This window comes from Micromonospora sp. WMMD998 (assembly GCF_029581235.1).
In the GTDB taxonomy this organism is placed as follows: Bacteria; Actinomycetota; Actinomycetes; order Mycobacteriales; family Micromonosporaceae; genus Micromonospora.
The window spans coordinates 5,324,716-5,555,401 of sequence record NZ_CP120740.1; the positions used below are offsets into that span (position 1 = coordinate 5,324,716).

The window sequence follows — 230,686 nt, forward strand, 5'->3', positions numbered from 1 at the left end:
CGTACGCCCGCTGCCGCTCGCCCATCTCGCCGAGCGTCTTGGACCAGCCGCGCCCGGTGGCGGCGTCGCGGGCGATGACGATCAGATCCTCCCGCTGGTGCCGTGGCACCTCGTAGACGTCGAGCAGGTCGAGCACGTCGGCCAGGTCGGGCCGGCTCTGGCCCAGCTCGATGCGGGACAGCTTCGACGTCGAGGCCCAACCGAGCCGGGTGCAGACCTGTTCGAGCGTGAGTGACTCTCGACGGCGCAGTCGACGCAGCTCGACACCGAGCCGCACTCGCCGGACGACCGGACTTGCTGACAACGCCATGCGCGCCTCCCAGGGTGGGAGCGTACGCATGACCATCACACAGGGCAATACCTCGCTCGCGCAGAGCAACATGCAGGCATCGATGTGCGAGCGTGGATCAGGGCCGGTACGTGCCGAACGACCAGACCATGCCGGCCAGATCGCGGGCGGCGTAGTCACGGGAGCCGTAGTCGGTGTCGAACGGCGGCCGGACGATCTCCGCACCGGCCGCCCGGGCCCGCTCGTGGTGCGCGTCGACGTCGTCGACGGCCAGGTAGAGGCGGTAGTCGTCGTCGGCCGGCCGGGTCGCCGGCGCGGGGCCCGGACCCACCATGACCAGGTCGTCGCCGTGGCCGAGCTGAGCGTGGCGCGCCTCGCCGTCCGGCCCCGGGTGCACCTCGTGGACGGTGAGGCCGAACGCCGACCGGAGGAAGTCGACGGCGGCGTGGACGTCGGGATATCTGAGGACCGGATAGATGCTTCGCATGCCCCCAGTCTGCCGCCGGCCGGGTCAGCCGGGATTGGACGAATGCGATCCGGCCCGGGCCAGCGCCGCCGGCGGGGCGCCGGCGAACTCCCGGAACTCCCGGATCAGGTGCGACTGGTCGTGGTAGCCCCACCGGGCCGCCCGTTCCGCCCAGCCCGACCCGTCCGGGCCGGCCGCCGGCGCGGTGAGCACCGTGCGGCCCAGGGTGGCGTAGGCCCGCTGGAAACGCAGCAGCCGGGCGACGGTCTTCGGCGGCAACCCGAACTCGCGGCGGAACCGCACCGCCAGGTGACGGCGGGACCAGCCGATCTCGTCGGCCAACGCGGCCACCCCGACCGCGCCCCCGCTCCCGTCGAGCCGCCGCCAGGCGGCCAGCAGGCGGCCGTCGACCGGGTCGCTGGCCGCCAGCCGGGCGGTCAGGGCGGCGTCGAGGCGGGCGAAGCGCCCCGGCCAGCCGGGCTCGCCGGCCAGCTCGTCGCGGAGCCGGACCAGCCACCCGGCGACCCGGTCGACCGGGGCCGCCCGGTTGGCCAACTCGCCGAGCGGCAACCCGAGCAGCCGCCGCGCCGCCGGGGCGGTCAGCAGCACCTGCACCCCGGCGCCCGTGCCGGCGCTGCGGGTGGCGCACCAGCCGTCGAACGGGCCGGCCAGGAACGCGTTGGCGCCGTCCACGCCCCGCCCCGCGCCGCGCGGATCGGTGATGTCGAGCGGGTCGCCCCAGCCGAGGACCAGCACGACGAAGGCGCCGGCGGCCTCACGGCGCACCACCGGCCCGGTCAGCTCCTCCCGGTAGCCGAGGTAACGGTCCACCCAGGGACGCAGCGCGGCGGCGGGAAGCCCGACCACGGCCTCGGTCAGCATCGCGCGCCCGCCCCGCCGCTCACCGCACCCCGGCCGCGTCCATCCCGCGCAGCTCCTTCTTGAGGTCGGAGACCTCGTCGCGGATCCGCGCGGCCAGCTCGAACTGAAGCTCCCGCGCGGCGGCCAGCATCTGGTCGTTCAGCTCCTGGATGAGGTTCGCGAGGTCGGCCCGGGCCATGCCCTCCCGGGACGGCGTGGCCGCGCCACCCCGACCGTTGCGGCTGCGGGTCTCCTTGACCGGCGCCTTGCCCCGGGAGAGCTGCCGGGCGGCGCCGCCGACCGTGGTGGCCTCGGTGTCCTCCGCCTCGCGGTAGATGTCGTCGAGGATGTCGTGGATCTTCTTGCGCAGCGGCTCGGGGTTGATGCCGTGGGCCTCGTTGTGCGCGATCTGCTTGGCCCGGCGCCGGTTGGTCTCGTCGATCGCGGACGCCATCGACGGGGTGATCTTGTCGGCGTACATGTGGACCTGGCCGGAGACGTTACGGGCCGCGCGACCGATGGTCTGGATCAGCGACCGGCCGCTGCGCAGGAAGCCCTCCTTGTCGGCGTCGAGGATCGCCACCAGGGAGACCTCGGGCAGATCGAGCCCCTCGCGGAGCAGGTTGATGCCGACCAGCACGTCGTAGTCACCCTTGCGCAGCTCGCGCAGCAGCTCGACCCGGCGCAGCGTGTCCACCTCGGAGTGCAGGTAACGCACCCGGATGCCGTTCTCCAGCAGGTAGTCGGAGAGATCCTCGGCCATCTTCTTGGTGAGCGTGGTGACGAGCACCCGCTCGTCCCGCTCGGTGCGCAGCTTGATCTCGTGCATGAGGTCGTCGATCTGCCCCTTGGTCGGCTTCACCACCACCTCGGGGTCGATCAGGCCGGTCGGGCGGATCACCTGCTCCACGAACTCGCCCTGGGCCTGCTCCAGCTCCCACGGGCCGGGGGTGGCGGAGAGGAAGACCATCTGGCCCACTCGCTCCAGGTATTCGTCGAAGCGCAGGGGCCGGTTGTCGGCGGCGCTCGGCAGCCGGAAGCCGTGGTCGATGAGCATCCGCTTGCGGGAGGCGTCGCCCTCGTACATGCCGCCGATCTGCGGGATGGTCACGTGCGACTCGTCGACCACGGTGAGGAAGTCGTCCGGGAAGTAGTCGAGCAGGCAGTGCGGCGGGCTGCCCGGCAGCCGGCCGTCGATGTGCATCGAGTAGTTCTCGATGCCGGAGCAGAAGCCCACCTGGCGCATCATCTCGAGGTCGTAGGTGGTGCGCATGCGCAGTCGCTGCGCCTCCAGCAGCTTGCCCTGCCGCTCCAGCTCGGCCAGCCGCTCGCCCAACTCGGCCTCGATGTCGCGGGTCGCCCGCTCCATCCGCTCCGGGCCGGCGGCGTAGTGCGTGGCCGGGAAGATCATCAGGCTGTCGACCTCACGGACCACGTCCCCGGTCAACGGGTTGAGGTAGTAGAGCTTCTCGATCTCGTCACCGAACAGCTCGATCCGGACGGCCAGCTCCTCGTAGGCGGGGATGATCTCCAACGTGTCGCCGCGCACCCGGAACGTGCCGCGCTGGAAGGCCATGTCGTTGCGCGTGTACTGAATGTCGACGAGCCGGCGCAGCAGTTGGTCGCGGTCGAGCTCCTGCCCCACCTTGACCCGCACGGCGCGGTCGAGGTATTCCTCCGGCGTGCCCAGGCCGTAGATCGCCGACACGGTGGCCACCACGATGACGTCCCGCCGGGTCAGCAGCGACATGGTCGCCGAGTGCCGCAGCCGCTCGACCTCCTCGTTGATCGAGGAGTCCTTCTCGATGTAGGTGTCGGTCTGCGGGATGTACGCCTCGGGCTGGTAGTAGTCGTAGTAGGAGACGAAGTATTCCACCGCGTTGTGCGGCAGCAGCTCGCCGAACTCCTTGGCGAGCTGGGCGGCGAGGGTCTTGTTGGGCGCGAGCACCAGGGTGGGCCGCTGCAACCGCTCGACCAGCCACGCCGTGGTGGCGCTCTTGCCGGTGCCGGTCGCGCCGAGCAGCACCGTGTTGCGGTCGCCGCGCCGCACGCGACGCTCAAGGTCGTCGATGGCCGCCGGCTGGTCGCCGGCCGGCTGGAACTCACTGACGACCTGGAAGCGACCGTCGAGCCGGGGAATGTCGAGCGCCATGACACCAACGGTACGCCCGCGGTCCGACACTTCCGGACCGACCACGGACCGTCCCTGACCCGCTTCGATATTCCCATTGTGTGGCTCATCTCACCGGACTACCCTCGTACCGTAGGCCGCTCGCGGCGGCCGACCGGGCCGGTGGCCGCCCCTTCGGGGCCCGGCCGCCCCCGGCGCCAGGGCCGCAGCACCCGGGACGACCGGCGTGCGCGCCCACGGTGGTCGCGCTGAGGCGCTCACCGGCCGCCGCGAGCGCCCCTGCTCGCCCGCCGCGCGCCGCCCCGCTTGCCCGCTGATTCACGGAAAGAGTGGCCATCCGACGCGGAATAGGCACTCTTTCCGTGAATCAGCGGACGCGACGCGCGGAGGACGCGACGGGTCAGGGGTGCCAGTTGGTGTGCCTGGCCCACTCCTCGGCCCGCAGGTGCTCCTCGTCGAACCACGGATCGTGGAGCGTCGCCGGCTCCGCGCTCTCCGGCGCGGTGGCCGCCAGGTCCCGCTTGACCTGGAGGTAGGCGGATCGCCGGGCCGGGTCGGCGCGGAGGTGGTCCCGCAGCAGCAGCGCGTACCGCCAGCCGGCCGAGCCGGCCGCCCGCAGGTGCAGGAGCACCGGGCGGCCCGGATCCGCGCCGCCGTGCAGCCGCTTCGCCCAGTGCGCCCGGTCGGGGCGGCGCGGCGCGTCCCACCACTCGCCCGGCAGCCGGGGGAAGCCCGCCTCGGCCAGCCGGTCGGCGAGCGGACCGTCCGCCTCCGCCAGCGCCGGCACGGTCAACTGGATGTCGATGACGTCCGGCGCGGTCAGCCCGGGCACGGCGGTGGAGCCGACATGGTCGATCCGGACGTCGCCGCCGACCGCGTGGCGGATCCGCGCCGCGAGCCGGGCGTACTGCTCGGGCCAGGTCGGGTCGGGCTCGGTCAGTGCCGGCGGGTCGACGAGCACCGCGCGCCGCTCGCGGACGTTGCGCTCGTAGGGCAGCAGCCGGTCACGCCAGAGCGCGTCCACCGCGCCGTGCAGGTCGGCCAGCGGGCCGTCGTTGGTGAGCAGCACGTCCGCCACCGCCCGCCGGGCCGCGTCGTCGGCCTGCGCGGCGATCCGCCGCCGCGCCTCGGCCGGGTCCATGCCACGGTCGCGGGACAACCGCGCCAGCCGGGTCGGCGCCGCCGTCTGCACCACGAGCACCAGATGGTACGTCGGCGCGAGCCCCACCTCGACCAGCAGCGGCACGTCGTTGACCACCACCGCGTCGGCGGGCGCGGCGGCGACCAGTTCGGCGGCGCGTGCCCGTACCCGCGGATGGGTGATCGTCTCCAGCCGGCGGCGGGCGGTCCCGTCGCCGAAGACCACCGCGCCCAGGGCCGCCCGGTCGAGCGCGCCGTCGGGGCCGAGGACCCGGTCGGAGAACGCGGCGACCACCTCGGCGAGCCCCTCGGTGCCCGGGGCCACGACCTCGCGGGCGATCCGGTCCGAGTCGACCACGACCGCGCCGAGCGCCGCCAGGCGGCTCGCCACCGCGCTCTTGCCCGATCCGATGCCGCCCGTCAGCCCCACCTTCAGCATCGGGACAGTCAACCCGATGGGCGTGCGCATGCCAAACAGGCCGACGACGACCGCGGGCCCCGCCCCCGGCGCTCCGCTGGTGCGGAACGCGGGGACGGGGCCCGTCGGGCTGTCGTCAGCGACCTGTCACTTGCCGCCGGCGAGCTTCTCCCGCAGCGCGGCGAGCGCCTCGTCGGTGGCAAGCGTGCCGGCCGGCTCCTCGGCCTGACGGCTCGGGGCCGAGGTCGAGGTCGAGGTCGAGGTGCTGCTGCTGGTGGCGGGCGGAGCCGGGTTGGCCGCGGCCTCGGCGTCGGCGGCGCGGGAGGTCTGCACCTGCTTGGTGTGGGCCTCCCAGCGCTGACGCGCCTCGGCGTACTGGTTCTCCCAGGTCTCGCGCTGCTTGTCGTAGCCCTCGAGCCACTCGCCCGTCTCCGGGTCGAAGCCCTCCGGGTAGATGTAGTTGCCCTCGTTGTCGTACGTGGCGGCCATGCCGTAGAGGGTCGGGTCGAAGTGCTCCTCGCCCTCGACGAAGCCCTCGTTGGCCTGCTTGAGCGACAGCGAGATCCGGCGACGCTCCAGGTCGATGTCGATGACCTTGACCATGACCTCGGAGCCGACCTGCACGACCTGCTCCGGGATCTCCACGTGGCGCTCGGCCAGCTCGGAGATGTGGACCAGGCCCTCGATGCCGTCGTCCACCCGGACGAACGCGCCGAACGGCACCAGCTTGGTGACCTTACCCGGCACGATCTGCTGGATCGCGTGGGTGCGGGCGAACTGACGCCACGGGTCCTCCTGGGTCGCCTTCAGCGACAGCGAGACCCGCTCGCGGTCCAGGTCGACGTCCAGGACCTCGACCTCGACCTCCTGGCCCACCTCGACGACCTCGGACGGGTGGTCGATGTGCTTCCAGGACAGCTCGGAGACGTGCACCAGGCCGTCCACGCCACCCAGGTCGACGAACGCGCCGAAGTTGACGATCGAGGAGACGACGCCCTTGCGGACCTGCCCCTTCTGGAGCTTGTTGAGGAACTCGGTGCGCACCTCGGACTGCGTCTGCTCCAGCCAGGCCCGGCGGGACAGGACCACGTTGTTGCGGTTCTTGTCCAGCTCGATGATCTTGGCTTCGAGCTCGCGGCCGACGTACGGCTGGAGGTCGCGCACGCGCCGCATCTCGACGAGCGACGCGGGCAGGAAGCCCCGCAGGCCGATGTCGAGGATGAGACCACCCTTGACGACCTCGATGACCGAGCCGCGGACGACGCCGTCCTCGTCCTTGATCTTCTCGATCGTGCCCCAGGCCCGCTCGTACTGCGCCCGCTTCTTGGAGAGGATCAGCCGACCCTCCTTGTCCTCCTTCTGGAGGACGAGGGCCTCGATGTGGTCGCCGACCGAAACCACCTCGGCCGGGTCCACGTCGTGCTTGATCGACAGCTCCCGAGAGGGGATCACGCCCTCGGTCTTGTAGCCGATGTCGAGCAGGACCTCGTCCCGATCGACCTTGACGACGGTGCCTTCGACAATGTCGCCGTCGTTGAAGTACTTGATGGTCTCGTCGATGGCGGCGAGGAAAGCTTCCTCAGAGCCGAGATCGTCGTGCGTGACCTTGTTGGCGCTCGAGGTGGCCTCGATGCTGCTCGTCATGTGGGCGGTTGCTCCGGTCGGATGGGTTGTCACAGCGGGCATGGGTGTCGCGGTGACTCTTCCGCGCCAGCGGATCCGTCGCCGGGCACACCGAACGATCGACGCGAGAAGATCATTAGTGGCTCCGGTGACCGCACACCTGCTCCCTGCCGAGGCACACGATCCGCGAGCGCATCGTCTAGCCTACCCGCTGCATTACCACAGCGTGCAAGCCCTCCCGGGTCTCCGCGCCCGCATCGGCTGCGAAAGCGGAGATTTCGCGCGGTAAGGTGCCATGCCTGTCTCGTCCGTCACACCGGTCACACCCGTCACCCGCCGCCCCGCCCGCGCCCCGCCGCCCGACCGGCCCTAGCGTGGACCGGGTGGACGACGACAGGGTGACCCGCCGGCGGGTCGGGGCCGCCGAGATCCGCCGCGCCAACCGCGGCTGGTGGGACAGCGACGCCGACGCCTACCAGGCCGAGCACGGCGCGTTCCTGGGCGAGGTCGACTTCGTCTGGTGCCCGGAGGGTCTGCGCGAGGCCGACGCCCGTCTCCTCGGCGACGTCGCCGGCCGGCGGGTCCTCGAACTCGGCGCCGGCGCCGCCTCCGCCGCCCGCTGGCTCGCCGCCCAGGGCGCCCGGCCGGTCGCCCTCGACCTGTCCGCCGGCATGTTGCGGCACGCCGCGCACGCCGCCGACCGGACCGGGGTACGCGTGCCGCTGGTCCAGGCCGACGCGCTGGCCCTGCCCTTCGCCGACGCCGCCTTCGACACGGTCTGCACCGCGTTCGGGGCGATCCCGTTCGTGGACGACTCCGCGGCGGCGATGCGCGAGGTGGCCCGCGTGCTGCGCCCCGGCGGCCGGTGGGTCTTCGCGGTCACCCACCCGATGCGCTGGATCTTCCTCGACGACCCGGGCGAGGGCGGGCTGACCGCCGTGCACTCCTACTTCGACCGCTCCCCCTACGTCGAGCAGGACGAGCACGGCGCCGCCACGTACGTCGAGCAGCACCGCACCCTCGGCGACCGGATCCGGGAGCTGGTCGGCGCCGGCTTCCGCCTGCGCGACCTGGTGGAGCCGGAGTGGCCGGCCGGGCACGAGGGGATCTGGGGCCAGTGGAGCCCGCTGCGCGGCCGGCTCTTCCCCGGCACCGCCATCTTCGTCGCCGAGAAACCGTCCCGCTGAGCGCGTCGCACATCCGGTCCGATCCCGGCGACGTCACCCGACGGTACGGTCGCCGTGTGCCGGCCGAGCCCGCTTCGATTCCATCTTCCCGCTGGTGTCCGGACCCGATGCGGCAGCAGTGTGCGGACCACACGCTGGAGGACCTGCGCACCCTGCCGGAGGACGCCCCCCGCGTCGAGCTCGTCGACGGCATCATCCGGGTGATGCCCGCCCCCGAACCGGGCCACCGCGTCGCCTCGGTCCTGCTGGCCACGTGGCTGCGCGCCCGCGCCCCGGCCCACCTACGGGTCGCCCAGGCAACCGATGTGGGGCTCAGCCCGAACACCAGCCGGCAACCGGACGTGCTGCTGCACCATGCCGGGCTGCCGACCGACCGGTCCCGGCTGCGACCGGCGGACGTGGTCCTCGCCGTGGAGATCGTCTCGCCCGGCACCCGGCGGGGTCGACAGGTTCGCCAAGCCCGGCGAGTACGCCGCCGCCGGCATCCCGTTCCACTGGCGGATCGAGCAGGACCCGGTGCACCTCTACGCGTACCGCCTCGGGGACCGGATCGGGCCGGGCGGTGAGCGCCAGTACGAGCTGGTCACCGACGGCAGCGAGGTGGTCGAGCTGACCGAGCCGTTCGACCTCAAGCTGCCGATCGCCGAGATCCGGCCCTGACCGCGTCGTTACTCGCCCGGGCGGGCGGGTAACCGGCGGGCATGGCCGAGAGGGAGTTCCGCGCCGGCGACCACGTCTCCTGGGCCAGCCACAGCGGCCGGGCGCACGGCGTGGTCAAGGAGAAGCTGACCGAGCGCACCCACGTCCGCGGGCACCCGGTGAACGCCTCACCGGAGCAGCCGCAGTATCGGATCGTCAACGACGACTCGGGTCGCGACGTGGCCCACCGACCGGAGGTGCTGCGCCGTGAGCCGCAGTGACGATCCGGAGCAGACGTACCGGGATTTCACCGACGCGGTGAACATGAAGCCGGCCGAGCTGACCCGCTGGCTGGAGACCGACGAGTCCAAGCACGTCGGCTGGCACAAGCCGGGCACGAAGGGCGGCGAGTCCGTCGGGCACGACTCCGGCCGCCGGATCGTCGACCTGCTGCGCCGCAAGCGCGACCAGCTCACCGCCGCCGACTACAAGCACATGCGCAAGGTGGTCGGGTACGTGCACCGGCACCTGGCCCAGCGCCCGTCCGGCGACGTCCGCGACACGAGGTGGCGCTGGTCGCTGATGAACTGGGGCCACGACCCGCTCAAGGGCTGAGCGCGGGTCAGTGGTCGGCGCTGTTCCAGTCGCGGCCCTCGCCCACCGACACCTCCATCGGCACCGACAGCGGGTGGGCCGCCCCCATCTCCCGGCGCACCAACGACTCCAGGGCCTCCCGCTCTCCCGGGGCGACCTCGAAGACCAGCTCGTCGTGCACCTGGAGCAGCATCCGGGACCGCAGCCCCGCCTCCCGCAGCGCGCCGTCGACGCGCAGCATGGCGACCTTGATGATGTCGGCCGCCGAGCCCTGGATCGGGGCGTTGAGCGCCATCCGCTCGGCCATCTCCCGGCGCTGCCGGTTGTCGCTGACCAGGTCGGGCAGGTAGCGGCGGCGGCCCAGGATGGTGGAGGTGTAGCCGTCCTGGCGGGCCCGGGCCACCACCTCGTGCAGGTAGTCGCGGACCCCGCCGAACCCGGCGAAGTAGTTTTCCATCAGCCCGCGCGCCTCCTCGGCGGTGATGCCGAGCTGCTGGGACAGGCCGAACGCGCTCAGCCCGTACGCCAGGCCGTAGTTCATCGCCTTGATCTTGCGGCGCTGGTCGGCGGTGACCTGGCCGACGTCGACGGCGAAGACCGAGGAGGCGGTCGCGGCGTGGAAGTCGTGCCCGGAGTGGAACGCCTCGACAAGCGCGTCGTCGGCGGACAGGTGCGCCATGATCCGCATCTCGATCTGGCTGTAGTCGGCGGTGAGCAGGCACTCGTAGCCCTCGCCGACGACGAACGCGCGGCGGATCCGGCGGCCCTCCTCGGTGCGGATGGGGATGTTCTGCAGGTTGGGCTCGGTGGACGACAGCCGCCCGGTCGCGGCCACGGTCTGGTTGAACGTGGTGTGGATCCGGCCGTCGTCGGAGACCGACTTGAGCAGCCCGTCGACCGTCGACTTGAGCTTGGCCACGTCGCGGTGGCGCAGCAGGTGGTGCAGCAGCGGGTGCTCGGTCTGGGCGTAGAGCCACTGGAGGGCGTCGGCGTCGGTGGTGTAGCCGGTCTTGATCCGCTTGGTCTTGGGCAGGCCCAGCTCGGTGAAGAGGATCTCCTGCAACTGCTTGGGCGAGCCGAGGTTGAACTCCCGGCCGACCACCTCGTAGGCGCTCTGCGCGGCGGCCTTCACCTCGGCGGCGAAGTGGGCCTCCAGCTCGGACAGGTAGTCGGTGTCGGCGGCGATGCCGGTGCGCTCCATGGCGGCGAGCACCCGCATCAGCGGCAGCTCCACCTCGGCCATCAGCCGCGCGGACTGCTCGCCGTCACGGGACAGCTCGGCGTCGATCGCGTCGGCCAGGTCGAGCGTAGCCCGGGCCTGGAGCATCAGGTTCTGCTCGGCCGCGCCCTCGTCGCCGAACCCGTCCAGGGTGAGCTGGCCGGTCTCCGGCGCGTCGACGCGCAGCTCCCGGTGCAGGTAGCGCAGGGCCAGGTCGGTGAGGTCGTAGGAACGCTGGTCGGGGCGGGCCAGGTAGGCGGCGATCTGGGTGTCGCGGGCGATGCCCCGAAGCTCCCAGCCGTGCGCGGAAAACGCCAGCACCGCCGGCTTGCTGTCGTGCAGCACCTTCGGGCGCTCGGCGTCGGCCAGCCAGCCGGCCAGGGCGGCGTCGTCGCCGGCGTCCAGCCGGCTCGGGTCGAACCAGGCCGCCGCGCCGTCGGCGGTGGCGAGCGCCATCGCGGTCACGGTGGCCGTGTGCCGGCGGTTGGGGCCGGTGTCGAGCGTGGCGGCCAGGCCGACCGGCGCGCCGGCGCCGGCGTGCGTGTCCAGCCAGCCGGCGAGCGCGCCGGGCTCGGTCAACACCTCGCCGGCCAGCTCGAAGCCGGCCTCGGCCTCCGGCTCGACGGCCTCCAGGTATTGGTAGAGGCGGTCCCGCAGAATGCGGAACTGGAGCGTGTCGAAGACCTGGTGCACGGCCTCCCGGTCCCAGCCCTGCCAGCGGGCGTCCTCGGGTCGCACCGGCAGCTCCAGGTCGGCGACCAGGCAGTTGATCTCGTAGTTGCGGATCACGTCGGCCAGGCGCTCGCGCAGGCTCTCGCCGGCCTTGCCCTTGATCTCGTCGGCCCGGGCCACCACGCCCTCGACCCCGCCGTACAGGTTGATCCACTTGGCTGCGGTCTTCGGGCCGACGCCGGGGACGCCGGGCAGGTTGTCACTGGTCTCGCCGACGAGCGCGGCCAGGTCGCGGTAGCGGTCCGGCGTGACGCCGTATTTCGCCTCGACCGCCGCCGGGTCCATCCGGGCCAGGTCGGAGACGCCCTTGCGCGGGTAGAGCACGGTGACCTGGTCGCCGACGAGCTGGAACGCGTCCCGGTCGCCGGTGGTGATCAGCACGTCCATGCCCTGGTCGCGGGCCTGGCAGGCGAGCGTGGCGATGACGTCGTCGGCCTCGTAGCCCGGCGCCTCCACCACCGGCACCCGCAGCGCCGCGAGGACCTCCTTGACCAGGCTCACCTGGCCCTTGAAGTCGGTCGGGGTCTCGCTGCGGCCGGCCTTGTATTCCGCGTACCTGTCGGTGCGGAAGGAGCGGCGGGAGACGTCGAAGGCGACCACGATGTGGGTCGGCTGCTCGTCGCGGAGCACGTTGATCAGCATCGAGGTGAAGCCGTAGACGGCGTTTGTCGGCTGCCCCGTGGTGGTGGAGAAGTTTTCCACAGGCAGGGCGAAGAAAGCCCGGTATGCCAGGGAATGTCCGTCGACGAGGAGCAGGCGCGGCGTCGTAGCTGTCACGGCAGCGACTCTAGTCCGTACGCCCGACAAGCCGGCTCCGGCCGCACCGACGGCGGCGGCCGGCCCTCCCCGCGGGGAGGGCCGGCCGCCGGCCGGTACGCCCTCAGGCCACGCCGAGGTACGCGTCCTTGACCGCCTGGTCGTGCAGCAGTTCCTGGCCGGTGCCGTCCTTGACGATCCGGCCGGTCTCCAGCACGTAGGCCCGGTGGGCCCGGGAGAGCGCCTGCTGGGCGTTCTGCTCCACCAGCAGGATGGTGGTGCCCTGCTCGTTGATCCGGGTGATGATCTCGAAGATCTGCTGGATCAGCATCGGCGCGAGCCCCATCGAGGGCTCGTCGAGCAGCAACAGCTTCGGGCGGGCCATCAGCGCCCGGCCCACCGCCAGCATCTGCTGCTCGCCACCGGAGAGCGTGCCGCCGGCCTGCTTGCGCCGCTCGTGCAGCCGCGGGAAGAGGTCCATGACCATCTTCATGTCCTCGGCGATGCCGGCCCGGTCCCGCCGGGTGTACGCGCCCATCTCCAGGTTCTCGACGACCGTCATGCCGGGGAAGACGCCACGACCCTCGGGCGCCTGCCCGATGCCCCGGATCACCCGCAGGTCGGCCCGCATCCTGGTGACGTCGGTGCCGTTGAAGACGATCGAGCCCTCGGCCACCGGACGCAGCCCGGAGATGGCCCGCATCGTGGTGGTCTTGCCGGCGCCGTTCGCGCCGATCAGGGCCACCACCTCACCCTCGTTGACATGCAGGCTGATCCCGTGCAGCGCCTGGATCCGCCCGTACAGCAGCGTCAGGTCCTTGATCTCAAGCAGCATCGGTCGGCACCCCCAGGTACGCGGCGATCACCTTCGGGTCCTCGCGGACCGCGGCCGGCAGGCCCTCGGCGATCTTCTTGCCGAACTCCAGCACCACGATCCGGTCGGTCACGCCCATGACGAGTCGCATGTCGTGCTCGATCAGCAACACCGTGGTGCCATTGTCGCGGATCTTCCGGATCAGTCCGAGCAGTTCCTCCTTCTCCGCCGGGGTGAAGCCGGCGGCCGGCTCGTCCAGGCAGAGCAGGCTCGGATCGGTCGCCAGGGCCCGCGCGATCTCCAGCCGGCGCTGCTCGCCGTACGAGAGATTGCGCGCCAGGTCCCCCGCGCGGCGCTCGATACCGACGAAGCGCAGCAGCTCGTGGGCCTTCTCCCGGCCCTCCCGCTCCTCCCGCCAGTGCCGTGGCAGCCGCAGCATCGCGGAGATCACGCTGGTCTTGTGGTGGGCGTCCGCGCCCACCATCACGTTCTCCAGCGCCGTCATCTCCGGGAACAGCCGGATGTTCTGGAACGTCCGGGCGATGCCCGCCTTGGTGATCCAGCTCCGGCGCTTGCCGTTGATCCGCTGCCCGGCGAACCGGATCTCACCCTCGGTGGGCCGGTAGACGCCTGTCATCGCGTTGAAGCAGGTCGTCTTGCCGGCGCCGTTCGGGCCGATCAGGCCGAGGATCTCCCCCTTGTAGAGGGTGAACGCGACGTCGTTCAGCGCCACCACACCGCCGAAGCGGAGAGTGACGTGGTCGACCTCCAGCAGCGGCTCGCGACCGGCCGGCGCGGTGTCGCCCGGCGTCGGCTCCACCGGGGTGTCCGATCCGGACTCCGGTGGCGTGCCGACCGTGCTGCGCCCGTCGTCGGCGATGTCCCGCTCGCTCGTCGCGTCGCGCTCGCTGTGCATCTGCGGCTCACTCATTGGTCACCGTCTCCTGGGGAACCGCTTCCTTGCGCCGGTCGGCGAGCTCGGCCGCCCGCCGCCGGTTGGGCACCAGACCCTGCGGCCGGAAGATCATCATGATGATGACCACGAGACCGAACACCAGGATCCGGTACTCGGCGGCGTCGAACTCCAGCCCGAGGAGGTCACCCACGCCGCGCAGCCACTCCGGCAGGTACCAGGTGACCGCGCCGCCGACGATGGCGCCCTTGATGTTGCCCGCCCCGCCGAGGATCACCGCGGCGAGCACCAGGATGGAGCTCTCCAGCACGAACTGGTCCGAGTTGATGAACGTCTGCTTGCCGGCGAAGACCGCGCCGGTCAGGCCGGCCACCGCCGCCCCGATCGCGAACGCCCACAGCTTGTACTTGAACGTGGGCACGCCCATCACCTCGGCGGCGTCCTCGTCCTCGCGGATCGCCACCCAGGCCCGGCCGACCCGGCTGTTGGCCAGGTTCCGGATCAGCACCAGCACCACCAGGATCAGCGTCAGCATGAGCCAGTAGTACGGCCGGGAGTCGACCACCCCGAACAGCGCCTTGCCGTCGCTGCCGTTGCCCGGCGGGTGCGGGATCGCCGGGATGCCCCGCTGGCCCTGCAGAAGGCCGTCCTGGCGGGCCGCGTACAACCGGATCATCTCGGCGAAGCCGAGCGTCACGATGGCCAGGTAGTCACCGCGCAGGCGCAGCGTCGGGCCACCGAGGATCACACCGGAGACCATCGCCACCATCACCGCCAGCGGCACCGCCGCCAGCCACGGCCAGTCCGTGCCGAACCGGCTCTCCGGCGAGGTGAGCAACGCGACCGTGTACGCGCCGAGCGCGTAGAAGCCGAAGTAGCCCAGGTCGAGCAGGCCGGCGAAACCGACCACCACGTTGAGGCCCACGGCCAGCAGCACGAACACGGCGGTGTCGAAGAGCACGCCGGCGAAGTCCGAGCGGGTGGTGTAGAGGGCGAAGTACTCGCTGCCGATCGGGAAGCCCAGGTATTCGTAGAACCACTTGTTCGGCAGGATGTAGAGCAGCACGATCAGCGCCGCGATCGCCGCCCAGCGCACCTGCCTGGGCATGGCGGCCCAGCGGCTCATGAAGCCCCCGGTCCGCTTCTTGTCCACGGTGGCGGTCATGCGCGCGCCCTCCCGAGAGATTCGCCGAGCAGACCGGTCGGCCGGAACATCAGCAGCACGATCAGCAGCACGAAGCCGGTGAAGTCCTTCCAGTCGCCGCCGAACAGGCCGGCGGCGTAGTTCTCCGCCACCCCCAGCAGCAGGCCGCCGAGCAGCGCGCCGCGCAGGTTGCCGATGCCGCCGAGCACCGCGGCCGAGAACGCCTTGAGCCCGATCAGGAAGCCGACGTTGAACTTGGTGTAGCTGAACCGCAGGTCCCACAGCAGCGCGCCGACGCCGGCCATCAGGCCGCCGAGCACGAAGACCAGCAGGATGACCCGGTTCTTGTTGACGCCCATCAGGGCGGCGGTGTCCGCGTCCTGGGCCACCGCGCGGATGCCGCGGCCCAGCCGGCTGCGGTTCACGAACTGGTCCAACGCCACCATCATGACAAGCGTGACACCGAGGATCACCAACTGGAGGTTGGTCACGTCGGCGCCGAAGACGGTGAACACCGGCTCCTGCGGGATCATCGTCGCCATGCCGAACGGCGCGCGGCTGGTGCCGATGCCGAAGGACTCGGCGAGCACGAACGAGGCGCCGATCGCGGTGATGAGGAAGGCCAGCGGCGGCGCGTTGCGCTTCCGCAGCGGCCGGTATGCCACCAGCTCGACGGTGACCGCCGTGGCGGCCGAGGCGACCATCGCCACCGCGAGACCGGCGACCACCGCCAGGATCAGCGGGCCGAGGGCCGGGGCGGGCGAGTTCTGGTCGTAGCCGAGGGCCTGCCAGGTCCACAGGGCGGAGAAGGTACCGACCATGAAGACCTCGGAGTGCGCAAAGTTGATCAAGCGTAGGACGCCGTACACCAGGGTGTAGCCGAGGGCGATGAGCGCGTAGATCGCGCCCTGCTCCAGCCCGGTGATGGTCAGCGCCGGGAAGTTCCCGAAGAGCTCATCGAAGTTCAAATGGGGGCTCCAACTGTGCGGCCAAGCCGTGCGGCCGGGAGAAACTCACTCCCGGCCGCACGCCTGGTGTCCCGTGACAGGACCGGATGAACCGGTCAGCTCTTGGGGATCTCGATGTCGGGGACGACCTTGCCCGCGTTCACCTTGAACGCCCACACGATGACCTGCGCCGGGTCCAGCTCGCCGGTGGACTCGAACTTGTAGGTCACGCCGGTCGCGTCACCGGTCTTGTCGTAGGACTTGATGAAGCTCAGCAGGTCGGCGCGGGTGCCCTTGCCGTCCTTGATGCCCGCCAGCATGATCTTCGTGATGTCGTACGACACGTCGGCGTAGGTGCCCGGCTCGGCGTTGTCGAACGCGGCCTTGTAGTCGGTCACGAACGAGCCCTTGGCCGCCGTGGCCGGGGCGCACGGGCAGGTCAGGATCGTGCCCTCGGCGACCTGCTCGCCGGCGACCTTGATGAAGTTGGCGTCGTTGACACCGTCACCGGCGACCATCGTGCCCTTCCAGCCCGCGCCCTTGAGCTGCTTGAGCAGCAGGCCGGCCTCGGTGTAGTAGCCACCGAAGAAGAGAACGTTCGCGCCACTGCTCTGGATCTTGGTGACCACGGCGGAGAAGTTGGTCTGCTTGACCTGGATCTTGTCCTCGCCCGCGACCGCGCCGAGGACCTTCTTCACCTCGTCCACCAGACCCGCGCCGTACGCCGACTGGTCGTCCACCACGTAGACCTTGTCGGCCTTCAGCACGTCCTTGATGTAACGGCCGGCGGCCGGACCCTGCGAGGTGTCGTTGCCGACGCCCCGGTGGAAGATCTTCCAGCCCTTGGTGCTCAGGCTCGGCCGGGTGGCCGACGGCGTGATGATCGGCAGGCCGGCCTCGTCGAAGATCGGGTCGGCCACCTCCGACTCACCCGAGAAGGCCGGGCCGACGACGCCGACGACCTTGGTGTCACCGGCCGCCTTCTGGGCCAGCGCCGGCGCCTTGGCCGGGTCACCCTGCGAGTCGTACTCCTCCAGGTTGACCTTGCAGTCCGCGTTGTCCTTGTTGTACTGGTCGATGGCCAGCTTGGTGCCGTTGCGCATGTGGATACCGAGACCCGCAGCGTCGCCGGTCAGCGGGCCGAAGAAGCCGATCTTCAGGTCGCAGGCGGCCTTGCTGTCGCCACCCGCGTCGTCACCACTGTCAGCCTTGCAGGCCGCGCCACTGAAAACGAGCGCGCCGATGGCCACACCACCGAGCACCCGTGCGAGCTTCTGCCTCACGGCTCGTACCCTCCTCCGTCCGAAGGCCCGGAAACCACCCAGCGCGAATTGGACCTTGCGAGGGTTGGCCGGACCGACCGCGATCCCGGTCTGGGCCGGGACGTTATCCCACCGGTGGGTGCCGAAGGTAGACCTGAGAAGCGGGGTTGACCTAACCGTTACGTTGAGTGGCCGGATTCACAGCGGTGGTGTAACACACCGGGATCACCGGGGAGACCATCGGACATCCGACACCTGCCGGAAACACGCTGGTGAAAAGCTCAGGCAGGGCGCCACGACCCCCGCGCCGACCACACCCGCGCCCGCACCCCGTCGTCCACCGACAGCAGGGCGACATCACCCGCCGACGCCACCGCGACCGACCTGTCGTTACCCCACGGAACCGCCACCGGCAGCGCCACCGGCGACCACCGGTCACCGTCCGGCGAAAACCAGCCCGCCTCCGACGCCGCACCGGCGACCACGGCGAACGCGCCGTCACCGCGCGCCGACAGACCCCAGACCCGGCCCGGCCGCTCCGCACCACCCGGAACGTCGCCACCCGGCCGCCAGGCGTCGCCGTCGGCCACCCACGCGCCCAGGCCGTCGCCCCGCCGGCCCACCGCCACCGCCCGGTCGCCCACCCGGACCACCCGTTGCAGGTCCTGGTCGACGCCGCCGCCGGGCAGCACCGCGCGCCGCCAGGCCGACCCGTCCGGCGACGTCCACACCGCCGCGTCCGTTCCGGTACGCCCCGGGGGCAGCACCGAGCCCACCATGAGCCACCCCGACCCGGCCGCCGCGCCGTCGGCCACCCACGGCCGGCCCGCCCCGTCCGTGGCCAACCCCGGCACGCCACTCACCAGACGGAAGTCCGACCCGTCCGCCGACACCCAGGCCGCCGCGCCGGTGGCCCGGTTCCCGGAGATCAACCAGCCGCCCGGCCCGCCCACCACCCGGCCCACGTTCACCGCGTCCGGCCCACCGAACACCTCGAACTCCGCCGGCACCTCCACCAGCGAACCGTCGCCGTCCAGCCGCCAGGTGCTGATCCGGGGGTTGCCGTGCACCCCGCCGCTGCGGCCACCGACCGCCACCGGCCGCCCGTCCCGGCAGCCGACCGCGGTGAGCAGGTTCTCCGGGCCGTACGGGCTGCGCGGCACCGGACGCAGCGCCACCCAGACACGCGCGTCCACACTCGACCACGCCGCCGGATGCGGGACCCCGTCGGCGTCCAGCACCGCGCCCACCACGAACCAGCGGCCCCCGCAGGCCGCGGCGTCCCGCAACGCCACCCGGCCGGAAAGGCCGGACGGGAGCGGCAGATCGACCGGCTGCCAGGCCGGACGCAGCGGCTCGGGCGCGGGGGCGGGCGCCTCCGGCGCCTGGCAGGCAGCCAGCAGCACCACGAACAGGCCGAGCACCGTCAGCGGACGTCGCATGGCGACAACCGTATCGATCGGAGGCGACGCCGGGAACCGGCCGCCGGGTCAGGAGGCGGGCTGCGCCACCTCGCCGCCGGCGGTCTCGGCGAGGATCCGCTCGGCGACCTCCTTCATGGTCATCCGGTGGTCCATCGCGGTGCGCTGGATCCACTTGAACGCCTCGGGCTCGGTCATCCCGTACGTCGTCATCAGCGCGCCCTTGGCCCGCTCGACGGTCTTGCGGATCTCCAGCCGGTCGGTCAGACCGGCCACCTCCGCCTCCAGCGCGGCCACCTCGGAGTAGCGGGACAGCGCGATCTCCACCGCCGGCACCAGGTCGCTCTTCTGGAACGGCTTGACCAGGTAGGCCATCGCGCCGGCCGCCCGCGCGCGCTCGACCAGGTCGCGCTGGCTGAACGCGGTCAGGATGATCACCGGGGCGATGCGCGCGCCGGCGATCCGCTCGGCGGCGGCCAGCCCGTCCATGATCGGCATCTTGATGTCGAGGATGACCAGATCCGGCTTGAGCTCCTCGGCGAGATTGACGGCGGTCTCACCGTCGCCGGCCTCGCCGACCACCTCGTAACCCTCCTCGACCAGCATCTCGGCCAGGTCCAGCCGGATCAGCGCCTCGTCCTCGGCGATCAGAACGCGCTTGCGCTCGGCATCCGTCTGCATCTCGCCCACGAGCCACTCCCACCGATTCGAACCCGACACCCGCCGTGCCGGGTGTCGCCGCCCTCAGCCTAGCGGGTAGGCTGTCGAGGCCGAATCACGGAACGCCCTCGTAGCCCAACTGGCAGCAGGCAATGGATTCAAACTCCATACAGTGTGGGTTCGAATCCCACCGAGGGCACCAAAGTGTCATACAGGCGTTCGATCATAGTCCTGTGCATCCTCCCGAAATACGCGCTCGAGCGCGACGTCTCTACCTCGGCGGCGCGACCGTCGCCGAGGTAGCGCGGACCGTGGGGCTCTCCTATCCGACGGTCCGCCACTGGTGCAAGGACCGACCGGAGCCGAAGCAGTTGGGCACCGCGTCGCGATGTTTTCGCTGCCGTGAAGATGTCCACGTTCCGACAGACCCGGCGGCCTACGCCTATCTTCTGGGCCTCTACCTCGGCGACGGGCATCTCGTGACAAGTGCGCGGGTGCCGGTGCTCCGGATCTCCTGCAGCGACTGCTGGCCGGGTCTGATCGAGGCCTGCGACGACGCCATGCGAGCGGTGCTGGCCGAGAAGGTGCAGCGCGTCCAGCAACAGGGCTGCGTCAATGTGCAGAGCTACGGCAAGCACTGGCCATGCCTGCTGCCGCAGCACGGGCCGGGCAAGAAGCACGAGCGCCCGATCGTCCTTGCCGACTGGCAACGGACCATCGTCGAGGCACACCCGGGTCACTTCCTGCGCGGGCTCTTCCACTCCGACGGCTGCCGAGTCAGCAACCGGGTCACGATGCGCGGCAAGCGATACGTCTACCCGCGCTACATGTTCGTCAACGAGTCCACCGACATCATGGGTCTCTGCCAGTGGGCACTCGACCTGCTCGGCATCGCCTGGCGGATGAACCGCCGCAACTCCCTGTCGGTCGCCCGCCGGGAGGCCGTCGCCGCGCTGGACCAGCACGTCGGCCCGAAATCCTGACGGAGCGTCAGATCGACGCGAGCGCCCGCGCCAGGTCCGCGCGCAGGTCCTCCGGGTCCTCCAGCCCGACCGAGACCCGCAGCAGCGCGCCGCACGGCTTGGCGTCGCCCTCGACCGGCCGGTGCGTCAGCGAGGCCGGGTGCTGGATCAGCGTGTCGACGCCGCCGAGCGAGACGGCGTGGGTGATCAGCTCGCAGGCGCCGGCGACCGTGGCCGCGGCGGGCGCGCCGCCGCGTACCTCGAAGGCGAGCAGGCTGCCCCCGCCGGACATCTGGCGGCCGACCAGGCCGGCCGGGTCGTGCCGGGACGGGTGGTGGACCCGTTCGACGGCGGGGTGTCCGGCGAGCCAGGCCGCGAGCTTCTCGGCGCCGGCCTGCTGGGCGCGGACCCGCAGCGGCAGGGTCTGGAGGCCGCGGTGCAGCAGGTAGGCGCCGAGCGGGTGCAGGACGGCGCCGGTGACGGCGCGGACCTGGCGCAGCCGGGCGGCCCAGTCGGGCGCGCAGGCGACGACGCCGGCGAGGACGTCGCCGTGGCCGCCGATGCTCTTGGTGGCGCTGTGCAGGACGAGGGTGGCGCCGTGCCGGGCGGGTTGTTGGAGCACCGGGGTGGCGACGGTGTTGTCGACGAGCAGTGGGACGTCGCCGGCGGCGGTGGCGAGCGCGGCGATGTCGACCAGGTCGAGTGTCGGGTTGGCCGGGGTCTCGACGACGATCAGGGCGGTGTCGGGGCGGATCGCGGCGGCGACGTCGGCGGCGCGGGCCCAGGTGACCTCGGTGCCGAGCAGTCCGGTGGCGAGGACGTGGTCGGTGCCGCCGTAGAGGGGGCGGACGGCGACGACGTGGCGTTTCCCGTCGCGGGTGGCGGCGAGCAGGGTGGCGGTGAGCGCGGCCATGCCGCTGGCGAAGGCGACCGCCTCGGCGGTGTCTTCGAGTTGGGCGAGGGCGGTTTCGAAGCGGGCGACGGTGGGGTTCCAGAGCCGCTGGTAGACGGCGCTGCCGCCGGCCGGGAGGGTGCCGCCGGTGGCGAGGGTCTCGTAGGCGTCGCCGCCGGCGGCCACGGAGGGCAGCGGGTTGGTGGTGGAGAGGTCGATGGGCGGGACGTGGACGCCGAGGCCGGCGAGGTCGTCACGCCCGGCGTGCACGGCTGCGGTGTCCACGGCGGTCATGCCGGAAGCGTCGAACATGACGACGTATCACGGCAAGAGAAACGAACAAGATTCTGGTGATCATGCTTTCGCCGGGTGCTTCTTCGGTGGAGGATGGTGGCATGCCTCTCGCACCGAATGATGTACGGCCGTTCTCCGAGCTGGACGACGTCGACCGCGCGATCCTGACCGAGCTGACCGCGGACGGCCGGCTGCCGAACAACGCGCTCGCCGAGCGGGTGGGGGTGGCGCCGTCCACGTGCCTGACGCGGACCCGGGCGCTGCGCGAGTGCGGGGCGATCCGCGGGTTCCACGCGGACGTGGATCCGGCCGCGGTGGGGCTGCCGTTGCAGGCGCTGGTGTCGGTGCGGCTGACGGCGCACGAACGGGCCGCGGTGAACGCCTTCCGGGCCCGGTCGGTGCGGCTGCCGGGGGTGGTGTCGGTGTTCCACGTGGCGGGCGCGGAGGACTACGTGCTGCACGTGCGGGCGGCGTCCGGGGACGCGCTGCGGGACTTCGTGCTGGACCATCTGGCCGTGGATCCGGCGGTGCGGCACACCCAGACCAGCCTCATCTTCGAGCAGGCCCGGGGTATGGGCTGACCCACCCGACGGAACAATTCCGGCAGGTCGCGGGTTGCACCAGGGCGTGATCGACGTACCGATGTCTGTTCTTGACCTTGCCCCGGTGGCCGCGACCGGCAGTGCCGGTGAGGCGCTGCGGCACACCACCGAGCTGGCCCGCCGCACCGAGGAGCTGGGCTACCGCCGGTTCTGGGTGGCCGAGCACCACAACATGCCGGCGATCGCGAGTTCGGCGCCGGCGGTGCTGCTGGCGCACCTGGCCGCGAACACCACCACGATCCGGTTGGGTTCCGGCGGGGTGATGCTGCCCAACCACGCGCCGCTGGTGGTGGCGGAGCAGTTCGGCACCCTGGAGGCGCTGCACCCGGGCCGGATCGACCTGGGCATCGGGCGGGCGCCGGGCACCGACCAGGTGACCGCGTTGGCGTTGCGCCGCACCATGGAGGGCCTGTCCGCGGAGCACTTCCCGCGCGAGCTGGCCGACCTGATGAACTACTTCAGCGGCGAGGAGCCCGGGCCGATCACGGCGACGCCGGGGCGCGGGCAGTCGCCGCAGGTGTGGCTGCTGGGGTCGAGCGGGTTCAGCGCCCAGCTCGCCGGCCTGCTCGGGTTGCCGTTCTCCTTCGCGCACCACTTCAGCTCGCAGCACACCATCCCGGCGTTGCGGCTCTACCGGCAGCACTTCCGGCCGTCGCGGTGGTGGGACCGGCCGTACGCGATGGTGGCGGTGAACGCGGTGTGCGCGGAGACCGACGAGCGGGCGGAGTGGCTGGCCGGGCCGGCCGGGTTGTCGTTCCTGAAGCTGCGGTCGGGGCGGCCGGAGCCGCTGGTCACGCCGGCGGAGGCGGCGGCGTATCCGTATTCGGAGCTGGAGCGGGAGTTCGTGGCGCAGCGCCGCGACGGCCAGGCGACCGGTTCGCCGGAGACGGTGGCCCGGCAGCTCGGGGAGTTGCTGGAGCGCACCGGCGCGGACGAGTTGATGCTGACCGCGATGGTCTACGACGTGGCCGACCGGGTGCGCTCGTACGAGTTGATCGCCGAGAAGGTCGCGGGTGGCCTGCGCCGGGACGGCTGAAACACGCTCTTCATAGCCACGTCACCGCAGCGTCGCGTGGGGCGCATAACTTTATCCCCGGTGGTGGTACGGCATTCCCGGTCGGGACGGGTCGGGAATGCTGCGGTGTGGTGCACCGGGTCGCCGGCGGAGCGGATTCCGCGGCCGGCGACCCGGTGCCTTTTTTTCGCCTCAGCGCAGGTAGATGTTCGGCGCGGCGGGCGTGCTCATGCCGTCACCGAGGAAGAAGCTCGGGTGCGGCGGCTGGTTGTAGGCGGTGTTCTGCCAGGCGACGGCCACCCGATACTGCGGGTCGTGCATCAGGGTCGGCAGGCGCAGCCCCGTGGTGACGGGCGTGCTGTAGATGCGCAGCGCGGAGCTGTCGGCGGTGCGCCACACCACCTCCTCGCGCCAGTCGCCGAGGATGTCGCCGGAGAGCGCCGGGGTGGACTTGGTGCCGTTGTTGGACGCGACGTTGCTGCCGGTGAGCAGCCGGGTCTCGCCGCCGGTGCCGTACTTGTCGATCTTGGTGGCGTCGAGCAGCTCGCGGACCGGGTCGCCGTCCCACCAGATCAGGAAGTTCGCCGAGGACGGCTTGCGGCCGACGTTCTGGCCACGGGTGTTGAGCAGGCCGTTCACCGCCGAGGACCAGGACTCCGCGCCCGGGCTGCCGGCCCAGATGTCACCGGAGACGCCGCGGCCGTTGTCGCCGTTCGGCGACGTCTGCCAGAGGATCTGGCCGGTACGCGCGTCGGACATCCACGAGCTGGGCTTGCTGCCGTCCTCGTCCACCTTGAAGACCTCCAGGCCGGCGCGGGACGGGTCGAGGTCGCCGACGTGCATCGCGTCGCCGTGCCCGTTGCCGGTGGAGTAGAGCAGCCGGCCGTTGTCGTCGATGGTGGCCGCCCCGTACACGATCTCCTGGCGGCCGTCGTTGTCGACGTCGGCGATCGAGAGCTGGTGGTTGCCCTGGCCGGCGGCGGCGCCGTTGCCGGAGGAGTTCGAGTCGAACGTCCAGCGCTTGCGCAGCGTGCCGTCGCGGAAGTCCCACGCGGCGATGACCGCCCGGGTGTAGTAGCCACGCGCCATGATCAGTGACGGGCGCTGGCCGTCGAGGTAGGCGGTGCCGGCGAGGAACCGGTCGACCCGGTTGCCGTACGAGTCGCCCCAGGACGAGACGGTGCCGCGCGGCGGGTCGTAGTTGACAGTGGACAGCGCCGCCCCGGTGCGACCGTCGAACATGGTCAGGTATTCGGGGCCGGCGAGCACGTAGCCACTGGAGTTGCGGTAGTCGGCCGACGAGGAGCCGATCACCTGGCCGGTGCCGGAGCGGGAGCCGTCGGCGGTCTTCATCGCCACCTCGGCGTCACCGTCGCCGTCGTAGTCGTACACCTGGAACTGGGTGTAGTGGGCCCCGGCGCGGATGTTGCGGCCCAGGTCGATGCGCCACAGGCGCGTGCCGGTGAGGGTGTAGGCGTCGACGTAGACGTTGCCCGTGTAGCCGGACTGCGAGTTGTCCTTGGCGTTGGACGGGTCCCACTTGAGCACGAACTCGTAGCGGCCGTCGCCGTCGAGGTCGCCGACGCTGGCGTCGTTGGCGGAGTAACTGTAGAACTCGCCGCTCGGCGTGGTGCCGCCCGGCGGGGCCTGGATCGGGACGTCCAGGTAGCCGTTGGCGAACTGCAACGCCGGGGCGGACGCCGCCTGCTCGGCGCCGTCCACCACGGCCCGCACGGTGTACGCGGACCCGGCGGGTGCGCCGCCGTCCAGGTAGTTGGTGGCGCCGGTGATCGGACTGCCGTTGACCTTGGTGCCGCCCCGGTAGAGGTTGAACGACACACCCGAGGTCTCGGTGCCGAGCAGTCGCCAGGAGACCAGGTTCCCGTTGCCGGAGCGGACGCTGACCAACCCGCGGTCGAGTTTCTCCATCTGCTTGGCGCCGGCCGGCGGGGTGGTGGGAGGCGGCGTGGTGGTGGGCGGCGGTTCCGTCGGCGGCGGTGTGGTGGGTGGCGGAGTCGTCGGGCCGGACGTCGTCGGCGTCGCGGTCGGGGGCGCGCCGGTGCAGGTGGTGCCGTTGAGCGTGAACGTGGTCGGGGCCGGGTTGGAGGCGTTGTTCCACGAGCCGTTGAAGCCGAAGTTGGCGGTGCCACCGGTGCCGATCGTGGCGTTGTAGCCGGCGTCGCGGGCGGTGACCTGGGCGCCGGACTGGCTGACCGTGGCGTTCCATGCCTGGACGACCTGCTGACCGTTGGCGAAGCTCCAACCCAGCGTCCAGCCGTTGATCGGGTCGCCGAGGTTGGTCACGGTGACGTCGGCGCCGAAGCCGCCGCCCCACTGGTTGGTGACCCGGTAGTCGACCCGGCAGGCCGCGGCGGCGGCCGAGGCCGTCATCGTGGTGAGCGCGCCCGCCGTCAGGGTGGCCGCCGAGACCGCGGCGAGCAGTGCGATCCGGCGTGAGGTGGTGTGGTGCACGGGGTTGCCTTTCGCGAAGGTCAGGCACGCGGCGACGCCGGCCTGCCCGGGCCGGCGGGAAGTGTGCACGCGCGTTGACGCGACGGAACGTCAGACATCGACGCATATAATTAGCTCCCGTGCCCCGCCAGCGTAGGACACCACCCCACGCCCCACAAGCCGGAGGTTAAGGCGGGGGCCCCGGTTAACGCTTCCGGTAGAGGAAGGGCCCCCTTTTAACACCCCGGCATCGGCTCACGCCCCCGGCGTCGACGAGCCCGGGATGGCGTGGACACACGTACCGGGTGGGTGATGCCTGGCGGGAGCCGGGCCGGAGCGGCCCGCGGCTCGTCCGTACCCGGTGGAGACTCAGCCCTCGACGGCGGCGGCAAGCCGCCGGGAGGGCTCGGCCTCGACGGCCGGAGCGGCGGCGGCAACGCCCGGAGCGACCTCGACCGCCGGATCCGCCGCCTCGACGATCGGAGCCGTGCCTTCGGCGGACCCCGGGACGACGGCGTCGGACACCGCGGCGTCGGACACCGCGGCGTCGGACACCGCGGCGTCGGCCGGAGTGGCGGCGAGCGCCACCTCGACCGTGGCCCGGGCCCGGCGGACGCGGCGCAGGGCCCGCACCGCCAGCACCATGGCGGCCAGCCAGCCGGCGCCGAGCACGGCGTAGACCAGGCCCGGCACCGGGCCGCCCAGGTCGCCGGCCCGCAGCAGGGTACGGGCGTTGGTCAGCACGATCACGCCGCCGATGACGGCGCCGAGCACCTGGGCCGGCACGATGCGGACCAGCCAGGCCGCGATCGGCGCCGCAATCAGTCCGCCGACCAGGAGCGCGGCCACGGTGGGCAGCAGGAAGCCATCGGAGCCGAGGCCGATCAGGAAGCCGAGGCTCGCCGCGCCGGCGACCACGAACTCGGAGGTGTCCACCGAGCCGATGACCTTGCGGGGTTCCATCCGCCCGGAGACCAGCAGGGCCGGGGTGGCGACCGGACCCCATCCGCCGCCGCCGGTGGCGTCGACGAAGCCGGCGACCAGGCCGAGCGGGGCGAGGAAGCGGCTGCGCAGCCGGCCGGCGGCGCGGGCGGCGCGCAGCGGCCGGGAGAAGCGGACCAGCAGGTACGCGCCGAGGGTGAACAGGATCGCGGCCATCCACGGGGCGGCCGACTCGGTGGAGATGGAGCTGAGGAACGTGGCACCGGCGAACGCGCCGAGCGCGCCAGGCAGCGCGATCCGGGCGACCACCTTCCAGTCGACGTTGCCGAAGCGCCAGTGGGCCACGCCGGCGGCGAGCGTGGTGCCGATCTCGGCGAGGTGCACCGAGGCGGACGCGGCGGCCGGCGCGACGCCGGCGAAGAGGAGCAGGGTCGAGGAGGTCAGCCCGTAGGCCATGCCGAGCGCGCCGTCGACCAGTTGCGCGGCGAGCCCGACGAGGGCGAGGACCAGCAGCTTGCGCACGAGCGCCCCCAGACTTTTCGGCATCTCCTATCGACTTGGTCGACAATGCGGCACGAAGGTGCCTCCGGTCAAGTCCCCCATCCGGTTGGTGAGACGCGCCGGACGGTCCGTCGGAGGACCGTCAGCTCCAGGCGCGCGGGTCGGCGGCCAGCTCGTTCACCCGGCCCGGCAACTGCCCGGCGGCCACGTCGGCGATGGTGACCAGTTCCAGGATCTCCCGCTCGCTGGCCCGCAACGCGATCCACACGTCCTGCAGCGCGCGGGCCGCACCCTGGTAGCCGAGCTGCTCCGGGCGTTGCCCACGGACGTGCGCCAGCGGCCCGTCGATCACCCGGATCACCTCGGCCAGGGAGATCTCCGCGGCCGGGCGGGCCAGCCAGTAGCCGCCCTCGGGGCCACGCTGGGCGTGCACGACGCCACCCCGGCGCAGTTGGAGCAGGATGCTCTCGAGAAACTTCGGCGGGATGTTCTGCGACCGGGCGATCTGCTCGGCGGTCACCGGCCGGCTCCGCCCGGAGGTCGTGCCCTCGGCGACCGAGGCCAGCTCGGCAGCCGCACGGAGGGCATAGTCGACCCGGGCGGAGAGACGCATGCCGGCAAGGTTAGTCGCCTGCTCAGCCGACCGGTCCCCCGACCTCGACAGACGCCGAGCGAACCCGGCCCCCGCTGGATGTGTTAAGAGGGGGCCCCTGCTCTACCGGAGGCGTTAACCGGGGGCCCCGCCTTGCACCTCAGGCGCCGACGCGGCGCAGCAGGCCCTCCTGGACGGCGCTGGCGATGTGCCGGCCCTCGGTGGTGAACATCCGGCCGGTGGCCAGGCCCCGGGCGCCCGAGGCGGACGGGCTCCAGCAGTCGTAGAGGAACCACTCGTCGGCCCGGAACGCCCGGTGGAACCACAGCGCGTGGTCCAGGCTCGCGCCGACCACGCCACCGGGCCCCCACACCTCGCCGTGCACCGACAGCACCGAATCCAGCAGCGTCAGATCGGAGGCGTACGTCAGCGCGCACGCGTGCAGCAGCGGATCGTCGGGGAGCTTGCCGTCGATGCGCATCCAGACCCGCTGGTGCGGCTCGGCCGGACGGTCGCCGGGGCGGACCCAGCCGGGCTCGCCGACGTAGCGGACGTCGATCGGACGCGGGATCTGGCCCCAGATGCCGAGCCGTTCCGGATAGCGGGAGAGCCGGTCGGCCATGGTGGGCACGTCGTCCGGGCCGGGCACGTCGGGTGGGACCGGGGCGTGGTGGTCCAGCCCCTCCTCCTGCCGCTGGAACGAGGCCGACATGAAGAAGATCGGCTTGTCGTGCTGCAACGCCACCGAGCGGCGCACCGAGAAGGACCGGCCGTCCCGGACGTTCTCCACCTGGTAGTCGATCGGCTCGGCCGGGTCGCCGGGCCGCACGAAGTAGCCGTGCAGCGAGTGCACGGCCCGCTCCGGGTCGACCGTGCGGCCGGCCGCCACCAGCGCCTGCCCGGCGACCTGCCCGCCGTAGACCCGCTGCGGGCCCACCGGCGGGCTCATCCCGCGGAAGGTCATGTCGCCGGTCGGCGCCAGGTCCAGCACCTCGAGGAGTTGGTCGACGGCGGCCTGCCCGGTCGCCCCCCGCACGTCACTCACGGTACGACCTTCGTTCGCGACCGCGGGGCTCGCAACACCGGCTCACTGGAGCGCGCGCGCCGACGCGGCGTCGACGAGCGAACCGAGCTGGTGCACGCGCAGCGTGTTGGTGGAGCCGGGGGTGCCGGGCGGGCTGCCGGCCACGATCACCACGTAGTCGCCCGGGTTGGCCCGGTCGAGACCGAGCAGCGCCTGGTCGACCTGGCGGAACATGTCGTCGGTGTGCTGCACGAACGGCATCAGGAACGTCTCCACGCCCCAGCAGAGCGCGAGCTGGTGGCGCACCTCCGGGACCGGGGTGAAGGCCAGCAGCGGCAGGTCGCAGTGCAGCCGGCTGAGCCGCTTCACGGTGTCGCCGGTCTGCGAGAACGCCACCATGGCCTTGGCGCCGATGGCACGGGCGATCGACGACGCGGCGACGGTGAGCGCGCCACCGTGCGTACGCGGGTCGTGCTGGAGCCGGGGGACGGCGATGGAGCCGGCCTCGGTGGTGGTGATGATCTTCGCCATGGTGCTGACGGTGAGTACCGGGTACTTGCCGACGCTCGTCTCGCCGGAGAGCATCACCGCGTCCGCGCCGTCGAGTACCGCGTTCGCCACGTCGGAGGCCTCGGCGCGAGTCGGTCGCGAATTTTCGATCATGGAGTCGAGCATCTGGGTGGCCACGATGACCGGCTTGGCGTTCTCCCGGCAGAGCTGCACGGCCCGCTTCTGCACCAGCGGGACCTGGTCCAGCGGCAGCTCCACGCCGAGGTCGCCGCGGGCGACCATGACGCCGTCGAAGGCGAGCACGATCGCCTCCAGGTGGTCGACCGCCTCCGGCTTCTCGACCTTGGCCAGCACCGGGCGGCGGACGCCCTCCTCGTCCATGATCGCGTGGACGAGCTTGATGTCCTCCGGCGAGCGGACGAAGGAGAGCGCGACCAGGTCCACGCCGAGGCCGAGGGCGAAGCGCAGGTCCTCGGCGTCCTTGTCGGACATGGCAGGGACGCTGACCGCCACGTTCGGCAGCGAGACGCCCTTGTTGTTGGAGACCGGGCCGCCCTCGGTGACCAGGCAACGGATGTCGTTGCCGGTGACGTCGCTGACCTCGACCGCGACCCGGCCGTCGTCGATCAGCAGCCGGTCGCCCGGCTTCACCTCCTGCGGCAGCTTGCGGTAGGTGCAGGAGACCCGCTCCTTGGTGCCGACGATCTCGTCGCCGGTGATCGTCACGGAGTCGCCGGTGCGCCACTCGTGCGGCCCGTCGGCGAAACGGCCGAGGCGGATCTTGGGGCCCTGGAGGTCGGCGAGCACGGCGACCGGCGCACCGGCCGCCTCGGCGGCCTCGCGGACCATCCGGTAGACCGACTCGTGGTCGGCGTGACTGCCGTGGCTGAAGTTGAGCCTCGCCACGTTCATGCCGGCCTCGACGAGCCCCCGGATGCGCTCCGGGGACGAGGTGGCGGGGCCGAGAGTGCAGACGATCTTCGCGCGGCGTGTCACGCCCATCAGGCTAGTCTCTCCTTCGGATCGGTCTGCCGACCGACCCCTTGCGGACTGCGGAACAGTTGTCCAACGACGCGCGAAACCCGCGCGAGCGGGCGGTGGGCGTACCGCACCGGAACGTCGTGTGTGGCGGGCATCGGCGACCGCGCGGCGGAAATCGTACCGCCCGCCGTCACCGGCCGGCGGGGTGCTCCCGGCGGCCCCCCGGACGACCGGATGGCCCGGGGTGCCGGCGGGCCGGACGCCGACCCCGGGGAAACCGGACCGGACGCCGCCGGCGCCGGCGCGTGGGCGCCCTCAGCTCTCGGTCTTGACCAGCGGAAAGTCCAGCGACCCGGCCGCGCAGAGGAAGGTGAGCACCTCCACCCGGTAGAGCCCGGCCTGCACCGCCGGGTCGGCCTCCATGACGCTGCGTACGTCGTCCACCGAACCGGTCCGGGACAGGCCGAAACCGATCGGCGGGTCAGGTTCGCGCGCCGGGCCGTCCACCGAGCCGTCGACGAGCACGATGCCCCGCCGCTGCAACGCCTGCATGTGTCGCAGGTGCTCGGCCTGGAGCCGCCGCACGGTCTCCTCCGGCAACGCCCGGCCGGACGGCCCCGGATAGAGCACGATGCACTCGTAGGTGTCCAACGCGAAGTCGAGCCCGGGCGTCGCGCCCATGCGCACCTCCTGACCACCGTCCCGCCCAGCCTCGCACGGCGTCCCGGGCCCGCGGGCGGGCTCGCGGCAACTGCCGCGGCCCCGCCCGGTTGTCGACCTGCCGGGGCGTTCGTCCCCGCCCACGGCGCCGGGTTCCGAACCGGATCGACGATCGTCCGGTACGGCGGGCCGCTGGTACGTTTCCCGGTACTGCCGACGCCCACCGGCCGAGCGGAGGTCCCGGGTGAACGTCACCCCGCCGGACGACTGTCGGTGGCCGGACACCGTCGCCGCCACCGGCGGGCGGGCGGGCGCGGTGATCGCGGCGTACGACTGGTCCGGCACGCCGCTCGGCCCGATCGAGGGTTGGCCGCAGAGCCTGCGCACCGCGCTGGCGCTCTGCCTGCGCTCCCCCGCCCCGGCGGTGCTGTGGTGGGGCGACGGGCCGGTGCCGCTGCCCAACGACGCCTACCGGCGGTTGCTCGGTCCGGGCCGGGAGGTCACGCCGGAGCGGCCGGCGGCGCGGGCGTGGCCGGGTGACTGGGACGCGCTCGTCCCGCTGCTCGCCGACCGGGCCGCCGGGACCAGTCCCGACGTACGGGTGCGGCACCCGCACGACGGCGACCGCTGGTTCACCTTCACGCACAGCCCGGTGACCGACGAGTCGGGCCGGCCGGCGGGTGTGCTCAGCGTCGGCGCGGAGACCACCGCACGGGTGGTGGGCGAGCGCCGGCTGCGGCTGCTCGTGGCGGTGGGCGCCGCGCTTGCCGACGCGACCGACCCGGAGGAGGTGGCCCGGCGGGCGGTCGACACGCTGGGTGACGCCGCCTCGATGCCGTTCGTCCAACTCCACCTGGCCACGCCGGGCGGCCCGCGGCTGGCCGCCGCGGCCGGGGTTGACGTCCCGCCGGTGGGTGACCTGCCGCTGGCCGAGGTGCTGGCCGACGGCGCGCCCCGACTGGTGCCCCCGGACCCGAGCGGCGGCCGGGCGGACGCTCCGGTGGTGGCCGTGCTGCCGGTGCCCGATCCGGGCGCCGCCGTTCCGGCCGGGGTGCTTGTGGTCGGTCTGGACCCGCACCGCGCGGTCGACGCCGACCACCGGGCGTTCGTCGGGCTGCTCGCCGGGCAGGTGGGCGTCGCGCTGGCCGCGGCGCGGGCGCACCGCCACCGGTCCACCGACCGCGCCGAACTGGACGCCGCCCGCGCCGCCCAGGCCGAGCTGCGGCTGTTCCAGGCGCTCGTGGAACGCTCCGGCGACTTCATCGCGGTGGCCACCCCGGACGGCCGGGCCGTCTACGTCAACCCGGCCGGGCGGGCGCTGGTCGGGCTGGACGACGGGGAGCGGGTCGACGGGCTGGGCCTGGTCGACTTCGCCGCGCCGGACGCACGCGCGCTGTGGCGCACCGAGCTCATCCCGACCGCGCTGCGCGACGGGCACCACCGCGGCGAGAGCCGGCTGGTCCACCGGGACACCGGCGTGCCGATCGACGTCGACCACCAGACCTTCACCGTGGACACCGGCGACCGGCGGACCGCGTTCGTGGCCACCGTGGGGCGGGACGTCAGCGACCGGCAGCGGGCGCTGCGGCGGGCGGAGGCGCTCGCCCGGCTGGCCGGGGCGCTCAGCTCGGCGCGGGGCCGGGAGGCCATCGTGGAGGTGTTCACCACCGTCGCACCGGCCGTGGTGGACGCCGCCGCGCTGCGGGTGGCCGTCGCCATGCCCGGCCGTACCGTGCTCGACGTGACAGGTGGCGACGCGCCGCCCGGGCCGTTGCCGCTCGACGCCGACGCCCCGCTGGCCCGGGCGGTACGCGACAACGTGGTGCTGCCGGTGACCGACGCCGACGGCCGGACCACGGGTCTCTGCCTGCCGCTGCGCTACGGCGACGGCGTCGCGCTCGGCGCCCTGGAGGTGCGTTGGGCCGACCCGGTCACCGACGAAGACGGGCTGCACAACCTGCTCGACGCGGTGGCCGGGCTGTGCAGCCAGGCGTTGCAGCGGGCCGAGCTGACCGGGTCGGCGCAGGCCATGGCCGTGTTCGCGGCCCGGTTGAGCGTGACCCGCTCCACCGCCGAGGCGATCGAGGTGATCCTCGACGCCGCCACCACGGCGTTGGGCGCGGCGCTGCCCGGCCTGGCCATGCGGGACGAGGGCCGCCGGGTCCGGCTCTGGTACCACGACGACGTGCCGGGCACGCTCGCGGCGGCGTTCCACGACCTGAGCATCGACGACCCGCGCCCGCTCGTACGCGCGCTGCGCGACGGGACGCGCATCATGCTGCGCGACCGCGCCGAGTTCGCCGCCCGGTTCCCCGGCCTGCCCGACCCGGTCGGCGCGCACGGCCTGGTGACCACCGTGGCCCTGCCGCTGTTCGGCGCCGAGCGTCGCCCGATCGCCGCGCTGGGTCTCGGCTGGCGGCGGGAGCGCCCGCTGCGCGACACCGACCTGGCGTTGCTGAACACCGTGGCCGACCTGTGCGAGCAGACGCTGGAACGGGTCCGGCTGGCCGCCGCCGAGCACAACCTGGTGACCCGCCTGGCCGGCCGCCTGCGCAGCTCGTCGCTGACCCCGCCGAAGGGCCTGGAGGTCGCCACCCGCTACCGGCCGGCGATGAGCGGCCTGCATCTGGGCGGCGACTGGTACGACCTGGTCCGGCAGGACGGCGACCGGCTGGCCGTGGTGGTCGGCGACGTGGTCGGCCACCAGGTCGAGGCCGCCGCCGACATGGCCCAACTCCGCACCATGCTGAACACGCTGATCCGGTTGGGCGTGCCGTTGGAGGAGGTGTTCCTCCGCCTCACCGAGCTGCTCGGCGTCGGGTTCCTGGGCACCTGCCTGGTCGTGGTGGTCGATCCGGTGGCCGGTACGGCGCGGGTGGCCCGGGCCGGGCACCCGCATCCGGTGCTGCTGCCGGCCGGGCAGCCGCCGCGCGCCGTGCCGACGGCCCACGCCCTGCCGCTGGGCATGGTGGACCGGCCGATGACCGTGGCCACGATCCCGTTCGCCCCCGGTGACGTGCTCGTCGCGTACACCGACGGGCTGGTGGAGCGGCGCGGCCGGCCGTACGACGAGGGTGTCGGGGCGTTGCACCGGACGCTTGCCGCGGTGCGGGACGAGCCGGCGGAGACGATCGCGGACGCGCTGCTGCACGACCTGGCCGGCTCGGAGGACGACCAGGCGCTGGTGGTGCTGCGGCGTCGGGGTTGACCAGGCTTCGGCGGCGCGTTTCGGGGAATGTCCTCCGGTCGGGACCCGAACCGGACACGACCAGGAGGACCGTGATGACCACAGGCAGCCAGCCGGCCAAGGCGTCGGGCAGCTACCGGATCGGCGGTGACCTGCGGGTCGACCGCCTCGGCTACGGGGCGATGCAGCTCACCGGACCCGGTGTCTGGGGCGACCCGAAGGACCCGGCCGAGGCGGTGCGGGTGTTGCGTCGCGCGTACGAGCTGGGGGTCACGTTCGTCGACACCGCCGACTCGTACGGGCCGTTCGTCAGTGAGTTGCTGATCAGAGAGGCGCTGCACCCGTACCCCGACGACCTGGTGATCGCGACGAAGGCCGGGCTGACCCGCTCCGGGCCGGGCGACTGGCGGCCGGTGGGGCGCCCGGAATATCTGCGCCAGCAGTGCGAGCTGAGCCTGCGCCATCTGGGCCTGGACGCGATTCCGCTCTACCAGTTGCACCGGATCGACGCCAAGGTGCCGCTCGCGGATCAGCTCGGCGAGCTGGCGCTGCTGAAGCAGGAGGGCAAGATCCGGCACATCGGCCTCTCCGAGGTGACCGTCGAGCAGATCGAGGCGGCCCGGAAGATCACCCCGATCGTGTCCGTGCAGAACCTCTACAACCTGGCCGACCGCGGCGCGGAGGACGTGCTGACCCACTGCGAGCGCGACGACCTGGCGTTCATCCCGTGGTTCCCGATCGCCACCGGCAACCTGGCGCGGCCCGGCGGGCCGCTGGACGCGATCTCCACCGCGCACGGCGCCAGCCCCGCGCAGCTCGCCCTGGCGTGGCTGTTGCGCCGGTCGCCGGTGATGCTTCCCATTCCGGGTACGTCGTCGGTGGCGCACCTGGAGGAGAACGTCGCGGCGGCCGAGGTCGAGCTGACCGACGACGAGTACGAGGCGTTGGCGAAGGCGGCCTGAGCCGACCTCTTTGCGAGGCGTGATCGAGCAACTACTGTCGGAAGGATTTCTCGCGACTGGGGGTCCACCGCAGTGGAATTCGACTACGTCGTCGTCGGGGCCGGCGCGGCGGGATGCGTGCTGGCCGACCGGCTGACCGAGGATCCGGGCACCCGGGTCCTGCTGCTGGAGGCGGGCGGCTGGGACCGGAGCCCGTTCGTCCGGGTGCCGAAGGCGTTCTCCCGGCTGATGGACGATCCGCGTACCGCCTGGCACTACCCGGCGACGACCGGGCCGGGCCGGCGGGAGACCTGGCAGCGCGGCCGGATGGTCGGCGGCTCCACCTCGGTCAACGGCATGATCTGGAGCCGCGGCGCGGCCCGGGACTGGGACGCGCTGGCGCCGCTGGGGTGGGGCTGGTCGGTCATGCGGCGGGTGTTCCAGCGGGTGGAGGACCACCCGCTGGGACCCGCGCCGCACCGGGGCGTCGGCGGACCGGTGCGGCTCTCCGTGGCCACCGGCACCGACCCGCTCGCCGAGGAGATGGTGGCCACCGGCGCCGAGCTGGGCTGGCGCACTGCGGACGATCTGGACGCCGGCGACGACGAACGGATCGGCTATCCGACCGCCACCATCCACAGGGGACGGCGGGTCAGCGCCGCCGACGCGTTCCTGCATCCGGCGCGTCGCCGCCCGAACCTGACCGTCGTGGTCGGCGCGGTCGCGCTGCGCGTGCTCGTCGAGGGCGGCCGGGCGGTCGGCGTACGGGTGGCGTGGCGCGGCCGGGAGGTCGAGCACCGGGCGGCCGGCGAGGTGATCCTCGCCGCCGGCGCGCTGGCCACCCCGCAACTGTTGCAGGTCTCCGGCATCGGCCCGGCGGGGACGCTGCGCGCCGCCGGGGTGCCGGTGCTGCTCGACCGGCCGCGGGTGGGCGCCGGGCTACGGGAGCACCTGTCGATCGCGTTGCAGTACCGGCTCGCCGGCACCGGCGGCCACAACGCCCGGCTGGCGGGCCCGCTCGGGCAGGCCCGCGCCACGCTGCGCTGGCTGCTCACCCGCGGCGGCCCGCTGGCGTTGCCGGTGTTCGACGTGGCGGCGCACGTGAAGTCCCGGCCGGACCTGGACCGGCCGGACGGCCACCTGCTGATGGCGCCGTTCTCGGCCGCCCCGCGCCGCCCGGGCCGGGCGCTGGAGCTGGAACGGGAGCCCGGCCTGATGTGCCTGGGCACGGTGACCCGGCCGGACAGCGAGGGCAGCCTCACCGTCACCGACGCCGACCCGCGCACCCCGCCGTCGATCGTGGCGAACTACCTCGCCACCGGGCACGACCGGCGGGTGGCGGTGGACCTGTTCCGGCGGATGCGGGAGTTCTTCGCCACCGGGCCGATCGCCAAGCGGATCAACGCGGAGACGGTGCCCGGCCTGGCGACCCGGACGGACGAGGAGATCGTCGAGGCGGCGGTGGCGCACGGCTACTGCGGCTACCACGCGATCGGCACCTGCGCGATGGGCGCGGACGACGACCACGTGGTCGACGCCGAGTTGCGGGTCCGCGGCGTCGACGGGCTGCGGGTGGTGGACGCCTCGGTGCTGCCGGTGATGGTGGCGGGCTGGACGAGCGCGCCGGTGACGGCGCTGGCCTGGCGGGCGGCCGACGTGATCCGGGGCCGCGCCGAGGGGTGAGCGCGCGGCGTCTGCGGGCCCGCCGTCGACGGGGCCGGCCGCCCACCCGACGTGGACGGCCGGTCCCCGTGGACGGCCGGTCCCCGTAGCGGGCCCGCGCCGTGGCGGGCCCGCGCCGTGGCGGGCCCGCGCCGTGGCGGGCCCGCGCCGTGGCGGGCCCGCGCCGTGGCGGGCCCGCGCCGTGGCGGGCCCGCGCCGTGGCGGGCCCGCGCCCGCTCAGATCGCGAAGCAGTTCGGCCGGATCGCGGCGCCCGCGAGGGTCTGCCGCACCGCCGTGTAGGTGGTGCCGTCGAGGACCAGGCCGAGGTGGCCGACGACCCGCAGCGGGCACCACGCCTGCACCAGGATGTTCGTCGCGCCGTCGGCGAGCACCGCGTTGTCGACCGGCCGGACCAACTCGTCCTGCCAGGTGCGCAGCGTGGTCCAGCGGACCGGGCCGGGGGTGTCGTCGCCGGCGTTCAGGTCGGCCAGGAAGCTCGACCCGATGGTCATCTGCTGGCAGGCGACGATGCCGGCGCAACTGCCCAGCCCGACGACGTTGACGATGTTGGCGACGTACGTGCCGTACTGCGGGCTGCCCAGGCTGATGTACTGGTCGACCCGGTCGGCGCCGCCGAGGTTCCTGACGTACCAGCGGCTGACCAGCCCACCCTCGGAGTGGGTGACCAGGTCGACCCGGCTGGCCCCGGTGGCGGCGCGGACCTGGTCCACGTAGGACGACAGCGCCCGGGCCGACTCGCGGATGTCGCCGAGGCCGAGGTTCGGCAGTTGATAGATCGACACCCGGTAGCCGTCGGCGCGCAGCCGGGCGGCGATCGGCTCGTACGCGATGGAGACCCCGATCAGCCCGCCGACCACGATGACCGGGTCGGCCGCCGCGGCGGCGGCCCGTTCGGCGGCGGTGGTGGTGGCCCGGTCGGTGGTGGTGGTGGCCCGGTCGGCGGCGGTGGCGGGGGTCGTCGGTGACGGCGCGGCGGCGTGGGCGGCGGTGGCCGGGACGAGCAGGGCGACGGTGGCGGTGGCGGTGGCGGCGGCGGCGGCGGCGGCGAGGATCGTTCGGAGCAGCATGGGCTGCACCTCCGAGGGGAGGCACCCGGTCGGGGACCGGGAGGGACGGGTGGGATCCGATCGATCGTGGGAACGATGATGCGTGTCGGATTTCACACACGTCAATGAAAAGTTACGCGCCGGTAACCCGTTGGTGCGCCCCGCGCGCAAACCGGCACGTCGGACACCTCCGCCTCACCTGATCCACTCCACCTCGCCGAAGTGGCTGCTTCCCGGACTTGCCGACCCCACCACTCCACCGAGATGGCGTGGTGGGGGCGGCCAGCCGACATGGACGGTCTGCACCGTGGAGGCGATGACCGGTCCCCCGGCGACCGGCATGGATGGCATGCTGGGCGCCGTGTCCGCCCCGCCCTCGCCGGAGAAGCCGCTCCGGGTGATGCCCTGGTGGCTGGCGCTGCTCGGGCTGCTGCTGGCCGTCGGGCTCGGCTGGCTGGTGCTCGGCTGGCTGCTCGCCGAGGCCGACCGGGCCGCCCAGCCCGACACCCGGGCCACGCTGCGCGTCGACGCCATCCGCACCGGCCTCACCGTGGTGGCCGGCACCGGCGGCGGGCTCGCGCTGCTGTTCGCCGCCCGTCGACAGTGGATCAGCGAACGCGGCCAGCGGCACCAGGAGTCCGTCGCCGCCCGCGACCAGGCGCACCGGGACCGGGTGCAGGCGCACGCGGAGGCGGTCGCCGAGGCCGCCGCACGGCACCAGGAACGCCAGGCCACCGCCGCCGAGCACGACGCCGGCGAGCGGCGGCTCACCGAACTCTACGTCCGGGCCATCGAGCTGGTCGGCAGCGACAACCCGGCGGTACGCCTCGGCGGCCTGCACGCCCTGGAACGCCTCGGTCAGGACAACCCGGGGCAGCGGCCGACCACAGTGGCGGTGCTCTGCGCGTACCTGCGGATGCCGGCGCCCGACGACCCGCGCGAGGCCGAGGTGCGCCGCACCGCGCAGCGGATGCTCACCCGGCACCTACGGGCGGACCGGGACACCTGGTGGCCGGGCACCGCGCTGGACCTGACCGGCGCCAAGCTGGACGACTTCGACGCCGCCGGTTGCACCCTCGTCGACCTGGACCTCACCGGCGCGGTCTGCGCCGGCGTCACGAGCTTCGCCGGGGCGGTCGCGCACGGCCGGCTGCGGCTGGCCGCCGAGTTCACCGACCTCGTGTGCGACGACCTCACCGGCGACGCCGACATCGTGCTCGACGACGCCCGGGTCACCGGCCGGGCCAGCTTCGACCGGGCCGACCTCGGTGGCGCGCTGTCCTGCCGCGGGACGCGCTTCGGGCAGGTGTCCTTCCACACCGCCACGCTGCGACAGCCGAGCAGCTTCGACCGGGCCACGTTCGACGGCAGCGCCACGTTCCGGGAGGCGGTGTTCCTGGCCGGGCTGTCCATGGAGCACACCGCTTTCGCCGGGTACGCGGGCTTCCGCCGGGCGCGCTTCGCCGACCTGGCGCTGTTCCGCTGGACCGAGTTCGGCGCGGAGGCGTGGTTCGAGGGCGCCCGCTTCGAGGGCGGCACCAACTTCGGCCGGGCCGTGTTCCACGGCGGGGCCCACTTCGAGGGGGCGAAACTGGCCCGCCGGCCCCTGGTCGACCAGGCCCGCGCGTCGACATCCGTCACCCACACCTGGCCCCCGGAGGTCACGGTGACGCGACGCGACGACGACTGGCTCGTCCTCAGCGACCCGTGACGGCCGGTCAGTTGCCGAGCGCCTGGACCTTGGCGATGGTCTCCTGCACGTGCTGGCGGGCCGGCTCGCCGCCCTGCGCGGCCTGGGCGAGCGCCTGCCGGTAGGCGTCGATGACCCCGATCAGCGGCCCCGCCGTCGCGCCTTCGAGCGCGCCGGCGACAAGCGCCCGCGCCTCGGCCGCGTCCTGCGCTGCGGCTGCCGTGCGGGCCTTCGCCTCGTCCAGCTTCTGTGCCGCCGCCGCCAGCCTGGCGATGACCTCCGCAGCGCTCACAAGCCCTCCCCATTCGCTCGCGCCAGCCTACCCCCACCCCCACCCCCACCTCGCCACTCCTCGATCATGGACTTGTGGCACCTCCCAAAAGCCACAGAAGCCGCATTCTCTGGCACCACAAGTCCAAGATCGACGGCGCCCCGCCCTCGATGCCGCGGCGAGACGACTTGCCCGGGAGGCGGGCAGTCAGCGCAGGAGGCGGAACAGGACCAGGTAGACGCAGAACAGCGACGGGGAAACCAGCGCGCAGATCACGAAGCCGAGCGGCACGTACCGCCCGGCCGGTGCCGCACCGTCGGTGAGCACCGGGCGGCCCCACTTCGCCAGCACGAGCTGACCGGCCACGAAGGACATCAACGGCACGCCCGCGCACGACACCGCCGCCACCAGGTCCATCCCGGAGATCGGCAACGGCGTGCCGACAAGCGCGACGAGCATCAGCAGCGACCCGACGAGCGCGCACCCGGCGTAGACGGCGACCGCCCGGGCCGGCGCGGACCAGGTCGGCAGCAGCACCGGCCGACGCGCGAGCGCCTCCGCCTCCTGCCCGTGCCGGTCGGCCTCGTCGGCCAGCCGCCCGGCCGCCGCCAACTCCGCCGCCGGGTCACCCGCCGGCACGGTCCCGCTCCCCTCGGGGTACGCCCCGACGCCCGCCCGCCCCGGCGCGGCGGCTGCGCCGCCGGTCGCCCCGTCCCCCGGTCCGGGTCCGGTAGACGGCCCGGCCCCAGGTCCGGGCCCGGTAGACGGCTCGGCCCCCGGTCCGGTCCCGACGGGCGGGTTGGCTGCCTCCGGAACCGACCGCATCGGCATGCCGACCGCCTCCCCCAGCCGGTCCAGGCGCTCCCCCTGGGCGGCCAACCGCCGCCCGACCGTGTCCAGGCCGGACTGGAGGTCACGCCGACGTTCCGCCTCGGCGGCGATCGCCCGCTCCCCGCCCCGCTGCCGGGTGGACAGCTCCCGGAGCAGCGCCGCGTAGTCGTCGAAGCCGCTCACGCGGTACTTCCGTCCGTTCGCGACTGCGGGGCTCGCAAAACCGGCTCACTCCTCACGCTCACGGGCTGTCGTCCTCGGCGGCGAACGGCACGATCAGGGCGGTGCGGTGGTCGTGCCGGTCGACGAGCAGGGCACGGCCGTCACGCGGGGTGTAGGCGAGGTCGTGCACCCCGAGGTGCAGGCCGAGGTCGGCGGCCGGCACGTTCAACGCGACCAGGCCGGTCACGTCGTCGCGGTGCCCGCTGCCGCCGAGGTCGTCGGCGAGCCGGCGCAGCCCACGCCACCAGCCGAGCACGTGCACGCCGCGCCCCGGGCCGTGCCGCAGCACCGCGCGCAGGTCGTCGTGGCCGGAGCGGAACGTGCCCGGGTCGGTGGCGGCGAGCGTGCCGGCGGCGGCGTCCATCCCGAACCCCACCAGGTAGGTGCGGCCCGGGTCGAGCGCGTCGCCGGCCGCCTCGGCGAGGAACGCGCGCAGGGCGTCGGCGTCGAGCCGGCGGACCGGGTGGCCGGCCGCGGCGAACGTCATGGCGAGGTCGTCGGCGAGGTCGGTGGTGCCGGGGGCCAGCGGCGCGAACAGGAACCGGGCGGTGCCCGGCACGTGCTGCCGGGCCAGTGCCAGGGCCGCGCACCGGAGCATCTCCGCGCCGGTGGCGGCGGTGCCGACCACGGCCAGGTGCCGGCCGGGGCTGGCGTCGAGGGGGAACCCGGCCGGACTGCCGGCGACGTCCACCACGCGGCCGACCAGGGCGTACGGCGGGTCGGCGCCGGGGGTCAGCGCCGCCCAGGCGGGGTCGTCGGCGAGCCGCGGCGTGTCGTGGCCGCGGAAGACGGCCGGCGGTTGCGCCCCCTCCGGCCGGGCCGCGTGCAGCTCGTGGCGCAGCGTCGCCAGGTCGACCGCGGCGGCGTGCGCGTCGGGGAAGCGCACCTCGACGTCCGCGCCGGGCGCGCCGGCGGCGGCGTTCACCACGGCCGTGCCGACGGTCAGCCCGCGGGCGGCGTCGTTACGCGGGTCCAGCACGCCGTCCCCGCCGGGCAGCGCGATACGCAGCGGGAACTGGCCGAAGATGGCCTCGGCGCGGCCGTAGAGGGCCTCGACGCCGGTGGTGCTCTGGCTGGCCAGCACCAGGTGCAGGCCGTACGATCGGCCCTTGCGGGCCAGCTCCTCGATCAGGTCGACGGCCTGCCGGGCCAGCGCGTCGTTGCCGGCGAACAGCACCTGGAACTCGTCGACGACGGTGACGATCCGGGGCGGCCGGGCGTTCGGCGGCACGTCGGCGAGGCGGCTGACGCCGTGGCGCTTGAGCAGCTCGGCGCGGCGGGTCAGCTCGGCGCGCAGCTCCCGGAGCACGGCCACGCCGTACTCGCGGTCGGACTCGATGCCGACGGCCCCGGCGTGCGGCAGCCAGGACGGGTCGCGCGGGGTCGGCACGAACTCGGTGAAGCTGACACCCTCCTTGAAGTCGAGCAGCATCAGGCGCAGCTCGGCCGGGGAGTAGCGGGCGGCCAGCCCGTAGAGCACGTCGAGCAGCAGGACCGTCTTGCCGGCGCCGGTGCGCCCGCCGACCAGCCAGTGCGGCGTGGCGTCGTCGAACGCGACGGTCACCGGTTTCCGCCCCGCCCGGCCGAGCACCGTGCGCAGGCCGCCGGCGGCCGACTCGGTCCAGCGGGCCGGCGGCAGCAGGTCGGCGAAGGTGATGCCGGAGGAGTCGTCGGCGGCCTCGGCGAGCCGGCGTGCCAGCGCGGTCACCGCCGCGTGCGACGGGCCGCCGTCGAGCACCACGGGCGCGGCCAGCCCGCTGCCGTCGGCGCTGAACGGACGCCCCGGCGGGTCGCCGACCAGGGCGTAACGCTCGGTCACCCGGAGCTGGGTGGTGGCACCCAGCGGCGGCGCGCCGCCTGGCGCCCCGGCCGCCGCTCCCGCTCCGGCCGGCCACTGCCCACCCGCACGCCCGGACGCATCACCCGGACCGGCCGGCGAGCGCCCGGCCATCCCGCCCGGACCGGCCGGTGAGTGCCCGGACGGGCCGGGCGGACCGGCCGGTGAGTGCCCGGACGGGCCGGGCGGGCCGGCCGGTGAGTAGCCGGCCAGCAGCACGCACACCGCCGCGGCCGGGCCGGCGTGGGTGAGCGCGGCCAACCGGGCCAGCTCCCGCGCCGGCGGCGCCGACGCGACGACCACCACCAGCAACTCCCGGTCCTCCGGGTCGGCCCGCTGGGCGGTACGCGCGTGCCGCTCGGCGGCGTCCAGCAGCGCGGTCGTCTCCGCGTCGGTGGTCGCCGTCGCACCGAGCACCCCGGCGTCGTGCAGCGGGCGCAGCGGTAGGAACGCCGCACCGAACGCGGCCTGGTCGACGCCGACCACCCGGACCGCGCCGGCTGGGGCGGCGGTGAGCAGCCGCACCACCACCACGCGCAGCAGCTCACCGACGCGCGGGTCGCGGGCGTCGGCGTCGATCGCCAGGTGGGCGCCGGCCCCCACCGGCACGAGCACCGGGAACGCGCCGTCGACAGTGGTGGCGACGCCGAGACGTACCGGCGCGGGGTGGGTCGCGACGCGGGCCGTGCCGGGCACCGCGGCGGCCAGCTCCCCGCCCAGGCGGGCCAGCCGGGCGACCAGCTCGGGGCTGCCGACGGGGGCCGGGCCGGCGGCGGTCAGCGCCCGGCGGGCCGCCTCCCAGTGCCGCAGCGCCGCCCGATGCCGCTCGACCGCCTGCCGGTACGCCGCCGCGAGCCTGTTCACCCGTCCGCCCTCCGACGCCACCGTCTGCGATCGAGGGAACCCTAACGGACGCGCATCGCGGAGGCACGGCGTGCTCGGCACCCGGGATTCGTCCACTGTTCACCCGGCCGGGGCCGGCCCCGCCGCCCGCCGTTCCCCCGGCCCGGCTTGCCTGCCAAGGCAACCTCATGTGCACAGGAAGGCGACGACGTGACCTCCTCTCCCCTTTCCCGGCGGTCCCTGCTGGGCGGCGCGGCCGGTGGCCTCGGCATCGTGGTGGCCGGCAACCTGGACGCCATCGCCGGCCCGGCGGCGGCCCGGGCCGCGTGCCGCCCCGCCGCCGGCTACGGCGATCTGGTGCCCGACCCGGCCGGGCTGCTGGCACTGCCGCCCGGCTTCCGGTACACCGTCGTCGCCCAGGCGGGCGCGACACTCCTGGAGTCGGGGCAGGCGACCCCGAGCGACGCCGACGGCACCGGCTGCTTCCGCGGCCCGCGCGGGTCGGTGCTGGTGAACAACCACGAGATCGGCGGCGACGAGCCGTACCCGGTGCCGGCGCTGCCCGGCCTCACCTACGACCCCGGCGCGCGCGGCGGCACCACCACCATCGAGGTGGACCGGCACGGCCGGCGGCTGCGCGAATATGTCAGCGTGGCCGGCACGCACAACAACTGCGCCGGCGGCATCACCCCGTGGGGCACGTGGCTGACCTGCGAGGAGACCGAGCAGCGGGCCGGCGGTCAGTTCCAGAAGGACCACGGGTACGTCTTCGAGGTCGACCCGCACGACCGGTCGGCCAACCAGGATCCGGTGGCGCTGACGTTCCTCGGCCGCTACTCCCACGAGGCGGTGGCGGTCGACCCGTACACCCACTCGATCTATCTGACCGAGGACGCGAGCGGCCCGAACGGGCTCTACTTCCGGTGGACGCCGCCGCCCGGCTTCCGGGCCGGCAAGGGCGCGCTGCGGGCGCTCGCCCAGCGGCCGGACGGCGGCACCGCCGGCACCCTCGAAGCGATGCGTTGCCTGCGGGGCGACGGGCACGTGGCCGACCTGTCCGAAGCCACCAGGCCGGGCACCCGGTACAGGGTGGAGTGGGTGCAGGTGCCGGACCGGGACGCCCGGACCGTGTCGGTGCGCAAGCAGTTCACCGACGACGAGGTGACCCGCAGCCGCAAGCTGGAGGGTGCCTGGTGGGGCGACGGCGGCGCGTACTTCGTGGCCAGCTTCGCCCGGCACAGCGACGGCAGCGTCAACGAGCACGACGGCCAGGTCTGGTTCTACGACCCACGACGGCAGACGGTCACGCTGAAGACCATCTTCGGGGTGAACACCGACCCGGAGGCCGACCACGGCAACTACGACGGACCGGACAACATCACCGTCTCCCCGTACGGCGGGGTGATCCTGGCCGAGGACGGCGAGGGCGTGTCGCACCTGGTGGGGATCACCGAGCAGGGCAAGGCGTACCCGCTGGCCCGCAACGAGCTGAACGACAGCGAGTTCACCGGGCCGACGTTCAGCGCGGACGGGAAGATCCTGTTCGCGAACATCCAGACGCCGGGGTACGTGTTCGCGATCACCGGCCCGTGGGGGCGCCCGAGCAACGCGCACCGCTGAATTCGCTCCCGCCCAGTTGCGGATCTTGGAAGGACTCGACCCCTCCGGGGGCCGTTTTCTTCCAAGATCTATGAGCGTTGTCCACAGGGGCCGCGCGGCGGTCCCTGTGGACGGCAACCTTGGCGGGTGGGGAACTCGTGGGCAGGGATGCGGCGGGCGCTGCCGTCGGACGACGCGGACGAGTTGACCTGGTTGTTGTTCCGTCAGGACGACGTGCTCAGCCTCGGCCAGGCACAGGCGCACCTCACGCGCAAGGCGATCCGGCATCGGGTGGCCAGCGGTCGATGGCGTCAGGCTCACCGAGCGGTTCTCGTCGCGCACAACGGCCCCGTCGGCCCCACTCAGCTCCGGTGGATCGCGGTGCTGGCCGCCGGCCCGACCGCGCTGCTCGGCGGCATCACCGCCGCCCAGGCCGGCGGGCTACGTGGGTTTCCGGACCGCGTCGTCCATCTGCTCCTGCCCGGCACCTGCCGTCGTGCTCCGCTGCCGACCGGAGTACGAGCACACCGGACCACTCACCTGCCCGACGGTGACGTGGTGCGGGTCGCCCAGCCGCCCCGGACGACGGCTGCGCGATCGGTGATCGACGCGGCCCAGTGGGCACCTACCGATGCGCAGGCCCGGGCGATCGTGGCAGCGGCGTTCCAGCAGCGGCTCGTGGGCGCCGACGAGCTGCACGAGGTGCTGAGTCGGATGCCACGGGTCCGCCGCCGGCGACTCCTCCTGTCCACCGCCACGGACGCGGCCGGCGGAGCGCATTCGCTGGGCGAGTTGAACCTGCTCGACCTCGTGCGTCGCGCCGGCCTACCCGAGCCAACCCGCCAGGTGGTCCGGCGCGACGCCATGGGCCGGCGACGCTACCTCGACGCCTACTTCGACGAGTGGCGGGTGCACGTCGAGGTGGACGGCGGACAGCATCTCGACCCGGCGCACGCCTGGGCGGACATGCGCCGGCAGAATGCGCTCTGGATCGAGGGCGACCGCGTCCTCCGATTCCCCTCCTGGGCTCTGCGCAACGATGCGGAAGCGGTGATCGGCCAGTTAAGAGCCGCCCTCCAACCCGCCGGCTGGCCCGGATAGACGGCTTGCGCCGTTGGCGATCTCGGCGATCTTGGAAGAAAATGGCCCCCAGAGGGGCCTTCCGCTTCCAAGATCGCGCACCTCACCGCGACTCGGCTCGTTCGGCAACGAACACTCCCAAGCCGTGTACGCCCTCCACCCATCCCTGTGTCTGAAGCACGAGGATGGCTTGGCGAACCACCGTTGTCGAGACGCCGTGCTCCGCCTTGAGCTGCGCCGTGGATGGCAACTTGTCTCCGGGCGCGAGTTCTCCTGACTGAATCTGAGTGCGGAGTTGATCCGCGAGCTGTTCCCATTTCGGTTTGACGGGCATATGGACTCCCAGGTCTGCCCCGCCATTCGATCACGCACAACTACCCATGACAAGCAACGTGTTGTCGTGCTTGCATTGTGTGACTAGTCGTGCAAAGCTCGACCTGACCGGCTCCCAGGTCTGCAAGCCCGGAGTTGGTCCGTTCCCACCGCGCAGAGCGCTCGGCCGCCCAATCCCCGGGACGGCCGGGCGTGCGTACCTGTCAACCACACGTCGCACCCCGACGGGAGGCCCGATGGGCGAGCGCACCAATGACGAGTCCCCAGGTGATTCCTTCGTCTCGGCGCAGGACATCGAGGACGCCGACGACATCCTCTTCGCGCGCCTGGTCAAGGCCACCGTCACCGGGCCCGACGAGCGGTGAGCACTCGTCCGATCAAGGCGGGAGATCTTCTGCGGCTCGACCGCGCGGCGAGCGTGCAGTTCTGCCGCCCGATCACCGTGCGCGTCATTCGCGAGATCACCGACCGTCAGACGTTCGACGGCTGGGCGTGGATCGAGGTGTACGAGTTGGACGGCAGGGGTGATGCGGTCGCTAAGCGAGAGCTGTTCGTGCAGCCGGCCGGGCTGCGCTGGCTCAACGCCCGGGCCGGCGAACGCCCTACCGTCAGCCGAAGCGCCCCCATCGCCACCCGGCCGCGAGTGCCGGCATGAGTATCGGCACCCGCCCGCATCTACCCATGCGCCCGCTCTGGACCTGCCGGCGCTGCGCCCGCCCGCGGCCGTGCGCGGAGGCTCGACTCGCCCTGCTGACCGAGTACGCGGGTGACCGCCTCACCATGTCTGTCTACCTGTGCGAGCAGCTTTACGAGGCGGCTCAAGAGCTGCACCGCCTCAACCCCGACGAGGCGCCGAGCCCGCGAGCGCTGTTCGCCCGCTTCGCCGGTTGGGCACCGCTGCTCCCCTGAGGACAGGCTTCGCTACGCCTCCGCCGCGAGATCTTTTTGACCTAATCCCAGCACCTCAGCAGTTCGCCGGATCGCTCTCGACGATCGGCTCCACCGCGGCGAGCAGCCCGCCAATGATCACCTCAATGTCGGCCTCGAACCACCCCGTCAGCGATCGACCGGAGCGCACCGGCGTCTACCGCTTCCGGATCGACCAACACGTTCACTGCCACTCCCGGCTCGGCGAGCCAGAATCCCTCGGCGTCACCGATCAGGCCGGGACCGTCCGGATGGGCGAAGTCGGCAAGCTCCCACGCGCCGCCGTCGCGCTCGTGATAGTCGGTGAGGAACGCACGGACCGCGTTCAGGTCGGTCAGGCGCTCGCCCCGGAGCACGTGCACCCGCAGGTCGACCCGGTAGCCGTCGTCGACCTGGCGCTCCCAGACGCGGGTGGCGAAACTGACGTCCTCCCACTCGGTGGCGAAGTCCGACACCAACTCCCCGACGCCGGGCGGCAGAAATCCGATGTGGAACCCGTCCAACTCGCCACCACTCACCACGTCACCCGTCCCTTCGACACGATCTTGGTACGGGACCGCCCCTTGAAGGTCGCCCGCGTACCAAGATTCATCTTTGAAGCCGCTCGGTTATCGCGGCGTCCACGTCGCGGCGGGCGTAGCCCCGTAACGCCCGTCTCAGGGTGGCCGTCCGGAGGGTGTCGCGGGCGGACGCCCGCGTCGCTTGGCTGTCGGCGGCCAGCGCTTCGTCGGCCTGGGCGAGGAGGCTCTCGACCTGGCGCATGTCGTAGCCGCCGACGGTGACGGTGAACGGAAGCGGCGCGACGGTGGCCGAGCGCTCCGGCACCGATTCGTTCGGGGCGCCGCACGCGAGCGCGCGCAGTCGCTGCGCCAATGCGTCATCCACCTCGCGGACGGCATAACCCCGCAGCCGAAGGCGCAGATCGGCCGTCCGGAGGGTGTCGCGGGCGGACGCCCGCGACACGGGGCTGTCGGCGGCCAGCGCCTCGTCGGCGCGCGCGAAGAGGTCTTCGACCTGGCGCATGTCGTAGCCGCGCAACGTGACCACGAACGGCAGCGCCATGGTGCCACCGTATCGACCGCCGGCCGCGCCGCAACCGGTCCGCGCGTCAGGCGGGAGCGCCGCCGGACGGCGGGCGCAGGCCGTCGAGCGCGATCGCCAGGACGCGGTCGCGCTGCGCCGGATCGGGAAACTGGTACGCGGCGATGCCGCTGATCAGGCGTACCACGTCGTCGAAGTCGGCGTCGGTCCGGGCCGCGCCGGCGGCCTGGGCGCGGCGCAGCAGCGGCTCACCGGCGGCGTAGATCTCGGTGCGGCAGCTACCGAACACCTCGGAGTCGTGCACCAGCTCGTCGGCCAGCGCCCGCTTGGCGCCGACGTGGTCGACGAACCGGCGCAGCCAGCCGACCAGGGCGTCCCACGGGTCGAGGTCGGCCAGGTCGGCGGCGGAGGCGCTCAGTGTGCGCACCTCCTCGACGTAGACGGCCTCGAACAGGTCCCGCCGCTGCGGGAAGTTGCGGTAGAGCGTGCCGATGCCGACGCCGGCCCGGCGGGCGATCTGCTCCAGCGACGCACCCGCGCCGTACTCGCCGAACACCTCGCGGGCGGCGGCGATCAGCGCGTCGTAGTTGCGCCGCGCGTCGGCGCGCTTCGGGCGGCGCGCGAAGACCTCGGTCGCCTGGTCGGCGCTGGGCATGACGCGGCTCACTCCTTCCCTCTTGCAACCGGAGGCATCCCTCCACTACGTTGGTGGAGGCACCCCTCCGGATAGCGTACTCCGGAGGACCCGGCCCTCTGCGCCGCCACCGCCGCCCCACCGCGCGAGCGGCCACCCTCGTACCGAACGGAAGTTGTTTTACATGATCGACACCTTCCGGCGCGGCTCGCGCCGGATGACGTTCCTCGTCCTCGCGGCCGGCGCCGGCTTCTTCGCGATGCTCCAGTCGCTGATCACGCCGGTGCTGCCCACCATCCAGCACGACCTGCACACCTCGCCGAACACGGTGACCTGGGTGCTGACCGCCTACCTGCTCTCCGCGTCGATCTTCACGCCGATCCTCGGCCGGGTCGGCGACATGGTGGGCAAGGAGCGGATGCTCGTCGTCTCGCTCGCCGCGCTCGCGCTGGGCTGCCTGCTGGCCGCCGTCGCGCCGAACATCGGCGTACTCGTCGCCGCCCGGGTGGTCCAGGGCGTCGGCGGCGCCGTCTTCCCGCTGTCGTTCGGCATCATCCGCGACGAGTTCCCCGCCGCGCGGGTGAGTTCGGCGGTCGCGTCGATCTCGGCGGTCGTCGCCGTGGGCGGCGGGCTGGGCGTGGTCCTCGCCGGGCCGATCGTGGCCACCCTGGGCTACCGCTGGCTGTTCTGGATCCCGCTGGTCGTGGTCGGCCTGACCGCGGTCGCCGCGCACCGGTTCGTACCCCGGTCGCCGGTGCGCAACCCGGGCCGGATCAACTGGGCCAGCGCCGTCCTGCTCTCCGGCTGGCTGGTGGCGCTGCTGCTGCCGGTCAGCAAGGGCGCCGTCTGGGGCTGGACCTCCGGCCGGGTGACCGGGCTGTTGGCGCTGGCCGCGGTGCTCGTGGCCGGCTGGCTGGCGGTCGAGGCCCGCACCGCGAACCCGCTGATCGACCTGCGGATGATGCGCCTGCCGGCGGTCTGGACCACGAACCTGGTCGCCCTGCTCTACGGCGCCTCGATGTTCGCCGTCTTCGCCTTCCTGCCGCAGTTCGCCCAGATCCCGACAAGCGCCGGCTACGGCTTCGGCGCCAGCATCACCCAGGCCGGGCTGCTCATGCTGCCGATGCTCGTCGGCATGTTCACCGCCGGCGTGGTGGCCGGACGGCTGGAGTCCCGGTTCAGCCCCAAGGCGCAACTGAGCACCGGCGCGGTGTTCAACGTGACCGCCGCCGCCATGCTCACCGTCGCGCACGACACCCGCTGGCAGGTCGCCGTGGCCGGCGGCCTGGTCGGGCTCGGCGTCGGGCTGGCGTTCGCCTCCATGGCCAACCTGATCGTGGGCAACGTGCCGACCTCCCAGACCGGCGCGGCCACCGGCATGAACGCCAACATCCGCACCATCGGCGGCGCGATCGGCGCGGCCCTGGCCAGCACCGTGATCACCGCCAACCCGCAGCCGAGCGGGCTGCCCCGGGAGGCCGGGTACACCGCCGGTTTCCTGCTGCTCACCGGCATCTCGCTGGCCGCCGCGCTGGCCACGCTCGCCGTACCCTCCGGGCGTCGCGCGCGGCCCCCGCGGCGTGTCGTGCCGGTGCCGCAGGTCGCACCGGGCGTGCCCGGCGCTCCGGCCGTGCCGGCTGGTTCGGTCGGGGAGTTCGGGCCCCGCCCGTCTGCGACTCTGGGTGCCACCGCGATTCAGCGGAAGTCGGTGTCGGTGAGTCCCGGACGACGCGCGTGACGACTCCGGTCAGGGACTGATCAGTCTCCGGTCGCCTTCGGAGATGACGTCAACACCGCCATCGACCACCTTGATGGCGGTGTTGTCGTCGATGGCGTAGGTCGCAGGTCGACGAGCGCGTCGGAGATGCTCGGGTTGCAGATGCCCGACGACGTGAGAAGGAACTTCATGAAACCCCGCCCTCCTGAAGCCACCGCAGAACCGTACGGCACCCGATCCGATGCCACGGCCTCGGTGGACTGGTGAGGTGTTAATAGGGGGCCCCTCCTATGCAGAAAGCGTTAAGCGGGGCCCCCTCCTTACACCTCAGCCGATGGCGGCCGTGAGGGCGGCCAGGTAGCCGTAGCGATAGCCGTTCGCGTTCGGGTGGTAAGCCTCGATCACCCCGGTGACGTCGCGGATCCACGGGTCGGCGGCACACACGCCGTGCCCGGTGAAGGACGACCGCGCGTCGACGAAGGTCGCCCCGGCGGCGCCGGCCCGGCCGGCGGTGACCCCGTTCAACACGTCGGCGGCCTGGTTGAGGATGGTCCGCTTGTAGCTGCTCATGGCGAGCAGACCGCACGAACCGGTCTCGAACAGGCGCGGGTAGCCGAGCACCACGAGGCGGGCGTTCGGGGCCCGCTCGCGGATCGCGGCGTAGGTGGCGTCGAGCCGGCCGGGCAGCGTCGCGGTGGCGAACGCCTTGGCCCCGTTCACCGCGCTCTCGCAGCTCGACGTGCTGCCGAAGCGGCAGCTGGTCATCACGTCGGCGAAGCCGGCGTCGTTGCCGCCGATCGTGATGGTGACCAGCGTGGTGGCGGAGCTGAGCTGCCCCACCTGGCTGTTGCGCACGTCGGCGGTGACCGCGCCGCCGCAGGCCGGGAAGCGGAAGCTGGTGACCGCGTGCGCCGCGGCCCAGAGCGGGGCGTACGACTTCTGGCTACGCAGGCAGGTGGAGAGGTCGTACGGCCCGGCGCCGACGCCGGAGGAGTAGGAGTCGCCGAGGGCGACGTAGTTGACGGTGCCCGCCCGGGCGGCGCCGGGCAGAAGCACGGCGCCGAGGACGGCCGCCAGCACCGCGGCGAGGGCGGTGCGGACGCGACGGGACATGACAGGACCTCCACGGGACAGGGGTGGTGGAGCCCGTTGACCGCGCGCGTGGCCGAGGGATCGTGCTTGTTACTAGTCGGTAATGCTATCGAAATACTTGCAAGAACTGAATAGTTCTGAGCGCTGGTTCGGGGCTGATCCGTTTACATGTGTCGATTAGGTTGGCGGTGCGAACACCCGACGGAGGGAGTCCCACCCGTGCCACGCGCACTCTCGGCGGCGATCGCCGCCCTGACCCTCACCACCGCCGTCACCACCGTGACCGGCGCACCCAGTCAGGCCGCCCCGACCGGATGGGGCCGACCGCACGTCTCGGCGGCCACCCCCGCGCCGGGCAGCCCCGGGCTCGGCGACAGCTACTTCCCCGACTACGGCAACGGCGGCTACGACGTCGACCACTACGACATCCGGCTGCGCTACGAGCCGGCCACCGACCGGCTCAGCGGCACCACCACGATCCTGGCCACCGCCACCCAGGACCTGTCCCGGTTCAACCTCGACTTCGCGCTCGACGTCGAATCGGTGCGGGTCGACGGCTGGGTCGCCGGTTTCGCCCGGGCCGGCGACCACGAGCTGGTGATCACCCCGCCCCGGACGCTGACCAGGGGCCAGCAGCTCACCGTCGTGGTGAAATACGCCGGCATCCCGTCGACGACCAAGGTGTACGGCTACACCGGCTGGACCCGCACCGCCGACGGCGCGCTCGCCGTGAACGAGCCCGAGTCGGCCTGGTGGTGGTTCCCGAGCAACGACCACCCGAAGGACAAGGCCACCTGGGACATCTCGGTCTCGGTGCCCACCGGCGTCGAGGTGGTCAGCAACGGCGTACAGCCGCGCGACCCGCTGCCGGAGGCCGGCAACCGCACCCGGTGGAGCTGGCGCAGCGTCAAGCCCGGCGCCACCTACCAGGCGTTCCTGGCCATCGGGCAGTACGACATCGTCACCGACACCGCGCCGAACGGGCAGCCGGTGGTGAACGCGTACAGCACCACGCTGGGCGAGCGCGGGCCCGCGGCCCGGGCCAGCATCGAACGCACCGCCGAGATCATCGACTGGGAGAGCGGGGTGTTCGGCCCGTACCCGTTCGAGGCGCAGGGTGGCGTGGCCGGCCCGATCGACGGCATCGGCTTCGCCCTGGAGACGCAGACCCGGCCGGTCTACGGCCCCGGCTTCTGGCGGCGCGGCTCGAACCCGTACGTGGTCGTGCACGAGAACGCCCACCAGTGGTTCGGCGACTCCGTCGCGGTGGCGGCCTGGCGCAACATCTGGCTCAACGAGGGCTTCGCCTCGTACGCCGAGTGGCTCTGGTCGGAGGAGCAGGACGAGGGCACCGCGCAGGAGCTGTTCGACTTCACCTACGACAGCTATCCGGCGGACTCGGACTTCTGGCAGGTGCTCCCGGGTGACCCGGGCGCCGACCGGGTCTTCGACGGCGCGGTCTACGACCGGGGCGCGATGGCGCTGCACCAGATCCGGCTGGCCGTCGGCGACCCGGCGTTCTTCCGGATCCTGCGCACCTGGACGGCGCGGCACCAGTACGGCAACGGCACCATCGAGCAGTTCCAGGCGCTCGCCGAGCGGATCTCCAGCCGGGACCTGGACGCGGTGTTCACCACCTGGCTGTTCACCGCCGGCCGCCCCGAGGTGGCCGCCGCCGCCCGTACCTCGGCGGCACCGGCGCGCCCGGCCTCCTGGACGAAGATCCGGGCGGCGCACGACCTGCTCGGCCGCTGACCGGCGGGTGTTAAAAGGGGCCCCCGCCTATGCAGAATGCGTTAAGCGGGGGCCCCTCCTTACACCGCGAGGGGTTGGCGGGCCGGGTCGACGGGGGCGGGCAGCTCGCCCACCCCGCCCAGGTACGTGTGGATCGCCGCGGCGGCGGCCCGCCCCTCGGCGATCGCCCACACGATCAGCGAGGCACCCCGGTGCATGTCCCCGGCGACGAACACGCCGTCGGTCGCCTGCCAGCCGGCGTCGGCGTCGATCGCGCCGCGCCCGTTGCGGGCCACCCCGAGCTGGGTCAGCAGCGGCTGCTCCTCGGTGCCCTCGAAGCCGATCGCCAGCAGCACCAGGTCGGCCGGGATCTCCCGCTCCGAGCCGGGCAGCGGGGTGACGATCCGCCGGCCGTCGACCTTCGCCACGGTCACCTCGGCGATCCGGACGGCCCGGACCTGCCCGGTGCCGTCGTCGACGAACTCCTGCACCGCCACCGCGAAGACCCGCTCGCCGCCCTCCTCGTGCGCCGGGTAGGAGCGCAGCACCCACGGCCACGTCGGCCACGGGTCCCGGGCGCCGTCCCGGTCCGTCGGCGGCTGCGGGTAGAGGTCGAGCTGGTGTACGCCGGCGGCGCCCTGCCGGTGGGCCACGCCGAGACAGTCCGCGGCGGTGTCCCCACCACCGATGATCACCACGTGCTTGCCGGCCGCGTCGATCGGTGTGCCGTCCGGCAGCGTGGCCGGGGCCGGCCGCCCGTCGCCGGCAGCCGACACCACCCGGTTCGCGGCCACCAGGTGCGCCATCGCCTGGTGCACGCCGCGCAACGCCCGGCCCGGCGTCTCCGGGGTGTCCCGGCCCTGCAACGCGCCGCAGGCGAGCAGCACCGCGTCGTGTTCGGCGCGCACCTGCTCGGCGGTGACGTCCACGCCGACGTTCACCCCGGTGCGGAAGCGCACCCCCTCGGCGGTGAGCTGGGCCACCCGGCGGTCGACGTGCTGCTTCTCCAGCTTGAAGTCGGGGATGCCGTAGCGGAGGAGGCCGCCGGGGACGTCGTCACGCTCGTACACGGTGACCGCGTGGCCGGCGCGGGCGAGCTGCTGCGCGGCGGCCAACCCGGCCGGACCGGAGCCGACCACGGCCACCGAACGGCCGGTCGAGGTGGACGCGGGCCGGGGCCGCAGCCCGTCACCGGCCACCGCCGCGTCGGCGATCTCCACCTCGACCTGCTTGATGGTGACCGGCTGCTGGCCGCCGAGGCCGAGCACGCAGGCCGCCTCGCACGGCGCCGGGCAGAGCCGGCCGGTGAACTCGGGGAAGTTGTTCGTCGCGTGCAGCGACTCCACCGCGGCGTCCCAGTTGCCGGTGCGGACCAGGTCGTTCCAGTCCGGGATGCGGTTGCCCAGCGGGCAGCCGTCGTGGCAGAACGGGATGCCGCAGTCCATGCACCGGGTGGCCTGCTCGCGGATCAACTCCTCGCCGGCCGGCGGGTAGACCTCCCGCCAGTCCATGATCCGCACCGGGACCGGGCGGCGGGCGGGTAGCCGCCTGTCGTAGCGCAGGAAACCGTTCGGGTCAGGCACGAGCCACCTCCTGGGCGACCACCCGCGGCGCGGCCGGCGCCGGGGCTGGTGAGAGCGCACTCATCACCGCGTCGTCGACGTCGCGGCCGGCGGCTTCGGCGGCCCGCATGATCTCCATGACCCGGCGGTAGTCCCGGGGCACCACGGCGGTGAACTCCTCCACCGCCTCCGGCCAGCGCTTGAGCAGCGCCTCCGCGACCGTCGAGTCGGTCTCGGCCAGATGCCGCTGGACCAACTCGTGCAGCCGGTTGCGTTCGGAGTCGCTCAGCGGGGCCAGGTCGACCAGTTCGGCGTTCACCAGCCGCCGGTCGAGCCGGTGCACGAACGCGGTGCCGCCGGACATGCCGGCGGCGAAGTTGCGCCCGGTCGGCCCGAGCACCACCACCGTGCCGCCGGTCATGTACTCGCAGCCGTGGTCGCCGAGGCCCTCGACCACGGCCACCGCGCCGGAGTTGCGCACCGCGAACCGCTCCCCGACCCGGCCGCGCAGGAACACCTCGCCGCCGGTCGCGCCGTAGAGGATGGTGTTGCCGGCGATGATCTGGTCCTCGGCGCGGCGGCCCGGCTCGGCGTGGTGGCCGGCGAACGGCGCGGCGGTGTCCGGACGGACCACGATCCGCCCGCCGGACAGGCCCTTGCCGACGTAGTCGTTGGCGTCGCCGTGCAGGCGCAGGGTGACCCCGCGCGGCAGGAACGCGCCGAACGACTGCCCGGCGGTGCCGTGCAGCAGGAACTCGACGGTGTCGTCGGGCAGCCCGGCGCCGCCGAACCGGCGGGTCACCTCGCCGCCGAGCATCGCGCCGACGCTGCGGTGCTCGTTGCGCACGTCGACCTCGACCCGGACCGGGGTGCGGTCGCGCAGCGCCGGGCCGGCGAGGTCGATGAGCTGGTTGTCGAGCGCCACGTCGAGGCCGTGGTCCTGGGCGCGTACGCCGCGCCGGGCCGCGCCCTCGGGCAGCTCGGGCAGGTGCAGGACGCGGCTCAGGTCGAGCCCGTGGCCCTTCCAGTGGTCGATCGCGCCGACCACGTCGAGCAGCTCGGTGTGCCCGATCGCCTCGTCGATGCTCCGGAAGCCCAGCTCGGCCAGGTAGCCCCGGACCTCCTCGGCGAGGAACAGGAAGAAGTTCTCCACGAACTCCGGCCTGCCGGTGAACCGTTCCCGCAGCACCGGGTTCTGGGTGGCGATGCCGACCGGGCAGGTGTCCAGGTGGCAGACGCGCATCATCACGCAGCCCTCGACGATCAGCGGGGCGGTGGCGAAGCCGAACTCCTCCGCGCCGAGCAGCGCCGCGACGAGCACGTCCCGGCCGGTCTTGAGCTGGCCGTCGACCTGCACGGTGACCCGGTCGCGCAGCTTGTTGAGCAGCAGCGTCTGCTGCGCCTCGGCCAGGCCCAGCTCCCACGGGGTGCCGGCGTGCTTGAGCGAGTTGAGCGGGGACGCGCCGGTGCCGCCGTCGTGCCCGGAGATGAGGATGACGTCGGCCTTGAGCTTGGCCACGCCGGCCGCCACGGTGCCCACACCCACCTCGCTGACCAGCTTGACGTGCACCCGGGCGGCCGGGTTGACGCACTTCAGGTCGTGCACGAGCTGGGCCAGGTCCTCGATGGAGTAGATGTCGTGGTGCGGCGGCGGGGAGATCAGGCCGACGCCCGGGGTGGCGTGCCGGGTCCGGGCGATCCACGGCCAGACCTTGTTGCCGGGCAACTGCCCGCCCTCGCCGGGTTTCGCGCCCTGCGCCATCTTGATCTGGAGGTCGTCGGCGTTGACCAGGTATTCGCTCGTCACGCCGAACCGGCCGCTGGCGATCTGCTTGACCGCGGAGCGCCGCGCCGGGTCGTGCAGCCGCTCGACGTCCTCGCCGCCCTCGCCGGTGTTGGACTTGCCGCCGAGGCGGTTCATCGCGATGGCGAGGGTCTCGTGCGCCTCGGCCGAGATCGACCCGTACGACATGGCGCCGGTGGCGAAGCGCTTGACGATCTCGGTGGCCGGCTCGACCTCGTCCAGCGGCACCGCCGGGCGGACGCCGGTGCGCAGTGTGAACAGCCCGCGCAGCGAGCCCGCCTTCGCGGCCAGCTCGTCGACCTTCGCGGTGTACTGCCGGAAGACGTCGTACTGGCGACTGCGGGTGGCGTGCTGGAGCAGGAAGACCGTCTCCGGGTTGAACAGGTGCAGCTCGCCCTCGCGACGCCACTGGTATTCGCCGCCGACCTCCAGCCGGTCGTTGGCCTGCGCGCCCGGCGCCGGCCAGGCCAGCGCGTGCCGGGCGGCCACCTCGGCGTGGACCTCGGCCAGCCCGATGCCGCCGATCGTGCTCGGCGTGCCGCGGAAGTAGCGGTCGACCAGGCGGGGGTCCAGGCCCACCGCCTCGAACACCTGGGCGCCGCAGTACGACGACACGGTCGAGATGCCCATCTTGGACATGATCTTCAAGACGCCCTTGCCGAGCGCCTTGACGTAGTTGCGGACCGCCTTGACCCGGTCCACCCCGGCCAACACCCCGGTGGAGATCATGTCCTCCACCGACTCGAACGCGAGGTAGGGGTTCACCGCCGCCGCGCCGTACCCGATGAGCACGGCCGCGTGGTGCACCTCCCGGCAGTCGCCGGACTCCACGATCAGCGCCGCCTGCGTACGGGTCTGCTCGCGTACCAGGTGCTGGTGCACCGCGGCGGTCAGCAGCAGCGACGGGATCGGGGCCAGGTCCGCGTTGGAGTCCCGGTCGGAGAGCACCAGGATGCGTACGCCGTCCTCGATCGCCTCGGAGACGTGCCGGCAGATCTCGGTCAGCCGGGCCTTGATCCCGGCCCCGCCGTCGCGGATCGGGTAGAGGCCGGAGACCCGGACCGCCTTGAAGCCGGGCAGGTCGCCGTCCTCGTCCACGGAGAGGATCTTCGCCAGCTCGTCGTTGTCGATCACCGGGTGGGGCAGCACGATCTGACGGCAGCTCGCCGGCCCCGGGTCGAGCAGGTTGCCCTCCGGCCCGATGGTGGACGCCAGGCTGGTCACCAGCTCCTCCCGGATGGCGTCCAGCGGCGGGTTGGTGACCTGGGCGAAGAGCTGGTGGAAGTAGTCGTAGAGCAGCCGCGGCCGGGTGGACAGCGCGGCGATCGGGGTGTCGGTGCCCATCGAGCCGATCGGCTCCGCGCCGCTGCGGGCCATCGGCCCGAGCAGGATCTTCAGCTCCTCCTCGGTGTAGCCGAAGGTCTGCTGCCGGCGGCGCACCGAGTCGTGGGTGTAGACGATGTGCTCGCGCGGCGGCAGGTCGTCCATCTCGATCAGACCGGCGTGCAGCCACTCCTGGTAGGGCTCGGCGGCGGCCAGCTCGGTCTTGATCTCGTCGTCGGAGACGATCCGGCCGTTGACGGTGTCGACCAGGAACATCCGGCCCGGCTGGAGCCGCCCCTTGGCCACCACGGTGGCCGGGTCGAGGTCGAGCACGCCCGCCTCGCTGCCGAGCACCACCAGCCCGTCGCTCGTGTGCCACCAGCGGCCCGGGCGCAGGCCGTTGCGGTCCAGCACCGCGCCGACGATCTCACCGTCGGTGAACGCCACCGAGGCGGGGCCGTCCCACGGCTCCATCAGGCTGGCGTGGAAGCGGTAGAACGCGCGCTTGTCGGCGCGCATGTCCGGGTCGTTCTCCCACGCCTCGGGGATCATCATGAGCACCGCGTGCGGCAGGCTCCGGCCGGCCAGGTGCAGCAGTTCCAGGACCTCGTCGAAGTTGGCCGAGTCGGACGCGGCCGGGGTGCAGACCGGGAAGATCCGGCGGATGTTGCCGGGCAGGTTCGGGCTCCGGAGCAGTGCCTCCCGGGCCTGCATCCAGTTGCGGTTGCCCCGGATCGTGTTGATCTCGCCGTTGTGGGCGATGAACCGGTACGGGTGCGCCAGCGGCCAGGACGGGAACGTGTTGGTGGAGAAGCGCGAGTGCACGAGCGCGATCGCGCTGTCCACCCGCTCGTCGGTCAGCTCCGGGTAGAACGCCGGCAACTGGTCGGGGGTGAGCATGCCCTTGAAGACCATGGTCCGGCCGGACAGCGACGGGAAGTAGGCCGGCTGGCCGCGCTCGGCGGTCTCCCGCTCGACCTGCTTGCGCAGGCAGAACGCCACCCGGTCCAGGTCGAGCCCGGTCAGCGGGGAACCGGCCGGGCCGCCGGGCGCGTCGGTCAGCCGGCGCGCGGCCACGAAGAGTTGCCGGACCCGGGGCATCGCCGCGAGCGCGGTCTCCCCCAGCCCCGACGGGTCGATCGGCACCTCCCGCCAGCCGAGCACCTCGGCGCCCTCGACAAGCGCGTACTTGTCGACCACCTGCCGGGCGCGGGCCTCGGCCGCGTCGTCGTCGGGCAGGAAGACCAGGCCGGTGGCGTACTGGCCGGCCGGGGGCAGCGGGAAGTCGACGGTCGCGCGCAGGAACGTGTCCGGCACCTGGATCATGATCCCGGCGCCGTCACCGGTGTTGTGCTCCGCACCCCGGGCGCCCCGGTGGTCCAGCCGGCACAACGCCCCGAGGCCGTTCGCGACGACCTGGTGCGAACGGCGTCCGTGCAGGTCGGCCACGAAGGCCACCCCGCAGGCGTCGTGCTCGTACGCGGGGTCGTAGAGCCCGGCCGGCTGCGGGGCCGGCTGCGGGCTGTGAGGGTACGGAAAGGCCACCGGGCCTCCTGTCGTCACTCAGTTTGGATCATGGTGGGGACGACGTCGGCCCGCTGGGGTTTATTGAGTCTACGTTAGGGCTTCCCGCACAAGGCCAGTTCAGATTGATCACACTTCCAGATGCTGGGACGTGTAGTCTCGCGCGGTGGATGTCCTACGACCTGACGTGCTCGACCGGGTGGAGCGGTTCTACGACGCGGTGCCCCGCGACGGCGCCCGGGCGGAGGAGTTCGACGCCCTGGTGCTGTTCGTCCGGGAGGGCGCCGGTTGGCCGTTCTACGCCCGCCCCCGCCTCGACGCCACCGCGCCACCCACGCTGGCCGAGGTCACCGCGGTCCGCTCCCGGCAGCGGGAGCTGGGCCTGCCGGAGACGTTCGAGTGGGTGCACGAGCACCAGCCGGACCTGCTGGCGGTGGCCCGCTCGGCGGGCCTGACCGTGTTGGAGGCCCCGCTCATGCTGCTCGAACCGGAGCGGCTGCCCGACCCGGCCACGCTCAGCGACGTACCGGTGCGGGTGCTGGACCCCGGTGACCCCGGCTTCGCGGCGGACATCGCGCTGCGCCGGGCCGTCGCCGCGGTCGGGTTCGCCCACGGCGGCACCGCCCGCGGCGAGGCCGGGCCGGCCGAACGGGACGCCGCGCTCGCCCGGCTGGACGTCGACGCGCTGGACGAGGAGGCGACCCGGGTGGTCGACGGCCGGCGTGTCTCGGTCCTCGCCGGCACCGCACCGGACGGGGCGCTCGCGAGCGGCATGGCGATGCGCGTCGGCGACGTGGCGGAGATCGCCGGGGTGGCCACCCTGCCATCCGCCCGGCGGCGCGGCCTGGGCGCCGCGGTGACCGCCACGCTGGCGCGGGAACTCCGCGCCGCCGGCACCGACCTGATCTTCCTGAGCGCGGGCAGCGAGGACATCGCCCGGATCTACCTGCGGGTCGGCTTCCGCCGGGTCGGCACGGCCTGCATCGCCGAGCCGGCCGCCGTCATCTGAGCGCCGGCCGGCGCCCGGTCAGGACGGCGGCTGCCAGGCGTCGGCCGCCGCGGCGGCGATGTTGCGCATCCGGGGGCTGATCGTGCCCAGGGCAGCGTCCCGGGCGCGCAGCGCCAGCCGCCCCCGGGTCTGGAGCACCGCCGACATCCGGCGGGTCTGCCGGACCATGGTGGCCGCCCGGGGCCGGCGCAGCCGGTCGTACCCGGTCACCGCGTCCGGCAGCCGCGACTCGCGGAGCAGCCCGGCGAGCGTGGCCGCGTCCTCGAACGCGAGGCAGGCGCCCTGCCCGAGGTGCGGCGGCATGGCGTGCGCGGCGTCACCGAGCAGCACCACGCCGCCCGGACCGGACGGAAAGCCGTACGCCCGGGGCAGCGGACGCAGCTCCCGCACCTCCTGCTGCACCACGTCGACCGGGTCGGTCGCCTCCAGCAACGTGGCGATCGGCGCGGGCCAGCCCGCGAACCAACGCTTGAGCAGGGCGAGTTGGATCTCCGGCGGCTCGGGGCGGGGCGCGCCCGCGGCGGTGGCCACCCAGTAGATGCCGCCCCGGCGGGAGGCGCCGGCGGCGCCGCGCTCGCCGAGCGAGGCGGCGACGAACCGGTAGCCGGCGCCGAGCGTCTCGCCGTGCACCGGCTGGTCGTCGGGGAGCTGCGGGGCCCGGTACCAGGGGATGACCGCCCGCCAGGCCGCGCAACCGGAGCTCACCACGGCGGTCTCCGGGGCGAGCTGCCGCCGGATCTCGCTGTCCGTGCCGTCGGCGGCCACCACCAGGTCGGCTTCGAACGTGTGCCGGCCGTCACCCACCGCGGGCCGCTCGCCGGCCACCGCGCGTACGCTCCGCACGCTCACCCCGGTGCGCAGCTCCACCCGCTCGCCCAGCCCGGCGATGAGCGCGTCGTGCAGGTCCTCCCGGTGCACCACCACCGGCATCCGGTCGGCCGGGGTCGGGCGGGGTTGCACCAGCCACTGCCCGTCCGGGCGGCGGATCCCCCCGTCGGGCAGCGGCGTGGCGATCGCGTCCAGCCCGTCACCGAGGCCGAGGGCGCGCAGCGCGCGTACCCCGTTCGGCCAGAGCACCACGGCGGTCGCCTCCGGCCGGACCCGGTCGGCGCGTTCCAGCAGCGTGACCCGCCACCCGGAGCGGGCCAGCACGCCGGCCGTCGCCATCCCACCGAGGCCGGCGCCGACCACCACCGCGCTGCGCATGACGCCCCCGCTCAGTTGTCCCGGTCCGCCGGGCGCCCGCCGGCGTCCCCCCGGCCCACATCGGCCGGCTCGGCGTCCGCCGGGCCGTCGCCGTCGCCCACATCGCCACGGCCGCCCACGTCGCCGCTGGTCACGTCGCCGCCGGTCCGGCTGTCACGGCCGATCGCGTCGTCGCTGGTCGCGCCGCCCCCGGCCGCGGGGTCGTCGGTCGCCGTCGGGGGCAGTGCGCCGGTTTCCCGGTACGCGCGGAACTGGTCCTCGGTCACCACCCGGTAGCCGTCCGGGGCCACCGTGGCGGCGCCGCCCTCACCGGCGGAGAGGTCGACCTGGGACACGTCGCCGCCCGGCGGCACCGGCGCGGCCGGCTCGCCCACCGGGACGAGGTATTCGCGCGGGCCGCGGGCCCGGACGAAGTAGGCGAGCGCGCCGAGGAAGACGAGCACGGAGGTCCAGACGTTGAGGCGGACACCGAGGATGTGGTTGGCCTCGTCGGTGCGCATCAGCTCGATCCAGAACCGGCCCACCGTGTAGCCCATCACATAAAGCGCGAAGGCGCGGCCCCGGCCCAGCCGCAACTTGCGGTCGAGGAGCAGCACCAGCACGGCGACGCCCACGTTCCAGAGCAGCTCGTAGAGGAACGTCGGGTGGTAGAGCCCCGGTTGCAGAACCGGGCTACCGGTGTCGTCGCGCAGCGCGTGCCCCGGATTGTCCGGGTCCATCACGTGCACCTCAAGACCCCAGGGCAGGCTGGTCCGACCGCCGTACAACTCGTTGTTGAACCAGTTGCCGAGCCGGCCCACGGCCTGTGCCAGCGGCATCCCCGGGGCCAGCGCGTCGGCCACCACGGTCAGCGGGATGCCAAGCTGCCGGACGGCGATCCACGCGCCGACCGCGCCGCCGGCCACCGCGCCCCAGATGCCGAGACCGCCCTCCCAGATGGCGAACGCCTTGAGCGGCTGGCCGTCGGCGCCGAAGTATTTCTCCGGCGAGGTGATCACGTGGTAGATCCGGGCGCCGATGATGCCGGCCGGCACCGCCCAGACGGCGATGTCGAGCACGGCGCCCGGCGCGACGCCACGACGGCGCAGCCGGTACTCGGTGACCACGCAGGCCACCACGATGCCGAGGATGATGCAGAGCGCGTACGCCCGGATCGGAACCGGACCGAGCTGCCAGACGGCGGTGCTGGGGCTGGGCATGGCCGCCAGGGAAGTCATCGGGGCGAGGGTCACGGGTGCACACGGTACCGGTGCGGACCGTGTGCGGGCACCCCGGTCCGCTCCCCTGGTGGGCTCCGCCGGTCCGCACGGCCGGTGGGCTCCGTTGGTCCGGACGGCCGGTGGGCTCCGTCGGTCCGCACGGCCGGTCCGCACGGCCGGTGGGCTCGGCCGGTGGGCTGGGCCGGTGGGCTCGGCCTCGGCGGGCTCGGCCTCGGTGGGCTTCGCCGGGTGCGTCCCCCCGATCCAGTCGCCGGCGCCCCGGGCCTCCCACCAGTGCCCTCCATTGCCTACAAACTTGATGACGCAGATGACTCAGCCAAGCCGGGGTGGTTCGCCACCACCTGAGTCATTTACGCCATCAAGTTTGTAGGCGGGAAACCAGCATCCGGCCGGGTCGGCATGGAGGCACCGCAGAGACGCGGGGCGGAACAACGCGGGGCGGACCGACGCGGGGCGGACCGACACACAGGCACGCACAAGCGGAGGACCGGCGCGGACGGGCACGCCCAGGTACGAAAGGTGCGACAGGCGCGGAGGCACGCAGGTGCGGAAGGCACGCACAGGCGCGGAGGCACGCACGGGCGCGGAAGGCGCGCGCCGGCGCCGACGACGAGGTCAGCGCGCGGGGTTGCGGACGCCCTCGGCGAGTTCGGCGCTGAGCTTGCGCAGGGCGGTCAGTCCGGCGGCCTGGTCCGGCGCGTCGAGCAGGCACCGGACCAGCGCGCTGCCCACGATCACCGCGTCGGCGTAGCCGGCCACGGTGGCGGCCTGCGCGCCGGTGCCCACGCCCAGCCCGACCCCGACCGGCAGGTCGGTGACCCCGCGCAGCCGGGAGACCAGGACCGGCGCCGCCTCGGAGGTCTGCGCGCGGGCGCCGGTGACGCCCATGAGCGCGGTGGCGTAGACGAAGCCGCGGCAGTGCTCGACGGTCATCCGCAGCCGCGCGTCGGTGGAGGACGGCGACACCAGGAACGTCCGGTCGAGGCCGTGCGCGTCGGAGGCGGCGAGCCACTCGGCGGCCTCGTCGGGGATCAGGTCCGGCGTGATGAGCCCGGTGCCACCGGCCGCGGCCATGTGCCGGGCGAACGTGTCGACGCCGTACTGCTCGATCGGGTTCCAGTAGGTCATGGTGACCACCTGGGCGCCGGTGGCGGCGACCGCCTCGACCACGCGCAGCGCGTCGGCGGTGCGCACGCCGCCGGCCAACGCGATGTCGCTCGCCTTCTGGATGACCGGGCCGTCCATCACCGGATCGGAGTAGGGGATCTCCACCTCGACGACGTCGACGCCCGCCTCGACCATGGCGGTCATGGCGGCGATGCTGCCCTCGACGGTCGGGAAGCCGGCCGGCATGCAGCCGACAAGCACGGCCCGCCCGTCGGCGCGGGCCTTGTCGAAGGCGACCCCGATGCGGCTCACGCTGTCACTCCTTGTCGAGGATGCCGAAATAGGCCCCGGCGGTGTGCACGTCCTTGTCCCCCCGGCCGGAGAGGTTGACCACGATCACCGGCTCGCGGCCCAGCTCGGCGGCGAGTTCCGGGGCGATCCGGCGGGCGCCGGCGAGCGCGTGCGCGCTCTCGATCGCCGGGATCACGCCCTCGGTGCGGCAGAGCAGCTCGAACGCGGCCATCGCCTCGGCGTCGTCGACCGGCAGATAGGTGGCCCGGCCGGCGTCGTGCAGCCAGGCGTGCTCCGGCCCGACGCCCGGGTAGTCCAGGCCGGCCGAGATCGAGTGCGACTCGATGGTCTGGCCGTCGGCGTTCTGCAGGACGTACGTGCGGGTCCCGTGCAGCACGCCGGACGAGCCGCCGGTGATGCTGGCGGCGTGCCGGCCGGTCGTCACGCCCTCGCCGCCGGCCTCGAAGCCGTAGAGCCGCACCCCGGCGTCGGGGATGAAGGCGTGGAAGATGCCGAGCGCGTTGGAGCCGCCGCCGACGCAGGCCGCGACCGCGTCCGGCAGCGCGCCGGTCAGGTCCAGGCACTGCTGGCGGGCCTCCACCCCGATGCCGCGGACGAAGTCCCGGACCATCTCGGGGAACGGGTGCGGTCCGGCGGCGGTGCCGATCAGGTAGTGGGTGTCGTCGACGTTGGCGACCCAGTCGCGCATCGCCTCGTTCATCGCGTCCTTGAGCGTGCGCGACCCGGCGGTGACCGGGACGACGGTGGCGCCGAGCATCCGCATCCGGGCCACGTTGAGCGCCTGCCGCTCGGTGTCCACCTCACCCATGTAGACCACGCACTCGAGGTCGAACAGGGCGGCGGCGGTCGCGGTGGCCACGCCGTGCTGGCCGGCGCCGGTCTCCGCGATCACCCGCCGCTTGCCCATCCGCCGGGTGAGCAGCGCCTGACCGAGCACGTTGCGGACCTTGTGGGCGCCGGTGTGGTTGAGGTCCTCCCGCTTGAGCAGGATCCGCGCCCCGAGCTGGGCGGAGAGCCGCCGGGCCTCGTACAGCTCGGAGGGGGTGCCGGCGTAGTCGCGCAGCAGGGCGTCGAACTCGGCCAGGAACTCCTCGTCGCCCATCGCCTTCCGGTAGGCCGCGTCCAGCTCGTCGAGCGCGGCGACGAGCGCCTCGGGGACGAACCGGCCGCCGAACCGGCCGAAGTGGCCGGCGGCGTCGGGAAGCTGGCCGGTTGCGTCTGCGGCGCTCATCGCGGGCATCCTCTCGGTCGGGGTGACCCGGCGCGGGTCAGCGCACCGGACGGGGCGTGGCCGGGTGGTTGCCGGCGTTGACCAGCTCGGCGACGGCCTCGCGGGGGCTCTTCTGGGTGACCAGGCCCTCGCCCACCAGGACGGCGTCGGCGCCGGCCGAGGCGTACCGGATCAGGTCGTGCGGCCCGCGCACGCCCGACTCGGCGATCTTGACGACGTTGCTCGGCAGGCCGGGCGCGATCCGCTCGAACACCGAGCGGTCGACCTCGAGGGTACGCAGATCACGGGCGTTGACGCCGATCACCTGCGCGCCGGCCTCCATGGCCCGGTCCGCCTCTTCCTCGGTGTGCACCTCGACGAGCGCGCACATGCCCAGCGACTCGATCCGCTCCAGCAGCCCGACGAGCGCGTTCTGTTCCAGCGCGGCGACGATCAGCAGCACCAGGTCGGCGCCGTGCGCGCGGGCCTCGTGCACCTGGTAGCTGGAGACCACGAAGTCCTTGCGCAGCACCGGCACGTTCACCGCGGCCCGCACGGCGGCCAGGTCGTCGAGCGACCCGCCGAACCAGCGGCCCTCGGTCAGCACGCTGATCGCCCGCGCGCCGCCGGCCGCGTAGTCGCCGGCCAGGTCCGCCGGGTCGGCGATCTCGGCCAGCCGGCCCTTGGACGGCGACGAGCGCTTCACCTCGGCGATCACGGCCACGCCGGGTCGGCGCAGCGCCGCGTACGCGTCGAGTGGTGGCGGCGCGGCGGCGGCCAGCTCGCGGATCCGCTCCAGCGGGATCTGTTCCTGTCGCCGGGCCACGTCCTCGCGCACGCCGGCCAGGATCTCGTCGAGCACGCCTGCGGACGGCGCCGCTCCGGCGTCGTCCCCCTCCGCGTGCGCATGCTCAGCAGTCACCAACGGACTCCCCTCTCCGGGCGTCATGGGCCGATGCTAGGGGGCGCCACCTGGCGACACATGCCGGGGGGTATGGCGCACCTCACCACGTGGGCTGTGGCATGATGGCCGACTTGTGGTGAACACGGTGTCACGCAGCGCCACCACACACATCGACCGCCGCACATGCCCTATCTCACCACGGCCGGCTCCGGGCCGCATGGCGGCGTCCGCCCGCTGTGACCAAGGTCAAGGACTTCCGCCTCTGCCCAGGTCGCTCCCCCTGCCGGACCGTTGACCTGTGCTTCACGGCGACGAAACGTGAGCCCGGCAGCATCGTCGCAGGGCAGACTCGACACGGCGGCTACCGACCGTCACCAACGATCTCGCGCGGGGTGAACCATGAACGCCAACGGGCCGCACCAGAGCATCGGACTGACCACCCTCTCCCGCACCGTCGCCTCCCTCGCCGTCGGCGTGGTGCACACGCTCGAACGCGCGGTGGCCGGCGACGGCCGCATCCGTACCGCCCAGGGCAACGCCTGGGAGGCGGTCTGCGCCGACCGGGCCCGGGCCGAGCACCGCCGGGAGCTGGAACGGCTGGTCGCCGAGCTGGCCGCCGCCCGGGCCGCGGCCCGGGCGCGCCGCGACGCGCGCGAGGCCCAGCCGGTCAGGTGACCGTCGGGTCCTCGCCCCGGTCGAGCGCGTCCCACGCGTCGCGGGTGCCCCGCTCGACCGCCGGCCGATCGGCGTCGGCGGGCCCGGTCGACCCCGGCCGCCGCTCGTAGCGGGCGCCCATCGCCGGCCAGCCGCCGCCGCGCCACCCGGTCAGCGCCCCACCGACCGCCAGGGCCAGCCCGCCCGCCAGCACCAGCGCCGGCCAGTGCCGGCTCACTCCGGGCTCGCCGACGCCGACGCCGCCGCCGACCGTCACGGCCAGCCCGACGGCGGCCAGCAGCGCGCCCAGCAGCCGGCGCAGCCGCCCCCGGGTCGCCAGCACCGCGCCGCCGCCGGCCAGCCCGACGTAGGCCAGCGCCGGCACCCAGGGCAGCAGCTCCGCGCCGGTGCGGGTCCGCTCCCCCGGTGGCAGGGCGCCGCGGGTGGTCGGCTCCACCGACCAGGTGCGGGTCGCCGCCCAGGCGGCCAGGCCCGCGCCGGCCAGGCAGAGCAGCAGCGCGTACGCCAGTTCCCGCCGGCCGCGGACGGCGGGCGGATCGGTCACGGCGGTGTCGGGCACGCTCACCGGACGGCCGCGGTGTGTCGGCGGAGATCGCGACCGGTCACGGGGTCGCCTCCGGCGAGCTGACCGGCAGGTCGGTGTGGAAGCAGGTGCGGTGCCCGGTGTGGCAGGCCGCCCCGACCTGCTCCACGCTCAGCAGCAGCGCGTCGCCGTCGCAGTCGAGCGCGACGGCGCGGACGTACTGGTGGTGGCCGGAGGTGGCGCCCTTGACCCAGTATTCCCCCCGGCTGCGCGACCAGTAGGTGGCGCGGCCGGTGGTGAGCGTGCGGTGCAGCGCCTCGTCGTCCATCCAGGCGACCATCAGCACCTCGCCGGAGTCGTGGGCGCGGACCACGGCGGCGACCAGGCCGTCCGGGCCGCGCCGGAGCTTGGCCGCGATGGCCGGGTCGAGCCGGGAGGGGCGGGCCGGGCCGGGGGCCGGGGCACCGCCGGGACGGGCGGGGGCGCCGGTCACCGGCGCGTCAGAGGCGGGCACGGTTGACCATTCTCCCGCACGCGGCGCCGGCGCCGCCGACGTGCCCCGGGGTGACGGGCGGCACCGTGTGCGGCGCGCCGGCGTCAGCCCCGTTCCTCCTCGGCCCGCCGGTAAGCGTCGATCTTGTGATCGAGGACGGTCAGGTCCTCCGTCAGTTCGGCCATCCGGGCCAGCACCCGGGCCCGGTGCGCCTCGAACAGCGCCCGCCGCGCGCCGAGCGTGCGGTCCCCCTGCCGGGCCAGTTCGGCGTAGCGCCGCATGTCGCGCACCGGCATCCCGGTGCGGCGGAGTCGGGTGAGCAGGAACAGCCAGTTGACGTCCGCCTCGGTGTAGCGCCGCCGTCCGGCGGAGTCCCGCCCGACCGGGGCGACCAGCCCCTCCTGCTCGTACCAGCGCAGCGTGTAGGTGGTCAGGCCGACCCGCTCGGCGGCCTCGCCGACGCTGACGCTCTTCTCCCGGGTACCGATGTCCACGGTCCCAGGTTCCCAGTTCGAGTCCACTCGAAGTCAACCGGCATTGCGCGGCCGGAGAAATTCATCTAGCGTTGATTTCATCGGTTGATGAATTGTCGGAGGCGGACATGGACGACGCGGTGTCGGTCCGTGGCCTGGTGGTCGACCGGGGCGGACGGCGGGTGCTGCACGGCATCAGCTGCGACGTGCCCCGGGGCACGGTCACCGGGTTGCTCGGGCCCAGCGGCAGCGGCAAGACCACGCTGATGCGTGCGGTGGTCGGCGTGCAGACCATCGACGGCGGCACGGTCGACGTGCTCGGCCGGCCCGCCGGCTCGGCCGAGCTGCGCCACCGGGTGGGCTACCTGACGCAGGCGCCAAGCGTCTACGCCGACCTCACGGTGCGGGAGAACGCCCGCTACTTCGCCGTGCTCCAGGGCCGGGGCCGCGCCGAGGCCGACCGCGCGGTCACCGACGTCGGCCTGGCCGCCGCCGCGGACCAATTGGTCGGCACGCTCTCCGGCGGCCAGCGCAGCCGCGCCTCGCTCGCCTGCGCCCTGGTCGGCGAACCGGAGCTGGTCGTCCTCGACGAACCCACGGTCGGTCAGGACCCGGTGTTGCGGGCCGACCTGTGGGCCAGGTTCCACGCCATGGCCGCCGCCGGCACCACGCTGCTGGTCTCCAGCCACGTGATGGACGAGGCGGCCCGCTGCGACCGGTTGCTGCTCATCCGCGAGGGCCGGCTGATCGCCGACGACACCCCGGCCGCGGTCCGCGCCACCACCGGCGTGGACGACCTGGAGGAGGCGTTCCTGCGCCTCATCCGCGACACCGAGCAGGAGGACGCCGCATGAACGTCCGGATCCTGGCCGCCACGACCGGGCGGATCCTGCGCCAGCTCCGGCACGACCGGCGCACCGTGGCGCTGCTCGTCGTGGTGCCGGCCGTGCTGCTCGCGCTCGTCTACTTCATGTACGTCGACCAGCCCACCCCGCCCGGCGCGCCGAGCACGTTCGACCGGGTCGCGCTGATCATGCTGGGCTTCTTTCCCTTCATCATCATGTTCCTGGTGACAAGCATCGCCATGCTCCGCGAGCGCACCACCGGCACGCTGGAGCGGTTGCTCACCACGCCGCTGGGCAAGCTCGACCTGCTCTTCGGCTACGGCATCGCGTTCGGCCTGGCCGGGGTGTTCCAGTCCACGGTCGCCTCGCTCGTGGCCTACCTGGTGTTCGGGCTGGACACCGCCGGCAGCCCGTGGCTCGTCGTGCTGATCGCCGGGGTGAACGCGGTGCTGGCCGTGGCGCTCGGCCTGTTCTGCTCGGCGTTTGCCCGCACCGAGTTCCAGGCGGTGCAGTTCATGCCGGTGGTGGTCGCCCCGCAACTGCTGCTCTGCGGGCTGTTCGTGCCGCGCGACCAGATGGCCGGGTGGCTCCAGGCGGTCAGCGACGTGCTGCCGCTGTCGTACGCGGTCGAGGCCCTTCAGCAGGTCGGCGGGCACGCCGATCCGACCGGCACCATGTGGCGCGACGTGGCGATCGTGGCCGGGGCGGCGGTGGTCGCGCTGGTGCTGGCCGCCGCGACGCTGCGCCGGCGCAGCGGATGAGCCCGCGTCCCGACCAGCCGAGCAGGCAGCGCACCGGGCGGCGGCCGGGTAACCCGGAGACCCGGGAGGCGATCCTCGCGGCGGCCCGGGCGGCGTTCGCCGAACGCGGCTACGACGCCACCCCGATCCGGGCGGTCGCCGCCGCCGCCGGCGTGGACCCGGCGCTCGTGCACCACTACTTCGGCGCCAAGGAGGAGCTGTTCCGGGCCGCCATGGCGATCCCGATCGACCCCGCCGAGCTGGTGCCGCGGGTGCTGGCGGGCGGCGCGGGCGAGGTCGGCGAGCGGCTGGTCCGCACGTTCCTGGCCGTGTGGGACTCCCCCGTCGGCGCCGCCGCGGTGGCCCTGCTGCGTTCCGCGGTGAGCAACCAGTGGACCGCCCGCCTGCTGCGCGAGTTCCTGACCACCCAGATCCTGCGCCGGGTCCTCGACCAGCTCGACCTGGACCCGGCCGAGGCGCCGCTGCGGGGCGCGCTTGTCGCCACCCAGATCGCCGGCCTGGCAATGATGCGCTACGTGATCCGCCTGGAACCGGTCGCGTCCGCGTCTCCCGACACGCTGGCCGCCACGATCGGCCCGACCGTGCAGCGCTATCTCACCGGCCCGCTGGAGGCGAGCTGAACGACGGATCCCGGCCGGCACGAGCGCTCCGGTCAGCGGGTCTGCTCCAGCCAGGAGGCGTAGAGCAGGGCGTAGACCGAGTCGGTGTCGCGGACCAGCTCCTCGTGTGCTCCACGCTGGACGATCCGGCCCCGGTCCACCACGATCACCTCGTCGGCCGCCTGGGCGGTGGAGAGCCGGTGCGCGATGGCGAGCGTGGTGCGCCCCCGGGTGACCGCGTCGAGCGTCCGCTGGAGACGGACCTCGGTGGCCGGGTCGACCGCGCTCGTCGCCTCGTCCAGCACCAACAGGTCCGGGTCCGCCACGTACGCGCGGGCGAGCGCCACGAGCTGCCGCTCGCCGACGCTGAGCGCCTCGCCCCGCTCCCCGACCGGGGTGTCCAGCCCGGCCGGCAACCCGTCCAGCCAGTCGGCCAGGCCCAGCTCGGTGAAGGCGGCGGTGAGCCGCGCGTCGGTCAGCTCCGGCCGGGCGAAGCGGACGTTCTCCCCGACCGTGGTGTCGAACAGGAAACCGTCCTGCGGCACCATCACCACCCGGGCGCGCAGCGAGTCGAAGCGCACCTGGCGCAGGTCGACGCCGGAGAGCAGCACCTCGCCCTCGGTCGGGTCCATCAGCCGGGTGAGCAGCTTGGCGAACGTGGTCTTGCCGCTGCCGGTCTCGCCCACCACGGCCACCCGGCTCTTCGCCGGGATGTCGAGCGTCACGTCGTGCAGCACCGGCGGCCCGCCCGGGTAGGCGAACGTCACGCCGGCGAAGCGGACGTCGAGCGGACCGCCGGGCAGCTCCCGGCCCTGCTCGCCCGGGTCGGCGACGTCCGGTTCGACGTCCAGCACGTCGAGCACCCGGCGCCAGCCGGCGATCGCGTTCTGCGCCTCGTTGAGCACCTCGGTGGCGATCTGCACCGGCTGGATGAAGAGCGTGACCAGGAACAGGAACGCGGTGAGCTGGCCGACCGACAACGTGCGGTCGACGCCGAGGCTCACCCCGACCACCACCACGCCGGCCAGCGCCAGGCCGGCGGCCAGCTCGCCGACCGAGCTGCCCAGGATGCTGATCCGGATCGCCCGCTGCTGGGCCACCCGTTGCCCGTCGATCGCCGCGTCCAGCCGCCGGGCGGTGCGCCCGGCGATCCCGTACGCCCGGATCACCGGCGCGCCCACGACGCTCTCGCCGATCGCGCCGAGCAGCGTGCCGGTCCGCTGCCGGACCAGCCCGTACGCGCCGGCGAGCCGCCGCTGGAGCTGCCGGATGATGAGCACCGCGGGCGCGAACGCCACGAGCACCACGAGCGTCAACTGCCAGGAGTACGCGAGCATCACCGCGGTGGTGACCACCAGTTGGCCCAGGTTGACGACGAGGATCACGCCGCCCCACTGGAGGAACTGGGTGATCTGGTCGACGTCGCTGGTGACCCGGGAGACGAGCGACCCGCGCCGCTCGGACTGCTGGTGCAGCATGGACAGGTCGTGCACGTGCCGGAACGCGCGGGTGCGCACGCCGGCCAGGGCGGTCTCGCTGACCGTGAACAGCCGGCGCATCATCAGGTAGCCGCAGGTGGTGGTGACCACCAGCACCGCGACGGTGACCGCCACGGTCAGGGAGATGACGTCCAGGTCGAGCCCGCCGACGATGCCGTGGTCGATGCCGCGCTGCACCGCCACCGGCACGGCCACCCGGCCGACCATGTAGACCAGCGCCAGCGCCAGCGTGGCGGCGAGCCCGGTCTTCAGCTCCGGGGAGAGCGCCAGCCCTCGCCGCAGCGTCCCCCAGGTCGTCTCGGTCCGCGCCTCGGCAGCGACAGTCACCGGTCCACCTCCATCTCCAGGCCGGAGGGCACCGGCGTGACCTCGTCGTACGTCCGGTTCTGCTCGCGCTCCTGCTCGGCCTGCTCGTACGCGGTGACCAGGTCGGCGTAACCGGGCACGGTGGCCAGCAGCTCGGGGTGGGTGCCGCGGGCGACCACCCGGCCCTGCTCGACGTAGATCACCTCGTCGGCGAGCGCGATGGTGGCCCGCCGGTAGGCCACCACCAGGATCGACGCCTGCGCGCCCCCACCCGTGGGGGCGCGCAGGCCGGCCAGGATGGCGGCCTCGACGCGCGGGTCGACGGCGCTCGTGGCGTCGTCGAGCACCAGCAGGCGGGGCCGCCCGGCGAGCGCCCGGGCCAGCGTGAGCCGCTGTCGCTGACCGCCGGAGAGCGACGTGCCCCGCTCGCCGACCATGGTGTCCAGCCCGTCCGGCAGGGCGGCGACGAATCCGTCCGCCTCGGCCAGCCGCAGCGCCGCCCACACCTCGTCGTCGCCGATGCCGGCCCGGTCGAGCGTGATGTTGGCCCGGACGGTGTCGTCGAAGACGAACGGCACCTGGGCGACGAGCGCCACCGTGGCGGCGAGCGAGGCGGCGGTCAGCTCGCGCACGTCCACGCCGTCCAGGGCGACCCGGCCGGAGCGCGGGTCGACCAGGCGTACGGCAAGCGACGCGATGGTGGACTTGCCGGCGCCGGTCGGCCCGACCAGCGCGACCGTCTTGCCGGCCGGCACGGTGAACGTCACCGCGCCGAGCACCTCGGTGCCGGGCAGGTGCGCCTCGGCCGGCTCGTAGCCGAAGTGGACGTCGGTGAAGCCCAGCGTGGCAGGCGTCCGGGTGGCCGGGTCGAGCGTCACGTCGCCGTACGGCATCTCGCCCGTGGAGTCGAGCACCCGGCGGACCCGGTCCCAGCCGGCGACGCTGCGCGGCAGCTCGGCCAGCACCCAGCCGATGGCCCGCACCGGGAAGGCGAGCACGGTGAAGAGGAAGGCGACGCTGACCAGCTCGGTGACGTCGATCGCGCCCTGCCTCAGCCGGACCGCGCCGACCACCAGCACGGCCAGCGTGCCGAGGCTGGGCAGGGTCTCCAGCATCGGGTCGAAGACGCCGCGCAGTTTCCCGACCGCGATGAGCGCGTCGCGCAGCTCACCGGCGCGGGCGGCGAAGCGGGCGGTCTCCTGCGACTCGCGGCCCATGGTCTTGACCACGAGCGCGCCGTCGAAGCTCTCGTGGGCGATGCCGCTGACCTCGGCCCGCAGCCGCTGGGCGCGGGCCTGGCGGGGGGCCATCCGGCGGGAGTAGACCACGTTGAGCGCGAACAGCGCCGGGAAGACCGCCAGGCCGACCAGGGCCAGCGCCCAGTCGGTGAGGAACAGCGAGGCCACCGCGCCGACGAGCATCACGAGCGTGCCGACCGCGAACGGCAGCGGCGCGATCGGATACCAGGCGGCCTCGACGTCGGAGTTGGCGTTGGACAGCAGTGTGCCGGTGGAGTTGCGGTGGTGCCAGGCCAGCGGCAGGTCCAGGTAGCGGCGGGTGACCCGGCGGCGGTAGGCGGCCTGGAGCCGGTACTGCATGTAGCCGGCGCCGAGCCGCCGGCCGAAGATGCCGACCACCCGCAGCACGCTGATCCCGAACAGCGCCGCCGCGGCCAGCGCGAGCGCGCTGGTGGCCACCTCACCGCGCTCGACCGCGGGCACCACCACCTCGCCGACCACCGCGCCGATCACGTACGCGCTGGCGATCACGAGGACGCCGAAGAGCACGCTGCCGGTGACCGCCACCGCGAAGATCCGGGGTTGCTCCCGGATCGCCTGGCCGAGCACCCGCATCCCTCTGCCGAGGATGTCCCGACTTGTCCCGCTCGCCACGCTCGCCCCCGCCGTAAGCCGCAATTTTCTCCCCCATCCTTACCGCTCGCCGCCACCGCCGCCGACCCGCGCGGATATGTCCGCCGTCACGTTCCCACGGACCACCGACCACGGCGGGCGGTGTCCGGCCGGTCGCCGCCCGCCGCGCGGTTACCGCGCGCCGATCCGCGCGGTGGGGCCTACGATCGGGCCATGCCGCGGTACGCCCGAGCGGAGCGCGAGGCGCTCGCCGACCTGATGCTGGAACTGGGACCGGACGCGCCGACGGTCAACGAGGGATGGACCACCCGTGACCTGGCGGCGCACCTGCTGGTGCGGGAGCGCCGGCCGGACGCGGCCGGCGGGCTCCTGCTGCCGCCGCTGCGCGGCTACGGCGAGGCGGTCCGTCGCCGGATCGCCGCCGGCCCGTACGCCGACCTGGTCGCCCGGGTCCGCCGCCCGCCGGTGTGGAGCCCGGCGAGCAACCCGCTCACCGACGAGCTGGCGAACGGCATGGAGTTCTTCATCCACCACGAGGACGTGCGCCGGGCCCGGTCCGACTGGCGTCCACGCGACCTCCCGGCCGGGCAGCAGGCGGTGCTGTGGAAGCGGGTCGCCCTGCTGGCCCGGATGGCGCTGCGGCGTTTCCCGGCCGAGGTGCTGGTGCAGGCGCCCGGGCACGGCGAGGTGCGGGCCGGGCGCGGCGGCGCACGGCTGCGCCTGGTGGGCGCGCCGGGGGAGCTCGTCCTGTTCCTGACCGGCCGGCAGCGGGTGGCCCGGGTCCAGGTGGACGGTCCGACCGAGGCCGCACAGCGCCTACGCGCCGCCGAACTGGGCCTGTGACCCAGGGTAGGCGGCCGGTGACCGACCTATGGTGAAAATTGCATCTCCAACAATGCTCATCGATCCGTTTCTGCCGTACGCTCCTGCCCGCCACCCGGCCGCCCGGGAGGCGGACAGGAGACACGGATGCGTGGCTTCGCGCTCTCCGCACTGCACGTGCCGCCCTTTCCGGCGCGGCGACACCCCGCCGTCGAACGGGTCGCCGGGGAGAGCGCCGGCTGGGTCCGTGACCTCGGCCTGGTCGACGACCCGGCCGGGCAGCGCCGACTGGCCGGCGCGCACGCCGCCGAGCTGGCCGGGCGGGCCTGCCCGGAGGCGTCCCCCGGCGGCCTGCGCCTGCTCACCGACCTGATCAACTGGCTGTTCGTGGTGGACGACGCCTGCGACGACGACGGGCTCGGCACCGACCCGGTCCGGCTCGCGCCCACCGTGGCGGCGTTGCTGACCGTGCTCGACCGGCTCGGCGACCCGACCCCGTCCGGCCCGGCCGGCGGGAATCCGCTCGCCGTGGCCCTGCACGACCTGTGCCGGCGGGCCCGCGAGGCGCAGCGGCCCGCGCTGCTGTTGCGCCTGGTCAGCCAGTTGCGGGAATACCTGCTGGCGCTGCTCTGGGAGGCGGCCAACCGGGAACGTCACCGGGTGCCCGGGGTGGCCGAGTACGTGCAGATGCGCCGGCACACCGGCGGCGTGCGGCCCAGCTTCACGGTGACCGACCTGACCCATCCGGCGCGATCCGGGCCGGCCCACCGGGCCGATCCGGCGCTGGCCGTGCTGGACGCGCTCGCCACCGACCTGGTCTGCTGGTGCAACGACCTGTTCTCCTACGCCAAGGAACGCGGCGACACTCCGGCGACGCACAACCTGGTCACCACGATCGCCGGCGAGACGGGGCAGGGCGAGGAGGCGGCGCTCGCCGCGGCGGCGGCCCGGTTCAACGCGGCGCTCGCGGCGTACGCGGAACGGGACGCGGCGCTTGCCGTCGGGGCCGACGACGGGCTGCGCGCGTTCCTGGCGACCCGGCGGGACTGGGTCCGGGCCACGTACGACTGGTCCCGCGCCGCCGCCCGCTACACCTGATCCCGGGGCTAGCCGCTGCCCCGGTACAGGCAATACCCTTCGGTAACCGCAGATCGGCGTGACCCCCGTCACGCCCCTCCACCCCGAAGGCGGCGCCAACGATGGCTCTCGACATACCGTACCGATCCGTACCGGACATGTTCCTCAAGCGCGTGGCGGACTCCCCCGACCGGCACGCGTTCGCCCACCCCGCCCAGGACGGCTCGGGCCCGGTCTGGTTGACGTGGGAGCAGGTCGGGCAGCGCGCCAAGGCGATCGCGGCCGGGCTGCACGGGCTCGGTGTGGGCCTTGAGGACCCGGTGGCGATCCTGGCCAACACACGGCTGGAGTGGGTGCTCGCCGACTTCGGCATCATGTGTGCCGGCGGGGCCACCACCACCGTCTACCCCACCACCGAGCCCGAGGACGCGGTCTACATCCTCGCCGACTCCGGCTCGCGCGTGCTGTTCGCGGAGGACCCGGACCAGGCGGCGAAGATCGCCGGTGCGGAGTTGCCGGCGCTGACCCACGTGGTGCTCCTCGACGGGACGGCCGACCCGGCGGCCGGCGTCCCCCAGCTCACCCTGGCCGAGCTGGAGGAACGCGGGGCGGCGGCGCTCGCGGCCGAGCCCGGCCTGATCGACACGCTTGTCACCGCCATCGGACCGGACCACCTGGCCACCCTGATCTACACCTCGGGCACCACCGGCCGGCCCAAGGGTGTGGAGCTGCTGCACGGTGGCTGGTGCTGGGAGGGGGTGGCGCAGGCCGAGCTGGGCCTGCTGCGCGTCGACGACCTGCAATACCTGTGGCTGCCGCTGTCCCACTCGTTCGGCAAGACGTTGCTCTGCGGCGCCACCCACGTCGGGCTGCCCACCTACGTCGACGGCCGGGTGGACAAGCTGGTCGAGTTGCTGGCCGTGGTCCGGCCGACGTTGATGTGCGGCGCGCCCCGGGTCTTCGAGAAGGTCTACAACAAGGCGGTGACCACGGCGCAGGGCGCCGGCGGCGCGAAGGCGAAGATCTTCGCCTGGGGCGTCGCGGTCGGCAAGGAGAAGGTCGCGCTGGAGCAGGCCGGCAAGCCGGTCCCGACCGGACTGCGTCTGAAGTACGGGCTGGCCGAGAAGCTGGTCTTCAGCAAGCTCCAGGCCCGGCTCGGCGGCCGGATGCGGGTGCTGGTCTCCGGCGCGGCGCCGCTGAGCCAGGAGATCGCCACCTTCTTCGCCGCCGCGAACCTGCCCATCTCCGAGGGGTACGGCCTGACCGAGACCAGCGCCGGCGCGTTCGTCAACCCGCCCGACGGGCTCAAGATCGGCAGCGTGGGTCGCGCCATGGGCGACCTGGAGTGCCGGATCGACACCGACGGCGAGGTCCTGCTCCGCGGCCGTCCGGTGATGCGCGGCTACCACAACCTGCCCGAGGAGACCGCGGAGGCGTTCACCGAGGACGGTTTCTTCCGCACCGGCGACATCGGCACGCTCGACGACGACGGCTACCTGCGCATCACCGACCGGAAGAAGGACCTGGTCAAGACGTCCGGCGGCAAATACGTCGCGCCGTCGCACATCGAGGGCGTGTTCAAGGCGGTCTGCCCCTACACCTCGCAGGCGGTGGTGATCGGGCAGGCCCGCAACTACTGCACGATGCTCGTCACCCTGGACCCGGACGCGATCCGGGCCTGGGCCGCCGGCACGCCGCTGGAGGGGCGGGACTACACCGCGATCGTCACCTCGCCGGAGGCGCAGGCGATGGTCGAGGGCTACGTGGCCGAGCTGAACGCCAAGCTCAACCGCTGGGAGACGATCAAGAAGGTGACGATCCTCCCCCGTGACCTGACCATCGCCGACGGCGAGGTCACCCCGTCGCTGAAGATCAAGCGCCGCAGCGTCGAGACCAACTTCGCCGGCGAGATCGACAAGATGTACGAGGGCACGCTCGCCGAGTTGTGACGCGCCCCCGGACGCCGCGCGGGCCGTGCCCCACCGTCCCGGGGCACGGCCCGCGCGCAACGGCGCCGAGCGTCACAGGTGCCGCCGTCGCCACCGGCTCTGCTCGGCCTCGGCGGCGAGTTGCTCCTCCAGGGCGAGCCGGCGCACCCGGCGCCGGCGGCCGTCCTCGCTGCGCGTCTCCCAGGCCACGCCGGCGCCGGTGAGCACCCCCAGCACGCCCAGCGCGACCACCTCCGGGATCCGGAACGCGACCGGGCCCGCCGCGGCGAGCGCCGCCACGGTGACCAGCAGCGGCCGGTGCACCTCGCGCACCGCCAGCCACCAACACCCGGCGATGCTGAGCAGGTAGAGCGCCACGCCGCCGAAGATGACGCCGCCCCAGAAGTCGCCGAGCGGCCAGCCCCAGTGCGGGGTCGGCGGGTCGGCGACCTCGGCCAGCAGGTCCTTCAGACCGAGCGCGTAGAGGATGACGCCGGCGACCAGCGGCAGGTGCAGGAACGTGTAGACCGCGCGGGCCAGCCGCAGCCGGGCGGCCTGGTCCCGGGCGTGGTGCAGCGCCTGTTCCAGCGCGAACGCCAGCGTGTCGAAGTAGACCCACCAGAGCGCCGCCACGATCAGGATGCCGAGCAGCGCGGCCACCGCCACCGGCCCGGTCAGCGGCAGCCCGCGTTTCGGGCCGAGCCCCAGCGCGATGATCGACTCGCCGAGCGCGACGAGCACCATCAGCGCGTGCCGTTCCGCCCAGTGCCCGGCCGAGACCACCACCCACCAGAGCCGGGCCAGGGTGGACCCGACCACGTACTCGACAAGCACCGCGAGCGTCCAGAGCGCCAGTTGAAGCGCCACCGCGAACCGCTCCTGCGGCACCCGGGCCGGCACCGTGCCGGCGACCAGCAGCAGCGCGGTGGCCACGGCCGGGACCGAGGCACGCAGGAGGAACCGTTGACGGCGGACCGGGTCGGCGCGGTCCACCCAGCCGAAGACGGTGAGCTGGGCCACCCGGATCACGAAGTAGCAGCCGGCGAAGACGAGCGGGCCGGGCAGCCCGCCGGGACGGTCCACGAACGCGCCGGGGACACTGAGCACCAGCAGGAACGTCGCCGCCACGGTGACGAAGCCGACGAGCGGCAGCACGCCCTGGTCGGCGCGGATCGCGTTGCCCATCCCGGCGAAGCCGGTCCACGACCACCACAGCAGCGCCAGCACCAGCAGGAAGCGGCAGAGGTTGATCGGGGTGAGTTCGGAGGCGGTGAGCGTGGTGACGCTGAGGAACGCGAAGACGAAGACCAGGTCGTAGAAGAGTTCCAGCCGGGTGGTCCGGGAGCCCGGCGCGCCGGCCCGCACGGCGCGCGACGACCGGACACCGGCGGAGTCTCCCACCCGGGCAGTCTGCGGGCACCCGCCGAGCCGGTGGCCCGGTTCCACCGATCGCCACCGGAACGGGCGTCAGGCGATGACGCTCGGCTCCCGCCACTGCGGGCGGCCGGCCCGGTCCAGGTCGTAGCGGACGGCGGCGAGCCGCCCGACCGCCTCCACCAGCTCGGTGGCGGGCAGGGTGAAGGGCAGCCGCAGGAACCGCTCCAGCGTCCCGTCCAGGCCGAACCGGGGGCCGGGCGCCAGCCGTACGCCGACCTCCTCGGCGGCCCGGGCCAGCGCGCTGGAGATCGGGCCGTCCAGCTCGGCCCAGAGCGTGACGCCGCCGCGCGGCACGGTGACCCGCCACTCGGGCAGGCGGTCGGCGAGCGCGGCGACCAGGGCGTCCCGTTGGGCGGCGAGCTGCGCGCGGCGGGCCGCGACGATGGTCGGGGCCTGGGTGAGCAGGTGCACCGCGACGAGCTGGTCGAGCACCGGGCTGGCCATGTCCACCCCGACCCGGGCCGCGGCCAGCCGCTGCACCTGGGGTGCCGAGGCGCGCACCCAGCCGATCCGCAGTCCACCCCAGTAGGGCTTGCTCATCCCGCCGATGCTGATCACCCGGGAGTGCCTGTCGAAGACCGCCACCGGCGGCGGCAGCGGCGTGCCGTCCAGTGGTAGGTCGACGAAGGACTCGTCGACCACCAGGTCGGTGCCGGCCGCGTGGGCCGCGCCGACCAGCCGCTCCCGCAGGTCGGCCGCCATCAGGTGGCCGGTCGGGTTGTGGAACTCCGGAATCACGTACGCGAGCTTCGGCCGGGTCTGCCGGAGGCTGCCGAGCAGCAGGTCGGCGTCCCAACCGTCGTCGGAGAGCCCGTGGGTGGTGATCCGGGCCCGCCGGGCGGCGAGCGCGGCGAGCGCGTTGGGGTAGGTGGGCGACTCCACGAGCACCGCGCCGCCGGGCGACAGGGCCAGGCGTAGCACCAGGTCGAGCGCGTGCTGGGTGCCGCTGGTGACCATGATCTGCTCGGGGCTGGTGGCCAGCCCCCGCTCGGTGTACCCGCGGGCCACCGCCTCGCGCAGCTCGATGATGCCGGTCGGGTGGTAGCCGGCGCCGCCGAGGTAGCGCGGCAGGTCCTCGGCCGCCGCCCGGGCGGCGGGGACGAGCTGCGGCGGGGCGGCCAGCGCGGCCACGCCGAGGTCGATCATCTCCCGGTCGTCGAGCGGCGTCCACAGGCCGGTGCTGGCCACCCGGTGGGTGCCCGGCAGCATGGTCCAGCTCCCGGCGCCGCGCCGGCTGGCCAGGTGGCCGGTCTCCCGCAGTTCGCGGTACGCGGCCGTGACGGTGGTCCGGCTGATTCGCAGCGCCTCGGCCAGTTCCCGTTCGGCCGGCAGGCGGATCCCGAGCGGGAGGCGGGCGTCGGCCAGCAGGCCACGGACGGCGGCGGCCAGCGCCACGTAGTCGGGGCTGCGGCGGCGGCCCGGCAGGGCGTGCCACTGACCGAGCAACCGCGCCAATTGGACACCGCGCACCTGACTGGTCATGGGCCACACCTCCACGATTGGCCTCTGGATCGCCCTCGATTGGCACCTAGGGTGGCATGCATGGCACAGCTTGGCAATCTCCGGCACCGGCCCGTGCGGCGGCTCACCCAGCTCTACGCCGGCCTGGCCGTCTACGGGGTCAGCATGGCGCTGATGGTCCGTTCCGGGCTCGGACTGGACCCGTGGGACGTGTTCCACCAGGGGCTCGCCCGACAGACCGGCCTCTCCTTCGGCACCGTCACCATCGCCGTCGGCGCGGTGGTGCTGCTGCTCTGGATCCCGCTGCGGCAGCGGCCCGGCCTCGGCACCATCAGCAACGTCGTGGTGATCGGGCTGGTCGTCGACGCCACCCTGGCCGTGCTGCCACCGGGCGACGGCCTGCCGGCGCGCGCCGCGCTGCTGGTCACCGGCATCGTCGCCAACGGCGCCGCCACCGGGCTCTACCTGGGCGCCGGTCTCGGCCCCGGGCCACGCGACGGCCTGATGACCGGCTTCACCGCCCGCCACCCCCGGCTGTCGCTCCGGCTGGTCCGGACCACCATCGAGGTGACCGTGCTGAGCCTCGGCTGGCTGCTCGGCGGGACGGTCGGCCTCGGCACCGTGGCCTACGCGCTGGCCATCGGGCCGCTCGCCCAACTGTTCATCCCGATCTTCGCGATGCCACCCCGACCGGTCACCGCCTACGCTGCGTGAGCAGCGTCCGGCCCACCGCCACCGGGCGAATCCGCTTCACCGGTTCTGAGCTGCAACGACGCGCGCCGGCGAAAAACGGGTGTTTCCTCCGGCGTCGCGGGCGGGCATCATGCGTGCATGGGGGAGAACGGATGGCGTTGGAGCGACGCCTGGATCTTCGTCGCGTTGGTCATCGCGAGCGGCGCCGGCCGGCACCGCCGGGCCGCCGCCACACGCCGCCCCGAGGGGGTACGCCTCACCGACGTCCTCTCCACCGCCGACCACCTCAACCAGGCCATCCCGGAGCGGCACGAGGTCGAGGGGGCGGTCCGCCGGCTCGTCGGGGCCGGCCTGGTCAGCGTCTCCGACGGCTGGTTCCGGGTCACCCCGGACGGTGAACGGCTCTGGCGCACCCGGCCCAGCGCCGGGCTGGGCACCACCGTCGACACCGTGCAGGGCGTGCTGACCCGCCGGCACCCGCCCGGCGAGTCCGAGTGGCAGCTCGACGAGGACGACCACGCGGCGGCCGTGCAGGAATATGTGGTCCGGTCCATCCCGATGCCCCGCCGGTCCCCCGAGGGACGCTCCGGCCGGCCCTGACCGCCGGCCGTCCCGGGTCAGCGCACCGGGTGCCCGGCCCCGCGCAGCGCGTCCTTGACCTCGCCGACGGTCAGCTCGCCGAAGTGGAAGACGCTTGCCGCGAGCACCGCGTCGGCGCCCGCGCCGACGGCCGGCGGGAAGTGCGCCACCGCGCCCGCGCCACCGCTGGCGATCACCGGCACGTCGACCACGCCGCGCACCGCCTGGATCAGCGGCAGGTCGAACCCGGCCTTGGTGCCGTCGGCGTCCATCGAGTTGAGCAGGATCTCGCCCGCGCCCAGCTCGGCGCCGCGCGCGGCCCACTCGACCGCGTCCAGGCCGGCGCCCCGCCGCCCGCCGTGCGTGGTCACCTCGAAACCGCTCGGCGCGACCCCCGCCGGGGCGCGCCGCACGTCGAGCGAGAGCACCAGCACCTGCCGGCCGAACCGGTCGGCGATCTCGGCGATCAGCTCCGGCCGGGCGATGGCCGCGGTGTTCACCCCGACCTTGTCCGCCCCGGCCCGCAGCAACGTGTCCACGTCCTCGACCCGGCGGATGCCGCCGCCCACGGTGAGCGGGATGAAGACCGACTCGGCGGTGCGCCGGACCACGTCGAGCATGGTGCCGCGGTCGCTCGACGACGCGGTCACGTCGAGGAACGTCAGCTCGTCCGCGCCGGCCCGGTCGTACGCCGCCGCCAGCTCCACCGGGTCGCCGGCGTCGCGCAGGTCGACGAAGTTGACGCCCTTGACCACCCGCCCGGCGTCCACGTCCAGACACGGGATGACCCGTACCGCCACCGTCATGCCCGAAAGCCTAGCCAACGCGACGGTGGCGGCGACCGGCCGGTGCGGCCGGACACCGCCACCGCGCGGGCCGGTCAGAGGCGGACGAGCATCTTGCCGAGGTTCTCGCCGCGCATCAGGCCGAGGAACGCCTCCGGCGCCGCCTCGATGCCGTCGACCACGGTCTCGTCGTAGGACAGCCGGCCCTCGCGCAACCAGCCGGCCACCTCCTGGACGAACTGGTCGCGCAGGTGACCGTGGTCACCGACGAGGAAGCCGCGCAGGGTCAGCCGCTTGCCGATCACCAGCGCCAGGTTGCGCGGGGCGGCCGGCGGCTCGGCCGAGTTGTACTGGGCGATCATGCCGCAGATCGCGGCCCGGCCGTGCAGGTTCATCGCCCCGATCGCGGCCTCCAGGTGGTCCGAGCCGACGTTGTCGAAATACACGTCGACGCCGTCCGGGGCGGCGGCCTTGAGCTGCTCGTACACCGGCCCGTCGTGGTAGTTGAAGGCCGCGTCGAAACCGAGCGCGGCCAGCCGCTCGACCTTCGCCCGGGAGCCGGCGCTGCCGATCACCCGGCCGGCGCCGCGCAGCTTCGCGATCTGCCCCACCATGCTGCCCACCGCGCCGGCCGCGCCGGAGACGAAGACCGTCTCCCCCGGCTTCATCGCGGCCACGTCGAGCAGCCCGGCGTACGCGGTCAGCCCGGTCATGCCGAGCACGCTCAGGTAGGCGCTGACCGGGGCGACCCCGGGATCGACCTTGCGCGCCGACCTGGCGTCGACGAGCGCGTACTCGCGCCAGCCGAGACCGTGCAGCACCACGTCGCCGGGCTTGACGCCGCCGGCCTCGCCGGCCACCACCGCACCGATCGCCGCGCCGTCGAGCGGGGCGTCGAGCGCGAACGGCGGCACGTACGACTTGGCGTCGTTCATCCGCCCCCGCATGTACGGGTCGACGGACATGAACTGGTTGCGGACCACGACCTGACCCGGTCCCGGCGTCGGCACGTCGGTGGTGACCAGCCGGAAGTTGTCGGCGGTCGGCCAGCCCTCGGGACGGGACGCCAGGTGGATCTCGCGGTTCACGCCGCTCATGCCGCTTCCCGGACGGTCGGCGTGACCTCGATGTTGCCGCGGGTCGCGTTCGAGTAGGGGCAGACCTGGTGGGCCGCCTCGACGAGCTTCTCGGCGGCCGGACGCTCGACCGCGGGCAGGTCCACCACGAGGGTCACGGTCAGGCCGTAGCCGCCGCTGCCGTTCGGGCCGATGCCCACCTCGGCCTCGACGACCGAACCGGAGACGTCCGCCTTGGCCTGGCGGGCCACGACGCGCAGCGCGGAGTGGAAGCACGCCGCGTAGCCGGCGGCGAAGAGCTGCTCGGGGTTGGCCGCGCCGCCGGCGCCGCCCATCTCCTTGGGTACGGCGAGATCCAGCTCCACGGTGCCGTCGGAGGTGCGGACGTGGCCGTCGCGGCCGTCGCCGGTGGCCTTGGCGGACGCGGTGTAGAGGACCTGCATGGTCACTGCTCCTTCTGTCGGTGGATCGTCTCGGTGACCCGGGTGAGGGTGTCGCGGAGGCCGACCAGCTCGGTCTCGGTGAGGCCGGTGGCCCGGGCCACCCGCATCGGCACCTCGTCCATCCGCTCCCGCAGGGCCCGGCCCTGGCCGGTGAGGCCCACCTCGACCCGGCGCTCATCGGTCGCCGAGCGGGTGCGCACCACCAGGCCGGCCGCCTCCAGCCGCTTGAGCAGCGGGGAGAGCGTGCCGGAGTCGAGCCGGAGCCGCGCGCCGAGCTCGGAGACCGTGGGGGCGTCGTCGCCGCGCTCCCAGAGCACCAGCAGCACCAGATACTGCGGGTAGGTCAGGCCGTGCTCGTCGAGGATGGGCCGGTAGACGTCGGTCAGGGCGCGCGACGCCGCGTAGAGGGCGAAGCACACCTGCCGGCGCAGCACCAGATCATCGGTCACAGGTTGAACCGTAGCGCACAATCAAGTTGCACACGACTTAATAGCCCCCAGTCGTGCCCGCCCTCACACCGGCGGGCCCCTCTTTCTCGGAAAGTGGGTTCATCCGGGCTCGGACAGGCCCACTTTCCGTGAAACAGCGCGGAGCGGACGTCGGTCCGGGTCAGCGAGGGGGGAGGTGTGCCTCCAGCTCGATCTCCACCAGGTGCTCCGGGTCCAGCAGGCCGGCCACGACCACCATGGTCGCCACCGGACGGACCGGCCCGAACACCGCGTTGTGCGCCCGGCCCACCTCGTCGACGTAGAGCCGGTCGGTCACGTACATCCGGGTCCGCACCACGTCGGCCGGCCGGGCGCCCACCTCGGCGAGCGCGTCCAGGCCGATCCGGATCGCCTGCGCGGTCTGCGCCGCCGCGTCCCCCACGTGCGCCACCCGGCCGTCGACCGTGGAGGTGCAACCGGCGGTGATCGCCAGCGCGCCGGCCCGGACCACCCGGGAGTAACCGTAGAGCGCCTCCCACGGGCCGCCCGAGCCGAGCCGGGTCACCACCGCGTCGTCGAGCGGCGACTCCCCCACGCCGTCGACCGGCGACCCGCCCAGGCCCCCGACCGAACCGCCCGGGCCGCCGACCGGCCCGTCCAGATCGTCGACCGGCCCGCCCGGGCCGCCGAGATCGCCGACCGACCCGCCCATTCCGACGGTCACGCGCCGGCCCGCAACGTGGCGAGCGCCTCCGCGACGGTGAACGCGCCGGCGTACAGCGCCTTACCGGCGATCACACCCTCCACCCCGACCGGCTCCAGCGTGGCCAGCGCCCGCAGGTCGTCGAGGGTGGACACCCCGCCGGAGGCGATCACCGGGGCGTCGGTGCGGGCGCACACCTCGCGCAGCAGGTCCAGGTTCGGACCGCGCATCGTGCCGTCCTTGGTGATGTCGGTCACCACGTACCGCGCCGCGCCGGCGGCGTCCAGCCGGGCCAGCACCTCGTAGAGGTCACCGCCGTCGCGGGTCCAGCCACGCGCGGAGAGGGTACGACCCCGCACGTCCAGCCCGATCGCCACCCGGTCGCCGTACTCGCCGCAGATCCGGTCGCACCACTCGGGATCCTCGAGGGCGGCGGTGCCGATGTTGACCCGGGCCGCCCCGGTGCCCAACGCCGCCCGCAGCGACCCGTCGTCCCGGATCCCCCCGGACAGTTCCACCTTGACGTCGAGCTTGCCGACCACCTCGGCGAGCAGCTCGGCGTTGGAGCCCCGGCCGAACGCGGCGTCCAGGTCGACCAGGTGGATCCACTCGGCGCCGTCGGACTGCCAGGCGAGGGCCGCCTCCAGCGGGTCGCCGTAGGCGGTCTCGCTGCCGGCGGCGCCCTGCACGAGCCGGACGGCCTGGCCGTCGGCGACGTCCACGGCGGGCAACAGGTCAAGGCTCAACGGTTGTCTCCTCGCATGCTCAACGACGGTCCAGCGCGATCACCACGATCGCCGGCAGGACCAACAGCAACAACACGACCAACGCCAGGCGCAGGGCGAGATCGTCGACGAAACTCCAGATGCCGGCCACCGCGAAGCCGGTGAGCAGCACGACGGCCGCCCGCTCACCCCGGCTGTGCCGGCGCAGCCGACCGGTGCGCCCCCGGCGCAGCCGCGGCGTCAGCCGGCGTACCACCGACCGGCGTCGCTCCCGGCGCGCCACCCGGCGGGCCCGGGCGGCGCGCGCCCGCTGCTGGTCGGCCTCGCGGGCCGCCCGGCGGCGGGCCCGCTCCTTACTCAAGTGCGCCCAACCAGTTACGCAGCAACGCGGCGCCGGTGTCGGCCGACTTCTCCGGGTGGAACTGGGCCGCCGACAGGGCGCCCCGCTCCACCCCGGCGACGAAGTCGGCGCCGTGCTCGGCGGTGGTGACCGTCGCGCCGGCGGCGGCCAGCCCGGCGGTGTCGGTCACCCCGTAGGAGTGGACGAAGTAGAACCGGGCGTCCGCCGGCAGGCCGGCGAAGAGCACCGAACCCGCCGGCGCGTGCACGGTGTTCCAGCCCATGTGCGGCAGGCGCGGGGCGGGCAGCTTCGTCACCCCGCCCGGCAGCAGCCCGAGGCCCTTGGTCACCACGCCGTGCTCGTCGCCGTGCTCGAACAGCACCTGCATCCCGACGCAGATGCCCAGCACCGGACGGCCGGCGGCGACCCGCTCGGCGATGACCGGGCCGGCGCCGAGCGCCTCGATGCCGGCCATGCACGCGGCGTACGCGCCGACGCCCGGGACCACCAGGCCGTCGGCGGTCGCGGCGGCGGCCAGGTCGGCGGTGACCGTCACGTCGGCGCCGGCCCGCTCCAGCGCGCGTTCGGCCGAGCGCAGGTTGCCCGAGCCGTAGTCGAGCACCACCACCCGCCGGCCCATCACGCCTCCCCCGGCAGCAGCCAGAGCACCCCGCCGACGGTGGCCAGCACCGCCAGCAGGCCGGTGACCACCACCGCCGCGCGGGCCGCGCCCTGCTTGTGCAGCGACCATGTCCCGCCGACAAGCACCCCGGCCAGGATCAGCAGCAGCGTCGGCAACACCTTCACGACTACAACGCGCCCTTCGTGCTGGGCACCACGCCCGCGCTGCGCGGGTCGATCGCGGTGGCCTCGCGCAGCGCGCGGGAGACGGCCTTGAACTGGGCCTCGACCACGTGGTGCGCGTCCGGGTGGCCGCCCGGCCGGGCCGCCCGCAACACGTCGACGTGCAACGTCACCCGGGCCGCCTGGCCGAACGACTCCCAGATGTGCCGGGTCATGCTTGTCGGATAGACCGGCCCGATGTACGGCGACAGCGCCGGCTCGTCGTGTACGACGTACGGCCGCCCGGACAGGTCGACCGCGGCCCGGACCAGCACCTCGTCCATCGGGACGGTGGCCGAGCCGTACCGCCGGATGCCGGCCTTGTCGCCGAGCGCCCGGTCGAACGCGGCGCCCAGCGCGAGCGCGGTGTCCTCCATCGTGTGGTGCGCGTCGATCTCCAGGTCGCCGACCGTGTGCACGGTCAGGTCGAAGCCGCCGTGCCGGGCGATCTGGTTGAGCATGTGGTCGTAGAAGCCCACACCGGTCTCGATGTCGGCCTTGCCGGTGCCGTCGAGGTCGATCTCGACGAGCACCTTGGTCTCGTTGGTGACCCGCTCGATCCGGGCGGTGCGGTTCATGACAACTTCTCCATCGCGGACAGAAAGGCGTCGGTCTCGGCCGGGGTCCCGGCGGTCACCCGCAGCCAGCCGGGCAGGCCGACGTCGCGGACCAACACGCCGGCGTCGAGCAGCGTACGCCAGGCGGCGCCCTGGTCGCCGCCGACGGCGAAGAGCACGAAGTTGGCGTCGCTGTCGGCCACCCGGTGCCCCCGCGCGCGCAGCTCGGCGACGATCCGGTCGCGTTGCTCCATGATCGCGGTGACGGTGCCGAGCAGGGCGTCCCGCCGGCCGAGCGCCGCGCGGGCGGCGGCCTGGGTGAGCGCGGACAGGTGGTAGGGCAGCCGGACCAGTTGCACCGCCGCCACCACCGCCGGGTCCGCGGCCAGGTAGCCCAGCCGGCCGCCGGCGAACCCGAACGCCTTGCTCATGGTGCGGGTGACCACCAGCCGCGGGTGGCCGGGCAGCACGGCGAGCGCGCTGACCGTGCCGGGGCGGGCGAACTCCGCGTATGCCTCGTCCACCACCACCATGCCGGGCGTCTCGTCGAGCACGGCGGCGACCACGGCCGGGTCGAGCGCGGTGCCGGTCGGGTTGTTCGGCGAGCAGAGGAAGACCACGTCCGGCCGGTGCCGGCGCACCTGGGCGACCGCGTCGGCGGCGGTCAGCCCGAAGTCGGCGTCCCGGTCGGCGGCGACCCAACCGGTGCCGGAGCCGAGCGCCAGCAGCGGATGCATGGAGTAGGCCGGGGCGAAGCCGAGCGCGGTGCGGCCCGGACCGCCGAACGCCTGGAGCAGTTGCTGCTGGATCTCGTTGGAGCCGTTGGCCGCCCACACGTGGTCGACGGTGAGCCCGTGGCCCAGGTAGGCGGCCAGGTCGGCGCGGAGCGCCACGGCGTCCCGGTCCGGATAGCGGTTGAGGTCGCGCAGCTCGGCCGCGACGGCCTTGCCGATCGCCTCGACCACCGGCTCGGGCAGCGGGTAGGAATTCTCGTTGGTGTTCAGCCGCACCGGCACGTCGAGCTGCGGCGCGCCGTACGGGGAGCGCCCCCGCAGGTCGTCGCGGATCGGCAGATCGTCGATGGTGGTCACGACACGCCTCCGGGGAAGCGGACGCCAACCGCCTGGCCGTGCGCCGGCAGGTCCTCGACACCGGCCAGGGTGACCACGTGCGGGGCCACCTCGCGCAACGCCGCCTCGGTGTATTCGACCAGGTGCACGCCGCGCAGGAAGGACTGCACGGACAGCCCGGAGGAGTGCCGGGCGCAACCGCCGGTGGGCAGCACGTGGTTGGAGCCCGCGCAGTAGTCGCCGAGCGACACCGGCGACCAGGCGCCCACGAAGATCGCGCCGGCGTTGCGCACCCGCAGCGCCCACTCGCGGGCGTCTTCGGTCTGGATCTCCAGGTGCTCGGCCGCGTACGCGTCGACCACCCGCAGCCCGGCCTCCAGGTCGTCGACCAGGACCACCCCGCTCTGCTCACCGCGCAGCGCGGTGCCGATCCGCTCGGCGTGCTTGGCGGCCGGCACCTGCCGGGCCAGCTCCGCGTCGACCGCGTCGGCCAGCTCCGTCGACGGGGTGACCAGCACGCTCGCCGCGAGCGGGTCGTGCTCGGCCTGGCTGATCAGGTCGGCGGCCACGTGCGCCGGGTCGGCCGTGTGGTCGGCCAGCACGGCGATCTCGGTCGGGCCGGCCTCGGCGTCGATGCCGACCACGCCGCGCAGCAGCCGCTTGGCGGCGGTGACCCAGATGTTGCCCGGGCCGGTGATCATGTCGACCGGGTCGCAGCGCCGCTCGCCGGCCGGGTCGACGGCCGCGCCGTAGGCGAGCATGGCCACCGCGTGGGCGCCGCCGACGGCGTACACCTCGTCGACGCCGAGCAGCGCGCAGGCGGCCAGGACCCGGCGGTCCGGGAGGCCGTCGTTGTCCTTCTGCGGCGGGCTCACCACCACGAGCGACCGGACCCCGGCCGCCTGGGCCGGGACCACGTTCATCACCACGGTCGACGGATACATCGCCAGGCCGCCGGGGACGTAGAGGCCGACCCGGTCGACCGGCAGCCACCGCTCGGTCACCGTGCCGCCGGACACCACCCGGGTGGTGTGGTCGGTGCGGCGCTGGTCGGCGTGGACCCTGCGGGCGCGGGTGATCGACTCCAGCAGCGCGGCGCGGACCTGCGGGTCCAGCTCGCTCTCGGCGGCGCGGATCACCTCGACCGGCACCCGCAGGTGCTCCGGCGAGACACCGTCGAACCGCTCGCTGGCCTCCCGGATCGCCGGGTAGCCATGCTCCCGGACCGCCTCGACGAGCGGGCGGATCCGCTCGACCGCCACGGAGACGTCGAGCTGGGCACGGGGCAGCAGGCGGCGCGGGTCGGGTGTCCCGCCGCGCAGGTCGATCCGAGTCAGCACGCCTGCGAGTCTAGGCCGCCGCCGATCGGACCGGCCGGAGCCGCCCGTACGCCGGGACGGTGAGCCGGGACACGCCGGCCGAGCGCGTTGGGGATACGCTCGATCACGTGAGCGCACGGCTGCCGGTGTTCCCTCTCGGGACCGTCCTCTTTCCCGGGCTGGTCCTTCCGCTGCACATCTTCGAGGAGCGCTACCAGGCGCTGGTGCGCCACCTGGTGGGCCTGCCCGAGGGCGCGCCACGCGAGTTCGGGGTGGTGGCGATCCAGGCCGGCTGGGAGGTCGCCCCGGCCGGTCCGCCGGGCCGGCCCGGGTCGGCCGGCGGCGACGTCACGTTGCACGAGGTCGGCTGCACCGCCGAGCTGCGGCAGGTCACCGAGCTGGCCGAGGGCGGGTTCGACATCGTCACGGTGGGCCGGCGGCGGTTCCGCATCGCCGAGATCGACGACGCCGCCGAGCCCTATCTCACCGCCGAGGTGGAGTGGCTGCCCGAGCCGGCGGGCCCGGACGAGGTGGCCGATGCGCTGGCGGCCCGGGTGATCTCGGTGTTCCGGCAATATCTCAGCCTGATCCGGCCGGACCAGGAGGAGATCTCCGAGCAGCTCCCGGAGGATCCGACCGTGCTGTCGCACCTGGTCGCGGCGACCGCCGCGCTGACCGTGGCCGACCGGCAGCGACTGCTCGCCATCGACGACACCCCTGGCCGGCTCAGCGCCGAGCTGCGCCTGCTCAACCGGGAGTCGGCGCTGCTGCGCCAGGTCCGGGCGGTGCCGGTGCCGCTCAGCGAGCTGGCGGGCCCTCCGGCCCCGAACTGACCCCGGGCGGCGGCCCGTCGCCGGGGAAGCCGGGCGGGGGCGGCCCGTCGCCCTGGCGCCCCGGCAGGGGCGGCCAGTTGCCGCTGAAGCCGGGCGCGGGCGGCCCGTCGCCACCGGCACCGGGCGGCGGCCAGTCGTCGGGCTCCGGCTCCGGGCGCAACGACGGCCACCGCGACCAGCCGGCCAGCAGCGTGTACGTGACGGCCGCGCCGAACGCCGCGAGCAGCAGGTTGCCGTGCGGCGCCGGCAGCGGGCCGTACCAGTCGACCCCGCCGGCGCGCAGGTCGACCGGCCTGGTGAAGTCGGTCCCCGGCGGCGCGGTCTCCAGCAGCCGCTCGAAGGTGGCCAACCCGATCCGGCGGCCGACCTGCCAGGCCACCACCGCCGCGCCGAAGCCGCCGAGCGTCACCGCGAGCAGGATCAGCGGGCCACGCCGCCACCGCAGCAGCGTCCACAGGGCGATGGCGGCGAGCACCCCGAAACCGAGCGCGAGGAGGCTGAACCAGCCGTCGGCCGCGATCGGCTGTTCCGGCTGCGGGACGGCGTAGACCGCGCCGCCCGGCGTCTGCCGCACCGGCGTGCCCGGTGCCAGCCACGCCCAGAGCAACCCCAGCGGCGCGCCGAGCGCGCTGAGCAGCGCCGTCACGCCGAGCGCGGTCGCCACCGCCCGGCCGCCACCGCGCCGGGTGGCGGGCGCCGCGCCGGGCGTCTCCCGCTCCGCGCCGGGTGTCTCCCGCTCCGCGCCGGGATGCCCGGCGAGCGGGTCCGCGGCGGTCGGATGGTCCGCGGCGCCGGGACGGTCGGCGGTCCGCTCGGGATCAGGGATGTCCGGACTCACCCGGTGATCCTCTCAGGCCCGAGGGCGGCGTGGTGCGATGGTCGGCGGTCAGCGCGCGAACGGCTCCAGCATCACCGAGGCGGCCTTGAGCCAGGCGTTGCGGGTCTCCGCCTGGAGCTGGTGGTATTCGATCGAGGAGCCGGTCTCCAGCGCCGGATCGTAGGGCACCACGGCGACCGCCCGGGTGCGGGTGGCGAAGTGCCGCTCCAGGTCGTCCTGGAGGGAGGTGCGCCCCGGGGTCGGGCAGGAGATCAGCGTGACCGCGTTGTCGGCCAGCTCGCCCATGCCCACCTCGTGCAGCAGGTCGAGCATCCAGTCCGCGCTGAAGGCGGCGTCCTCGCGCGGCACGGTGGTCACCACGAGCTGGTCGGCGGCCTGCATGACGGTGCGCCAGTTCGGGCTCTCCACGTTGTTGCCGGTGTCCACGCAGACCACCTCGTGGGTGCGGCGCAGCAGCTCCAGCACCCGCTTGACGGTGAACTGGTCGAGCCGCTGGGCGAAGCGCGGGCTCTCCTCGCCGGCCAGCACGTCGTACGATCCGTCGGAGGCGTGCCGCAGGTAGTCGTCGAGGTGCGACAGCAGGGCGTTGCCCTCCAGGATCTCGATGTGCGCGAGGTCCTGGACGAGGTGCCGGATGGTGCGGGCGTGCCGGGCGCTGCCGGCGCGCAGGCCGAGCGTGCCCCGCAACTCGTTGTCGTCCCAGGCGAGCACGCCGCGACCGCGCACGCTGCCCACGGTGGCCGCGGCGAGCACCGTGGCGGTGGTCTTGTGCACCCCGCCCTTGGGGTTGGCGAAGGCGAGCACCCGAGGGGTGCCCAGCTCGCGACGGAGCACGCCGGTCGCCCGTTCCAGCTCCGGATCCTGCTCCGGGGCACGCCACTGCACCTGCGTCGGCTCGATCCGACCCGACCGGCCCTCCACCGGGCGGCGCGGGGCGGGCGCCACCGGCTGTTCCGGCGCCGGCGGGAGCACCGGTCGGTAGCGTCCCCGGTCCAGCAGGGCGTAGCGGGACTCCGGTGGCGGCGGCGCGGGTCGGTAGCCACCGTCGAGAAGGGAGTATCGCGACTCGACCGGGACCTCGGCCCGCCCGTGCGGCTCCGGCTCGGCCCGCCAGGACGGCTCGACCGGCGACTCGGGGGCGTAGGACGGATCGGCGCGCCAGGACGCCTCGGCCGGCGGCTCCGGGTCGGTGCGGTACGCGGGCTCGGCCCGGTAGGCGGGCTCGCCGTCGTAGCGGGGATCGGCGCGGAAGGCCGGATCGACCCGGAACGTGGCCTCGGCCCGGTAGCCGGGTTCGGCGCCGTACGAGCCGTCGGCGGCGCGGCCGACGGCGGCGGCGCGGCCGGTCCAGCCGGTGCCCGCGCCCCGGCGCGGCAGCGGATCGGGGGGCGGCGCCTGGTGCTCCTCGGCGCGGCGGTCGGCATCGGTGTGCTCCGCGCCGCGACCGCCGAGCCGGGCCCGGTCGAGCAGCGCCCGCCACCGCGGTGCCGGCTCGCCCTGCCGACCCCAGCCGGTCTCGCTGCCGTCCAAGGATTCGCCCTCTCCCCCAGCCCATCGATCTCCGCCTGACAGGCTACGAACGAAACCCTATTCGGACCACTCCCCGCGCCGCACATCGCCCGGTGGGTCTGGTCACCGTGGCCTCCGACCGGTGGTGGCGTACCCGGATGTCTCAGGAGGTGGGAGCGGGATTGGGCGGGCCGGACCCGGCGACGGGTGGACGGCCGGACGGTGAAGGTGCGCTCACTGTCGGTGCGGCTTCCGACGAATCGCCCATTCCACCGACCGGCGCGGGACCGGTGTCGGCCGGCGGGCGGGCCACGTCGCGCTGCTCGGGCAGCGGCGGGGTGAACACCGTGCGATCCAGCCGGGTCACCTCCGGCGCCGGGTCCACCACCCGCACCCCGGGACGGTCGGCGAGCGCACGCAGCGCGGCCGGGCCGCCCCGGACCACGGCGGCGTAGACGCAGGCGCACCCGGCCCGGTAGCCGGCCGCCTCCCCGGCCGCGACCGCGGCGCCGGTGTCGTACACCCGACGACGCCCGGGATCGGCGGTGGCCGAACCGGCGGCGGCGCGGGCGCGGTACTCCGCGGCCTCCCGGTCCTTGCGCGCGGCCACCTCGGCCATCGCGGCGACCGCGTCGTCGGGCAGGCGCAGCACGGCGAGCCGGACGATCTCGGTCTGCCGCCCGGGCAGCGGTACCCGCGCCAGGACCGCCGAGACCGGCGTGCCGGCAAGCGTCTCGGCCGCCCGCGCCGGCGTCAGGTAGGCCGCGAACGAGACCAGGGCGTAGCCGTCGGGCGCGTCGAGCCCGGCCAACTCCGCCCCGGCGGCGCGCAGGTACGCCGGGACGGACGCGCCGTCGGCCACCCCGACCCGGGTCACCTCGCCGACCGTCCGGTCCCCCACCGGCCGGTCCCGCCGCTGGGCGACGGCGACCACCAGCACCACGAGCGCGCAGCCGAGGGCGAGCCAGGTCAGCGCCGTGGACCGCGACCGGCGCGGCGGCGTGGTGTCGTCGCTCATGGTCAGTCGCGCAGGATCTCCAACGCCCGGGCCAGGTCGTCCGGGTATTCGCTGACGAAGGTGACCTCGTCGCCGGTGCGCGGATGCCGGAAGCTCAGCGAGCGGGCGTGCAGCCACTGCCGGGACAGCTTGAGCCGGGCCGACAGGGTCGGGTCGGCGCCGTAGGTCAGGTCACCCACACAGGGGTGCCGCAGCGTCGAGAAGTGCACCCGGATCTGGTGCGTACGCCCGGTCTCCAGCCGCACGTCCAGCAGGCTGGCCGACGGGAACGCCTCAAGCGTGTCGTAGTGGGTGATGCTCGGCTTGCCGCCGGAGACCACCGCCCACCGGTAGTCGTGGTGCGGGTGCCTGTCGATCGGCGCGTCGATGGTGCCGCGCAGCGGGTCCGGGTGGCCCTGCACCACGGCGTGGTAGCGCTTCTCCACCTCGCGTTCCTTGAAGGCCCGCTTCAACGCGGTGTAGGCCAGCTCGCTCTTGGCCACCGCCATCACCCCGGTGGTGCCCACGTCGAGCCGGTGCACCACGCCCTGCCGTTCGGCCGCGCCGCTCGTGGAGATCCGGTGACCGATGCCGGCCAGCCCGCCGATCACGGTCGGGCCGGTCCACCCGGGGCTCGGGTGCGCGGCCACCCCGACCGGCTTGTCGACCACCACGATGTCGTCGTCGGCGTAGACCACGGTCAGCCCGGGGACGGCCTGCGGCACCACGGTCGGCGGGGCGACCGGCGCGGGCAGCGTGACCTCCAGCCAGGCGCCGGCCCGCACCTTGTGCGAGTTGGCCCGGGCCGTGCCGTCGACGAGCGCGTCCCCGGCGTCCACGAGCGCCGCCGCGGCGGTGCGGGACAACCCGAACAGCCGGGACACGGCCTGGTCCAGCCGCATGCCGTCGAGGCCGTCCGGCACGGGCAGGGACCGGTGGTCGCCGCCGGTGGCGTACGCGGCGGTCACGCGCGCTCCCGCTGCTCGGCCGGGGCGTCGTCGGCGGTCTCGGTGCGGGCCCGGGAGCCGTCGCGTTGCCGGCCGGTCAGCTCCAGGAAGACCGCCAGCACCACGCCGCAGACAAGTGAGCTGTCGGCCAGGTTGAACACCGGCCAGACCTGACCGTACGGGTCGAACAGGCTGATCATGTCGACCACGTGTCCGACGAAGTGCCCCGGCGCGCGGAAGATCCGGTCGGTCAGGTTGCCGAGCGCGCCGCCCAGCACCAGGCCCAGCGACACCGCCCACGGCAGTGAGCGCAGCCGCAGCGCCATCCACCCGATCCATCCGATCACCGCGAAGGTGATCAGCGGGAAGACCCAGGTGTGATCGGAACCGATGCTCCAGGCGGCGCCGCTGTTGCGGGTGAGCGTGAGATAGACGGTGCCGCCGAGCAGCGACACCGGCTCCCGGCCGGTCAGCTCGCCGAGCGCGAGCTGTTTCGTGCCCAGGTCCGCGAGGAGCGAGAGCAGGGAGACGCCGAGCAGCAGGCCGACCGCCCTGCGCCGGGGTGTGCCGGCGTCCGGCTCGGTGGTGCCGGACCCGGCGGGCGGTGCTGCGGTCATCTGCTCCCCATCGACGCTCGCGACGGTGGCGGTCACCGTCTGTCGTTCGGCCACCGGGGAGCGGACGTCAGCGCCGCTCCGCCAGCTGCTTGCAGCTCACGCAGAGGGTGGCCGACGGGAACGCGGCGAGCCGCTCCACCGGGATCGGGTTGCCGCACCGCTCGCACCAGCCGTAGCCACCCTCGTCGAGGCGCTCCAGCGCGCGCTCGACCTGCGTGATCCGCTCCTTGATGCTGTTGGCGAGAGAGATCTCCTGCTCGCGCTCGAACGTCTTGGTCCCGGTGTCGGCCTGGTCGTCCCCGGCCGAGTCGGTCAGCCGGTCGCGCTGCAGCTCGGTGATCTCGCTCAGCGTCTGATCGTACTCGGCGTTCAGCTCGTCCCGTCGGGCCGCCAGCGCGGCCCGGATCTTCTCGGTCTCGGCCGCGCTGCGGGTGGCCTTCGCCACCGGCTTCTGGCCGGCGGTCCTGGTGTCGGCTGGCTTCGCCATCGTCAGCTCCCTCAGCCGCGTGGCGCGGCGGTCAGCGGTACGTGGGCAGGGGGCACCGGCGTGTCCCCCGCGAACGGAACGGGCACGCGGCGGCCAGCCGCGCACTCCAGAGGTTGGCAAGAATACGGAACGTACGCCGCGTGCGACAACGTGGCGCACCGTCACACCGCGTTTCCGCCCCGGACCGCCACAACCAGGGCAAAAGGAACGCTAGCAGATCACCCGGTCCGGTCCCCGCCGTCCTCCCCAAACCACCGGGCCAGGCGACCCCGGCGACTGACCGCCCGCAACCGCCGTTCCGCCTCGTCCCGCACCCCGGCGGTGGCGACGATGAGCAGGCTGTCGCCCACCTTGAGCCGGGTGCCCGCATCGGGCACGAACCCGGCCCCGTCCCGCAACACGAGCGTGACCGCGGCGCCGACCGGCAGCCGCAACTCGTCCACGTGCACCCCGGCCAGCCGGGAGGCGGACGGCACCTCCAACTGGAGCAGGTCGGCCCGCATCCGCTCCAACGGCGCGGTCTCCACCAGGATCTCCGTCGCCTCCGCCGGCGCGGTCACCCCCAACCGGCGGGCGGCCGGGGCCAGCGTGCCGGCCTGGAGCAACGTGAAGATCACCACCAGGACGAAGACCGCGTCGAAGAGCCGGTCCGCGCCCGGCATCCGCACCGACAGCGGGATCGTGGCCAGCACGATCGGCACCGCGCCGCGCAGCCCGGCCCAGGAGAGGAAGAGCTGCTTGCGCACGGGCACCCGGAACGGCAGCGCGGACACCGCCACCGACAGCGGCCGGGCGAACAGCAGCAGGGCCAGCCCGGTGATCACCGCCGGCACCACCGCGGCGCCCAGCCGGCCCGGCGTGACGAGCAGGCCGAGCAGCACGAACAGGCCGATCTGGGCCAGCCATGCCAGCCCGTCGGCGAACCCGAGAATCGCCTGCCGGTGCGGCAGGCGGGAGTTGCCGAGCAGCACCCCGGCCACGTAGACGGCGAGAAAACCCGAGGCGTGCAGCGCCGAACCGGCCGCGTACGCCAGGACGGTGAAGCCGACCACCGCGATCGGGTAGAGACCCGCCGACGGCAGCGCGGCGCGCCGCAGCGCGTACCGCCCGGCCAGGCCCGCGGCCACCCCGACCGCCGCGCCCACGCTCAGCTCGTAGCCGAGCAGCAGCGCTTCGTACCACCAGGGGTGGGCGGCCTCCACCCCGGCCCGGGACAGCAGCAGCACCAGCAGGACCACCGGGGCGTCGTTCATCCCGGACTCGGCCTCCAGCGTGGCCACCAGCCGGGGCGGCAGGCGCAGCCGACGCAGGGTGGCGAAGACCGCCGCGGCGTCGGTCGAGGAGAGCACCGCGCCGTAGAGCAGGGACAGCCGCCAGTCCAGACCGAGCAGCAGGTGCACCACCACGCCGACGGCCACGATGCTCACCACCACACCGACCGTGGAGAGCACGGCGGCCAGGCCGAGCACCGGACGCAGCAGGCTCCACCGGGCAGTCAGGCCGCCCTCGGCGATGATCACGATGAGCGCGCAGAAACCGAGCATCCGGGTCAGCTCGACGTCATCGAAGCGGATGCCCAGGCCCGCCTCGCCGATCAGCACGCCGAGCGCCAGGTAGACCAGCAGGCTGGGCACGCCGAGCCGGGTGGAGAAGCGCACCGCGCCCACCGCGACCAGCAGCACGGCGGCGCCCACCAGCAGCGCGAGGTTCAGCCCCGGGGTCATCGCGGACCGACCCGACGCTTCCTCACCCGGCGCTGCCGTCGCGGAGCCGACGCAGCACCTCGGGCAACCCGTCGGTCGGGCGCTCGACCAGGAAGAGCTTGTCCCGGCTGGCCACGCCGGAGCGCAGCGACACCGCCGCCGGCCGGACGCCGAGCGCGTCGGCCAACGCCCGCCGGGCGGCCTCGGTGGCCCGGCCGTCCACCGCCGGCGCGTGCACGGCGACGACCAGGGCGGGGCCGTGCGGCCCGTCGAACCGGCCGCCGACCCGGGCACGGGCCGCGCCGGGCTTCACCCGCACCGCGACGGTGAGCGGGGCCTCCGCGTTCGCCATGGTCAGCGCGGCCGGCCGTCGGCGAGCAGGGTGCTGGCGGCGGCGCAGTGGGCGCACGGGGTGAAGCCGAGCCCGATCGCCTCGGTGACCGGCATCGGCTCGTCCAGCCGGCCCACCAGGTGCGGGCAGTCGGTCAGGTGGAAGCGGGGATGACCGTCGACCACCCGGACCTCGTCGGGCAGTCGCGCCAGCCGGGCGACCTGCCCGGCGGAGAGGAACTCGGCCGGGGGATCACCGTCGAACGGACCACCGCCGGCTGCCGGCTCGGCCACCGGTGGGTACGCGGCACCCGCCGGCGCGTCCGCGTCGTACGGCTCGGCCACCGGGGAGTACGCGGTGGCCGCCGCGTCGTACGGCTCGGCGGCCGGGGATCCGGGCGGTTGCCGCCATCCGGGTCCACCGGCGCCGACCGTGGACGTGTGGTGCGGGACCGGGCTCACCGGCTCGTCCGGGGACGGGCCGGTGGGTGCGGTCCGGGAGCGCGGCCGGGCCTCCCGGGCCGCCGTGGCCCGGGTCGCGGCCGCCTGGCGGGCGAACGCGACGAAGGCGACGGCGGACAGCAGGCTGGCCGCGATGGAGACGATCAGCAGCGAGCTGGACCCACCGGCCAGCCCGACCACCAGGAGCACGACCGCAACGAGGATGAGCAGGATGCTGGCGGCTATCACGGCTCACCCCCGGCCGCGTCGTGTCGGTCTGGTGCGGTCGGTGGCCGCCGCGGGGACGGCCACCGACATGGGATCAGCGGCCGGACTCGAGCGCGCCGCCGCGACCGCCGCCGTAGGAGCCGGCGAGGCCGGCGGCGGCGAGGCCGTTGTTGCCACCGGCGGCGCGGTTGCCCTCGGCGCGGTTCATCTCGACCTCGAGGCCCTGGCCGCGACCGTCGAGGTCACGGAGCTGGCTCTCCAGGTACGCCTTGAGGCGGGTGCGGTACTCCCGCTCGAACTGCTTGAGCTCCTCGATGTGCTTCTGGAGCGCGGTGCGCTTGGCGTCCAGGCCGCCCATGGCCTCCTGGTGCCGCTGGCGGGCGTCCCGCTCCAGGGCGTCGGCCTTGGCCCGCGCCTCGCGGGTGACCTCCTCGGCCTTGGACCGGGCCTCGGAGAGGAGGCTGTCGGCCTCGCGCCGGGCGTCGGAGACGTGGTCGTCGGCGGTGCGTTGGGCCATCATGAGCACCCGCAGCGCCTGCTGCTCGCCGTCACCGGTGACACCCGCCGGGCCACCCTGGGTGCGGACCTGCTCAAGCTCGGCCTGCATCGCCCGGGCCGCCTGCTCGGCGGCGGCCTTGTCGCGCTGCACGCGGTCGAGCTGGGCCTTGACGTCGTTGAGCTCCGCCGCGAGCCGGGCGTCGCCGCCAGGGCCGGCGGGCGCGCCACCCCGACCGCCGCGCTCCACCTGGGCACGCAGCTCGTTGTTCTCCTCGATCAGACGGGCCAGCTCACGCTCGACCTCGTCCAGGAAGGCGTCGACCTCCTCCTCGTCATACCCCCGCTTGCCGATCGGCGGCTTTTTGAAGGCGACGTTGTGGACGTCGGCCGGGGTCAGCGGCATCGAAACTCCTCGGGTCAGTTGCGGCCGCGAAAGCGCTCTGGTCAGGCAAACGCCACGATCAGACGCTGTAACACGAACTCCATCAGCACGAACAGGATAACCAGGAGCACAAGGGAAGCCAGGTCGATGCTCACGGTACCAATCCGCAGAGGTGGGATCACACGCCTCAACGCTCGCAGGGGCGGATCAGTGACGCTCCACACGACTTCCAGTCCTGCCGATGCGCCTCGCCCCGGCTGCCAGCGGCGACCGTAGGCCAGCACGGCACCGAGAACAAATCTCGCCAAGAGGACGAGCAGGAAGAAGTAGAGCAGCAGGTAGAGCACCTGGAACAAGATCGACAACACGGCAGGCGACGTCCCTCGGTCGTGCGGGCTAGCTCAGACTGAAAAAGCCGCCCTCAGCGATCTTGGCCTTGTCCTCCGCGGTGACCTGGACATTGGCCGGTGAGAGCAGGAACACCCGGTTGGTCACGCGCTCGATCGTACCGCGCAGACCGAACGCGAGCCCGGCGGCGAAGTCGACCAACCGGCGGGCGTCCGCCTCGTCCATCTCGGTGAGGTTGATGATCACCGGCACCCCGTCCCGGAAGTGCTCGCCGATGGTCCGCGCCTCCCGGTAGGTCGTCGGGTGCAACGTGGTGATCTGGTAGCGCTGCTCGTCCTCCGGGACCACCGCCCGCTCACGCGGCGACGCCTGCGGCGCCAGGGCGAGATTGTCCCGGGTGTGGTAGGTCAGCGCGCCGGAGGTCTCGCCGGCGGAGGAGCGGGTGATCGACCGGACGCTGGCGCGCTCGGCGCGTTCCGCCCGGTCGGCGCGCTCCGGGCGATCGGTGTCGGCGCGGTCGGTGTCGACCCCGCGGCTCGTGGCACGCTCGGCCAGCCGACCCCGGTCGCCGGCGCGGGACCGGGGCGCCGGCGGCTCCTCCGGCTCCTCGTCGTCCTCGTCGGCGAACTCCTCGGCGTACCGGCTCGACCGGTAGCGCGAGTCACGGTAGCCACCCTTGTCGTAGCCACCGTCCTCGTACGCCCGCTCGTCGTCCTCCTCGACGAGACCGAGCCAGACCCCCGCCTTGCGCAGTGCACCCATCCCCGCGCCCTTCCGTCCGCCATGCGGCACGCGCCCCCGTGCCGTGTCGCCTGATCACGAGTGGACGATCATGCCCACCGGACCGGATCGGCAATCCCCTGACGTGCGGTTCGCGGCCCGCCCGCCACGGCCCCCGGCTACGGGAACGCCGTCCTGAACAACACTGATGTAATTTGCTTCCGTCGCGGCCAGGCTACCCCAGCGTGGGACGCATGCCGAGCAACGCGCTGCCGACGCGGACATGTGTCGCGCCGTGACCGATCGCGCTCTCCAGGTCGCCGCTCATCCCCGCCGACAGCGCCGTCGCGCCCGGATGGTCGGCCCGCAGCACCGCCGCCACCTCGGCCAGCCGGGCGAACGCCCGATCCGGCTCCCAGCCCAGCGGGGCCACCGCCATCAGACCGGCCAGCCGCAACCCGCCCGCCCCGGCCACGGCCGCGGCCACCGGACCGAGCCCCCGCTCCGGGTCGGCCGCGTCCGGCAGCGCCCCGCCCCGAACCGGGTCACCGTCGATGCTGACCTGCACCAGCACGTCCAACGGCCGATCCCGGACACCTGTCGCGGCGGCGTCCAGGGCGGCGGCCAGCCGCACGCTGTCCACCGACTCGACCACGTCGGCGTACCGGACCACCGAACGGGCCTTGTTGCGCTGCAGCCGGCCGATGAAGTGCCAGCGCGGCGCTGCCCCGGCGTCGGCCACCGCCGCCGCCTTCGGCGCCGCCTCCTGGTCCCGGTTCTCCCCCACCTCGGTCACCCCGAGCCCGGCCAGCGCGACCACGTCGGCGGCCGGGTAGGTCTTCGTCACCGCGACCAGGGTCACCTCGTCCCGGGACCGGCCGGCCGCCACGCAGGCGTCGGCGACGCGGGCCCGGACCCGGGCCAGGCCGGCCGCGAGCTCGGCGCGACGTTCGGGTCGCACCGCGATGGGTGAGTCGGTCATCGGCGCGGCTCAGGACCCGTTCTTGAGGAAGTCGGGCACGTCGACGTCGTCGAAGAGCACCCGACGCGACGGCTGCTGCGGGGCCGGCATGGTCGCCGGCGGGCTCACCGGCGCGTTCGGCTGGGCGGGCGGGTTCTGGTTGCTCTTGCGCGGCGGCTCGACCGCCTTGTAGGCCGGCGTACCCCCGTCGAAGCCCGCCGCGATCACGGTCACCCGCACCTCGTCGCCGAGGGCGTCGTCGATGACCGCGCCGAAGATGATGTTGGCATCCGGGTGGGCCGCGTCGGTGACCAATTGCGCCGCGTCGTTGATCTCGAACAGGCCGAGGTCCGAACCGCCGGCGATGGAGAGCAGCACCCCCCGCGCGCCGTCCATGCTCTGCTCCAGCAGCGGGCTGGAGATGGCCGCCTCGGCCGCCTCGACGGCGCGGTTCTCACCCCGGGCGCTGCCGATGCCCATCAACGCGCTGCCCGCGCCGCTCATCACGCTCTTCACGTCGGCGAAGTCGAGGTTGATCAGGCCCGGCGTGGTGATCAGGTCGGTGATGCCCTGGACACCGGAGAGGAGCACCTGGTCCGCGGTGCGGAACGCGTCCATCATGGAGATGTTGCGGTCGCCGAGCGCGAGCAGCCGGTCGTTCGGGATCACGATGAGCGTGTCGCACTGGTTGCGCAGCTCCTCGATGCCCGCCTCGGCCTGCACCTGGCGGCGCTTGCCCTCGAACGAGAACGGCCGGGTGACCACGCCGATGGTGAGCGCGCCGAGCTTGCGCGCGATGTTCGCCACCACGGGCGCGCCGCCGGTGCCGGTGCCGCCACCCTCGCCGCAGGTCACGAAGACCATGTCGGCGCCCTTGAGCACCTCCTCGATCTCGTCGCGGTGGTCCTCGGCGGCGTTCTTCCCGACGTCCGGATTGGCGCCGGCGCCCAGGCCCCGGGTCAGTTCCCGGCCCACGTCGAGCTTGACGTCGGCGTCACTCATCAGCAGCGCCTGCGCATCGGTGTTGATCGCGATGAACTCGACGCCCTTGAGCCCAACCTCGATCATCCGGTTGACGGCGTTCACGCCGCCGCCCCCGATGCCGACGACCTTGATGACCGCCAGGTAGTTGTGCGGAGGTGTCATCTCCGGTCCTTTCCCTTCGAGATTGGCATGGGCCGACCCCACACGGCTTGGCCGGACCAGCGGCGGAGCAACTCCGGCGAACCCCTCCGCGACGAGAACCCTAACCCTCTACTAGAGGCTTAGAGTTATGTCAACCACTGATCTCTTCGGGGCAACGTATGCGCCGCCGCGCCAGGAGCCAAGGACCCCTTTCGGCGTGTCGCCGACCGAGCGACCAGGGACACCACGTCCCGCCCACTGACCCGCCGGTCACTTGAACGTGACCACGTCCGGCGCGCTGACGTCGATCCGGTCGGCACGGCGCGGCAGCAGCGCGGTGGCCACCGAGGACTTGTCCGCGCTGCGGGAGGCGTCGCCCCAGAAGATCTCCCGGCCGTCACGCAGCCGCAACGTGATCCGGGCCAACCCCGCCACGTCCACCGTGACCAGCTCGGCGCGCACCTTCTCACCGAGCGCGGCGAGCACCGCCAGGCCGGCCCGGGTACCCGGGTCGTCCGGGCCCGGCCGGACCACCCGGACCAGCGGCAGCCCGTCGGGCGCCCGGCCCAGCCGCTGGAAGACCACGCCGGCGGCGTCGATCACGGCGAACCCTTCCCCCTGCGGCACCGCCGCCACCGGCACCCGCTCGACCACCCGGATCACCAGCGTCGACGGCCACTCCCGCTCCACCGTGGCCCGCGCCACCGGCGGCAGCGTGCCGACCCGGCGGGCGGTCGCGGCCAGGTCCACCCGGGCCAACGGCGCGTCGTCCGGCACCGCCGCGGCGTCCCGGATCTCCACCGGCGTGACCAGCCGCGCGCCGACCACCCGCACGTCGCGGACGCCGAACAGCCCGGTGCCGAGCACGGTCCAGGCGACCAGGCCGGCGACGGCGACCACCGCCGCCGCCACCGCCCACGGCAGCGCCGCCCGCATCCGCCGCTGCCGGGCCCGGGCCATGAAACGGCGGGTGGACGGCGGCACGGCGTCCGCGCCGGCCCGCACCAACTGCCAGCGCCGGACCGGGCTGCGCCGCCCCGCCCCGCCGTCCTGGCCGCCCGGGCGTCCGCGGGCCGGGCCGGGGCTCATCCGGCGGCAGCCGCCGCGCCGTCCGGGTCGACGCCGACGCCCGGGGCCGCGGCGCCGCCGGTCCGCGCCACCAGGGCGTCCAGCAGTTGGTCACCCATCAGCGAGATCGGCGGCGCGCCCATGGTCACCACCACGTCGCCGGCGCGGGCCCGGCGGGCCACCTCGGCCGGCACGTCGTCCCACGCCTCGACGAAGACCTTCCGGTCCGCGGGCAGCGGCACCGCCGCGATCAGCGCGGCCGACCCCTCGCCGGGACCGCGCTGCTCGCCGGGGCCGAAGACCTCCAGCAGCACCACCTCGTCGGCGATGCCGAGGGCGGCGGCGATCTCCGCCTGGAGGTCCCGGGTGCGGTAGAGCCGGTAGGGCTGGAAGACCACGATCAGCCGGCCGTCGCCGGCCACCTCGCGCAGCGTCTGCAGCGCCAGCGTCATCGAGGTCGGGTGGTAGGCGTACTCGTCGTAGACGAGCACGCCGTCGGCGACGCCCTTGCGCTCGAAGCGCCGCCGCACGCCGGGAAACGCGCCGAGCGCGGCCTCCGCCGCCGCCACCGGCAGCTCCAGCAGGTACGCCGCGAGGACCGCGGCGGCGCTGTTCAGCGCCATGTGCCGGCCCGGGATCGGCAGCCGGATCTCGCCCAGCGACCGGCCCTCGATCTCGGCCAGGTAGCGCACGCCCCGTGCCGAGGAGACCACGTCGCTCATCCGCAGGTCGGCGTCGGCGGACTCGCCGTACGTCCAGACCCGACGCCCCGCGGAGCGCAGCGTCTCGGCCAGTCGCCGGCCACCGGCGTCGTCGGCGCAGGTGACGACGAAACCGTCCGGGTCGGTGAGCCGGGCGAACTCGGCGAACGCCGCCTCCAGGGTGGCCAGGTCGCCGTAGGTGTTGAGGTGGTCCGCCTCGATGTTCGTGATGATCGACACGTACGGGCGGTAGATGAGGAAGGAGCGGTCGCTCTCGTCCGCCTCCACCACGAAGTGCTCACCGGTGCCGTGGTGCGCGCCGGAGCCGACCTCGGAGATCTCGCCACCGATCACGAAGGACGGATCGGCGCCGGCCTGCTGCAACACCATGGTGACCATCGACGTGGTGGACGTCTTGCCGTGGGTGCCGGCCACCGCCACCGTGCGCCGGCCGGTCATCGCGGCGGCGAGCGCCTCGGACCGGTGCAGCACGCGCAGGCCCCGGCGACGCGCCTCGACCATCTCCAGGTGGTCCTGCGGGATCGCCGAGGAGTAGACGACGGTGTCCACCCCGTCGAGGTTGGCCGCCTCGTGACTGGAGTGGATCGTCCCGCCCAGCGCCCGCAGGCCGGTCAGCGACGGCCACTCCCGCAACTCGCTGCCGGAGACCGGCAGGCCACGGGTGAGGAAGAGGCGGGCCAGCCCGGCCATCCCGACGCCGCCCACCCCGATCAGATGGATCCGGCCCAGATCCTCCGCGGTCATGGTGCCGGCGGGCGTGAACTGCGCGGTGTTCATGTCAGGTACCTTCCCGTCGCGGGGCCGCCCGCATCAGCGGGCAACCGCCTCGTAGACGAAGTTCAGCAGCGCCACGTCGCCGTCGCGGCGGCCGTAGCCGGCCGCGGCGTGGCTCATCGCCCAGAGCCGCTGCGTGTCCCGGATCAGCGGGATGACCGCGTGCTCCACCCAGGCCGGGGTCACCTCGGCGTCGTCGACGAGCAGCCCGCCGCCGGCCTCCACCACGGGCAGCGCGTTGCGCTTCTGCTCCTGGTTGCTGTGCGGATAGGGCACGTAGATCGTGGGCAGGCCGATCGCGGCCACCTCGGCGCAGGTCATCGCGCCGCCCCGGCCCAGCATCAGGTCGGCCGCCGCGTAGCCCAGCTCCATCTCGGACAGGTAGGGCAGCGTCACGTACGGCACCGGCAGGTCGGACGGGACGGAGACCGGCTCGTTGCGGGCGCCGATCACGTGCAGCACCTGCACGCCGTTGCGCGCCAGCTCCTTGGCGGCGCCGGAGACGGCCAGGTTGATCGAGCGGGCGCCCTGCGAGCCACCGGCCACGAAGAGCACCGGCAGGTCGGGGCGGAGCCCGAAGTGGGCACGCGCGGCGTCCCGCAGGGCCGCCCGGTCCAGCCCGGCGATGCCGCGGCGCAGCGGCACCCCGACCACCCGGGCGTCGCGCAGCGCCTCGGCCTGCACCGGCTGGTGCGGGAAGCCGACCGCGACGTTCTTGGTGAACTTCATGCCCATCCGGTTGGCCACACCCGGTGGCACGTTCACCTCGTGGATGACGATCGGCAGCTCGCGCCGCCACGCGGCCAGGTAGCCGGGCACCGAGACGTACCCGCCGAAGCCCACCACGACGTCGGCCCGCACCTCGTCGATCACCTTGCCCGCCGCGCGGGCCGCCTTCCACATCCGGTCCGGGGTGCGCACCAGGCTCATGTTCACCGACCGGGGAAGCTGGTAGGCCGGGATCTGCCGCAGGTCGTAACCGGCCGGCGGGATCAGCTCGTTCTCCAGCCCCTTCGGTGTGCCCAGGCAGGTGATCCGGACGCTCGGGTCGTGTCGGCGCAGGCAGTCGGCGAAGGCGAGCAGCGGGTAGATGTGCCCGCCCGTACCCCCTCCGCAGAGCACCACCGAACGCAGCGGACCCATCAGCGTCTCCTCTCGTTCGCCGAGCCGGCGCGCGCCCGGTCGGACCGGGCGCCGCGGGACGCGGCCTGATCGTCGCGCCGACGCTGGCGGGACCGGGGCACGGGCCCTCGGTCCGCCGGGGGCGGCGCCGGTCGGCGGCGCCGGCCGGGAAGCGGCGGCAACGGGGCCCACACTAGTCGGACCCATCGGGCCGGCGGACGGGCGTTCAGGGCCCGGGCCGCGTCCGGCTCGGCGCGGGCGAAGGAGGCGAGCATGCCGATCGCGGCAAGCGTCACCACCAGGGCGCTGCCGCCGTCGGAGATGAACGGCAGCGGTACGCCGGTCAGCGGCAGCAGCCCGGTGACCCCGCCGATGTTGATCACGGCCTGCCCGACCAGCCAGGCGGTCACCCCGGCGGCGGCGAGCCGGCGGAACGGATCCTCCACCCGGCGGGCGATCCGCATCCCGGTGTAGGCCAGCACGGCGAACAGCGCCAGGATCACCGTGCAGCCCACCACGCCCAACTCCTCCGCGATGATGGCGAAGATGAAGTCGTTGTGCGCCTCGGGCAGCCAGTCCCACTTGAACACGCTCTGGCCCAGGCCGACGCCGAACCAGCCGCCGTTGCCGATCGCGTACCGGGCCATCATCGGCTGGTAGCAGTTCTCCAGCTTCAGCTCGATGCAGGTCTGCGGATCCGGCGGGTTCAGCCACATGGTGAGCCGGCCCAGCCGGTAGTTGTCGGCGTCCCGGGAACCGGAGCCGGCGCCGAGCGAGGCGGCGGCGACCAGCAGACCGATCCCGACCAGGCCGATCGTGGAGAGCGCGGCGAAGACCCGCCCCCGGACGCCGGCCGCCCAGAGCAGGCCCACCACGAGCGCCACCAGGCAGAGCATGCTGCCCAGGTCGTTGAAGCCGACGAGCACGAAGAGCAGGCCGACCACCGGGAACAGCGGCGTGGCCAGGTCCCGCCACCAGCCCAGCTTGGCGCCCTTGCGGGCGAGCACGTGCGCGCCCCACAGCACCAGCGCGAACTTGGCCACCTCGGCCGGCTGAAGCGAGACCGGGCCGAGGGAGAGTGAGAGAAGCTCGCCCTTCAACGGCCCGATGGACGACACGCCGAACAGCGATTCCAACGCGACCAGCAGGTTGAGCAGGAGCAGCAGCGCCACCGCCACGCCGAGCGCGGGGCGGCTCACCCCCCGGAACGTGCGCGCGGGCAGCCGCTGGCAGGCCCAGAACGCGCCGACGCCGATCACCGCGAACACGGTCTGCTTGGTCAGCGAGGCGGCGGCGTCACCGCCCTCGGCGTAGTCCCGCACGCTCGTCGCCGAGAAGACCATGGTGAGGCCGATCAGCAGCAGCAGGCCGGCGCTGGAGAGCAGCAGGTAGTAGGAGGCCAGCGGTCGGGCCAGCAGGCCACGCAGCGCGGCCAGGCCGCCCACCGGGTCCCAGCGCGCGGCCGGCGGGTCGGCCGGTGGCGTGGCCGCGGGCGCACGGCGGACCGGCGGGTCGCTGCTGACCTGGATGTCTCGTCCCTCCCCCACCCGCCCATCATGGCGGCTCGACCCGCCGGCCCGTGGCGCAACCGCGCGGTCGGCGTGTCGGATCTGAAGGAGGGGACCCTTTTTAACAGACGTCTGTTAAAAAGGGGCCCCTCCTCACACCTAGCTGACCGCGGCGAGGAACTCGCTGTAGAACAGGCCCAACGCGATCGCCACCCCGATGCCGGCGATGATCCAGAAGCGCACCACGATGTTGACCTCGCTCCAGCCGGCCAGCTCGAAGTGGTGCTGGAGCGGCGACATCCGGAACACCCGCTTGCCCGTGGTGCGGAACGAGATGATCTGGATGACCACGGACATCGTGATGATCACGAAGAGCCCGCCCAGGATCGGCAGCAGCAGGATGGTCCGGGTGGACATCGCCATGCCGGCGATCAGGCCGCCCAGCCCGAGCGCGCCGGTGTCACCCATGAAGATCCGGGCCGGCGAGGTGTTCCACCAGAGGAAACCGACGCACGCGCCGGCCGCCGCGCCGGCGATCAGCGCGATCTCCAGCGGGTCGCGCACCGTGTAGCAGTACGCCTCGGTGTAGTTCGGGTCCGCGCACCAGTGCCGGTACTGCCAGAACGCGATCAGCGCGTACGCGGCGAGCACCATCACCGAGGCGCCGGTGGCCAGGCCGTCCAGCCCGTCGGTCAGGTTGACGCCGTTCGTCGCCGCCATCACCACCATGATGATGACGATCACCGCGCCGACCTTGCCGATCTCCAGCGCCGGGATGTCCCGGATGAAGCTCAGCGTGGTGCTGCCCACCGTCTCGGTGTTCGTCGCGTTGCCGCCGACGTCGGTCATGCTCGACGGGAAATAGAGCGCCACCACGCCGAAGACGGCGCCCACCAGGATCTGCCCGGCCAGCTTGCCCCGCTTGTTGAGACCGCCGCTGTGCCGCTTGCGGACCTTGAGGAAGTCGTCGATGAAGCCGACCGCGCCGGAGAACACCATCAGCCCCAGCAGCACCAGGGCCGTGATGGTCGGCTCGACCTGCGCGATCTGCGCGTCCGGCAGCGTGGTCAGGGCCAGGTGCCCGGCGACGTACGCGATGACCGTGGCCAGGATGAAAACCACGCCGCCCATCGTCGGCGTGCCCTTCTTGCCCTCGTTGCTGGCGAGCCCGAGGTTCGAGCGGATCGGTTGGCCCGCCTTCAGCCGGGCGAACACCTTGATCGCGATCGGGGTGCAGAACAGCGAGATCAGGAACGCGACGCCGATGGCGACGATGACCGCCCTCATGCGGCGCCGCCCTCCGCCGCCTCCCGGGCGTCCGCGCGCAGCGCGTCGGCCACCTCCCAGGTCCGATACCGGGAGCCCTTCACCAGCACCACGTCCCCTGGACGCAGCTCGCTCCGCAGCACCTCGACGGCCGCCGCCTGATCGGTGAGCAGCACCGACTCTCCTCCCCAGTTGCCTACCGCTGTCGCGCCCTCGTGGATCGGCGCCGCCGGCTCGCCCACCACGAGCAGCCGGTCCACTCCCAACTCGGCCGCGAGCCGGCCGACCTGCTGGTGTCCCTCCCGTTCGAAGTCGCCCAGCTCGGCCATGTAGCCGAGCACCGCGACGGTACGCCCCTCGCCCCGCATGCTTGCCAACGCGCGCAGCGCCACGCCGGTGGACGCCGGGTTGGCGTTGTACGAGTCGTCGATCACGACCACCCCGTCGGGGCGTTCGAAGACATCCATCCGCCGGGTGGAGACCAGACCCAGCTCACCCAGGGCCGCCGCCAGGTCGGCCAGGGGCAGCCCCAGCTCCCGGGCGACCGCCGCGGCGGCGAGCGAGTTGGACACCTGGTGCCGGCCGGTCAACCCGAGCCGCACCGACGCGCGCCCCTCCGGCGTCACCAGGGTGTACGAGGGCCGCCCACGGCCGTCGAGCGTCACGTCCTCCGCGCGCACGTCGGCCTGCGCCGACTCGCCGTACCGGACCACCCGGGCCCGGGTACGCGCCGCCATCGCGTCGACCCGGGGATCGTCGGCGTTGAGCACCGCCAGCCCGTCGGCGGGCAGCGCCTCGACCAACTCACCCTTCGCCAGCGCGATGGTCTCCACCGAGCCGAACTCGCCGAGGTGCGCCACGCCGACGTTGAGCACCACCGAGATCCGCGGCGGCACCACGTCGCACAGATAGCGGACGTGACCGACCCCGCGGGCGCCCTTCTCCATCACCAGGTAGCGCGTCTCCGGCGTCGCCTGCAACGCCGTGTACGGGTGCCCCAGCTCGTTGTTGAACGAACCGGGCGGCGCCACGGTCGGGCCGAGCCGGACCGCCAACTGGGCGATCAGGTCCTTGGTGGTGGTCTTGCCGGAGGAGCCGGTCAACCCGATCACGGTCAGCCCGGGCAGCCGGTCGACCACCGCGCGGGCCAGCCGGCCCATCGCGTCGAGCGCGTCGTCGACGAGCACCATCGGCACGCCCGGCACCTGCCGGGTGCCGAGCACGGCGACCGCGCCGGCGCCCACCGCGCCGGCCGCGTAGTCGTGGCCGTCCACCTTCTCGCCGGGGAACGCGACGAAGAGCCCGCCCGGGGTCACCCTGCGGGAGTCGAACTCCACCGTCGACGTGACCCGGGCGTCCGGGTCGGCGTCGGCCAGCCGCCCGCCCACCGCGGCGGCCACCTCGGCCAGCGTCAGCGGGATCACCGCTGACCCACCGGGTCGCCGAAGCGGGCGCGCAGCGCCGCCGCCAGTTCCACCCGGTCGTCGAACGGCAGCACCTCGCCGCCGATCTCCTGACCGCGTTCCTGGCCCTTGCCCAGCACCGCCACCACGTCACCCGGTTCGGCCACCCGGACCGCCTCCTCGATCGCCGCCCGCCGCCCGGGCACCTCGATGATCCGCGCCGCGGTGGCCGCGGCGTACGCGCCGGCCAGCACCTCGGCCCGGATCGTGGCCGGATCCTCGGTACGCGGGTTGTCGTCGGTCACCAGCACCACGTCGGCGCCCCGGGCAGCCGCGTCGCCCATCACCGGCCGCTTGCCCCGGTCCCGGTCGCCGCCGGCGCCCAGCACGCACACCAGCCGGCCGTCGGTCAGGCCGCGCAGCGCGGTCAGCACCGCCTCGATCGCATTCGCCTTGTGCGCGTAGTCGACCACGCCGCGCACCGGGGCGTCGCCGCTCACCAGCTCCAGCCGGCCGGGCACGCCGCCGCAGTCGGCCACGCCGCGCGCCGCGGTCACCGGGTCGACGCCGGCGGCCACGAGCGTGGCGACGGCAAGCAGCGCGTTCGCGACGTTGTGCCGGCCGGGCAGCGCCACGCCGGTGGGCAGCGCCGGCACCTCCGGGCCGTGCAGGGTGAAGTGCTGCGCGTAGCCCTCGCCGTCGATCCGGTCGGCCCACCAGGTCGCGGTGGGGTCGCCGGCCGCCGAGTAGGTGACCGTGGCGGGCTTGCGCAGCGGGCGCAGCGCCGGGTCGTCGTGGTTGAGCACCTCGACCCGGCACCGGCCGTCGAAGAGCCGCGCCTTGGCGGCGAAGTAGTCCGCCTCGTCGGCGTGGAAGTCGAGGTGGTCGGAGCCGAAGTTGGTGTAGCCGCCGACGTCGAACCGGACGCCGCCGACCCGGCCCATGACGAGCGCGTGGCTGGACACCTCCATGACCACGGCGTCCACCCCGCGCTCGCGGGCCACCGCCAGCATGGCGTGCAGGTCGGTGGCCTCCGGGGTGGTCCGGACGCTGTCCACCACCAGGTCGCCGAGGCGGGTCTCCACGGTGCCGACCAGGCCGGTGACGTGCCCGGCGGCGCGCAGCCCGGATTCGATCAGGTAGCTGGTGGAGGTCTTACCGGCGGTGCCGGTCACCCCGATCACGGTCAGCCCGGCGGTCGGGTCGCCGTAGACCGTGGCGGCCACGTCGCCGAGCACGCCCCGGGCGTCGTCGACGACGAGCACCGGCAGGCCCGCGCCGGCGGCCAGCGGCACCCCGGCCGGGTCGGTCAGCACGGCCACCGCGCCCGCGCCGGCCGCGGCGGCGGCGAACTCCGCGCCGTGCCGGCGGGCGCCGGGCAGGGCGGCGTACAGGTCGCCGGGGCGGACCTCCTGGCTGGCGTGGGTGACCCCGGTGACGGGCACGTCGGCGACGGCGTCCGGCGGTGTCACCGACAGGCGGGCGGCGAGGTCGCCGAGCCGGACGGGCAGCACGGTGGCGGGACGTGGATTGCCGGGCACGGCGTCAGACCCTACCCGGTCGTCCGGTTCCGACCGCACAGCCGCCCCGGTGGTTCGTCGCCACTCACCGATGATGTCCCGCCGGGCCCGCTCAGCGCGGAAAGACCTCGAACTTCGGGGCCGTGTCGGTGCGCGACGGCGGCACCCGGTAGTGGTGGAGAGTGAAGCCCATCATCTCGCGGAACGCCGGCGCGGCGACCGCCCCGCCCTCGCCGCCGGGGCTCCAGACGAAGACCGCCACCACGTACCGCGGCTTCTCCGCCGGGGCCATCCCGATGAACGAGCCGACCTCGCCGGGCTGCTGCTTGCCGTTGTCGTAGCGCAGGCCGGTGCCGGTCTTGCCGGCCACCCGGTAGCCCGGCACCGCGGCGGCGAGGCCGGTGGCCCGCCCGTCCGGGCCGTCGACGGTGGTGACCGCCTCCAGCATCCGGCGCAGGGCGGCGGCGGTGGCCGGGCTGAGGACCGGGCGGGTGGTCGGCGCGGCGGCCGGGGTCCGGGTGCCGTCCGGCCCGATCGTCTCCTTGATCAGGTGCGGCTGCACGTACGTCCCGTTGTTGGCGATGGCGTTGTACGCGGCGGCCATCTGCAACGGCGTGGCGTCCACACTGTGCCCGATCGGCACCGACCCGTACGCGGAGCCGCTCCACTCGTCGGCCGGGAGCAGCCGGCCGGACGCCTCGCCGGGCAGTCCCTCGCCGGTCGGCTCGCCCAGCCCGAACCGCTTCTGGTAGTCGATCAGCCGCTCCTTGCCCAGCCGGTCGGCGATCTCGATGGTGCCGATGTTGGACGAGAAGGCGAGCATCCCCGGGATGCTCATGACGCGGCCGTCCGCGTGGTGGGTGTCCTCGAACGTGACGCCGCCCCGGACCACGGTGTTGGCCACCGGGAACGTGGTGTCCGGCGTGATCACGCCCTCCTGGAGGGCGGCGCCGTAGGTGATCGCCTTGTGGATCGAGCCGGGGTCCACCACGAAGCTGGTGGCCTTGTCGTCCCGGTCCGCCGGCGAGTCGACCTTCGTCGGGTCGGCCACGTCGTACGTCGGGTGGCTGGCCTGGGCCAGCACCTCCCCGGTGGGAACGTCCATGATCACGGCGGCGGCGACGCTGCCCCTGGCCTGGGCCACCTGTTTGGCCAGGATCCGCTGGGTCATGAACTGGAGGTCCCGGTCGATGGTGAGCCGGAGCGAGCTGCCCGGTTGGGGCTTGGTGGTCCGGCTGTAGCCGCCCGGGATGGGCGCGGCCAGGTCGCCCTGACCCACCTCGTAGGTCCGCTTGCCGGCCACGCCGCGCAGCAGGTCGTCGTACTTCGCCTCCAGCCCCTCCAGGCCGTTCATGTCCGGGCTGACGAAGCCGAGCATGTTGGCGGCCAGGGCGCCGCCGGGCACCTCACGCCGCTCGTCCCGGTGCACGCCGATGCCGGCCAGGTCGAGCGCCACGATCTGCTTGGCCGTGCCGATCTCGACACCCCGGGCCAGGTAGACGAACTGCAGGTCGGTCTCGGTGCCGGGCAGCTTGCTCGGCTTCATCCGGTCGGCCAGTTTCGAGGCGGGCACGCCGAGCAGCGGGGAGAGCGCCCGCGCGGTCGCGTCCCGGTCCTTGACCTCGGTCGGGTCGGCGAAGACGTACCGGGCCTCCACGCTGTGCGCCAGCGGCTGGCCGTCGCGGTCGAGGATGGCCCCGCGTGGCGCCGGCAGCTCGACCGTGGCGACCCGCTTGGACAGGCCGCCGTCGGCGTACGCCGGGGCGTTCGCGGTCTGTAGGTAGACCAGGCGGACGCCGATGCTGGCGAACATCGCCAGCGCCAGCACCGTGGCCAGGCGCAGCCGCCGGCCCGGGTCGCCGAGCCGGGGCGGGCGGCGCGGCTTGCGGACCGGCCGGCGGGCCGCCGGCTGGCGCGGCCCGGGCCGGCGCCGCGGCGGCGGGTCCTCCTCGTCGTCGAACGGCTCCCGGACCGGGCGGGCGGAGACGGTCCGCACCACGCCGGCGCGACCGCCGGTCGCCGGCGCGCGACGGCCGGCCCGGGCGCTCTCGCCGGCCGCGGCCGGCTCCCGGCGGCCGGCGCGGGTGACCCGGCCGCCGTCGAGCACCTGCAACGCCGGTCGGAACGGATCGCCGGACCGGCTGCTGCGGGGGGTACGCCGTTGCTCGGCGCCACCCTCGCGGATGGTCCGCCCGCGCGGGGTGTACGCGCGGGCGTCGGAGATCCCCCCGACGCCCGGCTCCCGCGGCTCGGCCCCATGCGACTCGGCCCCACGCGACGAACCGCGCCGGGAGCCCGTGGGGTCCCGGCGCGGTTCGTCCGATCTCGGCGGCATCGCTCAGCCTCCGTTGCCCTGCTGGCCGTCCGCCGTCCCACCCTCGGCGGGGTGCGGGACGCCGATCGTCTCCCCGTCCGGCAGCCGGATGTAGGCCGGGTCCGCGGACTCGACCAGGCCCAGCTTGCGGGCGTTGGCGGTGAGGTTGCCGGGCGCCTCCTGGTCGGCGATCTCCTTCTTCAGCTCCTGCTCGTCCACGTCGAGCTTGGCCTGCTGCTGCTGGAGCCGCTCCAGTCGGAAGGCGTTCTCGTTGATCTTGGTGTTGACCGCCAGGATGCCGAGCACCCCGCCGACCACGAGCACCAGGATCAGCCCGACGAAGGGCGCCCGCGGCACCCGGATCGGCGGCGGCGGGGCGACCCGCAGCCGCGGCGTCGCCGGCGCGGTGGTCCGGCTGCGTTCGGCCGGACGCAGCGCGGCGCTGCCCTCGGTCGGGTAGTCGCGCGTCCCCCGGGCGCGGGTCCCCTCCCGACCACCGGCCGTCGTCGTCGTGTCTCGCGTGGTGCGCTGCGCCGTGGTCCGGCCCCCCGACCGCGGTGCGCGCTGCCCGACGGCCCCCCGGCCGTCGCGCTTCTCGACGTTCATGTCCCCTCCCCCTCTTCGTCCGTGCCGTTCCCCGGTTGGTGCATCGCCTTCACCCGGCGGCGGTACCGTTCGCGGTCGGTACCCTCCTGCCGGGTCGCCTCCGGATCGAGCCGAACCGCGGCCCGCAGCCGCACCGAGGCGGCTCGCGGATTCGCGGCCACCTCCGCCTCCCCGGGCAGCTCGGCGCCCCGGCTCAACAGCCGGAACGTCGGGCCCGACCCGGGCAGTTCGACCGGGAGGTCGACCGGGCCCTTGCTGCGGACCCGATCGGCGAGCGCCTGCTTGGTGAGCCGGTCCTCCAGCGAGTGGTAGGACAGGACCACCATGCGGCCGCCCACGGTGAGCTTGTCCAGAGCGGCCGGCAACGCCGTCTCCAGCGCTGCCAGTTCTCTGTTTACCTCGATCCGTAAAGCCTGAAACGTTCTCTTTGCGGGGTGTCCGCCCGTTCGTCGGGCTGGGGCGGGAATCGCCTCCCGCACCAGCTCGGCCAACCGCGCCGACGACGTGATCCGGGCGCGCTCGCGCTCCCGGATGATCGCCGAGGCGACCTTCCCGGCGAACTTCTCCTCGCCGTACACCCGCAGCAGCCGGGCCAGATCCGGATGGGAGTAGGTGTTGACCACCTCCTCGGCGGTCACCCCCCGGGTCTGGTCCATCCGCATGTCCAGCGGCGCGTCCTGCGCGTACGCGAACCCGCGGTCGGGCGCGTCGAGTTGCAGGGACGAGACGCCGAGATCGAACAGCACGCCGTCGACCGCCGGATAACCGAGCCGGTCGAGCACCTCGGGCAGTTCGTCGTAGACGGCGTGCTCCAGGTGCACCCGGTCGGCGAACCGGGCCAGGCGGACCCGCGCGTGGGCGAGCGCCTCGGTGTCCCGGTCCAGGCCGATCAGGACCGTGTCCGGGTGCGCCGTGAGCACCGCCTCGGCGTGCCCGGCCAGGCCGAGCGTGGCGTCGACGTGCACGGTCCGGCCGGGGCGGCCCAGCGCGGGGGCCAGCAGCTCGAGACACCGCTCGAGCAGCACCGGCACGTGCGTGCCGCGTAGCTCCCCCATGTCGACCCCCACTGCTCGAAACCCGTCTCGTCCACGTGTCCGTCGTCGCCACGACGCCTCGCCATACCGCCAGATCCCCATCCGCTCCCCGCCCGCCGGAGGCCGCGGCCCTCCGTGTCGGATCGTGCGCCTGGCACCGGGGAAGGGGTGCCAGGAACTCGAAAGCGGCTGGAGATCTCGCAGTACGTCGGGCGCCGTCACGCCCTACAGACCGCCCGGCAGCACCCCCTCCTCGATGTCGGCGAAGTCGTCTTCGCTCTCCGCGAGGTAGGCCTCCCAGGCCGCCCGGTCCCAGATCTCCACCCGGGTGCTCGCCCCGATCACGACCAGGTCCCGGTCGAGGGCCGCGTACGACCGCAGGTGCCCGGGAATCGTGACCCGGCCCTGCTTGTCCGGCACCTCGTCGTGCGCGCTGGCGAAGAAGACCCGGCTGTAGGCCCGGGCCGCCTTGCTCGTCATCGGTTGCGCACGCAACTGGTCGGCGATCCGCTCGAACTCGGGCATCGGGAAGACGTAGAGGCAGCGCTCCTGCCCTTTGGTGATCACGACACCCCCCGCCAGCTCGTCCCGGAACTTGGCCGGCAGGATCAACCGGCCTTTGTCGTCCAGGCGCGGGGTGTGGGTGCCGAGGAACATCGGCCCAACCCCCTCGCCCTGAGCGGCGTTCGCGGCGCCGCTGACCCCCCGGGCCGGTGTGGCCCTCCCGGCCTCACCATCGCGCCCCACTCTACTCCACTTCCCTCCACCTGCAACCAGAATCGCCCGGTCGGCGCGGCGATCCGCGGCGTAAAACCGCACGTCAATGCGGGTGGGGCGGAGTGGAGGGGGTGGACGCCCCCCGCCGACGGTCCGTTACCCGACATCGACCACCACCGTCCGGGCGAGCGTCCTCCGGCCGTCCACCGTGTCGTCCCCGGCCGAACGGTTCCCCGTCGGCGGCGATCTGGCGGCGTACGTGGTCCGGTAACCTCGCTCGGGTGACGGACGCGAAGATGCCCATGCGGGCGAAGGTGGCCAGCTCCGTGTCGCGCACCGCCGCGGCGCTGTCGCGGGCCGCGGGCCGTGGCGACGGCTCGGTGATCGGCGGCTGGATCGGCCTCAAGATCGACCCGGACCTGCTCGCCCATCTCTCGGCCGGGCGTGCCATCGCCCTGGTGTCCGGCACCAACGGCAAGACCACCACCACCCGGCTCACCGCCGCCGCGGTCGGCGTGCTCGGCCGGGTCGCCTCCAACGCCTTCGGCGCCAACATGCCGACCGGGCACACCTCGGCGCTGGCCAAGGCCGGCAGCACGCCCTACGCCGTGCTGGAGGTGGACGAGCACTACCTGGCCCAGGTGCTGGAGGCGACCGAGCCGCACGTGGTGGCGCTGCTCAACCTCTCCCGCGACCAGCTCGACCGGGCCAAGGAGGTCGCCATGATGGCGCAGCTCTGGCGCGCCGCCCTGGTCCGGCACCCCGACGTGCGGGTGGTCGCCAACGCCGACGACCCGATGGTGGTCTGGGCCGCCACCCCGCCGGCCGACCCGGCCCGGGGCCACGTGCCGCCGCACGTCACCTGGTTCAGCGCCGGCCAGCGCTGGCACGACGACTCGTGGGTCTGCCCCGAGTGCGGCTCCACCATCCAGCGTTCCGGCGGGCAGTGGTGGTGCACCGGGTGCCCGCTGCGCCGCCCCGAACCGCAGTGGACGGTCGAGGACGACGGCGTGCTCGACCCCACCGGCGCCTGGCACAAGATCCAGCTCCAGCTTCCCGGCAAGGTCAACCTCGGCAACGCGGCCACCGCGCTGGCGGTCGCCGCCGAGTTCGGCGTACGCCCGGTGGACGCGGTCACCCGGCTCGGCACGGTCACCTCGGTGGCCGGCCGGTACGCCCAGGTGCAGCGGGACGGGCGCAACATCCGGCTGCTGCTGGCGAAGAACCCGGCGAGCTGGCTGGAGGCGTTCGACATGGCCGACGTCGCGCCGACCCTGCTCTCCATCAACGCGCGCGACCCCGACGGGCTGGACACGTCATGGCTGTTCGACGTCGACTTCTCGCCGCTGGCCGGCCGGCAGGTGCTGATCACCGGCGACCGGGCGTACGACCTCGCGGTGCGGCTCGACGTCAACGGCGTGCCGTTCCGGCACGTGCGCACGTTCGACGAGGCGGTCCGCGCGGTGCCGCCGGGCCGGCTGGAGGTCATCGCCAACTACACCGCCTTCCAGGACATCCGAGCGGAGCTGGACCGTGTCAACTGAGAGCCTGCGCATCGTCTGGGTCTATCCCGACCTGCTGTCCACCTACGGCGACCGGGGCAACGCGCTGATCCTGGCCCGGCGGGCCCAGTTGCGCGGCATGCCGGTCGAGGTGCTGGAGGTCCGCTCCGACCAGCGGCTGCCCGCCACCGCCGACATCTACCTGATCGGCGGCGGCGAGGACGGTCCGCAGGCGCTCGGCGCCCAGCGCCTGCACGCCGACGGCGGCCTGCACCGGGCGGTGGCGCAGGGCTCGGTGGTCTTCGGCGTCTGCGCCGGCTACCAACTGCTCGGCACCTCCTTCTTCGCCAAGGGCACCCGGTGCGCCGGCCTGGAGCTGCTCGACCTCTCCTCCGACCGGGGTCCGACCCGGGCCGTCGGCGAGCTGGCCGGCGAGGTCGACCCGCGGCTGGGCATCCCGCACCTGACCGGGTTCGAGAACCACGGCGGGCGGACCCACCTCGGCCCCGGCGTGTCGCCGCTGGCCCGGGTCACCGCGGGGGTCGGCAACGACGGCACCACCGAGGGCGCCTGGCGGGGCAAGCTGCTCGGCACCTATTCCCACGGCCCGGCGCTCGCCCGCAACCCCGACCTGGCCGACCTGCTGCTGCGCTGGGCGACCGGCATCCACCAGCTCCCCCCGCTCGACGACACCTGGGCCGACCGGCTCCGGTCCGAGCGCCGCGCCGCGGTCACCGCCGCCGCCCGGGCATGACCGGCGCCGCCCCACCGGGGCGGCGACCGGTGGCCCGCCGGCTCGCCGGGCTGCTCGGGCAGCCGTCGGCGCGCCGGTTCGGGCTGTTGCTCCTGCTGCTCGCCGGGTTCGCCGTCACGCTGCTGCTGGCGCCCCGGCCGGACGCGGCCGACCTGCCCCGGCTCGCCGACGCGCTCGGCGGGTACGCCCCGGTCGCGGCCGTGGTCGGCGGCGCGCTGCTGCTGGTGGCCCTGGTGCCCCGGACGTTCGTCACCCTTGCCGCCGGCGCCATCTTCGGGCCGGTGCAGGGCGCCGCGTACGCGCTCGGCGCGGCGCTGCTCGCGGCGGCGCTCGGCTTCGCGGTCGGCCGGCTGCTGGGCCGTGAGTTCGTGGCCGAGCGGGTCCGCGGCCGGCTGGCGCGGCTCGACGGCTGGTTCGCCCGGCAGAGCGTGTTCGGGGTGATCACCGTCCGGCTGCTGCCGATCGCCGGTTTCGGGCTGGTCAGCTACGGCTACGGCACCACCGGCGCCCGGGTGCTGCCGTTCCTCGCCGGCAGCGTGATCGCCTCCGCGCCCACCGCCGTCGGCTACGCCGCGATCGGCGCGGCGGTGAGCAGCCCCGGTTCGATCAACTGGTACGCCGCGGCCCCGGCCAGCCTCGGCCTGATCGCCAGCGTGCTGATCATCCACCGCTGGTGGCGGGCCGAACGACAGCGCCGCCTCGGCCCGAGCTGACCTGCCGGGCACCGGCGAGCGGCTGACCGGCGGTCGAGGCCACGCTCGGCCTGACCACCTTCCCCCCACTTCGCCGCACCGCTGAGTCCGCGATGTCACGTTCCGGTCCGGCCCGGACCTGCCTCCTCTGTTGCCTACAAACGTGATGGCATAGATGACTCAGCCGCGCGGACGCGCGTGGTTGCCTCCGCACGGACGCCAGGCTGCCTCCGCACGGACGTGGATTGCCATCGCGGAGGAGCGAGTCATTCACGTCATCAAGTTTGTAGGCGCCGCAGACCCCTTTCCGACCCGGCCGGTCCGTCCAGTCCTCGAAGACGGCGCTGTCAGGCGACGACCGAGACCATCCGGCCCTTCACCACGATCACCTTGCGGGGCTCCTTGCCGGCCAGCGTGCCGGCGACCGCCTCCAACGCCGCCGCGCGGACGGCGTCCTCGGGCGCGTCGGCCGGCACCTCCACCCGACCGCGCACCTTGCCGTTGACCTGCACCGGGTAGGTCACCGACTCGGCCACCAGCAGGCTCGCGTCGGCCACCGGGAAGTCCGCGTACGCCAACGAGGTCTGGTGGCCCAGCCGGCGCCACAGCTCCTCGGCGACGTGCGGGGCGAACGGGGCGACCATCAGCACCAGCGGCTCGGCCACCTCGCGCGGCGTCTCGTCCAGCCGGGTCAGGCCGTTGGTCAGCTCGATCAGCTTGGCGATGGCGGTGTTGAACCGGATGGCGTCCATGTCGGCGCGGACCCCGTCGATCACCCGGTGCAGCAGCCGCCGGGTCGCGTCCTCGGCGGGGGCGTCGGTGACCCGCGACCCGCCGGTCTGCTCGTCGACGACGGCGCGCCAGACCCGCTGCAGGAAGCGGTACGAGCCGACCACCGCCCGGGTCTCCCACGGGCGGGACACCTCCAGCGGGCCCATCGACATCTCGTACACCCGGAACGTGTCCGCGCCGTACGCCGCGCACATGTCGTCCGGGGTGACCACGTTCTTCAGCGACTTGCCCATCTTGCCGTACTCGCGCCGGACCTCGGTCTCACCGTGGAACCAGCGGCCGTCGACCTCGACGACCTCCTCGGCGGGCACGTAGGCGCCCCGGGCGTCGACGAACGCGTACGCCTGGATCATGCCCTGGTTGAACAGCTTGCGGAACGGCTCGAACGACGAGACGTGCCCCAGGTCGAACAGCACCTTGTGCCAGAAGCGGGCGTACAGCAGGTGCAGCACCGCGTGCTCGGCGCCGCCGACGTACAGGTCGGTGCCGCCGCAGTCGCCGGGTCGCTGCGGCCCCATCCAGTACGCCTCGTTCGCCGGGTCGGCAAACCGCCGCGAGTCCGTCGGGTCCAGGTAGCGCAGCTCGTACCAGCAGGAGCCGGCCCACTGCGGCATCACGTTCGTCTCCCGGGTGTAGCGCTTCGGCCCGTCACCCAGGTCCAGCTCCACCTCCACCCAGTCGCGCCGCCGCGACAGCGGGGTCTCCGGGTTGCTGGCGGCGTCCTCCGGGTCGAACGTCTTCGGCGAGAAGTCGTCCACCTCGGGCAGCTCGACCGGCAGCATCGACTCCGGCAGCGCGATCGGCGCGCCTGACTCGTCGTAGACGATCGGGAACGGCTCGCCCCAGTAGCGCTGCCGGGAGAACAGCCAGTCGCGCAGCCGCCAGGTGACCGCGCCCGCGCCGTGCCCGTTCGCCTCCAGCCACTCGATGATCCGCGCCTTGGCGTCGGCCACCCCCAGGCCGTCCAGGTCGACGCCCCGCTCCGGGGCGGCGCTGTTGATCGCCGGCCCGTCGCCGGTGAACGCCTTGCCGTCGAAGCCCTCCGGCGGGGCCACGGTGCGCACGATCGGCAGGTCGAAGACCTCGGCGAAGGCCCAGTCCCGCTCGTCCTGCGCGGGCACCGCCATGATCGCGCCGGTGCCGTAGCCGGCCAGCACGTAGTCGGCGATGAAGATCGGGATCTGCCCGCCGGTCACCGGGTTGGTCGCGTACGCGCCGACGAAGACGCCCGTCTTCTCCTTGCTGTCCGCCTGCCGCTCGACGTCCGTCTTGGCCGAGGCGGCCTTGCGGTACGCCTCGACGGCCTCGCGGGGGCTGCCGTGCCCACCGGTCCAGGCGTCCTTCGTCTCCTCCGGCCAGGCGGCCGGCGTCAGCACGTCGACCAGCTCGTGCTCGGGCGCCAGCACCATGTAGGTGGCGCCGAAGATCGTGTCCGGGCGGGTCGTGAACACCCGCACCGGGGCGGCGTCGGTCGGGAAGTCGATGTGCGCGCCGGTGGACCGGCCGATCCAGTTGCGCTGCTGCAGCTTGATCGGCTCCGGCCAGTCCAGCGTGTCCAGGTCGTCCAGCAGCCGGTCGCCGTACGCGGTGATCCGCATCATCCACTGCTTCAGGTTGCGCTTGAAGACCGGGAAGTTGCCCCGCTCGGAGCGGCCGTCGGCGGTGACCTCCTCGTTGGCCAGCACGGTGCCCAGCCCCGGGCACCAGTTCACCGGCGCCTCCGAGACGTACGCCAGCCGGTGGTCGTCGACGACGCGACGGCGCTCGGCCACGGTCAGCTCGGCCCACGGTCGGCCGTCCGGGGTGGGACGGTTCCCGCCCTCGAACTCGGCGATCAGCTCGGCGATCGGCCGGGCCTTCTTCGCGTCCGTGTCGTACCAGGAGTTGAAGATCTGCAGGAAGATCCACTGCGTCCAGCGGTAGAAGTCGGTGTCGATGGTCGCCACCGAACGCCGCTCGTCGTGGCCCAGCCCCAGCCGGCGCAGTTGCGCCTTGAAGACCCCGATGTTGGCGACGGTGGTGGCGCGGGGGTGGGTGCCGGTCTGCACCGCGTACTGCTCGGCCGGCAGGCCGAACGCGTCGAAGCCCATCGCGTGCAGCACGTTGCGCCCGGACATCCGCTGGTAGCGGGCGTAGCAGTCGGTGCCGATGTAGCCCAGTGGGTGGCCGACGTGCAGGCCGGCGCCCGAGGGGTAGGGGAACATGTCCAGCACGTACAGCTTCTCGGCGCCCGCGCGGGGGTGACCCGGATCGGCCAGCGGGCCGGTCGGGTTCGGCGCGTGGAAGGTGCCCTCCCGGGCCCAGGTCTCCTGCCAGCGGTGCTCGATCTCGTCGGCCAGGGCGGCGGTGTACCGGAACGGGGGAACGTCGGTGGCCGGTGCGGCTGCCTCACTCATGGCGTCTCCTCGGCGCGGGTCATGTCGGGTGGTGGAGGTCTGCTGCGGGCACAAAAAAGCCCCTCGCGCAGGAGGGGCGGCCGTGCTGTCGCGCGTTCAGCGCATCAGCACGGCTCGGTAAGAAGCAGGAAGACTCCGGCCATGCCCCGCAGTGTACCCCGATCCCCCGTCCGGCGAATCTTCCGGGTGTAACCGACCGACCACCTGCGGGAGTCGGCGTTGACGAGAAACATGGTTAGCCTGAGAGGCCAGTGAGATGCGTGCGGCAGACGAGGCTCGGCGTCGCGAACCCAACGGCGGGTCCAGGTGCTCTATACAGAGCTGCCGTTCCGGCGACGAGGAGGAGGCCCGTGACACAACAGACCTGGGACGAGGTGGGCGGTCTGCTGCCGCACGACGAGTTCCGCGCCGCCAGCGAAGCCGTCGTGACCAACATCGAGCAGGTCATCGCGGGCAAGACGGCCACCGTCCGACTCGCCCTGGCGGTGCTGCTGGCCGAGGGCCACCTCCTCATCGAGGACGTTCCCGGCGTCGGCAAGACCAAGCTCGCCAAGGCGATGGCCCGCTCCATCGACTGCTCCGTCCGCCGCATCCAGTTCACCCCCGACCTCCTGCCCAGCGACGTCACCGGCGTGAGCGTCTACAACCAGGAGACCCACGACTTCGAGTTCCGCCCGGGCGCGGTCTTCGCCAACCTGGTGGTCGGCGACGAGATCAACCGGGCCTCGCCGAAGACCCAGTCGGCCCTGCTCGAGTGCATGGAGGAACGGCAGGTCACCGTCGACGGGGTGACCTACCAGCTCCAGACCCCGTTCATGGTGATCGCGACGCAGAACCCGATCGAGATGGAGGGGACCTACCCGCTGCCCGAGGCGCAGCGGGACCGGTTCACCGCCCGCATCGCGATGGGCTACCCGGACCCGAGCGCCGAGCTGGCCATGCTCGACGGGCACGGCGCCACCGACCCGCTGCCGGCGCTGCGCCCGGTCGCCGACGCGGGCACCGTGCGCCGGCTGATCGGCCACGTCCGTCAGGTGCACGTCGCCGACGCCGTCAAGCAGTACGCCATCGACCTGGTGACCGCCACCCGCGAGGCGCCCGACCTGCGACTCGGCGCGTCCCCGCGGGCCACCCTGCAACTGCTGCGCACGGCCCGCGCGGTCGCCGCCCTGGAGGGCCGCGACTACGTCCTTCCGGACGACCTCCAGACCCTGGCGGTGCCGGTGCTGGCGCACCGCATCATCCCGACCGCGGACGCGCAACTGGCCCGGCGTACCACCGACGCGATCGTGGCCGAGCTGGTGCACCGCCTGCCGCTGCCGCACGACCGGCAGCGTTCCCCGTACGACACCCGGCCCGGGGGCGGCAACGGCCGCGGGCCGTACGAGCCGCGGAGGCCGTGACGTGCGTGACGGCCTGCGCGGGCTGACCACCCGCGGTCGCTCCTTCCTGGCGGCGGCGGTCGCCGCCGCGATCTCCGCCGCCATCCTCGGCGAGAAGGACCTGCTCCGGGTGGCCGTCCTGCTCGCCGTCCTGCCGTTGCTCGCCGCCGCGTACGTCGGGCGTAGCCGCTACAAGCTGGCCTGCCACCGCACGCTCGGACCGCACCGGGTGCCGGTCGGGGCCAGTTCCCGGGTGGTGCTGCGGCTGCAGAACCTGTCCCGGTTGCCCACCGGCACGCTGCTGCTGGAGGACCGGCTGCCCTACGCGCTCGGCAGCCGCCCCCGGGTGGTGCTGGAGCGGCTCGGCGCGCACCAGGCCAGTTCCGTGGCGTACACGGTCCGCGCCGACGTGCGCGGTCGCTACGACGTGGGTCCGCTGGTGATCCGGCTGACCGACCCGTTCGGGCTGTGCGAGCTGACCCGCTCCTTCCCCAGCACCGACCACCTCACCGTGATCCCGCAGGTCACCCCGTTGCCCGCGGTGCGGTTGCCCGGCGAGTACGCCGGCAGCGGCGACAGCCGCGCGCGTTCGGTGGCGGTGCACGGCGAGGACGACGCCGCCACCCGGGAATACCGGATGGGCGACGACCTGCGCCGGGTGCACTGGAAGTCGACCGCCCGCACCGGCGAGCTGATGGTGCGCCGCGAGGAGCAGCCGTGGGAGAGCCGGGCGACCGTGGTGCTGGACACCCGGGCCGCCGGCCACCGGGGCGAGGGCCCGACGGCCAGCTTCGAGTGGGCCGTCTCGGCCGCCGCCAGCATCGCCGTGCACCTGCGCCAGGCCGGCTACAAGCTGCGCCTGGTGACCGGTGCCGGCACCGACGTCGGCGCCACCGAGGCCGGCGGCGACGGGTTGCTCCTCGACCACCTGGCCGAGGTGCACCTCGACCGGCGGGGCGAGATCACCACGCTGGTGCAGCAGGTCCGGCAGCGCGCCGACGGCGGGCTGATCATCGCGCTCCTCGGCACGCTCGGCGACGCGGAGGCGGAGCTGCTGGCCGGGCTGCGTGGCAACGGCGCCACCTGCGTGGCGTTCCTGCTCGACAGCAACACCTGGCTGAACCTGCCGCCGAAGGCCCGGGCCGAGGCGGAGCGGGCACACGGCAGCTCCGCGCTCGCGCTGCTGCAGAGCGGCTGGCGGGTGATCGGGGTGGAGCACGGCAACCGGCTGCCGGCGCTGTGGCCGCAGGCCGGCCGTGGCTCCCAGGGCTTCGCCCTGCGGGCGGCGCTGGCCGAGACGGTCGCCGGCGGCATGCGATAACCGAGAGGTGGTCAGGTGACCCCGCACCGCAACATCGGCTTCGTCGCCGCGGCGGCGACCCTGCTGGCGGCGGCCCCGCTGTCAGCGATCTTCGAGCGCTGGACGTGGCTGGTCCAGGCGGCCATCGTGGTCTCCGTGGTGGCCGGCGCGGCGGCGCTGAGCCGGCTGGGCCGGGCTCCGCTGTGGGGTCAGCTTCTGGCCATGCTGGGCGGCCTGACCCTGGGCCTGACGTGGGTCTTCCCGGGCGGCACCGAGGTGTTCGCGTTCGTGCCCACCCCGGCCACGTTCGTCCACTTCGGTGACCTGCTCTCGTCCTCGCTCGAGGACATGCGCACCTACGGCGTCGAAGTGCCCGACGTCGACTCGCTGCTCTTCCTGGCCGTGCTCGGCATCGGCGGGGTGGCCGTGGTGGTGGACGTGCTCGCGGTCGGGCTGCGCCGACCGGCGCTGGCCGGGCTGCCGATGCTCGCCATCTACTCGGTGCCGGTCGCGGTCTACGTGGACAGCGTCCCCGCCACCCCGTTCGTGGTGGGCGCCGCCGGCTACCTGTGGCTGTTGGTCACGGACAACGTCGACCGGGTACGCCGGTTCGGTCGCCGGTTCACCGGCGAGGGGCGTGACGTCGACGTCTGGGAGGCGTCGCCGTTGGCCGCGGCCGGCCGCCGGCTGGCCGCGGTCGGGGTGGCGGTGGCGGTGGCGGTGCCGCTGGCCGTGCCGGGGATGACCGGCGGCCTGATGGACACCCTCGGCGCCGGCAACGGCGAGGGCAACGGCCGGCCCGGTCAGGGCGGCAACCCGGGCCGGGTCGACCTGTTCGCCGCGCTCAGCGGTCAGCTCAACCAGAGCGAGCGGTTCGACCTGGTCAAGGTCACCACCAACGAGCCCAACCCGTTCTATCTGCGTCTCGGCGTGGTGGACGACCTGCGGCCGAACGGTTTCCAGGCGCGCGTGCCCACCGGCCGGGCGGTCACCCGCGGCCTGCCCGACCCGGGCGAGCGCGCTCCCCGCGGGGTCGAGCAGCAGCGCTACCGGGCCACCGTCGAGGTGACCAAGAACCTGAACATGCCGCTGATGCCCGTCTACGCCGAGCCGGTCGACACCGACGGCCTCAGCAACTACTGGCTGTACGACCCGAACCAGCAGGTCGTGTTCTCCAACCGGGAGAACGCCCGCGGCAAGCGCTACTCCTTCGACTACGTGCGGTCCACGTTCAGCCCGTCGGCGCTGCGCGCCGCGCCGTCCCTCCCCTCGGACAGCCGGATCATGACGCTCCAGACCGCCCGGCCGTCCGTGCCGGCCGTCGAGCGGCTGGTCAAGCAGCTCGTCGATGGCAAGCGGACCGACTACGACAAGGTCCGGGCGGTCTACGACTACTTCTCCGCGGAGAACGGCTTCACCTACGCGCTGTCCACCCGCAACGGCAGCAGCGGGGATGACATCACCGACTTCCTCGCCACCAAGGTCGGCTACTGCCAGCAGTACGCCGCGGCGATGGCCTGGCTGGTCCGGGAGGCCGGAGTGCCGGCCCGGGTGGCGGTCGGGTTCACCAACGGCAGCAACGTCGACGGCGGCACCTACGTGCTCACCAACCAGAACCTGCACGCCTGGACCGAGGTCTACTTCGGCGGCATCGGCTGGGTGCCGTTCGACGCCACCCCGGCGGCGAGCATCCCGGGTGCGGTCCGGTCGTCCTGGGCGCCGGACACGAACGCCCCGGAGGAGATCACCCCCGCGCCCGGCAGCAGCGCCGCGCCCGGCGGGGTCGACCCGTCCGCCGGCCCGAACGAGCCGGACCGCCTGGACAAGGACGCCGACCAGGGCCTGACGCTCGGCGAGAGCGGGCCGACCCGGCGGGCGCCGCTCTGGCCGTGGTGGCTGGCCGGGGCGCTCGTCCTGCTGGCGTTGCTCGCCCTACCGGCCCTGCGCCGCTCGGCGCTACGCCGCCGGCGCCGGGTCCGGGCGACCGTGCCGGCGGCCACCGCCGTGACCGTGCCCGGGCAGCGGGGCGAGACCCGCGAGGTGGTGGTCGGGGTGGACGCCGAGGCGGCCCGCGCCGACGCGCACGCCGTCTGGGACGAGTTGCTGGACACGCTTGTCGACTTCCACGTCCCGGTGGACGTCACCGAGACCCCGCGGTCGACCGCGGAGCGGTTGGCCCGGGAGGCGCTTGCCGGCGACGCGGGCGCGGCCACCGGGGTACGACTGCTGGGCCGGGCCGAGGAGCGGGCCCGCTACGCCCGTGCTCCGCTGACCGGCGCGGAGTTGCAGCCGGCGCTGCGGACGGTACGCGGGGCCCTCGCGGCCGGCGCGAGCCGCCGGACCCGGCTGCTGGCGGCGGTGCTGCCGCCGTCGGTGCTGATCCGGTGGCGGACCGCCCTGGCCGAGCGGTCGGCCCGACTGGTCACCACCACGGGTCAGGTACGGCAGCGGCTGTTGCGCTGGAATCCCCGCCGCCTCCTGGCCCGCTGACCCACCCCCACCCCCACCCCCTCCGCTGTCGCAGATTCACGGAAAGAGTGGTTATCCGGGCCCGGATAACCACTCTTTCCGTGAATCAGGGGAGGACGGGGAGGGAAGGGAGTGCGCGCGGCGAGTGCGCCTGCCGGCACACGCCGGCAAGCGTCCGTCGCTGCCTGCCTCGGTCAGCGGTGGATCGTGGTCAGCGGTGGCCCTCCGGGCGCTGCCGCCAACGGTCCTCCATCCGGTCGAGGAAGGAGCCCCGGCGACCGCCGCTGCGGCCACGGGGACGACGCCGGCTTGTCGTTGTGCCGCCCACCACGTGCAGGTCGGGCGTCTGGGATCGGCGGTGCGACTGCACCGCGTAGCCCAACGAGGCCAGCATGACGACGAAGCCCGCCACGGCCACCGCAGGAATCTTGATCACGGCACCGTAGATCAACAGGGCCAGACCAACGACGACCACGCCGGCAGCGACGAGCACGCGACGCCGCGCGTGGAAACGCGGGTCGCTGGCGCGCACAGCCGAGGCGAACTTGGGATCCTCGGCAAGCGACTGCTCGATCTGCTCGAACAGCCGCTGCTCGTGCTCCGAGAGCGGCACGGCACTCCTCCCCGGTCACGTTGGTCGGCCCGGTCGGGCCGACAGACCGTGGCAGCCAACCGGCTGCTTACCCGCAAGTCTACGAGGGTGCTCGCGCGTCGGAAAGCGGGACGACCTACGGCCGGGTCGGTTTTTCGACTCGGTGCTTGTCACGCCGCCCGAGAAGACTGGCCGGACCTATGACGGATCGCCCGAAACGGGCAGCCGCCGCGTCGGCCGCCGCCTCCGCCTCCCGCCAGCCGCGCTCCGGCGCACCCAGGGTGAGCTGCCGGGGCGTCTCCTCCGCCACGGCGAGTCCCTCCATCCGCACGCCCACCAGGCGGACCGGCTCGCGCGGGGCGAGAACACCCCAGAGCGCCCAGGCCGTGTCGAACATCTCCCGGGCCGTGTCGGTCGGCACGGCGAGGGTGCGGGAGCGGCTCACCGTGCGGAAATCGGCGAATCGCACCTTCAGCGACACCGTGCGCCCCACCTGCCCGGCCGCCCGCAACCGGGCGCCGGCCTTGTCGGCGAGGGCGAGCAGGGCCCGCCGGATCTCCGCCGGGTCGGTGACGTCGGTGTCGAAGGTGACCTCCGCGCCGATCGACTTCTCCACCTGCTCCGGGGACACCCCGCGCGGGTCCCGCCCCCAGGCCAGCTCGTGCAGGTGCGTGGCGGACGCCTCGCCCACCGCCCGGCGCAGCAGGCCGGGCGGCGCCTCGGCCAGGTCGCGCACGGTACGCAGGCCGAGCCGGCGCAGCGCGTCCGCCGACCGCTCCCCCACTCCCCACAGCGCCGACACCGGCAGCGGGTGCAGGAACTCCAGCACCTGGCCGGCGGGCACCACGAGCAGGCCGTCCGGCTTGGCCCGGGTGGAACCGAGCTTCGCCACGAACTTGCTCGGCCCGACCCCCACCGAACAGGTCAGGTGCTGTTCCTCGGCCACCCGGCGACGGATCAGCGCGGCGATGGCCGCCGGCGGGCCGAACAACCGCCGGGCGCCCGCCACGTCGAGGAACGCCTCGTCCAGCGAGAGCGGCTCGACAAGCGGCGTGACGTCCCGGAATATCCGCATCACCGCGCGGGACGCCGCCGAGTAGGCGGCGAAGTCGGGCGGCAGGTAGACCGCGCCGGGGCAGAGCGCGCGGGCCCGGGCGGTGGGCATCGCGCTGCGTACGCCGAACCGCCGCGCCTCGTAGCTGGCCGAGCTGACCACCCCGCGCGGGCCGACACCGCCCACCACCACCGGACGACCGCGCAGCTCGGGACGGCGACGCACCTCCACCGAGGCGAAGAACGCGTCCATGTCGACGTGCAGGATCGGGCAGCCGGTGTCGTCGGCGTCCGGCCCGAAGCGCGGGTCTCCGCCACCCCGGGGCAACGACTGGCTGCGACCCATGCCCCGCAGGCTAACCCGCCGGTCCGACACGACCGCCGGCCGAGCCCGGTCCGAGCGGACCGCCGGTCAGCCCCGGACGACGAGCAGCGGGACGGTCATCTCCGCGGCGGTGTCCGCGCCGTGGTAGGCCACCAGCCGCGACGCCATCGGCGGCTCCGAGCGGGTGGCGACCACCGCGTACGTGTCCCGGCAGACCACCACCACGTCGCCGATCCGGGCCAGGTGCGCCTCGGGCACCGGCCCGAACCAGCCGCCGGCCACCGCTTCGGCGCGGGTCAGCACGTCCGCCGCGCCGCCGAGCACCGCCGTCCAGGCGGCCACCACGTCGGCCCCGGCGCCCCGCTCGGTGTGCAGGTAGCGGACCCGGGGCTCGCCGGCCACCACCCGCACCCCGGCCCGCAGCCGCGAATCGGTGTCCAGGTCGAACCGGTGCCCGGCCGGCACGTCGAGCTGGCCGTGGTCGGCGGTGACCAGCAGCGCGGCGTCCGGCGGCAGCCCGTCGACCAGCCGGGCCAGCAGCGCGTCCACCTCGGCGGCGGCCGTCCGCCAGGGTGCGGAGTCGACGCCGCTGAGGTGCCCGTGCCGGTCGAGGTCGGGGTGGTAGCCGGAGACCAGGGTGGGACCGGCGCCGGCGGCCAACGCGGTGAGCATCCGCGCGGCGAGCGCGTCGATGCCGGTCGCGCCCCGGTAGTCGCCGCCCCGGTTGGCGGCCAGGGTGAGGCCGCTGCCGGCGAACTCGGGACGGCTGACCACGGTCACCGCGACACCTGCCGCGCGGGCGCGCTCGTACCAGGTGGGGACCGGCTGCCAGCGGGACGGGTCGGGGTCGCCGGCCCAGTCGACGTGGGTGAGCACCCGGTCGGTGCCGGGCACCCGGACCGTGAAGCCGAGCACCCCGTGCGCGCCCGGCGGCACGCCGGTGCCGAGGCCGACCAGGCTGGTCGGGGTGGTGGACGGGAAACCCGCGGTGAGCGGGACGCCGGTGGTGGCGGCCAGCCCGGCCAGCGTCGGCGCGTACCGGGCGGCGGTGGGGATCTGGTACCAGCCGAGCCCGTCGACCAGGAGCACGGCGATCCGGCGTACCCCGGCCAGCCGGGGTGCCAGGCCGAGCCGGTCCACCGCGCCGGGCACCCCGAGCAGCGCCAGCGCGCTGGGCAGCACGTCGACCAGGCTGCCGCCGTCGTAGCGGGGCGGGACCCGGTCGAGCGGACCCGGCGCCGGGCCGGTCATGCCGGGCGGCGGGCGAACAGGTGCAGCTGGGCGGCGAGGTCCCGGTACGGCAGCTTCGCCGCCAGGGCGCACTCCAGGTCGAGCAGGGCGGCCGGTTGACCGTCCGCCACGGCCGCCGGGAGCAGGTCGGCGAGCACCCGCACGCCGTGGATCTCCTCGACGACGAGCCCGGCGGCGGTGAGCAGCGCGCCCGCGCCGTCGGCGTCGTAGCGTCGGCGCAGGGTGTCCCGGCCGCCGGCGGTACCGTGCGGGTCGGCGGCGAGCGCGGCGGCGGCGTCGAGCTGCCCGTTGATCGCCCGGCCGAGCACGGCGGCGGCCCGCGCGGCGACGAGCACGCTCGCCGCGCCACCGGGGCGCAGCGCGGCGGCCAGCGCCGCAGTCACCGGCTCCGGGTCGTCGACCACCTCCAGGACCGCGTGGCAGAGCACCAGGTCCACCGAGGCCGGTTCGACGAGCCCGGCGAGCGCGTCGGCGTCGCCCTGCGTGGCGCGTACCCGATCGGCGACCCCGGCCTCGGCGGCCCGGCGGGTCAGCGCGGCGAGCGCGTCGGGGCTGGCGTCGACCACGGTGACCCGGTGACCGGCGTCGGCGAGCGGCACGGCGAAGCCGCCGGTCCCGCCGCCGACGTCGAGCACGGAGAGTCGTTCGCCGGCCCGCCGGTCCAGCTCGGCCCGGAGCACCGCCCAGATCACGGCGGTGCGGGGGGTGAGGGTTCGGGTCTGCTCCACGAGGGCAGCCTAGTCACCCGGGGGGTGGCGTCAGGACTCGCCGCCGCCGGCCGGGTCCTCCTCGACGCCGCGGGAGCGTTGGGCGTTGGCCACCGGGCCGTCGGTCACCTGGTGCTCGCGCGGTTCGATCTCGTGGGTGGGCGCCCATCCGGCGCCCAGGCGGGTCCGTCGGGCGTTGGCCACGCCACCGGGGTACGTGCGCTGAAAGGTCATCTGGTTCATCCCCCATACCCGGGTGGGCCGCTCTGCCCACCCGTGTCCGGGAGTCTCCCGCGTCCGGCCCCGGGAAACCGTAATGTGGATCACTACGGTCAACGGAAATCCCGGGACGCCGGCGTGACGGGCGGCTCGATCGCGTCCAGCCGGTCCGCGGTGAGGTTCGTGACGCCCTCGTGCCGCTGCAACCGACCCCGCACCACGAGTGCTCCGCTGGTGCGGGCGATTCGACGGTAGCGCTGCCACAGCCCCGGCGAACACGTGACGTTGAGCATGCCGGTCTCGTCCTCCAGGTTGAGGAACGTGACCCCACCGGCGGTCGCCGGCCGCTGCCGGTGGGTGACGATCCCGCCGACCCGGATCCGCTGCCCCGGCGGCACCTGGCCGAGCCGGGCGATCGGCACCGCGCCCAGCGCGTCGAGCCGGTCCCGGATGAACCGGGCCGGGTGGCTCTCCGGGGACAGGCCGGTGGCCCAGACGTCGGCGACCAGCCGGTCCACCGCCGCCATGCCGGGCAGGGTGGGCGGGTCCGCGCCGGTCACCGTGCCGGGCAGCCGGCCGGGCCGGTCCTGGGCCGCCGCGCCGGCGGCCCAGAGGGCCTGCCGCCGGGTCAGCCCGAAACCGGCGAAGGCGTCCGCGGTGGCCAGCGCCTCCAGGTGCGCCGCGGTGAGACCGACGCGGCGGGCCAGGTCCGGCATGTCCCGGTACGGCCCGTGCGCCGCCCGCTCCGCCTCGATCCGCTCGGCCGTCTCCTCGCCGAGGGTACGGACGCTGCCCAGCCCGAGCCGGACCGCCGGGCCGCCCAGCCCCCAGGCGTGCGGCGGCTCGCCCGGCACGCTGCCCCACCGGGTCGCGGGGGTGGACTCCAGCACCGCCTTGGCGCCGCTGGCGTTGATGTCCGGCCGGCGCACCTCCACCCCGTGCCGGCGGGCGTCGTCGGCGAGCGTCTGCGGTGAGTAGAAGCCCATCGGCTGGGCGTTGAGCAGCGCGGCCAGGAACGGGCCCGGGTGGTAGCGCTTGAGCCACGAGCTGGCGTAGACCAGGTAGGCGAAGCTCATCGCGTGGCTCTCCGGGAAGCCGTAGCTGGCGAACGCGGTGAGCTTGCGGTAGACGTCGTCGGCCAGCTCGCCGGTGATGCCCCGCTCGGCCATCCCGGCGTAGAGCCGGTCGGCGATCTGCGCCATCCGCTCCACCGAGCGTTTCGCCCCCATGGCCCGGCGCAACTGGTCGGCCCCGGCCGCGTCGAACCCGGCCAGGTCGATGGCGAGCTGCATGAGCTGCTCCTGGAACAGCGGCACGCCGAGCGTCTTCTCCAGCGCGTTGCGCATCAGCGGGTGCGCGTACGTCACCGGCTCCTGGCCGTTCTTGCGCCTGATGTACGGGTGCACCGAGCCGCCCTGGATCGGGCCGGGACGGATCAGCGCCACCTCCACCACCAGGTCGTAGAACTCGCGGGGCCTGAGCCGGGGCAGGGTGGCCATCTGGGCCCGGCTCTCCACCTGGAACACCCCCACCGAGTCGGCCCGGCAGAGCATGTCGTAGACCTCGGGGTCGTCGAGCGTCATCCCGCCCAGGTCCAGGCTGGCCCCGATCAGGTCGTAGCCGTAGTGCAGCGCCGACAGCATGCCGAGGCCGAGCAGGTCGAACTTGACCAGGCCGACGGCGGCGCAGTCGTCCTTGTCCCACTGGAGCACGCTGCGGCCGGGCATCCGGCCCCACTCCACCGGGCAGACCTCGATCACCGGCCGGTCGCAGATCACCATGCCGCCGGAGTGGATGCCCAGGTGCCGGGGAAACGTCTGCAACTCGTTGGCGTACGCGACCACCTGCTCGGGGATGTCCGCCACGTCGACCGCGGCGACCGAGCCCCACCTGTCGATCTGTTTGCTCCAGGCGTCCTGCTGGCCGGGGGAGAAACCGAACGCCTTCGCCACGTCCCGCACCGCCGACCGCGGCCGGTAGGAGATGACGTTGGCGACCTGGGCGGTGTGCTCCCGCCCGTAGCGGGCGTACACGTGTTGGATCACCTCCTCCCGGCGGTCGGACTCGATGTCCACGTCGATGTCGGGCGGTCCGTCCCGTTCCGGGGCGAGGAAGCGCTCGAACAGCAGCCGGTGCCGGACCGCGTCCACGTTGGTGATGCGCAGCGCGTAACAGACCGCCGAGTTGGCCGCCGACCCCCGGCCCTGGCAGTAGATGTCCTGCTCGCGGCAGAACATGACGATGTCGTAGACCACCAGGAAGTAGCCGGGGAAGCCCAGCTCGTCGATCATCCGCAGCTCGTGCTCCAGTTGCGCGTACGCCTCCGGGTGCGCCTGCGGCGGGCCGTAGCGCTCCCGGGCGCCGTCCATGGTCAGCCGGCGCAGCCAGCTCATCTCGGTGTGCCCGGCCGGCACCGGGTACGCCGGCAACCGCGGCGCGACCAGGTGCAGGTCGAACGCGAGTTCCGCGCCGAACTCGGCGGCCCGCGCCACCGCACCCGGGTACGCGGCGAACCGCGCCGCCATCTCCGCGCCGCTACGCAGGTGGGCGGTAGCCGCGGCGGGCAGCCACCCGTCGATCTCGTCGAGGCTGCGTCGGGCCCGGACCGCGGCCACGGTGGTGGCCAGCCGCCGCCGGCCCGGCGTGGCGTAGTGCACGTTGTTGGTGGCCACCGTGGGCAGCCCGGCCGCGGTGGCCAGGTCGGCGAGCGCGTCGTTGCGGTCGGCGTCCACCGGGTGGCCGTGGTCGGTCAGTTCCACCGCCACCGTCTCCGCGCCGAACAGCGCGGTGAGCCGGTCCAGCTCCCGGGCCGCCGCGTCGACGCCCTCGGTGAGCAGCGCGGCGGGCACGTGCCCCTTGCGGCAGCCGGTGAGCACCAGCACGTGGTCCCGCAACTCCTCGGCGATCTGCTCCAGCTCGCCGTAGACCGGGCGGCCCTTCTCCCCGCCGCGGAGCTGGGCCCGGGAGACGGTGGCGGCGAGACGCGCGTACCCCTCGTGCCCGTGCGCGAGCACCAGCAGGTGCCGGCCGAGCGGGTCGGGCTCGCCGTTCTGCGGGCCGGGCAGCCCGAGGGACAGCTCCGCCCCGAAGATCGTCGGTAGCCGCAGCGCGCGGGCCGCCTCGGCGAAGCGCACCACGCCGTAGAAGCCGTCGTGGTCGGTGACGGCGAGCGCGGTGAGCCCCAGCCGGGCGGCCTCCTCGGCCATCTCCTCGGGATGGCTGGCCCCGTCGAGGAAGCTGAAGTTGGAGTGGGCGTGCAGTTCCGCGTAGGGCACCGCGCCGTCCGGGCGGTCCAGCTCCGGCGGCCGGTATTCCTGGCGCTTGCGGCTCCAGGCCGGCGAGTCACCGCCGTCGGCGTCGACCGCGAGCGGGTCGACCACGTGCAGGTGGCGCTCGCCCTTGGCCCCCCCGCCGTCGGCCCGCCCGCCGTCGGCCCGCCCGGAGAGCACCTGCTCCAGCTTCGACCAGGGCATCCGCGGATTGTGGAAGCTCACGCCGCGCTCCCCCACCCAGCACCCGCCGAGATCTTGGAAGATTTCGGCCCCCAGAGGGGCCACGAGCTTCCAAGATCTTCCCTGCCGATCGGGCGAAGGTCGGCCTGCGGTTGCCTACAAACTTGATGACGCGGATGGATCACGACGGCGGCGGCGGCAACGACGGCAACGACGGCGGCGGCGGCAACGACGGCAACGACGGCAACGACGGCAACGACGGCAACGACGGCAACGACGGCAACGACGGCAACCACAGCATTTTGCCGCGGCGAGTCGTTTACGCCATCAAGTTTGTAGTCTCCGTCGGAGGGAAGCCGGCGCGGCAGGTGGGCAGACCGCGGCGCCAAGGCACTCCGCTCAGTCATAGACGGCCTCCACCAGCCACTGCCCGCCCTCGACCGCGAGCAGCAGGGCTGTGCCGTCGGCCAGGCAGACCTGGAACCGGGCCCGGCGGCGAGCCTCGGCCGGCGCCCACCAGCGCTCGTCCACCGGCCACGGACCGGCCCATCCGGCGATCTCGGCCGGCCGGCCGGTGCCCACGGTCAGCCGGGCCGGCGCCGCGCTGACCGCCAGTCGGGCGCTCACCACGATCGGTTCCCCCACCGCGTCGTGCACCTCGGCCGGCAACGGGATGGGCAGGACCACGGCCGGTGCCGGCGGCGGGATCCGACCCGGCCACGGCGGCTCGGGCACTGCCCTGGCCCGGCCAGCCCGGCGACCGGCCCGCACACCCGTCCGGGCCGAATCGGCGGAACCGACCGGCGCGAGGGCTGACTCGGCAGCCGGAACCGGCACAACGGGCGAAGCAACAGACGCAGCCGGCACGACCGACGAAGCACCAGCCGGAACCGGACCGACGGACGGAACCGGCACGAAACCCGGAGCCCGGACCGACACGACAGACGACCCCGACGTGGCAGACGACCCAGACACGCTGAGGGCTGGCGCAACGCCTGGAGCTGGCACGACGGGCGGGACGGGTGAGGTGACGCCCGGGGTCTGCCCTGGACCGGTGGCGGTGTGATGCGACGGCGGCGGGAGGGCCGGCAACGGTGGTGGGCCGGGGCGGGCGGGCACCCGCTCGTCGCCCCACGGGACCAGGCGCACCTGGTCGGCCGGGGAGCGCCCGCCGCCGAGGACGGCGGTGACCACCGCCTCGGGGCCGAGGATGCCCTGCACCCGGTTCAACGCGCGGTGCGCCCGTTCCCGCTCCGCGCCGGTCTCACCCCACAGGCCGGGTTGCAGGCCGGCCTGGGCGAGCACGCCGTCCGGCACCAGCCGCAGCCGGATGACGCCGGCGGTCGGCCGGGTCGGGCGGGCCCCGCCCCGACCGTTGCTGCCGGAGAGCCAGCCGTCGAGCTGCCAGCGGACCCGGTCGGCGATGGCCGCCGCGGTGAGCAGGCCGTCGTGCCGCCACACCCGGTGCAGTTCCTGGCCGTGCGCGGTGACCGCCTCGATGCCGAGTCGGGTGCAGGCCAGCCCGTACGCGGCCAGCCGCTCGTGCAGGCTCTCGGCCAGCGTCCGGGCGGCGAACGCGGCGGCGTCGACCCGGTCGATCGGCTCGTCGTACTCGGCGGTGACGGTCAGGTCGGCGGGTGGCTGCCGGACGGCCAGCGGCCGGTCGTCCCGCCCCGCGGCGAGCCGGTGGGCCAGCGCCCCGTCGAAACCGAACCGGGCCAGCACGTCCCCGGCGGGCAGCGCGGCGAAGTCACCGAGGGTGCGTACGCCGAGCCGGCGCAGCAGGTCGGCCAGGGCGGACCGGCCGAGCGCCTCGACCGGACGGCCGGCCAGGAACTCCGCGGTGCCGCCGACGGGCACGATCCGCCCCTCGCGGGCCGCCAGCCCGGCCGCGAAGACCCCGTCGGCGATGCCGACCTGGCTCTCCACCGCGCAACTCTGGGCCACATGCTCGACGATCCGCTCGGCCGCCGCCTCCTCGCCGCCGAGGTAGCGGCTCGGCCCCCGGGCGGCGGTGGCGCACGCGCCGGGCCGGATCACCTCGACCCCGGCGACCACCTCCTCGACGGCGGCCACCACCGGCTCGAACGCCCGCGCGTCCCGGCCGGGGTCGTGGTCGACGACGGTGAGCCGGGGGCAGCGCCCCTGCGCCTCCCGCCGACGCAGCCCGCGCCGGATCCCCTCGGCCCGGGCCCGCTCGGAACAGGCGACCACCCGGTTGGCGTGCAGCACCACGACCGGGTCGGTGGCGGGCACCCCGTCGACGATCTCGGCGGCCAGGACGGGCCAGTCCGGGCACCAGAGCAGCAGGGCACGCGGTGGGCCGCCGCTCACGGGCTCGCCTCAGCTCGCGCCTGCGGAGCCCGCCAACCCGGCTCACTCCCCGCGCTCATGTCGAACCGCCCACGGGGGTCACCACGCGCAGCCGGCGGGCCGGAACGGCGGGTGGGACGGCGAGCCCGGTCGCGCGCGGGATCACCCGGGTCAGCTCGTCGCCGGGCAGCCACACCTTGATCTCCTTGGGCCGGGCGGCGGCGCCCCGGCCGCGGGCCGAGACGGTCACCTCGCGGCGGCGCAGCCGACCGCGGCCCGACCCGAGCCCCTGCCAGACGCCGCGAACCACCTGGAGCGTCACGTCCGCGCCGTCCCACCGGCCGTACGGGACCAGCACGCTGCCCCGCTGCCGGGCCCGGGCGGCCAGCCGGGCGGAGACCGAGGCGGAGACCGTGGTCGGCACGGCGGTGACCACCACGTCGATCCCGTCGATGAGCGCGGCCACGACGGTGGGCCACTCCGGCCCCGGATCGGGCACGAGGGCGAGCCGGTCCAGCGCGATCCCGGCCTCCGCCGCCGCGCCGGCCCCGAAGGTGGGTACGCCGACCACGGCGCACCACGAGCCGGCCCGGGACGCCTCGGCGAGCAGCGCGAGGATCAGCGAGGTGGCGCCGCTGTGCCGGGGCCGGCCGACACCGACCGCGACGGTGCTGCCGCGCCGCAGCCCGCGGTTGGGCAGCAACCCGGTCAGCTCGGCCCGGACGGGAAGCACCCGGTGGCCGCCGGCCGGGTCGGGCGTGCTCGCCGGACGCACCAGCCCGGCCAGGGCGGCGGAACCGACCACCATGCGGCCCGCCATCGGACCAACCCCCCGTCGTGTTCTGCCCCGGGCCCGGCCCGTGGGTGGCGCTGTGGATCAGTAGTGCTGTGGATCAGTAGTGCTGTGGATCAGTAGTGCTGCGGATCGTGTGATGCGGTGGATCTGCGGTCGGCACGCGCGTGCCGTGGAAAGCGGCGCCCGGCCACCCGGGTCCCGCCGATGGCGGCCGGGCGCCACGACTCAGGCGGCTGCCGTCCCGCGACGCGGCACGGCGGCCGAACCAGAGCGCGGCACGGCCGAACCGGAGCGCGGCACAGCCGAACCGGAGCGCGGCACAGCCGAACCGGGGCGCGGCACGGCAGCCGAACCAGAACGCGGCGTGACGTCGGACCCGTCGAGCCGCAGGGGCCGGTGCAGGCCGTCGAGCGCCGGTTGGTGCGCCAGGCCGAGCGCGGACTCCACCACGGTCACGAACTGTTCGGCGGCGCGGAGCAGGTCGTCGGCCTCCCGGGCGGTGACCACCCGGGGGATGCCGGCCTCGGCGGCGGCCCGTTTGCTCGCGCCGGCGGCGAAGAGGGCGGCCCACTCGTCCAGCTCGGGGGCGACGGTGGCGAGCAGCACCCAGACACTGGTGACCCGGTTGCGCCGGGTCGGCGCGGGGCGGGCGCGGGCGGCGAGCACGGCGGCGGCGGCGCGCAGCGCCGCGAGGTGGGCGGCGGCGTACCGGAGGCCGTCGGGGCGGGTGCGGGCGGCCTCGGCCAACCCGTCGCGGGCCACCACGAGCAGTTGAGCGGGGGTGCGGTGCGGCAGCACGTGCGCGGGCACCGTGGGTGCCTGGGCCGGACTGGTCGGCATGGGTCTCTCCTCCGCGTGTGGCCGGGGCGGGCGGTCGCGCGACGGGGAACCGTCGCCCGGTCGCCCGGAGCGGTCGGTGCGGAGGAAGACGCACCGGTGTCGGCGGCCGGCCGGGTGTGGACGCTTCCCCACACCCACGCCCGGCCGGCGTGCCGGCGGGTCCGTCGCCCGCCGCCCGGGGGTCGTGGGCGGCGGGCGACGACCTGCCAGATGGGCTCGGACTCGCGACGTCCGAAGCCCGGTGCGGCCCGCGGAGCCGCACCTTCCGGAAGCCGGTGCCGCGAAACACCGCTTCCGGAGCTTGCTGCCGGTGTGCGACCCGATCGCGCGGGGACTGGATCAATCGCGACCGAATCGAACACTCGTTCTAACTGCCCTGACAGTACACCTCCCCGCCGACAAAAACGCAACGTGTGACGCGGCGGAGACACGCCGGGTGGGGGCGCGATTCTCAGCCGGGGCACAGCCCCGGCAAAGGAGAACCGGAACTCGCCGGCCCACGGTTTACCCCGTGAGCGTCCCGCCGTACCGAAAAGACCTTCCGGTGACCGCCGGCCTGGCCGGCGGACTGGCCGTGCGTCGCGTCCCGCCGGCCGCGCCCGCCTGGTGGGCCGACGTCGCCGGCAGCCTCGCGGTGCTCAGCCTGCTGGTCGTCACCGCCCTGTGGACCGCCGACCGCGGGGTGCAGGAGCTGCTGGCCGGCGCGGCCACCGGGCTCACCTCGCTCGGCCGGCTCGCCGGTCTGGTCAGCGCCGACCTGATGCTGGTCCAGGTGGTGCTGATGGCCCGGGTGCCGCTGATCGAGCGTCGCTTCGGCCAGGACCGGATCGCCCGCTGGCACCGGCTCGCCGGCTTCACCTCGTTCCACCTGCTCCTGGCGCACGTGCTGCTGACCGTCCTCGGGTACGCCGGCACCGCCCGTCGGGGGGTGCTCGCCGAGACCTGGGATCTGGTCCGCACGTACCCCGGGATGCTGCTGGCCACCGCGGCGCTGGCCCTGCTGACGCTGGTCGTGGTGACCTCGGTCCGCGCGGCCCGGCGGCGGCTGCGCTACGAGTCCTGGCACCTGCTGCACCTCTACGCCTACCTGGGGATCGCGCTGGCGCTGCCGCACCAGCTCTGGACCGGCGCCGACTTCCTCGCCTCGCCGCTCGCCCGCGCCTACTGGTGGACGGTCTACCTGCTGGCCCTGGCCAGCGTGCTGATCTGGCGGCTCGGCGTGCCGGCCTGGCGCTCGCTGCGGCACCGGATCGAGGTGGCCGCGGTGGTGCCCGAGGCGCCCGGGATCACCTCGGTCTGGCTGCGTGGGCGGGACCTGCACCGGCTGCCGGTACGGGCCGGGCAGTTCCTGCTCTGGCGGTTCCTGGACGGTCCCGGCTGGTCGCGGGCGCACCCGTACTCGTTGTCCGCGCCGCCGCACGGGGACCTGATGCGGATCACGGTCAAGGACCTGGGCGACGACAGTGCCCGGGTGGCCGCCCTGCGTCCCGGCACCCGGGTGCTGGTCGAGGGGCCGTACGGGCGGCTCACCGGGCAGCGCTGGCGCGGCGGCGGGCTCACCATGCTGGCCTGCGGTGTCGGCCTCACCCCGCTGCTGGCGTTGCTCTGGGAGCTGCCGTACGCGCCCGGTCAGGCGGTGCTCGCCTACCGCGCGCGTACCGGCGAGGACCTGGCCTTCCGCGACGAGCTGGACCGGCTGGCCGCCGAGCGCGGGGTGGTCGTGCACCACCTGGTCGGCCCGCGGGCGTCGCAACCGTCCTGGCTGCCCGCGTACGCCGAGGGGCTGACCGACGCCGAGGCGCTGCGCCGGCTCTCCCCCGGCGTGGCCGGGCACGACGTCTTCCTCTGCGGGCCGGACGGCTGGGTCGACGCCGTCCGCGCCGCGACCCGCGCGGCCGGGGTGCCCGACGCGCACGTCCATCACGAACGCTTCGCCTGGTGACGGGCGCGAAGGGAGGATCCGTGCGACGGATCACCATCTGGTTGCTGTCCACCGTGACCGCGCTGGTGCTGCTGTTCAGCTACCGGACCAGCACCATGGGCGCGGGCGGGGAGACCAGCGCGGTCGCCACCGGCGGCGACCCGGGCGGCAGCTCGTGGAGCGGCACGGACGGCGGCGGCACCGACCCGGCCGGCAGCGGTGCCGGCCCCGACAGCGGCAGCACCGACAGCGGCAGCACGGGCGGCGGCACCGACAGCGGCAGCGGCACGGCGACCGGGGCGGTGGCGCAGACCCGGTGGGGGCCGGTGCAGGTGCGGATCGCCGTCTCCGGCGGGAAGATCACCGACGTGACGGCCGTCCAGGTGCCCGACGGCAACCGGCGGGACCGGGAGATCAACGACTACGCGGTGCCGATCCTGCGGCAGGAGGCCCTGGCCGCGCAGAGCGCCCGGATCGACAGCGTCTCCGGCGCCACCGTCACCAGCGACGGCTACCGGGAGTCGCTCCAGTCCGCCATCGACGCGGCGCACCTGCGGTGAGCGGGCCGGGCCGGCGGGCCTGGGTGGAGCAGGTGATGGGGCTGCCGGTGAGCGTGCACCTGCGCGGCCCGCGGGTGCGTACCCGGGCGGTCGAGGAACGGGTGGCCCGGGTCTTCGCCGAGCTGCGCGCCGTCGACGCGGTGTTCAGCACGTACCGGCCGGACAGCGTGCTGGGCCGCCTCCGGGGCGCGCCGCCCGGCCCGACGGCCACCGCCGACCCGCTGGTGCGCGAGGTGGCCGGGCTCTGCGAGACGGCCCGCGCGCGTACCGGCGGACGGTTCGACGCCCGCCGGCTGCCGCTGCCGCTCGGTGGCCTCGGATTCGACCCGTCCGGCCTGGTCAAGGGCTGGGCGGTGGAGCGGGCCGCCCGGCACCTGACCGACCTGGACGGTCACGACCTGTGCCTCAACGCGGGCGGGGACGTGCTGCTGCGGGCCGCGCCGGGCCGGCCGGCCTGGCGGGTCGGCATCGAGGACCCGGACCGGCCGGAGCGGATGCTCGACGTGGTCGAGCGGACCGGCGGCGCGGTCGCCACCTCCGGCACCGCGCGGCGTGGCACGCACATCACCGACCCGCGCGCGGGTCGGCCGGCCGGGGCCGTCCGGTCGGTCACCGTGGTCGGCCCGGACCTGCTCTGGGCCGACGTGTACGCGACCGCGGCCGTCGCCGGCGGCGCGGACGCGCCGGACTGGCTGGCCACCCTGGACGGGTACGCGGCCCTGCTGGTGACCGCCGACGGCCGGGTCCGGGCCACCCCGGGCTGGCCCGGCGCCCACTCCCGCGGGCCGTATCTTCTCCGCTAGCGGGCGGACCGGGTGCCGCCGGCGGGGAGGGCGACCGTGCGGGCCGGTGAGGTGGACAAGAAACGGCTGTTCGAGCTGCTCTGGGGCGCGCCGGCCGGGCCTCGGCGGGGACCGCGCCCCACCCTGTCGCCGGCCGTCGTGGCCCGCGCCGGCATCGCCGTCGCCGACGCCGAGGGGCTCGACGGGCTGACCATGCAGCGGGTCGCCGAGACGCTGAACGTCACCAAGATGGCGCTCTACCGCTACGTGCCGGGCCGGGCCGAACTGGTCGCCCTGATGCTTGACGAGGCGCTGGGCGAGTCGCCACCGCCACCGGTTCCCGCCGGCCCGGGCGCGGACGCCGGGTGGCGCGCGCAGCTCGACGACTGGACCCGGCGGCTGGTCGACCGGTTCCGCCGGCACCCCTGGGCCCAGGCGGCGGCCGTGGGCGCCCGGCTGCCCGGGCCGAACGAGCTGTCCTGGGTGGAACGCGTCGTCGCCGCGCTCGCCGGCACCGGGCTCACCGCCCACGAGCGGCTCGACGTGGCGACGCTGCTGGTCGGGCACGCCCGCAACCTGGCCGGCCTGCCACCCGACTCCGGCCGGGAGGCGGCGTTCGCCGCCCTGGTACGCGGTCGCGAGACCCGCTTCCCCGCCCTGGCCGCCGCCCTAACCGACCCCCCCACCCCCACCCCCATCCCCACCCTGGACTTCGGCCTGACCCGCATCCTCGACGGCATCGAAGCCCTCATCACCACCCGCCCACCTCGTTGATCATGAAGTTGTTGCCACGACACGCCGATGCCGCTGACAACAACTTCATGATCGCCGGCCGGAGGCCGGCACGGGGGCGGGGGAGGGTGGGGGGAGAATGGGGGGCATGCAGCCACATCCGAATGTGCGGGCGGTGCAGTCGGCGCTCGACGGGGCGGGGGCGCGGGACGGGTCCGGCGACGCCAGCGTCGTTCGTCTGCTGCCGGAGGCGGTGCACACCGCTGCCGCGGCGGCCGGGGCGCTCGGCGTCGACGTCGGCGCCATCGCCAACTCGCTTGTCTTCGACGCCGACGACGCGCCACTGCTCGTGCTCACCTCCGGCGCGCACCGGGTGGACACCGCCGGCCTGGCCGCCACGCTGGGCGTGACCCATCTGCGCCGGGCCAGCCCGGACTTCGTCAAGCGGCACACCGGGCAGGTGATCGGCGGGGTCGCCCCGGTCGGCCACCCCGGCCCGTTGCGCACCGTCGTCGACACCGCCCTCGCCGGGTACGCCGAGGTGTGGGCGGCCGGCGGCGTACCGCAGGCGGTGTTCCCCACCACGTACGCGGAGCTGCTGCGGATCACCGGCGGCGCCCCGGCCGAGGTGGCGTGAACCCCGACCTGGTCACGCTGCACGTGTGGCGCGTACCCCGCCGGGCCCTGCCCGGGGCGCTGGCCCGGATGGCGACCCACCCGGCGCGGCTGCGCCGGGTGCCCGGCGTGCGCTTCGCCAAGCTGCTCGGCACCGGGACCGGCACCGGCTTCGGGCCGGGCGACGCCGACCTGACCCGCTGGGCCGCGCTCGTGGTCTGGGACTCGCCCGCCGCGGCGGCCGGCTTCGACGCCTCCCCGGTCGCCCGCTCCTGGGCCCGGATCGCCCGCGCCGCCGTCCGGTTGGACCTGCGCCCGCTGACCAGCCGGGGCCGGTGGTCCGGTCAGGAGCCGTTCGGCACGCCGACCGGCGGGCGGGTCACCGGGCCGGTCCTGGCCCTGACCCGGGCCCGGCTGCGGCCCCGCCGGGCGGCCACGTTCTGGCGGGCGATCCCGCCGGTCGCCGCCGAACTGCACGCCGCGCCCGGCCTGCTCGCCCGGTTGGGTGTCGGCGAGGCGCCGCTGGGCTGGCAGGGCACGGTGAGCGTGTGGCGTGATCCGACGGACCTGGTCGCGTTCGCGTACCGTTCCCCCGAGCACCGCGCCGCGATCACCCGCACCCCCACCGAGGGCTGGTACGCGGAGGAACTGTTTGCGCGGTTCGCGGTGGGCGACGTGGTCGGCGACCGTACGGTGCTCGGCTGGGTCGCCGCCGAGGGCGACCCCGACTCGGCGAGAGGGAACGCATGAGGCTGGTGCGCTGGACGCCGGACGACCTGGTCCGGCGGCTGGACGACGTGGTGGCCGTCTACGGCGAGGCGATGGGTTACCGTGCCGACCTGTTGGAGGCCCGGCGCGGCTACATCGCCACCCACGCCCGGCGGCCCGGGTTCCGCGCCGTCGCCAGCCTCACCTCGGAGGGGCACCTGGCCGGCTTCGGGTACGGCTATCTCGGCGCCACCGGCCAGTGGTGGCACGACCAGGTGCACCGGGCGTTGAAGGCGGAGGCCCGGCAGCGCTGGCTGGGCCACCCGTTCGAGGTGGTCGAACTGCACGTCCGCCCGCCGGCGCAGGGGCACGGCCTGGGCGCCCGCCAGCTCCGGGCGCTGCTCACCATGGCCGAGGGCGACACCACGCTGCTGTCCACCCCGGAGGCGGACGAGCAAACGTCCCGGGCCTGGCGGCTCTACCGCCGGTTCGGCTTCGTCGACGTGCTGCGTCACTTCCACTTCCCCGGTGACGAGCGGCCGTTCGGCGTGCTCGGCCGGGACCTGCCGCTGCCCGCGCCGGACGGGACATGAGGCACGCCCGGCTGCCCTGGGCGCTGCTGGCGGTGCTGGTCCTCGCCCAGATCTGCTACCCGCTCACCGGCGGCGCCACCCGGGCCGGGCTGACCGTGGCCACCGTGCTGCTCGGCTGGCTGCTCTCGGTCGGCCACGCGCTGCTCACCCGTGGCGCCCGGGCCGCCGCCGCGCTCGTCGCGGTCGCCACCGGCGGCGGGTTCGCGGTCGAGGCGCTCGGCGTGGCGACCGGGTTCCCGTTCGGCAGCTACGACTACTCCGGCGAGCTGGGCCCGAAGCTGGCCGGCGTGCCGCTGATCATCCCGCTGGCGTGGACGTGGATGGCGTGGCCGGCGTGGCTCACCGCGGTCCGGATCACCCAGGTGTTAAAAGGGGGCCCCGCCTCTACCGCAGGCGTTAAGCGGGGGCCCCGCCTTGCGCTCGCGGCGGTGGGGTTGGCGGCGTGGGATCTGTTCCTCGACCCGCAGATGGTGGCCGAGGGGTACTGGACCTGGCTCGGCGGCGGCCCGGCGCTGCCCGGGTTGCCCGGCATCCCGGTCAGCAACTACCTCGGCTGGCTGGGCTTCGCGGTGCTGCTGGCCGCCGCGCTGCGCCCGCTCGCCGGGCCGTCCGTCGACCGGGTCGACCGCCGCGACGCCCCGATGTTCGCGCTCTACCTCTGGACGTACGCCTCAAGCGTGCTGGCGCACGCGGTCTTCCTCCGGCTGCCCGCGTCCGCGCTGTGGGGCGCGGCCGGGATGGCGGTGGCCGCGGTGCCGCTGGCGGTGGTGCTGTGGCGCGGTCGCCGCGACCGCGCCGGCGCCGACGCTCCCCCGCCCCGGGTCGACGCGCCGGCATGACGGCCGCTCTCGCGCTCGTGGTGGCCGTCGCCGCGCTCACCGGGCACACCCTCGTCAACGCGGTCGCCTGGCTGCGCCGCCCCGCCGCCGGCCCGGCCGAGGTGACCGAGGCGGTGGCGGTGCTGCTGCCGCTGCGTGACGAGGCCGACCGGGTCACCCCGTGCCTGCGCGCGCTGCTCGCCCAGCGCGGCGTGCCGGACCTGCGGATCGTGGTGCTCGACGACGGCTCCGGCGACGGCACCGCCGAGGTGGTCCGCGCGGTGGCCGGCGCCGATCCGCGGGTCACCCTGCTCACCGGCGTCGCGCCACCGCCCGGCTGGCTGGGCAAACCGCACGCCTGCTGGCAGCTCGCCACCCGCACCGACCCGGCCCCGACGGTGCTGGCCTTCGTCGACGCCGACGTGGTGCTCACCCCGTACGCGGTCGCGGCGGCGGTGACCGAGCTGCGCGCGGCGGGCGTGACGCTGCTGTCGCCGTACCCCCGGATCGTGGCGCGGACGGCGGCGGACCGGCTGGTGCAGCCGCTGTTGCAGTGGTTGTGGCTGACGTTCCTGCCGCTGCGGGCGATGGAACGCTCGCGGCGGCCGTCCCTCGCGGCGGCGGGCGGGCAGTTCCTGGTCGTGGACCGGGCCGGCTACCTGCGGGCCGGCGGGCACGCGGCGGTGGCCGACCGGGTGCTGGAGGACATCGAGCTGGCCCGGGCGGTGAAGCGGGCCGGCGGCCGGATCGCCCTGGCCGACGGCTCCCGGCTGGCGTCCTGCCGGATGTACGACGACTGGCCGCAGCTCCGCGACGGCTACACCAAGTCGCTGTGGGCCACGTTCGGGCACCCGGGCGCCGCGGCCGTCGTGCTGGCGCTGCTGCTCCTGCTCTACACCGCGCCGCCGCTGCTGGCCGTGGCCGCGCTGGCGGCCGGCGCGCCGGCGGTGGCCGGCGCGGCATTCCTGGCCTACCTGGCCGGGGTGGCCGGGCGGGTGGTCAGCGCCCGCGCCACCGGCGGGCGGGCCTGGCCCGACGCGCTGGCGCACCCCGTGTCGGTCGTGGTCCTCGGTTGGCTGACCGTCCGGTCGTACCATCTGCGGAAGCGACGCCGGCTCACCTGGCGGGGTCGCCCAGTCATCTAGGAGGGGCACGCCATGGCGCGCATCGTGGTCATCGGCGCCGGCGTGGGCGGCCTCGCCGTCGCCGCCCGGCTCGCGGTCACCGGGCACGAGGTCACCGTCCTGGAACGGGCCGGCACGGTCGGCGGCAAGCTCGGCCGGTACACGCACCACACCCCGGAGGGGTCGTGGCGCTTCGACACCGGGCCGAGCCTGCTCACCCTGCCGCAGGTCTTCCACGACCTGTTCGAGGCCACCGGCGCGAAACTGGACGAATACCTCGACCTGGTGCCGCTGGACCCGATCGTGCGGCACGTCTTCCCCGGCGGCGGCCCCGCGCTGGACTCCTGCGCCGACCCGGACGAGTTCACCGCCCGGATCGGCGCCGCGTTCGACGACCGCTCCGCCGCCGACTGGCGGCGGCTGTGGCGCCGCGCGGAGCGGGTGTGGACGGCCTCCCACCGGGACATCCTGCGCCGCACCGTGGACTCGCCGCGCGACCTGGCCGCGCTGGCCTGGCGGCTGGGTGACCTCGCCGCCATCGCCCCCGGCCGCACGCTGCGCGGGCTGGGCCGCAAGCACCTGTCCGACCCGCGGCTGCGGATGCTGCTCGACAGGTACGCCACCTACACCGGCGCGGACCCGCGCCGCGCCCCGGCCGCGCTCGTCGCCGTCCCCTACGCCGAACTGGCGTACGGCGGCTGGTATCTGCGCGGCGGGCTGGGCACGCTCGCCGACGCGCTGCTGTCGCGCTGCCTCGACCTCGGCGTGGTGGTGCGCACCGACGCGGCGGTCACCCGGATCGACGCCGCCGGCGGCCGGGTGCACGGGGTACGGGTCGCCGGGTCGACCACGCCGGTCCCGGCCGACGTGGTGGTGGCCAACACCGACGCGCTCACCGTCTACCGGGATCTGCTGCCGGACCCGCGCCGGCTGGCCGCGCTCACCGACCGCAGCCTGGCCGGTTTCGTGCTGCTGCTGGGCGTACGCGGTGACTCCGGGCTGGCCCACCACAACGTCTTCTTCCCCCGCGACTACGACGCCGAGTTCGACGCCGTCTTCGGTGACCCCGGTCGCGGCGTGCGGGCCCGTCCGGCGTCCGACCCGACCGTGTTCGTCACCGTGGCCGACGACCCGGCGGTCCGGCCGGACGGGCACGAGGCGTGGTTCGTGCTCGTCAACGCGCCCCGGCACGGCACCGCCCCGGACGCGGTGGACTGGCGGCGGCCGGGGCTGGCCGGGGCGTACGCGGACCGGATCCTCGACGTGCTGGCCGGGCGCGGCGTGGACGTGCGGGACCGGCTCGTGTTCTCCGAGATCCGCACCCCGGCCGACCTGGACGCGGCCACCGGCGCGCCGGGCGGGGCGATCTACGGCACGGCGGGCGGGCTGCTGCGCCCGGCCAACCGGGGCCCGGCCGCCGGCCTGTGGCTGGTCGGCGGCTCCACCCACCCCGGTGGCGGCCTCCCCATGGTGACCCTCTCCGCGGAGATCGTCGCCGACGCCGTCGGGCCCGGGTGGTAAGGAGGGGCCCCCGCTTAACGTTTTCGGTAGAGGCGGGGCCCCCGCTTAACACTCCGCCGGGCGGGTCAGCCGGCGTCGACGAGCGCGCGGCGGACCGCGGAGAGCAACTGGCCGAGGCCGAAGCCGGCGAGCAGCACCCACACCGTGGTGGCCATCGTGACGGTGCCGGCGGTCAGGTCGACGTCGATCAGCCCGGTGAGCCCGGCGACCAGCAGCCCGACCAGGGCCACGCAGACCCGGGTGGGCCGCTCCCCCACGGTCACCGCGCCGATCTCCCGCATCCCCGCCGACACGGACCGGGCCCGCACGTACTCGTGCAACCAGGACAGACCGCCGGCCGCGACGACAAGCGCTCCCGGCGCGCCGAGCAGCCAGAACGCGATCAGCCACGCCACTTCGCCGAGCCGGTCGGCGACCGAGTCGTAGACGTAACCCAGCCGGGTGGTGCGATTGGTCGCCACCGCCACCGCGCCGTCGACGCTGTCCGCCACGGCGGCCAGCAGCACGAACAACGCGCCCAGGAACGGTCCGTCGCCGGCCCGCCCCACCAGCAGGGGTACGCAGAAGCAGAGCAGCACCCCGAACACGGTCACCGCGGTCGGGCCGACCCGCAGCCGACCCAGGACGAAACCCACGTGGTACGCGAAACGCAGCCAGGCGCGCACCACAGGCGCGGCGCTCCGGGGATCGAACCCACCGTGCAGCCGCGCCCACGCGGTCGCGTACTGGTCCCAGTTCAGCTGTGTGCCCACCACCGGTCAACCGTAGAAGGGCGGCGCGGGTGTCGTGTGGCGGGTGGTCACACCCGCGCGTCGGCCCGCAGGAGCTGCCACACCTCGCGGGTCGCGGTGGACCGGTTGAGCGTGATGAAGTGGATCCCGGGCACGCCCTCGTCCAGCAGCTTCGCGCACATCTCGCCGGCCTGCTCGACGCCGAGCCGGTGGACCGCCCCGGGGTCGTCGGCCACCCGCTCGAACCGCTCGGCGAGCGCGGTCGGGAACGGCGCGCCGGAGAGCTGCACCGAGCGCGCGATGGTGCCGATCTGGGTCACCGGCATCACCCCGGCGAGGATCGGGGTGTCGCAGCCGGCGGCGGCGACCCGGTCCCGCAGCCGCAGGTAGTCGTCGGCGTCGAAGAACATCTGGGTGATCGCGAACTCGGCGCCGGCCCGACACTTGCGGACGAAGTGCGCGGTGTCGCTTGCCACGTCCGGCGAGCGCGGATGCTTGTACGGGAAGGCGGCCACCCCGACGCTGAAGTCCCCGCTGTCACGCACCAGCCGGACCAGGTCCTCGGCGTAGCGGACGCCCTCGGGATGCGTGATCCACTCGCCGCCCGGGTCGCCCGGCGGGTCACCCCGCACGGCCAGCACGTTGCGGACGCCGACCGACGCCAGCCGGCCGATCACGTGCCGCAGCTCGGCGACCGAGTGGTTGACCGCGGTGAGGTGCGCCATCGGCAGCAGGGTGGTCTCGGTGGCGATCCGCTCGGTCACCGCGACCGTGGTGTCCCGGGTCGAGCCACCCGCGCCGTACGTGATCGAGACGAACGACGGAAGCAGCGGCTCCAGCTCCCGGATCGCCTGCCAGAGCAGCTTCTCCCCGGCGGCGGTCTTCGGCGGGAAGAACTCGAACGAGAAGGTCGGACGCCCGTCACGGATCAACTCCCCGATCGCCGGCTGCGAGTTGGGGAGGACCGAGGGAAGACCGAGCGCCACGAATCGACTGTAGCCGGACCGGGCCGGCATGCCGAGGCCGTTCCCAGCCCGCGAGCGGTCCGGCCGGGACGTCGTACCCCCGGGGTAGAAACGACGACAGCGCGGTGGGGCGGCCGGCGGCCGGTCCGGGGGGCCCGCGCGGGGGTCGCCACGACAGCGACGCCCCGGCGCGCACGGCCGGGCGTCACCGCCCGCGTCCCCGCCCGGAGGCCGATGTTGTCGTCCACGCCTGCCGTCGCCCGCCCGCTCGGGCCGCTCCTGGCCGAGCTACGCGCCGCCCGCGGCTGGAGCCAGCAGCGGGTCGCCGCAGAGTTGTGCGCCGCCTCCGGCGTGCCCACCCTCACCCGGCACGAGATATCGCGGTGGGAGCGCCAGCTCCGGCTACCCGGTGATTTCTGGTCCGGCTGGCTGGCGCTGGTCCTCGGGACGCCGGTCGAGCTGATCACCGAGGCCGCCGCACGCAGTCGTCGCCTCCGCCGCGGGCACGCCGGTCGGTCGGCCCGGCCGGCCACCGGTCCCGCCCGGGTCCGGGCCGTTCCGGGCCGGACGGCGCGCCGGGGCGGCGACGGGGCGCGTCCGGCCGGGACCGGCTAGCGTCGTGGCGTGACCCACGCTGCTCCTGTCTCCCCGGTCGACCGCGCCGGCCTGCGCCAGCGGATCGACAAGGCGCTCACCGAGTTCCTCGCCGGCAAGCGCGCCTGGCTGACCGCCGTCGACGACGGCCTGCTGCCGGTCGCCGAGGCGATCGAGGCGTTCGTGCTGGGTGGCGGCAAGCGACTGCGTCCGGCGTTCGGCTACTGGGGTTACCGGGGTGCCGGCGGGATCGACTCCGACCAGGTCGTCGCCACCCTCGCCGCGTTGGAGTTCGTGCAGGCCAGCGCACTGATCCACGATGACCTGATGGACCGCTCGGACACCCGGCGGGGTGAGCCGTCGGTGCACCGGCGGTTCGCCGCCCGGCACCGTGACGCCGGGTGGGGCGGCGACGCCGGCTCCTTCGGCGACTCCGCCGCGATCCTGCTGGGCGACCTCTGCCTGGTGTGGTCCGACGAGCTGCTGCACTCCGCCGGCCTGGCCCCGGCGACGGTGGCGCGGGCCCGGCCGGTCTTCGACGAGATGCGCACCGAGGTGACCGTCGGGCAGTACCTGGACGTGCTGACCCAGGCCACCGGCGACACCTCGCTCGACCGGGCCGGCAAGGTGGCCCGGTACAAGTCGGCGAAGTACACGGTCGAGCGTCCGCTGCTGCTGGGCGCCGCGCTGGCCGGCGCGCCGGCCGAGGTGCACGCGGCCTACTCGGCGTACGGGCTGCCGCTGGGCGAGGCGTTCCAACTCCGCGACGACGTGCTGGGCGTGTTCGGCGACCCGGCGCGCACCGGCAAGCCGGCCGGCGACGACCTGCGCGAGGGCAAGCGGACGTACCTGGTGGCGGCGGCCCTGGAGACGCTCGCCCCGGCCGGCCGGGAGCTGCTGCTGGGCGGCCTCGGCGCGTCGGATCTGGACGCCGCCGGGGTGACCCGGCTGCGCGAGCTGATCACCGCGAGCGGCGCGCTGGAGCGCACCGAGCGCCGGATCGCCACGCTCACCGAGGGCGCCCTGGCCGCGCTGACCGCCGTCGACCTGGACACCGAGGCCCGCCAGGCCCTGGTCGACCTGGCCATCGCCGCCACCCGCCGCACCGACTGACCCCCACCCCCCACCCACCCCCACCCCCACCCCGCCCAGATCCGCGCTGATTCACGGAAAGCGTGGTCATTCCGCGCGCGATAGCCACGCTTTCCGTGAATCAGCGGGCAAGAGGCGGGGTGGGGGGTGGGGTGGGGTGAGGTGGGTCAGAAGGCGGTGGCCTGGGCTCGGCGCTTGACCTCGCGGGCCTGGTCACCGGCGAGCGCGGCGGCGGGGGTGCCGGGCAGGCTCGGGTCCTCCCGGTAGAGCCAGCGCAGCGCCTCCTCGTCGTCGTACCCGGCGTCGGCGAGCAGGTTGAGCACGCCGGGTAGGTGCTTGAGCACGGTGTGGTTGGCCACCAGGTCGGCCGGGATCCGGCGGACGCCGTCGCGGCGCACCGCGAGCAGCTCGCGGTCCCGGATCATCTGGTGCACCTTGCTGATCGACAGGTCGAGGCGCTGGGCCACGTCCGGCAGGGTCAGCCAGCCGGCCGGGTCGGCCGGTCCGGGCAGGTCGGCGCCGGCCTCGGCGGGTACGGAATCGGTCACCCGACCACCCTGCCACGAGCCTGCCGCACCGGTTGCACGGCACCCCGGGACCCGCCCGTGGAGCGTGGCTGCCCACCGGTGTCGGAACCCGGCGGTAGCATCCTGTTCATCCTTCGCCGTTCCGACACATAGACTGCCTGCCGATGGACACACAGGTCGCCGACACGTTGCTGGGCTCGCTTATCGACGGGCGCTACCGCATTCGCGGTCGCGTGGCCCGTGGTGGCATGGCGACCGTCTACACCGCCACCGACGAGCGCCTGGAACGCACCGTGGCGGTCAAGATCATTCATCCGACCCAGGCGCCCCAGGCGCGGGCCCGGATGGCCGGTTTCGTCGAGCGCTTCACCGACGAGGCCAAGACCATCGCCCGGCTCACCCACCCGAACGTGGTCGCGGTCTACGACCAGGGCATCCACGCCGGCCTGCCCTATCTGGTGATGGAGTACGTCCGCGGTCGCACGCTGCGCGACGTGCTCGCCGAGCGGCGCCGGCTCGACCCGGACGAGGCGCTCGCGATCGCCGAGCAGATGCTCGCCGCGATCGCCGCCGCACACCGGGCCGGCCTCGTGCACCGCGACGTCAAACCGGAGAACGTGCTGGTCGCCGAGGCGCCCGCCGGCGGCCGGGGCGACCTGGTCGACAGCGTGGTCAAGGTGGCCGACTTCGGGCTGGCCCGCGCGGTCGAGGCCAGCGCCGAGGAGGAGAACGGCAACCAGCTCATGGCGACCGTGGCGTACGTGGCGCCGGAGCTGGTCACCCAGGGCCACGCGGACCCGCGCACCGACGTCTACTCCGCCGGCATCGTGCTGTTCGAGATGCTCACCGGTCGGGTGCCCTACGACGGCGACCGCCCGGTGGAGGTCGCCTGGCAGCACGTCGACCGCGACGTGCCGGCACCGTCCACCCTGGTCCCGGCGTTGCCGCCGGCCCTCGACGCGCTCGTCGCCCGCGCCACCCGGCGTGATCCGGCGGCACGGCCGGCCGACGCCGGGGCGCTGCTGACCGAGGTGCAGACGGCCCGCGACGAGCTGGGCAACCCGCACGCGCACACCGCGGTGCTGCGCCAGATCGGCGACGACACGTCGGTGCTGAGCCAGCCGACGCAGGTGGTGGCCGCGCTCAGCCCGGCCGCGCGTCCGGCCTGGGCCCGGCTGCCCGAGGGCGGCGGGCAGCGCCCGCACCGACGCCGGGCCGAGGAGCCGGAGGGGCCGGGCGCCCGGCTCGCCGCCCTGCGTACCCGGGTCATGGGCTCGCCGCGCGGCCGGCTGGCGGTCGCCGCGGTGGTCGTGGTGCTCGGCCTGGTGGCCGCCGGCGGCGGCTGGTGGTTCGGGGTGGGCCGATACACGGTCGCGCCGCAGCTCGTGAGCCTGACCAAGGCCGACGCCGAGGCGCAGGCCGAGCGCGCCGGGTTCACGCTGCGCTACGCCGATCCCCGCTACGACGAGCAGGTGCCCAAGGACACCGTGCTCGGGCAGACGCCGGGGTCGGCCGCCCGGATCGTCAAGGGCGGCACCATCACCCTGACGCTGTCGCTCGGCCCGGAGCGGCTGCCGGTGCCGGACGTGGTGGGCAAGGACTACGAGCTGGCCCAGGCCGAGCTGACCGACGCCAAGCTGGCGCCGGCCAAGGGTTCCTCCCGCTACGACGACGCATTGCCGGCCGGCGTGGTGCTGGCCACCGACCCCAAGGTGGGCACGGTGGTCAAGCCCGGGTCGAAGGTGACGCTGATCCTCAGCAAGGGTCGCGCCCCGGTGACCGTGCCCAACCTGGTCGGCAAGAACCTCAATGATGCCCGGAGCATCCTCGGGAAGCTCGGGTTGAACCCGGAGGAGAACTTCAAGGACTCCGACAAGCCGAAGGACGAGATCCTCGGCCAGAGCCCGGCCGACGGCACCGGCGTGGAGAAGGGCGCCAAGGTCAAGCTGGAGATCAGCAAGGGCCCGCCCCAGGTGACCGTCCCCCGGGTGATCGACATGCCGTGCCAGCAGGCCAAGCAGACGCTGGAGAGCCAGGGCTTCCCGGTCAACGTCCAGCTCAACCCGAACGGCACGGTCAAGATCCAGAATCCGGCCGAGAACACGCCGGTGCCGCCGGGCACCACGGTCACGGTGACCTGCCTGTGAGCGCGAGGAGCGAGCCGGTCCTGCGAGCCCCGCAGTCGCGAACGAAAGCGAGCCCGGTGAGCACGGCGCACGGGGCCGGCGACCGCCGCCGGGTGGGCTCGCACACGCCCACCTCCGGCGGGCTGGCCCGCGCCGCGTTGCCGTACGCGGAGGCGGCCGGCTCGGAGGCGGTGCAGGTCTACGTCTCCAACTCGCGCGGCTGGGCGCTGCCGGCGGGTGACCCGACGCAGGACACGCTGTTCCGCGACGGCTGCGGCGAACGTGGCCTGCCCGTCTTCATCCACGCCTCGCTGCTGGTCAACCTCGGCTCCCCCACCCCGGCCACGGTCGCCCGGTCGGTGGAGACGCTTGCCCACGCGCTGCGGCGCGGCCGGGCTATCGGCGCCGAGGGCGTGGTGTTCCACGCCGGCAGCTCGGTCGACGAGGGGCATGCGGAGGCGGCCTTCCGGCAGGTCCGGGCATCGCTGCTGCCGCTGCTGGACGAGTCGGCGTCCGTCGGCGGGCCGATGCTGCTGGTCGAGCCGAGCGCCGGGGGCGGCCGGTCGTTGGCCTCCCGGGTCGAGCACCTCGGCCCCTACCTGGACGCGGTCGACCGGCACCCCATGCTCGGCGTCTGCTTCGACACCTGCCACGCCTGGGCCGCCGGGCACGACCTGGCCGCCGAGGGTGGCATGACCGCCACGCTGGACACGCTCGTCGCCACGGTCGGCGTCGACCGGCTACGGCTGGTGCACGCCAACGACTCGAAGGACCTGTGCGGCTCCACCCGGGACCGGCACGAGAACATCGGCAAGGGCGGCATCGGCGAGCCGGCGTTCGCCGAGCTGATGCGTCACCCCGCGACCGCCGGTGTCCCGGTGCTGGTGGAGACCCCGACGGAGAAGCACGTCGGCCACGCCGCCGACATCGCCACGCTGCGGCGTCTGCACCCCTGACAGCGCCTGGGCCCCGGGCCACCGGCTCCCGCGGGTGGTCAGTCGGCGCGCAGCGCGGTGGTCAGGATCTCGGCGGCGCGGTCGACCTCGGCGTCGGTGACGTCCAGGTGGGTGACCAGCCGGGCGGTACGCGGGCCGAGCACCGAGATCAGCAGGCCCTCCGCCCGGGCGGCAGCCGCGAGGGCGTGCGCGTCGAGCGGATGTTTGGTCAGGTCCAGCGGCACGATGTTGGTCCGCACGCCGGTCGCGAGCACCCCGTGCGGGGCGACCGCCTCGGCCAGCCGGGCGGCCTTGGCGTGGTCGTCGGCGAGCCGCTCGACGTGGTGCGCCAGCGCGTACCGGCCGGCGGCGGCGAGGATGCCGACCTGCCGCATGCCGCCGCCCATCCGCTTGCGCAGGAACCGGGCCCGGGCGATCTTCTCCGCGCTGCCCAGCACCAGCGAGCCGACCGGCGCGCCCAGGCCCTTGGAGAGGCAGACCGACAGCGTGTCGAACAGCGTGCCGTACTCGGCCAGCGGCACCCCGTCGGCCACGTGCGCGTGCCAGATCCGGGCGCCGTCGCAGTGCAGGGCGAGCCCGTGCTCGTCGGCGACCGCACGCAGCCGGCGCAGCGTGGACAGCGGGATCACCCCACCGCCGCCCCGGTTGTGGGTCTGCTCCACCGCGATCGCCCGGGTGGGCACCGCGAAGTAGCCGTCCGGCCGGATCATCCCGACGACCACGTCGGGGTCGATCTCCGCGCCCACCGCCGGCCAGGTCCGCGACGAGATCCCGCCGTACGCCGCCGCGGCGCCCACCTCGTACGTGACCACGTGCGCGTCGGCGTCGCAGAGCAGCTCGTCGCCGGGTGGGACGAGCAGTTGCAGGGCGAGCTGGTTGGCCATCGAGCCGCTCGGGGCGAACAGCGCCGCCTCGTGCCCGAACCGGGCGGCCACCTCGGCTTCGAGCGCGACGACGGTCGGGTCCTCGCCGTAGACGTCGTCGCCCACCTCGGCGGCGGCCATGGCCTCGCGCATCCCCGGTGTCGGCCGGGTCACGGTGTCCGTACGAAGGTCGATCACGCTATCCACCGCATCTTCTTCGGCTGACGACTGCGGGGCTCGCAAGCTCACTCCTCGCGTCAGCCACATCTTCTTCGGCTGACGACTGCGGGGCTCGCAAGCTCACTCCTCGCGTCAGCCACGGAGCATCTCCGCGACCAGGAACGCCAGCTCCAGCGACTGCTGGGTGTTCAGTCGCGGGTCGCAGGCGGTTTCGTACCGGTCGGGCAGGTCGAGGTCCTCGATGCCCTGGGCGCCGCCGAGGCACTCGGTGACGTCCTCGCCGGTCAGCTCGACGTGCAGGCCGCCCGGGTGCGTCTCCAGGCCGCGGTGCACCTCGAAGTAGCCCAGCACCTCGTCGACGATCCGGTCGAAGTGCCGGGTCTTGTAGCCGTTGGAGGACTCGTGGGTGTTGCCGTGCATCGGGTCGCACTGCCAGACGACCTTGGCGCCGGCGGCGGTGACCTTGGCGACGATCGGCGGCAGCGCGTCCCGGACCCGGTGGTTGCCCATCCGGCTGATCAGGGTGAGCCGGCCGGGCACATTGTCCGGGTTGAGCTTCTCGCACAGCTCGATCGCCTCGTCCGGGGAGGTGGTGGGGCCGAGCTTGACGCCGATCGGGTTGGCGATCCGGGAGATGAAGTCGATGTGCGCGCCGTCGATCTGCCGGGTCCGCTCGCCGATCCAGAGGAAGTGCCCGGACAGGCCGTACGCCTTGCGGTCGGAGATCCGGGTCAGCGCCCGGTCGTACTCCAGGGCCAGGGCCTCGTGGGAGCAGTAGAGCGTGACCGTCCGCAGCGCCTCGTCGTCGGTCATCCCGCAGGCGCGGATGAGCGCCAGCGCCCGGTCGATCTCCCGGGCGATCGCCTCGTAGCGCTCGCCGGCCGGGGACCGCCGGACGAAGTCCTTGTTCCAGTCGTGCACCGCGTGCAGGTCGGCCAGCCCACCGGCCAGGTACGCCCGCAGCATGTTCATCGCGGCGGCCGAGTTGGCGTACGCCCGGATCATGCGTTGCGGGTCGGCGACCCGCGCCTCCGGCGTGGTCTCCAGCGAGTTGATCATGTCGCCGCGGTAGGCGGGCAGGCCGCGCGCGTCGGTGGGCAGGGACCGGGGCTTGGTGTACTGGCCGGCGACCCGGGCCACCTTCACCACCGGCAGCGACGCGCCGTAGGTGAGCACGATCGCCATCTGGAGCAGGGTGCGGGCGTTGGCCAGCAGGTGGCTCTCGGTGTTGTCGACGAAGGTCTCCGCGCAGTCACCGCCCTGGAGCAGGAACGCCTTGCCCTCGCAGACCATGGCCAGCCGCCGCCGCAACTGGTCGACCTCGTAGGGCGCGACCACCGACGGCACCGTGTCCAGCACCGTGCACACCTCGGTGACCTGCGCCGGGTCGGTCCAGGGCGGGGTTTGCGCGCGTGGCAGCTCCCGCCAGCGGTCGAGGCCGAGGGCCACGTCCTCGGCGGAGTCGGCGGTCGGGCGGCTGGTCTGCAGACCCGGGCTGCCCACGGCGGGGTGACTCAGCTGATGCCACTCATGGCGCATACCCGAGAGCGTACGGCGACCGTCCGGGCACGTCTTCCCGAGGGGGACGGTCCCGGTGGGTGGGAGGCCGGCGGCCGGGTCAGGGCGTGGTGCTCGGCGCGGCCGAGTTGCCGCCCGGCGCCTCGCCGGCGATGCACCAGTCCGCGCCGGTGCGGGTGACCGTGAACAGCAGCGCGCGGTCGGCCTCGTGGGAGCCGGCGGCCACCGTGATCACGGCGCTCACCTCCTGCCCCTTCGAGCCGGTGCGGACGTCGGTGATGGTCGCCCGCGGCACCGTGAAGTGCTTGGCGAAGTCGCCGTTCGGGCCGGTGGCGGCGGCGTCGAAGGCGGCCCGCATGGGCGCGCAGAGCTGGCTCCGGCCGGCGTCGGTGTCCCGCGCGGCCAGCGCGTCCAGGTATGCCTGCACCCGCTCCCGGCTCTTCGCCGCGGCCTCCTCCGCCGGCGCCCGGCCGGTCGGTGCGGCGGCGCCACCGGCGTCGGCCTCTCCGCAGCCGGCCAGGCCGACCGGCAGGAGCGCGAGCAGGACGGTGACGGCCGCCACCCTCCGCTGCTGCTGACCCATCGGTCCCTCCCATCGGCGCCGGGGCATCGCGACGTGCCCGGCCGGCGAGTCTGTCACACCGGCCCGCGCGCCGGTCGCCGGCCTCCCCATCCTCGCTCGGATCGCCCCCGGCCGGCCACCCGGCACGCCCGCCGACCTGCGTCCCGGACGCCGATCGCTAGTCTCGGGCGGCGGGGCGGCACGGATCCCGCCCTTTCGGGAGGTGACGGACCATCCTCGCCGTGACATCTGTCGACACCCTGTGGCTGCCCCCGGCCGAACGGTTCGACTTCTGGCAGGACCTCGTCGCTCGGCAGTCGGCGGCGGCCACGATCCGGAGCACGCACGCGGACGACTTCACCGCCTCGGCCCGCGTGATCGATCTCGGCACGGTCCGCCTCGGCGTCTGGCGTTACCCGTCGCTGGAGCTCAGTCGCCCGGCCCGCATGATCGACAGCGGCGACCCGGAGCTGTACCAGCTCGCGCTGCCGCTGTCCGGGCGCGGGGTGATGACGCAACAGCGTCGCGAGTCGCCGCTCGACCCGTCCGCGTTCGCTCTCGTCGACACGGTCCGACCGCACGGCTCCAAGCTACGGCCGGACGGCGCGACACCGGGAGCGGTGGAGACGTTGACCGTCCTGCTGCCGCACCGGGCGTTGCCGCTGGCCGCGCATCGGCTGGCGGAGCTGTTCGCCGCCGACATCCCGGCCCGCACCGGGATGGGCGCGCTGCTCGCCGCGTTCCTGCGGCGGATCGTGGCGCACCCGGAGCAGTACGCGCCGGCCGACACCCCGCTCCTCGACCGGATCGCCCTGGACCTGGTCACCGGCGCTCTGGCCGGACGCCTGGGCGTCGAGCGGGAGCTGCCGGTCGACGTCCGGGTCACCGGGCTCCGGACGCGGGTGACGGCGTTCGTCCGGCAGCACCTGACCGACCCGGGGCTCTCCCCGGCCGCCGTCGCGGCGGCGCACCATCTGTCGTTGCGGTCGTTGCACCGGCTCTTCGAGGGCACCGGTACGACGGTCGGCGCGTTGATCCGTACCGGCCGGTTGGAGCGGGCGGCCCGGGACCTGGCCGACCCGGGGCTGCGGCGGCTGAGCGTCGCGCAGATCGCCGTCCGGTGCGGCTTCGCGCACCCGGCGCACTTCAGCCGCGCGTTCCGGGCCGCCTACGGGATGTCCCCGGGGGAGCACCGGGAACGGGCCGCCCGGGGGTGACCACGCGGGCGGGGAGGGGCCGGTGCGGCCCCTCCCCGCCGGGTGGGTGATGCGTGGTGGTGCGTCGGCCTCGGCTCAGCCGAGACCGCCCTTGATGGCGCCGATCAGCTCACCGTTGCTGGTGTCACCGGAGAGCTCCCAGAAGAACGCGCCACCGAGGCCCTGGCTGTTGGCGTAGCTCATCTTCCCGCCGATGGTGGACGGGGTGTCGTAGCTCCACCAGTTGCTGCCGCACTTGGCGTAGGCCGTGCCGCCGACCGTGGCCGTGGCCGGGCAGGTGTTCTTGAGGACCTTGTAGTCCTCGATGCCCGCCTCGTAGGTGCCCGGCGCCGCGCCGGTGGCGCTGCCGCCGGGAGCGGTCTGGGTGACGCCGGTCCAGCCGCGGCCGTAGAAGCCGATGCCGAGCAGCAGCTTGTTCGACGGCACGCCCTTGGACTTGAGTTTCTGGATCGCCGCGTCCGACCAGAAGCCCTGCTGCGGGATCCCGGAGTACGAGTAGAGCGGGGAGTGCGGCGCGGTCGGCCCCTGGGCGGCGAAGGCGCCGAAGTAGTCGTACGTCATCGGCATCAGCCAGTTGAGGTTCGACGCCGCGCCGGCGTAGTCGGTCGCGTCGATCTTGCCGCCGTTGCTGCCGTCGGCGGTGATCGCCGCGGTGACCAGGAAGCTGGAGCCGAACTTGCTCCGCAGCGCGGAGACCACGTTCTTGAACGCGTTCGGGCCGCTGGAGTCGCACTGGAGGCCGCAGGCGTTCGGGTACTCCCAGTCGATGTCGATGCCGTCGAAGACGTCCGCCCAGCGCGGGTCCTTGACCAGCGAGTAGCAGGAGTCGGCGAACGCGGCCGGGTTCTGCGCGGCCTGGGTGAAGCCGGCCGACCAGGTCCAGCCGCCGAAGGACCAGAGCACCTTCAGGTTCGGGTACATCTTCTTCAGCTTGCGGAGCTGGTTGAAGCTGCCGCGCAGCGGCTGGTCCCAGGTGTCGGCCACGCCGTCGACGCTGTCCGCCGCGGTGTACGCCTTGTCGTAGTCGGCGTAGCTGTCGCCGATGCTGCACCGCCCGCCGGTGGTGTTGCCGAAGGCGTACAGGATGTGGGTCAGCTTCGCGGCGGAGCCGCTGGTGTGGATGTTCTTGACGTGGTAGTTGCGGCCGTAGACGCCCCACTCGGCGAAGTAGCCGACCACCTTCTTGCCGCCGGTGGGCGGCGTGGTGGTGGGCGGCGCCGTCGTGGTCGGCGGCTTGGTGGTGGGCGGCGCCGTCGTCGTCGGCGGTTTGGTGGTCGGCGCCGTCGTGGTCGGCGGTGCGGTGGTCGGGGTGCCGCCACCGGCGCAGGCGCCGCCGTTGACGGTGCAGTTCGACGGACCCTTGTACGCCCCGGTGCCGTTGTAGCCCCAGTTGAAGCTGGCGCCCGGGGCGAGCGGCCCGGCCCAGCTCTTGTTGACCGCGACGTAGTGGTTGCCGCTGCGGGTCACGTCGGCGTCCCAGAAGGTGCCGATCGTGGTGCCCGACGGCAGGTCGAACTCGATGCGCCAGCCGTTCACGCTGGCGCTGGTGCCGTTGGTGACGGTCACCCGTCCCTCGTGACCGGTCCCCCAGTCCTGCACCTTGGTGAACGTGGCGGTGACGCTGCCGGCGGCCGAGGCGGTGGTCATCGGCACCGCGGCGGCCACGAGCGCGACCACGGCGCCGGCGGCCCACGCGGCCCGGCGGAGCGATCTCTTCATACGGCGTCTCCCCAAACAGTTAGGAAACTTTCCAAATTGATTGCTGAGACGCTACTCACGCCGTCATCAGTTCGTCAAGATGCAGAGGCGTCGATTTCACGGGTGGCGCGGGGTGAGCCACCCGCCGGCCCGTAGCCTCGTCCCATGACCGTTTTCGACGTGCAGATCGACGCCCTCACCGGCGGCCCGGCCGACCTCGGCCGCTATCGCGGCCAAGCCCTGCTGGTGGTCAATGTGGCCTCCCGCTGCGGCCTCACCCCGCAGTACGCGGGCCTTCAGGCGCTCGCCGACGCATACGCCGGGCGCGGGCTGACCGTGCTCGGGGTGCCGTGCAACCAGTTCGCCGGCCAGGAGCCGGGCAGCGCCGCCGAGATCGAGGAGTTCTGCCAGGTGAACTACGGCGTGACCTTCCCGCTCACGGAGAAGGTCGACGTCAACGGCCCGGACCGGCACCCGCTCTATGCCGCGCTGGTGTCCACGCCGGACGCCGAGGGGCACACCGGCGACGTACGGTGGAACTTCGAGAAGTTCCTGGTCGCGCCGGACGGCGCGGTGGCCGCCCGGTTCGCCCCGCAGGTCACCCCCGACGACCCCGAGCTGCGCGCGGCGGTGGAGAAGGTCCTGCCGGCCTGAGGGTACGACGCGGCGGCGCGCCTCCGGCCGGAGGCGCGCCGCTCGCGGCCCTAGCGCTCCGGTCAGCCGGCGGCGGACCGGAAGACCGGGTAGTAACCGCCGGACTGCCCGGCCGCCGTCGGGTGGTAGGAGACGGTCAGGTTCAGCACGTTCAACGCGTGCAGCCACTTGGTGCCGTAGCTGCAGAGCTGGTGGCCGACGAAGACGGACCGCACGTCGGCGAACGTGAAGCCGGCGGAGGTGGCCGCCGTCCGGGTGAGGTCGTCGACCAGGTTGATGCCCTCGTTGATCTTCGCGCGCGAGGTGGCGGTGAGCCCGACGCAGACGGTGCCGAGCTGGTAGAAGACCGGATAGCCGACCACCACGACGCGGGCCGAGGGGGCCCGGCTCCGGATGCCGTTGTAGACGTTGGCGAGCCGGCCGGGCAGTTGGGTGCGGGCCAGGTTCATGGCCGAGTTCACCGCCGCCACGCACTGCGACTCGCCCTGGAGCACGCAGGTGCTCATGATGCTGGCGAAGCCGACGTCGTTGCCGCCGATCGTGACGCTGACGAGCGTGGTGGTCGAGGAGAGCGCGGAGAGCTGGCCGCTGATGACGTCCGCCGTGGTCGCGCCGGAGCAGGCGACCGAGCGGTACGAGGCCGGCCGGATGTTGGCGTTGTAGAGCGCCGGGTAGGCGTTGGTGCTGCGCAGGCAGTTTCCGCTCTCGGAGGTGTAGCTGTCGGCGCCGACGCCGGAGGCGTACGAGTCGCCGAGCGCGACGTAACGGTCGGACGGGGACGCCTGGGCGGGGGCGGCGGCCAGGGTCAGGGTGACCCCGATCGACGCGGCCAGGGTCAGGGCGAGGGTGGCAAGACGGGATCTCCGCACGTCGCACTCCTGGGGGTGGGAAGTGGTGGTGAGAGATAGATATCAGTGAGATCACTAAACAGGGAAGATCACCTATTTGTAGCCGACGCCCATAGCGACTTGTCCAGACAAATGGCCGCCGGCCCCCCGGTCGGCGATGCCGTAGGCCCCATCCGGGCCGGCGCACGCCCGTCCGCCGGCCCGGCGCTCAGCCCGCCTCCGCCGGAAGGATCAACCGCATCGCCGGCTCCACGGTCTCCCGGAAGCCCAACGCGCGGTAGAGCGGCCGGCCGGCCGCCGTCGCCCGCAGGTCGACCCGGTGTACGCCTCGACGACGGAACCAGGCCAGCAACGCGGTGACGCACGCCCGGCTGTGGCCCCGCCGACGGTAGCCCGGATCGGTGCTCACGTTGAAGACGTACCCGACCAGGCCGGTCGGATCGTCCGGGCCGCCCAGGCGCCGCTCGACCGTGCCCACCGCGCACGCCGCCAACGCGCTGCCCTCCGGCGCGCTGCCCTCCGGCGCGTCGACCACGAAGGCGGCCAGCCAGGGATCGGGCTCCGCCAACCAGGCGCGCAGGTTGTCCCGCGCCACGTCCTGCCAGCGGCCCGGAGCGGTCGGCGCGTCACTCATCGCGGCGAGCATCAGCCCGCGCAGCCGGACCAGTTCCTCGGCGTCCGCCGACGTGGCGCGACGCGCCTCACCCATCGCCGCGCCGGCTCAGATCGGCCGCCGGCCGGCGAAGCCGCACTCGACCCGGTGGTACCAGCGGACGTCGGTGTCCCCCTCCAACCAGCACCAGAGCACCGGCCGGCCGTCCCGCTCACCGGGGAAGTCGAGCAGCACCGGGGCGATGCCCTTGACCTCGATGTCGTGCTGGTGGAACTCCTCCACCACGGCGTGCATCCGGGCCTCCAGCGCCTTCACCTCGGCGAGTCCGCCGAGCGCGCTGGCGCCGTGGTCGGCCAGGTCGACCCGCAACTCGGCGAGGTCGGCCCGACACCGGATCAGCTCGTCGACACGAGGGCGCAGGGTGGCCACCAGGTGTCGCGCCTGGGCGAGAGTGAACACCCGGCCAGTATGCGGCACGTACTCCACCCCTGTCGCAGGGTCAATCCCGGCCACTCGCGGTAAGGGTCGGATGCGCGACTCTCGGATCAGAGTCGAACATGATCATCGGACGGTGGAGGATGACGGATCGGTTCTAGGATCGACGGGCTATGCCGGACCAGTAGGGCACGGGAAGAGAAGGTGGACACGCGGGATGTTCGACCACCGATTCACTCCGATCTTCAACGACTGCGTTCAGCGCTACCAGTCCCGGCCTGAAGTTCTGGCGGCGCTTTCGCAGGCGCTGACCGAGCTCGCGGTCAAGCCGTTCGGCAATCCTCGGCTGCAGACGCATGCCGTCCGTAAGGCCCAACCCGACACCTTCACGTCGTACGTCACGAACAAGGGACATCGGCTGATCTGGCGACGGGTAGGAAACGTCATCGTGCTGCTGCTCTTCGGCGAGCACGACGCCGTCTACCGCCGGGCAGAGCGACTACGCCTCGAAATCGACGACACGCAGAACGTGCTACGGGTCATTGACGAGGACCCAGAGACCGGACGAGACGTGCCCTACGCCAAGCGCCGGGCGGAGGAGGGCCGCCTTTTCATGGCCTGGAACGACGGGGAACTCTCCGCCTTCGGCTTCGCTCCGCACGAGATCCGGGTGCTACGGCACCTCAACGAGGATGCGGACCTCATCTCGCTGGACCGGCATATGCGACACGATGCCTGGCAGATGGCGATGAATCTCGCAATGTACGCCCGGCCGGACGGCGAACCGACCAGCCCGGCGCTTGAGGAGGAGCCGGCGCTCGCGGGGCAGCCGACCATTTCGGAGGACGACCGTCTTTCCGAGGCGTTGCGCAGCACTCGGACCAGCCCCGAATTCGTGCCCGTGCCCGCAGATCGCCTCGCGGACTGGCTGGCCAGACCAATCGAGGACTGGATGGTCTACCTCGACCCGGCGCAGCAGGATCTGGTCGACCGCTCGTACAGCGGGCCTGCGCGGATCCGCGGCGGAGCGGGGACGGGGAAGACCGTTGTAGCACTGCACCGAGCGAGGGCTCTCGCCCGGCTGGGCAGGAAGGTGTTGGTGACCACCTATGTTCGCAATCTACCCGAGGTATATCAACAGATCTTTGCACGCTTCGCGCCCGTCGAGCGAGACGCTGTGGAGTTCGCCAATGTGCACCGTTGGGCGTTGCAGTTTCTCCGCCGGCAAGGGGTGCCGATCCGGGTTGATCCGCGAGAGGCCGAGAAGGGATGGCGGGCGGCGTACAACCGTGTGGTCGACGCGAACAGCGTCCTGAGAAAGGGCGGGTTCAGCACCACCTACCTGTGGGAGGAGGTGGACTGGGTCATTCGTGGTCGGGCCCTGCCCGACTTGGGCGCGTACCTCGCTCTGGAGCGCAACGGACGAGGGACCCGGCTATCGAGTGATCTTCGCGCGGATGTGTGGCGACTGGCCACCGAGTACGCGAATGAGCTGGCCCAGCGTGGTGTGGCCGACTTTACGGATGTGCTGCTGCGGGCCCACGAGGTGGCGAAGAATGCCCCGTCCGAGTACGACGCGGTCATCGTGGACGAGGCCCAGGATCTGACCGACGCGGCGCTACGCCTGATCTACGCCCTGGTGGGCGATCGACCCAACGGCCTTTTGCTGGTGGGTGACGGACAACAGTCGATCTACCCGGGTGGCTTCAACCTGGCTTCGGTGGGCATCCGGGTGCGTGGTCGCTCTCATGTCCTGACCCACAACTACCGGAACACGCGGCAGGTGTACGAGGTCGCGCAGGCAGTCGTGGACGGCCACCCGTTCGACGACGGGGGCGACCGACCTGAGCCGGGGCTCCGTGCGGTCGAGGTGTCGCGCACCGGCGCTCCCCCGGTCTTCTCCGCCAACAGGAGCCACGAGGACCACGATCTGGCGTTGGCAGCCGCGATCGAGTCCGCCGTCGAAGAGGGCACCGGGATCGGTGATCTCGCGGTGCTCGTTCCCACCCGTGCGCTCGCGAGGCACTACACGGATTTCATCGACTCACTTGGTTTCCCGGCGCAGCGGTTGGAAGACTACGAGGGGAGTCCCACCACTCTCGTCAAGGTCGGCACCTACCAACGGGCCAAGGGCCTTGAGTTCAAACGTGCCTTCCTCCCCCGCCTGGATCCAGAGGGCTTGTCTGAGCGTCCGGCCCGAGGTGAGGATGCCGACGCGCATGCGGAGCGGATCGCCCTCGTGCGCCGGCAACTATTCGTGGCGATGACCCGGGCGCGCGACGGGCTCTGGCTCGGTTGGGTCGGCGAGCCCAGCGCGCTGTTGCCCATGTCGTGATCTGCGGATCGTCGCTGTCTGCTTCCGCGGGAGGGTGAGCGGCGACCGGGGCGCATGCCTACGACGGAAGTTCTGACACACCGCGCCGCACCCGCTCCGCGAAACGTTCGGTGCGTACGAGATCGCTCAACAAGGCGCCGGGCCGCTCGGCCTCGGTTTCCTGCTGCGCCACCACGACGACGGACAGCACCTCGCCGAAGTGGTGCTCGGATTCCAGCGGGTTCCACACCACCTTGAGGATCTTGTCGCAGGCATGCTTGCCGGCGGCTTTCTGGGGCCAGGGTCCCGTACCTACCAGACGGTCCTTGAGCCCGGCCAGCAGATGGTAGCGAGCCGCGCGATAACCCCAGAACGCCCGCTTGTTTCGAAAGAGCCACTCGAGCCGATAGAAGGCCGCCGCGCTTGCGTAGTAGACGTGTGGGTCGTGGTTCGGCTGGAAGAGCGCGCTCTCGTGCTTGCTCTTCAGCCGCGCGTAGCGACCCGTGCCAGCCGGCTCGCCGAGAACCATCGACGCGTACGCCTTGGTCAGTTGCCCTCGGGTGATGACCCGGGTGCGCTCGACGCTGGTGGTGCCGCTGTACTGACGGGACCGCCGCTCGTAGTACAGCCGGTGTGCCTCCGTATGAGCGGCGAAGTAGTCTTCGAGCTTCTTGTGGAACGATTCGCGCGCCGCCAGATCGTCTTCCGTGACCGCCGTCTGCCGGTTCGTCGCAGCGACGATGCCACCGATGACATCGTCGTCGTTCGACTGGATCAACCGGATGTTGACGTGCACGCCGTCTGACAGGCTCTCCTGTTGATCGAACAGAACATGACAGGTCTGACACCCATTGACGATCTGGAAGTCACGGATGTGGACGTCCTCACCGGCGGTGGTCAGCTCCCGGGCCACGATGGTGATTCCGTTGTTGAGCACCGCGAAGCGGTCACGGCGATCCGGATCCTGAAGGGTACGACGAATCTCCTCGTTGACGACGTTGTAACCCTGGAAGTCACGGACGTTCTCATAGAACAGAACCTTGCGAATCCCACCATTGGGGTCGGTGAGAATGTTCTCCACCAACTTCCGCGCCGGCAGCACGCCGAGGAACGCCTGCTCCACGCCGGGAATCTTGGGCAGTGGGAGCTTCTTCGGCATCGTGAAACTCGCACCGACGGCTTCCGACGCCTTTTTGTACAGCTCGCGCAGCTGCCCGGCACCCACCGCGACGACCTCCACGTCGTCGAACATGTTGAGTTCGCGCAACCGCTCCGCCGCAGCATGCCGCTTCTCGTCGAGCAGGTCGTCACCCGGGCGGCCGGTGGTGACGTAATGGACCGCCAGCTTCGGCAAGCCCTTGTTCAGTTTGCTGACGTTGTCGTAGACCGCGTCGACACAGGCGCGGAGGTTGGCGACGTCCTCCGACCGCTTGTAGGTCATGGGCTCCCGTCGAAAGACCTGCACGAGGTTGTCCGCCAGGTCCGTGAAGACCTTTGTCTCGAACTTCTCGCTGCGCTTGGCCTGGATGACGACGAAGCGAACGTCGAGCTGCTTGGATTTCTGGACCGCCTCACGGACCTCGTCGGCGTCGTCGAGCAGGTCGCCGTTGACGATGACGGCGGCGACATCGATCCCGAGGTCGTCACCGCCACCCATCCGGAACTGGTCGGGGTTGAAGTCATCCTCGTGGTAGCTGCTCAACACGCAGAACCCGGCGAACGCCTCGAACGCCTCGGCGTCGCTGAGCGCGGTCAGCTCCTGATCCTTCTGGAACTGCCTGGTCCAGCCCTCAAGGATGAAGTCCACACACACCTCCGGAAGCCCTGATCTCGTCGAGTGAAGCCACCCTAGCGGAGGGCGACAGTCCAGGAGGGATCCTCGCGCGTGACCTCGTCCGCAAGGCTCTCGATGTGGGCGAGAAGCTGCGGCGGGTCGGCGCCCAGGTCGAGCGTGTGGCAGACGATCTCGATACCGGCGTTGCGCACGACGTGTCGCGTCGGCGGGTGCTCGCCGAAGGCGTAGACCAGATGCCCGCGACTCAATCCGTAGGCGACGCAGTAGGCGAGCATCTGGTAGGCGTCCTCACGGGCCGTGTCGGCCTTGTACTTGGCGTCCACTACCGCGCCCACCTCGGTCCGGCTCCGCCGCCACACGAGGTCCGGCCGCAGTTCCAGGCGGCACCGATCGTCCAGATGGTGGCGCGTCTGAAAGGTGACCGTGCCGCCGTGCCTCGACTCGATCGCCGCACGGAGCGCGACCGACAGGAAGTTCTCGTACACCCGCCACATGTCGAGCAGAAGGGCGTTGGTCGGAACGCTGCCGCGGCCCGCCTCGACGGAGGCGTCGCTGAGCACCAGCTCGGCGAGTCGAAGTGCGGTGACGAGCCGTTCGTTGAGCCGCGTCCGGTGCCACTGTGGCGCCGGCTCCCCGGGCCGCAGCCGGGTGATGCCGGCCAGCCGCGCCGCGAGGTGTCGAAGCATCCGCCGCGACGCCGCGTCGATCCCGGGCACGCGCAGCATCCGGTCGACGGCGGTGGCGAGGATCCGGCTCTCCGGGATATCGACCGTGTATTCGTCGTGGCGGATCTCCAGCGGCAGGGGCAGGCCCGCCCGCCGGCCCAGTTGGGCGGTCTCGCGGAGGCGACCGCGAAGTATCGACGAGGTCGCGTCGACCGTGCGGTAACCCTGCAGGAGACCCTCGCGCAGCGCGCGGTCGGTCTGCCGCCACAGGGCCGCCGCCAGCGCTGGCACCAACCCCGCGTGTTCGGTCAGCGGTACGGTCTCGTCGCGCCAGCCCGTCGGGTTGCGGGCATACCCGGCGAGGAACAGCAGCCGCGCGATCGGCACCTTGGGCTCGATGTGCAGCTCTATCCCACCGATCCGGGCCGCGCCGACCTTCCTGCCGGCGCGCACGGCCCACACGCCGGCAGCCGGTCCGGGCCGCACGTCGACGACTCCGGCCGCCGCCAACCGACGTGCCGCGTCGACGTCGAGGCGCACTGGTACGGCCGGGCCGGCCTCGCGGAGGTGGATGACGGTCACGGCAACGGTGGCAGTGACTCACGCAGAGCGTCGAGCCCGTACCGCTGCTCGACGTCGATGTCGTCGGCGTAGTGGTGCTCGACGAGCAGCGGCAGGATGTCGTGGCGCCACACGCGGTCCAGTCCGTCGGGCCTGGTGTGCACCGACTTCCGCATGAAGTGCGACGGGCCGATCGCGTAGTCGGCGTCGTCGAGCCGGCTGTTGAGCGCGTCAAGCAGGTCCGGCGCGTCCGAATCCAGATTCTCCCGGTCCAGCCAGCGGCGCAGCAGGCCGGCGACCGGGGGCTTCGTCGGATGCAGCTCGACGAAGGCGAATCGGCGTCGCATCGCCGCGTCGACCAGGGCGATGGACCGGTCTGCGGTGTTCATGGTGCCGATGAGGTAGAGGTTCGGTGGAAGGGTGAACTTCCCGGTTGAATACTGCAGTCGGATGCCCTGGTCGCGATACTCCAGCAGGAAGTACAGCTCGCCGAATACCTTCGCCAGGTTGCCCCGGTTGATCTCGTCGATGACCAGGATGTACGCGATGGAGGGATTCTCCCGGGCGTCGTCGGCGAGCTGGCGCAGCGGACCGGAGGTGAGTTTGAAGCGCAGTGTCCCGTCGTCGGCGCTGACCGGCCGGAAGCCCTCGAAGAAGTCCTCGTAGGTGTAGGAGGGATGGAACTGGATCAGCTCCACCGCGTGCGGCTCGGTCAGCCCGACTGCCAGGTTCCTGGCAAGGTACGTCTTCCCCGTCCCCGGCGGTCCGTAGAGGATCACCTGGTGGCGCTCGGCGAGCAGGTCCCGCAGGTCGGTCAGCCACCCCATGTCGCTGAGCACCTTGTCGGCAAGCTGCGGGGTCACGTCGGCCAATCGTGCCTCCGGGGCCGGTTCGACCACCGGCTGCTCGGGCACCAGGTCGGCGAAGAGCCGGTCCAGCGCATCGAGGGCGTCGGTGAGGTCGATCAGGTCGTCCTGGCTCTGCGTCAGGGTGGGTAGCGGCCCGGTCAGGTCGGTGAGATCGCGGGGTGATCCCACGTTGAGCCACCGGGCCGGGCGGCGCAGGTTGGAGCGCCGGTCGGGCGACTCCACGAAGAAGGCGGAGCCGTCGACATGCCCGAGATAGACCTCGCCCCGGTGCATCGTCAGCAGGTAGTCACCGGGCCGCATCTTACGCAGGAAAGCACTGAAGTAGCCGAGAAGCTTTTCGCGTACCGAGTAGCTCTTGTGCCGGTACTCCTCCTCGACGACCTGCTGGAGGCGCTGGGAGTCCACCTCGTCGTCCAACTCCGGTAGCTGCGACGCCGCCAGCGAAACCCAGCCCTGCGCCAACCAGTCCGGTACGAGGTCCATACCGTCGACGTTCGAGCCGCGCACCAACCAGGCCCTGCGGGCCACGGTCTCCGGCCCGGCCGCCTCGGCCTCCGTCATCCGCTCCCGTAGGAAGTCGGCGGTGATCCGTTGCTCCGCGTTGGCGTACCGCCCTTCGAATTCGACCCCCTCCTGCGTCAACTGGGCGCGAATGTCATTCCCCCGGTGCTTGACGTGTTGGTGCATCGCCAAAGGCACCTGGCCGTCGGCCTGGAGAACCCGGTGCGAGTTCTCGACGTACGTCTCGGCGAGCAGGTGGGCGATGTCGTCGGCCGAGCCGTCGACGAGGTCTGCGAGGTCATCGTGCGCGGTCCAGGAGCCGGGCGGGACGAGTTCGATCGCGCCAGCGAGGGTACGGAGTCTGCTCTCGTACTTCTTGCGGGCCAGTTTTCGGCTCCGCGACACCTCGCGGTAGCGGCGACCGATCTCGGCGTAGAGGTCGTCGGTGCCCGGATAGGTGTCGAGAGCCCTCCGGCCCGCCTCGGTGATCCACCACGAGCCGTCCCGCTTCACCAGCCATCCGAGCGTCGCGGCGTCCCCGGTATGGAACCTGGCCGCCACATTCCAAGCCGCGACGCCATTCTTGTACGGCCTTCGCTCCGCGTCCGTCAGGTCGAGCCGGGTGGCGACCTGGTCGAGCACCTCCCGACCGTTCATCCGTTCGCCGCTGTCGCGCAGCACCTCCAGACAGGTGCGCACCAGCAGAGCATTCCGGATCACTTCTGACATCCCCGCTGGCCCTTCGACGGTGGCGGTCGGTGGTCACGACAGCCTACGGTCGGTGACGTGAGCGAGCTACGCGTGTTCGGGGTGGACGCCTGCAAGGGTGGATGGGTGGCAATCGAGCTGCGCGACGGAGTCTTCGCGGCGGCTCACATCGCGCCCGCCCTGTCCACGCTGCTGAGAGCGCGGGACGACATAGCGGTGGTAGGCCTGGACATGCCGCTGGGACTGGTCGACGACGGGTGGCGTCAGGCCGACATCGTCGCGGCCGGCACCCTTGGCGCGGCGCGAAGCACCGTCTTCCGGGTGCCGCCGCGACCGGTATTGCTGGAGGCGGAGTACGAGTCGGCGGTGAAGCGCTGCCGTGCGATCACGGGACAGGGCTTCAGTCGGCAGGCATGGGCGCTGCGTCGGAAGTTGTGGGAAGCCAACGCCTGCCGCGACCGGGACCGCGTCTACGAGGTGCATCCTGAGCTGTCCTTCCGAGGGATCGGCGCCGGCCGTCCTCTGGCCTCGAAGAAGACCTGGCAGGGCCAGATGCAGCGGTGCGACCTACTCCTCAAGGCCGGCATCAAGGTCCCGGCAGAGCTGGGGCCGGCGGGGCGAGCCGGCCCGGACGACGTGTTGGACGCCGCTGCCGCCGCATGGAGCGCTCACCGCATCGCGACGGGCCGCGCGGTCAGTTACCCGGACCCGCCGGAGGCATCAGCGGCCGGCGACGCCATCGCCATCTGGTGCTGACGCTCCTGTCGGATATCTTTCACCTCCCAAACGGCTCGACTGCCTACGCACCGTCCAAATGGGACATGTTCTTGCCTCTGGCGTGCGATATACAAGGTGCTCGCTCAGGCCCGTCAGCCGCGATCGGCGGGTCTTCTCGGAGGTTCCTTTGCGATGAGTGCTGGCCTGCACCTCTCGGTACGAGTCCCGTGGCACGACAGTGGCTGGGCCGGCACCGTCTGCCGACGTCCCTCGGACAACTCCTCGTGCATCCTGCTCAAGAACATCGGTGAACGCCGGGAAGACGAGTACGAGGCAGCCCACGCGGGCAAGCCGATCGAGCTGGTCAACCCCAACCGCCTCCCGTGCATCGGCGAGCGGGCCTCGTTCATGAGCCCGCACAGCTATCAGCTCACGAAGGAACACCCGTACCGCTTCTCGCCGCCCCTCAAGGGGGTGCTTCAGCCGACGCCCGTGTTGGTCCCCGCGTACGGGGTGCATGCGACGCCGTACTTCTGGCTGCACCGCAAGAACGTGCCGACGGTGCTGCGGACCGTCGACGTCGACTACCACGAGGAGCTTGAGGAGGTCGTCGACAAGACGTTGCGGTTCACTCCGCAGTGGGTCATCCACGGCGACAACCAGCGCTCGTTGATCACCCGTTTCTTTGCCGACGTCCAGCCCGGTGGCCTCGTCTTCTTCTATCTGAAGCACTCGCCGTTCACCGCCGCCGGCACGAGTGGGGGGCGGTCACTCCTGGTCGGCGCGGCCCGGATCACTGACATCGACCTTCCGGATGCGTGGCGGACCACCGGGCAGGCGCCGTTCCCCAATCACATGTGGGAGACGAACGTACGGCATTCACTGCGGCCCGACGGTGTCGACGGCGTCCTCCTCCCGATGGCCGAACTGGCCGCCCTCGAACTCGATCCAGACGACCTCGGAGACGCTCTCGCATGGGCGCCGGAGTACGGCGGTCGTGAGTTCATGTACGTCACCGAGCATGTCTCCGACGACACTGCCATCGCCGCGCTGGAACGGCTCTACCGCGCGGCCGAGCGCTGCGGTGAACTGGGCCTGGAGGTGTCGCGGGCCTCGATGGACTGGCTCTCGGAGCGGATCGCCGAACTCTGGACGATGCGTGGCCCTGCCCCCGGCCTCGGCGCGGTGCTGGAGGCCCTCTCGGTGCCGCACGGCCCGGTGGCGGCTCGGGCGATCTCCCGGCTGACCCCGGAGGGCGTCGACCCCTGGGACTTCCTCGATCAGGCCATGGACGAGCCTGCCAAGCTGAGCCCGGAGCTGGCGAAGAAGCTGAGCGGCACGCCGCGAAAGGTCTGGCGCGACCTGGACGCCGACGAACGCCGTTTCCTCAAGCTGCTGTCGCGGTTCAACCTCACCGTCGAACAGACCGCCACGCTGATGGCCGGCGAGACCGAGATCGCACTCGACCACACGGAGTTGCTGGAGGATCCGTATCACGCGTACACCTGTCTGCTGGGCGGGCTGGCCGAGGTCGCCTTCGACGTCATCGACCGCGGCTGCTTCCCCGAGGCGTCGGTACGCGCCGCGTTTCCCCTCGACGAGCCGTCGGCGATGGTCGACTCGGCCGACGAACGCCGGGTGCAGGCACTGCTGACCGCCGTCTGTGAGGAGGCGGCCGCGAACGGCGACACGGTGGTGCCGCTCGACCGGATGCTCGCCGCCGTGCGGGAGCGTCCGCTGGTCGAGCCGTGTCCCCTCACCGAACAGGTGCTGCGGGCGCACGGCCTGCACCCCTCGATGCTCAGCTACGACGAGGAGTCGCCATACTGGCCGCCGGTGTGCGGGACGGTACTGGCCGATGGCACACCGGCGTTCAAACTGACGCGCCTGGAGACGACGAGCCGGGTCATCCGGCAGGTCGTCGACACCCAACTGGCCAGACCGCGGCACGATGCTCCAGACGACGTACGGGCGATCCTGGACGAGGCGCTTCCGGCGTTCTCGACGAGCGACGCCGAAGACGCGGAGGCCGAGCGACGGGCCCGTGCGGAGAAGGCCGCGGCCCTCGACGAGTTGTTCCGCGCGCCCCTGACGGTCCTCAACGGCCGGGCCGGCACCGGTAAGACGACCCTGATCAGGGCCCTGGCCAACCATCCGGCGGTGCACGGCGCCGGGGTCCTGCTCCTGGCTCCCACCGGCAAGGCCCGGGTGCAGCTCACCAAGAAGGTGCAGTTGCCGGCGCAAACCCTCGCGCAATTCCTCGGCAGATATGGACGCTACGACGGGGACACCGGCAGGTACGTCATCGACGGCGACCGACCCAAAGCACCTCGCTTCGGCACCGTGATCGTCGACGAGTCGTCCATGTTGACGGAGGAGCAGATCGGGGCTCTCCTCGACGCGCTGCATGCGCCCGACCGGCTCATTCTCGTCGGTGATCCGCGCCAACTGCCCCCGATCGGGGCGGGCCGGCCGTTCGTCGACCTCATCAACCGGATCGTCCGCGAAGCGGAGGTTCCGGCCTACCCGCGAGTCGCCTCCGGCTACGCGGAGCTCACCGTGCTGCGCCGCCAGTCCGGCCAGGTCCGCGATGATCTCATGCTCGCCGGATGGTTCGCCGGCGACGAGATCCCGGACGGCTTCGAGGAGGTCTGGCAGCGACTGCGGCAGGGCACCGAGATGGCGACCCTGGCGGCCCGCCCGTGGGGGACGGCCCGCCCAGAGCAGGCCATCGACGATGCGCTGGCCGCCGAACTCGACATCACCGGGCCGAAGGCGTCGGCGACGTTCGAGCTCTCCTACGGCGGCCGGGAGAACGGCCCCTGGGTCAACTTCCCGACCGGGGACAAGGGCGCCGGGGAACGTTCCGAGGAGTGGCAGATCCTCTCCCCCACCCGGACGAACCCGTGGGGCACCATCGAGGTGAACCGGCGCCTCAAGCGCAAGCACCGCGGCAAGGCGCTCAGGGACGCGCTACGCCCGCCGTACGAGCGCAAGGTGCCGGCACCGATCGGCGCGGAGCAGATCGTGCTGGGCGACAAGGTGCTCAACAATCTCAATCAACGCAAGAAGGCCTGGCCGGCGGGTCCCGACGCGCTGCACTACGTCGCCAACGGCGAGATCGGCGTGGTCGTCGGCCAGGTGGGTCGCCCGAAGGGGGCACCCCCACGTTTCACGAACGTCGAGTTCTCCTCGCAGACCGGCCACACGTACGGCTACTCGGGGGATTCGGAGGAGAATCCCGCACTCGAGCTCGCCTGGGCGATCACCGTGCACAAGGCGCAGGGCTCCGAGTTCGGCACGGTCTTCGTCCTGCTACCCGGGTCGTCCCGTCGCCTGTCCCGGGAACTGCTCTACACGGCGCTCACCCGGCAGAAGGACAAGGTCGTCCTGCTCCACGAACGGCCCATCGACGAACTGTTCGAGCTGACCCGCTCCACCGGGTCGGAGACGGCGCGACGGCTTACCGACCTCTTCTTCGCTCCCGCGCCGCGAGCGGTGCTGTTGCCCGACGGCAGGGCGGCGGGGGTGCTCGACACCAACCTCATCCACGTCGCGCCCAACGGCGTGCTCGTGCGCAGCAAGAACGAGGTGATCATCGCCGGCATCCTGGAGGACCTGGTGCCGAGTGGCTGGGAGTACGAGAAGCCGCTCGAGGCCGACGGGATCAGACGCTTCCCCGACTTCACCGTCCCGACCTCGGGCGGGCGGGCGGTCTACTGGGAGCACCTCGGCATGATCGACAACCCGCAGTACCGGGCGGCCTGGGGGCGGAAACTCGACTGGTACCGCAAGCAGGGCGTCCTGCCCCACGAGGAGGGCGGCGGCCCCGCCGGCACGCTGCTCTGCACCGACGATCAGGAGGGCGTAGACGTGCCCGCCTGGACCGAGCTGGCCCGGTCCGTGCTGGGCGCGGGCCCGACCGGCCCGCGCGTCTCGTCCAAGCGGGCGGCCAAGAAGGCGGCACCGGGCGCGGCCCGGCACCGCGAGTGACACGTCAGGCGGCACCGGCCGAATGACGCCGTCCCTGTCCGGGGGCGGGAGCGAGCGGGGGCGGGCAGGGCTGGCCCGACCGAACGCTGCGGGTCATGGCGTCGTACGCATCGAGCACCAGGCGCTTCATCCGGTACTCGCCGTGCGCCCGCTCCTCCCGCTGCCGGAACACGGTGAAGGTGTCGAAAACGTGGTCGACCTCGTCGCGGGCGAGGCCGTAGAGCTGGAAGTAGGCCGCGTCCAACTCCGCGCGGATCAGCTCCCGCCGCTGCGGGTCCCAGACGAATGGTGGTCCGTCGTCGCCCAGGTCGCGGGCGTACGGCGTGAGGTCGTCGGCGGTGTAGGTCAGCTCCAGCACCCGGGCGGTGATCCACGCCGCCAGGTCCGGGGCGGCAGGATCCCAGGGCACCGGTCGTTCGTAGCTCTCCGGTGGCAACACCGGCAGCTGTTTGAACACGTAGTACTTCAGGGAGGTGCCGGCGAACTTCTGCCGCACCACGTAGTCGAGGCAGAGGGAGCTCAGGTTGCCCTGTAGGCACGCCGGATGCGCCGCGGGCAGAGCGAGCAGGAACTTGTCGCCGACCGCGGCCCGACTGATTACTGTCGAGATGAGTGTGCGCTCGTCGGTGCTGCGGCAGATGTCCCGCCAGCCGAGCAGCCAGCCGCTGGACCACCGCTGCCCGAGCCGGTCCGCCACCTCCTGCTCAGTGACCCAGTAACGCGGTAGTGCGGTCGCCGCCGGGTAGCGGTGCGCGTCGTCGCCGAGCCTGGGCAACGTGCCGACGTTGAGCTGGGCTTCGGTGGCGCCCTCGTACGTGCCGAGCCGGTGGTCGAAGTGGTGCACCATCTTCGCCTCGTACAGGGGCAGCATCCGCTGGCCGCCGCGGTGGAAGATGTTGCGGTCGAGTCGCCACCCTTCCTGGATGAGCTGGTCGAGCGTGTGGAACAGGCCCGCGTCGGTGGCCATGTTGAACAGGCCCTGACGCAGCCAGAGCCGCCACGGATTGCCGTCCGGGTCGTCCTCTCGCCAGAGCACCGGCACGCGACGGTAGATGCCGAGGGTGATCTCGGCATCCCGGCGGGACAGGAAGACCGGGCAGGTCCCGGTGTTGGGGTTGAGCAGGCCGATCTCGCCCGGCGTCAGCCGGTAGGCCCGGGACGCGACGTCCGCGACCTGCCGGGCCCGGAAGGCGAGAGAGATCTCTGAACATCGTCGCTCGGTGCCGGCCAGCGTCAGTAGCGCGAAGCGGACCCGATGGTCCACTCCCGCGAACAGTCTCTCCTCGTTCTCGAAGTCGTGGAGCGACACGAGGCTCCCGCCGCTCACCACGTCCCTGAAGAAAGCCTGGGTGGTCGCGTCGGTCGCGATCCCCGTGGGCAGGATCAGCCCGAGCATGCTGTTCGGCGCGGCGACGGTCCGCGCGGCTTCCGCGAACACGGCGTACGTGTTGAGCCGCCCGGCACCGGTGAGCGGGTACCTCCCCGAGGCGCGGACCAGATGACTCACCCCGCTCACCTCGCGCTGAGCCGTAAGCAGCTCGCCGTAGAGGTCCTGCCCGGTCGTCCGCAGGGCTCGGACGAGTTCCCGGCGGGCGGCGGCGTGCCGCGCCCCGGCGATGTCCTGGTCGCGGCTGGCGAAGAACTCCTCCTGCTTGAGTTCGATCTTCTCCCAGGGCGGGTTGGTGAGGACGCAGGAGAACCCGCCGGTCCAACCGGTCGCCGGGTCGACGCCGACACCGTCTGCTGGGACGGGGAAGATGTGCGGGAACTCGATGTGCCAGTGGAAGAAGCGGTACTGCCGGCTCATCGTGCGGACGATCTGGCGGGCCGCGTCGACCACGTCGCCCTGATCTCCCTCGGCGAGACGTTCCCGCATTCCCTCGGTGATCGCGTACGGGCGGGTGCGCTCGGTCTTCGGCCCGACGAACGCCGCGCACCAGGCATCGGCGAGCAGCCGCTTGTGCGCGCGTTCCTCGTCCAGCGACTCGGCGCGTTTGGCCTGGACGTGCACGTCGGCCAGCGACTCGCAGGGCGCCAGGTGGGCGATCGCCCGTGCCTCCTCCGCGAGGTCGAGGTTGACGCCACCGGCATCGCCGAGGAGACGTTCGCCGCGCCGCTCGGCGGCGTTCTGTTTCCGGAGCGCGTTGACCACCGCACGGTCGTCGCCGTCGAGGGCGACGAAGGCCGAGTCCGGGACGCCGCCACGTAGCATCGCCGGCGTCGCGCCGAGGAGGGAGTTGCCGACCCGGATGTTGGCGTCGAGGTAGCCCAGCGGCTTGCCGGGTTCGAACGCCTCCAGCCAGAGCGACACCTTGGCCAGTTCCGCCGCCATCTCGTTCAGGTCGACCCCGTAGCAACACCGGCTGACGACGGTGCGCAGCGCGATCCGGACGGCGTCGACGCTGGGTTCCGGCTCGTCGGTCCGTTCGGCCGCCAGCCGCTTGGCGAGCCGCCGTGCGGCGGCGATGAGGAAGTGCCCGGACCCGACGGCCGGGTCGCAGACGGTGATGGCGAGCAAGGCCGCCTCCCGCTCGGCCCGGGTCGGTTTGTCGCAGGCCTTATCGAGCAGCGGCTCCAGCGTGGTGTCGAGCAGACTGTCGACCAGGGCGGCCGGGGTGTAGTAGCTGCCGCTGCGCTTACGGTCGTTGCCGTTGAGCCGAGAGAAGTGGAACCGCCTCCGGGTCGGGTCCCAGTGGGGGTGCAGTTCGAGGAGGGCCTCGTAGACGCTGCCCAGTTCCTCGGCGCCGAGGTGCCGGAAGTCGACGAGGTGCCGGCCGCCGCGGCGCTTCGCCAGCACGCTCAGCGCCTCGACCGCCTGCAGCAGCGCGGCATTGGTCAGCTCCGCGCCGCAGAGCGGATCGTCCAGGACGCTGTGCTCGAAGATCCCGCCGATGCCGGGCAGGCCGACGGTGCGGGAGCCGGTCTCCGAGCCGAGGATGCGGAACACGAGCTTGAGGCTCTGCCACAGGTCGCCGTGGCGGGAGTAGCGGCGGGCCATTGCGAGCCGGCGCAGTCGCCGCGACGACAGATAGGTGTCGTAGCGCCGGCTCGCGGCTTGGTCGGCCGATGGGTCGAGCAGCAGGTCGCGGTCCTCGACGACCATCCAGAAGAGCACCTTGTAGACCAGCCGGAGCAGCGAGCGCTTGAAGTCGACCAGCGACAGTTCAGTGCCGATGACGTCGCGGAGGTGCTGGTTGGCCGGATGGTCGAGGAAGCCGGTGCCGAGGTGTTCCAGCGCTGCCTCGACTCCGCCGCGCAGCCGGGTAAGGGCCCGCTCGCCCTGCTTCGCGCCGTATGCCCGCCACTGCTCCAGCAGGCACGACGGCGGCCCGACCTCCTCGTCGCGGACCTTCAGCCGGCTGGCGTGCGCCATGCGGAAGAGCAGCACGAAGTCGGGAAACAACTCGCCTTCGAAGATCGACTCAAGGTCGAACTCAAGGTACGACGAACCGATGAGGCTGGTCGAGTCGCGCAACAGGCGCAGCCGCTGACCGTTGGTCAGCACCGCCCACAGGTGCCGGTCGCTCTGGTTCAACAGTTGCTGAACCATGGCGTGCGGTGCCGCGCCCGCCGGCCCGCCGGCCCGACCGGTCCGTCGATCGAGGTCGGCGTGCCACGGCAGCAGGTGCATCGGCACGGTGCGCCGCCACCAGTGGCTGACCGGGAACGATCGTTCGTCGACGGGGATCCCGCCGGCCAGCGGTTCGTAGTCGCCGTAGTGCAACTCGCGCAGCAACGGGCCGAGCCACTCATCCCGAGTCAGGCGTGCCAGGGACGCCGAGGGCCGTGCCCGCCGCTTGCGGAAGTCAAGGTAGGTGTCGCGCAGATAGAGGTATTTGGCGTTGGCCAGCCGCCGCACCGATTCGCTGGCGGCCAGCTCGTAGGAGGCCGGGTCGATGCCGGGGACATCGGGATCGCCCTCGCCGATCCGCTGGACGACGCCGCCGGGCAACAGGCCCCCGACCACCTGCACGGCGGGATACGACAGCGCCACCTCCGCCCTCCCCAGGTCGGCAGAACCCAGAGCTGACACCAAGCAACGAACTGATCACTCCAGGTGTCGAGCCGAGCCTATAGATCTACCTCCGTGCCTACAAGCCCGAGAGGGGCGACCGTCTGTCGCCTTGCCGTCACCGGGGATGCCCGCGTCGCTGCCGGCACGGGACGGCCCGCCAGACGGGACCGACGAGGGGCGCAACCAACAGTCCACATAGGTCGCAGGAGGGCCCGGCTGACGGGTGCCGGCAGCACGACCAGTGATCCAGGATCTTGGGGCGCGCGGCCCTCCGCCGCCCATTCCCCCGACGTACGCACGTGTCGGTGTATCCGCATGACCGAACCAGGAGTCCCGATCGTGATCAACAAGTTCCCCGGTAGTTGTGGCACGTGCCGACGGCGGGTGGAGGCGGGCGCCGGACAGGCGATCAGACTCGAAACCGGCTGGACCACCTACCACGATCACTGCCTAGTGGCACCGCCGCGAGGCACCCACCGCGGCTGGCACGACTTGCCGGTGGTGGGCTTCGACGTCGAGACCACCAGCGACGAGCCGATGGACGCCCGCATCGTCTCCGCCGCGCTCACGTACTCCGATGGCACGACGACGCGGTGGCTCATCAACCCGGGCGTGCCGATCCCGTCGCGCACCACCGAGATCCATGGGATCACCGACGAGATGGTCCGCAGTGCCGGGAGGCCGCCCCGGGAAGCGCTGGCCGAGCTGGGAACGGCCATCGAGAAGGTAATCGCGGACGGGACGCCGCTCGTCGCCTTCTGCGCCCACTACGACGTCACGACGTTGCACTCCGAGCTGGCCCGGCACGCCCTTCCGTCGCTGGACTGGGGCCGTGCCGTCATCATCGACCCCTCGATCCTTCACCAGGAGGTCGAACCTCACCGATACGGCGGTCGGCAACTCGGCGACCTGTGCCGGTACTACGAGGTGGACCTCGGCTCCGCCCACGACGCCGCGGCCGACGCCCGCGCCGCCGTCGACGTGGCGGTGTCGATCGCGGCCCGGCACGAACGCATCGCCCGGACGCTGCCCGACGACCTCCACCGAGCGCAGATCTCCTGGTACGCGGCGCAGAAGCGGAAGCTTCAGGATTACTTCGACTGGCAGGGCCACGACGAGGCGGTCAGCCTGGAATGGCCGCTGGAAACTGAGCGACGCCGATAGGCCACCACTTCTAACGATCTTCGGCCAGTTGAAGAGAGACCCGGTGCGCGAACCGGCTCGCTCGGCATCCGGCGAGTCCGCTCAGGATGTCGTCCACACTGAGCTTCGGCCGTCCGCCTCTGCCGGTGGCCTCTGCCTGCTGCACGACAATGCCCGTGATCCGTTCCGGGTCATCGTCGAGCAGCAGGCAGAGGAAGTCGTCCGGGTGCAGCGCCTCGATGGCGTACGGCGCGAGCGCGTGGTCCGGGAAGTCACGGAGGTTGGCGGTGACGATCACCTCGGCATCGGCGGCGACGGCGGCGGCGAGCACGTGGCGATCCTTGCGATCATTGGTCATTTCGGCGATGAGGTGCTCATAGCCTGAAACCATCGCGGTCGGGAAGTGTTCTCGCATGACCTCGACCCGGCGTTCGGCCTTGGCACCGAGCACCGACGGCGGCAGGTTCCGCCGGACCTCGTCGAGGATCGCCCGAGTCCAGAGCGGGCGGTACAGGTCCTGCTCGGCACAGCGCAGCAGGGTGTCGGCGAGGACGCTGGGTACGAGGACGCAGGCGTCCAGCACGGCGACGATCATCAGTGGGCGGTCACTCGTCCGGGTGGTCGTCCGACGGCTGGCGGCCACGCCGAATCGCTTCGTCGTAGACGCCCATGTCGATCGCATCCGCGGTCAACTCGTCCAGCGCCTCACGGCGCGCTCTCGACCGACGCTCCTTGTAGGTCAGCACGTCGTGCAACGCAACCCGGCGGCTGGAGTTGGGGCGGGTGTAGGGCAGAACGCCGTCGTTCATCAGCTTGACCACCGTCGGGCGGGTCACGCCCAGGATCGCGGCGGCTTCCCCGGTCGACAGCTCGACGTTCTCCGCCATCACCCGCACCGGCCGCCCCCGACCGAGGATCGACACGACTTCGGCGAGGGCCTCGCCCACCACAGGCGGCACATCGACCGGTTCTCCGCCGTCGACGATCAGTTGCAGCCGCCGCCCTCGGAGCGACCGCCGGGCGAAACGCCGCAGCTCATCACCGTCGGGCGCCGATCCGCCTGCGGGTACCACCGTCACAAGATCCTCCGACGTCGTCGATCCCGCCACCACGATACCCGCCAAAACGAAAAAAACGATAGGGTCAGGCGACAGGGTCGGTCGGCAGGTGGATGCGCTCGGCCGGCACCCCGGCGGTGAGCAGCCGCAGCCGCGACCCGGCCACCATCGGCGGCGGCCCGCACAGATAGACCTCCTGGCCGGGCCGGTGATGGTGGAGCGCCACGGTGAGCGCGTCGCCCCGCTCCCCCGACTCGGCGAGCGGATCGTGCGAGAACGCCGGCACCAGGGTCAGCCAGTCGTGCGCGCACTGGAGCTTGTCGAGGCTGATCGCGTCGTAGAGGTCGGCGAAGGCGCGGGCTCCCACGACCATGGTCACCCGCCGCCCGGCCGGTGCCGCGGCCACCTGTTCGACCAGGGCGCGCAGCGGCGCAAGCCCGGTGCCCCCGGCCACCAGCAGCAGGTCCGCCCGCGACGCGGGGTCGAGACACAGCCCGACGTCACGCGGCGGACCGAGCCAGAGCCGGTCGCCGGGGCGTACCGCATGGACCAGGGCCCGGGAGACGGCCGCGACCGCCCGGACGTGCAGTTCGATCGTGCCGTCCGGGCGTGGGGCGTTGGCCGGCGAATACCAGCGCCACCGGCCGGGCCACCGCTGCGTGCAGACCGGCACCGCCTCGCCCGCCCGCGCCGGCACGCGCCGCTCGGGGCGTACGGTCAGGCTGGCGATGCCCTCGGCGTCCCGCTGGTGGTCGACGACCTGGGCCGGCTGCCAGGCCGGGCCATCGCCGGCCCGCGCGGCGGCCCGGGTCACCGCCGCCGACGCCCGCCGGGCGGCATCCGCCCACGCCGCCGCCAGCTCCGGCGCCCAGGGCACGTGCCGGACGACGGTGGCGGTGAGCGCGGTCTGAACAGCAGCCAGGTGCGGCAGCAGGCGGAAGCGGCGGTAGGCAGGGCCGAGCACGGCCAGCAGCGCCGCCCGCCCGGCCGCGTCGTCGCCGCCGGCGGCCAGCCGCCCCAGCGCGGCGAGGAACACGGCCGTCTCCCGCTGCGGCAGCCGCCCCGGGCAGCGCTGTTCGACCGCGCGCCAGAAGTCGTCGGCCGTCGCGTCGGCGTCGCGCAGCACGATGGACCACGACGCGGCCAGGGCGGCGGTCACGCGCCGGCCTCGTCCGCGAAGGCCCGCCGGGCCGCGTCCACCGCGACGACCGGCACGTCGAGCGCCCACAGCACCCCGCCCAGATAGTCGACCACGCGGCGGTGCTGCTCCTCGGTTAGGCCCAGGCCGCGCCAGGCCCCGACCGCCGGCCGCGCGACATCGCCCGCCGGCCCGCCGAGCGCCACCGTGAGGGTCAGCGCCAGGTGCCCGGCGAGCCGGGCCCGATCAACCCCGATGAGGTACGGCGCCAACTCGGCGTCCGCCGCCACCAGCCGCAGCCACCGGGCCACCGCGTCGCGCACCCCCGCCGACCCGAGCGCCTCGATGGGGTACGGCCCGAGCCCGCTCACGCCCGGATCCAGGTGACATCGTCCAGCACCGCCGCCATGGCACGCCCTTCCGTCGAGATCGCGAAGTGGACCGGCACCGGGGCGGGCGGGGACGGCGAACGCGCTGGGGGCAACGCCCCGCCGGAACCCAGCACCCGCCCCGGGCCATGCGTCCACCCTGGCCAGAAGGGCACTCCTTCGGAACGACTACGCTCTGCACCTACGCTGTACCAGTTCTGAAGTCGAGCCGCTGAGCTGTTGGGCGGACGGCCTCGAAGCGATCGGGGGCGGATGGATGACGACTGTGCAGAAGTGGACCGGCCGGGAAACCCGGGCGCTGCGGCACGCCCTGCGGATGAGCATCCGCGACTTCGCCGAGCACCTCGGCGTCAGCGAGCGCACGGTGTCCAAGTGGGAGGCCGGCCGGGAAGCCGTACAGCCCCGACCCGAGATGCAGGCCGCACTCGACACCGCCCTGCGCAGAGCCAGCGACGAGGCGATGATCCGGTTCAGCAATGCCACGGGTGGGAGTTCGGCTCCCGCTTCCGCTGCTGCTGCGGGCTACCGCGTCCAATCCCACAAGTTCATCCCGGCGTACATCGGGGCCTCGGCAGCAAACAACGTGACCGGGTTGCCGCAGGTGAAACGACGCCCACACGAGTGGCTGAAGGTGTCGGCGACGAAGGTGGCGCATCCCAACGGTCAGTGCACGGTTCACGTCTTCGCCTGTGGCGTCCTGGTGTTCCACCTGGAACAGGAACTCACCCCCAGCAACCTGGCTGAACTCGCGGCTTGGCGATACGCCAGTTACGAAAAAGACCTACCGTGGGCGGCCCACCAGGTCGAACGGCTACTGTCGAATCAGCCTGACAGTCGATCGGCGGTACCGGAATACGTGATGTCGACGTACGTCCTACACGAGCCGGGTTGCCGCCCCGAGGACCTGGACAACGCCGTCCGGCTGTTGAGCCTGCCGTCCGTTCTGGTCGACCGCCACGCGAGGCCTCGACCACAACCCGTCCCGGAGCAGGTAGAGCGGGGATTGTTGGCTGAGGGATTCGACCAACTCCCCGCCGAGCCCTTCGGAATCCCTGGCGTTTCCGTCGGCTTCGCAGCCTGGTCGGGGTTGGCCTACCACGCACTCTCGCCGGAACGGGCCCTCACCGCTGATGAACTGCTCTCGCTGGAGATCGACGTGCAGATGCTCTGGGCCTACTGCCGGCACATCCAACAGGCAGTGGAGGAGGGTCGCGACCCCGTGATGCCACAGCGGTTCGGCTGGCGCTTCCTGAGAGCTGCCCACTCGCGGCTCACGACGGCGCGAGCGCAGGAGACGGCACAGCACTGCTTGATGCGTCAGGCAGCAGTGACGACAAGCGGCCTGCCGGAACGCCTGGCACAGGCCCAGGCGGCGCTTCGCGAGGCCGAGACGATGACTGGCAGAGTCAACGCATGAGCAGCACGCGGGCGGCGTTGATCGTCATCGACATGCAGAACGGCTTCATCAACGACCAGAGCCGGCACGTCATCCCCAAGGTGGTGGAACTGGTCGAGCGGTGGGAAGCCACGGGCCAGCCGGTCGTCTTCACCCGCTACCACAACTACCCGGGAAGCCCATTCGAAAGGCTGATCCACTGGTCGAAGGTGCAGCACGCCCCAGAGACGGAGATCGTGCCCGAACTACAACCACACGCTGTTCGGGCACGAGCCGTGGTCGACAAACGCATTTACTCGTACTTCAACGATGAGGGCATGGACCTTACCGCCCGGGAAGGTTGGACTGACCTCGTATTCTGTGGCGTGGCCACAGAAAGCTGCGTCCTAAAATCGGCAGTGGACGCATTCGAGCGCAATCTCACCCCATGGCTCGTTACAGACGCCTCGGCTAGCCACGGCGGCCAACCCGCCCACGACGCCGGCTTACTAGTAACCAGGCGATTCATTGGCGCACACCAACTCCTTACCACCGAGGAAGCAACAAGGCACCTTCTAAATAAGAAATCAATATAACAAGGCTCAGCAGTTTAAAGGGCAGGAATTTGCGCTCGCCATAATGGCGCCTCCGGCCAAACTGCCCGAATCACGTCCACCGTCGTTCTGTATCGGCGGCGCTGCCTGCCCCTTACTGGACAGTGGTCTTGCAAGAATGACTTCATTGTTACATAACCATAGTCCTCTGCAGTGAGCAAAGTATAAAGGAATTCACCAGTCCGAATTCGCATAAAGACGCCGATTGGCCATGAGCCTTCCCGATGGCTAATCTCTCTCAACGCGGCCAACTCGAAGCGATAATTTCCACTTCGCACCTCTACGCTTTGCCGACTTTCCATCTCACCTAATACCCCATCACTGTTCACTTGATAAAGAACGATCTGATGAGGTAAGCCGACTTGCGCCCCGAAGAATACCTCAAAATTCTCTCGGTCGAAGTTCCCTTGACCCGGACGACCATTTTGTCTTGGAATCTCAGCCACAAGGATAGGATTTCCAGGCTCAGTAGCCATCTGCTCAGCAACGGAGACCGCTCGCCGCAAGCTACGCTCGCTTCCCGAATTACGTCTCGCCCGATCGAGCACCCGCCGATCGTCTATGGGCACCAGGTAATTCGACCACCTGTCAATCCAGGCTCGAATATCGCGCGAAACCTCTCTCGCGCCTCGCCCTTCCATCTGTGCAACGACATAGGCTTCCCAGTTCTTCTCAAGCCCTCCCCTCGTCAAGTTTCCAGAACCGACCAACAACGTCAGCGAAGCACCCGATTCAAACCAAGCGAGCTTCGGATGAAAAAGTGCCGAATCGGAGTTCAGGAACGCCCAAACAGAAAGATTGGGCTTCTGCTCGACTTCGAGGATTAACGCATTCACTGCGGCCTCGTCTGTAATGGAATCAAGGCCAACGACAAGCTGGAAATGGGATCTTTCAATGAAGTCAACAAAACTTTCAGCCCTCAGAAAGGCTTTCACTCCCGCCGTGTTAGTCCAGGCAAAGATACCACCACCGCCATCAGCGCTCTTGCATCGCTCTAGTAGTTGATCAAGCAGAGTATCGTCGCCCGCATTGCCACCCTGCAGGAAAAGTTCGACCGTCGCCAATTCTCTCACTCCCCTATGGAGGTAGCTATTCCAAAATGGCTACTTCTTGTAGTAGCAATGACAGAATCACGGCATAGACGGCGAATGCCGAACACCGCATCCCGGTGACGGATCCAGCGGGGATTTATAACCTTGACGAGACTTAACCGCAGCACACAAAGCGTCATATCGGTCAAGGATAAGACGTTTTGTGCGATACTCGCCGTGCACAGCCTCATCCCTTTGCCTGACAACGTTAAAGGTATCCATGATGTAGTCGATATCGTCGCGATCAATTGCGTACAAATAAAAGAAGGCCGCATCCAGCTCGGCGCGCAGAATCTCGCGTCGAACCGAATCCCAAACGAAGGGAGGGCCTGAATCGCCAAGATCACGAGCAAAGTCTGCGAGGTCGTAAGCGGTGTACATCAACTCCAATACCCGCAAAGCAACCCACTTTCCCAACTTCAAGCAGGCATCACCCCAAGGCACGGGCGCATCGTATGAATCAGGCAATAGGGCGGGGAACTGCTTAAAGTATGAGTATGTGAGATGAACGCCGGATATCTTAGTCCTTACGACGTAGTCGAAAACAAACGAGGACAAGTTAGCCACAAGGCACGATATTGCGCTGGCAGACTCCTTAGAAAACGCCAAGAAGTTAGTATTGCCTACTGCCACCCGGGGAATTACGCTGCATACCAGCGTTCTCTCGTTAGTAGATGCGGTGACATCTCTCCAGCCAAAGAGCCAGTTCCTGTTCCATCTGAAGTGCAGTCGGGAGCTTACTTCCTTCTCATGCACCCAATACAATGGGACGGCAAGCCTGGAGGGGTTGGCTCGATCGTCATCGCTCAGGTACGAGGGAACGCTCGACCGTTGTTTAGCCTCGGTGTTGCGTACTACATCAGCCGCTCGATGATCGAAGAAGTCTGTCATCTTTGCCTCATAAAGCGGCAGCATCCGCTCCCGCCCCCGCACGTAGCGCCCAGCCTGAGTTTTCCAGCCGTCCTCCGTAAGTCCATCTGAGTCTCGAAATAAGGCGGAGTCGTTGGTCATGTCAAACATGCGTAGGAATGACAAACCCCAAGGATTGCCCGACGGATCACTCTCACACCAAAGCACTGGGATCCGCTTATAGATCCCGAGGGCGATCTCCGCGTCGCGGCGGCTCAGAAACACGGGGCACGTGCCAGTGTTCGGGTTCAGCAAAAGAATCTCATCAGGAGTCAGAGCGTACTTCGCGCCCGGGATCTCGTTAACCCGCCGCAACCTGAAGGCGAAATAGGCCCGATCAAAAGACCTCTGTGGCCCACCTGCACAAATCAAAGAGAACCGGTACGAAGCATGAACAGTCGGGAAGGTGCGGGCATTTTCGAAGTCGAACAGGGAACATATGTTCCGCCGAATTACCAAGTTCTTGAATAGCTCTTGCGTCGTGGCATCCGTGGCAATGCCGGTAGGTACGATGAGCCCGAGCTGACCAAAGGCACCTAGCACCGTCCTCCCCGCCTCCGTGAAGACTGAATAGGTGTTGATGTCGCCCTTGCCGGTCAGCGGATACCGCCCCGACGACCGGAGCAGGTGGCTGAACCCGTCCGCCTCGTGGAGGGCGGTGGTCCACTCCGCGTACAGCGTCTTCTTGACCGGCTCGTCGCTGTCGGCCAGCGCGGCGATAGCCTTCTTGCGGGCGGCGGCGTTCTTCGCCCCGGCGATCTCCGGGTCGCGGGAGGCGAAGAACTCCTGCTCCTGGAGCTTCACCCGCTCCCACGGCGGGTTGCCCAGGACGCAGGAGAAGCCGCCCTTCCAGCCCGTCACCTCATCCACCGGGCCGTACTCGGGCACCCGGAAGATGTGCGGGAACTCGATGTGCCAGTGGAAGAAGCGGTACTGCTGGGTCAGCTCCTCCACCATCGACTCGACCCGGTGCATGTCGAGCGAGGCTTCGCCCTTGTCCAGGCGTTCCAGCACCGCCTGGGTGATGGCGCTCTCCCGGGTCTCATCGGTCTTTGCCTGAACGAAGGCGGCACACCAGGCGTCGGCCACCATCTTCGCGTGCCGGCGCTCTGCGTCCAGCGTTTGCGCCCGCTTGGCCTGCACGTGCACGTCGGCGAGCCGGCGCGGCAGCTCCGCGTACACGATCTCTTTGACCTCGGCGGCGAGCGCGCTGTTGTCGACCTGGACTCCCGCCGCGCCGAAAAGGTCGCCCTGGCCCCGCGACTCCTCGGCGTTCTGCCTCTTCAGGGCGGTGGCGATCTTCTTGTCGTCGCCTGTGAGGGCGGTGAAGGCGGCGTCGGGGATGCCCTGCTTGAGTAGCTTGGGCGTGACGCCGAGCAGGGAGTTGCCCACCCGGATGTTGGCGTCGAGATAGCCGAGCGGTCGGCCCGGTTCCATCGCCTCCAGCCAGAGCGACACCTTCGCCAGTTCGGCGGCCATCTCGTTGACATCCACGCCGTAGATGCAGCGGGCCACCACCCGGCGCATCGCCGAGCGGACCGCGTCCGGGGCGGGCTCCAGCTCGTCGGTTTCCTCGGCGGCGACCCGCTTGGCGATGCGCCGGGCCGCCGCGATGAGGAAGTGCCCCGACCCACAGGCCGGGTCGCAGACGGTCAGGTCGAGCAGCGCCTGAACCCGCTCCTCGGGGGTGGGCAACGCCGTGGCCTCGTCCAGCAGCGGGTCGAGCGCTGAGTCGAGCAGGCATTCCACCAGCGAGGACGGGGTGTAGTAGGAGCCGGTGGTTTTGCGTTCGTTGCCGGCGAGCCGTTCGGTGTGGAAGCGGCGGGCCGGGGCGTCCCAGCGGGGGCGCAGCTCCAGCAGCGACTCGTAGACGCTGCCCAGCTCCTCCGCGCCCAGGTGCTGGAAGTCGGTCCGCTGGCGGGCCGCGCCCTTGCGTGCGGGTAGCACCGCCAGGGCCTCGACGGCACGCAGGAGCGCGGTGTTGCTCAGGCTGGCCTCGGCGATCGGCTTGTCGAGCGGGCCGGGCTCGTAGAGGCCGCCGATGCCGGGCAGGCCCAGGGTCGCGTTGCCGGTCTCCTCGCCGAGGAACCGGAAGACGAGGCGGACCGATTCCCACAGGTCGCCGTGGCCGGAGTGCCGGCGGCGCAGCGCCAGCTCGCGCAGCCGGCGGGCCGAAAAGAACGCGTCGTAGCGCTGCCGGGCCTGCGGCGGGGCCTCGGGGTCGAGCAGGGCGGTGCGGTCCTCGGCGACGAACCAGAACAGCAGCCGGTAGACCAGCCGCAGCAGGGAACGCTTGTAGTCCTCCAGCGACAGCGTGACCTCGACGCGCTCCCGCAGGGCCGCGTTGTCGGGGTGGTCGAGGAAACCGGTGCCGAGGATCTCCAGCGCCGCCTCCACGCCGTCGCGGAGCTGCGCCAGGGCCCGCTCGCCCTGCTTGGCTCCCTCCGTACGCCAGGCTTCCAGCAGGCACGACGACGGCCCGGCCGCCGCGTCGCGGACGGCGAGGCGGGTGGCGTGCGCCACCCGGTAGAGCAGCACGAAGTCGGGGAACAGGTCACCCTCGAAGATCGCCTCCAGGTCGAATTCGAGGTACGCGGTGCCGACGAGGCTGGTCGAGTCGCGCAGCAGCCGCAGCCGCTGCCCGTTGGCGACGATGCCCCACAGGTGCTGGTCGGAGCGGTTGAGCAACTGCTGCATCAGCGAGTGCGGGGCGGCGGCGGCCGCGCCGCGCATCCCCGGGGTCCGCCGGTCCAGGTCCGTGCCCCAGCCGAGCAGATGCATGGGTACGGCCTCGAAGCGGTGGCTGACCGGGAACGGTTTCTCGTCCACCGTGATGCCGCCGGTCAGCGCCTCGACGCCGTCGTAGCCCAGCTCACGCAGCAGGATCAGCAGCCAGCGCTCCCGGGTCAGCCGGGCCGGGACGGTCTCACCGGCCCGCTCCCGCTGCCGCGTGAACTCCCGCCACACCTCCTGGAGGTAGGCGTAGGAGCGGTTGGCGTAGCGGCGCACCGACTCGCCGGACTGGAGGCCGTAGCTGGCCGGGTCCGCGCCGGGCAGCTCGGCGGCGCCGTCGCCGATCCGCTGCACCAGGCCGGCGGGAAGCAGTCCGCCCTCGACCCGTACGGCGGGATAGGTGGCGGCGGTCATGCGGCGGCCTCCGGGAGGTAGACGTAGACGCCGAGCACGTCGGCGGGCTTCTGGGCGGTGACGGTGATCTGGCGGCGGACCCGCTGGCCGACCGCCTCCCGCACCCGGATGTGCGAGCTACGCAGCCCGTCGGCGAGGCCGTCGGCGGTCGCGTCGAGATGCGGCACGACCTCGTCGAGCTTGCCGATCACCCGCTCCAGCAGCGGGGTGGCGGCCTCGGGCAGCACGTTGCCGGTCGGGGTAGCCGACAGCAGCGCGGCCACCTCCCCGTCGGGCAGCCACTCGGCGGCGGTCGGTGCGCCCCGGAACGCCAGCAGGCGGGCCTCCTCGGCGACCATCCGGCGGGGCTCGGCGTCCGCGGCCCGGGTGGGCAGGGTCAGGTGCAGCCGGAACCGCACCAATAGCAGGGTGGTCCGCTTGGCCACCGCCGACGTGCGCATCACCCCGGCCCGGCGGGCGGGCCGCTGGTCGGCCGGGACCGTCCGATCCAGCGCGCTCTCCAGCAGATAGCGGGCCAGCGCCGAGACGTAGGGGTCGGTGCGGTCCAGGTGGGCAGTGCGGGCCGGGGTGGGCAGCTCCCGGCGCAGGGCGAGGGTGGCGGGGTAGCCGGCCGGGAAGGCGTCCCGCAGCGGCAACGGCAGCATACCCGTGGTCGCGTCGAAGCCGTCGCCGTTCGGCACGACGTCCGCGCCGAGCGCGGCGAAGCCGGCGCGGGCGAACTCGGCCACCTCTTCCGGCGAGCCCAGGCTGGCCCGGATCTCGGCCAGTTCCGGCTTGACCGCCTCAAGCTGTGCGGCGATCGTCCGTTGGGCGTACTTGGTGCGGGACTTGTTCTCCCGCTGCGCGGCGCTGTCCCACTCCCGGTGCAGCTCCTCGCGGTGTGCCACGCCCAGACCCTCGATGGTGAGCTGTTCCGGCGTGTCCGGGGCGAGCAGCAGCTCCTGCGCGATGGTCTGCAACACGTCGTCGCTGCGGTCCGGCACCGGCACCGAGACGCCGAGCGCCTTGCGGATCTGCTCGTGCTTGCGCAGCAGCACCTTCAGCACGATCTCGTCGATCCGGTTGTCCGTGCCATAGATCATCACGGCGCGGACCCTCGGCGCGCGCTGGCCGAACCGGTCGACGCGGCCCTCCCGCTGCTCGTGCCGGGTCGGGTTCCACGCCAGGTCGTAGTGCACCACCGCCTGGAAGTGCTCCTGGAGGTTGACGCCCTCAGAGAGGCAGTCGGTCGCCACCAGCACCGGGCGGCGCTTCGGGTCGCCGGTCAGCTCCCTGATCCGCTCGGTGCGTTCCTCCGGCGGCAGCGCGCCGGTCACGCAGCCGACCGTGAACGCCTTGCCGAGCGCGGCGGTCAGCCGGTCCGCAACGTATTCTGCGGTGTCGATATAGCGGCAGAAGACAACCGGGTTGAACCCGTCGCCGAGCAGCGCCTTGACCTCCTTGACCAGCAGGTCGAGTTTCGCGTCGCCCTTGGCGGCAAGGGCCTCGGCGCGGCGGGCGAAGGCGAGCAGCCGCCGCCGCTCCGGGCCGCCGGAGTCCTCGGTGTCGGCGCCGGGCACCAGGTCCACCGACTCCTGGGTCTCGTCGTCGGGAAGGTCCAGCACGGCGGCCCGGCCCAGCGCATCGGCCTCGGCGGCGTCGGCGGCGTCGGCGTTCGCCGCCCGGGTACGCAGCGTCGCGGCGGCGGCCTGCGGGGAGGAAGCAAGCGCCCGCAGCAGCGCCAACGCCGACCAGTACCGCACCCGCTGCCGCACCTGGCCGCCGATCGGGTCCCGCACGGTCTGCCGGGCGTAGGCGACCACGTCGTCGAAGAGGCCGCGGTAGTCGCCGGTCAGCCGGTAGGCGCGCTCGGTCGAATCGCGGTCCTCCGGAAAGGGGGTGTCCTCCAGGAAACCGCGGATGTCCACCCGGCGGCGCTGCACGAAGTGCCGGGCCAGCAGCTCCCGGCCCTCGACCCGGTCCAGGTCGACGGTCTCCAGCCGTGGATCGAGCAGGCCGACGAGGTTACGGAAACCGGCGTCCTTGCCGCTGTGCGGGGTGGCGGTGACCAGGATCAGGTGCCGGTCGGCGCGGGCGGCCAGCCTGCGGACCAGCTCGTGGCGTTGCATCCGCGACCGACCGCCGGAGTTGCTGTCGTCGAGCACGCACGAGTGCGCCTCGTCGACGATCACCAGGTCGGGGGCGCCGCGCACGAACTGGTCGCGCAGCTCCGGCCGCTTGATGTAGTCGGTGGAGACCACCACGTGCCGGTAGCGATCGAAGATCGACTGCGCGCCGACCAGGTCACGCTCCAGTCGGCGTACGGTGCCGGGCAGCACCAGCTCGGCCGCGACGCCGAACTTCTCCGCCAGCTCCCGCTGCCACTGCTCGGCCAGGGCCGGGCTGCACAGCACGGCCAGCCCGTTCGCGTCGCCCTGAGCCAGCAGCTCGGCGGCGATCAGGCCGGACTCGACGGTCTTGCCGATGCCCACGTCGTCGGCGATCAGCAGCCGTACGGTGTCCTGCCGCAGCGCCATCAGCAACGGCACGAGCTGGTAGGGCCGGGGCTCGACGGCCAACCCGCCGAGGGACCGGAACGGTCCACCGGTGGAACGAAACCCGATCCGCAGCGCGGTACGCAGCAGCGCGGCCCGGCTGGCGTTGCCGGCGTCCGACGGGTCGGGGTAGGCGAACGTCGCCGACGCCACGTCCTCCAGGTCGGGCAGGACGGCGGCACGCTCGTCGTCCGAGCCGCCGAGCGGGCGCAGCACCAGCAGCTCCGGCTCCGACTCGGGGAGCACCACCCACTCCCGGCCGCGTGCCCTGACCAGCGTGCCCGGCTCGAACCCCGCTGCGGTCACCGTCATCAGTTGCTCCCCGTCCTGTGCTGCCCGAACACGCTCGGATACCGGTCCACGGCCTGCTGCCACTCCTCCGCGGTCACCCGGACGGGTGTCCAGCCGATGTCGTAGAGGCTGTCCTCGGCGTCGCCGTCGCGGCCCTCGCCGGCGGGCTCGCCGGGCGCGTCAACGAAGACGGCCGCCTGCTGCTCCCGATAGACCAGGTCGGGCGTGGCCTCGGCGACCCGTTCCCGCCCGCCGTCCGGGGCCCGGTAGCCGGCCTGCGCCAACCACGCCACGAAGTCCGCCGCCGGCCCGGTCAGGTGCAACCCCGCCGCGGCGGGTCGGGCAGCGCTGGTGTTGGTCGTGTCGGACATGGTCAGGTCCAGCAACACGTCGACGATGAGATGCCGGTCGACCATCTTGTGGAAGGGCTGGTTGGAGTACGACAGCAGGCAGTCGTAGCAGCCCTGGACGCACCGGTCGTCGCCGTCCCGCACATCCTGCGGCACCTCGTCGCCGGTCTCCGGGTCGAAGTGCGCGATCTCCAGGGCCTTCATGGCCACCCGGCGGATGGCGTCTTCCTCCTCGACGAGGCGACGGAGCACCCCCGCCCCGCCCTCGGCGCTCTCGATGAACAGTATCCGCCCCTGGTCGTCGAGGTCGGGCAGCAGCTCACCGGTCAGTTCCGAGTCCTCCAACTGGAACGTCGCCTCGATGCCCCGCTCGACGGCGTACAGCAGCGAGATGACCTCCTCGCGGGTGGCCTTGCGGGCCAGCCGCATCACCAGGACGTTGCGTCGGTCCTCGACGTACGGGATGACCCGCTGCTTGCGCTTGACCTCGTCGGCGGCTCCGACATCCTCCTCGTCGGTGGTCCGCTCGGCCGCCTTCGTCTCCGAGAGCCACTCCCCGCTGGTGGTGTCCAGGAAGAAGCCGCGCTTCTTCTTGTCCTTCCGCCGCAGCAGCCCCAGGTTGGCCCGGCGCACCGTGGCGGCATCGCCGTAGACCAGGGTTGCCACGGTCGGCGCGTCCGGTGGCGCGACCGTCGCGGTGAGCTTGCCCGGCCGCCCGCCGTGGTGGTGGAAGCGGTACGACGTCTCGATCTCGAAGCCGGCCCGTCGCCGCTCCTCCTCGTCGGAGGAGATCCGCTCCCGGCGCTGGGTCCGCACCGTGTAAAGCCGCAGCAGATTGTCGTCGATCGCGCCGAGCTGCTCGCCGCAACTGTCGCAGACGTCCACCCCCGCGACGTCGTCGTGCAGGTGCCCGCAGGCACGGCAGCGCCGGGCGGAGGTGGTGAGCAGACTGTCCTTGCCGGGCTCCGCCGCCTGCTGCAACTGCACGCCCCGCACCATGTAGCGGGCGCCCTCGTGGTAGATCAGCGACTGCGGACCGAACTCGCTGATGCCGATAAACCGCGGCCGGTGGATGTAGTCGCCCTGCCGCTGCCCGTTGAGCCCCGGAATGTATGCGGCCAGCGGCAGCCGGGGGAACGAGTAGCCCGGCAGGAAGCCCTCGGACGCGAGGTAGCGGTAGGTGTAGAAGTCGGTCTGCGGCTCGTCGGAGTCCTCGTTGCGCAGCAGGTCGAGCTGCACCCGGGCGTCGTTGGCCCGACGGCGGGCCTCCTCACGGGCCTTGTGCGAGACGTTCGTGTCGATCGCCCGGCGGCCCTGCACCTCATACTCTCGGAACGCGGCACGATAGAGCTTGCGCCACCGGCCCAGGGCTTCCTCGAAGCTGCGGGGCGCCTGTTCGATCATCTCCGCCGGCCAGGTGGGGCGCCACCAGGGTGCGTCGGCCAGCTCCGCGGTCACCTCACCGGCGAGGGCCGCCTGAGCTCTGGCCAGGGCGCGGCGGCGGGCCTCCGGAGCCTCGATCGACTTCTTCAGCTTCGGCAGCAGCTCCAACGACGGGTTCTCCCCGCCGGTCTCCATCACGGCGGCGAGCGAGCTGGGCAGGTCCTCCCCGGTCTCGGCCAGCCAGATGGCCTGGAGGTGGGAACGGACCAGATCCTCGTTGGCCAGGTCCAGGCGAGGCGGCTGCACCGCACCGCCGACCATCAGCGTGGGTCGCTTGAAGTAGTACTGGTCGTGCGCACTGCCGGTCGAGCAGTAGGTAACCACCAGGGCAGGCTGCCCGGAACGGCCGGCCCGGCCGGCGCGTTGGGCGTAGTTGGCCGGTGTCGGCGGCACATTGCGCAACGCCACCGCATTGAGCGCCTTGATGTCGACGCCGAGTTCCATCGTCGGCGAGCAGAACAGCAACGGCAGGTCGCCCTCGCGGAACTCCCGTTCCCGCTCCTGCCGGACCTCCGGGGTCACTTGGGCGGTGTGCTCCTTCGCCTGGAGGCCTGCCAGCAGGTGCGAGGTGTCCCGGTAGAGGTCACGGAAGAAGGTGTTGACCCGGGCGCCGACCTCACCGGAGAGCTGCTTGCGGACCCGGTCCTCCGCGCCCGCCCTGCCGTCGCCCGCCTGCCACAACAGTGCGTGCGAACGAAGCCGGTAACCGCCGATCAGGTCGTCCCCTTCCCCGGGCGCGGCCTGGATCACCAGGTCGGCCTCGGTGAGCACCACCAGCAGGTCGCGGATCATGTCCTGCGCGTCTGCGACGCCGCAGGGCTGCCGGCGCTTCTCATACTGTCGCTTGAGATATCTGCCCAGCGCGCCGCGTCCCGACAGATGAAGGTAGGAGCGGGGGCGACCCTTACCGCTGGGCTTGGGGAAGGCGGTCGCGGCGACGGTGGCCCGCTCCCGCAAGCCGAGCGCCCAGGGCTCGGCCAGGTGCTGCGCCGACAGCCGGCGGATCTCGTCGAAGCCCTCCTCGGTGAGACACCGAACGTCGATGGCCAGGTTGCGGCGCATCTCGTCGAGCAGCGTCGCCGCGATCTCGTACCGGTGCTCCGGGCTGTCATCGCGCAGGAGGTGGTGGCTGCGCTCCCAGATCTCCTGATCCGCCGCGACCTCGTGGAGATGGCGATAGCCGACCCGGAGCAGGCCGGTCTGCTCCAGGTTGGGCATGGTCACCCGCCATCCTCGTTCCAGGTCGAGGTAGAGCCGGTAGTTGACCACCTCACGCAGGGCCCGCCAGATCTCCTCCTTGCCATAGCGGGCCCCCGGCCGGCGGGCGAACTCGGTCAGCTGCAACCCGAGCGCCTCGGTGACCTGCTGCGCCACCCGCTCGTGGGTGAGACCGTCAGGCTCCTTCTCCGCCGCCCGGTGCAGGGCACCCCGAAGCTGCACCACCTGCACGAAGTCGTTGAAGTGCCCGGCCTGGAGCGAGGCATCCTGGCGGTTGTCGACGAACGACAGCAGCTTGCGCGCCGGCTTGTCGAGAGTCGGCTCGGCACGAAGCGCCCGCACGATGCTGGCTCCCACCACCGAGAGCGCGGAACTGCGCCCCTCGGTGGAGAGCTTGGCCAACTGGGCGAAGTCCTTGCCCCGCTGACGTTCGTACGACACCCGGCAGCGCAGGCAGAAGCGGAAGGGCGCGGCGACCCAGGCAGCGGCGACCCCCTTTCCGGGTGCGACCTCGACGCCCTCCGCGTCGACGTGCACCACCTCGGGCAGGTGCTTGCGCTTGTCCTCGGCCGGGACGGTGCTGCCGTCGTCGGCGAGGACCGTCCACGAGTACGGCAGCCGGCCGTCCTGCACCGCGATCTCCAGGCTGGCGGGCCAGGGCTGGTCGTCACTGAGATAGAGGTAGCCGCCGTCCTCACTGGTATCCGAATCCTGCCGCGCCTCGAAGCCGTCCACCGAGCGGCGAACGGTCAGGTATTCCTGCCCGCACTCCCGGCAAAACGCCAACGGCACGAGGATCTTACGTTGCCCGGGTCCGCTGTCCGGTGAGAGCGTCTGATAACGGCTCGTGATGTGCCGCTCGGCCGGCGACTCGACGGTGGCATAGACGTTGTCCCCCTTCGAGAGAAATTGGTGCAGCCGAAACGCGAAGATCGGCCGTCCCGTCTCCGGATCGATGAGCTGGGCGCCCGCTTGGAGCACCGCCCGGATGGCCGCCTGGCAGTCGCGAACCGATTCCTGCGTGAGCCCAGCCAGATTTTCGGCCGCCTCCGGCACGGTTCGGGGGACGCGCCTGCGGATAGGTCGGCCGGTCCCTTCCTCCGGCTCGAGCCCGAACGCGCTCTCCACCCAGTGGGACAACGAATCTTGACGGAAATCGTCAAGGTCTGGTTTACGGTCATCCCGGCACCAGAGTCGTACCCGCTCCGCGAGTCCTTCGGCACTCGGCTCAGCGCCCGTTGTGGCGCGTTCCAACGACTCGCCGATGACGTGGTCCGGGGACACCAGCTGGCCGAACAGCCGGGTCGCCACGTCGGCGACCGCTGCTCGCTGACGCGCCGCGTCACCCTCGCTGGTCATGGTGGCCGAGGTGCCGACGCACTGCAGGCGCGGCGCCTGGCAGGCGTCCTTCGTCCGGCGTACGAGGAACGCCACGTCGGCGCCCTGCCGCCCGCGGTAGGTGTGCAGCTCGTCGAGGACGAGGAACCACAGGCCGCTGGCAGCCCGGATCAGGCGGTCCCGTTCCCGGTGCCGGGTCAGCACCAGTTCGAGCATCACGTAGTTGGTAAGCAGGATGTCTGGCGGATCGTTGAGGATCCGGCGTCGGGCTTCGAGGCTCTCCTGACCGGTATAGCGGTCAAACGTGACAAGTGGCGTCCCGTCCGGAAAGCCCCAGCGGAGGAACTTCTCCAACTCGCGGAGCTGGCTGTTGGCGAGCGCGTTCATCGGATAGACAATGATCGCCTTGACTCCGGGCTGGTACGTCCCGTCCGTCTTGGCCTGCAGCACCCGATCGACAATCGGCACGATGTACGACAGACTCTTGCCCGATCCGGTCCCCGTGGTCAGCACATAGCTGTGGCCGTCGCGGGCGATCGCTATGGCATCCCGCTGGTGTTGATGCAGCCGCAGCGGCTGCTCGCCGGGGTCCCCTTCGTGCTCCTTGAGGCGGAAGATCCGCTCATTCTCCGGATGCAGCAAGCCTTCGGCGATCAGCCTGTCGACAGTGCCACCGGAGGCGAAGTTCGGGTTGAGCGAGAGGAAGGGCGCAGGCCACTGATATCCGGAGTTGGCCAGCCGCTCGACGTATCCCCTGACCTTCGGGTCACGGGGGTCGACGAAACTTGATGTGAACTCGCGATAGTCCCCGATGAGTCGGTCACGCACATCGAAGACATCCACTTGTGCTCCTCGCGGTCCCCACCGTTGCAGAGGTGATTCAATCACTTCCCGGCAGCGGCTGCGGCACCGGTAACGCCTTGATCCTCACCTTGACCGTAGTGACCCCACAGTGGCCTCCGACCAGGCACCAGTCAACAGCCCGACCGTCGGACATGAAGTCGGAAACCTGACCCTACCGGCCGCCAAGTAGCACCACACGTCTGCCGAAACGTCGAGTTTGCCCCTGCCTCACACCTGGGCGGCGAGTTCGCGCGCCCGGTCGCGGGCGGCCTCCAGCGCTGCCAGCATCGCCGCGCGTACACCATGGTTTTCCAGCTCGCGGATCGCGGAGATGGTGGTGCCGGCCGGCGAGGTGACCGCCTCGCGCAGCTTCACCGGGTGCTCGCCGGAGTCGCGGAGCATCACCGCCGAGCCGATGGCGGTCTGCACGATCAGCTCGTGCGCCACCTGGCGCGGCAGCCCGAGCAGGATGCCGGCGTCGATCATGGCCTCGACCAGCAGATAGAAGTAGGCGGGGCCGGAGCCGGAGAGCGCGGTGACCGCGTCCTGCTGCGACTCGGGCACCCGGAGGGTGGCGCCGAGCGGGGAGAACATCTCCTCGGCCAGGGCCAGGTGCGCGCCGGTGGCGTGCGGGCCGGGCGAGATGGCGCTCATCGCCTGGTCGACGAGCGCCGGGGTGTTGGTCATCACCCGGATCACCGGGGTGCCCTCGGGCAGCCGCCGATTGAAGAAGCTGGTGGGCAGCCCGGCGCAGAGCGAGATGACCAACTTGTCGGCGGGGACCTTGGGGCCGATCTCGTCGAGCAGCGCGGCGGCGTCCTGCGGCTTCACCGAGATGGCGAGCACCTCGGCCTCGGCCACCGCGGTGAGGTTGTCCACCACCCGTACGCCGTAGCGGTCGGTCAGTTCCTGCGCGCGGGCCGGACGCCGGGCGGTGGCGAGCAGCCGCTCCACCGGCCAGCCGGAGCGGAGCAGCCCGGAGAGCATCAGCTCGCCGATCTTGCCCGTGCCGACCACCGCAACCGTGTTTCCGCCCACCCGCGCCTCCTCGTCCGACCCCGACACCTGTTAAAAGGGGGCCCCGCCTATGCAGAAGGCGTTAAGCGGGGCCCCCTCCTTACAACTAGCTGCCGAAGAAGACCTCGGCCTCGGTGTAGCGCTCCAGCGGCACCGTCTTCAGCTCGCGGGTGGCGTCGGCCAGCGGGACGCGGACGATGTCCGTGCTCTGCATCGCGACCATCTTGCCCCAGTCGCCCTCGTGCGCGGCGTCGATGGCCTGGAGGCCGAGGCGGGTGGCGAGCACCCGGTCGAACGCGGTCGGCGTGCCGCCGCGCTGGATGTGGCCGAGCACCACGGTGCGGGCCTCCTTGCCGGTCTTCGCCTCAAGCTGCTCGGCGAGCCACTGGCCGATGCCGCCGAGGCGGACGTGGCCGAACGAGTCGAGCTCCTGGTTGTGCAGCACCATCTGGCCGTCCAGCGGCTGGGCGCCTTCGGCGACCACCACGATCGGGGCGTACTGGTGCTGGAAGCGCTTCTCCACGTACCCGGCGACCTGCTCGACGTCGAACTGCCGCTCGGGCAGCAGGATCACGTTGGCGCCACCGGCGAGGCCGGCGTGCAGGGCGATCCAGCCGGCGTGCCGGCCCATCACCTCGACGACGAGCGTGCGGTGGTGGCTCTCGGCGGTGGTGTGCAGCCGGTCGATCGCCTCCATCGCGATGTTGACCGCGGTGTCGAAGCCGAACGTGTAGTCGGTGGCGCCCAGGTCGTTGTCGATCGTCTTGGGCACGCCGACGACGTTGACGCCCAGCTCGTGCAGCTTGGTGGCGACGCCCAGGGTGTCCTCGCCGCCGATCGCGATCAGGGCGTCCACGCCCTGCGTGGCGAGGTTCTCCTTGATCCGCTCCACCCCGTTGTCGATCTTGAACGGGTTGGTCCGGGACGAGCCGAGAATGGTGCCACCGCGCGGCAGGATGCCCCGCACCTCCGCGATGCCCAGCGGCTTGGACAGACCCTCGAGCGGGCCCTTCCAGCCGTCCCGGAAGCCCACGAACTCGTGACCGTAGGTGGCGACGCCCTTTCGGACCACCGCCCGAATCACCGCGTTGAGACCAGGGCAGTCGCCCCCGCCGGTGAGCACGCCGATACGCATGATCCGCTCATCCTCCTGAGACATCGGGTGAAGCCCGGATAAGCCCCAGGATATGTGTCAGATCAGACCATCGGCGCCGTTGCCGGCCCGGGGCGGGCCGTCCGTGCGAACTGTAGTCGCCGCTGGTGCACGCCGGCACCGCGCCCCGGGCCGATTCCGCCCGCCGGTCTGCCTACCGGTCAGTAACCGACCTCCTGGTTCTCGCCCGCCTTCGGCGGCTTGCCGGTCACCGCCGCCTTGGCGAAGCCGAGCAGGTTGATCACCGTGCTGCCCGGCGAGTCCCAGTACTCGGCCGAGCCGGCGTGCACCTTGATCAGGGTGATCCCCGATGTCTGGAGGCCGTCCGGGAACCACGCCTTGAGCACCGGGTTCCACAGCTCCTTCGCGCGGGCGTCGTCCCACTCCTCGGTGGCGGTGCCGGCCACCGACACCCAGGCGTTGTGCTTCTGGTCGGAGAAACCGACATTGACCTGCGGATTCACCCTGATCTGGCGGATCTTCGCGGAGTCGGCGTACGCGAAGAACCAGAGGTCGCCGTCGAAGTCCGCCTCCTGTAGCCCCATCGGGCGGCTGACCAGGCGTCCGTCCACGGCGGTGGTGGTGAGCAGGCAGATCCGGGCGTCCCGGACCAGCTCGGTGACCTTGCGCCGGGCGTCGGCGGCGCTTGTCGGCTCGTTGCTCATGGACCCCTCCTCGGATCGGCGTGATGCCGCCTCCGATGCCCCGGGCAGAACGGGTCAAACCTGCCGCACCGGCCGGGCCTGCGCTAACGCGCGGTCATCGCCCGCCAGCGGGCCAGGTTGTGCCGGGCGTCGACGAGCGCGTCGTGCCGGTCGGCCTCGGCGTCCGGCAGCCGGGGCCGCCCCCGGTCGTCCCAGAGCTGGCGCAGCTCCTTGGTGAACCGGGGGATCTCCCGGGGCAGCGCCGGCATGGCGCCCCAGAGCTGGGCCAGCACCACGTGGTCGTACGCCGCGTACCAGGCCCAGAGCTCCACCTGCTCGCCCGGGCGGTCCCGCACCGGCGCCAGCAGGAACTCGTGCAGGTCGTCCCGGATCCGCTCCCGCGACCGCCAGGCCCGGTCGGCCGGCGAGGGGAGCTTGTCCAGCACGTTGCGCCGCACCCAGGGCACGGCGCGGGAGTCGTCGAACTCGGTGGAGACCGCGTAGAACTCGCGGCCGTACTCGTCGACGACGCCGATCGACACCAGGTCGACGGTGCGGCCGTCCTCGATGAATTCGCAGTCGTAGAAGTAGCGGTAGACCATCGCGCCCATCCTCGCCCATCGGCCCCGCCGGGCCGCCGTCGGGGCGTCCGCCGAGGTCGGCGCCGCGCCGGTCGCGAGCCGCCATGGTCACGGAAGTGTCTCCGGGGGTGTACAGCACGCTACCGGGCCGTCATGATCTGATGTGTACCGCCGTCGGGCGCCGAACCGGTTGAGCTGCCTCGTACCGGGACTGACAGCTTCACCCGGTGTGCGAGTGGTGACTTCTGACCGGGGAGGAGTTGAGCCGTGGAGTCTCGCCTGCCGGAGCCGGGTGACGCGCTCACGGGCGTGGAGATGTTCGCCGGGCTGGAGCCGGAGGTGCGGCAGCGGGTCATCGCTGCGGCCGTGCCCCGCACCTACCGCAAGGGGCAACTGCTCTTCGTCGAGAACGATCCCGGCGAGTCGCTGATCGTGCTGCGCCGCGGCGCGGTGGCGGTGTTCCGCACCGCCCCCACCGGCGAACGGGCCGTGCTGTCGGTGATCCGACCACCGGACGTGCTGGGCGAGGTCTCGCTGCTCGACGCCTCGACCCGGTCGGCCTCGGCGGAGGCCATCGAGGACTGCGCGGCGCTGGCGCTGTCCCGCCCCGCCTTCATGGAGCTGGTGCACTCCAACCCGCGCATCCTCGACGCGGTGATGCGCTCCCTCGGCCAGTTGATCCGCCGGCTCACCGAGCAGAACGCCGACCACGTCTTCCTCGACCTGCCCGGCCGGGTGGCCAAGACGCTTGTGCGGCTGGCCGGCGAGAGCCAGGCCCCGATGATCACGATCGAGCTCAACCAGAGTCAGCTCGCCGAGATGGCCGGCGGCTCCCGGCAGAGCGTCAACCAGGCCATCGGCTCGTTCGCCAGCCGCGGCTGGCTGCGTACCGAAGGGCGCCGCATCGTGGTCACCGACGTCGCCGCGCTGCGCCGCCGCGCCGGCATGAGCGACCGCTGAGCGGCACGACGGCGGGGCCCGGCGGTCGTTCCGCCAGGCCCCGCCGGGTGTCACCGGTCCGTCGCGTCACTTGTCCTTGCTGTCGGCCGGCGGCGCGCTCGGGCCGGGGCCGATCTTCGACGGGTCGGTCTTCTTCGACGGTGTCGTGGTGGTCGTGGTGGTCGTGGTCTCGGTCGATCCGCTGCCTGCGGGCTGCTCCACCATGCCTTTTTCCTCCAGTTCGGCGAGTGTGACGGCGTCCACGTCGACCGTGTCGCCCGAGGCCCACACCGTCCCTCGTGGATCGATCCATGGGGCGGAAAGCCGGACGTGCACGGCGCTCTCCCTGTCGACGGGACTTCCTGCTAGAGGAGACTAGACCCGGCCGAACAGCCGCATCGTCCCGTCGACCCGTCGGGTACCCGACTGGGGCGGCGGCGCGGCACACTGGGTACCTCACGCGTACGGAGCCGGACATCGACCTCACCTGTGGACACTGCTCCCGGACCGCCGGGCCGGACGACCGCTTCTGCGGCGGGTGCGGCCGGCCGCTCGCGGCGGCCTGCCCGGGCTGCGGCCACGCCAACGACGCCGGCGCCAACTTCTGCACCAACTGCGGCCAGCCGCTGCGCGACCACGCGGTCGCGGTGCAGGAGGACCGCCGGCAGGTGAGCGTGCTCTTCATCGACATCGCCGACTTCACCACGTACGCCGAACGGGCCGACCCGGAGCAGGCCCGCGGCCTGCAACAGGCATACTTCGCCACGGTGCGCCGGCTGGTGCACCAGTACGGCGGCGTGGTGGAGAAATACATCGGCGACGCGGTGATGGCGTTGTTCGGCGCGCCGGTGGCCACCGACAACGACGCGCTGCGCTGCGTACGCGCCGGGTTGGAGCTGCAACGGAGCCTGGCCCGGCAGCCGGCCGGGCCGCACCCGCCGCTCGGCTTCCGGGTGGGCATCGCCACCGGCGAGGCGCTTGTCGACCTGGCCGCGGCGCGCGACGGCGGCCAGGCCTTCGTCACCGGCGACGTGGTCAACACCGCGAGCCGGTTGCAGTCGCTGGCCCCGGTGGGTGGCGTGGTGGTCGACGAGAGCACCTGGGCAGCCACCCGGCGCGAGATGGAGTACGCCGACCGGCCGCCGGTCACGTTGCGTGGCCGGTCGGCGGTGAGCCGGATCTGGCTGGCCGTCCGGGCCCGGCCCCGGCGCGACCGGCAGGGCCCCGAGCTGACCCCGATGGTCAACCGGGACCACGAGCGCGGTCTGCTGGTGAGCGCGCTGCACCGCACCGTCACCGAGCGCACCTCCCAGCTCCTGACCGTCTTCGGTCCGGCCGGGGTGGGCAAGAGCCGGCTGCTGCGCGAGCTGGCCCGGCACGCGGCCAACCTGCCCGGCGCGCGGGTCGCCTGGCTGACCGGTCAGTGCCCGCCGTTCGGCGAGAACGTCACCTACGCCGCCCTGGCCGACATCGTGCGGGGCTGGGCGGGGCTGGCCGGCGCCGACGACCCGGCCGCCACCCGGGAGCGGCTGCGCGACCGGCTGGGCCGGCTCGCCGACCCGCACGCGGTCCGGCTGGCCGAGGCGCTGGGCCCTCTGGTCGGCGTCCCCGGCGAGCGACTCACCTCGGCCGAGACCGAGGCGGCGTGGCGGCGCTTCCTGCTCGCGCTGGCCGCGACCGGCCCCACCGTGCTCGTCTTCGAGGACATGCACTGGGCGGACGAGGCGATGCTCTCCTTCGTCGAGCAGCTCGGCGCGGCGGCCCGCAACGTGCCGCTGCTCGTCGTCGCGACCGCCCGGCCGGAGCTGCGCGAGCGGCACCCGGCCTGGACCGGCACGATCAGCGGTGCGATGTCCATCTCGGTGCCGCCGATGCACGACGGGGACATCGACACCCTCTATTCGCTGCTGCTCGGTCAGGCCACGCTGCCCAGCGAGGCCCGCGCGCCGCTCATCGAGTTCGCCGACGGCAACCCGCTCTACGCCCAGGAGTACGCCCGGATGCTGCTCGACGGCGGCCTGGCCGAGCGCACGGCGAGCGTGGCGCTGCTCGACCCGACGGGCGGGGCCGGCATGCCCCGCACCGTCCAGGCGGTCATCGCCAACCGGCTGGACCTGCTCGACCCGGCCGACCGCACGGTGCTCCAGGCCGCCTCCGTGGTCGGCGTGCAGTTCTGGGCGGCGCCGGTGGCGCTGGCCCTGGGCCGGCCGGTGGAGTGGGTGGAGCGGGCGCTGCACCGCCTCCAGCGGCGCGACCTGGTCTTCGAGCTGCCCAGCTCGACCATGCCCGGTCAGTCCGAATACCGGTTCCGGCACGTGCTGGTCCGGGACGTCTGCTATCAGCGGTTGCCGCGGGCGGAGCGGGTGGCCCGCCACCAGGGCGCCGCCGACTGGTTGGAGCAGCTCGCCGACGGCCGGCAGCACGACCTGGCCGAGGTCCTGGCCAACCACAGGTGGGCGGCGCACGAGATCGCCCGCACGGTGGGGCTCGACCAGGCCCCGCACGCCGCCGCCACCCGGTCGGCGCTGCACCGGGCCGCCCGCCGGGCGTACGAGCTGCACGCGCTGGAGACCGCGGCCACGCTTGTCGGGCGCGCGCTGAGCGTCGACTGCGGGCCGGACCCGGCGCTGGAGCTGTTCCAGGCCGAGCTGGCGTTCTATCGGGACCGCGACGGGTTCCTCGTCGACGGCGGCACGGCACGACTCACCGACCTGGCCGGCCGGCTGGCCGACGCCGGCGACCTGCCCGGCGCGGCGAAGGCGTGGCGGCTGCTGGCCACGGCGGCGTGGGCCCGGGCCGACCGGTCGGAGACGTTGCGATGCCTGGACCGGGCGATCCGGCTGCACGCGGAGCTGCCGGACAGCGAGGACAAGGTCGGCGCGCTGCTGGAGCTGGCCCGGGCGCACATGTTCGACGCGGAGACCGAGCCGGCCTGTGTCGCCGCGAGCAGCGCCGCCGAGCTGGCCGAACGGCTGGAGTTGCGGGAGGCGCGGGCGAACGCCCGGATCACCCTGGCGGTGGCCCGCTACCAGGCGGGCGCCGAGGAGGCGTACGCCGAGCTGGCCGAGGTCACCGAGGAGTGCCGGGTGGAGCGGCTGACCAGCCGCCGTCGGGCCGTGCACAACCTGGCCTGGGCGTTGCAGGAGGAGGGCGACCTGGCCGGCTCGGCCCGGCTGGTCGACGAGCAGCGGTCCCTGGACCTGGCCGGCCTGCACGGCCTCACGGTGAGTTTCAGCGACCAGTGGACCCGGTCCTACTACAGCGGGGACTGGACCGCGGCGCTGCGGATGGCCGAGGGGTCGACCCGGCGCCCGACCGACCAGTGGGACCTGCACGTCGTGGCGATCTCCGGCTGGATCCGGGCGCTCGGCGACACCCCGGCCGGCGACACCCCGGCCGCCGACGACGCGCCGGACCTGGTGGACCAGGCGCTTGTCGCGGCCCGGCACAGCGGCTTCCACCGGGTGCTGCGGTCCACCGTGGCGCACGCCGCGCTCTGCCGCGCGGTGCAGGGTCGCCGGGACGAGGCGCTCGCGCTGCTCGCCGAGCTGGACGAGGACTGGCGGCGGACCCGGATGATCCCGTTCGCCGAGTGGGTGCCGGCGGTCGGTCACGTCGCCGGTCTGCTCGGCGGCGACGCGGCGGTCCTGGTGCGCGACCTGCTGGCCCGGGCCCCGCGGGCGACCCGCTGGGCGCGGGCGGCCGGTAGGTCGGCCGACGCGGCACTGGCGTACCGCGACGGCGACGCCGCCCGGGCGGGCCGGTTGTTCACCACCGCGGCGCAGGACTACGCGGACATGAGCGACGTCACGGACCATCTCCTCGCGTCCACCCTGGCGGTGCGACCGCTGACCGAGGCGGACCCGCCGGCCGCGGCGGCGACGCTGGCCCGGGTACGCGCCTTCGCGGAGCGGCACGCCGCCGTCGGCCTGCTCCGCATCGCGGCGGCCGGCTGAGCGGTCCGGATCCGTTACGACCCCCGCCGGTCAGGTATTCGGCTTTCGCGGTGAAGGTGACTTTTCGCGGGCGGAGAGCCGACCGTGGCGGCGGGGCACGGGTGATGTCCCCCGGCGATCCTTACCGCACCGGGTCCGCCCAGGTGGGGTGGGGACCCGCCGAATCGGCCGGGAAGTGGGCACGAACCCGTACGCCGCGCCACAACGCACTCCCGGAACCGGGTCCCGGCGTGTCAGGATTCAGAACACGACGTCAGGCCGTGGTGAAGGGGGTGTCCGGTGTCAGGGGGCGGGCCCCGCCGGGGACGGCGGGACAACGGGCTCGACGCGGCCGAGTACGCGGTCGCGGGCGACGTCGATCCGCGCGTCGGTGAGCACCTGCTCGACGTGCTCGCCGCCGGTGGCATCGCCGCCTACCTCCAGCCCTCCGCCGACCTCAATCCGGTCACCCGCACCACCACGGTCCCGGCCCGACCGGTCGACCGGCTCTACGTCGACCGGTCGCACCTGAGGACCGCCCGGGACTACCTCACCCAGCTCGCCGACGAGGGGGGCGGCGAGCCGGCCCGCGCCGACGAGCCCGACATCGAGGCCGAGTGGGCCAGGATCGTGGCCGGCTTCCACACCACGCCCACCGCCGGCAGCCACCCCTGGCCGGCCGCCGAGGACGTCGACGACCCGGCCGCGCCGGGTGGCGCCCCCGCCGGCCGCGCCGAGGAACCCGCCGGTCCGACCGCCACCGACGTGCGCCGGCTGCCCTACGCGGCGGACGTCTCGGGCATCTCGGTGAGCCGTGACCGGCACGACGAGCCGTCCCTGCTGGACGGCCTGGACACGTTCGGCGCCGGCCTGCCGGACGACGCGGAGGAGCACTACACCCCGCCCCCACCGCCCCCGCTGCCGCGATTCTCGAAATACGCGGTGCTGGGCGTGCTCTCCATCGTCCTCGGCTTCCTGCTGTTCCTCTCCCCCACCGTGATGTCGCTCGTCGACCCGTCGGTGGTGACCCTGCTCGGCTTCACCGGCATCCTCGCCGGGTTCGTGATGCTCATCTGGCGGCTGCGCCCGGGCGACCGGGACGACCAGGATCCGGACGACGGCGCCGTCGTCTGAGCGGTGCCCGGATTGCGGGACGCCGCTCGCCCGAGCCGATCGGGTAACAGGGGTGTAACTTACGGTCAGTAGGAATACCGCTGAACGTCACCGTCCCGCACCGGCTGTCCGGTTCGCGCTCCCGCTCCGGTCGCCGGCACCCCTGCTGAGCGGATTGCCCGAGATGCGACAGAGCCCCCTGGTGGTGGTGGCCAACCGCCTCCCCATCGACGACAGTGTGGCGCCGGACGGCGCCTTCGAGTGGCGCCGCAGCCCCGGCGGGCTGGTGAGCGCCCTGCACCCCCTGCTGCGGCACACGCCCGCCACGTGGGTGGGCTGGGCCGGCGGCACCGGCCCGGCACCCGACCTGCCCGACGTGGACGGGGTCCGGATGCGCACCGTGGCGCTCAGCGCGGAGGACTTCCGCGACCACTACGAGGGCTTCGCCAACGCCACCCTCTGGCCGCTCTACCACGACGCCGTCGAGCAGCCCGAATATCATCGCCGCTGGTGGGAGGCGTACCAGCGGGTCAATCAGCGCTTCGCCGAGGCCGCCGCCGAGGCGGCCGAGCCGGGCGGGCTGGTCTGGGTGCAGGACTACCACCTCCAACTGGTGCCGGGCCAGCTCCGCGCGCTCCGCCCCGACCTGCGGATCGGCTTCTTCCTGCACGTGCCGTTCCCGCCGCCGGAGCTGTTCATGCAGCTTCCCCGCCGGTCCGAGCTGCTGCGCGGGATGCTCGGCGCCGACCTGATCGGCTTTCAGCGGGCTCAGGCGGCGCACAACTTCGCCCAGCTCGCCACCAAGGTGCTCGGCCTGTCCGCGACCGACCGGCGGATCGGGGTCGACGACCGGGTGGTGCGCATCGGCGCCTTCCCGGTCGCCATCGACACCGCCGAGATGGCCGCGCTCGCCACCCGGCCCGAGGTCGCCGAGCGGGCCAACCGGCTGCGGCAGGACCTCGGCCGACCCGAGAAGGTGATCCTCAGCGTCGACCGGATGGACTACACCAAGGGCATCGAGCAGCGGTTGAAGGCATACCGCGAGCTGTTGGCGAGCGGCGACGTCAAGGTGCGGGACACCGTGCTGGTGCAGGTGGCGGTGCCCAGCCGGGACCGGGTGGCGCAATACCAGATCCTGCGCGACCGGGTGGAGCACCAGGTGGGCCGGATCAACGGCGAGTTCGGCCGGGTCGGCGAACCCGCGATCCACTACCTCACCCAGCCCTTCGACCGGGCCGAGCTGGTGGCGCTCTACCGGGTCGCCGACGTGATGGCGGTGACCCCGCTGCGCGACGGGATGAACCTGGTGGCCAAGGAATACGTGGCCGCCCGGGTCGACGGCACCGGGGCGTTGCTGCTCAGCGAGTTCGCCGGCGCGGCGGCCGAGATGGAGCATGCCTTCCTGGTCAACCCGCACGACCTGGACGGGCTCAAGCAGGGGCTGCTCGCCGCGCTGCGGGCCGGGCCGGAGGACGTGTCAGCCCGGATGCGCGCGATGCGGGAGCACCTGGCCCACAACGACATCCACTCCTGGGCGGCGTCCTACCTGAGCGCGCTCGAGGAGAGCGGGTCGCTCGTCGGCCGCCGCGCCGTCGCCCGCTGAGCCACCGCCCGGCGCTCACCCGAGGGTGGGCGCCGGGTCCTTGTCCAGCCAGTCCAGGATCGCGTCGATCGGTTCCCGCCAGCGGGCGTCGAGCATCAGGTCGTGACCCATGCCGGGGAAGAGCAGCGGGGCCGAGGCATAGCGGCGGGCCGCCCGGGTCAACGCGGTCGCCGGCAGCACCCGGTCGTCGGGGCTGCCGAGCACCAGCACCGGCGGCCGGCCCACCGCCGGCTCCGGCGACCGGCCGGTGAGCAACTGCCACTGCGCCCGGCGGCCGGCCCGGCCCACCCGGGCCAGGTGCCGGCGGGCGTCGGCGTCGGACAGTTCCCGGCTGAACAACTGACGCCGGTTCAGCCGCAGGCCGGCCCCGAAGACCGCCGGCAGCGTGCCGACCGGGTTGCGGCGCAGCGCCGCGCCGACCGTCGACCAGCCACCGAGCACCGGCGCGACGAGCACCGCGGCCCGCGCCGGATAGCGGGCCAGCGCGTGCGCCACCACCCGGGCACCGGCGCCGTGCCCCACCAGCACCGCCTGCCGCGGCAGGCTCGCCGCCACCTGGGTCACATCATGGGTGTACGCGCGCAGCGTCGCCTCCGGCGCCGGCTCGCTGCCGCCGTGCCCGCGCAGGCTCAGCGCGTACGCCGGGAAGCCGCGCCCGGCGGCGTGGCCGAGCCAGTGTTCGGCGAACGCCCACGCGCCGTGCCCGAAGCCGGGCACGAACAGCAGCGGCGGTTTCGCCTCCTCCTGCTCGGGCACCGCGGCCAGCACCTCGCGGCGCACCGGCCGCTCCGGCCGGGCCCACTCCCAGGCCCGGACCACCCGCACCCGCCCGCCGCTCATTTGCTCGCCTCCAGCTCGTACCAGGCCCGTTGCAGCGCGCGCAGGTAGTCGGCGTGCCCGACCTCGAACCAGTGCCGGGTGCTGTCCTTGACCTTCGCCGAGTACCGCTCGCCGAGGCCGGCGCGGACCCGGCGGTCGAACGCGGCGACCCGGTCCGGGCGGGTGGCGCGCAGCGTGAGCAGCCGGGCGAAGAGCGCGCTCTGCCAGTGCGAGATCGCGAAGATGCCGGAGTCCGGCTGCACCAGACCGACCACGGCCAGCGTGGGGTGACCGGCGGTGAAGGCGTTCAGCCACAGCCGGGGCCGCCCGGAGCCGTCCTCGTCGCCGAGCACCCGGCCCTGCATGAACTCGAAGCGCGGCAGGTAGCCGGTGGCGAACACCACCAGCTCCGGGTCGATCCGCCGGCCGTCGGTCAGCTCGACCGTGCGGTCGTCGAACCGGGCCACGTCGGGCACCGGGGTGATCTCCCCGTGCCCGACGTAGTAGACGAGTTGACTGTTGGCGATCGGGTGCGTCTCGTAGACCCGGTGGTCGGGCTTCGGCAGGCCGAACCGGGTCAGGTCGCCGACGGTCAGCCGCAACGTCACGTGATAGAGCCACTGCCGCACCCGCAGCGGCACCCGCAGCGCCAGCAGCGTGTCGTTGACCTGGTCGGCCGGGCGGCCGAGGACGAACTTCGGGGCGTACCAGTAGCCGCGTCGGGTGGAGTGCCAGCAGTGCGACGCCTGCTGGGCGGCCTCGACCGCGATGTCGCAGCCGGTGTTGCCGGCGCCGACCACGAGCACCCGCTTGCCACGTAGCTGGGCCGGATCCTTGTAGGACGAGGCGTGCATGACCTCGCCGCGGAACTCCGCCAGCCCCTCGTACCGGGGTAGCTTGGGCGACCAGTTGTGGCCGTTCGCCAGCACCACGGCGGCGTACCGGGAGGTGCGCTCGGGGCCGTAGCCGCCGGTGCTGCGGGTGGTCACGTCCCACCGGTCCCCCTCGACCGGCTCGACCCGGACCACCTCGGTGCCGAACCAGACGTGCTGCCGCAGGTCGAAGTGGTCGGCGTAGCGCTCGAAGTAGGACAGCAACTGGCTGTGGTGCGGGTAGTCCGGCCAGTCGTCGGGCATCGGGAAGTCCGGGAACTGGGTGAACGGCCGGGACGAGATGAGGTGCGTGCTGGCGTACACCGGGCTGCGGTCGTGCCGCCAGTTCCACGCCCCGCCGACGCCTGTCTCCCGCTCGTAGCAGTCCACGCCGAACCCGGCCTCGCGAAGGTTCTTCACCGCGGTCAGCCCGCTGGCGCCGGCGCCGATGACGCAGACCGTGTCGCCCCGGTCGGAGACCGGATCGGGGCGACCGAGGTCGGTGGGGTCGGTGGGGGAGGACACCGCGATTCTCCTTCGTACGGCACGCGCGCGCCGGGTCGGTGCGAAATCCTGCCGACAATGCCCGCCGTTGTCCAGCCGCCCGAGTGTCGACCCGGCCCGCCCGGGGAGGACCTTCACGCTCGGTTACCGCCTCCCGATTCACCCAGAGTGAGGACAGGGCCGGGCCGCCGCACGGCCCCTGTCCCGCCTTTGCTCTGCAGCCACGGACGCAGCGCGGCCGTGAACTGGGCGATCCCGGAGGACCCGTGGATCACGCCTCACCCCCGCGATGACCGTGGGTAGCTGATGCGTATGGGGCTGCAGAGCAAAGGCGCCGGCGGGCGCCCTTACCCACCCACCGACACTTCACGGTGCGTGACCACCTGGACCGACCCACCGCGCCGCACCGCCCCGCGCCGCACGGGCCGCATCCGGCGCGTGCCGGCCGGCGCTGGGTTCAGTCGGCGGCGGGCAGCAGCAGGTCGACCAGGACCGGGAAGTGGTCGCTGGCCCGGCGGGTCGTCGGCGTGTCGACCACGTCGTAGTCGACCACGTCGATCCGCGGGTCGACGAAGAGCGCGTCGATGCGGCGTCGCGGGTCGGCGCAGGAGAACGTGTGCCGGTCGGCCCGGTCGGCGGCGACCGCGGTGTCGGTCAGCCCCTCGGCCACAGTCCGCCAGGCCGGCCCGTCCGGTCCCTCGTTGAGGTCCGCGCCGGCCACCACCGGCAGCGGGGACGCGGCAAGCGCCCGCTTGAACGCCGCCGCCTGGGTGGGCCGCTCCGCCGGGTCGGTGGACAGGTGCGAGCCGGCCAGCAGGAAGTCGACGCCGCCCACCCGGCACCGCGCGTACGCGGCCCCGCGCAGATGCCGGCCCGGGGTCAGCGGGTAACGCTCGCACCGGGTGTCGGTGACCCGGACGCGCAGGCTGGTCAACAGCACGTTGCCCAGCGACGGCAGGCCGCCGGCGGCGAACACCAGGCCGAACGAGTCGGCGAGCGTGGCGCACTTCTGCCGCCACCGGAACCGGCGCGGTCCCTCCTGGACGATCACCACGTCCGGCGCGGCCTGCCGGACCACCTCGGCCAGCGCGGCGGTGTCGTCGCGCTGGCTGTGCACGTTGTACGACAGCACCCGCAGCGGCACTCCCGGACCCGCCACGTCAGATCCGCCGGGCCAGGTCGGCGGCGCCGATCACGCCCGCGGTGTTGCCCAGTTCGGCCGGGCGCACCTCCGCCACCGGCAGGCGGCTGCGCTGGGCCAGCGCCTCGGTGAACGAGCGCCGGGTCGGGCCGAGCAGCAGGTCACCGGCATCGATCACACCGCCGCCGACCACGAGCACCTGCGGGTCGAGGATCTGCGCCATGTCGGCGAGGCTGGTGCCGAGCCAGCGGCCGACCTGGGCGAACGCCTCGGTGGAGATCGGGTCGCCGCCCTTGGCCGCGGCGGTCACCATCGGGCCGGTGATCGCCTCGGCCTCACCGTCGGCCAGCTCCAGCAACGCGGTGGCCCGGTGCGGCTCCTGCCGGGCGGCGGCCCGGGCGAAGCGGACCAGCGCGCTGCCGCTGGCGTACTGCTCGATGCAGCCCAGCCGGCCGCAGCCGCACTGGTGGCCGTCCGGCACGGTGAGCATGTGCCCCAGCTCGGCCGCGATGCCGTTGGCGCCGCGGACCAGCTCGCCGCCGAGCACGATGCCACCGCCGACCCCGGTGCCGATGGTGAACATGACCATCGAGTCGTCGGCGTCCCGGGCCGCGCCGTAGCGGAACTCCGCCCAGGCCGCCACGTTCCCGTCGTTCTCCACGATCACCGGCAGGCCGGTGGCGTTGCTGACGTAGGAGCGCAGCGGCTCGTCCCGCCAGGCCAGGTTCGGGGCGAAGAGGACGGTGGAGCGGGCCGCGTCGATCCAGCCGGCCGCGCCGATGCCGACGGCCTCGACGGTACGGCCGGTGGACAGCTCGGTGACCACCTCGATGATCACGTCGCGGGTCTTGGCCACATCGTCGGCGGGGGTGTCCCGTCGCGTCTGCACGAGTACCGCGCCGGTGTCGTCCACGACACCGCCGGCCACCTTCGTGCCACCGACGTCGACTCCGATGGTCAGCGTCACCGCTGCCACTCCCCTCTGCTGTGCTGCCCCGGCACCGGCCGAACCGGCCGTGCGTACCCGGGATGTCCGGTGGTCAGGCCCCGTCGCCTGGTGCGTCCGCGCCCGCCTCCCCGGACGCCCGCGAGGCGGGCACCACGGGACGACCGGCCGGCGGCCGGCTCGCCGCCGGCTCGTCCCGAGTGGCGGCGGACCATACGTCCTGCTCGGGCGCCGGCTGAGAATCATGCCCGGTACGGGTCGCCTCGCGCCACACGTGGTCACCCGACCCGGTCGGCGCGGGACCACCGGGACCGGCAGGCGTCTCGGTCCGTTCGGTCGGTGCGAACGCCCGCAGCACGCTGGCCACGCCGGCGGCGAGGTCACCGGCGCCGGTGGCGAGCCGCTCGGCGAACTCCGGACTCGGGTCACGCAACGCGGCGATCCCGCGGCAGACCGGGCAGACGCAGCATTCCGGCGACCCGGTGGCGAAACCGGTGGTTCCGCCGGACGCATTGCCGCCGGCCGTGTGACCGAGGACACCCGCGAGGATCCCACCGAGCGGGCCGCCGGCGCCGGACGGGGTGGTGGCCAGCCGCGCGGCGGCCAGCAGACTGACGACGAGGCGCTCGGCCTCTTCCCGGGCCGAGCCCGGATCGGTGGTGCCCATGGCGCGGCTCCTCAAGCGTGACGACCGGGACGGCGAACGAAATCAGTCTGCCGCACCGGGTGTTTCTACCCGCCGCTTGAGCTGCTTCAACGCCGCATCCATGATCATTTTCTCGGCCTTGCGGCGGAACATGCCGAGCATCCCCACCGACAGCTCCACCTCGAGCGTGTAGGTCACCGTGGTCGTCCCGTCCGGGTTGCCCACCAGGTCGTACGACCCGCGCTGGGAGCGCTGCATCCGCGACGGCGCGACCAGGTGCCACTCGATCCGGGAGATGTCCTCGGCGTACTCGTAGGCCAGCACGTACTCGTCGGCCAGCACGCCCGCGTCGAGCGTGAACCGGACCTGGCTGGCGTAGCCGTCCTCGTACTCCTCGACCACCTCGACCGCGCGCACCGCCTCGGTCCACTCCGGGTAGCGGGGGAAGTCACAGATGACCGCCGCCACCCGGTCCGGTGACGCGCCGATGATGATCGACTGGGTGGAGGAGTCCGCCATGGGGGGAGGCTACCCGGCCGCCCACCGGCGCGGGCGGGTAGGTTTCGACTGAGCCGACCACGCCGGCCCGCCGGCGCGAGCACGAGGGAGTGCAGGTGCGCGAGTTCTCCGTCCCGCCGATCGTCACCGTCGGCGACGCGGCAAACCTGACCGATCCGGTCTGGGACAACGCCGAGGTCGCCCCGGACAGCGTGCAGTTCGTCCGGGTCGGCGGCGACGCCGGAGCGCCGTCCCGCACCGACGTGACCTGCCGGCAGTTCCGGGACGAGGTGGTCGCGGTGGCGCGGGGCCTGGTCGCGGCCGGTGTCTCCCCCGGCGACCGGGTCGGCCTGATGAGCCGCACCCGCTACGAGTGGACCCTGCTCGACTACGCGATCTGGGCCGTCGGCGCGGTCACCGTGCCGATCTACGAGACGTCGAGCGCCGAGCAGGCCGCCTGGATCCTCGGCGACTCCGGCGCCGTGGCCGTGGTGGTGGAGAGCACCGCGCACGCGACCCTGGTCGCCGGCGTCCGGGACCGGCTGCCCGAGCTGCGCGAGGTCTGGCAGATCGAGCTGGACGCGGTGACCCGGCTGGTCGCCGCCGGCGAGTCGGTGGACCCGGCCGAGATCGAGGTACGCCGCTCGATGCTCAAGGCCGACGACATCGCCACGATCATCTACACCAGTGGCACCACCGGCCGCCCCAAGGGCTGCGTGCTGACCCACCGCAACATCTACGCCGACATCGCCAACGCGGTGCCGGTGCTGCCGAACCTGTTCCGGGAGGGCGCCTCCACCCTGCTCTTCCTGCCGCTGGCGCACGCGTTCGCCCGGCTCATCCAGGTCGGCGTGGTGCAGGCCCGGGCCACCATGGCGCACTGCGCGGACACCAGCAACCTGGTCGGTGAGCTCCAGGAGTTCAAACCGACGTTCGTGCTCTCCGTACCCCGGGTCTTCGAGAAGGTCTACAACGGCGCCCGGCAGAAGGCCGAGGCCGACGGCAAGGGCTCGATCTTCGACCGGGCGGAGAAGGTCGCCATCGCCTGGAGCGAGGCCCAGGAGCTTCCCGGCGGGCCGGGGCTGGCGTTGCGCGCCCAGCACGCCCTCTTCGACCGGCTGGTCTACGGCAAGCTGCGCGCGGCGCTCGGCGGCCGGTGCCGCGACGCCATCTCCGGCGGCGCGCCGCTCGGCGCCCGGCTCGGGCACTTCTTCCGCGGCGTCGGGGTGACCATCTGCGAGGGGTACGGCCTCACCGAGACCGCGCCGGCCGCCGCCGCCAACCTGCCCACCGGCACCCGGATCGGCACGGTCGGCCGCCCGCTGCCCGGCGTCACCGTCCGGATCGAGGACGACGGCGAGATCCTGATCTCCGGCGACATCGTCTTCCAGGGCTACTGGCACAACGAGACGGCCACCGCCGAGGCGCTCACCACCGACGGCTGGTTCCGCACCGGCGACCTGGGCCAGCTCGACGAGGACGGCTACCTCAGCATCACCGGCCGCAAGAAGGAGATCATCGTGACCGCGGGCGGCAAGAACGTCGCCCCGGCGGTGCTGGAGGACCAGGTGCGGGCGCACCCGCTGGTCAGCCAGTGCGTGGTGGTCGGCGACCGCCAGCCGTTCATCGCGGCGCTCGTCACCATCGACGAGGAGGCACTGCCGAAGTGGCTGGCCGGGCGCGGGCACCCGGAGACCGTCACCGCCGCCGACCTGCGCGACGACGAGGCGCTGCGGGCCGAGATCCAGACCGCGATCGACCAGGCCAACCAGACCGTCTCCAAGGCCGAGGCGATCAAGGTGTTCCGGGTCCTGCCGCAGGACTTCACCGAGGCGACCGGCGAGCTGACCCCGTCGCTCAAGGTCAAACGGCAGGTCGTGCACAAGACGTACGCCACGGAGATCGCGGAGATCTACCGGCGCTGACTACCATCCGTCAGGTGCCCGCCTCCACATCCGGACAGCCGCAGACGCAGATCCTCGCGGCTGTCGCCCGCGCGGTTCTCCTCGCGCTTGTCGCCGCCCTGACCCTGTTCGCCACCCGCGAACCCGCCCAACTCTGGTGGATCGCCCTGCTCGGCGTCGCCGGGCTGCCCGGCGTGCTGGCCCCGCAGCACCGGCTGCTGGCCCCGATCAGCCGCTTCGCCGAGGTGGTGGTGCTCGGGCTGGCGGCCAGCCAGGTCGCCGCCGCCGCCCAGCTCGCCGGCGTCACCGACGGGCGGGGCGCCTCCGCCGTGCTGCCCTACCTCGCGGTGCCGGTCACCGTGACCGCGCTGCGCCGCCGGTTCCGCGAGGGCGCCGCGCTGCTCGTGGTGGCCGCGGCGACGCTGCTCGCGAGCGCCGCGTTCACCGAGGTTGGTGGCGAGCCGCAGCTCGGCCAGGTCGGCTACCTCGCGGTCTGCGCCCAGTGGCTGATCCTCGCCGCCCTCGGCCTCTACACCGCCGGCACGCTCCAGCGGGTGATGCGGGTCCGCGGCGAGAGCAAGCCCCAGCCGTACGCCGAGGCGACCCGCCTGCTGACCCAGTTGCGCACGGTCGCCCGCCAACTGCCCGGCGCCACGCTGGACCCGGGGGGCATCTCCGAGCACCTGCTGGAGGAGCTGCGGATGGTGGCGAAGACCGACCGCGGCGCGGTGCTCTCCGCCAGCGGCGGCGGCCGGCTGGTGGTGCTCGCGCAGATCGGCGCGGACCGGGTCGACTGGGAGACCACGCTCGACGCCGACTCGGCCATCGCCGACGCCTGGGCCAGCCAGCAGCCGACCGTCTCGGCCCGCTCGCAGGCCCGGTCCCGGCACTCCGGCGAGGTGTCCGCCCTGATCGTGCCGCTCGTCGCCGGCGTGCGCACGGTCGGGCTGGTCGTCGTCGAGGCGGACGCCGGCGCCGCGTACCCGCCGCCCGTGGTGTCCCGGGTGACGGCGCTGACCGGCCCGGCCGCGCTGCGGCTGGAGGCCGCCCTGCTCTTCGACGAGGTGCGCTCGCTCGCCACCAACGAGGAGCGGCAGCGGCTGGCCCGGGAGATCCACGACGGGGTCGCCCAGGAGCTGGTCATGGTCGGCTACGGCATCGACAACGCCCTGGCCACCGTGCACGACGACGCCGAGGAGACCGCCGACTCGCTGCGCACGCTGCGGCAGGAGGTCACCCGGGTGATTCAGGAGCTGCGGCTCAGCCTGTTCGAGCTGCGCAGCGAGGTGGACCGGCACGGCGGCCTGGCCGCCGCCATCGCCGAGTACGCCCGCACCGTCGGCGCCTCCGGCGGCCTGCGGGTGAACCTCTCCCTGGACGAGTCGACCGCCCGGCTGCCGGCCGCCACCGAGGCCGAGTTGCTGCGCATCGCGCAGGAGGCCGTGACGAACGCGCGCAAGCATGCCGGCGCCTCGAACCTCTGGGTCACGTGTGAGGTTGATCCCCCGTACGCCAGGATCGAAGTGTCGGATGACGGTCACGGCATCGGTGACCAGCGGCCCGAGGGGCACTATGGTCTTGCGATCATGGCGGAGAGGGCGGAACGTATCCGAGGCCGGTTGGAGATCAGGCCGCGGCAACCCAGCGGCACAACCGTGGCGGTGCTACTCGGTTCGTCGCCCCGGCGCGATAAGGTGCGCGGCAGCGCCGCAGCAGCAGAAGGGGAGTAACCCGAGGATGACCACTAGCCCGACACCGGCCACCCGTACCAAGGTCCTCCTTGTCGACGATCACGACCTCATCCGCAAGGGTCTGCGGCACGCCTTCGAGCGGGACCGGCAGTTCGAGGTCGTGGGCGAGGCCGCCACGGCCGCGGAAGGCGTGCGTCAGGCCGGCGCGCTCCAGCCGGACGTGGTGATCATGGACCTGCGCCTGCCCGACGGCAGCGGCCTGGAGGCCACCCGCGCGCTGCGCAAGTCCAGCGCGTCGATGGGCATCGTCGTGCTCACCATGTATGCCGGTGACGACCAACTCTTCGGCGCCCTGGAGGCGGGCGCGAGCGCGTTCGTGCCGAAGACCGCCCCGGCCGACGAGGTGGTGGCCGCCGCCCGGCACGCCGCCTCCTCCCCCAGCGCGTTCACCGCGGCCGACCTGGCCGAGGCGATGAAGCGCCGGCTGGCGCCGTCCGGCCCGCAGCTCTCCCCCCGGGAGGGCCAGGTGCTGCGGCTGCTCGCCGACGGCATGAGCGTGGCCGGCATCGCCAAGCAGCTCTTCGTCAGCGAGTCGACCGCCAAGACCCACATCTCCAAGCTCTACGAGAAGCTGGGTGCCGCCAACCGGGCCCAGGCGCTGATGACCGCGCTGCGGCTGGGGCTGTTGGAGGCCCCGGACGCGCCGAAGTTCTGACGCCCGTCGCCGCAGGGGCCCCGTCCGTACGCCGGACGCGGGCCCCTGCGGCGTGTCGGGGCGGGGCGACCGCGTACGGTGAGCGGCCGGACGCGGAGCGACTGTGGTCTTTGCACCGCGACGGTGGGCGGGCAGAATACCCGGTGATCCGCGCGGCGGTGACGCCGCACGTCGCCGACACCCAAGGGGCAGGGACATGCAGCGGCCGGACTGGGCACCGGAGACGATCGACATCGAGCGCCCGAGCGTGGCCCGCATGTACGACTACTACCTGGGCGGCTCGCACAACTTCGCGGCCGACCGGGCCGCCGCCCGGGCGATGGTGGAGGCGGTGCCCGAGGCCCCGCTGATGGCCCAGGCCAACCGCGCCTTCCTGCGCCGGGCCGTGCACCACCTGCTCGACGCCGGGGTGCGCCAGTTCCTGGACATCGGCTCCGGCATCCCGACCGTGGGCAACGTGCACGAGATCGCCCAACGGGTCGACCCGGAGTCCCGGGTGGTCTACGTCGACGTGGACCCGGTGGCGGTGGCACACAGCCAGGAGATCCTGGCCGGCAACGAGCGGGCCGTCGTGGTGCGGGAGGACCTGCGCCGCCCCGCCGCGATCCTGGGCCACCCGGACGTCACCCGGCTGCTCGATTTCTCCCAGCCGGTCGCGGTGCTGATCGTGGCGGTGCTGCACTTCATCCCCGACTCCGACCGCCCGGAGGAGATCCTGCGCACGCTGCGCGGGGCGCTGGTACCCGGCAGCCACCTGGTGCTCTCCCAGGCCAGCGACGACGGCCGGGCCGGCACCGGCGAGCGGGCCGAGGCGGAACGGGTCTACCGGCGCACCGACAGCCAACTGTTCATCCGGGGCCGAACCGAGCTGACCGCGCTCTTCGCCGGTTTCGAGTTGGTCGACCCGGGTGTGGTGTGGGTGCCGCAGTGGCGACCGGACGCCCCCGACCAGGCGGAGAACGCCGAGCGGGCGGTGTTCATGGGCGGGGTCGGGCGGCTCGGTGGCTGAGGACGTGGCAGGGGCCGCCGGGCGACGTCCCGGCGTGTTCGCCCGGGCCTGGGCCAAGGCGGTCTCCGGGACCAGCTACCTGCCGATGACCCAGGCCCAACTGGAGGAGGTGCTGCAACGGCTCACCGAACGGCTGGCGGAGGCGATGCGCGCCGACCCGTTCGACCTGCGGATCGGCCAGCAGGTGGGCGCGGAGCTGGTGCAGTCGCACATCGCCTCCGCCGAGGGGCTCGGCCGCACCGTCGAGGTGATCCAGCTCCGGCTGGTCCGCGACCTCGACCTGGACGTCGACGACGCCGACGACCGGATGGCCCGGTTGCTCGCCACCGTCGCCACCGGGTACGCCCGGGCGCTGCGCGACCGCACGCTCGACGAGCAGGAGTCCATCCGGCGGGCCGCGATGATGGCCCGGGCGCAGGCGGAACGGGCGCTGCGGGACAGCGAGGCCCGGTTCCGGCACCAGGCCACCCACGACCCACTGACCGACCTGCCGAACCGCACCCTGTTCACCGAGCGGTTGACCGCCGCCATCGCGATGCCCGGCCGGGGCGCCGACCGGGTCGGGGTCTGCTTCCTCGACCTGGACCGGTTCAAAGTGGTGAACGACTCCCTCGGCCACCAGGTCGGCGACTCGCTGCTGGTCACGGTGGCGCACCGGTTGCGCGGGGCGCTCGGCGGGCACCTGGTGGCCCGCCTCGGCGGCGACGAGTTCGTGATCCTGGTGGAGCGCACCGCCGGCACCGACGACGCGGTGAAGGTCGCCGAGGCGGCGCTGGACGCGATCCGTGAGCCGGCGCTCGTCGACGGGCACGAGCTGACCGTGTCGGCGAGCGTCGGCATCGTGGAGCGACCGGTGGCCGGCACCTCGCCGATGGAGCTGATGCGCGCCGCGGACAGCACGCTGCACTGGGCCAAGGCCGCCGGTGGGGCCCGCTGGGAGCTGTTCGACGCCGACCGCAACCGCCGCGAGCTGGCCCGGTACGCGCTGTCCGCGGCGATCCCCGCCGCGCTCGACCGGGGCGAGTTCTACCTGGACTACCAGCCGCTGACCTCGTTGCGTGACGGCCGGGTCCTCGGCATGGAGGCGCTGGTGCGCTGGCGTCACCCGGAGCTGGGGATCCTCCGGCCGGACAGCTTCATCCCGCTGGCGGAGGAGACCGGCCTGATCGTCCGGCTGGGAAGCTGGGTGCTGGCCGAGGCGTGCCGCGAGGCGGGCACCTGGTCGGCCGCGGGCGCGGACGCCCCGTTCGTGAGCGTCAACCTGGCCGTGCGCCAACTCCACCGGCCCGACCTCGTGCCCGAGGTGCAGGGCGTGCTCGGCCGCACCGGCCTGCCCCCGGAACGGCTGCAACTGGAGATCACCGAGAGCACCATGATGAGCACCGTGGTCGAGCCGGTCCGGGCCCTGCGGGTGCTCGGTGATCTCGGCGTCCGGGTGGCCATCGACGACTTCGGCACCGGTTACTGCAACCTCGCCTATCTGCGGGACCTGCCGGTGAACGAACTCAAGGTGGCCGGTGAGTTCGTCACCGGGCTGCGGGCACCGGCCGGTGACCCCGGAGGGGTCACCGACGAGCGGATCCTCGCCTCGCTTGTCTCGCTGGCGCACGCCCTCGACCTCACCGTCACCGCCGAGGGGGTGGAGACGGCCGACCAGGCGGACCGGCTGCGCGCCATCGGCTGCGACGCCGGCCAGGGCTGGCACTTCGGCCGCCCCGGCCCCGCCCCCCGGGGGTAAGGAGGGGCCCCCTTTTAACGCCTCCGGTAGAGGAGGGGCCCCCGCTTAACACCGCACACCGCACACCGCACACCGCACACCGCACACCGCGCAGCGCGCACCGGGCGGCGGGCGGTGTCGTCAGCCGGCTGGGCGGCGGGTGTCGGCACCGTCCAGGTAGGCCAGCACGGCCAGCACCCGCCGGTTGTCGTCGCCGGACGGCGGCATCCGCAACTTGCTGAAGATGTTGTTGATGTGCTTGTCGACGGCCTTCGCGGTGACGAAGAGCCGGGCGGCGATGGCCGCGTTCGACCGGCCCTCGGCCATCAGCCCGAGCACCTCCCGCTCGCGCGCGGTCAGCTCACCGAGCGGCTCGGCGCCGGCCCGGCGGGCCAGCAGTTGGGCGACCACCTCCGGGTCCATCACCGTGCCGCCGGCCGCGACCCGGCGCACCGCGTCGACGAACTGATCCACGTGCGACACCCGGTCCTTGAGCAGGTAGCCGACCCCGCCACGCCGGTCGGCGAGCAGCTCCCGCGCGTAGAGCTGCTCGACGTGCTGGGACAGCACGAGCACCGGCAGCCCGGGCAGCTCGACGCGGGCCCGCACGGCCGCCTGCAACCCCTCGTCGGTGAACGTCGGCGGCAGTCGTACGTCGATCACCGCGACGTCCGGCCGGTGCGTGGTCAACGCGGGCAGCACCGACGGTCCGTTGTCGACGGCCGCCACCACCCGGCAGCCGAACGCCTCCAGGATCCGGGTCAGCCCGTCCCGGAGGAGGGCGAGATCCTCGGCGATGACAACTCGCACGGCAGCTCCATGCTGATGACGGTGGGCCCGCCTGTCGGACTGGTCACCGTCATCGTGCCATCGAACGCGGCCAGGCGGCGGCCCGTACCGGCCAACCCCCCGCCCGCCGCCGGCGTCGCCCCGCCCCGGCCGTCGTCGCCGACCACCATGGTCAGCCGCCCGGCGGTGTACCGCAGCTCCACCCACGCCCGGGTCGCCCCGCTGTGCTTGCCCACGTTCGCCAGCGCCTCGGCGACCGCGAAGTATGCCGCCGACTCGACCGGGGCCGCCGGCCGGCCCGGCAGGTCGACGGTGACCTCCACCGGCAGTGGCACGGCGAGCGCCAGTGCCCGTACCGCGCCCGGAAGGCCGCGTTCGGCGAGCACCGGCGGGTGGATGCCGCGGACCAGGCCGCGCAGCTCGGCGAGGGCCTGGCCACTTGTCTCCCGGGCCTCGGCGAGCAACCGGCGGACCGCCGCCGGGTCGTCGCCCACCAACTGCTCGGCCATGCCGATGCTCATGCTCAACGCGACCAGCCGGGCCTGCGCGCCGTCGTGCAGGTCCCGTTCGATCCGGCGCAGCTCGGCGGCCTGCGCGTCCACCGCCTCGGCCCGGGTGACGGTGAGCTGCCGCACCCGCAGCGCCAACTCGGCGCCGCGGGTCGGCGGCAGGAAGAGGCCCGCGAACCGTACGTGCAACCAGACCAGCCAACGCCCGGCGGCCACGCCGGCGATCAGCAGCAGCGCGCCGGTCGGGAAGCAGAGCAGGGCCTGGAGGGTGTTGTCGATCGGCCAGAACGGGCCGTAGCCGTACCAGAGGCCGGCGGTGTGCAGCACCATCGGCAACCCGACCAGCCCTTCCAGGCCGTACGCCGGCAGGGCGAACGCGACCAGGCAGACCGCGCCGGTGATCGTGCCCGGAAGCAGCCAGGCCAGGTCCCGCCAGGTCGCCGGGTCGGACACCACCCAGCGGAACCGGCGCCAGGTGCCGAACCGCGCGTCGTCCGGCGCCGGGAGGTAGGGCGTGGCCAACTCCACGCCGCCCCAGCGGGCCAGCCGGCGGTGCAGCCCGGTGCAGAGCCGGACCCCGGCGGTGACCACCGGGAAGAGCGCGAAACCGACACCGAAGACCGGGATCAGGCCCAGCGCGACCACGGACAGCACGAACAGCGCCACGTGCGTGCCGAGCGACAGCAGCGCGATCAGCAGCCCCTGGACGACGGTGATCACGCCGGGCCGCAACCAGACCCGGAGCCGTACACGTGCCGAAGCGTCCACGAACGTCATTCTCCGGCACGGCCGCCCGGTTTCCGGTGGTGCTGGCACCACCCGAGGAGGCGGGTCGGCACCCCTGACCGCGGGCCCGCCGGTTCGCAGGATCGAGGGAGCCCCGCGGTCCGTGCCGGGCGACGAGCGAGAGGAAACCCTGATGTCCCCGCACCGTACGGCCGGCCTACCGGCCGGCCGCCGTGGCAAGTATGCCGTTCTCGTCCTCTGGTTGGTGCTGCTCTCGGTCGCCGGCCCACTCGCGGTTAAGCTGGGCGAGGCACAGGACAACTCGACGCTCGGCGCGCTGCCGGCCGGCGTCGAGAGCAGTCGGGCGGCGCAGCGGGTCGAGGCCGCGTTCCCCGACTCCCGACGGCAACTGGCCATCGCCGTGTACGTCCGCGACGGCGGCCTCACCGACGCCGACCGGGCCCGGGCCGACGCCGACCGGGCCGCCTTCGCCGGGTACGCCGAGGGGGGCGTGGTGTCCCCGCCGGTGCCGAGCGTGGACGGCCGGGCGCTTCTCTTCTCCCTCCCGGTGAGCCTCGACGAGGATCGGCGCGCCGACGCGGTCAGCGCCATGAAGGAGCGACTGGCCGATGACGTGCCGTCGGGTCTGCGGACGGCGCTGACCGGCGACGCAGCCGCCGAGAGCGATGTCTGGGACGCGTTCGAGGGGATGGACGGCACGTTGTTGCTGGCCACCGCCGTCACCGTCGCCCTCCTCCTGCTGATCACCTACCGCAGTCCGGTGCTGTGGCTGGTGCCGCTGATCGCGGTGGGCGTCGCCAACCAGCTCGCCGGCGCCACCGTCTACCTGTTGGCGCGGCACGCCGGGCTGGCCGTGGACTTCCAGAGTCAGACCATCCTGACCGTGCTCGTCTTCGGTGTCGGGGTGGACTACGCCCTGCTGCTCATCGCCCGCTACCGGGAGGAGCTGCGCCGACACGCCGACCGGCACGCCGCGATGGCGACGGCGCTGCGCCGCTCGTACGGCGCGATCTGCGCCTCCGCGGCGACGGTCGCGCTCGGCCTGCTCTGCCTGCTCGCCGCGGACCTGCCGGCGACCCGCGGGCTGGGCCCGGTCGGCGCGGTCGGCATCGTCGCCGCGCTGCTCGCGATGACCACGCTGCTGCCGGCGCTCCTGGTGCTGCTCGGCCGGTGGCTGTTCTGGCCGTTCGTGCCCCGGTACGCCCCCGGCGTGGACGCCGACGACCGCGCCGCCGACCACGGGGTGTGGCGGCGGATCGCCGGTCCGGTCGGCCGCCGGCCACGGCTGGTCTGGGTGGGCACCACTGCCGCCCTGCTCGTGCTGACGCTCGGCATCGGCAACCTCAGCCTCGGCTTGCCCGACGACGAGTCCTTCACCACCGAGGTCGGCTCGGTCACCGGGCAGCGGCTGGTCGCCGACCACTACCCGGGCGGGTCGGCCGCGCCGGTCGAGGTGCTGGCCGCCGCCGACGCGGCGGACCGGGTGGTGGCCGCCGCCGGCACGGTGCCGGGCGTCTCCGACGTCACCGAGCCGCAGCGGTCCGCCGACGGTCGCTGGGTACGCGTCACCGCGGTCCTCACCGACGCGCCGGACAGCGCCGCGGCCCGGGACACGGTGACCCGGCTGCGGAATGCCGTGCACGCCGTACCCGGTGCGGAGGCGCTCGTCGGCGGGCGGACCGCGATGCTGCTCGACGAGCGACGCACGGTGGACCGGGACAACCGGATGATCATCCCGCTGGTGCTCGCCGTGGTCCTGGTGATCCTGGTGCTCCTGCTCCGGGCGCTTGTCGCGCCGCTGCTGCTGATGGCCAGCGTGATCCTCACGTACGCGGCGGCGATGGGCGCGGCCGGGCTGCTGCTCGGGGCGATGGGCCACCCGCACCTGTTCGTCGGGATTCCCCTGCAGGCGTTCCTGTTCCTGGTCGCCCTCGGCGTGGACTACACGATCTTCCTGATGACCCGGGCCCGGGAGGAGACCGCGCTGATCGGGCACCGGCCCGGGGTGCTGCGGGCGCTGACCGTCACCGGCGGTGTGATCACCAGCGCCGGCGTCGTGCTGGCGGCCACCTTCGGGGCCCTGCTGGTGCTGCCGCTGGTGCCGTCGGTGCAGACGGGGGTGATCGTGGCGGTCGGCATCCTGCTCGACACGTTCCTGGTGCGCAGCCTGCTGATCCCGGCGCTGACCCTGGACCTGGGCGCCCGCACCTGGTGGCCGGGCCGACTCGCCCACCGCCCGGCCGGGCGTAAGGAGGGGGCCCCGCTTAACGCCTCCGGTAGAGAAAGGGCCCCCGCTTAACACGTCGCTGTCGGTGCACCAGCGCCGTCCGCCCGGAGCGCCACGACCTCGTCCTCGGGAGGAGGGGCGCGCTCGGGGGCGGGCGGACGGCGCGTCCGGGCGCGGGCGGTGGCGTCGGCGGACGGCGCGGGCGGGTGGCGTCGGCGGACGGCGTCGGCGGGTGGAGCGTTCGGCGTCGTCAGCCGGCGAGCAGGGCGGCCATCCGCTCTGCCTGCGTCTCCCAGCGCCACTCCCGCTCGACCCAGGCGCGTCCGGCCGCGCCGAGCTGACGGGCCAGGTCCCGGTCGGCGAGCAGGGTCGACACCCGGTCGGCGAGCTGGGCGACGTCCCGGCCGGGGACGACGTACCCGGTCTCGCCCTCGCGGACCGCGTCCGGCGCACCGCCGGAGTCGCCCGCCACCACCGGCAGCCCGGTCGCGCTCGCCTCCAGGTAGACGATGCCGAGGCCCTCCACGTCCAGGCCGCGGTTGCGGGTGCGGCAGGGCATCGCGTAGACGTCGCCGGCCGCGTAGTGCGCGGGCAGTTCGGCCGTCGGCACCGAACCGGTGAACACGACGTCCCGCTCCACCCCGGCCTGCCGGGCCAGCTTCGCGAGCGTCGCCCGGTAGGGTCCGCCGCCGACCACCAGCAGCGCGGCGTCCGGCACCCGCCGGCGGATCCGGGGTAACGCCCGGATCAGCGCGTCCTGCCCCTTCCGCGGCACCAGCCGTGACACGCACACCACCACCGGCCGGTCGGTGAGCCCGAGACGCGCCCGGACCCCCTCGCCGTCGACGTCGGGATGGTAGGTCTCCACGTCGACGCCGGGCGCGAGCCGACGCAGCTCGGTCAACCCGTCCAGGACGCGGGCCAGCCGGACCCGGGTGTACTCACCGAGGTAGGTGGTGACGTCGACACCCCGGCCGATCCGGCGCAGCGCCGTCCGCGCCCCGGGCAGCGCGGCCCACCCGACCTCGTGGCCGTGGGTGAGGGCCACCGCCCGTCGGATCCCGGCCCGCCGGCGCAGCCCCGGCGCCAGCAGCCCCAGCGGGGCTGCCGCGCCGAACCAGACCGTGTCGCAGTCGTACGCCCGGGCCAGCCGGGCCGCCCGGTGAGCCACCAACGGCGTGGGCAGCAGCACCCGGGTGCGTTCCCGGACCACCTCGAACGGCTGGTCGGCGTCGAACTTCTCCGCCCCCCGCCAGCTCGACGCGTAGACCACCACCGAGCCGGGAGGCTGCCGCACCGCGAGGTTGTGCACGAAGGACTGGATGCCACCGGGGCGCGGCGGGAAGTCGTTGGTGACCAGCAAGGTGCGGCTCATCGACCGTGCTCCCTGGCGTAGGCGCGGGCGGCGGCCATCCGCTCCACCGTGGACGGGTGGGTGGCCGACCACAGGTGTTCCCAGCGCGGCGGGTCGGGGTCGCCCAGGTTCACCCCGGCCAGCCGGCGCTGCATCGCCTCGAAGGTCGCCGGGTCGCCGGTGAGCGCCAGCGCGTGCGCGTCGGCCCGTGCCTCGACCCGGCGGGAGACCAGGGCCTGCACCGGGGTGGCGAGCAGGCCGGCGACCGTGACCAGCACGATCAACAGCGGGAACGCCCGCGGTTGGGCGATCGAGTCGACGCCGGCCAGGCGCAGCAGCGGCGTCCAGGAGCCGACCAGGTAGAGCGCCACCACGGCGGCGGCGGCGCCGAGCGCGCCGATCAGGGTGGCGGTCCACACGTCCCGGTCCTTGGCGTGCCCCAGCTCGTGCGCGACCACGCTCGTCACCTCCGCCGGCTCGGCCTCGCGCAGCAGGGTGTCGTAGACCACCACCCGCCGGGTCGGCCCGAGCCCGGAGACGTAGGCGTTCACCGCCCGGGTCCGCCGGGACGCGTCGGCGACCAGCACGTCGCGGACCGGGACGCCGTCCCGGGCGGCCATCGCGGTCAGCTCCGTGCGCAGCGGGCCGGGCTCCATCGGGGTGAACCTGTTGAACACCGGCTCGACCAGCACCGGCAGCACGAACGACAGGACCACCACCAGGGCGGCGGCGCCGGCCGCGCCGAACGCCCACCACCAGCGGGGGGTGAGCCGGGCCACCGAGTAGAAGCCGAGCAGCACGAGCGCGCCGAGGACCGCGCTGACCGCGTACGACTTGAGCAGGTCGACGGTCCAGCCGCCCCAGCCCTGGGTGCTCAGCCCGTAGCGCACCAGCACGGTGTGCCGCCAGGCCGAGAACGGAAGCG

Annotated in this window: 194 protein-coding genes, 1 tRNA gene and 3 pseudogenes (2 of these 198 running past the window's edge); 70 read left to right on the forward strand and 128 right to left on the reverse strand. The window is 73.1% G+C overall.

Annotated elements, in window-relative coordinates; genetic code table 11:
- The 6 genes from O7619_RS23970 to rpsA all read right to left on the reverse strand — a co-directional run.
- A protein-coding gene (locus tag O7619_RS23970) for a DUF5753 domain-containing protein (RefSeq protein WP_282283556.1) crosses the window boundary here: on the reverse strand, positions 1-310 show its 5' end (the start). It extends 590 nt beyond the left edge of the window; only the first 310 of its 900 coding nucleotides appear in the window; its start codon is at positions 308-310; the stop codon falls past the left edge of the window.
- 97 nt (positions 311-407) lie between these two features.
- Complete coding sequence (locus O7619_RS23975) at positions 408-776, reverse strand: VOC family protein (RefSeq protein ID WP_282283558.1); 369 nt, start codon at positions 774-776, stop codon at positions 408-410.
- A 24-nt stretch (positions 777-800) separates the two neighbouring features.
- Positions 801-1,637 (reverse strand): AraC family transcriptional regulator, encoded by an 837-nt coding sequence (locus tag O7619_RS23980; RefSeq protein WP_282283559.1) that lies wholly within the window; start codon positions 1,635-1,637, stop codon positions 801-803.
- 19 nt (positions 1,638-1,656) lie between these two features.
- Complete coding sequence (uvrB, locus tag O7619_RS23985) at positions 1,657-3,768, reverse strand: excinuclease ABC subunit UvrB (protein WP_281587551.1); 2,112 nt, start codon at positions 3,766-3,768, stop codon at positions 1,657-1,659.
- 379 nt (positions 3,769-4,147) lie between these two features.
- Positions 4,148-5,326, reverse strand: coding sequence for a dephospho-CoA kinase (coaE, locus tag O7619_RS23990; protein WP_282288924.1), 1,179 nt, complete (start codon positions 5,324-5,326; stop codon positions 4,148-4,150).
- Positions 5,327-5,452: 126 nt separating this feature from the next.
- Complete coding sequence (rpsA, locus tag O7619_RS23995; RefSeq protein WP_282283560.1) at positions 5,453-6,991, reverse strand: 30S ribosomal protein S1; 1,539 nt, start codon at positions 6,989-6,991, stop codon at positions 5,453-5,455.
- A 320-nt stretch (positions 6,992-7,311) separates the two neighbouring features.
- Between rpsA and O7619_RS24000 the strand changes: the two genes are divergently transcribed.
- From O7619_RS24000 to O7619_RS24020, 5 genes and pseudogenes are all read left to right on the forward strand, one after another.
- Positions 7,312-8,115, forward strand: coding sequence for a class I SAM-dependent methyltransferase (locus O7619_RS24000; RefSeq protein WP_282283561.1), 804 nt, complete (start codon positions 7,312-7,314; stop codon positions 8,113-8,115).
- 107 nt (positions 8,116-8,222) lie between these two features.
- On the forward strand, positions 8,223-8,681 hold the full coding sequence (locus O7619_RS24005) for a Uma2 family endonuclease (RefSeq protein WP_282283562.1): 459 nt from the start codon (positions 8,223-8,225) through the stop codon (positions 8,679-8,681).
- On the forward strand, positions 8,632-8,775 hold the full coding sequence (locus O7619_RS24010; protein ID WP_282283563.1) for a hypothetical protein: 144 nt from the start codon (positions 8,632-8,634) through the stop codon (positions 8,773-8,775). The genes O7619_RS24005 and O7619_RS24010 overlap by 50 nt, the downstream gene beginning before the upstream one ends.
- Positions 8,776-8,816: 41 nt before the next feature.
- Positions 8,817-9,035 carry a DUF2945 domain-containing protein gene (locus O7619_RS24015; RefSeq protein WP_282283564.1) on the forward strand — a complete coding sequence of 73 codons (219 nt, stop codon included), beginning with the start codon at positions 8,817-8,819 and terminating at the stop codon, positions 9,033-9,035.
- A pseudogene (locus tag O7619_RS24020) lies at positions 9,022-9,366 on the forward strand (DUF3140 domain-containing protein); the annotation flags it as partial. The gene O7619_RS24015 and the pseudogene O7619_RS24020, both read left to right, overlap by 14 nt.
- A gap of 10 nt (positions 9,367-9,376) precedes the next feature.
- On the opposite strand, the gene polA reads toward O7619_RS24020, so the two are convergent.
- From polA to O7619_RS24060, 8 genes are all read right to left on the reverse strand, one after another.
- Positions 9,377-12,076, reverse strand: coding sequence for a DNA polymerase I (gene polA / locus O7619_RS24025; RefSeq protein ID WP_282283565.1), 2,700 nt, complete (start codon positions 12,074-12,076; stop codon positions 9,377-9,379).
- A gap of 103 nt (positions 12,077-12,179) precedes the next feature.
- Positions 12,180-12,890, reverse strand: coding sequence for an ABC transporter ATP-binding protein (locus O7619_RS24030; RefSeq protein ID WP_282283566.1), 711 nt, complete (start codon positions 12,888-12,890; stop codon positions 12,180-12,182).
- The gene (locus O7619_RS24035) at positions 12,880-13,800 is read right to left on the reverse strand and encodes an ABC transporter ATP-binding protein (protein ID WP_282283567.1); all 921 of its coding nucleotides are present in this window, start codon (positions 13,798-13,800) and stop codon (positions 12,880-12,882) included. Before O7619_RS24035 ends, O7619_RS24030 begins: the two co-directional genes overlap by 11 nt.
- Positions 13,793-14,947: a branched-chain amino acid ABC transporter permease gene (locus tag O7619_RS24040; protein WP_282283568.1), complete on the reverse strand. Its 1,155-nt coding sequence runs from the start codon at positions 14,945-14,947 to the stop codon at positions 13,793-13,795. The genes O7619_RS24035 and O7619_RS24040 overlap by 8 nt, the downstream gene beginning before the upstream one ends.
- Entirely contained in the window at positions 14,944-15,894 is a 951-nt protein-coding gene (locus O7619_RS24045) for a branched-chain amino acid ABC transporter permease (RefSeq protein WP_282283569.1), read from the reverse strand. Before O7619_RS24045 ends, O7619_RS24040 begins: the two co-directional genes overlap by 4 nt.
- A 95-nt stretch (positions 15,895-15,989) precedes the next feature.
- Positions 15,990-17,156 carry a branched-chain amino acid ABC transporter substrate-binding protein gene (locus O7619_RS24050; protein WP_282283570.1) on the reverse strand — a complete coding sequence of 389 codons (1,167 nt, stop codon included), beginning with the start codon at positions 17,154-17,156 and terminating at the stop codon, positions 15,990-15,992.
- A gap of 260 nt (positions 17,157-17,416) precedes the next feature.
- Positions 17,417-18,577: a hypothetical protein gene (locus O7619_RS24055; protein ID WP_282283571.1), complete on the reverse strand. Its 1,161-nt coding sequence runs from the start codon at positions 18,575-18,577 to the stop codon at positions 17,417-17,419.
- Positions 18,578-18,625: 48 nt separating this feature from the next.
- Positions 18,626-19,246: a response regulator gene (locus O7619_RS24060; protein WP_282283574.1), complete on the reverse strand. Its 621-nt coding sequence runs from the start codon at positions 19,244-19,246 to the stop codon at positions 18,626-18,628.
- A gap of 94 nt (positions 19,247-19,340) precedes the next feature.
- On the opposite strand from O7619_RS24060, the gene O7619_RS24065 reads away from it, so the two are divergent.
- The 3 genes and pseudogenes from O7619_RS24065 (at position 19,341) to O7619_RS24075 (ending at position 20,199) form a co-directional block, all read left to right on the forward strand.
- Positions 19,341-19,418 (forward strand) — tRNA-Leu (locus O7619_RS24065).
- A pseudogene (locus tag O7619_RS24070) lies at positions 19,369-19,554 on the forward strand (hypothetical protein); the annotation flags it as partial. The gene O7619_RS24065 and the pseudogene O7619_RS24070, both read left to right, overlap by 50 nt.
- Positions 19,555-19,695: 141 nt before the next feature.
- Positions 19,696-20,199 (forward strand): hypothetical protein, encoded by a 504-nt coding sequence (locus tag O7619_RS24075; RefSeq protein ID WP_282288925.1) that lies wholly within the window; start codon positions 19,696-19,698, stop codon positions 20,197-20,199.
- A 7-nt stretch (positions 20,200-20,206) separates the two neighbouring features.
- Here the strand turns inward: O7619_RS24075 and O7619_RS24080 are convergent, their stop codons facing one another.
- Complete coding sequence (locus O7619_RS24080) at positions 20,207-21,382, reverse strand: PLP-dependent aspartate aminotransferase family protein (protein WP_282283575.1); 1,176 nt, start codon at positions 21,380-21,382, stop codon at positions 20,207-20,209.
- An 83-nt stretch (positions 21,383-21,465) separates the two neighbouring features.
- On the opposite strand from O7619_RS24080, the gene O7619_RS24085 reads away from it, so the two are divergent.
- Entirely contained in the window at positions 21,466-21,945 is a 480-nt protein-coding gene (locus O7619_RS24085) for an Lrp/AsnC family transcriptional regulator (protein WP_282283576.1), read from the forward strand.
- Positions 21,946-22,006: 61 nt separating this feature from the next.
- A complete protein-coding gene (locus O7619_RS24090) occupies positions 22,007-23,002 on the forward strand; it encodes an LLM class flavin-dependent oxidoreductase (RefSeq protein WP_282283577.1) in 996 nt (331 codons plus the stop codon).
- Positions 23,003-23,173: 171 nt separating this feature from the next.
- Here O7619_RS24090 and O7619_RS24095 read toward each other — a convergent pair whose 3' ends face one another.
- From O7619_RS24095 to O7619_RS24120, 6 genes are all read right to left on the reverse strand, one after another.
- A complete protein-coding gene (locus O7619_RS24095) occupies positions 23,174-25,453 on the reverse strand; it encodes a cellulose binding domain-containing protein (RefSeq protein WP_282288926.1) in 2,280 nt (759 codons plus the stop codon).
- A gap of 348 nt (positions 25,454-25,801) precedes the next feature.
- Positions 25,802-26,896, reverse strand: coding sequence for a sulfite exporter TauE/SafE family protein (locus O7619_RS24100; RefSeq protein WP_282288927.1), 1,095 nt, complete (start codon positions 26,894-26,896; stop codon positions 25,802-25,804).
- Positions 26,897-27,017: 121 nt separating this feature from the next.
- The gene (locus tag O7619_RS24105; protein WP_282283578.1) at positions 27,018-27,488 is read right to left on the reverse strand and encodes an Rrf2 family transcriptional regulator; all 471 of its coding nucleotides are present in this window, start codon (positions 27,486-27,488) and stop codon (positions 27,018-27,020) included.
- A gap of 139 nt (positions 27,489-27,627) precedes the next feature.
- Positions 27,628-28,512, reverse strand: a complete 885-nt coding sequence (locus O7619_RS24110) for an acyl-CoA thioesterase II (protein ID WP_282283579.1) — start codon at positions 28,510-28,512, stop codon at positions 27,628-27,630.
- 42 nt (positions 28,513-28,554) lie between these two features.
- Positions 28,555-30,003: a pyruvate kinase gene (pyk, locus tag O7619_RS24115; RefSeq protein WP_281587529.1), complete on the reverse strand. Its 1,449-nt coding sequence runs from the start codon at positions 30,001-30,003 to the stop codon at positions 28,555-28,557.
- A gap of 294 nt (positions 30,004-30,297) precedes the next feature.
- Positions 30,298-30,663: a YciI family protein gene (locus tag O7619_RS24120; protein WP_282283580.1), complete on the reverse strand. Its 366-nt coding sequence runs from the start codon at positions 30,661-30,663 to the stop codon at positions 30,298-30,300.
- A 223-nt stretch (positions 30,664-30,886) separates the two neighbouring features.
- On the opposite strand from O7619_RS24120, the gene O7619_RS24125 reads away from it, so the two are divergent.
- From O7619_RS24125 to O7619_RS24135, 3 genes are all read left to right on the forward strand, one after another.
- Positions 30,887-33,850: a SpoIIE family protein phosphatase gene (locus O7619_RS24125; protein ID WP_282283581.1), complete on the forward strand. Its 2,964-nt coding sequence runs from the start codon at positions 30,887-30,889 to the stop codon at positions 33,848-33,850.
- A gap of 74 nt (positions 33,851-33,924) precedes the next feature.
- Complete coding sequence (locus tag O7619_RS24130; protein WP_282283582.1) at positions 33,925-34,791, forward strand: aldo/keto reductase; 867 nt, start codon at positions 33,925-33,927, stop codon at positions 34,789-34,791.
- Positions 34,792-34,863: 72 nt separating this feature from the next.
- Positions 34,864-36,453 carry a GMC family oxidoreductase N-terminal domain-containing protein gene (locus tag O7619_RS24135; protein ID WP_282283583.1) on the forward strand — a complete coding sequence of 530 codons (1,590 nt, stop codon included), beginning with the start codon at positions 34,864-34,866 and terminating at the stop codon, positions 36,451-36,453.
- A gap of 216 nt (positions 36,454-36,669) precedes the next feature.
- On the opposite strand, the gene O7619_RS24140 is transcribed toward O7619_RS24135, so the two are convergent.
- Positions 36,670-37,521, reverse strand: coding sequence for an alpha/beta fold hydrolase (locus O7619_RS24140; RefSeq protein ID WP_282283584.1), 852 nt, complete (start codon positions 37,519-37,521; stop codon positions 36,670-36,672).
- Positions 37,522-37,816: 295 nt separating this feature from the next.
- On the opposite strand from O7619_RS24140, the gene O7619_RS24145 reads away from it, so the two are divergent.
- Complete coding sequence (locus O7619_RS24145) at positions 37,817-39,211, forward strand: pentapeptide repeat-containing protein (RefSeq protein ID WP_282283585.1); 1,395 nt, start codon at positions 37,817-37,819, stop codon at positions 39,209-39,211.
- A gap of 7 nt (positions 39,212-39,218) precedes the next feature.
- On the opposite strand, the gene O7619_RS24150 is transcribed toward O7619_RS24145, so the two are convergent.
- The 3 genes from O7619_RS24150 to O7619_RS24160 all read right to left on the reverse strand — a co-directional run bounded on the left by O7619_RS24150 (position 39,219) and on the right by O7619_RS24160 (position 43,215).
- Complete coding sequence (locus O7619_RS24150) at positions 39,219-39,482, reverse strand: DUF6244 family protein (RefSeq protein ID WP_089157165.1); 264 nt, start codon at positions 39,480-39,482, stop codon at positions 39,219-39,221.
- 186 nt (positions 39,483-39,668) lie between these two features.
- Positions 39,669-40,475: a hypothetical protein gene (locus tag O7619_RS24155; RefSeq protein WP_282283586.1), complete on the reverse strand. Its 807-nt coding sequence runs from the start codon at positions 40,473-40,475 to the stop codon at positions 39,669-39,671.
- 58 nt (positions 40,476-40,533) lie between these two features.
- Positions 40,534-43,215, reverse strand: coding sequence for an FtsK/SpoIIIE domain-containing protein (locus O7619_RS24160; RefSeq protein WP_282283587.1), 2,682 nt, complete (start codon positions 43,213-43,215; stop codon positions 40,534-40,536).
- A 189-nt stretch (positions 43,216-43,404) separates the two neighbouring features.
- On the opposite strand from O7619_RS24160, the gene O7619_RS24165 reads away from it, so the two are divergent.
- Together O7619_RS24165 and O7619_RS24170 are read left to right on the forward strand one after the other, a co-directional pair.
- Positions 43,405-44,814 carry an alkaline phosphatase PhoX gene (locus tag O7619_RS24165; protein ID WP_282283589.1) on the forward strand — a complete coding sequence of 470 codons (1,410 nt, stop codon included), beginning with the start codon at positions 43,405-43,407 and terminating at the stop codon, positions 44,812-44,814.
- 126 nt (positions 44,815-44,940) lie between these two features.
- The gene (locus tag O7619_RS24170; RefSeq protein ID WP_282283590.1) at positions 44,941-45,894 is read left to right on the forward strand and encodes a DUF559 domain-containing protein; all 954 of its coding nucleotides are present in this window, start codon (positions 44,941-44,943) and stop codon (positions 45,892-45,894) included.
- An 82-nt stretch (positions 45,895-45,976) separates the two neighbouring features.
- Here O7619_RS24170 and O7619_RS24175 read toward each other — a convergent pair whose 3' ends face one another.
- Positions 45,977-46,207, reverse strand: a complete 231-nt coding sequence (locus O7619_RS24175) for a winged helix-turn-helix domain-containing protein (protein ID WP_282283591.1) — start codon at positions 46,205-46,207, stop codon at positions 45,977-45,979.
- A gap of 235 nt (positions 46,208-46,442) precedes the next feature.
- On the opposite strand from O7619_RS24175, the gene O7619_RS24180 reads away from it, so the two are divergent.
- The 3 genes from O7619_RS24180 to O7619_RS24190 are packed head-to-tail and all read left to right on the forward strand — an operon-like array spanning position 46,443 to position 47,115.
- Complete coding sequence (locus O7619_RS24180) at positions 46,443-46,571, forward strand: hypothetical protein (protein WP_282283592.1); 129 nt, start codon at positions 46,443-46,445, stop codon at positions 46,569-46,571.
- Positions 46,568-46,861 (forward strand): hypothetical protein, encoded by a 294-nt coding sequence (locus O7619_RS24185; protein ID WP_282283593.1) that lies wholly within the window; start codon positions 46,568-46,570, stop codon positions 46,859-46,861. Before O7619_RS24180 ends, O7619_RS24185 begins: the two co-directional genes overlap by 4 nt.
- A complete protein-coding gene (locus tag O7619_RS24190) occupies positions 46,858-47,115 on the forward strand; it encodes a hypothetical protein (RefSeq protein ID WP_282283595.1) in 258 nt (85 codons plus the stop codon). Before O7619_RS24185 ends, O7619_RS24190 begins: the two co-directional genes overlap by 4 nt.
- A gap of 122 nt (positions 47,116-47,237) precedes the next feature.
- On the opposite strand, the gene O7619_RS24195 is transcribed toward O7619_RS24190, so the two are convergent.
- The 3 genes from O7619_RS24195 to O7619_RS24205 form a co-directional block, all read right to left on the reverse strand.
- The gene (locus O7619_RS24195; protein WP_282283596.1) at positions 47,238-47,654 is read right to left on the reverse strand and encodes a hypothetical protein; all 417 of its coding nucleotides are present in this window, start codon (positions 47,652-47,654) and stop codon (positions 47,238-47,240) included.
- A 67-nt stretch (positions 47,655-47,721) separates the two neighbouring features.
- A complete protein-coding gene (locus tag O7619_RS24200; protein WP_282283597.1) occupies positions 47,722-48,195 on the reverse strand; it encodes a hypothetical protein in 474 nt (157 codons plus the stop codon).
- Positions 48,196-48,241: 46 nt separating this feature from the next.
- Entirely contained in the window at positions 48,242-48,829 is a 588-nt protein-coding gene (locus O7619_RS24205; protein WP_282283598.1) for a TetR/AcrR family transcriptional regulator, read from the reverse strand.
- Positions 48,830-48,992: 163 nt separating this feature from the next.
- Between O7619_RS24205 and O7619_RS24210 the strand changes: the two genes are divergently transcribed.
- A complete protein-coding gene (locus O7619_RS24210; protein ID WP_282283599.1) occupies positions 48,993-50,546 on the forward strand; it encodes an MFS transporter in 1,554 nt (517 codons plus the stop codon).
- Between the two features lie 306 nt (positions 50,547-50,852).
- Here the strand turns inward: O7619_RS24210 and O7619_RS24215 are convergent, their stop codons facing one another.
- Positions 50,853-51,638, reverse strand: coding sequence for an SGNH/GDSL hydrolase family protein (locus O7619_RS24215; RefSeq protein WP_282283600.1), 786 nt, complete (start codon positions 51,636-51,638; stop codon positions 50,853-50,855).
- Between the two features lie 198 nt (positions 51,639-51,836).
- On the opposite strand from O7619_RS24215, the gene O7619_RS24220 reads away from it, so the two are divergent.
- Entirely contained in the window at positions 51,837-53,372 is a 1,536-nt protein-coding gene (locus O7619_RS24220) for a M1 family metallopeptidase (protein WP_282283601.1), read from the forward strand.
- A 59-nt stretch (positions 53,373-53,431) separates the two neighbouring features.
- On the opposite strand, the gene O7619_RS24225 is transcribed toward O7619_RS24220, so the two are convergent.
- Positions 53,432-54,934, reverse strand: a complete 1,503-nt coding sequence (locus O7619_RS24225) for a glutamate synthase subunit beta (protein WP_282283602.1) — start codon at positions 54,932-54,934, stop codon at positions 53,432-53,434.
- Entirely contained in the window at positions 54,927-59,585 is a 4,659-nt protein-coding gene (gltB, locus tag O7619_RS24230; protein ID WP_282283603.1) for a glutamate synthase large subunit, read from the reverse strand. Before gltB ends, O7619_RS24225 begins: the two co-directional genes overlap by 8 nt.
- A gap of 145 nt (positions 59,586-59,730) precedes the next feature.
- On the opposite strand from gltB, the gene O7619_RS24235 reads away from it, so the two are divergent.
- The gene (locus O7619_RS24235; RefSeq protein ID WP_282283604.1) at positions 59,731-60,573 is read left to right on the forward strand and encodes a GNAT family N-acetyltransferase; all 843 of its coding nucleotides are present in this window, start codon (positions 59,731-59,733) and stop codon (positions 60,571-60,573) included.
- Positions 60,574-60,591: 18 nt separating this feature from the next.
- On the opposite strand, the gene O7619_RS24240 is transcribed toward O7619_RS24235, so the two are convergent.
- From O7619_RS24240 to trpC, 5 genes are all read right to left on the reverse strand, one after another.
- Positions 60,592-61,779 carry an NAD(P)/FAD-dependent oxidoreductase gene (locus tag O7619_RS24240; protein ID WP_282283605.1) on the reverse strand — a complete coding sequence of 396 codons (1,188 nt, stop codon included), beginning with the start codon at positions 61,777-61,779 and terminating at the stop codon, positions 60,592-60,594.
- An 11-nt stretch (positions 61,780-61,790) separates the two neighbouring features.
- Positions 61,791-63,011 carry a prolipoprotein diacylglyceryl transferase gene (lgt, locus tag O7619_RS24245; protein ID WP_282283606.1) on the reverse strand — a complete coding sequence of 407 codons (1,221 nt, stop codon included), beginning with the start codon at positions 63,009-63,011 and terminating at the stop codon, positions 61,791-61,793.
- A gap of 603 nt (positions 63,012-63,614) precedes the next feature.
- The gene (gene trpA / locus O7619_RS24250; protein ID WP_282283607.1) at positions 63,615-64,418 is read right to left on the reverse strand and encodes a tryptophan synthase subunit alpha; all 804 of its coding nucleotides are present in this window, start codon (positions 64,416-64,418) and stop codon (positions 63,615-63,617) included.
- 4 nt (positions 64,419-64,422) lie between these two features.
- Positions 64,423-65,649, reverse strand: a complete 1,227-nt coding sequence (trpB, locus tag O7619_RS24255; RefSeq protein WP_282283608.1) for a tryptophan synthase subunit beta — start codon at positions 65,647-65,649, stop codon at positions 64,423-64,425.
- Between the two features lie 37 nt (positions 65,650-65,686).
- Positions 65,687-66,490: an indole-3-glycerol phosphate synthase TrpC gene (gene trpC / locus O7619_RS24260; protein WP_282288928.1), complete on the reverse strand. Its 804-nt coding sequence runs from the start codon at positions 66,488-66,490 to the stop codon at positions 65,687-65,689.
- A 441-nt stretch (positions 66,491-66,931) separates the two neighbouring features.
- On the opposite strand from trpC, the gene O7619_RS24265 reads away from it, so the two are divergent.
- Complete coding sequence (locus tag O7619_RS24265; RefSeq protein ID WP_282283609.1) at positions 66,932-67,207, forward strand: hypothetical protein; 276 nt, start codon at positions 66,932-66,934, stop codon at positions 67,205-67,207.
- Here the strand turns inward: O7619_RS24265 and O7619_RS24270 are convergent.
- The 3 genes from O7619_RS24270 to O7619_RS24280 all read right to left on the reverse strand — a co-directional run bounded on the left by O7619_RS24270 (position 67,200) and on the right by O7619_RS24280 (position 68,717).
- Positions 67,200-67,772 carry a Trp biosynthesis-associated membrane protein gene (locus O7619_RS24270; RefSeq protein ID WP_282283610.1) on the reverse strand — a complete coding sequence of 191 codons (573 nt, stop codon included), beginning with the start codon at positions 67,770-67,772 and terminating at the stop codon, positions 67,200-67,202. The genes O7619_RS24265 and O7619_RS24270 overlap by 8 nt on opposite strands.
- 37 nt (positions 67,773-67,809) lie before the next feature.
- Positions 67,810-68,244, reverse strand: a complete 435-nt coding sequence (hisI, locus tag O7619_RS24275) for a phosphoribosyl-AMP cyclohydrolase (protein WP_282283611.1) — start codon at positions 68,242-68,244, stop codon at positions 67,810-67,812.
- Between the two features lie 83 nt (positions 68,245-68,327).
- Positions 68,328-68,717, reverse strand: coding sequence for a MerR family transcriptional regulator (locus O7619_RS24280; RefSeq protein WP_282283612.1), 390 nt, complete (start codon positions 68,715-68,717; stop codon positions 68,328-68,330).
- 107 nt (positions 68,718-68,824) lie between these two features.
- Between O7619_RS24280 and O7619_RS24285 the strand changes: the two genes are divergently transcribed.
- From O7619_RS24285 to O7619_RS24295, 3 genes are read left to right on the forward strand one after another with little or no spacing between them, the layout of a single operon-like run.
- The gene (locus O7619_RS24285) at positions 68,825-69,550 is read left to right on the forward strand and encodes an ABC transporter ATP-binding protein (RefSeq protein WP_282283613.1); all 726 of its coding nucleotides are present in this window, start codon (positions 68,825-68,827) and stop codon (positions 69,548-69,550) included.
- On the forward strand, positions 69,547-70,302 hold the full coding sequence (locus O7619_RS24290) for an ABC transporter permease (protein WP_282283614.1): 756 nt from the start codon (positions 69,547-69,549) through the stop codon (positions 70,300-70,302). The genes O7619_RS24285 and O7619_RS24290 overlap by 4 nt, the downstream gene beginning before the upstream one ends.
- Positions 70,299-70,922: a TetR family transcriptional regulator gene (locus tag O7619_RS24295; RefSeq protein ID WP_282283615.1), complete on the forward strand. Its 624-nt coding sequence runs from the start codon at positions 70,299-70,301 to the stop codon at positions 70,920-70,922. The genes O7619_RS24290 and O7619_RS24295 overlap by 4 nt, the downstream gene beginning before the upstream one ends.
- A 32-nt stretch (positions 70,923-70,954) precedes the next feature.
- Here O7619_RS24295 and O7619_RS24300 read toward each other — a convergent pair whose 3' ends face one another.
- The gene (locus tag O7619_RS24300; RefSeq protein ID WP_282283616.1) at positions 70,955-72,727 is read right to left on the reverse strand and encodes an ABC transporter ATP-binding protein; all 1,773 of its coding nucleotides are present in this window, start codon (positions 72,725-72,727) and stop codon (positions 70,955-70,957) included.
- Positions 72,724-74,574 (reverse strand): ABC transporter ATP-binding protein, encoded by a 1,851-nt coding sequence (locus tag O7619_RS24305; RefSeq protein ID WP_282288929.1) that lies wholly within the window; start codon positions 74,572-74,574, stop codon positions 72,724-72,726. The genes O7619_RS24300 and O7619_RS24305 overlap by 4 nt, the downstream gene beginning before the upstream one ends.
- A 216-nt stretch (positions 74,575-74,790) precedes the next feature.
- Here O7619_RS24305 and O7619_RS24310 point away from each other — a divergent pair, with 216 nt between their 5' ends.
- The 3 genes from O7619_RS24310 to O7619_RS24320 all read left to right on the forward strand — a co-directional run bounded on the left by O7619_RS24310 (position 74,791) and on the right by O7619_RS24320 (position 78,425).
- Entirely contained in the window at positions 74,791-75,420 is a 630-nt protein-coding gene (locus tag O7619_RS24310) for a TIGR03085 family metal-binding protein (RefSeq protein ID WP_282283617.1), read from the forward strand.
- 126 nt (positions 75,421-75,546) lie between these two features.
- A complete protein-coding gene (locus O7619_RS24315; protein WP_282283618.1) occupies positions 75,547-76,497 on the forward strand; it encodes a terpene synthase in 951 nt (316 codons plus the stop codon).
- Between the two features lie 101 nt (positions 76,498-76,598).
- Complete coding sequence (locus O7619_RS24320; protein WP_282283619.1) at positions 76,599-78,425, forward strand: long-chain fatty acid--CoA ligase; 1,827 nt, start codon at positions 76,599-76,601, stop codon at positions 78,423-78,425.
- A gap of 72 nt (positions 78,426-78,497) precedes the next feature.
- Here O7619_RS24320 and O7619_RS24325 read toward each other — a convergent pair whose 3' ends face one another.
- Together O7619_RS24325 and O7619_RS24330 are read right to left on the reverse strand one after the other, a co-directional pair.
- Complete coding sequence (locus tag O7619_RS24325) at positions 78,498-79,769, reverse strand: low temperature requirement protein A (RefSeq protein ID WP_282288930.1); 1,272 nt, start codon at positions 79,767-79,769, stop codon at positions 78,498-78,500.
- A gap of 102 nt (positions 79,770-79,871) precedes the next feature.
- Positions 79,872-81,323 carry a PLP-dependent aminotransferase family protein gene (locus O7619_RS24330; protein ID WP_282283620.1) on the reverse strand — a complete coding sequence of 484 codons (1,452 nt, stop codon included), beginning with the start codon at positions 81,321-81,323 and terminating at the stop codon, positions 79,872-79,874.
- Between the two features lie 60 nt (positions 81,324-81,383).
- Here O7619_RS24330 and O7619_RS24335 point away from each other — a divergent pair, with 60 nt between their 5' ends.
- Complete coding sequence (locus O7619_RS24335; protein WP_282283621.1) at positions 81,384-82,016, forward strand: hypothetical protein; 633 nt, start codon at positions 81,384-81,386, stop codon at positions 82,014-82,016.
- A 117-nt stretch (positions 82,017-82,133) separates the two neighbouring features.
- A complete protein-coding gene (locus O7619_RS24340; RefSeq protein ID WP_281587483.1) occupies positions 82,134-82,595 on the forward strand; it encodes a hypothetical protein in 462 nt (153 codons plus the stop codon).
- A 17-nt stretch (positions 82,596-82,612) separates the two neighbouring features.
- On the opposite strand, the gene hisF is transcribed toward O7619_RS24340, so the two are convergent.
- From hisF to hisD, 12 genes are all read right to left on the reverse strand, one after another.
- Entirely contained in the window at positions 82,613-83,380 is a 768-nt protein-coding gene (gene hisF, locus O7619_RS24345; protein WP_282283622.1) for an imidazole glycerol phosphate synthase subunit HisF, read from the reverse strand.
- A 74-nt stretch (positions 83,381-83,454) separates the two neighbouring features.
- The gene (locus tag O7619_RS24350; RefSeq protein WP_282283623.1) at positions 83,455-84,456 is read right to left on the reverse strand and encodes an NADP-dependent oxidoreductase; all 1,002 of its coding nucleotides are present in this window, start codon (positions 84,454-84,456) and stop codon (positions 83,455-83,457) included.
- Positions 84,453-84,878 carry an organic hydroperoxide resistance protein gene (locus O7619_RS24355; RefSeq protein ID WP_282283624.1) on the reverse strand — a complete coding sequence of 142 codons (426 nt, stop codon included), beginning with the start codon at positions 84,876-84,878 and terminating at the stop codon, positions 84,453-84,455. The genes O7619_RS24350 and O7619_RS24355 overlap by 4 nt, the downstream gene beginning before the upstream one ends.
- Before the next feature lie 2 nt (positions 84,879-84,880).
- A complete protein-coding gene (locus O7619_RS24360) occupies positions 84,881-85,327 on the reverse strand; it encodes a MarR family transcriptional regulator (protein WP_282283625.1) in 447 nt (148 codons plus the stop codon).
- Between the two features lie 160 nt (positions 85,328-85,487).
- Positions 85,488-86,030: a RidA family protein gene (locus O7619_RS24365; RefSeq protein WP_282283626.1), complete on the reverse strand. Its 543-nt coding sequence runs from the start codon at positions 86,028-86,030 to the stop codon at positions 85,488-85,490.
- Entirely contained in the window at positions 86,027-86,755 is a 729-nt protein-coding gene (priA, locus tag O7619_RS24370; protein WP_282283627.1) for a bifunctional 1-(5-phosphoribosyl)-5-((5-phosphoribosylamino)methylideneamino)imidazole-4-carboxamide isomerase/phosphoribosylanthranilate isomerase PriA, read from the reverse strand. Before priA ends, O7619_RS24365 begins: the two co-directional genes overlap by 4 nt.
- Before the next feature lie 19 nt (positions 86,756-86,774).
- Positions 86,775-87,095 carry a hypothetical protein gene (locus O7619_RS24375; RefSeq protein ID WP_282283628.1) on the reverse strand — a complete coding sequence of 107 codons (321 nt, stop codon included), beginning with the start codon at positions 87,093-87,095 and terminating at the stop codon, positions 86,775-86,777.
- Entirely contained in the window at positions 87,088-87,714 is a 627-nt protein-coding gene (gene hisH, locus O7619_RS24380) for an imidazole glycerol phosphate synthase subunit HisH (RefSeq protein WP_282283629.1), read from the reverse strand. The genes O7619_RS24375 and hisH overlap by 8 nt, the downstream gene beginning before the upstream one ends.
- The gene (locus O7619_RS24385) at positions 87,714-87,881 is read right to left on the reverse strand and encodes a hypothetical protein (protein ID WP_282283630.1); all 168 of its coding nucleotides are present in this window, start codon (positions 87,879-87,881) and stop codon (positions 87,714-87,716) included. Before O7619_RS24385 ends, hisH begins: the two co-directional genes overlap by 1 nt.
- Positions 87,882-87,883: 2 nt before the next feature.
- Entirely contained in the window at positions 87,884-88,495 is a 612-nt protein-coding gene (gene hisB / locus O7619_RS24390; protein ID WP_281587474.1) for an imidazoleglycerol-phosphate dehydratase HisB, read from the reverse strand.
- Positions 88,492-89,565 carry a histidinol-phosphate transaminase gene (locus tag O7619_RS24395; protein WP_282283631.1) on the reverse strand — a complete coding sequence of 358 codons (1,074 nt, stop codon included), beginning with the start codon at positions 89,563-89,565 and terminating at the stop codon, positions 88,492-88,494. The genes hisB and O7619_RS24395 overlap by 4 nt, the downstream gene beginning before the upstream one ends.
- Complete coding sequence (hisD, locus tag O7619_RS24400) at positions 89,562-90,884, reverse strand: histidinol dehydrogenase (RefSeq protein WP_282283632.1); 1,323 nt, start codon at positions 90,882-90,884, stop codon at positions 89,562-89,564. Before hisD ends, O7619_RS24395 begins: the two co-directional genes overlap by 4 nt.
- 107 nt (positions 90,885-90,991) lie before the next feature.
- Between hisD and O7619_RS24405 the strand changes: the two genes are divergently transcribed.
- Positions 90,992-91,696: an LON peptidase substrate-binding domain-containing protein gene (locus O7619_RS24405; protein ID WP_282283633.1), complete on the forward strand. Its 705-nt coding sequence runs from the start codon at positions 90,992-90,994 to the stop codon at positions 91,694-91,696.
- On the opposite strand, the gene O7619_RS24410 is transcribed toward O7619_RS24405, so the two are convergent.
- The 25 genes from O7619_RS24410 to mraZ all read right to left on the reverse strand — a co-directional run bounded on the left by O7619_RS24410 (position 91,662) and on the right by mraZ (position 117,821).
- Complete coding sequence (locus tag O7619_RS24410; protein ID WP_282283634.1) at positions 91,662-92,534, reverse strand: DUF2567 domain-containing protein; 873 nt, start codon at positions 92,532-92,534, stop codon at positions 91,662-91,664. The two genes, O7619_RS24405 and O7619_RS24410, sit on opposite strands and share 35 nt — an antisense overlap.
- A gap of 48 nt (positions 92,535-92,582) precedes the next feature.
- Positions 92,583-94,064, reverse strand: coding sequence for an ATPase (locus O7619_RS24415; protein ID WP_282283635.1), 1,482 nt, complete (start codon positions 94,062-94,064; stop codon positions 92,583-92,585).
- Positions 94,065-94,206: 142 nt separating this feature from the next.
- The gene (locus O7619_RS24420; protein WP_282283636.1) at positions 94,207-95,061 is read right to left on the reverse strand and encodes a hypothetical protein; all 855 of its coding nucleotides are present in this window, start codon (positions 95,059-95,061) and stop codon (positions 94,207-94,209) included.
- 2 nt (positions 95,062-95,063) lie between these two features.
- On the reverse strand, positions 95,064-96,008 hold the full coding sequence (locus O7619_RS24425; protein WP_281587467.1) for an RluA family pseudouridine synthase: 945 nt from the start codon (positions 96,006-96,008) through the stop codon (positions 95,064-95,066).
- Positions 96,005-96,604, reverse strand: a complete 600-nt coding sequence (gene lspA, locus O7619_RS24430; protein ID WP_282288931.1) for a signal peptidase II — start codon at positions 96,602-96,604, stop codon at positions 96,005-96,007. The genes O7619_RS24425 and lspA overlap by 4 nt, the downstream gene beginning before the upstream one ends.
- Before the next feature lie 67 nt (positions 96,605-96,671).
- Positions 96,672-97,091 (reverse strand): TraR/DksA family transcriptional regulator, encoded by a 420-nt coding sequence (locus O7619_RS24435; protein WP_281587465.1) that lies wholly within the window; start codon positions 97,089-97,091, stop codon positions 96,672-96,674.
- 218 nt (positions 97,092-97,309) lie between these two features.
- The gene (locus O7619_RS24440; protein ID WP_282283637.1) at positions 97,310-98,815 is read right to left on the reverse strand and encodes a potassium/proton antiporter; all 1,506 of its coding nucleotides are present in this window, start codon (positions 98,813-98,815) and stop codon (positions 97,310-97,312) included.
- A 22-nt stretch (positions 98,816-98,837) separates the two neighbouring features.
- A complete protein-coding gene (locus O7619_RS24445) occupies positions 98,838-99,146 on the reverse strand; it encodes a DUF167 domain-containing protein (protein ID WP_282283638.1) in 309 nt (102 codons plus the stop codon).
- A 2-nt stretch (positions 99,147-99,148) separates the two neighbouring features.
- Entirely contained in the window at positions 99,149-99,814 is a 666-nt protein-coding gene (locus O7619_RS24450; protein ID WP_282283639.1) for a hypothetical protein, read from the reverse strand.
- A 73-nt stretch (positions 99,815-99,887) separates the two neighbouring features.
- On the reverse strand, positions 99,888-100,694 hold the full coding sequence (locus O7619_RS24455; protein WP_282283640.1) for a DivIVA domain-containing protein: 807 nt from the start codon (positions 100,692-100,694) through the stop codon (positions 99,888-99,890).
- A 41-nt stretch (positions 100,695-100,735) separates the two neighbouring features.
- Positions 100,736-101,041 carry a YggT family protein gene (locus tag O7619_RS24460; protein WP_091059628.1) on the reverse strand — a complete coding sequence of 102 codons (306 nt, stop codon included), beginning with the start codon at positions 101,039-101,041 and terminating at the stop codon, positions 100,736-100,738.
- Positions 101,042-101,069: 28 nt separating this feature from the next.
- The gene (gene sepF, locus O7619_RS24465; RefSeq protein ID WP_282283641.1) at positions 101,070-101,783 is read right to left on the reverse strand and encodes a cell division protein SepF; all 714 of its coding nucleotides are present in this window, start codon (positions 101,781-101,783) and stop codon (positions 101,070-101,072) included.
- A gap of 193 nt (positions 101,784-101,976) precedes the next feature.
- Positions 101,977-102,723, reverse strand: coding sequence for a YggS family pyridoxal phosphate-dependent enzyme (locus tag O7619_RS24470; protein WP_282283642.1), 747 nt, complete (start codon positions 102,721-102,723; stop codon positions 101,977-101,979).
- 9 nt (positions 102,724-102,732) lie between these two features.
- Positions 102,733-103,848: a cell division protein FtsZ gene (gene ftsZ, locus O7619_RS24475; RefSeq protein WP_135241281.1), complete on the reverse strand. Its 1,116-nt coding sequence runs from the start codon at positions 103,846-103,848 to the stop codon at positions 102,733-102,735.
- Positions 103,849-104,097: 249 nt separating this feature from the next.
- A complete protein-coding gene (locus O7619_RS24480; protein WP_282283643.1) occupies positions 104,098-104,916 on the reverse strand; it encodes an FtsQ-type POTRA domain-containing protein in 819 nt (272 codons plus the stop codon).
- Complete coding sequence (gene murC, locus O7619_RS24485; RefSeq protein WP_282283644.1) at positions 104,913-106,394, reverse strand: UDP-N-acetylmuramate--L-alanine ligase; 1,482 nt, start codon at positions 106,392-106,394, stop codon at positions 104,913-104,915. The genes O7619_RS24480 and murC overlap by 4 nt, the downstream gene beginning before the upstream one ends.
- Before the next feature lie 33 nt (positions 106,395-106,427).
- Complete coding sequence (murG, locus tag O7619_RS24490; protein WP_282283645.1) at positions 106,428-107,534, reverse strand: undecaprenyldiphospho-muramoylpentapeptide beta-N-acetylglucosaminyltransferase; 1,107 nt, start codon at positions 107,532-107,534, stop codon at positions 106,428-106,430.
- Positions 107,534-108,949 (reverse strand): putative peptidoglycan glycosyltransferase FtsW, encoded by a 1,416-nt coding sequence (locus tag O7619_RS24495; protein WP_282288932.1) that lies wholly within the window; start codon positions 108,947-108,949, stop codon positions 107,534-107,536. Before O7619_RS24495 ends, murG begins: the two co-directional genes overlap by 1 nt.
- A gap of 231 nt (positions 108,950-109,180) precedes the next feature.
- Entirely contained in the window at positions 109,181-110,308 is a 1,128-nt protein-coding gene (gene mraY / locus O7619_RS24500; RefSeq protein WP_282283646.1) for a phospho-N-acetylmuramoyl-pentapeptide-transferase, read from the reverse strand.
- A complete protein-coding gene (gene murF, locus O7619_RS24505; RefSeq protein ID WP_282283648.1) occupies positions 110,305-111,711 on the reverse strand; it encodes a UDP-N-acetylmuramoyl-tripeptide--D-alanyl-D-alanine ligase in 1,407 nt (468 codons plus the stop codon). Before murF ends, mraY begins: the two co-directional genes overlap by 4 nt.
- Complete coding sequence (locus O7619_RS24510) at positions 111,708-113,270, reverse strand: UDP-N-acetylmuramoyl-L-alanyl-D-glutamate--2,6-diaminopimelate ligase (RefSeq protein ID WP_282283649.1); 1,563 nt, start codon at positions 113,268-113,270, stop codon at positions 111,708-111,710. Before O7619_RS24510 ends, murF begins: the two co-directional genes overlap by 4 nt.
- A gap of 52 nt (positions 113,271-113,322) precedes the next feature.
- A complete protein-coding gene (locus tag O7619_RS24515) occupies positions 113,323-115,545 on the reverse strand; it encodes a penicillin-binding protein 2 (protein ID WP_282283651.1) in 2,223 nt (740 codons plus the stop codon).
- A gap of 3 nt (positions 115,546-115,548) precedes the next feature.
- The gene (locus O7619_RS24520; RefSeq protein WP_282283652.1) at positions 115,549-116,130 is read right to left on the reverse strand and encodes a hypothetical protein; all 582 of its coding nucleotides are present in this window, start codon (positions 116,128-116,130) and stop codon (positions 115,549-115,551) included.
- On the reverse strand, positions 116,127-117,185 hold the full coding sequence (gene rsmH / locus O7619_RS24525; protein ID WP_282283653.1) for a 16S rRNA (cytosine(1402)-N(4))-methyltransferase RsmH: 1,059 nt from the start codon (positions 117,183-117,185) through the stop codon (positions 116,127-116,129). The genes O7619_RS24520 and rsmH overlap by 4 nt, the downstream gene beginning before the upstream one ends.
- 204 nt (positions 117,186-117,389) lie before the next feature.
- Positions 117,390-117,821: a division/cell wall cluster transcriptional repressor MraZ gene (mraZ, locus tag O7619_RS24530; RefSeq protein WP_282283654.1), complete on the reverse strand. Its 432-nt coding sequence runs from the start codon at positions 117,819-117,821 to the stop codon at positions 117,390-117,392.
- A gap of 356 nt (positions 117,822-118,177) precedes the next feature.
- Between mraZ and O7619_RS24535 the strand changes: the two genes are divergently transcribed.
- From O7619_RS24535 to O7619_RS24545, 3 genes are read left to right on the forward strand one after another with little or no spacing between them, the layout of a single operon-like run.
- The gene (locus tag O7619_RS24535) at positions 118,178-119,425 is read left to right on the forward strand and encodes a MurT ligase domain-containing protein (RefSeq protein WP_282288933.1); all 1,248 of its coding nucleotides are present in this window, start codon (positions 118,178-118,180) and stop codon (positions 119,423-119,425) included.
- Positions 119,415-120,137, forward strand: a complete 723-nt coding sequence (locus O7619_RS24540; RefSeq protein ID WP_282283655.1) for a glutamine amidotransferase — start codon at positions 119,415-119,417, stop codon at positions 120,135-120,137. Before O7619_RS24535 ends, O7619_RS24540 begins: the two co-directional genes overlap by 11 nt.
- Positions 120,134-120,850 (forward strand): VTT domain-containing protein, encoded by a 717-nt coding sequence (locus O7619_RS24545; RefSeq protein WP_282283656.1) that lies wholly within the window; start codon positions 120,134-120,136, stop codon positions 120,848-120,850. Before O7619_RS24540 ends, O7619_RS24545 begins: the two co-directional genes overlap by 4 nt.
- 326 nt (positions 120,851-121,176) lie before the next feature.
- On the opposite strand, the gene leuS is transcribed toward O7619_RS24545, so the two are convergent.
- The gene (gene leuS, locus O7619_RS24550; protein ID WP_282283657.1) at positions 121,177-124,017 is read right to left on the reverse strand and encodes a leucine--tRNA ligase; all 2,841 of its coding nucleotides are present in this window, start codon (positions 124,015-124,017) and stop codon (positions 121,177-121,179) included.
- 350 nt (positions 124,018-124,367) lie between these two features.
- On the opposite strand from leuS, the gene O7619_RS24555 reads away from it, so the two are divergent.
- From O7619_RS24555 to O7619_RS24565, 3 genes are read left to right on the forward strand one after another with little or no spacing between them, the layout of a single operon-like run.
- Positions 124,368-125,420, forward strand: a complete 1,053-nt coding sequence (locus O7619_RS24555) for a MoxR family ATPase (protein WP_282283658.1) — start codon at positions 124,368-124,370, stop codon at positions 125,418-125,420.
- Between the two features lies 1 nt (position 125,421).
- Positions 125,422-126,720 carry a DUF58 domain-containing protein gene (locus tag O7619_RS24560; RefSeq protein ID WP_282283659.1) on the forward strand — a complete coding sequence of 433 codons (1,299 nt, stop codon included), beginning with the start codon at positions 125,422-125,424 and terminating at the stop codon, positions 126,718-126,720.
- A 15-nt stretch (positions 126,721-126,735) separates the two neighbouring features.
- Positions 126,736-129,189, forward strand: a complete 2,454-nt coding sequence (locus O7619_RS24565) for a DUF3488 and transglutaminase-like domain-containing protein (protein ID WP_282283660.1) — start codon at positions 126,736-126,738, stop codon at positions 129,187-129,189.
- A gap of 190 nt (positions 129,190-129,379) precedes the next feature.
- Here the strand turns inward: O7619_RS24565 and O7619_RS24570 are convergent, their stop codons facing one another.
- The 9 genes and pseudogenes from O7619_RS24570 to O7619_RS24610 all read right to left on the reverse strand — a co-directional run.
- The gene (locus O7619_RS24570; RefSeq protein ID WP_282283661.1) at positions 129,380-129,781 is read right to left on the reverse strand and encodes a DUF3040 domain-containing protein; all 402 of its coding nucleotides are present in this window, start codon (positions 129,779-129,781) and stop codon (positions 129,380-129,382) included.
- Between the two features lie 115 nt (positions 129,782-129,896).
- The gene (locus O7619_RS24575; RefSeq protein WP_282283662.1) at positions 129,897-131,159 is read right to left on the reverse strand and encodes a DNA polymerase IV; all 1,263 of its coding nucleotides are present in this window, start codon (positions 131,157-131,159) and stop codon (positions 129,897-129,899) included.
- 66 nt (positions 131,160-131,225) lie between these two features.
- Positions 131,226-132,389 (reverse strand): nucleotide pyrophosphatase/phosphodiesterase family protein, encoded by a 1,164-nt coding sequence (locus O7619_RS24580; RefSeq protein ID WP_282283664.1) that lies wholly within the window; start codon positions 132,387-132,389, stop codon positions 131,226-131,228.
- On the reverse strand, positions 132,386-133,117 hold the full coding sequence (locus O7619_RS24585; RefSeq protein ID WP_282283665.1) for a methyltransferase domain-containing protein: 732 nt from the start codon (positions 133,115-133,117) through the stop codon (positions 132,386-132,388). The genes O7619_RS24580 and O7619_RS24585 overlap by 4 nt, the downstream gene beginning before the upstream one ends.
- 30 nt (positions 133,118-133,147) lie before the next feature.
- Entirely contained in the window at positions 133,148-133,330 is a 183-nt protein-coding gene (locus O7619_RS24590) for a hypothetical protein (protein WP_282283666.1), read from the reverse strand.
- Between the two features lie 98 nt (positions 133,331-133,428).
- Positions 133,429-136,809, reverse strand: a complete 3,381-nt coding sequence (locus tag O7619_RS24595; RefSeq protein ID WP_282283667.1) for an error-prone DNA polymerase — start codon at positions 136,807-136,809, stop codon at positions 133,429-133,431.
- 357 nt (positions 136,810-137,166) lie between these two features.
- Positions 137,167-139,101, reverse strand: a complete 1,935-nt coding sequence (locus O7619_RS24600) for a DNA polymerase Y family protein (RefSeq protein WP_282283668.1) — start codon at positions 139,099-139,101, stop codon at positions 137,167-137,169.
- A 55-nt stretch (positions 139,102-139,156) separates the two neighbouring features.
- Positions 139,157-139,900 carry a hypothetical protein gene (locus O7619_RS24605; protein ID WP_282283669.1) on the reverse strand — a complete coding sequence of 248 codons (744 nt, stop codon included), beginning with the start codon at positions 139,898-139,900 and terminating at the stop codon, positions 139,157-139,159.
- Between the two features lie 402 nt (positions 139,901-140,302).
- Positions 140,303-140,716 (reverse strand): annotated as a pseudogene (locus tag O7619_RS24610) (SAV_6107 family HEPN domain-containing protein); the annotation flags it as partial.
- Between the two features lie 511 nt (positions 140,717-141,227).
- Here O7619_RS24610 and O7619_RS24615 point away from each other — a divergent pair.
- The 10 genes from O7619_RS24615 (at position 141,228) to crtI (ending at position 150,090) form a co-directional block, all read left to right on the forward strand.
- The gene (locus O7619_RS24615; RefSeq protein WP_282283670.1) at positions 141,228-142,658 is read left to right on the forward strand and encodes a ferredoxin reductase family protein; all 1,431 of its coding nucleotides are present in this window, start codon (positions 141,228-141,230) and stop codon (positions 142,656-142,658) included.
- A gap of 20 nt (positions 142,659-142,678) precedes the next feature.
- Positions 142,679-143,197 (forward strand): FMN-binding protein, encoded by a 519-nt coding sequence (locus O7619_RS24620; RefSeq protein WP_282283672.1) that lies wholly within the window; start codon positions 142,679-142,681, stop codon positions 143,195-143,197.
- Positions 143,194-144,000, forward strand: a complete 807-nt coding sequence (locus tag O7619_RS24625; RefSeq protein ID WP_282283673.1) for an FAD:protein FMN transferase — start codon at positions 143,194-143,196, stop codon at positions 143,998-144,000. Before O7619_RS24620 ends, O7619_RS24625 begins: the two co-directional genes overlap by 4 nt.
- A 36-nt stretch (positions 144,001-144,036) precedes the next feature.
- Positions 144,037-144,753 carry a TetR/AcrR family transcriptional regulator C-terminal domain-containing protein gene (locus O7619_RS24630; protein WP_282283674.1) on the forward strand — a complete coding sequence of 239 codons (717 nt, stop codon included), beginning with the start codon at positions 144,037-144,039 and terminating at the stop codon, positions 144,751-144,753.
- A 106-nt stretch (positions 144,754-144,859) separates the two neighbouring features.
- On the forward strand, positions 144,860-145,348 hold the full coding sequence (locus O7619_RS24635) for a YbaK/EbsC family protein (RefSeq protein ID WP_282283675.1): 489 nt from the start codon (positions 144,860-144,862) through the stop codon (positions 145,346-145,348).
- The gene (locus tag O7619_RS24640) at positions 145,345-146,076 is read left to right on the forward strand and encodes a monooxygenase (RefSeq protein WP_282283677.1); all 732 of its coding nucleotides are present in this window, start codon (positions 145,345-145,347) and stop codon (positions 146,074-146,076) included. Before O7619_RS24635 ends, O7619_RS24640 begins: the two co-directional genes overlap by 4 nt.
- Positions 146,073-146,627: a GNAT family N-acetyltransferase gene (locus O7619_RS24645; protein ID WP_282283678.1), complete on the forward strand. Its 555-nt coding sequence runs from the start codon at positions 146,073-146,075 to the stop codon at positions 146,625-146,627. The genes O7619_RS24640 and O7619_RS24645 overlap by 4 nt, the downstream gene beginning before the upstream one ends.
- On the forward strand, positions 146,624-147,466 hold the full coding sequence (locus tag O7619_RS24650) for a carotenoid biosynthesis protein (protein ID WP_282283679.1): 843 nt from the start codon (positions 146,624-146,626) through the stop codon (positions 147,464-147,466). The genes O7619_RS24645 and O7619_RS24650 overlap by 4 nt, the downstream gene beginning before the upstream one ends.
- A complete protein-coding gene (locus O7619_RS24655) occupies positions 147,463-148,590 on the forward strand; it encodes a glycosyltransferase family 2 protein (RefSeq protein WP_282283680.1) in 1,128 nt (375 codons plus the stop codon). Before O7619_RS24650 ends, O7619_RS24655 begins: the two co-directional genes overlap by 4 nt.
- A gap of 12 nt (positions 148,591-148,602) precedes the next feature.
- A complete protein-coding gene (gene crtI / locus O7619_RS24660; protein WP_282283681.1) occupies positions 148,603-150,090 on the forward strand; it encodes a phytoene desaturase family protein in 1,488 nt (495 codons plus the stop codon).
- Positions 150,091-150,155: 65 nt separating this feature from the next.
- Here the strand turns inward: crtI and O7619_RS24665 are convergent, their stop codons facing one another.
- Entirely contained in the window at positions 150,156-150,845 is a 690-nt protein-coding gene (locus O7619_RS24665) for a CDP-alcohol phosphatidyltransferase family protein (RefSeq protein WP_282283683.1), read from the reverse strand.
- Between the two features lie 44 nt (positions 150,846-150,889).
- A complete protein-coding gene (metF, locus tag O7619_RS24670) occupies positions 150,890-151,807 on the reverse strand; it encodes a methylenetetrahydrofolate reductase [NAD(P)H] (protein WP_282283684.1) in 918 nt (305 codons plus the stop codon).
- A gap of 216 nt (positions 151,808-152,023) precedes the next feature.
- On the opposite strand from metF, the gene O7619_RS24675 reads away from it, so the two are divergent.
- Positions 152,024-152,401, forward strand: a complete 378-nt coding sequence (locus O7619_RS24675) for a helix-turn-helix domain-containing protein (protein ID WP_282283686.1) — start codon at positions 152,024-152,026, stop codon at positions 152,399-152,401.
- Between the two features lie 9 nt (positions 152,402-152,410).
- Complete coding sequence (locus O7619_RS24680) at positions 152,411-153,493, forward strand: polyprenyl synthetase family protein (protein WP_282283687.1); 1,083 nt, start codon at positions 152,411-152,413, stop codon at positions 153,491-153,493.
- A gap of 146 nt (positions 153,494-153,639) precedes the next feature.
- Here O7619_RS24680 and O7619_RS24685 read toward each other — a convergent pair whose 3' ends face one another.
- Positions 153,640-154,020 (reverse strand): Rv2175c family DNA-binding protein, encoded by a 381-nt coding sequence (locus O7619_RS24685; RefSeq protein ID WP_282283688.1) that lies wholly within the window; start codon positions 154,018-154,020, stop codon positions 153,640-153,642.
- Between the two features lie 143 nt (positions 154,021-154,163).
- Between O7619_RS24685 and pknB the strand changes: the two genes are divergently transcribed.
- Together pknB and O7619_RS24695 are read left to right on the forward strand one after the other, a co-directional pair.
- The gene (gene pknB, locus O7619_RS24690; RefSeq protein WP_282283689.1) at positions 154,164-156,146 is read left to right on the forward strand and encodes a Stk1 family PASTA domain-containing Ser/Thr kinase; all 1,983 of its coding nucleotides are present in this window, start codon (positions 154,164-154,166) and stop codon (positions 156,144-156,146) included.
- A 56-nt stretch (positions 156,147-156,202) separates the two neighbouring features.
- Positions 156,203-157,081, forward strand: coding sequence for a deoxyribonuclease IV (locus tag O7619_RS24695; RefSeq protein WP_282283690.1), 879 nt, complete (start codon positions 156,203-156,205; stop codon positions 157,079-157,081).
- A gap of 38 nt (positions 157,082-157,119) precedes the next feature.
- Here the strand turns inward: O7619_RS24695 and O7619_RS24700 are convergent, their stop codons facing one another.
- The 3 genes from O7619_RS24700 to O7619_RS24710 form a co-directional block, all read right to left on the reverse strand.
- On the reverse strand, positions 157,120-158,142 hold the full coding sequence (locus O7619_RS24700; RefSeq protein ID WP_282288934.1) for a GntG family PLP-dependent aldolase: 1,023 nt from the start codon (positions 158,140-158,142) through the stop codon (positions 157,120-157,122).
- A gap of 114 nt (positions 158,143-158,256) precedes the next feature.
- On the reverse strand, positions 158,257-159,663 hold the full coding sequence (locus O7619_RS24705; protein ID WP_282283691.1) for a 3-deoxy-7-phosphoheptulonate synthase class II: 1,407 nt from the start codon (positions 159,661-159,663) through the stop codon (positions 158,257-158,259).
- A gap of 79 nt (positions 159,664-159,742) precedes the next feature.
- Positions 159,743-160,225 carry a hypothetical protein gene (locus O7619_RS24710; RefSeq protein WP_282283692.1) on the reverse strand — a complete coding sequence of 161 codons (483 nt, stop codon included), beginning with the start codon at positions 160,223-160,225 and terminating at the stop codon, positions 159,743-159,745.
- A 221-nt stretch (positions 160,226-160,446) separates the two neighbouring features.
- Between O7619_RS24710 and O7619_RS24715 the strand changes: the two genes are divergently transcribed.
- A complete protein-coding gene (locus tag O7619_RS24715; RefSeq protein ID WP_282283693.1) occupies positions 160,447-161,421 on the forward strand; it encodes a helix-turn-helix domain-containing protein in 975 nt (324 codons plus the stop codon).
- 75 nt (positions 161,422-161,496) lie between these two features.
- Here the strand turns inward: O7619_RS24715 and O7619_RS24720 are convergent, their stop codons facing one another.
- Positions 161,497-163,140, reverse strand: coding sequence for a glycosyl hydrolase family 18 protein (locus O7619_RS24720; protein ID WP_282283694.1), 1,644 nt, complete (start codon positions 163,138-163,140; stop codon positions 161,497-161,499).
- 144 nt (positions 163,141-163,284) lie between these two features.
- On the opposite strand from O7619_RS24720, the gene O7619_RS24725 reads away from it, so the two are divergent.
- Complete coding sequence (locus O7619_RS24725; protein ID WP_282283695.1) at positions 163,285-163,773, forward strand: glutathione peroxidase; 489 nt, start codon at positions 163,285-163,287, stop codon at positions 163,771-163,773.
- A 62-nt stretch (positions 163,774-163,835) separates the two neighbouring features.
- On the opposite strand, the gene O7619_RS24730 is transcribed toward O7619_RS24725, so the two are convergent.
- From O7619_RS24730 to O7619_RS24740, 3 genes are all read right to left on the reverse strand, one after another.
- Positions 163,836-164,642, reverse strand: a complete 807-nt coding sequence (locus O7619_RS24730) for an SGNH/GDSL hydrolase family protein (protein ID WP_282283697.1) — start codon at positions 164,640-164,642, stop codon at positions 163,836-163,838.
- A gap of 187 nt (positions 164,643-164,829) precedes the next feature.
- Positions 164,830-165,330 carry a GNAT family N-acetyltransferase gene (locus O7619_RS24735; RefSeq protein ID WP_282283698.1) on the reverse strand — a complete coding sequence of 167 codons (501 nt, stop codon included), beginning with the start codon at positions 165,328-165,330 and terminating at the stop codon, positions 164,830-164,832.
- 12 nt (positions 165,331-165,342) lie between these two features.
- Positions 165,343-165,693, reverse strand: a complete 351-nt coding sequence (locus tag O7619_RS24740) for a DUF2203 domain-containing protein (RefSeq protein ID WP_282283699.1) — start codon at positions 165,691-165,693, stop codon at positions 165,343-165,345.
- Positions 165,694-165,886: 193 nt separating this feature from the next.
- On the opposite strand from O7619_RS24740, the gene O7619_RS24745 reads away from it, so the two are divergent.
- Positions 165,887-168,004, forward strand: coding sequence for a UvrD-helicase domain-containing protein (locus tag O7619_RS24745; protein ID WP_282283700.1), 2,118 nt, complete (start codon positions 165,887-165,889; stop codon positions 168,002-168,004).
- Positions 168,005-168,062: 58 nt separating this feature from the next.
- On the opposite strand, the gene O7619_RS24750 is transcribed toward O7619_RS24745, so the two are convergent.
- The 3 genes from O7619_RS24750 to O7619_RS24760 are packed head-to-tail and all read right to left on the reverse strand — an operon-like array spanning position 168,063 to position 173,094.
- Complete coding sequence (locus O7619_RS24750; RefSeq protein ID WP_282283701.1) at positions 168,063-169,790, reverse strand: AIPR family protein; 1,728 nt, start codon at positions 169,788-169,790, stop codon at positions 168,063-168,065.
- A gap of 41 nt (positions 169,791-169,831) precedes the next feature.
- On the reverse strand, positions 169,832-171,025 hold the full coding sequence (locus O7619_RS24755) for a restriction endonuclease (protein ID WP_282283702.1): 1,194 nt from the start codon (positions 171,023-171,025) through the stop codon (positions 169,832-169,834).
- Positions 171,022-173,094 carry an AAA family ATPase gene (locus O7619_RS24760; RefSeq protein ID WP_282283703.1) on the reverse strand — a complete coding sequence of 691 codons (2,073 nt, stop codon included), beginning with the start codon at positions 173,092-173,094 and terminating at the stop codon, positions 171,022-171,024. Before O7619_RS24760 ends, O7619_RS24755 begins: the two co-directional genes overlap by 4 nt.
- Positions 173,095-173,160: 66 nt before the next feature.
- Between O7619_RS24760 and O7619_RS24765 the strand changes: the two genes are divergently transcribed.
- Positions 173,161-173,838: a DUF429 domain-containing protein gene (locus O7619_RS24765; protein ID WP_282283704.1), complete on the forward strand. Its 678-nt coding sequence runs from the start codon at positions 173,161-173,163 to the stop codon at positions 173,836-173,838.
- A 153-nt stretch (positions 173,839-173,991) separates the two neighbouring features.
- A complete protein-coding gene (locus O7619_RS24770) occupies positions 173,992-177,792 on the forward strand; it encodes an AAA family ATPase (RefSeq protein ID WP_282283705.1) in 3,801 nt (1,266 codons plus the stop codon).
- Between the two features lie 4 nt (positions 177,793-177,796).
- Here O7619_RS24770 and O7619_RS24775 read toward each other — a convergent pair whose 3' ends face one another.
- The gene (locus O7619_RS24775; RefSeq protein WP_282283706.1) at positions 177,797-181,786 is read right to left on the reverse strand and encodes a DNA methyltransferase; all 3,990 of its coding nucleotides are present in this window, start codon (positions 181,784-181,786) and stop codon (positions 177,797-177,799) included.
- Positions 181,787-182,146: 360 nt separating this feature from the next.
- Here O7619_RS24775 and O7619_RS24780 point away from each other — a divergent pair, with 360 nt between their 5' ends.
- Positions 182,147-182,971 carry an exonuclease domain-containing protein gene (locus O7619_RS24780; RefSeq protein ID WP_282283707.1) on the forward strand — a complete coding sequence of 275 codons (825 nt, stop codon included), beginning with the start codon at positions 182,147-182,149 and terminating at the stop codon, positions 182,969-182,971.
- Positions 182,972-182,981: 10 nt separating this feature from the next.
- Here the strand turns inward: O7619_RS24780 and O7619_RS24785 are convergent, their stop codons facing one another.
- From O7619_RS24785 to O7619_RS24800, 4 genes are read right to left on the reverse strand one after another with little or no spacing between them, the layout of a single operon-like run.
- Positions 182,982-183,545: a PIN domain-containing protein gene (locus O7619_RS24785; protein WP_282283708.1), complete on the reverse strand. Its 564-nt coding sequence runs from the start codon at positions 183,543-183,545 to the stop codon at positions 182,982-182,984.
- A 10-nt stretch (positions 183,546-183,555) separates the two neighbouring features.
- Positions 183,556-184,074, reverse strand: a complete 519-nt coding sequence (locus O7619_RS24790) for a helix-turn-helix domain-containing protein (RefSeq protein WP_282283709.1) — start codon at positions 184,072-184,074, stop codon at positions 183,556-183,558.
- Between the two features lie 19 nt (positions 184,075-184,093).
- The gene (locus O7619_RS24795) at positions 184,094-185,167 is read right to left on the reverse strand and encodes an oxidoreductase (protein ID WP_282283710.1); all 1,074 of its coding nucleotides are present in this window, start codon (positions 185,165-185,167) and stop codon (positions 184,094-184,096) included.
- Positions 185,164-185,517: a globin gene (locus O7619_RS24800; RefSeq protein ID WP_282283711.1), complete on the reverse strand. Its 354-nt coding sequence runs from the start codon at positions 185,515-185,517 to the stop codon at positions 185,164-185,166. Before O7619_RS24800 ends, O7619_RS24795 begins: the two co-directional genes overlap by 4 nt.
- Before the next feature lie 274 nt (positions 185,518-185,791).
- On the opposite strand from O7619_RS24800, the gene O7619_RS24805 reads away from it, so the two are divergent.
- Both O7619_RS24805 and O7619_RS24810 read left to right on the forward strand, forming a co-directional pair.
- Complete coding sequence (locus O7619_RS24805) at positions 185,792-186,952, forward strand: helix-turn-helix transcriptional regulator (protein ID WP_282283712.1); 1,161 nt, start codon at positions 185,792-185,794, stop codon at positions 186,950-186,952.
- Positions 186,949-187,506: a cysteine hydrolase gene (locus O7619_RS24810; RefSeq protein WP_282283713.1), complete on the forward strand. Its 558-nt coding sequence runs from the start codon at positions 186,949-186,951 to the stop codon at positions 187,504-187,506. The genes O7619_RS24805 and O7619_RS24810 overlap by 4 nt, the downstream gene beginning before the upstream one ends.
- Positions 187,507-187,520: 14 nt before the next feature.
- Here O7619_RS24810 and O7619_RS24815 read toward each other — a convergent pair whose 3' ends face one another.
- From O7619_RS24815 to O7619_RS24850, 8 genes are all read right to left on the reverse strand, one after another.
- Positions 187,521-188,588, reverse strand: coding sequence for a phospholipase D family protein (locus tag O7619_RS24815; protein WP_282283714.1), 1,068 nt, complete (start codon positions 188,586-188,588; stop codon positions 187,521-187,523).
- Positions 188,589-188,654: 66 nt separating this feature from the next.
- Positions 188,655-192,671, reverse strand: a complete 4,017-nt coding sequence (locus O7619_RS24820; RefSeq protein WP_282283715.1) for a DNA methyltransferase — start codon at positions 192,669-192,671, stop codon at positions 188,655-188,657.
- Complete coding sequence (locus O7619_RS24825; RefSeq protein WP_282283717.1) at positions 192,668-195,517, reverse strand: helicase-related protein; 2,850 nt, start codon at positions 195,515-195,517, stop codon at positions 192,668-192,670. The genes O7619_RS24820 and O7619_RS24825 overlap by 4 nt, the downstream gene beginning before the upstream one ends.
- Entirely contained in the window at positions 195,517-200,688 is a 5,172-nt protein-coding gene (locus O7619_RS24830) for a DEAD/DEAH box helicase (protein WP_282283718.1), read from the reverse strand. The genes O7619_RS24825 and O7619_RS24830 overlap by 1 nt, the downstream gene beginning before the upstream one ends.
- A 228-nt stretch (positions 200,689-200,916) precedes the next feature.
- Entirely contained in the window at positions 200,917-201,726 is an 810-nt protein-coding gene (proC, locus tag O7619_RS24835) for a pyrroline-5-carboxylate reductase (RefSeq protein ID WP_282283719.1), read from the reverse strand.
- 85 nt (positions 201,727-201,811) lie between these two features.
- A complete protein-coding gene (locus O7619_RS24840) occupies positions 201,812-202,840 on the reverse strand; it encodes a 6-phosphofructokinase (RefSeq protein ID WP_282288935.1) in 1,029 nt (342 codons plus the stop codon).
- A 179-nt stretch (positions 202,841-203,019) separates the two neighbouring features.
- Positions 203,020-203,523, reverse strand: a complete 504-nt coding sequence (locus O7619_RS24845) for a pyridoxamine 5'-phosphate oxidase family protein (RefSeq protein WP_282283721.1) — start codon at positions 203,521-203,523, stop codon at positions 203,020-203,022.
- 83 nt (positions 203,524-203,606) lie between these two features.
- Entirely contained in the window at positions 203,607-204,104 is a 498-nt protein-coding gene (locus O7619_RS24850; protein ID WP_281587403.1) for a polyadenylate-specific 3'-exoribonuclease AS, read from the reverse strand.
- 246 nt (positions 204,105-204,350) lie between these two features.
- On the opposite strand from O7619_RS24850, the gene O7619_RS24855 reads away from it, so the two are divergent.
- Positions 204,351-205,043, forward strand: coding sequence for a Crp/Fnr family transcriptional regulator (locus O7619_RS24855; protein ID WP_091059444.1), 693 nt, complete (start codon positions 204,351-204,353; stop codon positions 205,041-205,043).
- A 66-nt stretch (positions 205,044-205,109) separates the two neighbouring features.
- Here the strand turns inward: O7619_RS24855 and O7619_RS24860 are convergent, their stop codons facing one another.
- The gene (locus O7619_RS24860; protein ID WP_281587402.1) at positions 205,110-205,313 is read right to left on the reverse strand and encodes a hypothetical protein; all 204 of its coding nucleotides are present in this window, start codon (positions 205,311-205,313) and stop codon (positions 205,110-205,112) included.
- A 185-nt stretch (positions 205,314-205,498) separates the two neighbouring features.
- On the opposite strand from O7619_RS24860, the gene O7619_RS24865 reads away from it, so the two are divergent.
- The 3 genes from O7619_RS24865 (at position 205,499) to O7619_RS24875 (ending at position 211,673) form a co-directional block, all read left to right on the forward strand.
- The gene (locus O7619_RS24865) at positions 205,499-208,978 is read left to right on the forward strand and encodes an adenylate/guanylate cyclase domain-containing protein (RefSeq protein WP_282288936.1); all 3,480 of its coding nucleotides are present in this window, start codon (positions 205,499-205,501) and stop codon (positions 208,976-208,978) included.
- Between the two features lie 279 nt (positions 208,979-209,257).
- On the forward strand, positions 209,258-210,091 hold the full coding sequence (locus O7619_RS24870; protein WP_282283723.1) for a DUF308 domain-containing protein: 834 nt from the start codon (positions 209,258-209,260) through the stop codon (positions 210,089-210,091).
- A 163-nt stretch (positions 210,092-210,254) separates the two neighbouring features.
- Positions 210,255-211,673 (forward strand): trehalose-6-phosphate synthase, encoded by a 1,419-nt coding sequence (locus O7619_RS24875; RefSeq protein WP_282283725.1) that lies wholly within the window; start codon positions 210,255-210,257, stop codon positions 211,671-211,673.
- Positions 211,674-211,688: 15 nt separating this feature from the next.
- Here O7619_RS24875 and O7619_RS24880 read toward each other — a convergent pair whose 3' ends face one another.
- The 6 genes from O7619_RS24880 to O7619_RS24905 all read right to left on the reverse strand — a co-directional run bounded on the left by O7619_RS24880 (position 211,689) and on the right by O7619_RS24905 (position 217,120).
- On the reverse strand, positions 211,689-212,513 hold the full coding sequence (locus tag O7619_RS24880; protein ID WP_282283726.1) for an alpha/beta fold hydrolase: 825 nt from the start codon (positions 212,511-212,513) through the stop codon (positions 211,689-211,691).
- Positions 212,510-213,889 (reverse strand): NAD(P)-binding domain-containing protein, encoded by a 1,380-nt coding sequence (locus tag O7619_RS24885; protein ID WP_282283728.1) that lies wholly within the window; start codon positions 213,887-213,889, stop codon positions 212,510-212,512. Before O7619_RS24885 ends, O7619_RS24880 begins: the two co-directional genes overlap by 4 nt.
- A 436-nt stretch (positions 213,890-214,325) precedes the next feature.
- Positions 214,326-215,027, reverse strand: a complete 702-nt coding sequence (locus O7619_RS24890) for an endonuclease/exonuclease/phosphatase family protein (RefSeq protein WP_282283729.1) — start codon at positions 215,025-215,027, stop codon at positions 214,326-214,328.
- A 1-nt stretch (position 215,028) separates the two neighbouring features.
- Positions 215,029-215,976, reverse strand: a complete 948-nt coding sequence (locus O7619_RS24895) for an ROK family glucokinase (protein ID WP_282283731.1) — start codon at positions 215,974-215,976, stop codon at positions 215,029-215,031.
- Between the two features lie 73 nt (positions 215,977-216,049).
- The gene (locus tag O7619_RS24900; protein WP_282283732.1) at positions 216,050-216,622 is read right to left on the reverse strand and encodes a hypothetical protein; all 573 of its coding nucleotides are present in this window, start codon (positions 216,620-216,622) and stop codon (positions 216,050-216,052) included.
- A gap of 42 nt (positions 216,623-216,664) precedes the next feature.
- Entirely contained in the window at positions 216,665-217,120 is a 456-nt protein-coding gene (locus O7619_RS24905) for an SRPBCC family protein (protein WP_282283733.1), read from the reverse strand.
- A gap of 95 nt (positions 217,121-217,215) precedes the next feature.
- Between O7619_RS24905 and O7619_RS24910 the strand changes: the two genes are divergently transcribed.
- The 5 genes from O7619_RS24910 (at position 217,216) to O7619_RS24930 (ending at position 224,156) form a co-directional block, all read left to right on the forward strand.
- The gene (locus O7619_RS24910) at positions 217,216-219,024 is read left to right on the forward strand and encodes a long-chain fatty acid--CoA ligase (RefSeq protein WP_282283734.1); all 1,809 of its coding nucleotides are present in this window, start codon (positions 217,216-217,218) and stop codon (positions 219,022-219,024) included.
- Between the two features lie 14 nt (positions 219,025-219,038).
- A complete protein-coding gene (locus O7619_RS24915; protein WP_282283735.1) occupies positions 219,039-220,733 on the forward strand; it encodes a GAF domain-containing sensor histidine kinase in 1,695 nt (564 codons plus the stop codon).
- Between the two features lie 7 nt (positions 220,734-220,740).
- Complete coding sequence (locus O7619_RS24920) at positions 220,741-221,409, forward strand: response regulator transcription factor (RefSeq protein ID WP_007072219.1); 669 nt, start codon at positions 220,741-220,743, stop codon at positions 221,407-221,409.
- A gap of 196 nt (positions 221,410-221,605) precedes the next feature.
- Positions 221,606-222,418: an SAM-dependent methyltransferase gene (locus tag O7619_RS24925; protein ID WP_282283736.1), complete on the forward strand. Its 813-nt coding sequence runs from the start codon at positions 221,606-221,608 to the stop codon at positions 222,416-222,418.
- Positions 222,419-222,503: 85 nt separating this feature from the next.
- On the forward strand, positions 222,504-224,156 hold the full coding sequence (locus O7619_RS24930; protein ID WP_282288937.1) for a bifunctional diguanylate cyclase/phosphodiesterase: 1,653 nt from the start codon (positions 222,504-222,506) through the stop codon (positions 224,154-224,156).
- A gap of 120 nt (positions 224,157-224,276) precedes the next feature.
- Here the strand turns inward: O7619_RS24930 and O7619_RS24935 are convergent, their stop codons facing one another.
- On the reverse strand, positions 224,277-224,945 hold the full coding sequence (locus O7619_RS24935; RefSeq protein ID WP_282283738.1) for a response regulator transcription factor: 669 nt from the start codon (positions 224,943-224,945) through the stop codon (positions 224,277-224,279).
- Positions 224,897-226,201 carry a sensor histidine kinase gene (locus O7619_RS24940; protein WP_282283739.1) on the reverse strand — a complete coding sequence of 435 codons (1,305 nt, stop codon included), beginning with the start codon at positions 226,199-226,201 and terminating at the stop codon, positions 224,897-224,899. Before O7619_RS24940 ends, O7619_RS24935 begins: the two co-directional genes overlap by 49 nt.
- 151 nt (positions 226,202-226,352) lie before the next feature.
- On the opposite strand from O7619_RS24940, the gene O7619_RS24945 reads away from it, so the two are divergent.
- Positions 226,353-228,479 carry an MMPL family transporter gene (locus tag O7619_RS24945; RefSeq protein WP_282283740.1) on the forward strand — a complete coding sequence of 709 codons (2,127 nt, stop codon included), beginning with the start codon at positions 226,353-226,355 and terminating at the stop codon, positions 228,477-228,479.
- Between the two features lie 178 nt (positions 228,480-228,657).
- On the opposite strand, the gene O7619_RS24950 is transcribed toward O7619_RS24945, so the two are convergent.
- Together O7619_RS24950 and O7619_RS24955 are read right to left on the reverse strand one after the other, a co-directional pair.
- On the reverse strand, positions 228,658-229,782 hold the full coding sequence (locus tag O7619_RS24950) for a glycosyltransferase family 4 protein (RefSeq protein ID WP_282283742.1): 1,125 nt from the start codon (positions 229,780-229,782) through the stop codon (positions 228,658-228,660).
- Positions 229,779-230,686, reverse strand: the 3' portion of a protein-coding gene (locus tag O7619_RS24955) for a M48 family metallopeptidase (RefSeq protein WP_282283744.1). 352 nt of this gene lie beyond the right edge of the window; the window shows 908 of its 1,260 coding nt (coding positions 353-1,260); its start codon lies off the right edge, out of view; it ends in the stop codon at positions 229,779-229,781. The genes O7619_RS24950 and O7619_RS24955 overlap by 4 nt, the downstream gene beginning before the upstream one ends.

Bases quoted from the DNA above. Each gene is read 5' to 3' on its own strand.
- O7619_RS23975 (WP_282283558.1), bottom strand. From the start codon at position 776: ATGCGAAGCATCTATCCGGTCCTCAGATATCCCGACGTCCACGCCGCC.
- O7619_RS23980 (WP_282283559.1), bottom strand. From the start codon at position 1,637: ATGCTGACCGAGGCCGTGGTCGGGCTTCCCGCCGCCGCGCTGCGTCCC.
- uvrB (WP_281587551.1), bottom strand. From the start codon at position 3,768: ATGGCGCTCGACATTCCCCGGCTCGACGGTCGCTTCCAGGTCGTCAGT.
- coaE (WP_282288924.1), bottom strand. From the start codon at position 5,326: ATGCTGAAGGTGGGGCTGACGGGCGGCATCGGATCGGGCAAGAGCGCG.
- rpsA (WP_282283560.1), bottom strand. From the start codon at position 6,991: ATGCCCGCTGTGACAACCCATCCGACCGGAGCAACCGCCCACATGACG.
- O7619_RS24005 (WP_282283562.1), top strand. From the start codon at position 8,223: ATGCGGCAGCAGTGTGCGGACCACACGCTGGAGGACCTGCGCACCCTG.
- O7619_RS24015 (WP_282283564.1), top strand. From the start codon at position 8,817: ATGGCCGAGAGGGAGTTCCGCGCCGGCGACCACGTCTCCTGGGCCAGC.
- O7619_RS24030 (WP_282283566.1), bottom strand. From the start codon at position 12,890: ATGCTGCTTGAGATCAAGGACCTGACGCTGCTGTACGGGCGGATCCAG.
- O7619_RS24035 (WP_282283567.1), bottom strand. From the start codon at position 13,800: ATGAGTGAGCCGCAGATGCACAGCGAGCGCGACGCGACGAGCGAGCGG.
- O7619_RS24040 (WP_282283568.1), bottom strand. From the start codon at position 14,947: ATGACCGCCACCGTGGACAAGAAGCGGACCGGGGGCTTCATGAGCCGC.
- O7619_RS24055 (WP_282283571.1), bottom strand. From the start codon at position 18,577: ATGCGACGTCCGCTGACGGTGCTCGGCCTGTTCGTGGTGCTGCTGGCT.
- O7619_RS24080 (WP_282283575.1), bottom strand. From the start codon at position 21,382: ATGTTCGACGCTTCCGGCATGACCGCCGTGGACACCGCAGCCGTGCAC.
- O7619_RS24085 (WP_282283576.1), top strand. From the start codon at position 21,466: ATGCCTCTCGCACCGAATGATGTACGGCCGTTCTCCGAGCTGGACGAC.
- O7619_RS24090 (WP_282283577.1), top strand. From the start codon at position 22,007: ATGTCTGTTCTTGACCTTGCCCCGGTGGCCGCGACCGGCAGTGCCGGT.
- O7619_RS24105 (WP_282283578.1), bottom strand. From the start codon at position 27,488: ATGCGTCTCTCCGCCCGGGTCGACTATGCCCTCCGTGCGGCTGCCGAG.
- pyk (WP_281587529.1), bottom strand. From the start codon at position 30,003: ATGGGCGTGACACGCCGCGCGAAGATCGTCTGCACTCTCGGCCCCGCC.
- O7619_RS24120 (WP_282283580.1), bottom strand. From the start codon at position 30,663: ATGGGCGCGACGCCCGGGCTCGACTTCGCGTTGGACACCTACGAGTGC.
- O7619_RS24130 (WP_282283582.1), top strand. From the start codon at position 33,925: ATGACCACAGGCAGCCAGCCGGCCAAGGCGTCGGGCAGCTACCGGATC.
- O7619_RS24140 (WP_282283584.1), bottom strand. From the start codon at position 37,521: ATGCTGCTCCGAACGATCCTCGCCGCCGCCGCCGCCGCCGCCACCGCC.
- O7619_RS24145 (WP_282283585.1), top strand. From the start codon at position 37,817: ATGACCGGTCCCCCGGCGACCGGCATGGATGGCATGCTGGGCGCCGTG.
- O7619_RS24175 (WP_282283591.1), bottom strand. From the start codon at position 46,207: ATGCCCGTCAAACCGAAATGGGAACAGCTCGCGGATCAACTCCGCACT.
- O7619_RS24180 (WP_282283592.1), top strand. From the start codon at position 46,443: ATGGGCGAGCGCACCAATGACGAGTCCCCAGGTGATTCCTTCGTCTCG.
- O7619_RS24190 (WP_282283595.1), top strand. From the start codon at position 46,858: ATGAGTATCGGCACCCGCCCGCATCTACCCATGCGCCCGCTCTGGACC.
- O7619_RS24200 (WP_282283597.1), bottom strand. From the start codon at position 48,195: ATGGCGCTGCCGTTCGTGGTCACGTTGCGCGGCTACGACATGCGCCAG.
- O7619_RS24205 (WP_282283598.1), bottom strand. From the start codon at position 48,829: ATGCCCAGCGCCGACCAGGCGACCGAGGTCTTCGCGCGCCGCCCGAAG.
- O7619_RS24210 (WP_282283599.1), top strand. From the start codon at position 48,993: ATGATCGACACCTTCCGGCGCGGCTCGCGCCGGATGACGTTCCTCGTC.
- O7619_RS24215 (WP_282283600.1), bottom strand. From the start codon at position 51,638: ATGTCCCGTCGCGTCCGCACCGCCCTCGCCGCGGTGCTGGCGGCCGTC.
- O7619_RS24240 (WP_282283605.1), bottom strand. From the start codon at position 61,779: ATGCGCAGCGCGGTGGTGGTCGGCGCCGGCCTCGGTGGGATGGCGACG.
- trpB (WP_282283608.1), bottom strand. From the start codon at position 65,649: ATGAGCGCCGCAGACGCAACCGGCCAGCTTCCCGACGCCGCCGGCCAC.
- O7619_RS24265 (WP_282283609.1), top strand. From the start codon at position 66,932: ATGAACGCCAACGGGCCGCACCAGAGCATCGGACTGACCACCCTCTCC.
- O7619_RS24285 (WP_282283613.1), top strand. From the start codon at position 68,825: ATGGACGACGCGGTGTCGGTCCGTGGCCTGGTGGTCGACCGGGGCGGA.
- O7619_RS24290 (WP_282283614.1), top strand. From the start codon at position 69,547: ATGAACGTCCGGATCCTGGCCGCCACGACCGGGCGGATCCTGCGCCAG.
- O7619_RS24295 (WP_282283615.1), top strand. From the start codon at position 70,299: ATGAGCCCGCGTCCCGACCAGCCGAGCAGGCAGCGCACCGGGCGGCGG.
- O7619_RS24310 (WP_282283617.1), top strand. From the start codon at position 74,791: ATGCCGCGGTACGCCCGAGCGGAGCGCGAGGCGCTCGCCGACCTGATG.
- O7619_RS24315 (WP_282283618.1), top strand. From the start codon at position 75,547: ATGCGTGGCTTCGCGCTCTCCGCACTGCACGTGCCGCCCTTTCCGGCG.
- O7619_RS24320 (WP_282283619.1), top strand. From the start codon at position 76,599: ATGGCTCTCGACATACCGTACCGATCCGTACCGGACATGTTCCTCAAG.
- O7619_RS24330 (WP_282283620.1), bottom strand. From the start codon at position 81,323: ATGACCAGTCAGGTGCGCGGTGTCCAATTGGCGCGGTTGCTCGGTCAG.
- O7619_RS24335 (WP_282283621.1), top strand. From the start codon at position 81,384: ATGGCACAGCTTGGCAATCTCCGGCACCGGCCCGTGCGGCGGCTCACC.
- O7619_RS24340 (WP_281587483.1), top strand. From the start codon at position 82,134: ATGGGGGAGAACGGATGGCGTTGGAGCGACGCCTGGATCTTCGTCGCG.
- hisF (WP_282283622.1), bottom strand. From the start codon at position 83,380: ATGACGGTGGCGGTACGGGTCATCCCGTGTCTGGACGTGGACGCCGGG.
- O7619_RS24350 (WP_282283623.1), bottom strand. From the start codon at position 84,456: ATGAGCGGCGTGAACCGCGAGATCCACCTGGCGTCCCGTCCCGAGGGC.
- O7619_RS24355 (WP_282283624.1), bottom strand. From the start codon at position 84,878: ATGCAGGTCCTCTACACCGCGTCCGCCAAGGCCACCGGCGACGGCCGC.
- hisH (WP_282283629.1), bottom strand. From the start codon at position 87,714: ATGGGCCGGCGGGTGGTGGTGCTCGACTACGGCTCGGGCAACCTGCGC.
- hisB (WP_281587474.1), bottom strand. From the start codon at position 88,495: ATGAACCGCACCGCCCGGATCGAGCGGGTCACCAACGAGACCAAGGTG.
- O7619_RS24420 (WP_282283636.1), bottom strand. From the start codon at position 95,061: ATGAGCGACGACACCACGCCGCCGCGCCGGTCGCGGTCCACGGCGCTG.
- lspA (WP_282288931.1), bottom strand. From the start codon at position 96,604: ATGACCGCAGCACCGCCCGCCGGGTCCGGCACCACCGAGCCGGACGCC.
- O7619_RS24435 (WP_281587465.1), bottom strand. From the start codon at position 97,091: ATGGCGAAGCCAGCCGACACCAGGACCGCCGGCCAGAAGCCGGTGGCG.
- O7619_RS24440 (WP_282283637.1), bottom strand. From the start codon at position 98,815: ATGACCCCGGGGCTGAACCTCGCGCTGCTGGTGGGCGCCGCCGTGCTG.
- O7619_RS24445 (WP_282283638.1), bottom strand. From the start codon at position 99,146: ATGGCGAACGCGGAGGCCCCGCTCACCGTCGCGGTGCGGGTGAAGCCC.
- O7619_RS24455 (WP_282283640.1), bottom strand. From the start codon at position 100,694: ATGCCGCTGACCCCGGCCGACGTCCACAACGTCGCCTTCAAAAAGCCG.
- sepF (WP_282283641.1), bottom strand. From the start codon at position 101,783: ATGGGTGCACTGCGCAAGGCGGGGGTCTGGCTCGGTCTCGTCGAGGAG.
- O7619_RS24470 (WP_282283642.1), bottom strand. From the start codon at position 102,723: ATGACCGACTCACCCATCGCGGTGCGACCCGAACGTCGCGCCGAGCTC.
- ftsZ (WP_135241281.1), bottom strand. From the start codon at position 103,848: ATGACACCTCCGCACAACTACCTGGCGGTCATCAAGGTCGTCGGCATC.
- O7619_RS24480 (WP_282283643.1), bottom strand. From the start codon at position 104,916: ATGAGCCCCGGCCCGGCCCGCGGACGCCCGGGCGGCCAGGACGGCGGG.
- murC (WP_282283644.1), bottom strand. From the start codon at position 106,394: ATGAACACCGCGCAGTTCACGCCCGCCGGCACCATGACCGCGGAGGAT.
- murG (WP_282283645.1), bottom strand. From the start codon at position 107,534: ATGGGTCCGCTGCGTTCGGTGGTGCTCTGCGGAGGGGGTACGGGCGGG.
- mraY (WP_282283646.1), bottom strand. From the start codon at position 110,308: ATGAGGGCGGTCATCGTCGCCATCGGCGTCGCGTTCCTGATCTCGCTG.
- O7619_RS24515 (WP_282283651.1), bottom strand. From the start codon at position 115,545: ATGCCGCCGAGATCGGACGAACCGCGCCGGGACCCCACGGGCTCCCGG.
- O7619_RS24520 (WP_282283652.1), bottom strand. From the start codon at position 116,130: ATGAACGTCGAGAAGCGCGACGGCCGGGGGGCCGTCGGGCAGCGCGCA.
- rsmH (WP_282283653.1), bottom strand. From the start codon at position 117,185: ATGGGGGAGCTACGCGGCACGCACGTGCCGGTGCTGCTCGAGCGGTGT.
- mraZ (WP_282283654.1), bottom strand. From the start codon at position 117,821: ATGTTCCTCGGCACCCACACCCCGCGCCTGGACGACAAAGGCCGGTTG.
- O7619_RS24535 (WP_282288933.1), top strand. From the start codon at position 118,178: ATGCCCATGCGGGCGAAGGTGGCCAGCTCCGTGTCGCGCACCGCCGCG.
- O7619_RS24545 (WP_282283656.1), top strand. From the start codon at position 120,134: ATGACCGGCGCCGCCCCACCGGGGCGGCGACCGGTGGCCCGCCGGCTC.
- leuS (WP_282283657.1), bottom strand. From the start codon at position 124,017: ATGAGTGAGGCAGCCGCACCGGCCACCGACGTTCCCCCGTTCCGGTAC.
- O7619_RS24575 (WP_282283662.1), bottom strand. From the start codon at position 131,159: ATGGGTCGCAGCCAGTCGTTGCCCCGGGGTGGCGGAGACCCGCGCTTC.
- O7619_RS24580 (WP_282283664.1), bottom strand. From the start codon at position 132,389: ATGACCGGCCCGGCGCCGGGTCCGCTCGACCGGGTCCCGCCCCGCTAC.
- O7619_RS24590 (WP_282283666.1), bottom strand. From the start codon at position 133,330: ATGACCTTTCAGCGCACGTACCCCGGTGGCGTGGCCAACGCCCGACGG.
- O7619_RS24605 (WP_282283669.1), bottom strand. From the start codon at position 139,900: ATGGCGGGCCGCATGGTGGTCGGTTCCGCCGCCCTGGCCGGGCTGGTG.
- O7619_RS24635 (WP_282283675.1), top strand. From the start codon at position 144,860: ATGCAGCCACATCCGAATGTGCGGGCGGTGCAGTCGGCGCTCGACGGG.
- O7619_RS24645 (WP_282283678.1), top strand. From the start codon at position 146,073: ATGAGGCTGGTGCGCTGGACGCCGGACGACCTGGTCCGGCGGCTGGAC.
- O7619_RS24650 (WP_282283679.1), top strand. From the start codon at position 146,624: ATGAGGCACGCCCGGCTGCCCTGGGCGCTGCTGGCGGTGCTGGTCCTC.
- O7619_RS24655 (WP_282283680.1), top strand. From the start codon at position 147,463: ATGACGGCCGCTCTCGCGCTCGTGGTGGCCGTCGCCGCGCTCACCGGG.
- crtI (WP_282283681.1), top strand. From the start codon at position 148,603: ATGGCGCGCATCGTGGTCATCGGCGCCGGCGTGGGCGGCCTCGCCGTC.
- pknB (WP_282283689.1), top strand. From the start codon at position 154,164: ATGGACACACAGGTCGCCGACACGTTGCTGGGCTCGCTTATCGACGGG.
- O7619_RS24705 (WP_282283691.1), bottom strand. From the start codon at position 159,663: ATGCGCCATGAGTGGCATCAGCTGAGTCACCCCGCCGTGGGCAGCCCG.
- O7619_RS24710 (WP_282283692.1), bottom strand. From the start codon at position 160,225: ATGGGTCAGCAGCAGCGGAGGGTGGCGGCCGTCACCGTCCTGCTCGCG.
- O7619_RS24720 (WP_282283694.1), bottom strand. From the start codon at position 163,140: ATGAAGAGATCGCTCCGCCGGGCCGCGTGGGCCGCCGGCGCCGTGGTC.
- O7619_RS24725 (WP_282283695.1), top strand. From the start codon at position 163,285: ATGACCGTTTTCGACGTGCAGATCGACGCCCTCACCGGCGGCCCGGCC.
- O7619_RS24735 (WP_282283698.1), bottom strand. From the start codon at position 165,330: ATGGGTGAGGCGCGTCGCGCCACGTCGGCGGACGCCGAGGAACTGGTC.
- O7619_RS24745 (WP_282283700.1), top strand. From the start codon at position 165,887: ATGTTCGACCACCGATTCACTCCGATCTTCAACGACTGCGTTCAGCGC.
- O7619_RS24770 (WP_282283705.1), top strand. From the start codon at position 173,992: ATGAGTGCTGGCCTGCACCTCTCGGTACGAGTCCCGTGGCACGACAGT.
- O7619_RS24785 (WP_282283708.1), bottom strand. From the start codon at position 183,545: ATGATCGTCGCCGTGCTGGACGCCTGCGTCCTCGTACCCAGCGTCCTC.
- O7619_RS24805 (WP_282283712.1), top strand. From the start codon at position 185,792: ATGACGACTGTGCAGAAGTGGACCGGCCGGGAAACCCGGGCGCTGCGG.
- O7619_RS24810 (WP_282283713.1), top strand. From the start codon at position 186,949: ATGAGCAGCACGCGGGCGGCGTTGATCGTCATCGACATGCAGAACGGC.
- O7619_RS24820 (WP_282283715.1), bottom strand. From the start codon at position 192,671: ATGACCGCCGCCACCTATCCCGCCGTACGGGTCGAGGGCGGACTGCTT.
- O7619_RS24825 (WP_282283717.1), bottom strand. From the start codon at position 195,517: ATGACGGTGACCGCAGCGGGGTTCGAGCCGGGCACGCTGGTCAGGGCA.
- O7619_RS24840 (WP_282288935.1), bottom strand. From the start codon at position 202,840: ATGCGTATCGGCGTGCTCACCGGCGGGGGCGACTGCCCTGGTCTCAAC.
- O7619_RS24845 (WP_282283721.1), bottom strand. From the start codon at position 203,523: ATGAGCAACGAGCCGACAAGCGCCGCCGACGCCCGGCGCAAGGTCACC.
- O7619_RS24850 (WP_281587403.1), bottom strand. From the start codon at position 204,104: ATGGTCTACCGCTACTTCTACGACTGCGAATTCATCGAGGACGGCCGC.
- O7619_RS24875 (WP_282283725.1), top strand. From the start codon at position 210,255: ATGCGACAGAGCCCCCTGGTGGTGGTGGCCAACCGCCTCCCCATCGAC.
- O7619_RS24880 (WP_282283726.1), bottom strand. From the start codon at position 212,513: ATGAGCGGCGGGCGGGTGCGGGTGGTCCGGGCCTGGGAGTGGGCCCGG.
- O7619_RS24900 (WP_282283732.1), bottom strand. From the start codon at position 216,622: ATGGGCACCACCGATCCGGGCTCGGCCCGGGAAGAGGCCGAGCGCCTC.
- O7619_RS24905 (WP_282283733.1), bottom strand. From the start codon at position 217,120: ATGGCGGACTCCTCCACCCAGTCGATCATCATCGGCGCGTCACCGGAC.
- O7619_RS24920 (WP_007072219.1), top strand. From the start codon at position 220,741: ATGACCACTAGCCCGACACCGGCCACCCGTACCAAGGTCCTCCTTGTC.
- O7619_RS24925 (WP_282283736.1), top strand. From the start codon at position 221,606: ATGCAGCGGCCGGACTGGGCACCGGAGACGATCGACATCGAGCGCCCG.
- O7619_RS24930 (WP_282288937.1), top strand. From the start codon at position 222,504: ATGACCCAGGCCCAACTGGAGGAGGTGCTGCAACGGCTCACCGAACGG.
- O7619_RS24945 (WP_282283740.1), top strand. From the start codon at position 226,353: ATGTCCCCGCACCGTACGGCCGGCCTACCGGCCGGCCGCCGTGGCAAG.
- O7619_RS24950 (WP_282283742.1), bottom strand. From the start codon at position 229,782: ATGAGCCGCACCTTGCTGGTCACCAACGACTTCCCGCCGCGCCCCGGT.